209 protein-coding genes (2 of these 209 only partly in view) are annotated in these 230,686 nt (G+C 34.3%); 112 read left to right on the top strand and 97 right to left on the bottom strand.

From position 1 onward, the window contains the following. Positions 1 to 320: the 5' portion of a lysophospholipid acyltransferase family protein gene (locus tag JQC67_RS13860; RefSeq protein WP_203253517.1), read on the bottom strand. 577 nt of this gene lie to the left of the window's left edge; only the first 320 of its 897 coding nucleotides appear in the window; the start codon lies at positions 318 to 320; its stop codon lies beyond the left edge, outside the window. A gap of 57 nt (positions 321 to 377) precedes the next feature. Between JQC67_RS13860 and JQC67_RS13855 the strand changes: the two genes are divergently transcribed. Next, positions 378 to 1,028, top strand: a complete 651-nt coding sequence (locus JQC67_RS13855; RefSeq protein ID WP_203253516.1) for a rhomboid family intramembrane serine protease — start codon at positions 378 to 380, stop codon at positions 1,026 to 1,028. 144 nt (positions 1,029 to 1,172) lie between these two features. Further along, on the top strand, positions 1,173 to 2,816 hold the full coding sequence (locus tag JQC67_RS13850) for an LVIVD repeat-containing protein (protein ID WP_203253515.1): 1,644 nt from the start codon (positions 1,173 to 1,175) through the stop codon (positions 2,814 to 2,816). A gap of 70 nt (positions 2,817 to 2,886) precedes the next feature. Here the strand turns inward: JQC67_RS13850 and JQC67_RS13845 are convergent, their stop codons facing one another. Both JQC67_RS13845 and JQC67_RS13840 read right to left on the bottom strand, forming a co-directional pair. Then, entirely contained in the window at positions 2,887 to 4,020 is a 1,134-nt protein-coding gene (locus JQC67_RS13845; protein ID WP_203253514.1) for a TlpA disulfide reductase family protein, read from the bottom strand. Between the two features lie 101 nt (positions 4,021 to 4,121). After that, positions 4,122 to 4,631, bottom strand: a complete 510-nt coding sequence (locus JQC67_RS13840; protein WP_203253513.1) for a hypothetical protein — start codon at positions 4,629 to 4,631, stop codon at positions 4,122 to 4,124. A 76-nt stretch (positions 4,632 to 4,707) separates the two neighbouring features. Between JQC67_RS13840 and JQC67_RS13835 the strand changes: the two genes are divergently transcribed. The 6 genes from JQC67_RS13835 to JQC67_RS13810 all read left to right on the top strand — a co-directional run bounded on the left by JQC67_RS13835 (position 4,708) and on the right by JQC67_RS13810 (position 13,037). Beyond that, a complete protein-coding gene (locus JQC67_RS13835; protein WP_203253512.1) occupies positions 4,708 to 7,620 on the top strand; it encodes an FAD-binding and (Fe-S)-binding domain-containing protein in 2,913 nt (970 codons plus the stop codon). A gap of 66 nt (positions 7,621 to 7,686) precedes the next feature. Next, on the top strand, positions 7,687 to 8,751 hold the full coding sequence (gene aroC, locus JQC67_RS13830) for a chorismate synthase (RefSeq protein ID WP_203253511.1): 1,065 nt from the start codon (positions 7,687 to 7,689) through the stop codon (positions 8,749 to 8,751). A 62-nt stretch (positions 8,752 to 8,813) separates the two neighbouring features. Beyond that, the gene (locus JQC67_RS13825; RefSeq protein WP_203253510.1) at positions 8,814 to 10,139 is read left to right on the top strand and encodes a dicarboxylate/amino acid:cation symporter; all 1,326 of its coding nucleotides are present in this window, start codon (positions 8,814 to 8,816) and stop codon (positions 10,137 to 10,139) included. A 72-nt stretch (positions 10,140 to 10,211) separates the two neighbouring features. Further along, a complete protein-coding gene (locus JQC67_RS13820; protein ID WP_203253509.1) occupies positions 10,212 to 11,375 on the top strand; it encodes a flavohemoglobin expression-modulating QEGLA motif protein in 1,164 nt (387 codons plus the stop codon). Further along, complete coding sequence (locus tag JQC67_RS13815; RefSeq protein WP_238934788.1) at positions 11,375 to 12,232, top strand: alpha/beta hydrolase; 858 nt, start codon at positions 11,375 to 11,377, stop codon at positions 12,230 to 12,232. Before JQC67_RS13820 ends, JQC67_RS13815 begins: the two co-directional genes overlap by 1 nt. Position 12,233: 1 nt before the next feature. Then, the gene (locus tag JQC67_RS13810) at positions 12,234 to 13,037 is read left to right on the top strand and encodes an alpha/beta hydrolase (RefSeq protein WP_203253508.1); all 804 of its coding nucleotides are present in this window, start codon (positions 12,234 to 12,236) and stop codon (positions 13,035 to 13,037) included. 2 nt (positions 13,038 to 13,039) lie between these two features. On the opposite strand, the gene JQC67_RS13805 is transcribed toward JQC67_RS13810, so the two are convergent. The 3 genes from JQC67_RS13805 to JQC67_RS13795 all read right to left on the bottom strand — a co-directional run bounded on the left by JQC67_RS13805 (position 13,040) and on the right by JQC67_RS13795 (position 16,939). Continuing rightward, entirely contained in the window at positions 13,040 to 13,450 is a 411-nt protein-coding gene (locus JQC67_RS13805; RefSeq protein ID WP_203253507.1) for a thiol-disulfide oxidoreductase DCC family protein, read from the bottom strand. A gap of 11 nt (positions 13,451 to 13,461) precedes the next feature. Further along, positions 13,462 to 15,636, bottom strand: coding sequence for an endonuclease MutS2 (locus tag JQC67_RS13800; protein WP_203254487.1), 2,175 nt, complete (start codon positions 15,634 to 15,636; stop codon positions 13,462 to 13,464). A 67-nt stretch (positions 15,637 to 15,703) separates the two neighbouring features. Beyond that, positions 15,704 to 16,939, bottom strand: coding sequence for a glycoside hydrolase family protein (locus JQC67_RS13795; protein ID WP_203253506.1), 1,236 nt, complete (start codon positions 16,937 to 16,939; stop codon positions 15,704 to 15,706). A gap of 219 nt (positions 16,940 to 17,158) precedes the next feature. Between JQC67_RS13795 and JQC67_RS13790 the strand changes: the two genes are divergently transcribed. Both JQC67_RS13790 and JQC67_RS13785 read left to right on the top strand, forming a co-directional pair. Continuing rightward, the gene (locus tag JQC67_RS13790; protein ID WP_203253505.1) at positions 17,159 to 17,824 is read left to right on the top strand and encodes a uracil-DNA glycosylase; all 666 of its coding nucleotides are present in this window, start codon (positions 17,159 to 17,161) and stop codon (positions 17,822 to 17,824) included. 262 nt (positions 17,825 to 18,086) lie between these two features. Beyond that, positions 18,087 to 18,524, top strand: a complete 438-nt coding sequence (locus JQC67_RS13785; protein WP_203253504.1) for a response regulator — start codon at positions 18,087 to 18,089, stop codon at positions 18,522 to 18,524. On the opposite strand, the gene JQC67_RS13780 is transcribed toward JQC67_RS13785, so the two are convergent. From JQC67_RS13780 to JQC67_RS13755, 6 genes are all read right to left on the bottom strand, one after another. After that, positions 18,521 to 19,366, bottom strand: a complete 846-nt coding sequence (locus JQC67_RS13780; RefSeq protein ID WP_203253503.1) for a substrate-binding domain-containing protein — start codon at positions 19,364 to 19,366, stop codon at positions 18,521 to 18,523. The genes JQC67_RS13785 and JQC67_RS13780 overlap by 4 nt on opposite strands. Next, positions 19,363 to 20,232 (bottom strand): nucleoside phosphorylase, encoded by an 870-nt coding sequence (locus JQC67_RS13775; RefSeq protein ID WP_203253502.1) that lies wholly within the window; start codon positions 20,230 to 20,232, stop codon positions 19,363 to 19,365. Before JQC67_RS13775 ends, JQC67_RS13780 begins: the two co-directional genes overlap by 4 nt. A 1-nt stretch (position 20,233) precedes the next feature. After that, a complete protein-coding gene (locus JQC67_RS13770; RefSeq protein WP_203253501.1) occupies positions 20,234 to 21,166 on the bottom strand; it encodes a DUF1835 domain-containing protein in 933 nt (310 codons plus the stop codon). Between the two features lie 123 nt (positions 21,167 to 21,289). Then, entirely contained in the window at positions 21,290 to 21,616 is a 327-nt protein-coding gene (locus JQC67_RS13765) for a translation initiation factor (RefSeq protein ID WP_203253500.1), read from the bottom strand. A gap of 225 nt (positions 21,617 to 21,841) precedes the next feature. Then, complete coding sequence (locus JQC67_RS13760; protein WP_203253499.1) at positions 21,842 to 23,422, bottom strand: sulfatase; 1,581 nt, start codon at positions 23,420 to 23,422, stop codon at positions 21,842 to 21,844. Next, on the bottom strand, positions 23,422 to 24,372 hold the full coding sequence (locus tag JQC67_RS13755; protein ID WP_203253498.1) for an isopenicillin N synthase family dioxygenase: 951 nt from the start codon (positions 24,370 to 24,372) through the stop codon (positions 23,422 to 23,424). The genes JQC67_RS13760 and JQC67_RS13755 overlap by 1 nt, the downstream gene beginning before the upstream one ends. A gap of 131 nt (positions 24,373 to 24,503) precedes the next feature. Between JQC67_RS13755 and JQC67_RS13750 the strand changes: the two genes are divergently transcribed. The 9 genes from JQC67_RS13750 (at position 24,504) to JQC67_RS13710 (ending at position 32,637) form a co-directional block, all read left to right on the top strand. Beyond that, positions 24,504 to 26,480, top strand: a complete 1,977-nt coding sequence (locus JQC67_RS13750; protein ID WP_203253497.1) for an alpha-ketoacid dehydrogenase subunit alpha/beta — start codon at positions 24,504 to 24,506, stop codon at positions 26,478 to 26,480. Between the two features lie 48 nt (positions 26,481 to 26,528). Then, positions 26,529 to 27,656 carry an NAD(P)/FAD-dependent oxidoreductase gene (locus JQC67_RS13745; protein ID WP_203253496.1) on the top strand — a complete coding sequence of 376 codons (1,128 nt, stop codon included), beginning with the start codon at positions 26,529 to 26,531 and terminating at the stop codon, positions 27,654 to 27,656. After that, positions 27,656 to 28,357, top strand: a complete 702-nt coding sequence (locus JQC67_RS13740; protein ID WP_238934787.1) for a methyltransferase domain-containing protein — start codon at positions 27,656 to 27,658, stop codon at positions 28,355 to 28,357. Before JQC67_RS13745 ends, JQC67_RS13740 begins: the two co-directional genes overlap by 1 nt. A gap of 6 nt (positions 28,358 to 28,363) precedes the next feature. After that, positions 28,364 to 29,419, top strand: a complete 1,056-nt coding sequence (locus JQC67_RS13735; RefSeq protein ID WP_203253495.1) for a type III polyketide synthase — start codon at positions 28,364 to 28,366, stop codon at positions 29,417 to 29,419. 108 nt (positions 29,420 to 29,527) lie between these two features. Beyond that, positions 29,528 to 29,971, top strand: a complete 444-nt coding sequence (locus JQC67_RS13730) for a 3-hydroxyacyl-ACP dehydratase FabZ family protein (protein WP_203253494.1) — start codon at positions 29,528 to 29,530, stop codon at positions 29,969 to 29,971. Continuing rightward, on the top strand, positions 29,964 to 31,238 hold the full coding sequence (locus tag JQC67_RS13725) for a beta-ketoacyl-[acyl-carrier-protein] synthase family protein (RefSeq protein ID WP_203253493.1): 1,275 nt from the start codon (positions 29,964 to 29,966) through the stop codon (positions 31,236 to 31,238). Before JQC67_RS13730 ends, JQC67_RS13725 begins: the two co-directional genes overlap by 8 nt. Positions 31,239 to 31,300: 62 nt before the next feature. Further along, the gene (locus tag JQC67_RS13720) at positions 31,301 to 31,555 is read left to right on the top strand and encodes a phosphopantetheine-binding protein (protein ID WP_203253492.1); all 255 of its coding nucleotides are present in this window, start codon (positions 31,301 to 31,303) and stop codon (positions 31,553 to 31,555) included. A 6-nt stretch (positions 31,556 to 31,561) separates the two neighbouring features. Continuing rightward, a complete protein-coding gene (locus JQC67_RS13715) occupies positions 31,562 to 31,993 on the top strand; it encodes a hypothetical protein (protein WP_203253491.1) in 432 nt (143 codons plus the stop codon). A 302-nt stretch (positions 31,994 to 32,295) separates the two neighbouring features. Further along, a complete protein-coding gene (locus JQC67_RS13710) occupies positions 32,296 to 32,637 on the top strand; it encodes a hypothetical protein (protein WP_203253490.1) in 342 nt (113 codons plus the stop codon). Positions 32,638 to 32,644: 7 nt separating this feature from the next. Here JQC67_RS13710 and JQC67_RS13705 read toward each other — a convergent pair whose 3' ends face one another. Both JQC67_RS13705 and JQC67_RS13700 read right to left on the bottom strand, forming a co-directional pair. Then, positions 32,645 to 33,601, bottom strand: coding sequence for a TerC family protein (locus tag JQC67_RS13705; protein ID WP_203253489.1), 957 nt, complete (start codon positions 33,599 to 33,601; stop codon positions 32,645 to 32,647). A 73-nt stretch (positions 33,602 to 33,674) separates the two neighbouring features. Beyond that, on the bottom strand, positions 33,675 to 34,181 hold the full coding sequence (locus JQC67_RS13700) for a YceI family protein (RefSeq protein ID WP_203253488.1): 507 nt from the start codon (positions 34,179 to 34,181) through the stop codon (positions 33,675 to 33,677). A 220-nt stretch (positions 34,182 to 34,401) separates the two neighbouring features. Here JQC67_RS13700 and JQC67_RS13695 point away from each other — a divergent pair, with 220 nt between their 5' ends. Then, entirely contained in the window at positions 34,402 to 34,731 is a 330-nt protein-coding gene (locus JQC67_RS13695) for a hypothetical protein (RefSeq protein WP_238934785.1), read from the top strand. A gap of 117 nt (positions 34,732 to 34,848) precedes the next feature. Next, positions 34,849 to 35,202: a hypothetical protein gene (locus JQC67_RS13690; protein ID WP_203253486.1), complete on the top strand. Its 354-nt coding sequence runs from the start codon at positions 34,849 to 34,851 to the stop codon at positions 35,200 to 35,202. 32 nt (positions 35,203 to 35,234) lie between these two features. Here the strand turns inward: JQC67_RS13690 and JQC67_RS13685 are convergent, their stop codons facing one another. Continuing rightward, positions 35,235 to 35,537: an HPF/RaiA family ribosome-associated protein gene (locus JQC67_RS13685; RefSeq protein ID WP_203253485.1), complete on the bottom strand. Its 303-nt coding sequence runs from the start codon at positions 35,535 to 35,537 to the stop codon at positions 35,235 to 35,237. Between the two features lie 187 nt (positions 35,538 to 35,724). Between JQC67_RS13685 and JQC67_RS13680 the strand changes: the two genes are divergently transcribed. The 3 genes from JQC67_RS13680 (at position 35,725) to JQC67_RS13670 (ending at position 37,869) form a co-directional block, all read left to right on the top strand. Further along, positions 35,725 to 36,279, top strand: coding sequence for a DUF4251 domain-containing protein (locus tag JQC67_RS13680; protein WP_203253484.1), 555 nt, complete (start codon positions 35,725 to 35,727; stop codon positions 36,277 to 36,279). A 259-nt stretch (positions 36,280 to 36,538) separates the two neighbouring features. Next, a complete protein-coding gene (locus JQC67_RS13675) occupies positions 36,539 to 36,856 on the top strand; it encodes a hypothetical protein (protein WP_203253483.1) in 318 nt (105 codons plus the stop codon). Between the two features lie 662 nt (positions 36,857 to 37,518). Next, positions 37,519 to 37,869 (top strand): hypothetical protein, encoded by a 351-nt coding sequence (locus JQC67_RS13670; protein ID WP_203253482.1) that lies wholly within the window; start codon positions 37,519 to 37,521, stop codon positions 37,867 to 37,869. A gap of 228 nt (positions 37,870 to 38,097) precedes the next feature. Here the strand turns inward: JQC67_RS13670 and JQC67_RS13665 are convergent, their stop codons facing one another. The 7 genes from JQC67_RS13665 to JQC67_RS13635 form a co-directional block, all read right to left on the bottom strand. Then, on the bottom strand, positions 38,098 to 38,571 hold the full coding sequence (locus tag JQC67_RS13665; RefSeq protein WP_203253481.1) for a cupin domain-containing protein: 474 nt from the start codon (positions 38,569 to 38,571) through the stop codon (positions 38,098 to 38,100). 13 nt (positions 38,572 to 38,584) lie between these two features. Then, positions 38,585 to 39,304 carry a carboxymuconolactone decarboxylase family protein gene (locus JQC67_RS13660; RefSeq protein WP_203253480.1) on the bottom strand — a complete coding sequence of 240 codons (720 nt, stop codon included), beginning with the start codon at positions 39,302 to 39,304 and terminating at the stop codon, positions 38,585 to 38,587. Between the two features lie 32 nt (positions 39,305 to 39,336). Continuing rightward, the gene (locus JQC67_RS13655; RefSeq protein ID WP_203253479.1) at positions 39,337 to 41,604 is read right to left on the bottom strand and encodes a xanthine dehydrogenase family protein molybdopterin-binding subunit; all 2,268 of its coding nucleotides are present in this window, start codon (positions 41,602 to 41,604) and stop codon (positions 39,337 to 39,339) included. 5 nt (positions 41,605 to 41,609) lie between these two features. Further along, a complete protein-coding gene (locus tag JQC67_RS13650) occupies positions 41,610 to 42,077 on the bottom strand; it encodes a (2Fe-2S)-binding protein (RefSeq protein WP_203253478.1) in 468 nt (155 codons plus the stop codon). Positions 42,078 to 42,312: 235 nt separating this feature from the next. Beyond that, positions 42,313 to 42,759: a nuclear transport factor 2 family protein gene (locus tag JQC67_RS13645; RefSeq protein WP_238934783.1), complete on the bottom strand. Its 447-nt coding sequence runs from the start codon at positions 42,757 to 42,759 to the stop codon at positions 42,313 to 42,315. A gap of 10 nt (positions 42,760 to 42,769) precedes the next feature. Continuing rightward, positions 42,770 to 43,228 (bottom strand): nuclear transport factor 2 family protein, encoded by a 459-nt coding sequence (locus tag JQC67_RS13640; RefSeq protein ID WP_203253477.1) that lies wholly within the window; start codon positions 43,226 to 43,228, stop codon positions 42,770 to 42,772. Positions 43,229 to 43,252: 24 nt separating this feature from the next. Next, complete coding sequence (locus tag JQC67_RS13635; RefSeq protein WP_203253476.1) at positions 43,253 to 44,035, bottom strand: hypothetical protein; 783 nt, start codon at positions 44,033 to 44,035, stop codon at positions 43,253 to 43,255. A gap of 154 nt (positions 44,036 to 44,189) precedes the next feature. Between JQC67_RS13635 and JQC67_RS13630 the strand changes: the two genes are divergently transcribed. Next, positions 44,190 to 45,104: a helix-turn-helix domain-containing protein gene (locus tag JQC67_RS13630; RefSeq protein WP_203253475.1), complete on the top strand. Its 915-nt coding sequence runs from the start codon at positions 44,190 to 44,192 to the stop codon at positions 45,102 to 45,104. Between the two features lie 847 nt (positions 45,105 to 45,951). After that, positions 45,952 to 46,983, top strand: a complete 1,032-nt coding sequence (locus tag JQC67_RS13625) for an AAA family ATPase (RefSeq protein ID WP_203253474.1) — start codon at positions 45,952 to 45,954, stop codon at positions 46,981 to 46,983. Here JQC67_RS13625 and JQC67_RS13620 read toward each other — a convergent pair. The 3 genes from JQC67_RS13620 to JQC67_RS13610 all read right to left on the bottom strand — a co-directional run bounded on the left by JQC67_RS13620 (position 46,980) and on the right by JQC67_RS13610 (position 53,110). Next, positions 46,980 to 49,409 carry a S8 family serine peptidase gene (locus tag JQC67_RS13620; RefSeq protein WP_203253473.1) on the bottom strand — a complete coding sequence of 810 codons (2,430 nt, stop codon included), beginning with the start codon at positions 49,407 to 49,409 and terminating at the stop codon, positions 46,980 to 46,982. The genes JQC67_RS13625 and JQC67_RS13620 overlap by 4 nt on opposite strands. Before the next feature lie 1,017 nt (positions 49,410 to 50,426). After that, on the bottom strand, positions 50,427 to 51,800 hold the full coding sequence (locus JQC67_RS13615; RefSeq protein ID WP_203253472.1) for a hypothetical protein: 1,374 nt from the start codon (positions 51,798 to 51,800) through the stop codon (positions 50,427 to 50,429). Positions 51,801 to 52,399: 599 nt separating this feature from the next. Continuing rightward, positions 52,400 to 53,110 carry a LytR/AlgR family response regulator transcription factor gene (locus JQC67_RS13610; RefSeq protein WP_238934779.1) on the bottom strand — a complete coding sequence of 237 codons (711 nt, stop codon included), beginning with the start codon at positions 53,108 to 53,110 and terminating at the stop codon, positions 52,400 to 52,402. 261 nt (positions 53,111 to 53,371) lie between these two features. Between JQC67_RS13610 and JQC67_RS13605 the strand changes: the two genes are divergently transcribed. Together JQC67_RS13605 and JQC67_RS13600 are read left to right on the top strand one after the other, a co-directional pair. Beyond that, positions 53,372 to 54,334, top strand: a complete 963-nt coding sequence (locus tag JQC67_RS13605; protein ID WP_203253471.1) for an alpha/beta hydrolase family esterase — start codon at positions 53,372 to 53,374, stop codon at positions 54,332 to 54,334. Positions 54,335 to 54,408: 74 nt separating this feature from the next. Further along, a complete protein-coding gene (locus JQC67_RS13600; protein ID WP_203253470.1) occupies positions 54,409 to 55,350 on the top strand; it encodes an alpha/beta hydrolase family esterase in 942 nt (313 codons plus the stop codon). Between the two features lie 226 nt (positions 55,351 to 55,576). On the opposite strand, the gene JQC67_RS13595 is transcribed toward JQC67_RS13600, so the two are convergent. Continuing rightward, positions 55,577 to 56,176 carry a DUF6642 family protein gene (locus JQC67_RS13595; RefSeq protein ID WP_203253469.1) on the bottom strand — a complete coding sequence of 200 codons (600 nt, stop codon included), beginning with the start codon at positions 56,174 to 56,176 and terminating at the stop codon, positions 55,577 to 55,579. A gap of 376 nt (positions 56,177 to 56,552) precedes the next feature. On the opposite strand from JQC67_RS13595, the gene JQC67_RS13590 reads away from it, so the two are divergent. Both JQC67_RS13590 and JQC67_RS13585 read left to right on the top strand, forming a co-directional pair. After that, positions 56,553 to 59,975 (top strand): malectin domain-containing carbohydrate-binding protein, encoded by a 3,423-nt coding sequence (locus JQC67_RS13590; protein ID WP_203253468.1) that lies wholly within the window; start codon positions 56,553 to 56,555, stop codon positions 59,973 to 59,975. A 184-nt stretch (positions 59,976 to 60,159) separates the two neighbouring features. After that, a complete protein-coding gene (locus tag JQC67_RS13585) occupies positions 60,160 to 61,704 on the top strand; it encodes a 3-keto-disaccharide hydrolase (RefSeq protein ID WP_203253467.1) in 1,545 nt (514 codons plus the stop codon). A gap of 99 nt (positions 61,705 to 61,803) precedes the next feature. Here the strand turns inward: JQC67_RS13585 and JQC67_RS13580 are convergent, their stop codons facing one another. Next, positions 61,804 to 62,265: a cold-shock protein gene (locus JQC67_RS13580; protein WP_203253466.1), complete on the bottom strand. Its 462-nt coding sequence runs from the start codon at positions 62,263 to 62,265 to the stop codon at positions 61,804 to 61,806. A gap of 283 nt (positions 62,266 to 62,548) precedes the next feature. Here JQC67_RS13580 and JQC67_RS19195 point away from each other — a divergent pair, with 283 nt between their 5' ends. The 3 genes from JQC67_RS19195 (at position 62,549) to JQC67_RS13565 (ending at position 70,879) form a co-directional block, all read left to right on the top strand. Then, positions 62,549 to 67,558 carry a translocation/assembly module TamB domain-containing protein gene (locus JQC67_RS19195; RefSeq protein ID WP_203253465.1) on the top strand — a complete coding sequence of 1,670 codons (5,010 nt, stop codon included), beginning with the start codon at positions 62,549 to 62,551 and terminating at the stop codon, positions 67,556 to 67,558. Between the two features lie 15 nt (positions 67,559 to 67,573). Beyond that, complete coding sequence (tamL, locus tag JQC67_RS13570) at positions 67,574 to 69,889, top strand: translocation and assembly module lipoprotein TamL (RefSeq protein ID WP_203253464.1); 2,316 nt, start codon at positions 67,574 to 67,576, stop codon at positions 69,887 to 69,889. A 429-nt stretch (positions 69,890 to 70,318) separates the two neighbouring features. Then, a complete protein-coding gene (locus tag JQC67_RS13565; protein WP_203253463.1) occupies positions 70,319 to 70,879 on the top strand; it encodes a DUF4494 domain-containing protein in 561 nt (186 codons plus the stop codon). Between the two features lie 75 nt (positions 70,880 to 70,954). Here JQC67_RS13565 and JQC67_RS13560 read toward each other — a convergent pair whose 3' ends face one another. Beyond that, positions 70,955 to 71,959 carry an LLM class flavin-dependent oxidoreductase gene (locus JQC67_RS13560; RefSeq protein ID WP_203253462.1) on the bottom strand — a complete coding sequence of 335 codons (1,005 nt, stop codon included), beginning with the start codon at positions 71,957 to 71,959 and terminating at the stop codon, positions 70,955 to 70,957. Positions 71,960 to 72,253: 294 nt separating this feature from the next. Between JQC67_RS13560 and JQC67_RS13555 the strand changes: the two genes are divergently transcribed. Beyond that, positions 72,254 to 73,639, top strand: coding sequence for a right-handed parallel beta-helix repeat-containing protein (locus tag JQC67_RS13555; protein ID WP_203253461.1), 1,386 nt, complete (start codon positions 72,254 to 72,256; stop codon positions 73,637 to 73,639). 31 nt (positions 73,640 to 73,670) lie between these two features. On the opposite strand, the gene JQC67_RS13550 is transcribed toward JQC67_RS13555, so the two are convergent. Next, the gene (locus tag JQC67_RS13550; RefSeq protein ID WP_203253460.1) at positions 73,671 to 74,273 is read right to left on the bottom strand and encodes a YkgJ family cysteine cluster protein; all 603 of its coding nucleotides are present in this window, start codon (positions 74,271 to 74,273) and stop codon (positions 73,671 to 73,673) included. A gap of 225 nt (positions 74,274 to 74,498) precedes the next feature. On the opposite strand from JQC67_RS13550, the gene JQC67_RS13545 reads away from it, so the two are divergent. From JQC67_RS13545 to JQC67_RS13530, 4 genes are all read left to right on the top strand, one after another. After that, on the top strand, positions 74,499 to 75,368 hold the full coding sequence (locus JQC67_RS13545) for a DUF808 domain-containing protein (protein ID WP_203253459.1): 870 nt from the start codon (positions 74,499 to 74,501) through the stop codon (positions 75,366 to 75,368). 157 nt (positions 75,369 to 75,525) lie between these two features. Then, on the top strand, positions 75,526 to 76,839 hold the full coding sequence (locus tag JQC67_RS13540) for an amidohydrolase family protein (RefSeq protein WP_203253458.1): 1,314 nt from the start codon (positions 75,526 to 75,528) through the stop codon (positions 76,837 to 76,839). A gap of 209 nt (positions 76,840 to 77,048) precedes the next feature. Next, positions 77,049 to 78,299 (top strand): ammonium transporter, encoded by a 1,251-nt coding sequence (locus tag JQC67_RS13535; RefSeq protein WP_203253457.1) that lies wholly within the window; start codon positions 77,049 to 77,051, stop codon positions 78,297 to 78,299. A 31-nt stretch (positions 78,300 to 78,330) separates the two neighbouring features. Beyond that, the gene (locus tag JQC67_RS13530; RefSeq protein WP_203253456.1) at positions 78,331 to 78,672 is read left to right on the top strand and encodes a P-II family nitrogen regulator; all 342 of its coding nucleotides are present in this window, start codon (positions 78,331 to 78,333) and stop codon (positions 78,670 to 78,672) included. A 137-nt stretch (positions 78,673 to 78,809) separates the two neighbouring features. Here JQC67_RS13530 and JQC67_RS13525 read toward each other — a convergent pair whose 3' ends face one another. Further along, positions 78,810 to 80,498, bottom strand: coding sequence for an arylsulfatase (locus tag JQC67_RS13525; protein ID WP_203253455.1), 1,689 nt, complete (start codon positions 80,496 to 80,498; stop codon positions 78,810 to 78,812). A gap of 632 nt (positions 80,499 to 81,130) precedes the next feature. Between JQC67_RS13525 and JQC67_RS13520 the strand changes: the two genes are divergently transcribed. From JQC67_RS13520 to JQC67_RS13495, 6 genes are all read left to right on the top strand, one after another. Then, positions 81,131 to 82,981, top strand: coding sequence for a tetratricopeptide repeat-containing sensor histidine kinase (locus JQC67_RS13520; protein WP_203253454.1), 1,851 nt, complete (start codon positions 81,131 to 81,133; stop codon positions 82,979 to 82,981). A gap of 93 nt (positions 82,982 to 83,074) precedes the next feature. Next, complete coding sequence (locus JQC67_RS13515) at positions 83,075 to 85,153, top strand: HAD hydrolase-like protein (protein WP_203253453.1); 2,079 nt, start codon at positions 83,075 to 83,077, stop codon at positions 85,151 to 85,153. 93 nt (positions 85,154 to 85,246) lie between these two features. Continuing rightward, on the top strand, positions 85,247 to 85,846 hold the full coding sequence (locus JQC67_RS13510; protein ID WP_203253452.1) for a Crp/Fnr family transcriptional regulator: 600 nt from the start codon (positions 85,247 to 85,249) through the stop codon (positions 85,844 to 85,846). 74 nt (positions 85,847 to 85,920) lie between these two features. Further along, positions 85,921 to 86,343: a DUF2141 domain-containing protein gene (locus tag JQC67_RS13505; RefSeq protein WP_203253451.1), complete on the top strand. Its 423-nt coding sequence runs from the start codon at positions 85,921 to 85,923 to the stop codon at positions 86,341 to 86,343. A gap of 1 nt (position 86,344) precedes the next feature. Next, on the top strand, positions 86,345 to 86,755 hold the full coding sequence (locus JQC67_RS13500; protein ID WP_203253450.1) for an ABA4-like family protein: 411 nt from the start codon (positions 86,345 to 86,347) through the stop codon (positions 86,753 to 86,755). Next, positions 86,752 to 87,534 (top strand): hypothetical protein, encoded by a 783-nt coding sequence (locus JQC67_RS13495; protein ID WP_203253449.1) that lies wholly within the window; start codon positions 86,752 to 86,754, stop codon positions 87,532 to 87,534. The genes JQC67_RS13500 and JQC67_RS13495 overlap by 4 nt, the downstream gene beginning before the upstream one ends. Before the next feature lie 99 nt (positions 87,535 to 87,633). Here JQC67_RS13495 and JQC67_RS13490 read toward each other — a convergent pair whose 3' ends face one another. Then, positions 87,634 to 87,825 (bottom strand): cold-shock protein, encoded by a 192-nt coding sequence (locus tag JQC67_RS13490; protein WP_203253448.1) that lies wholly within the window; start codon positions 87,823 to 87,825, stop codon positions 87,634 to 87,636. 433 nt (positions 87,826 to 88,258) lie between these two features. On the opposite strand from JQC67_RS13490, the gene JQC67_RS13485 reads away from it, so the two are divergent. Genes JQC67_RS13485 through JQC67_RS13465 form a run of 5 tightly spaced genes read left to right on the top strand, consistent with a single transcriptional unit; the run spans position 88,259 to position 92,438 of the window. Then, positions 88,259 to 88,837, top strand: a complete 579-nt coding sequence (locus tag JQC67_RS13485; protein WP_203253447.1) for a TetR/AcrR family transcriptional regulator — start codon at positions 88,259 to 88,261, stop codon at positions 88,835 to 88,837. 35 nt (positions 88,838 to 88,872) lie between these two features. Beyond that, positions 88,873 to 89,505, top strand: coding sequence for an NAD(P)H-dependent oxidoreductase (locus tag JQC67_RS13480; protein WP_203253446.1), 633 nt, complete (start codon positions 88,873 to 88,875; stop codon positions 89,503 to 89,505). A gap of 11 nt (positions 89,506 to 89,516) precedes the next feature. Beyond that, positions 89,517 to 90,515, top strand: a complete 999-nt coding sequence (locus tag JQC67_RS13475; RefSeq protein WP_203253445.1) for an NADP-dependent oxidoreductase — start codon at positions 89,517 to 89,519, stop codon at positions 90,513 to 90,515. 28 nt (positions 90,516 to 90,543) lie between these two features. Next, positions 90,544 to 91,704: an iron-containing alcohol dehydrogenase gene (locus tag JQC67_RS13470; RefSeq protein WP_203253444.1), complete on the top strand. Its 1,161-nt coding sequence runs from the start codon at positions 90,544 to 90,546 to the stop codon at positions 91,702 to 91,704. A 56-nt stretch (positions 91,705 to 91,760) separates the two neighbouring features. Next, on the top strand, positions 91,761 to 92,438 hold the full coding sequence (locus JQC67_RS13465; RefSeq protein WP_203253443.1) for a type 1 glutamine amidotransferase domain-containing protein: 678 nt from the start codon (positions 91,761 to 91,763) through the stop codon (positions 92,436 to 92,438). Between the two features lie 119 nt (positions 92,439 to 92,557). Here JQC67_RS13465 and JQC67_RS13460 read toward each other — a convergent pair whose 3' ends face one another. Next, the gene (locus tag JQC67_RS13460) at positions 92,558 to 94,699 is read right to left on the bottom strand and encodes a catalase (protein ID WP_203253442.1); all 2,142 of its coding nucleotides are present in this window, start codon (positions 94,697 to 94,699) and stop codon (positions 92,558 to 92,560) included. A 246-nt stretch (positions 94,700 to 94,945) separates the two neighbouring features. Further along, positions 94,946 to 95,395, bottom strand: coding sequence for a KTSC domain-containing protein (locus tag JQC67_RS13455; protein ID WP_203253441.1), 450 nt, complete (start codon positions 95,393 to 95,395; stop codon positions 94,946 to 94,948). 200 nt (positions 95,396 to 95,595) lie between these two features. On the opposite strand from JQC67_RS13455, the gene JQC67_RS13450 reads away from it, so the two are divergent. Together JQC67_RS13450 and JQC67_RS13445 are read left to right on the top strand one after the other, a co-directional pair. Beyond that, positions 95,596 to 96,495 (top strand): EamA family transporter, encoded by a 900-nt coding sequence (locus JQC67_RS13450; RefSeq protein ID WP_203253440.1) that lies wholly within the window; start codon positions 95,596 to 95,598, stop codon positions 96,493 to 96,495. A gap of 108 nt (positions 96,496 to 96,603) precedes the next feature. Further along, positions 96,604 to 97,215, top strand: a complete 612-nt coding sequence (locus JQC67_RS13445; protein WP_203253439.1) for a DEAD/DEAH box helicase — start codon at positions 96,604 to 96,606, stop codon at positions 97,213 to 97,215. A gap of 9 nt (positions 97,216 to 97,224) precedes the next feature. On the opposite strand, the gene JQC67_RS13440 is transcribed toward JQC67_RS13445, so the two are convergent. From JQC67_RS13440 to JQC67_RS13385, 12 genes are all read right to left on the bottom strand, one after another. Further along, complete coding sequence (locus JQC67_RS13440; protein WP_203253438.1) at positions 97,225 to 98,775, bottom strand: SDR family oxidoreductase; 1,551 nt, start codon at positions 98,773 to 98,775, stop codon at positions 97,225 to 97,227. Positions 98,776 to 98,895: 120 nt separating this feature from the next. Further along, positions 98,896 to 100,785, bottom strand: a complete 1,890-nt coding sequence (locus JQC67_RS13435; protein ID WP_203253437.1) for a monovalent cation:proton antiporter-2 (CPA2) family protein — start codon at positions 100,783 to 100,785, stop codon at positions 98,896 to 98,898. 3 nt (positions 100,786 to 100,788) lie between these two features. Next, positions 100,789 to 101,385 (bottom strand): glutathione-regulated potassium-efflux system oxidoreductase KefF, encoded by a 597-nt coding sequence (kefF, locus tag JQC67_RS13430; RefSeq protein ID WP_203253436.1) that lies wholly within the window; start codon positions 101,383 to 101,385, stop codon positions 100,789 to 100,791. 101 nt (positions 101,386 to 101,486) lie between these two features. Further along, positions 101,487 to 102,101: a MarC family protein gene (locus tag JQC67_RS13425; protein ID WP_203253435.1), complete on the bottom strand. Its 615-nt coding sequence runs from the start codon at positions 102,099 to 102,101 to the stop codon at positions 101,487 to 101,489. Positions 102,102 to 102,224: 123 nt separating this feature from the next. Continuing rightward, positions 102,225 to 103,013, bottom strand: a complete 789-nt coding sequence (locus tag JQC67_RS13420; protein ID WP_203253434.1) for an SDR family NAD(P)-dependent oxidoreductase — start codon at positions 103,011 to 103,013, stop codon at positions 102,225 to 102,227. Positions 103,014 to 103,068: 55 nt separating this feature from the next. Further along, positions 103,069 to 104,148, bottom strand: coding sequence for a bestrophin family protein (locus tag JQC67_RS13415; protein ID WP_203253433.1), 1,080 nt, complete (start codon positions 104,146 to 104,148; stop codon positions 103,069 to 103,071). 56 nt (positions 104,149 to 104,204) lie between these two features. Beyond that, positions 104,205 to 105,167, bottom strand: a complete 963-nt coding sequence (locus JQC67_RS13410; protein WP_203253432.1) for a 2OG-Fe(II) oxygenase — start codon at positions 105,165 to 105,167, stop codon at positions 104,205 to 104,207. Positions 105,168 to 105,371: 204 nt separating this feature from the next. Continuing rightward, on the bottom strand, positions 105,372 to 106,355 hold the full coding sequence (locus JQC67_RS13405) for a zinc-dependent alcohol dehydrogenase family protein (protein ID WP_203253431.1): 984 nt from the start codon (positions 106,353 to 106,355) through the stop codon (positions 105,372 to 105,374). 39 nt (positions 106,356 to 106,394) lie between these two features. Further along, complete coding sequence (locus tag JQC67_RS13400) at positions 106,395 to 107,240, bottom strand: enoyl-CoA hydratase/isomerase family protein (RefSeq protein WP_203253430.1); 846 nt, start codon at positions 107,238 to 107,240, stop codon at positions 106,395 to 106,397. Between the two features lie 120 nt (positions 107,241 to 107,360). Beyond that, positions 107,361 to 108,221: an AraC family transcriptional regulator gene (locus JQC67_RS13395; RefSeq protein WP_203253429.1), complete on the bottom strand. Its 861-nt coding sequence runs from the start codon at positions 108,219 to 108,221 to the stop codon at positions 107,361 to 107,363. Between the two features lie 78 nt (positions 108,222 to 108,299). Then, on the bottom strand, positions 108,300 to 109,133 hold the full coding sequence (locus JQC67_RS13390; RefSeq protein ID WP_203253428.1) for a DUF4437 domain-containing protein: 834 nt from the start codon (positions 109,131 to 109,133) through the stop codon (positions 108,300 to 108,302). Between the two features lie 6 nt (positions 109,134 to 109,139). Continuing rightward, the gene (locus JQC67_RS13385) at positions 109,140 to 109,814 is read right to left on the bottom strand and encodes an NAD(P)H-dependent oxidoreductase (protein ID WP_203253427.1); all 675 of its coding nucleotides are present in this window, start codon (positions 109,812 to 109,814) and stop codon (positions 109,140 to 109,142) included. A 241-nt stretch (positions 109,815 to 110,055) separates the two neighbouring features. Here JQC67_RS13385 and JQC67_RS13380 point away from each other — a divergent pair, with 241 nt between their 5' ends. Further along, entirely contained in the window at positions 110,056 to 110,424 is a 369-nt protein-coding gene (locus JQC67_RS13380) for a winged helix-turn-helix transcriptional regulator (protein WP_203253426.1), read from the top strand. A gap of 3 nt (positions 110,425 to 110,427) precedes the next feature. On the opposite strand, the gene JQC67_RS13375 is transcribed toward JQC67_RS13380, so the two are convergent. Further along, positions 110,428 to 111,741: a DEAD/DEAH box helicase gene (locus tag JQC67_RS13375; protein ID WP_203253425.1), complete on the bottom strand. Its 1,314-nt coding sequence runs from the start codon at positions 111,739 to 111,741 to the stop codon at positions 110,428 to 110,430. 4 nt (positions 111,742 to 111,745) lie between these two features. After that, entirely contained in the window at positions 111,746 to 113,080 is a 1,335-nt protein-coding gene (locus JQC67_RS13370) for a DEAD/DEAH box helicase (protein ID WP_203253424.1), read from the bottom strand. 300 nt (positions 113,081 to 113,380) lie between these two features. On the opposite strand from JQC67_RS13370, the gene JQC67_RS13365 reads away from it, so the two are divergent. Beyond that, on the top strand, positions 113,381 to 114,319 hold the full coding sequence (locus tag JQC67_RS13365) for an endonuclease/exonuclease/phosphatase family protein (RefSeq protein ID WP_203253423.1): 939 nt from the start codon (positions 113,381 to 113,383) through the stop codon (positions 114,317 to 114,319). An 82-nt stretch (positions 114,320 to 114,401) separates the two neighbouring features. Beyond that, entirely contained in the window at positions 114,402 to 114,713 is a 312-nt protein-coding gene (locus JQC67_RS13360) for a heavy metal-binding domain-containing protein (protein ID WP_203253422.1), read from the top strand. An 80-nt stretch (positions 114,714 to 114,793) separates the two neighbouring features. Here the strand turns inward: JQC67_RS13360 and JQC67_RS13355 are convergent, their stop codons facing one another. From JQC67_RS13355 to JQC67_RS13315, 9 genes are all read right to left on the bottom strand, one after another. Continuing rightward, the gene (locus tag JQC67_RS13355) at positions 114,794 to 115,639 is read right to left on the bottom strand and encodes an MORN repeat-containing protein (protein ID WP_203253421.1); all 846 of its coding nucleotides are present in this window, start codon (positions 115,637 to 115,639) and stop codon (positions 114,794 to 114,796) included. A gap of 31 nt (positions 115,640 to 115,670) precedes the next feature. Continuing rightward, positions 115,671 to 116,504, bottom strand: a complete 834-nt coding sequence (locus JQC67_RS13350; protein WP_238934771.1) for a DUF2490 domain-containing protein — start codon at positions 116,502 to 116,504, stop codon at positions 115,671 to 115,673. Beyond that, on the bottom strand, positions 116,501 to 118,450 hold the full coding sequence (locus JQC67_RS13345; RefSeq protein ID WP_203253420.1) for a hypothetical protein: 1,950 nt from the start codon (positions 118,448 to 118,450) through the stop codon (positions 116,501 to 116,503). The genes JQC67_RS13350 and JQC67_RS13345 overlap by 4 nt, the downstream gene beginning before the upstream one ends. 181 nt (positions 118,451 to 118,631) lie before the next feature. After that, positions 118,632 to 119,219, bottom strand: a complete 588-nt coding sequence (locus JQC67_RS13340) for a DUF6515 family protein (protein WP_203253419.1) — start codon at positions 119,217 to 119,219, stop codon at positions 118,632 to 118,634. A gap of 189 nt (positions 119,220 to 119,408) precedes the next feature. Further along, a complete protein-coding gene (locus JQC67_RS13335; protein WP_203253418.1) occupies positions 119,409 to 121,295 on the bottom strand; it encodes a heparinase II/III domain-containing protein in 1,887 nt (628 codons plus the stop codon). A 112-nt stretch (positions 121,296 to 121,407) separates the two neighbouring features. Next, on the bottom strand, positions 121,408 to 123,183 hold the full coding sequence (locus JQC67_RS13330; RefSeq protein ID WP_203253417.1) for a RagB/SusD family nutrient uptake outer membrane protein: 1,776 nt from the start codon (positions 123,181 to 123,183) through the stop codon (positions 121,408 to 121,410). A 19-nt stretch (positions 123,184 to 123,202) separates the two neighbouring features. After that, positions 123,203 to 126,433, bottom strand: coding sequence for a SusC/RagA family TonB-linked outer membrane protein (locus JQC67_RS13325; protein ID WP_203253416.1), 3,231 nt, complete (start codon positions 126,431 to 126,433; stop codon positions 123,203 to 123,205). Positions 126,434 to 126,798: 365 nt separating this feature from the next. After that, positions 126,799 to 127,560 (bottom strand): SOS response-associated peptidase, encoded by a 762-nt coding sequence (locus JQC67_RS13320; protein WP_203253415.1) that lies wholly within the window; start codon positions 127,558 to 127,560, stop codon positions 126,799 to 126,801. A 30-nt stretch (positions 127,561 to 127,590) separates the two neighbouring features. After that, positions 127,591 to 128,484, bottom strand: coding sequence for a sugar phosphate isomerase/epimerase family protein (locus tag JQC67_RS13315; RefSeq protein ID WP_203253414.1), 894 nt, complete (start codon positions 128,482 to 128,484; stop codon positions 127,591 to 127,593). 134 nt (positions 128,485 to 128,618) lie between these two features. Between JQC67_RS13315 and JQC67_RS13310 the strand changes: the two genes are divergently transcribed. From JQC67_RS13310 to JQC67_RS13285, 6 genes are all read left to right on the top strand, one after another. Further along, a complete protein-coding gene (locus JQC67_RS13310; protein ID WP_203253413.1) occupies positions 128,619 to 129,359 on the top strand; it encodes a phytanoyl-CoA dioxygenase family protein in 741 nt (246 codons plus the stop codon). Between the two features lie 103 nt (positions 129,360 to 129,462). Further along, positions 129,463 to 130,959 carry a CotH kinase family protein gene (locus tag JQC67_RS13305; protein WP_203253412.1) on the top strand — a complete coding sequence of 499 codons (1,497 nt, stop codon included), beginning with the start codon at positions 129,463 to 129,465 and terminating at the stop codon, positions 130,957 to 130,959. 22 nt (positions 130,960 to 130,981) lie between these two features. Next, complete coding sequence (locus JQC67_RS13300) at positions 130,982 to 131,674, top strand: orotidine 5'-phosphate decarboxylase / HUMPS family protein (protein ID WP_203253411.1); 693 nt, start codon at positions 130,982 to 130,984, stop codon at positions 131,672 to 131,674. A gap of 29 nt (positions 131,675 to 131,703) precedes the next feature. Then, on the top strand, positions 131,704 to 132,729 hold the full coding sequence (locus JQC67_RS13295) for a zinc-binding dehydrogenase (protein ID WP_203253410.1): 1,026 nt from the start codon (positions 131,704 to 131,706) through the stop codon (positions 132,727 to 132,729). Positions 132,730 to 132,735: 6 nt separating this feature from the next. Further along, positions 132,736 to 133,518 carry an SDR family NAD(P)-dependent oxidoreductase gene (locus tag JQC67_RS13290; protein ID WP_203253409.1) on the top strand — a complete coding sequence of 261 codons (783 nt, stop codon included), beginning with the start codon at positions 132,736 to 132,738 and terminating at the stop codon, positions 133,516 to 133,518. A 25-nt stretch (positions 133,519 to 133,543) separates the two neighbouring features. Next, the gene (locus tag JQC67_RS13285) at positions 133,544 to 134,437 is read left to right on the top strand and encodes a sugar phosphate isomerase/epimerase family protein (RefSeq protein WP_238934769.1); all 894 of its coding nucleotides are present in this window, start codon (positions 133,544 to 133,546) and stop codon (positions 134,435 to 134,437) included. Here JQC67_RS13285 and JQC67_RS13280 read toward each other — a convergent pair. The 6 genes from JQC67_RS13280 to JQC67_RS13255 all read right to left on the bottom strand — a co-directional run bounded on the left by JQC67_RS13280 (position 134,430) and on the right by JQC67_RS13255 (position 140,160). Continuing rightward, entirely contained in the window at positions 134,430 to 135,185 is a 756-nt protein-coding gene (locus JQC67_RS13280) for a 3-keto-disaccharide hydrolase (RefSeq protein ID WP_203253408.1), read from the bottom strand. The genes JQC67_RS13285 and JQC67_RS13280 overlap by 8 nt on opposite strands. 20 nt (positions 135,186 to 135,205) lie before the next feature. Beyond that, positions 135,206 to 136,513, bottom strand: coding sequence for a Gfo/Idh/MocA family protein (locus JQC67_RS13275; RefSeq protein ID WP_203253407.1), 1,308 nt, complete (start codon positions 136,511 to 136,513; stop codon positions 135,206 to 135,208). A gap of 8 nt (positions 136,514 to 136,521) precedes the next feature. Continuing rightward, the gene (locus JQC67_RS13270) at positions 136,522 to 137,226 is read right to left on the bottom strand and encodes a 3-keto-disaccharide hydrolase (RefSeq protein WP_203253406.1); all 705 of its coding nucleotides are present in this window, start codon (positions 137,224 to 137,226) and stop codon (positions 136,522 to 136,524) included. Positions 137,227 to 137,259: 33 nt separating this feature from the next. Further along, positions 137,260 to 138,201 (bottom strand): EamA family transporter, encoded by a 942-nt coding sequence (locus JQC67_RS13265; protein ID WP_203253405.1) that lies wholly within the window; start codon positions 138,199 to 138,201, stop codon positions 137,260 to 137,262. A 30-nt stretch (positions 138,202 to 138,231) separates the two neighbouring features. Next, positions 138,232 to 139,224, bottom strand: a complete 993-nt coding sequence (lpxD, locus tag JQC67_RS13260) for a UDP-3-O-(3-hydroxymyristoyl)glucosamine N-acyltransferase (protein WP_203253404.1) — start codon at positions 139,222 to 139,224, stop codon at positions 138,232 to 138,234. Positions 139,225 to 139,377: 153 nt separating this feature from the next. Further along, on the bottom strand, positions 139,378 to 140,160 hold the full coding sequence (locus JQC67_RS13255; protein WP_203253403.1) for a hypothetical protein: 783 nt from the start codon (positions 140,158 to 140,160) through the stop codon (positions 139,378 to 139,380). Between the two features lie 226 nt (positions 140,161 to 140,386). Here JQC67_RS13255 and JQC67_RS13250 point away from each other — a divergent pair, with 226 nt between their 5' ends. After that, positions 140,387 to 141,019, top strand: coding sequence for a GntR family transcriptional regulator (locus JQC67_RS13250; RefSeq protein ID WP_203253402.1), 633 nt, complete (start codon positions 140,387 to 140,389; stop codon positions 141,017 to 141,019). A gap of 19 nt (positions 141,020 to 141,038) precedes the next feature. Here JQC67_RS13250 and JQC67_RS13245 read toward each other — a convergent pair whose 3' ends face one another. The 6 genes from JQC67_RS13245 to JQC67_RS13220 all read right to left on the bottom strand — a co-directional run bounded on the left by JQC67_RS13245 (position 141,039) and on the right by JQC67_RS13220 (position 150,643). Next, complete coding sequence (locus JQC67_RS13245; protein WP_203253401.1) at positions 141,039 to 142,127, bottom strand: amidohydrolase family protein; 1,089 nt, start codon at positions 142,125 to 142,127, stop codon at positions 141,039 to 141,041. 122 nt (positions 142,128 to 142,249) lie between these two features. Further along, complete coding sequence (locus JQC67_RS13240) at positions 142,250 to 144,880, bottom strand: hypothetical protein (RefSeq protein WP_203253400.1); 2,631 nt, start codon at positions 144,878 to 144,880, stop codon at positions 142,250 to 142,252. A 70-nt stretch (positions 144,881 to 144,950) separates the two neighbouring features. Continuing rightward, positions 144,951 to 145,544, bottom strand: coding sequence for a nucleotidyltransferase family protein (locus tag JQC67_RS13235; RefSeq protein ID WP_203253399.1), 594 nt, complete (start codon positions 145,542 to 145,544; stop codon positions 144,951 to 144,953). A gap of 102 nt (positions 145,545 to 145,646) precedes the next feature. Beyond that, on the bottom strand, positions 145,647 to 147,887 hold the full coding sequence (locus JQC67_RS13230; protein ID WP_238934767.1) for a xanthine dehydrogenase family protein molybdopterin-binding subunit: 2,241 nt from the start codon (positions 147,885 to 147,887) through the stop codon (positions 145,647 to 145,649). 12 nt (positions 147,888 to 147,899) lie between these two features. After that, positions 147,900 to 148,364: a (2Fe-2S)-binding protein gene (locus tag JQC67_RS13225; protein ID WP_203253398.1), complete on the bottom strand. Its 465-nt coding sequence runs from the start codon at positions 148,362 to 148,364 to the stop codon at positions 147,900 to 147,902. Positions 148,365 to 148,471: 107 nt separating this feature from the next. After that, the gene (locus JQC67_RS13220; RefSeq protein ID WP_203253397.1) at positions 148,472 to 150,643 is read right to left on the bottom strand and encodes a DUF5916 domain-containing protein; all 2,172 of its coding nucleotides are present in this window, start codon (positions 150,641 to 150,643) and stop codon (positions 148,472 to 148,474) included. 156 nt (positions 150,644 to 150,799) lie between these two features. Between JQC67_RS13220 and JQC67_RS13215 the strand changes: the two genes are divergently transcribed. After that, positions 150,800 to 151,894 (top strand): vWA domain-containing protein, encoded by a 1,095-nt coding sequence (locus tag JQC67_RS13215; RefSeq protein ID WP_203253396.1) that lies wholly within the window; start codon positions 150,800 to 150,802, stop codon positions 151,892 to 151,894. A 347-nt stretch (positions 151,895 to 152,241) separates the two neighbouring features. Continuing rightward, entirely contained in the window at positions 152,242 to 152,409 is a 168-nt protein-coding gene (locus tag JQC67_RS19065) for a hypothetical protein (RefSeq protein WP_238934758.1), read from the top strand. An 82-nt stretch (positions 152,410 to 152,491) separates the two neighbouring features. On the opposite strand, the gene JQC67_RS13210 is transcribed toward JQC67_RS19065, so the two are convergent. The 3 genes from JQC67_RS13210 to JQC67_RS13200 are packed head-to-tail and all read right to left on the bottom strand — an operon-like array spanning position 152,492 to position 155,086. After that, entirely contained in the window at positions 152,492 to 153,985 is a 1,494-nt protein-coding gene (locus tag JQC67_RS13210; RefSeq protein ID WP_203253395.1) for a M14 family metallopeptidase, read from the bottom strand. After that, positions 153,985 to 154,683, bottom strand: a complete 699-nt coding sequence (locus JQC67_RS13205) for a peptidoglycan recognition protein family protein (RefSeq protein ID WP_203253394.1) — start codon at positions 154,681 to 154,683, stop codon at positions 153,985 to 153,987. The genes JQC67_RS13210 and JQC67_RS13205 overlap by 1 nt, the downstream gene beginning before the upstream one ends. After that, positions 154,670 to 155,086, bottom strand: coding sequence for a 3D domain-containing protein (locus JQC67_RS13200; protein ID WP_203253393.1), 417 nt, complete (start codon positions 155,084 to 155,086; stop codon positions 154,670 to 154,672). Before JQC67_RS13200 ends, JQC67_RS13205 begins: the two co-directional genes overlap by 14 nt. A gap of 137 nt (positions 155,087 to 155,223) precedes the next feature. Here JQC67_RS13200 and JQC67_RS13195 point away from each other — a divergent pair, with 137 nt between their 5' ends. Both JQC67_RS13195 and JQC67_RS13190 read left to right on the top strand, forming a co-directional pair. Continuing rightward, a complete protein-coding gene (locus JQC67_RS13195) occupies positions 155,224 to 156,555 on the top strand; it encodes a serine hydrolase domain-containing protein (protein ID WP_203253392.1) in 1,332 nt (443 codons plus the stop codon). 330 nt (positions 156,556 to 156,885) lie between these two features. Further along, on the top strand, positions 156,886 to 158,562 hold the full coding sequence (locus tag JQC67_RS13190; protein ID WP_203253391.1) for a vWA domain-containing protein: 1,677 nt from the start codon (positions 156,886 to 156,888) through the stop codon (positions 158,560 to 158,562). A gap of 27 nt (positions 158,563 to 158,589) precedes the next feature. Here the strand turns inward: JQC67_RS13190 and JQC67_RS13185 are convergent, their stop codons facing one another. From JQC67_RS13185 to JQC67_RS13165, 5 genes are all read right to left on the bottom strand, one after another. Next, entirely contained in the window at positions 158,590 to 159,432 is an 843-nt protein-coding gene (locus tag JQC67_RS13185; RefSeq protein WP_203253390.1) for a 1,4-dihydroxy-2-naphthoyl-CoA synthase, read from the bottom strand. Positions 159,433 to 159,566: 134 nt separating this feature from the next. Next, positions 159,567 to 160,793: a glycosyltransferase family 4 protein gene (locus tag JQC67_RS13180; RefSeq protein ID WP_238934757.1), complete on the bottom strand. Its 1,227-nt coding sequence runs from the start codon at positions 160,791 to 160,793 to the stop codon at positions 159,567 to 159,569. Positions 160,794 to 160,884: 91 nt separating this feature from the next. Then, entirely contained in the window at positions 160,885 to 162,396 is a 1,512-nt protein-coding gene (locus JQC67_RS13175; protein ID WP_203253389.1) for a DEAD/DEAH box helicase, read from the bottom strand. Positions 162,397 to 162,514: 118 nt separating this feature from the next. Beyond that, positions 162,515 to 163,444, bottom strand: coding sequence for a 2-hydroxyacid dehydrogenase (locus JQC67_RS13170; RefSeq protein WP_203253388.1), 930 nt, complete (start codon positions 163,442 to 163,444; stop codon positions 162,515 to 162,517). 12 nt (positions 163,445 to 163,456) lie between these two features. After that, positions 163,457 to 163,966 carry a DUF6155 family protein gene (locus JQC67_RS13165; RefSeq protein WP_203253387.1) on the bottom strand — a complete coding sequence of 170 codons (510 nt, stop codon included), beginning with the start codon at positions 163,964 to 163,966 and terminating at the stop codon, positions 163,457 to 163,459. 185 nt (positions 163,967 to 164,151) lie between these two features. Between JQC67_RS13165 and JQC67_RS13160 the strand changes: the two genes are divergently transcribed. After that, positions 164,152 to 165,015 (top strand): sigma-70 family RNA polymerase sigma factor, encoded by an 864-nt coding sequence (locus JQC67_RS13160; RefSeq protein WP_203253386.1) that lies wholly within the window; start codon positions 164,152 to 164,154, stop codon positions 165,013 to 165,015. A 523-nt stretch (positions 165,016 to 165,538) separates the two neighbouring features. On the opposite strand, the gene JQC67_RS13155 is transcribed toward JQC67_RS13160, so the two are convergent. From JQC67_RS13155 to JQC67_RS13130, 6 genes are all read right to left on the bottom strand, one after another. Then, complete coding sequence (locus JQC67_RS13155) at positions 165,539 to 166,771, bottom strand: YaiO family outer membrane beta-barrel protein (protein ID WP_238934755.1); 1,233 nt, start codon at positions 166,769 to 166,771, stop codon at positions 165,539 to 165,541. Further along, positions 166,764 to 169,157 (bottom strand): sulfatase-like hydrolase/transferase, encoded by a 2,394-nt coding sequence (locus tag JQC67_RS13150; protein ID WP_203253385.1) that lies wholly within the window; start codon positions 169,155 to 169,157, stop codon positions 166,764 to 166,766. Before JQC67_RS13150 ends, JQC67_RS13155 begins: the two co-directional genes overlap by 8 nt. Positions 169,158 to 169,159: 2 nt before the next feature. Further along, a complete protein-coding gene (locus JQC67_RS13145) occupies positions 169,160 to 170,587 on the bottom strand; it encodes a glycosyltransferase family 2 protein (RefSeq protein ID WP_203253384.1) in 1,428 nt (475 codons plus the stop codon). 33 nt (positions 170,588 to 170,620) lie between these two features. Next, a complete protein-coding gene (locus JQC67_RS13140) occupies positions 170,621 to 173,032 on the bottom strand; it encodes a HEAT repeat domain-containing protein (protein ID WP_203253383.1) in 2,412 nt (803 codons plus the stop codon). A 184-nt stretch (positions 173,033 to 173,216) separates the two neighbouring features. Continuing rightward, positions 173,217 to 173,603: a response regulator gene (locus JQC67_RS13135; RefSeq protein ID WP_203253382.1), complete on the bottom strand. Its 387-nt coding sequence runs from the start codon at positions 173,601 to 173,603 to the stop codon at positions 173,217 to 173,219. Beyond that, the gene (locus tag JQC67_RS13130; RefSeq protein ID WP_203253381.1) at positions 173,604 to 175,352 is read right to left on the bottom strand and encodes an ATP-binding protein; all 1,749 of its coding nucleotides are present in this window, start codon (positions 175,350 to 175,352) and stop codon (positions 173,604 to 173,606) included. A 199-nt stretch (positions 175,353 to 175,551) separates the two neighbouring features. On the opposite strand from JQC67_RS13130, the gene JQC67_RS13125 reads away from it, so the two are divergent. Beyond that, the gene (locus tag JQC67_RS13125) at positions 175,552 to 176,853 is read left to right on the top strand and encodes a dipeptidase (protein WP_203253380.1); all 1,302 of its coding nucleotides are present in this window, start codon (positions 175,552 to 175,554) and stop codon (positions 176,851 to 176,853) included. Between the two features lies 1 nt (position 176,854). Here JQC67_RS13125 and JQC67_RS13120 read toward each other — a convergent pair whose 3' ends face one another. Next, positions 176,855 to 177,241 carry an acyl-CoA thioesterase gene (locus JQC67_RS13120; protein WP_203253379.1) on the bottom strand — a complete coding sequence of 129 codons (387 nt, stop codon included), beginning with the start codon at positions 177,239 to 177,241 and terminating at the stop codon, positions 176,855 to 176,857. 287 nt (positions 177,242 to 177,528) lie between these two features. On the opposite strand from JQC67_RS13120, the gene JQC67_RS13115 reads away from it, so the two are divergent. Beyond that, entirely contained in the window at positions 177,529 to 177,939 is a 411-nt protein-coding gene (locus JQC67_RS13115; protein ID WP_203253378.1) for a glyoxalase, read from the top strand. Here the strand turns inward: JQC67_RS13115 and JQC67_RS13110 are convergent. Continuing rightward, positions 177,931 to 178,611, bottom strand: coding sequence for a DUF2461 domain-containing protein (locus JQC67_RS13110; protein WP_203253377.1), 681 nt, complete (start codon positions 178,609 to 178,611; stop codon positions 177,931 to 177,933). The genes JQC67_RS13115 and JQC67_RS13110 overlap by 9 nt on opposite strands. 131 nt (positions 178,612 to 178,742) lie before the next feature. On the opposite strand from JQC67_RS13110, the gene epsC reads away from it, so the two are divergent. Continuing rightward, entirely contained in the window at positions 178,743 to 179,534 is a 792-nt protein-coding gene (gene epsC, locus JQC67_RS13105; RefSeq protein ID WP_203253376.1) for a serine O-acetyltransferase EpsC, read from the top strand. Continuing rightward, a complete protein-coding gene (cysM, locus tag JQC67_RS13100) occupies positions 179,527 to 180,411 on the top strand; it encodes a cysteine synthase CysM (protein WP_203253375.1) in 885 nt (294 codons plus the stop codon). The genes epsC and cysM overlap by 8 nt, the downstream gene beginning before the upstream one ends. Here the strand turns inward: cysM and JQC67_RS13095 are convergent. Next, complete coding sequence (locus tag JQC67_RS13095) at positions 180,408 to 181,205, bottom strand: tRNA pseudouridine synthase A (RefSeq protein WP_203253374.1); 798 nt, start codon at positions 181,203 to 181,205, stop codon at positions 180,408 to 180,410. The genes cysM and JQC67_RS13095 overlap by 4 nt on opposite strands. Positions 181,206 to 181,281: 76 nt before the next feature. Between JQC67_RS13095 and JQC67_RS13090 the strand changes: the two genes are divergently transcribed. Continuing rightward, the gene (locus JQC67_RS13090) at positions 181,282 to 181,722 is read left to right on the top strand and encodes a hypothetical protein (RefSeq protein ID WP_238934753.1); all 441 of its coding nucleotides are present in this window, start codon (positions 181,282 to 181,284) and stop codon (positions 181,720 to 181,722) included. 167 nt (positions 181,723 to 181,889) lie between these two features. Further along, on the top strand, positions 181,890 to 182,369 hold the full coding sequence (locus JQC67_RS13085) for a hypothetical protein (protein WP_203253373.1): 480 nt from the start codon (positions 181,890 to 181,892) through the stop codon (positions 182,367 to 182,369). 83 nt (positions 182,370 to 182,452) lie between these two features. On the opposite strand, the gene JQC67_RS13080 is transcribed toward JQC67_RS13085, so the two are convergent. Continuing rightward, positions 182,453 to 183,904 (bottom strand): spondin domain-containing protein, encoded by a 1,452-nt coding sequence (locus JQC67_RS13080; RefSeq protein ID WP_203253372.1) that lies wholly within the window; start codon positions 183,902 to 183,904, stop codon positions 182,453 to 182,455. A gap of 247 nt (positions 183,905 to 184,151) precedes the next feature. Here JQC67_RS13080 and JQC67_RS13075 point away from each other — a divergent pair, with 247 nt between their 5' ends. After that, complete coding sequence (locus tag JQC67_RS13075; RefSeq protein WP_203253371.1) at positions 184,152 to 184,850, top strand: response regulator transcription factor; 699 nt, start codon at positions 184,152 to 184,154, stop codon at positions 184,848 to 184,850. Continuing rightward, complete coding sequence (locus tag JQC67_RS13070; protein WP_203253370.1) at positions 184,847 to 186,343, top strand: sensor histidine kinase; 1,497 nt, start codon at positions 184,847 to 184,849, stop codon at positions 186,341 to 186,343. The genes JQC67_RS13075 and JQC67_RS13070 overlap by 4 nt, the downstream gene beginning before the upstream one ends. Positions 186,344 to 186,402: 59 nt before the next feature. Here JQC67_RS13070 and JQC67_RS13065 read toward each other — a convergent pair whose 3' ends face one another. Genes JQC67_RS13065 through JQC67_RS13055 form a run of 3 tightly spaced genes read right to left on the bottom strand, consistent with a single transcriptional unit; the run spans position 186,403 to position 189,534 of the window. Further along, positions 186,403 to 187,875, bottom strand: coding sequence for a MoxR family ATPase (locus JQC67_RS13065; RefSeq protein ID WP_203253369.1), 1,473 nt, complete (start codon positions 187,873 to 187,875; stop codon positions 186,403 to 186,405). 15 nt (positions 187,876 to 187,890) lie between these two features. Continuing rightward, complete coding sequence (locus tag JQC67_RS13060; RefSeq protein ID WP_203253368.1) at positions 187,891 to 188,337, bottom strand: hypothetical protein; 447 nt, start codon at positions 188,335 to 188,337, stop codon at positions 187,891 to 187,893. 39 nt (positions 188,338 to 188,376) lie between these two features. Beyond that, a complete protein-coding gene (locus tag JQC67_RS13055; RefSeq protein WP_203253367.1) occupies positions 188,377 to 189,534 on the bottom strand; it encodes a vWA domain-containing protein in 1,158 nt (385 codons plus the stop codon). Positions 189,535 to 189,662: 128 nt separating this feature from the next. Between JQC67_RS13055 and JQC67_RS13050 the strand changes: the two genes are divergently transcribed. Both JQC67_RS13050 and JQC67_RS13045 read left to right on the top strand, forming a co-directional pair. After that, the gene (locus JQC67_RS13050) at positions 189,663 to 190,481 is read left to right on the top strand and encodes a DUF1853 family protein (RefSeq protein ID WP_203253366.1); all 819 of its coding nucleotides are present in this window, start codon (positions 189,663 to 189,665) and stop codon (positions 190,479 to 190,481) included. A gap of 96 nt (positions 190,482 to 190,577) precedes the next feature. Continuing rightward, a complete protein-coding gene (locus JQC67_RS13045) occupies positions 190,578 to 191,786 on the top strand; it encodes a DUF418 domain-containing protein (RefSeq protein ID WP_203253365.1) in 1,209 nt (402 codons plus the stop codon). 68 nt (positions 191,787 to 191,854) lie between these two features. Here the strand turns inward: JQC67_RS13045 and JQC67_RS13040 are convergent, their stop codons facing one another. Next, complete coding sequence (locus JQC67_RS13040) at positions 191,855 to 192,700, bottom strand: DUF4249 domain-containing protein (RefSeq protein WP_203253364.1); 846 nt, start codon at positions 192,698 to 192,700, stop codon at positions 191,855 to 191,857. 4 nt (positions 192,701 to 192,704) lie between these two features. Then, entirely contained in the window at positions 192,705 to 195,098 is a 2,394-nt protein-coding gene (locus tag JQC67_RS13035; protein ID WP_203253363.1) for a TonB-dependent receptor, read from the bottom strand. 344 nt (positions 195,099 to 195,442) lie between these two features. Here JQC67_RS13035 and JQC67_RS13030 point away from each other — a divergent pair, with 344 nt between their 5' ends. From JQC67_RS13030 to JQC67_RS12980, 11 genes are all read left to right on the top strand, one after another. Continuing rightward, positions 195,443 to 196,252 (top strand): DUF2971 domain-containing protein, encoded by an 810-nt coding sequence (locus JQC67_RS13030; protein WP_203253362.1) that lies wholly within the window; start codon positions 195,443 to 195,445, stop codon positions 196,250 to 196,252. Between the two features lie 122 nt (positions 196,253 to 196,374). Then, positions 196,375 to 197,298, top strand: a complete 924-nt coding sequence (locus tag JQC67_RS13025; RefSeq protein ID WP_238934751.1) for a TIR domain-containing protein — start codon at positions 196,375 to 196,377, stop codon at positions 197,296 to 197,298. A gap of 9 nt (positions 197,299 to 197,307) precedes the next feature. Next, a complete protein-coding gene (locus tag JQC67_RS13020; protein ID WP_164678659.1) occupies positions 197,308 to 197,535 on the top strand; it encodes a hypothetical protein in 228 nt (75 codons plus the stop codon). 161 nt (positions 197,536 to 197,696) lie between these two features. After that, a complete protein-coding gene (locus tag JQC67_RS13015) occupies positions 197,697 to 197,900 on the top strand; it encodes a hypothetical protein (RefSeq protein ID WP_203253361.1) in 204 nt (67 codons plus the stop codon). A gap of 2 nt (positions 197,901 to 197,902) precedes the next feature. Beyond that, positions 197,903 to 198,850 carry an ATP-grasp domain-containing protein gene (locus JQC67_RS13010; RefSeq protein WP_203253360.1) on the top strand — a complete coding sequence of 316 codons (948 nt, stop codon included), beginning with the start codon at positions 197,903 to 197,905 and terminating at the stop codon, positions 198,848 to 198,850. A gap of 2 nt (positions 198,851 to 198,852) precedes the next feature. Next, entirely contained in the window at positions 198,853 to 199,566 is a 714-nt protein-coding gene (locus JQC67_RS13005) for a hypothetical protein (RefSeq protein ID WP_203253359.1), read from the top strand. Between the two features lie 225 nt (positions 199,567 to 199,791). Next, the gene (locus JQC67_RS13000; RefSeq protein WP_203253358.1) at positions 199,792 to 200,559 is read left to right on the top strand and encodes a DUF6090 family protein; all 768 of its coding nucleotides are present in this window, start codon (positions 199,792 to 199,794) and stop codon (positions 200,557 to 200,559) included. A 299-nt stretch (positions 200,560 to 200,858) separates the two neighbouring features. Continuing rightward, positions 200,859 to 201,872 (top strand): Atu2307/SP_0267 family LLM class monooxygenase, encoded by a 1,014-nt coding sequence (locus JQC67_RS12995; RefSeq protein WP_203253357.1) that lies wholly within the window; start codon positions 200,859 to 200,861, stop codon positions 201,870 to 201,872. 59 nt (positions 201,873 to 201,931) lie between these two features. Next, positions 201,932 to 202,513 carry a Crp/Fnr family transcriptional regulator gene (locus JQC67_RS12990; RefSeq protein ID WP_203253356.1) on the top strand — a complete coding sequence of 194 codons (582 nt, stop codon included), beginning with the start codon at positions 201,932 to 201,934 and terminating at the stop codon, positions 202,511 to 202,513. 87 nt (positions 202,514 to 202,600) lie between these two features. Further along, positions 202,601 to 203,491, top strand: a complete 891-nt coding sequence (locus tag JQC67_RS12985; protein ID WP_203253355.1) for an MBL fold metallo-hydrolase — start codon at positions 202,601 to 202,603, stop codon at positions 203,489 to 203,491. 68 nt (positions 203,492 to 203,559) lie between these two features. After that, on the top strand, positions 203,560 to 203,949 hold the full coding sequence (locus JQC67_RS12980) for a nuclear transport factor 2 family protein (protein ID WP_203253354.1): 390 nt from the start codon (positions 203,560 to 203,562) through the stop codon (positions 203,947 to 203,949). 92 nt (positions 203,950 to 204,041) lie between these two features. On the opposite strand, the gene JQC67_RS12975 is transcribed toward JQC67_RS12980, so the two are convergent. Next, on the bottom strand, positions 204,042 to 204,452 hold the full coding sequence (locus tag JQC67_RS12975) for a winged helix-turn-helix transcriptional regulator (RefSeq protein WP_203253353.1): 411 nt from the start codon (positions 204,450 to 204,452) through the stop codon (positions 204,042 to 204,044). A gap of 95 nt (positions 204,453 to 204,547) precedes the next feature. Here JQC67_RS12975 and JQC67_RS12970 point away from each other — a divergent pair, with 95 nt between their 5' ends. The 3 genes from JQC67_RS12970 (at position 204,548) to JQC67_RS12960 (ending at position 207,114) form a co-directional block, all read left to right on the top strand. Then, positions 204,548 to 205,384: an alpha/beta fold hydrolase gene (locus JQC67_RS12970; protein WP_203253352.1), complete on the top strand. Its 837-nt coding sequence runs from the start codon at positions 204,548 to 204,550 to the stop codon at positions 205,382 to 205,384. Positions 205,385 to 205,663: 279 nt separating this feature from the next. Then, entirely contained in the window at positions 205,664 to 206,488 is an 825-nt protein-coding gene (locus tag JQC67_RS12965) for a carboxypeptidase-like regulatory domain-containing protein (RefSeq protein WP_203253351.1), read from the top strand. Between the two features lie 257 nt (positions 206,489 to 206,745). Next, the gene (locus tag JQC67_RS12960; protein ID WP_203253350.1) at positions 206,746 to 207,114 is read left to right on the top strand and encodes a hypothetical protein; all 369 of its coding nucleotides are present in this window, start codon (positions 206,746 to 206,748) and stop codon (positions 207,112 to 207,114) included. A gap of 112 nt (positions 207,115 to 207,226) precedes the next feature. Here JQC67_RS12960 and JQC67_RS12955 read toward each other — a convergent pair whose 3' ends face one another. Continuing rightward, positions 207,227 to 207,823, bottom strand: coding sequence for an NAD(P)H-dependent oxidoreductase (locus tag JQC67_RS12955; protein ID WP_203253349.1), 597 nt, complete (start codon positions 207,821 to 207,823; stop codon positions 207,227 to 207,229). A gap of 92 nt (positions 207,824 to 207,915) precedes the next feature. Between JQC67_RS12955 and JQC67_RS12950 the strand changes: the two genes are divergently transcribed. After that, positions 207,916 to 208,818 carry a LysR family transcriptional regulator gene (locus tag JQC67_RS12950; protein WP_203253348.1) on the top strand — a complete coding sequence of 301 codons (903 nt, stop codon included), beginning with the start codon at positions 207,916 to 207,918 and terminating at the stop codon, positions 208,816 to 208,818. A gap of 83 nt (positions 208,819 to 208,901) precedes the next feature. Here the strand turns inward: JQC67_RS12950 and JQC67_RS12945 are convergent, their stop codons facing one another. Further along, positions 208,902 to 209,972: a serine hydrolase domain-containing protein gene (locus JQC67_RS12945; protein ID WP_203253347.1), complete on the bottom strand. Its 1,071-nt coding sequence runs from the start codon at positions 209,970 to 209,972 to the stop codon at positions 208,902 to 208,904. Positions 209,973 to 210,496: 524 nt separating this feature from the next. Here JQC67_RS12945 and JQC67_RS12940 point away from each other — a divergent pair. The 21 genes from JQC67_RS12940 to JQC67_RS12840 all read left to right on the top strand — a co-directional run bounded on the left by JQC67_RS12940 (position 210,497) and on the right by JQC67_RS12840 (position 228,454). Then, positions 210,497 to 210,988 (top strand): nuclear transport factor 2 family protein, encoded by a 492-nt coding sequence (locus JQC67_RS12940; protein ID WP_203253346.1) that lies wholly within the window; start codon positions 210,497 to 210,499, stop codon positions 210,986 to 210,988. A 50-nt stretch (positions 210,989 to 211,038) separates the two neighbouring features. After that, positions 211,039 to 211,491 carry a GNAT family N-acetyltransferase gene (locus JQC67_RS12935; protein ID WP_203253345.1) on the top strand — a complete coding sequence of 151 codons (453 nt, stop codon included), beginning with the start codon at positions 211,039 to 211,041 and terminating at the stop codon, positions 211,489 to 211,491. Positions 211,492 to 211,582: 91 nt separating this feature from the next. After that, positions 211,583 to 212,242: a hypothetical protein gene (locus JQC67_RS12930; RefSeq protein WP_203253344.1), complete on the top strand. Its 660-nt coding sequence runs from the start codon at positions 211,583 to 211,585 to the stop codon at positions 212,240 to 212,242. A 210-nt stretch (positions 212,243 to 212,452) separates the two neighbouring features. Then, on the top strand, positions 212,453 to 212,935 hold the full coding sequence (locus tag JQC67_RS12925; RefSeq protein ID WP_203253343.1) for a hypothetical protein: 483 nt from the start codon (positions 212,453 to 212,455) through the stop codon (positions 212,933 to 212,935). A gap of 174 nt (positions 212,936 to 213,109) precedes the next feature. Further along, on the top strand, positions 213,110 to 213,874 hold the full coding sequence (locus JQC67_RS12920; protein ID WP_203253342.1) for a DUF6090 family protein: 765 nt from the start codon (positions 213,110 to 213,112) through the stop codon (positions 213,872 to 213,874). A gap of 183 nt (positions 213,875 to 214,057) precedes the next feature. After that, a complete protein-coding gene (locus JQC67_RS12915) occupies positions 214,058 to 214,486 on the top strand; it encodes an SRPBCC family protein (protein ID WP_203253341.1) in 429 nt (142 codons plus the stop codon). Between the two features lie 183 nt (positions 214,487 to 214,669). Next, a complete protein-coding gene (locus JQC67_RS12910; RefSeq protein ID WP_203253340.1) occupies positions 214,670 to 215,152 on the top strand; it encodes a GNAT family N-acetyltransferase in 483 nt (160 codons plus the stop codon). Positions 215,153 to 215,350: 198 nt separating this feature from the next. Then, positions 215,351 to 215,647, top strand: a complete 297-nt coding sequence (locus JQC67_RS12905; RefSeq protein WP_203253339.1) for a hypothetical protein — start codon at positions 215,351 to 215,353, stop codon at positions 215,645 to 215,647. 198 nt (positions 215,648 to 215,845) lie between these two features. After that, the gene (locus JQC67_RS12900) at positions 215,846 to 216,277 is read left to right on the top strand and encodes a DUF6326 family protein (RefSeq protein WP_203253338.1); all 432 of its coding nucleotides are present in this window, start codon (positions 215,846 to 215,848) and stop codon (positions 216,275 to 216,277) included. A 33-nt stretch (positions 216,278 to 216,310) separates the two neighbouring features. Continuing rightward, positions 216,311 to 217,012 carry a DUF4386 domain-containing protein gene (locus tag JQC67_RS12895; RefSeq protein ID WP_203253337.1) on the top strand — a complete coding sequence of 234 codons (702 nt, stop codon included), beginning with the start codon at positions 216,311 to 216,313 and terminating at the stop codon, positions 217,010 to 217,012. 72 nt (positions 217,013 to 217,084) lie between these two features. Further along, positions 217,085 to 218,476: a sulfatase gene (locus tag JQC67_RS12890; RefSeq protein WP_203253336.1), complete on the top strand. Its 1,392-nt coding sequence runs from the start codon at positions 217,085 to 217,087 to the stop codon at positions 218,474 to 218,476. Positions 218,477 to 218,653: 177 nt separating this feature from the next. Next, the gene (locus tag JQC67_RS12885) at positions 218,654 to 219,061 is read left to right on the top strand and encodes a hypothetical protein (protein ID WP_203253335.1); all 408 of its coding nucleotides are present in this window, start codon (positions 218,654 to 218,656) and stop codon (positions 219,059 to 219,061) included. A gap of 17 nt (positions 219,062 to 219,078) precedes the next feature. Next, positions 219,079 to 219,843 carry a type I methionyl aminopeptidase gene (gene map / locus JQC67_RS12880; RefSeq protein WP_203253334.1) on the top strand — a complete coding sequence of 255 codons (765 nt, stop codon included), beginning with the start codon at positions 219,079 to 219,081 and terminating at the stop codon, positions 219,841 to 219,843. A gap of 31 nt (positions 219,844 to 219,874) precedes the next feature. Next, entirely contained in the window at positions 219,875 to 220,561 is a 687-nt protein-coding gene (locus tag JQC67_RS12875) for a hypothetical protein (protein ID WP_203253333.1), read from the top strand. 138 nt (positions 220,562 to 220,699) lie between these two features. Continuing rightward, positions 220,700 to 222,055 carry an FAD-dependent oxidoreductase gene (locus JQC67_RS12870; RefSeq protein WP_203253332.1) on the top strand — a complete coding sequence of 452 codons (1,356 nt, stop codon included), beginning with the start codon at positions 220,700 to 220,702 and terminating at the stop codon, positions 222,053 to 222,055. A gap of 11 nt (positions 222,056 to 222,066) precedes the next feature. After that, positions 222,067 to 223,206, top strand: coding sequence for a hypothetical protein (locus JQC67_RS12865; RefSeq protein ID WP_203253331.1), 1,140 nt, complete (start codon positions 222,067 to 222,069; stop codon positions 223,204 to 223,206). 178 nt (positions 223,207 to 223,384) lie between these two features. Beyond that, positions 223,385 to 223,960: a Crp/Fnr family transcriptional regulator gene (locus JQC67_RS12860; protein WP_203253330.1), complete on the top strand. Its 576-nt coding sequence runs from the start codon at positions 223,385 to 223,387 to the stop codon at positions 223,958 to 223,960. Between the two features lie 73 nt (positions 223,961 to 224,033). Further along, entirely contained in the window at positions 224,034 to 224,540 is a 507-nt protein-coding gene (locus JQC67_RS12855; protein ID WP_203253329.1) for a cupin domain-containing protein, read from the top strand. Between the two features lie 151 nt (positions 224,541 to 224,691). Further along, positions 224,692 to 225,471: an NYN domain-containing protein gene (locus tag JQC67_RS12850; protein ID WP_238934749.1), complete on the top strand. Its 780-nt coding sequence runs from the start codon at positions 224,692 to 224,694 to the stop codon at positions 225,469 to 225,471. 253 nt (positions 225,472 to 225,724) lie between these two features. Then, entirely contained in the window at positions 225,725 to 227,677 is a 1,953-nt protein-coding gene (locus JQC67_RS12845) for a YgiQ family radical SAM protein (protein WP_203253328.1), read from the top strand. Between the two features lie 108 nt (positions 227,678 to 227,785). Beyond that, positions 227,786 to 228,454, top strand: coding sequence for an RluA family pseudouridine synthase (locus JQC67_RS12840; RefSeq protein ID WP_203253327.1), 669 nt, complete (start codon positions 227,786 to 227,788; stop codon positions 228,452 to 228,454). An 11-nt stretch (positions 228,455 to 228,465) separates the two neighbouring features. Here JQC67_RS12840 and JQC67_RS12835 read toward each other — a convergent pair whose 3' ends face one another. The 3 genes in view from JQC67_RS12835 to JQC67_RS12825 are tightly spaced (at most 18 nt apart) and all read right to left on the bottom strand, a layout consistent with a single transcriptional unit that may run on beyond the window. Then, positions 228,466 to 229,566: a DUF4056 domain-containing protein gene (locus JQC67_RS12835; protein ID WP_203253326.1), complete on the bottom strand. Its 1,101-nt coding sequence runs from the start codon at positions 229,564 to 229,566 to the stop codon at positions 228,466 to 228,468. Between the two features lie 18 nt (positions 229,567 to 229,584). Then, on the bottom strand, positions 229,585 to 230,292 hold the full coding sequence (locus JQC67_RS12830; protein ID WP_238934747.1) for a tetratricopeptide repeat protein: 708 nt from the start codon (positions 230,290 to 230,292) through the stop codon (positions 229,585 to 229,587). Positions 230,293 to 230,306: 14 nt separating this feature from the next. After that, positions 230,307 to 230,686, bottom strand: the final stretch of a protein-coding gene (locus JQC67_RS12825) for a glycosyltransferase (RefSeq protein WP_203253324.1). 724 nt of this gene lie beyond the right edge of the window; only the last 380 of its 1,104 coding nucleotides appear in the window; the start codon falls outside the window, past its right edge — the gene reads right to left on this strand; it ends in the stop codon at positions 230,307 to 230,309.

Raw genomic sequence — 230,686 nt, 5'->3', positions numbered from 1 at the left:
TCAATTTCTTGAATTACTTCAATATTGGTAATTGTGTAACGTTTTTTTACATCTGATTTAGAAAGGTTCATTGTTTTTACCATTTCTAAAAACATATCACACATATGTTTAAAGAATTCTTTTTCAATGCGATGAATTTCGGATTCTGATTTTTCAGGAAATACCAGTTTTAGGTTATCGCGAACTACTTTTTTACGATAACCAACTACTTGATATACCAAAAAGAATACGAAATCTGAGAATAAATAAAATATGCGATATGGCAGTATAGATATCAACCATAAAATGGGATAAGCAAGAATAAATACTAGTAGTTGCATGCAGAAAAAATGTGTGTAAATATAGCTATATTTGGCGCCAATCATAAGTAGAAATTCATGTACAACATTGAAATTGTAACAATTATTATCATTGCAGTTAATGCATTAGTCTCATTTAAAGGGTTTAAGGATGATAATTTCTTTGAACGCTATAAATTTCAAGTAGGACCAATAAAGGCGGGTCAAAAAGATCGAATGCTAACTTCTGGTTTTTTGCACGTAGATATGGCGCACTTGTTCATGAATATGCTGACTTTGTTTTTTTTCGCAGATGTTGTTATTAACTGGTTTGGTACACTTCAGTTCTTAATAATTTATTTTGTTAGTCTTATTGCTGGCAGCTTGTTAGCAATGTTTTTTCATAAAGATGAGCCGTATTACTCTGCTGTTGGTGCTAGTGGTGCTGTGGTTGGTGTTTTGTATGCTGCAATTTTATTGCAACCTGATATGAGTCTTTACTTGATGTTTATTCCGATACCCATTCCGGCTTATATAGTTGGTATTGGTTATTTACTTTATTCTATTTATGGAATGAAAAGTCGTTCTAGTAATATTGGCCATACAGCGCATTTTGGTGGTGCTATCGGTGGATATGTAACAACGTTACTTCTTCTGCCAAATCTCCTTGTTACCGAAACCTTAATGGTAATTCTTCTGGCAATACCTATTATTATCCTTTTTGTAATGGATAAAATGGGCAAAATCTGATAATTTTCGCTTTGATTTTTTTCAATATTTGACCAAACAGACTATAAATTGTGCAATACATCGAATAATAGATACGGTGCATACCTAAGTTTATATCTTGCCGTTTAATTAGAACCCAAATCTAATTTTAAACCTACTTATATTATGAAGAAAGTTTCCCTAATCCTATTAGCGATACTATGTTTTTCCATTTCCTGTAGCGACGAAACAACCGTATACAGTGACCCTCAAAGTGATATCGGAATTGAAGAAAGTGATGCAGTTTTAGACCAAAGTGTGGTTTTTGACAAAGCCGGAGTTTTAGATATTATTGATGAAAACCAAATTGCTGGTAAATCATTAAGCGGAAAAGTTGAAGAGCAAGCGGGCGATTACCCATTAACAATGGTGGCGCAAATTAATCCTCCTTCATTTAAAGATGGTGGTGAAAATTTAACGGCATCACATATTCATTTGGTAGCTGATTACGCGTATGTTTCATACAATACTGTAGAAGATGGATATGCCGGTGCTATTGATATTGTTGACGTAAGTGACCCAAATAGTCCGAAAGTAACCTCTAGATTATATTATTTAAATGCAGATATCAACGCAATTAAATATGATAATGGATACGTTTATATTGTTGGAGGTGTTGATTCTGAAAAATCTGTTTCTGCAACTTCAAATTCTTTCGTAGCTAAAATTGAAGCCAATGGTGGTAAATTTAATGTTAGTGCAGGTCTAACTTATGGCTTTCAACAAGGATATAATAGCACTGATATAGTTATCGATGGTACTAAAGTGTTAGTTACAAGTGGAAAGGAAGGTTCATTAACCGTTTTTAATAAAGCTGACTTGTCAATTGTATCTGAATACCCTGGCGATGATTTGCGTTCAGTAGCTGTCTTTAATAGCGATATAGCTCTTTTAGATGCGAGTAAAGGCGTTAGCATTTTAGATTCAAACTTTAATGTTAAACAAGAGATTGCAATTAATTCTGACTTTGGTGTAGCCACTAAAAGAACCATTGGTTTTACAGGTGAAAAAGTAATTGTTGCAGAGGGTTCAAAAGGAGCTGGAGTATATAGTGCTTCTAGTGGTAATTTTATTGAGCACATCGCAATTCCAATTAATCCAGAAGGTGTAGATCAGGCTGATCAAGTAACTAATGCTGTAGCAATTAATGAAGAGGCCTTATTAATGGCAAATGGCGGAGCTGGTTTATGTCTTTCAGAAGAACAAGAATCAGGTAGTAACTTGGTTGGTATTATTGATCTTGAAGGGTCTATTAACTACGTAGCATCAAAAGGTGATTATATTTTTGCAGCTTCAGGTAAAAATGGACTTCAGATTATCAAAATGAATAAGCCTAATGCTAGCTTAGAAGCACGCTGTGAGTCTTTAGATTCTTATAGAGGAAGCTCTAATTTAACTGTAGCATCTGGCTCTATATTAGAAAATAAAGGTTCAAAAAGATTTAATAGAGTTAATGTGTATGGTTCATTATTGCTTTGTGGCACTTGGACAGTTAAAAACAGCACTTATATTCATGAAGATGGTATATTTGAAATGAACGGTTCATTTATTGTTGGTAAGAACTATAGTCGTAAGAATGTTTCAGTTGGTGAAAATGCTACTTTTAAAGTGGAAGGTGAACTAACAATATATGGAGACCTTATTTTAGAAGATGGTGCAACACTTGAATTTATCGGTAATTCATCAGTAGTAAATATTATTGGTGAGGTCATAAGAAATGGTGATGTAACCATAAAAGGTAATTTCAACGATTACAATAGCAAGTTCTAATTATAATATATAAAACTAAAAAAGCCCTGATGATATCATCAGGGCTTTTTTAGTTTTATATTGTTTTGAACTATTGCAATAGCTCAGCAACTTTTTGCTCTAGTGCTGGTCCTCTCAAATTCTTCGCAACAATTACTCCATTCTCATCCAATAAAAATGCAGCCGGTATTGCTTGTACATTGTATAATTGAGCAATTGGATCATTAAAATATTGAACATTAGAAATATGATGCCAAGTTAAGCCATCGTCCTCTATTGCTTTTTTCCAATCTTCAGCTTTTCTGTCAAGCGAAACGCCTAAAACATTTAGTCCTTTATCATGATATTTTTTATACACATTTACAATGTTTGGGTTTTCAGCTCTACAAGGTCTGCACCATGCTGCCCAAAAGTCAATCAAAGTAACTTTACCTAAAACATCCGTTAATGCCAATTGTTCACCAGTAGGAGAAGGCCCAGAGAAAGTAGGTGCTTTAGCGCCAACCTCTGTATTTTTAGCTTTCTCAGCATTTATTTTTTCGGCTTCAATTTTTGTTAGAATTCCTTTGCCAACTTCAGTAGCTTTAATTCTATTTGATAATTTATCATACATTGTTGTAACCTCTTCAGGTGAAACAACTCTTGACGATAAAACACCATCTAATAGCAATGCAGATATCAACGAATTAGGGTTGTCTTTAATAAATGTGAGATTTGAACTTTTATATTCTTCTTGCAACTCATTTAATTCATCTTGTAATGACGTTAACGTAGCCATGTCATTACTTGCCTGCGCCTTTTGCATATCTGCTTGAACAGATTGACCCTTATTTTGAATGTAAGATGATTTGTCAAGATAATCTTGAAAAGAATCATTTTGTAAGGTGCCACTAATTTTGGCTAAATTCAAACTATCTTTCTGAGCTTCTAATGTAATTTCACCATTTTCAAGAATTACCGCAGTATACCCTGGTAGCTGACCAATAAAAAGATAGCGCATTACAGGAATTGTATCGGCTACACCTTTAAAAATGAATTTTCCATTTTGTACTAAAGCGGTATCAATATCAACTCTTTGTCGTTGTGCATCAATCTTTGTCATGATAACTTTTGTGCTATCAGCAACTTCGCCTCTTAAGGTACCGGTAATTGTGTAACCTTTTGGTTCACTGTTACATCCAATTAAAATCAACCCTATTATAAAGGGTAATACTAGTTTTTTCATCTGCATAAATTATTAGCGGACAAAGGTAGCCATATATTAGGGATATAAAAAGAGCTCTTGAAACAGTTATTTCAAGAGCTTAGATAATTTGTTTTTAGAATTTAAAACTGATATCGAACACCTAGGGCAATGTCAAAGTCAAAACGATCTTTAAAATTATCATAACCAAAAACTCCAATTTCGGGTCTGATATCAAGCGATATTAATATAGGTAAGTCAAAATTACATTCAACTCCTACATCACCTGCTACAAAAGCAAATGTACCACCTTCGGGCACTACTGCTGGGCCAAGATTTGAAGGTACAGGGTCAAACTTAACGCTGCCAACTCCGCCACCAAAGCCATAGTAATAATTGAACATTCCGTCAATATTATGAATCCATTGATAAATGCCAGAAAATTTAACTGCATCATATGCTCGGTGATCTCTAAAGCCTAGATTTAGTTCTGCTCTGTTGTATCTTCCTATGGCTCTTTGGTATGATAATTCAGCTCCAAAACCATCGCTATCACCTAGGCGAAGACCAATTGTATTGTCTGAAATATCTTGCGAAAAGCCTATTGCGCCAATAAATAAAGCAAAAATTGGTAAAAATTTTACGATTCTCATAAGTTCTGTGTTAATTCGATTTAGCGTTGTATTCTCAACTAAAAGAACTTAATTTAGCCATCAAAATTGTTATTCCGTGCATAAAAATATCCTAAATGATTTAAGTAATTCTATTGAAGGTGAGTTAAAACACGATGACCTCTCTAGAACACTATATGCAACTGACGCCTCCGTTTATCGTAGAATGCCGATTGCTGTCATTTTTCCTAAAACAGTTGAAGACATTCAAAAGATTGTTCTTTTCGCTAAAGAACATAAAATAGGAATTATTCCAAGAACAGCTGGTACTTCTCTTGCTGGGCAATGTGTGGGTGAGGGTTTAGTAGTTGATGTGTCAAAACATTTTACTGAAATACTCAAACTAGATATTGAAAATAGAACGGTAACTGTACAGCCTGGTGTTATTAGAGATGAGTTGAATCAGTTTCTAGCACCGCACGGATTATTTTTTGGGCCGAATACCTCAACTTCAAATAGATGTATGATTGGCGGTATGGTTGGTAATAATTCTTCAGGAACAACTTCTATTCAATATGGAGTTACACGTGATGTTGTGCTTTCAATGAAAACGATACTGGCGGATGGCAGTAAAGCAGAGTTCTCAGCTATCTCAAGTCAGGAATTCAAGGATAGAAGTCAGCTGAATACATTTGAAGGATCACTTTATTCAAACATACATAAAGAATTATCAAATAGTGAGATAGTTGAAGAAATTGTTTCTGAATTTCCAAAGGAATCTATACACAGAAGAAATACTGGGTACGCAGTTGATGAGCTGCTTAAAAATGATGTTTTTGGAAGTGAAAACAACCATTTTAATTTTTGTAAACTGCTGTCAGGTAGTGAAGGCACCCTCGCTTTTACCACAGAAATCACATTGAGTTTATGTGATTTACCACCTAAGTTTTCTGCTATGGTAGTAACGCAATACCATAGTTTAGAAGACACCTTGTCTGATGTTGTCCCGGTTATGAAACATAGTTTGCATACTTGTGAGATGATGGATAAGGTTATTCTTGATTGTACTAAAAACAATAGAGAGCAGTTGAAAAATCGCTTTTTTGTTGAGGGCGATCCAGCTGGAATATTGATGTTAGAGGTAAAGGCAACTACTGAAGCTGATTTAGAGCAACAATTGAATTCGCTCGTGGCTACTGTAAAAACATCGGGTCTTAGTTATTCGACTACAGTTTTACGAGATGGACAGATAAACCAAGCAATGGAGCTGCGCAAAGCCGGTTTAGGGCTATTGGGTAATATGATTGGCGATAAAAAAGCTGTTGCTTGTATTGAAGATACTGCTGTTGCAATTGAAGATTTAAAAGATTTTATAGCGGAGTTTACTTTAATCATGAAAGAGTATGATCAAAGTGCCGTGTATTATGCACATGCTGGGGCTGGAGAATTACATTTAAGACCAATTTTAAATCTTAAGAAATCAACGGATGTAAAGATGTTTAGGGCAATTACCACCGATGTTGCTAAGCTAACTAAGAAATATAAAGGTTCTTTTAGTGGTGAACATGGTGATGGTATTGTAAGAGCTGAGTTCATTCCATTGATGATAGGTCAAAACAATTATGAATTACTTAGAAGAGTGAAGTCGTATTTTGACCCGAATAATATTTTCAATCCTGGTAAGATAGTAGATGCCTATCCGATGGATGAGTATTTACGTTATGATATTGACCGTAAAGAGCCCGAAGTTGAAACTTTGATGGATTTCTCTGATAGTCAAGGAATACTGCGTGCTGCTGAGAAATGTAATGGTAGTGGTGATTGCAGAAAAACTGAAAAAATGGCTGGTGCTATGTGTCCAAGTTATCACGCAACTCGTGATGAAAAGCATACAACTAGGGGTAGAGCAAATACCTTACGAGAGTTTTTAACTACTTCAGAAAAGCCAAATAAGTTCAATCACCATGAACTTAAAGAGGTGTTTGATTTGTGTTTAAGTTGTAAGGCTTGTGCAAGTGAGTGTCCAAGTAATGTTGATATTGCAACTTTAAAAGCTGAATTTCAGTATCAATATCAAGAAAAAAACGGCTATTCTTTTCGTTCAAAATTGTTTGCACACAATACCCGTTTGAATAGAATGGGTAGTAAGGTTTCTGGCTTGACAAACATGCTTTTTTCATCAAGTTTAACAGGTGGATTGATTAAAAAACTATCAAATGTAGCGAGTGAAAGAAGTCTACCTAATGTTTATAGTTTTAATTTCAATAAACATTTACAAAGTACTGAATTAAAATATACTAAGTCAAAACAAAAAGTAGTACTTTATCTTGATGAATTTACAGAATTGTTAGATATTCAGCAAGGGCAAGACGCTATTGAGGTTTTAGTGAAATTGGGATACGATGTTCAGCTCTTTTATGGAGAAAGTGGACGCACCTATTTGTCAAAAGGCTTTTTGAAACAGGCAAAAAAGTTGGCCATTGCAAATGTGAAATCACTACAACCATTCATTCAAGAAAAGTTACCAATAATTGGATTGGAACCTTCAGGAATTTTGACTTTTAGAGATGAGTATAAACGACTTGTTGAAGATTCTGACACAACTGAAGCTTTAGCAGCACAATGCTTTTTAATAGAAGAGTTTATTGCAAATGAAATTGCAAAGGGTGCAATTAATGCTGATCAATTCACAAAAGAATCAAAAACTATTAAGATTCATAACCATTGCCACCAAAAAGCATTGAGCAATCAAAAGGTAACATTTGATATGCTTAATCTGCCCGAAAATTATAAGGTTTCAATTATTAGTTCAGGATGTTGTGGAATGGCGGGTTCTTTTGGATATGAAAAAGAGCACTATGAAACTAGTATGAAAGTAGGCGAGTTAAAGCTTTTTCCGGCTATTCGTAAATCTGAAGCTGATGTTATTATTGCAGCAAATGGTACAAGCTGTAGACATCAGATTTATGACGGTACTAAACGGAAGGCATTGCATCCCATAACTATTTTTAAAAATGCATTAATTGATTGATTTTATTATCTCTTCATTTAGATTTACCTTTGAAGGCAATATAAATACCCTAATTTTTAACTAATAATGGCAGGTAATTCAATAGGTTCACTTTTTCGATTAACAACTTTTGGAGAGTCACATGGTAAGGCCATTGGTGGTGTTTTAGATGGATGTCCAGCAGGACTTACGTTAGATCTTGATGACATTCAAAAAGATCTTGATCGTAGAAAACCTGGCCAATCTGCTATTGTGACACAACGAAAAGAACCGGATACAGTTGAATTCTATTCTGGCATTTTCGAAGGAAAAACTACGGGTACGCCAATTGGCTTTGCAATTCACAATACAAATCAGAAGTCTCACGATTATTCGCATATAAAAGATTCGTATCGTCCATCGCATGCTGATTATGTGTATGACCAGAAATATGGATTTAGAGATTATCGTGGTGGTGGTAGAAGTTCAGCACGTGAAACAGCTAGTAGGGTAGTGGCTGGGGCCATTGCAAAACAAATGCTTTCAGAGATAAAAATAAATGCTTTTGTTTCTCAAGTAGGTGATTTAAAATTAGATAAAAATTATAAAGATCTTGATTTTAGTCTTATTGAATCAAATCCTGTCCGTTGCCCAGATACAGCAATGGCTGCCAAAATGGAAGACTATATAAAAGGCATCAAAAAAGAAGGTGATACCATTGGCGGTGTTATTACTTGTGTTGCTCAAAATGTGCCCATTGGTCTTGGTGAGCCTGTTTTTGATAAATTACATGCAGATTTGGGTAAAGCAATGCTTTCAATTAACGCGGTAAAAGGTTTTGAATTTGGTAGTGGTTTTGCGGGTGTTACTATGAAAGGTAGTGAGCACAATGATCAATTCAATACTGATGGAACTACGAAAACTAATTACAGTGGTGGTGTTCAAGGAGGTATAAGTAATGGAATGGATATTTATTTCAGTGTTGCTTTCAAACCTGTTGCTACCATTATACAACCATATGATACTATTGATAAAGATGGTAATGCTGTTAAAACAAAGGGTAAAGGTAGACATGATCCTTGTGTAGTGCCACGTGCGGTGCCAATTGTAGAGGCAATGACTGCTTTAGTGTTGGCCGATTTTTCACTTATTAATCGCACTATTAAGTTATAGCTTTTCGCATTGGTTGCTTTCGTATCAAAATAGTATCTTACAAACCTAAACCAATAAGATAGATGCGAAAACTAGAGCTTCACTGGAAAATTTTAATAGGTATGGTTTTGGGATTGGTCTTTGGCTTTGCCATGACTTTTCCTGAAGGTGGTCGTGAATTTGTTTCTGAATGGATTAAACCATTAGGAACCATTTTTATAAAATTACTTAAGCTTATTGCGGTTCCGCTAATATTGGCTTCACTTATAAAAGGTATTTCTGATTTAAAAGATATTTCAAAGTTTCGGAATATTGGTTTGCGTACAATGGGCATCTATATGGGTACCACTACTGTTGCTATAATTTTAGGACTTGTGTTGGTAAATGTAATTGAACCAGGAACTGGGATTTCCGAAGATACTATAGAAAAGCTTACATCAACGTATGCTAATGATAAAGGTGTTACTGCAAAATTAGAAGAGGCAACACGGCAAAAAGAAAGCGGGCCATTACAATTTGTAGAGGATATGGTGCCCGATAATGCTGTGAGTGCATTGGGTAATAATCAACTCATGCTTCAAGTTATCTTCTTTACTATTTTTATGGGTATTTCAATGCTTCTCATTGGTGAGAAAAAGGCCAAACCATTAAAACGCTTTTTTGATTCTCTAAATGATGTTGTTTTAAAAATGGTTGACTTAATAATGCTTTCGGCACCATACGCAGTGTTTGCATTATTAGCCAATGTGGTGGTTTCGTCAAGTGACCCCGAAATTTTATTGGCTTTACTAAAATATGCGGGAGTTGTGGTGTTAGGTTTAGCATTGATGATTGTTTTCTACTGTATTTTGGTTTCAGTTTTTGCAAAAAAGAATCCATTTTGGTTTTTAAAACAACTGAGTCCTGCCCAATTATTAGCATTTTCTACAAGTTCGAGTGCAGCAACACTACCTGTAACTATGGAAAGAGTAGAAGAGCATATTGGTGTTGATAAAGAAGTCTCTAGTTTCGTTTTGCCGGTAGGTGCTACTGTTAATATGGATGGTACAAGTCTATATCAAGGGATAGCGGCTGTTTTTATAGCACAGGCCCTAAGTTTTGAGCTCCCATTAGCTGCTCAACTTACTATTGTGCTTACGGCGTTGTTAGCTTCAATAGGTACTGCTGCAGTACCTGGTGCTGGTATGGTAATGTTGGTGATAGTATTGGAGTCTGTTGGTTTTCCGCCAGATAAATATGCAATCGGATTGGCATTAATATTTGCTGTTGATAGACCCTTAGATATGCTCAGAACCGTAGTAAACATTACAGGTGACGCTACAGTTGCTACAATTGTTGCTAAGTCCGTTGACAAATTACATGACCCAAAACCTAAGAATTGGGATGATCACTATGAGGAAGTGAAATAAATAGATTCTGTCTATTTATATAAGTGATTTTTATGTTTAGTTATTGACCTTCAAAGAACTTGAATAATTAGTATGATAGTTGCACCTGAAATAAAGCATGAATTTGCTGATGTATTCGAAATCGATGCAAATCTAAATCGATTGGTTAAGCGTATTGAATTGTTAACTCATGTGAATCCTCAAAATATTGAGAAAGCAAAGGCTAGCTTTTTCGCTTCAAAATATACTGAAGAACCTGAATTTCGTTATTCAAAGCTCAAATTTGACCCTTATAAATTACATCGCTTATTGTTTTCACAACGTTTAGAACGAATTGAAAATGAAGAAATAAGAAAGCTTTATCAAGATACTATATACTACTATTCGAATATGATTCAATGTATAGAATCAATAGGTAATAAACGCAGATTTTATTACAACTCCCTTCGAATTTACGGTACTCCCAAAGAGAAAGATGTACAAAACGCACAGTTTATTTTGCATATTAAAAATGAAGTGCCATCTGCCAATATGGATAAAATCTATAATGCAGAAGAAGCGAAAACCTATTTTGAAGAATTTTCAAAGCAATATGACTTTCCTTTAAATATCAAGTTTTCAACAAGTATTGCTGCCGATGCTATGGTTAGCAATTCTACTCAAAGCTTGTTAATAAAGAAAAATGCAAAATTTAGCAAGAATCAATTACAGACTTTAGCTAATCATGAAATTGGAGTGCATCTGGTGACGACCTATAACGGATTATTGCAGCCTCTAAAGATATTTTCAAACGGTTTGCCTAATAATGTAGAAACACAAGAGGGATTGGCTGTTTTTAGCGAATATATGTGTGGAGCATTAACTTTAAAACGTTTAAAGGTGTTAGCTTATAGAGTGCTAGCCTCAGATAGTCTGATAAAAGGCTATAGCTTTTCTGATACTTTTGATCTAATTCATGGTCAATATAAATTGAATAGAGACGATGCCTTTTCAATTACAATGCGAGTACATAGAGGTGGTGGTTTTACTAAAGATCGACTATATTTAAGTGGACTTAGAAAAATATTCAGCCGTTATTCAAACGAAGATTCTATGGATAATCTTTTAACCGGTAAGGTTTCAATGGAATATGAAGATGCTATAAAAGAACTTTATAAAGTTGGTTTAGCTAACAAAATCACCTATCATAATAATGCTTATGCTACTTGTATGAATACCGATAAGACTTTAGATTTCATTCTTAAAAATCTCAAATAATGAATTGGGGCCTAATAATAATCATAGTTGTAGGCCTTTTTCTTCTTGTAAATATTATTGCATATTTCTTACAAGAACGACTCATTTTCAAACCCGAAAAACTTCCGGAAGACTTCGAATTTCAATACCAAAATCAAATTTTTGATGAATATAATATTGAGGTTGCTGAAGGTGTGAATTTAAATGGGGTGCATTTCAAGGTTAGAGAACCCAAAGGCATTGTATTGTACCTAAAAGGTAATTCGCGAAGCTTAAAAGGCTGGGGTAAGTTCGCAGTTGATTTTACACGTCACGGATTTGATGTGCTTATGATTGATTATCGGGGTTTTGGTAAAAGTACTGGTATACGTACTGAGGAAGGAATCAAGAAAGATTTACAATATGCCTATGATGAATTGAAAAAACAAGTTGATGAAAGGTACATTGTACTCTATGGAAGGTCTTTAGGGTCTGGATTTGCAACAAAACTAGCTTCTACAAATAATCCTCGTATGTTGATTTTAGATGCTCCTTATTATAGCATGGGGCATATCGCGAAGAAATATATGCCTATAATGCCAATGTCGCTTTTGTTGCGATTTCCTATAAAAACGTATCGGTGGATTGAATATGTAAATTGCCCGATAAAGATATTACACGGTACAAATGACAAATTGATTCCGTTTAAAACGAGTATTAAACTATCTAAAATAAATGCCGATCGAACTCGTTTGTACCCTATAATTGAGGGTGGTCATAATAATTTGCATACATACCCACAATATCATCGTTTTCTAGAAGAGATTTTGCATTCAAAACTTCCAAAGAAAATAGATCCATCAAATAGTAGTCTTAGTTTTAAACGAAAGAAACGATAAGATGAAACTATTAAAACGACTATTCAAAACATTTTTAATTCTTATAATTTTGATTGTAGGCATATTATACTTTTTTCAAGAGAAATTAATTTTTAATAGTAGTACACTACCACAAAACTACGAGTATCAGTTTACGACGAACTTTGAAGAACTTTTCTTAAAAGCTAAAGATGGTGCTATTCTTAATGGGGTGCATTTTAAGCAGGAAAACCCTAAAGGAGTAATTATTTACTGTCATGGCAATACTGGGGAGGTTGATGAATGGGGTAAATGGGGTGAAGAATTATCAAATAGATATGGTTACGATGTTATAGTGTGGGATTATCGAGGCTTTGGTAAAAGCACGGGTAAAAGACGCCAAAAGCGTATGCTAGACGATGGATATTTGTTTTATGAGTATTGTAAACAATTTTTTAATTCGGATGAAATAGTTGTCTATGGCAGATCATTAGGTGGGTTTTTTGCAACACATATTGTAAAGAATAGCAACGCTGGACGATTGGTTTTAGAATCTACACCAATGAGTTTATTAAAGATAGCCCAACAAGAATATCCGTTTTTGCCTTCAAAGTATTTATTGAAGTATCGATTTCAAAGCAATCAGAATATTAAAAGAATAACAGTTCCTACATATATTATTCATGGTACTACAGATGAATTGATACCTTATGAAAACGGAGTAGGATTATTTGAATTGTCAACAGCCAAGATTAAACAATTGTTTACCATAGAAAACGGTAAGCATAATGATTTAGGTGATTTTGAAAAAGAGTATTCTACGGCTTTAGATGAGATTTTTAAATAACGTTAATCGTTTAAAAATTTAGCCTTCAATTCAGGGGTTGGAATCATGCATTGATCTTTTTTACCGTACCACTTGTACCGATTACGAGCAACAAAATCGTATACGATATCTCGTAATCCGCTGGGAATCAAATTTAATACAGAAGAAATTGTGCGATAACCTTTTAAATTTTTGCCTATTTGTAAAGCCGCATCAGATTTCACATAAAATGCCACTCCTGGTTCAATTAAAATTATAGAATCTATAGTAGCGGTATCTATATTTCGTTCAGAAATCAACTTTTTACCCACTTCACTTTGTAAAGCAGCGAATCTGAAAATATCATTTTCATCGCCCTTTATTATGCGTTGAATAGTACTGTTGCACAGATTGCAAACACCATCAAAAAGAACTATTTTTTTTGTACTATCCATTGCTAATAAAATTATTTCTTATTCCGTTCAACCAATTCTAATTGATCTACGCTTACATTAGTCGTAAACATACCATAATTAACAACAGCTTTATTTTTTTCAAGCTTATCAATACTGCCCACAGCTTTACCATCTTGCATTCGTACCCGATCACCAAGTTTCAATACAGGCTTTGGTTTGTTTTGCTCTTTTAATACAGCCTTTTTCTTTTCAACTTTCTTTTTCTCTCGTATGACCTTGACTTCTTTTTGTACTTCTTGCGTTACTTGGGCCTTTTTAACACGGTCTACTTTTGCTTCTTTCGCTGTTTTCTTTTTGCGTTTACTGTTTTCGGTCTCAACTACGCGAATAAGTTCTGAAACTAATGTGCGTTTCTTGTTATCTCTAAAATAGCGTTCAGCCGCCACATTAACTTTGTTACCCAATTGAATCATGCGCTGGTCATGGTCATACAGCTCTTGATAATTTTCAAGTTTCGATTTTACCTTAGCATTTAGTTTTTCCAATCTAGCAGCTTCTTCTCTGGCTTTCGATTCTTCCTCTTGCAGCCTAGAGCCTGTTTTAGCCATTTTACTGCGTTCTTTTTGTAATTTGGCTATGGTGGCATCAAAACGGACTTTACCGCGCTCAATCTTCTTCTTAGCCTTGTTTATGAGCGAGTAGGGGATGCCATTTTTCTGTGCTACTTCAAAAGTGAAAGAACTTCCGGCTTCGCCCAAAACCAATTGAAAGGTCGGTTCAAGGGTTTTTCCATCGAAAACCATATTGGCATTGGTTGTATGCGGTAATTCATCAGCTAAGGCTTTTAAATTAGCGTAATGCGTTGTTATTACTCCGTATGCACCGCGTTCATAAAAAACTTCTAAAAACGCTTCTGCCAATGCACCACCTAACTCAGGGTCACTACCAGTACCAAATTCATCAATTAAAAACAAGGTATTTTCATTACACTTGCGAAGAAAATTGTTCATATTCTTCAACCGGTAACTATAAGTGCTTAAATGGTTTTCTATGGATTGTTTATCGCCGATATCGGTTAGAATCTTATCAAACAAACAAACCGTGCTACGCTCATGAACGGGAATCAATAATCCGGATTGCAGCATGACTTGTAGTAATCCAATCGTTTTTAGCGTTATACTTTTACCACCTGCATTAGGCCCAGATATTACTATTATCCTGTTTTCAGAATGTAACTCTATGGTTTGTGGGTGCGTCTTTTCATCATTCAATTTGTTGCTTAAGTACAAAAGTGGATGAAATGCGTCACGCAGATATAAGCGTTTATCTTTATTTATTTCTGGTAATAATGCATTTGTATCTGTAGCATATTTAGCTTTAGCTGAGGTTACATCTAAATTGGCTAAAAAGAGTTGATATGCGTTAAGTAAAGTTCTGTACGGGCGAATATAACTCGTAAGCTCACTGAGAATACGCTGAATTTCTTCTGTTTCATCAAACTCTAAGTTATTGAGTTCACGACTTAATTTCAATGTAGCTTCAGGTTCAATGTATACAATGCTTCCGGTTTTTGACGAACCCATTACTGCACCTTTTACTTTTCTACGATACATGGCCTTTACCGCCAAAACTCTACGATTTTCAACGACTGACTCTCTTATGTCATCTAAATAATCTGAGCCATGATAGAGGTTTAATGCTGAAGCAAAACTCTGTCCTATCTTTCCTTTGATTAGATTTATCTCTTTTCGAATTTGAAATAAATTATCAGACGCCTTGTCTTTTACTTCGCCAAAACGGTCGATAATGGTATTAATTTCAGCGGGTATTTCTTTGTTTCCTTCTATTTCTTCGGATAATTCAAAAAGTAATGGATAGTACTCTTTAAACTTTTTGAAGAACTTTTTATGTGTAATAATTGCATTGCAAATACTTCCAATTTTTCGAAAACCATCTATTTCTAAAGTTGTATTCTCAATTCTTAACAACTTTATCTCATTGTCTATTCGATCGAAACCGTGATTCGGAATACGATTTTCACTAACAAAAGAGGAATGATACTCTGCAGTTTCTCCTAATGACTTTGTAATCAAGTCAAATTCAGAAAGTGGATGTATTTGAGCACAAAGTTCTTTGCCTAATTCTGTTGTACAGCGAGCCGATACCTGCTTTAAAACAGTAGGAAATTCTAAATCTTCAAGTGCTTTGCTAATATTTTTATCCATCATCATTTATAAACGATGACAAAGGTAGGTATTCATAATAAAATAGGGCGATAGTATCATATTTGCATTATTCTACAAACGCTTCAATTGGTATTTGAATATTGAATGAGCTTCCGTCTTGGCGCGGATTGATGTTTACGACTGAACCAGCAGCGTAGAGCACTTGTGGATTTCCGTCAGCATCAATTAATAATTGCGGTCGTTCTAATCGATTTAATTTTATGATGTCACCATTCATCAATGTTACTTCCTTTTTCATGAAAAATGGATTTGATGGCTTTGTCCATTTCATACCATCAATAGATTCTAATAGTGCTAAACCGGGTTCTGAACCCGTTATTTTTCCTGAGAAATCTTTAAAAACGGCATAAAATCGATTTAACGTGTTATGATACCAAACATAGGGGTCTTCAGCTGATGCTAATCTTCCATCCTTCATTTTAAAATCAAAAATTATATCATCTTTTGGTACAAATGGTCCTGACGGGTTATCGGAAATTGCCACTCCGTGTACTCCTCGCCAATTGGGGTCGTATAAATTTCCTTTGAAGTACATTAAGTATTTACCATCGATGGGTCTGCGCACAACAGAAGGATTAACAACAATTATGTTATCCGGTTTTGGTGTAGTGCCTGGTGGCGAAGGCGCAATAATATTGTTTGGTTTTACTCTAGTTCTTGGCGCCAATAAGGGTTCTTTGGGTCTTGTGAAATTTCCGGCTACCAAATCTTCAAAACTATTGAATTCAATGACTCCGATGCGCAGCATTTGTTGTACGCGATTTCTTTGGCTGATACCCTTATTGCCGGAATTTTTAGATTGAATGCCTGGATCTTTAGATCCAACATAATACAGGTAGTAGGTATTTTCAAATTGCTTTACATGCGGATTGGTAACCATCTGCGCATCCCAGGCAGAAGCAACACCATCAGATTTAGCACCTTTTAAAACTATTTTCTGAAAAACGAAATCGCGGTCTGGTTTGTCTGAAACCGCATAAGCTATTTCAGAGTACAAAACCCAAGAATCACCAAATTTAGGAATACTATCGCCGCAATGCCATGTATTGTAAAGCATATGGTATTTGTCGTCTGTTCCCTTTACTACACTACCACCCCATACAAATCGGTTTGGGTCATTTAAAACAGATGAGCCTTCTAGTATAGCCCCATTTAATACAGCGTTAATTGGCTTCGCTTTAGTATGTAACTCTTTTTCTTGAAATTGTGCTTTAATCGTATAAAAAGGGGAAATTAGTATTAATAGCAATATGTGATAAACTATTGAGGGGTACGTTTGCATTGTGAGCAGTTCTTTAATAAAGTTTGAAGCACTAAAATAGCAGATTGTTGTTGAATTTCAATTACTAATTTGATGTTCTAAATCAAATTAAAAAGCAAAACATTACTATTTAGCTAAGAGAAACAAGAAATAAAAATTTGCTGTAAGTAAAGGAAGCAATTAGGCTTCATTTTAGTATTGCTTTTAGCTAGTTTTGTTATTTTAACTTGAATACTTTTTATGGAACAACAGCTACATCACAGTTGGAAACCGCATTTAGAAGCTGAATTTGAAAAATCCTATTTCAAAGAGTTGATGGCTTTTGTAAATGCTGAATATACTTCTCAAACTTGTTATCCGCCTGCTCAAGATATCTTCGCTGCATTTAGTTATTGTTCATTTGATAAAACAAAAGTGGTAATACTTGGGCAAGATCCTTATCACGGTCCCAACCAAGCAAACGGACTCTGTTTTTCAGTTAAAGATGGAATAAAACATCCGCCCTCTCTAATGAATATTTTTAAAGAGGTGCAGAACGATATTGGCACAGCATATCCTGATAGCGGAAATTTAGAACGATGGGCATCTCAAGGGGTCTTATTGCTAAATACGATATTAACGGTGCGAGCACATGAAGCTGGTAGTCATCAAAAAAAAGGCTGGGAAAAGTTTACAGATGCTGTTATTAAATCCATTTCAGATAATAAAGAGGGGGTGGTCTTTTTATTGTGGGGTGGTTATGCAAAAAGAAAAATTAAATTAATTGATGATTCAAAGCATCATATTTTAACATCAGGTCATCCATCGCCACTAAGTGCAAATAGAGGATATTGGTATGGGAATAAGCATTTTAGTAGTAGTAATCAAATTTTAATTAACAATGGTAAATCAACTATAAAATGGTAGTTGATTGCCAAGTTTAGTCATAAATTTACAACATAGATTGTATGAAAATACCTTTTATTGTATACGTAATCAATTTTTTATTTGTACCTTAACTATATGAATAACTGTAGTTTATGTTTAAATCAAGTTATTTAAATAATGTTTTATACCACAACGATATTGATTACCAATATAATATGTGCGATAATTCATACGTTATATGTTCAATTTAACTTTCATTTATAAGTAAATGAGAGTATTAACAAACTAAACAACTAAAGATATGATCCCCGAAGAAATTAAATCAATTTTATTAGTAGACGATGATGTAATAAGCAACTTGTTAAGCAAGGTCTATATAAATAAATTAGAAATAAATGCTGATGTAGAGGTAGCCTTGAATGGTAAAGAGGCATTAAATTACTTAACTGATGAAAATTCAAGCTTACCAATGCCTTGTTTGCTTTTGTTGGATATTAACATGCCAGTAATCGATGGTTGGGAGTTTCTTGATTTATATGATAAGCTTATTGATCAAAGCGTGAAAGACAAAATTGTAATTGTAATGCTTACAGTTAGTGAAGCACAATGCGATATGATTAAAGCCAAGCAGAATCAACATATTGTAGAATATGTAAGTAAGCCACTTTCTGAGAAATCATTGAGTAATCTAATCAATGTTCATTTTAAAAGTGGGACAGATATCGATATAGAGGTTTAGTAAAGTGCCTTCTTTTGTTGTAAATGCTGCTCGATTAAATCTAAATTGAGTAAAGTTTTTACAACGTTTTCATACGTTTCTGAATTCATTTGCTGCTGACTCCATCTAGTTATGAAAAGCCATTCATTGATATCTGATAATTGTTGATTATATCTGTTTGACAGGGTTTTATCAATGCTTGGTATCTGCTTAAATTCATATGTGTATGAATTTATCACTTCTAAAATATGCTTTAAAATACCTTCATTTTCAGCGATAAAGTTATTTGTTGCTGCTATTACAAAACAGGGCCAAGGAGTAGGGCAGTCTGCTAATCTCCTGAAAATACCTTCGTCTACTATCGGTTTTGTCGTAAAGTGTTCCCACATAAAATAGTCAGCTGAACCTTTTGTAAGAGCTTCTTTGGCACCTTCTAGATTATTTATGATTTCAAATTTCAAATTCTCTGTATCCCAGTCTTCATTTTGGGCATTTACATACGCCATAAGATGACTTCCGCTGCCGAACCGGCTAATTGCTGCTTTCTTGTTTTTTAGCTCTGAAATAGCATTAAATTGACTATTAGCACCTACATGTATACCCCAAAGAAGCGGTGAAGCTATATATTCTTGAATAATTTTAGAATCATTGCCCTCTGAAATGCTTTTTATAATGCCTTCAGTTAAGATAATGGCTAAATCTGTTTCATTGTCATTTAGCATTTGACACATTCTACCGGTTCCTTCTGGAATTTCGGTCCATTGTAAATCTATGCCACGTTCTTCAAAAGCACCTTCCTCAATAGCCATATGCCAGGGCAAGTTAAAATGTTCAGGAACACCAATTATTCGAACTTTTTTCATTTGGTAATAGTTTCTATTGTTAATTCAATTAGTGATGCTATGGTCTTATTTGGTTGTTTTGAAAACTCCCCTGTGGCTCTATTGGCTAAAATTGCGTTGAGTGATATTGCACGATGCCCCAATAATTTTGACAAGCCATAAATTCCAGAAGTTTCCATTTCGAGGTTAGTAAGTTGTCTGTTTTCGAATGAAAATTGCATTATTTCTTGCAAAAGATTTATTGTGTCGGTTTTAAGGCGAATTTCTCTAAATTGAGGAACGTAAAATCCTGATGCAGTGATGGTTGACCCTAATCGTATACGATTTGAAGCGAATTTGTTTAATAGCTTTTCATCGCATTGCACCGCATAGGGGGTTGGTTTTTGTGTTGACCAATTTACTTGGTTAAGAAAAGCTTGTTCAAATGCAGAATTACGAATAGTGGTACTTTCGTAATTACTTAAAAGAGCATCTAAGCCTAAAGCGTATTCACTTATTAAAAATGAATCTAAGGGAATATCTGGCTGAATAGCTCCTGAAGTTCCAACTCTAATTATATTTAGTTTTTTAAGCTTTGGGTTAAGTGTTCTTGTTTCTAAATTAATATTGGCTAAAGCATCTAATTCATTTAAAACAATATCAATATTATCAGTACCAATTCCTGTTGAGATAACTGTGAGGCGCTTTCCATTCTTTATTCCGCTGTGGGTAATAAATTCCCTTTTACCTTTTTTTAATTCAATGGAATCGAAGTGAGCAGAAACTTGAGCTACACGATCTGGGTCGCCAACAGTTATAATTGTGTCGGCAATATCTTTTGAAAATAAATTGAGATGATAAATGCTTTTGTCTGCATTTAAGATAAGCTCAGATGGTCCGAAAGGCATTTTAAAGCTTTAAAATCTTATCAGAATCTGTATTGTAAAGGAAATTATATTTTAATGCACCACCTAAATACACATCATTGTCTTGTATACAAGAATAGTAGCTAGTTTGATTGTCTAAAATCTCTTTTCCTTTTTTTGTTAATTTAACGGGATTAAATGAAGTAAATAAGGGTTTTAGACGGTTAAACGCTCTTTCATATTGCGTGTCACCAAAACCTAACCCTCCTTGATTTTCTAAAACTGTATGCAGAAGTGAACTTTTTGATCTAGGCTTTTTATCAATTGCAAGTTGTAAAATGTTATTCTCCATCTTGTTCAACCCATTTTTAATGCTTGGGAAACGCATTAGATGATTTTTTACCGCATCTGATAGGTAATTGAATTGGTATCCATCAAAATCAGTAAGATTTTCAAGACGAATTGGGTTATCACTACAATAAAGCTGCCATACGTAATCAGCATATTCAATGTCATCTTGCTTTAATGTGATTCGATTTTCATAGAGATTAAGCAATTGCTCATCAGATAAATCACAAAGGCCATACATTTTTTCAGTATCGTCTTCTTTGCCACTACAAACTAAGGTGATTTCGGCGTATTTACGATGTGTCTTAAGCCAACTTAGAACGGCAAGCATATTTATTTGACAAAAAAGATCGTACTCAAACCAGAGTACGATCTTATCTTCTTGTTTATGATTACATAAAGAACGGTATTCTTTTAATGTTTTTTCAATGAACCACGACTTTGAAACCTTATAATTTTTATTTAAAAATTCAAATCGTGCTTTCCAAAATGTTTCACTCCCTACATTGGTTAGAGTTTTTCCTTCACAAAGCATTTCACGCCATGTAATAATATCACCTTTTAATTTTAGTGATTTTAATTTCTCCGTAAAATTGTCACCATTTGTAATATGTAATAGAGAACTCATTTTTGGGTGTGGTTATAAAATTAATAACTAAAAATACCAATAAATCGCAATAATCAAAACTTAATTAACAGAAATTAAATATTCACTTAATAATTATTTAATTCATAATTAATTGTTCTGTAGTTAACCTCCAACACGTTTAACGTTGAAGCCTTTTTGTTTGAGAATTTCCATGATTTTATCACGGTAATCCCCCTGTATTATAATACTTTCACCTTTTATTCCGCCGCCGACACTTAATGACTTTTTCAACTCTTTAGCAAGTTGTTTAAAATCTTTATCTGCGCCATTATAGCCTTCCAATATAGTTATTGGCTTCCCTTTACGTTTTTCATACTTGCAAATAATGGGATCGTCTTGTAGCCAAACTGTGCTTTTAATAGCTGTTTTTGATTCTTCCTTTTCTATATGATCCGGAAATAAATTTTTAAGCTGATCTTGTAAGTCCATAAAGTGAATCAAAAATAGAATTCTATTAAATGATAAAGCAATGTATCAAAAACTTTGTATTAAAAAACATGTATTTTCTATTTTTTTTAAGTCAAATATATCTTTTGTCAATGAATAGGAATGGTTTAGTCATAATTTCTAAAAACAATAAGAACGAAAATTCCTACAAAAAATTCTATTTAGACTAAATTTTATCTTCAGTGTTTGAATTGCAGTGTTAATTTGTTAGTCTGCTGTTACATTACTACTATCCCACCAATTTTCATTAGGTTTAAAATCTTTAGATAATACGTTTAAGCGTTGTTTTTCTAATTTGGGCATAACATTTTGAATGATATTCTCATGTCTTTGCTTGTCTAACGCGGCATTGTATTCAGTATCTTCTGAAGCCATATTGGCGTCCACGCTTTTTAACCATGACAACAAGTTTTCATTTAACGCTTTAGTGATTTCAATATTTGTTTGAGCAATGTTGTTATTCTCGCCTGGGTCGGTCTCTAAATTATAAAGTTCATCAAGATTGTCTTCCCAATAATGAATGAGTTTCCAGTTACCCAAACGTATGATTGAAGATGGATCACCACCCTGATTTCCGTAATGTGGGTAGTGCCAATACAATGGTCTTTCTGATAAATCATTACCTTCTAGTAACGGTTTAAGACTTACCCCATCAATGTGTTGATTAGGTTTAAGTTGAATGTCAGATAAATCTAATAAAGTTGGGTATAAATCGGCCCCAGTAACAGGGTAGTTTATGGATTTCGTTGCATTGGAAAGCATTGGGGCCTTAATAAAATATGGTTCGCGAATTCCGCCTTCCCATTGGTATCCTTTTCCACCTCTAAGTGGTAAATTAGCGGTTGAAAAAGAATCGCCAGAAGCGACACCACCATTGTCAGATGTAAATACAACTATGGTGTTTTTGTCCAAACCTAGCGCATCCAAAGTTTTTAAAACTAATCCTACGGCATCATCCATTTGTTCAACTAAGCCGGCATAAATAGGATTGTCTTGAACTTGCCTAATCGGCAAATTACGCTCCATGATATAACCTGTTTTATCTAAACCGGCGTCTACCGCTTTTTGTTGATACTTAGCCCATTTCTCTTTTGTGGTTTGAATAGGACCATGTACGGCATAGAAAGAAAGCATAGCAAAAAATGTGGTATCCTTATTTTTTTCAATAAAACTGGCCGTTTCTTTAGCAAGACGCATTGATAGGTTTTCGCCATCCATTTCGTTTTTAAGTTTCGGATTTTCCCAAGGTGAAAAATAACCGCCAATAGGGCTTCCTTTGTCCCAACCACCAATGTTAATGTCAAAACCATGATTTTCAGGATAAGAACTTTCATCTCCTAAATGCCATTTTCCGGCAAAGAAGGTTTTGTAACCTCCAGCTTTCATTGCTTCCGCAATTGTAATATCTGCCTGGGGTAAGGTGTGGACATATGATGCCGGTAACATTTTGTCATGCCTTTTGTGTTCGCGCCATGCTTCCCCATATTTTGCACCTATCCAATCCGTGATTTTGTGACGAGCTGTAAACTTTCCGGTCATAATAGTAGCTCTTGAGGGACTGCAAACACGACTGCCAGCATAGCCTTGCGTAAAGACCACACCTTCTTTGGCTATACGGTCAACATTGGGGGTTTCATAAAAAGTGCTACCGGTATAACTTAAATCATGAAGCCCTAAATCATCAACTAAGATGAAAAGCACATTGGGCTTTTTCTTTTCGGGTGTTGTCGCTTTTTCTTGACAGGATATTACAAGTACTAATAATGATAATAGGCAAAATTGTCGCATTATTTTTTAATTAGTCCGAGTTCAATCAAACGTTCGTGTAAAAATTCACCTGCCGTGATGTCTTCATATTGCTTTGGATTTTGAGCATCGATGCAATTCTCAAGACAATTTAAAGGCATTTCGCTAATAGGATGCATGAAAAATGGGATAGAATATCTTGATTTACCCCAGCTTTCTTTAGGGGGATTCACAACTTTATGAATAGTTGATTTCAATCGGTTATTTGTATGCCTTGAAAGCATATCGCCTACATTTATCATCAATTGATCAGGCCGAGCAATGGCATCTACCCATTCGCCATTGTGATTCATTACTTGTAATCCTCGCCCGTGAGCACCCATTAGTAAAGTGATAAGATTAATATCTCCATGTGCTGCTGCGCGTTCTGCATTTTTTGGTTCAGCAGTTATTGGTGGATAATGAATTGGGCGTAAAATTGAATTTCCATTTTTAATGTAATCATCAAAATAAGTTTCTTCAAGGTTTAAGTGTAAGGCCAGAGCTCGTAAAACATACTTGGCTGTTTTTTCAAGCATTTTGTAGGTTTCTTTACCTACCTCATTGAAATTCGGTAATTCTTTTACAATAATATTATCGTGATACTCTTTTTCTAATTTGGGATTGTTTTCAACGTACTGTCCAAAATGCCAAAATTCTTTAAGATCACCTTCTTTTCTTCCTTTAGCATGTTCTTTACCAAAAGAGGTATAACCTCTTTGGCCACCTATGCCTTCTATTTCATAAGTATCCTTAACATCTTGGGGTAGGTTAAAAAACTTTTTTATTTCAGAATAGAGGTTTTCAACCAAGTCTTCAGATAGAAAATGTCCGCTTAAGGCTACAAATCCAATATCCTCAAAGGCTGAACTTATTTCGTTTATAAATTTTTGCTTTCTTTTTTCATCTCCTGAGAGAAAATCTTGTAAATCGACACTGGGAATGGAGTTCATGGGAATACTTTTTTAATAGAATCAAAGTTAATAAATAAAGATTCTAATTTTTGCCCAACTTTGATTTGCAGTCTATCGCAGTTGATTTCGTTATTTTTGCAGAATAAATGTGGGTTTTTTATACGCTTCAAATGAAATTTAATACGAAAGGCATTGCCTTTGCTAAGCAACGGCAGCTTTTTGAGCGCATGTTGAAACCACGAATGGTTGAAGAGAAAATGCTAATTCTCTTGCGGCAGGGTAAAATTTCTAAATGGTTTAGTGGTATCGGGCAAGAAGCAATTTCGGTTGGTGTAACCGCCGCGCTTAATGACGATGAATATATACTACCCATGCACAGAAATCTTGGTGTCTTCACTTCAAGAAATATTCCGTTACATCGTCTTTTTGCGCAATGGCAAGGGAAACCTAGTGGATTTACAAATGGGCGTGATCGTAGTTTTCATTTCGGAACTCAAGCGTATAAAATTGTAGGCATGATTTCACATTTGGGACCTCAGTTGGGTGTTGCAGACGGAATAGCCCTTGGTTCATTACTTAAAAAACAAAAAAAGGTAACCGCTGTGTTTACAGGAGAAGGTGGTACAAGTGAAGGTGATTTTCATGAAGCCATGAATATTGCTGCTGTTTGGAATTTGCCCGTGCTCTTTTGTATTGAAAATAATGGTTACGGACTCTCAACACCTGTCAATGAGCAGTACCGCTGTAAAAATTTGGTTGATAAAGGTTTGGGGTATGGAATTGAAGCGCATAGTATTGATGGTAACAATGTTTTAGAAGTTTATTCTAAGGTTAAGGAGTTGTGCGAGCAAATGCGAGAAAACCCGAAACCGGTATTGCTAGAATTTAAGACCTTCAGAATGCGGGGTCATGAAGAGGCTAGCGGTACCAAATATGTGCCCCAAGAATTATTAAGCGAGTGGTCTAAAAAAGACCCTATTGAAAACTATCAAAACTTTTTATTAGCGTCTAAATCCATTACCGATTATGAAATAAAGGTTCTTCGTGATCAAATAGCCTCGGAAATTAATGAAGAGTTGCAGATTGCTAATGAAGAGGAAGAAATTACTTTAGATAAAAATAAGGAACTGAGAGACGTTTATGCGCCCTATAAATATGAAGAAGTGTCGCCAGGTGCGACTGTTCAGAATATTCGTTTTGTTGATGCTATTTCAAGAGGTTTAAAACAATCGATGCAAAAACATGATGACTTAGTTATTATGGGGCAAGACATTGCTGCGTATGGTGGAGTTTTTAAAGTAACTGAAGGTTTTGTTCAGGCTTTTGGAAAGGAACGCGTGCGAAACACACCCATTTGTGAATCAGCTGTGGTTTCTGCGGCAATGGGACTCTCAATTCAAGGAATAAAAGCAGTTGTTGAAATGCAGTTTGCAGATTTTGCTAGTACTGGTTTTAACCCAATTGTTAATTATTTGGCCAAATCTCATTATAGATGGGGGCAGCCGGCTGATGTCGTTATTCGTATGCCATGTGGTGCTGGAGTTCAAGCCGGTCCATTTCATTCACAAACGAATGAGGCATGGTTTACAAAAACTCCCGGTTTAAAAGTTGTCTATCCTGCGTTTCCTAAAGACGCAAAGGGTTTGCTAGCTACTGCGATAAATGATCCTAATCCGGTTCTTTTCTTTGAGCATAAGGGTTTGTATCGAAGTGTTTATCAAGATGTGCCTGCCGATTATTATACTTTGCCTTTTGGAAAAGCTACATTAGTGAAAAATGGAACTGATGTGACAATTGTAAGTTATGGCGCTGGCGTGCATTGGGCATTAGAAACACTTGAAGAACAACTGCATGTTGCCGCTGATTTAATCGATTTGCGAACTTTGGTTCCTTTAGATTTAGAGACTATTTATGAATCTGTTGAAAAAACTGGAAAATTAATTATTCTACAAGAAGACAGTTTGTTTGGAGGTATTGCCAGTGAAATTTCAGCTGCGGTAATGGAAAATTGTTTTAAATATCTTGATGCCCCTATAAGAAGAGTGGCAAGTTTAGATACGCCTATTCCGTTTTCAAAAGTGCTTGAAGATAACTACTTGCCAAGAGATCGATTTAAAAAAGAACTTTTAGCTTTGATTGCTTATTAAAAAAGTAAATCACTACGTTTTGTCTTTTGAATTCGATATCTTCAAAATGTGAAAAGTAACGATATAGTCATTGTTGGCGGTGGATTGGGTGGCTTAACTGCTGCTATTCATTTAAAGGGCCTCGGATATTCTGTTTTAGTCATCGAAAAGAAAAAGTATCCCCATCATAAAGTGTGCGGTGAATATGTATCGAATGAAATAATGCCTTATTTGCAGAGTTTGGGAATTGATTTGAAACAATCTGGCGCTGTTGCTATAGATACATTACAAATTAGTACGAGAACTGGTGCATCAATTAAAACTGAATTGCCTTTAGGTGGAATAGGAATCAGTAGGTATGCCTTTGACATGCTACTTTATAAAAAGGCATTAACTTTAGGTGTCATCTTTAAATTTGAAACCGCTACTTCAATTCGCTTTTATGATGATTTGTTTGAAGTGCAGACCGATGCTTCAGTAACATATATGGCGTCAATCGTAATTGGTGCATACGGAAAACGAAGCGGTTTAGATAAGGTTTTACAACGTGATTTCATAGAAAATAAATCCTCTTGGCTTGCAGTTAAAGGCCATTATAGTTATCCTGATTTTCCTGATAATTTGGTGGCGCTACATAATTTCAAAGGGGGTTATGGTGGGCTTTCAAAAACTGAATCAGGAAATATTAATTTTTGCTATTTAGTTAATTATCAAAGTTTTAAAGAGTATAATGGTATTGAAGACTTTAATAATGAAATTGTAGCCGAGAACCCACACTTAAAAACGTTTTTACAGAAGGCAAATCCAATATTTGATGCCCCAATGACAATTGCGCAGATATCATTTGAGTCTAAAAATGCAGTAGAAAATCACGTTTTAATGTGTGGCGATGCAGCAGGGCTTATTCATCCGCTTTGTGGTAATGGTATGGCTATGGCGATTCACGCAGCAAAAATAGCGTCAGAACATGTGCATAGGTTTCTAGAGAATAAAAGTTATACGCGTAATCATCTCGAGCTTGATTATGAGACTAAATGGAATAAAGCATTTCGACAACGCCTGTGGATTGGTCGAAGAGTGCAGTCGGTTTTGTTAAGTGAAGGTTTATCAAAAGCGGCTATGGCAACAGCGATAAAATCACCGAAGTTGTTAAAGTCACTCATCCGTAGAACGCATGGTAAACCAATAAATGTATAATGGATTTTTCAAAACGACATCGAGAAATAGAATTAATGGATGATATCCATATCTCCATTGATGATTTACAAGCTACATATCATGATATTAATAGTGCTAACCGTTTGCTTGGTGGTGATAGCGATGTTTTGCAGGCATTGAAAAAAATGATTTTAGAAAATCCGAAGCAGCAGTATTCAATAATTGACGTCGGTTGTGGTGACGGGGCAATGCTACGTTCTATTGCTGTTATGTTTCGGAAACTTGATATCTCTGTTGAGCTGTTGGGTGTAGATTTAAATGCAAAGGCTATTGATTTGGCTCGTGAGGCTTCTATTGCATTTCCTGAAATTGAATTTAAAGTGCAAGATGCTTTGAAAATGGATGGTGTTAAAGCTGATTTTGTGATATCAACGCTTACCATGCATCATATTGACGAAGCGAATATTTCACACTTTCTGAAGGGTCTAACTAAAATTGCTAGTATTGGTATCGTAATCAGTGATTTGCAAAGAAGTAGATTCGCGTACTATTTATTTCAGTTGTTTAGTGTTATTTTTATAAAAACTGAAATTGCGAAAAATGATGGCTTAGTGTCTATTCGTAGTGGGTTTTTAAAAAAAGAATTGCGTACGTATTCTATGGTTCTCCCAGCTTATCAACATTCTATCGAATGGAAATGGGCATTTAGATATCTGTGGGTTATGCGCTTAAAAAGCTAACGATTCATGAACAAAGTTCGCATAGTTGCTGTGGGTAAAGAATTACCGCAGTATTGCAGAGATACATCAGATATAATTCCTTTAGTTGAAACCTGGTTAGGTAATCAAGACCAACGCTTTATGCGCAAGGTGGTTAAGATTTTTGAAGGAGCTGCAGTTGACAAAAGATATAGTATTATGAGTCCGGAAGAGGTGTTTACGGCTACCTCTTTTGAAGAAAAAAATAATATTTATGTTCGGGAAGTCAAAAAGTTAGGATCTTCTGTGTTAAGTAATACTTTACATAAAAATAATTGGTCACCTGAGAGTCTAGATTATATTATAACTGTCAGTTGTACGGGTTTTATGATACCATCTTTGGATGCTTATTTAATCAATGATTTGAATTTGCGACAAGATATTGTGCGACTTCCAGTGACCGAGATGGGGTGTGCTGCGGGTGTGTCGGGTTTGATTTATGCCAATAACTTTCTAAAATCAAATCCTGGTAAGCGAGTTGCATTGGTTGCTGTTGAGAGTCCTTCTGCTACTTTTCAACTCAATGATTATTCAATGGCGAATATGGTAAGTGCTGCAATCTTTGGAGATGGGGCGGCCTGTGTTTTACTTTCTTCTGAAGAAGACGCAAGCGGACCTAGCATCGCAGGTGGTGAAATGTATCATTTTGCAGATGCGACCCAAATGATGGGCTTTGATTTAACCAATCACGGACTCAAAATGATATTAGATATAGCGGTGCCAGAAACAATTGCTGCACATTTCCCAGCTATTGTGCATCCGTTTTTAGAGAAACATGGAACTTCAATAGAGGCTGTTGATCATTTAGTTTTTCACCCTGGTGGACGTAAAATTGTGCAAACAGTTGAAACACTATTTGGTGCTTTGGGTAAGAATATTGACGATACACGTGAAGTATTACGACTATACGGTAACATGAGTAGCGCTACTGTGTTGTATGTTTTAGAACGCTTTTTAGAGAAAGAAATAAAGACAGGAGAAAAAGGACTTGTTTTGAGTTTTGGTCCTGGGTTTTCAGCCCAACGTGTTCTTTTAGAATGGTAAAATAAATATTTATATTTTATGTAACATATTGAATAATAATATTTTATGATGTTTTATGAAAGTAAAACTTCAATTTTAAAAAGCGTAAGTGAAATCCAAATTATTAAGATGAACTATAAATCTCTCTTAGATAAATTACCGTATTCAAAGCCTTTTCTATTTGTTGATGATATAGAACATGTTGACAGCAATAGTATAACTGGCAGATATACTTTTCATGAAGATTCGCATTTTTACAATGGTCATTTTAAGGATAACCCAGTAACACCTGGTGTACTTTTGACGGAGTGCTGTGCACAGATTGGTTTGGTTTGTTTCGGTTTGTTTTTATTAAATGATGAAGAAGCTTCAGCTTTAAAAATTGGAATGAGTAGTTCTGAAATGGAATTCTATATTCCGGTTTACCCCAATGAAAAGGTAACGGTTAGTTCAGAAAAAATCTATTTTCGATTTAATAAGTTGAAGTGCAACGTAAAAATGTACAATGAAAAAGGTGAATTGATTTGTAAAGGTGTTATAGCAGGAATGATAAAGAAAGCGGATAATGAATAGACGCGTGGTTATTACGGGTTTGGGTGTTTGTGCACCAAACGGAATAGGTTTGGATGCCTTTTCTAATGCTTTGAAGAACGGAACAAGTGGTATTCGTTTTCAGCCAAAATTGGCGGATTTAAATTTCGGTTGCCAAATTGCTGGTGAACCTTTGGTACCTTCTAATTTGGTGAATAATTATTTTACCCCGTTACAATTGCGTGGATTAAATTCTAGTGGCATTGTCTATGGCGTAATTGCAGGTATTGATGCTTGGAAAGATGCCAGCCTTTCTTTGGCTTCTGATACCGAAGCGGATTGGGATAGCGGCATCATATTCGGTACGGGTATTTTAGGGGTTGATAAATTTCGTGAAGCCATTCATTTGATTGATGCTGGTGATGTGAGACGTTTGGGTAGTACATCAGTTATACAAACCATGGCAAGTGGTATAAGTGCTTATTTAGGTGGTATTATAGGTTGTGGTAATCAAGTAACCACGAATTCATCAGCATGTACCACAGGTACAGAGGGTGTTTTAATGGGCTATGAGCGCATTGCATCCGGTAAGGCTGAACGAATGTTGGTGGGTAGCTGTAGTGATAGTGGTCCTTATGTTTGGGGCGGATTTGATGCTATGCGAATTCTTCCAAGAAAATACAATCAAAATGCAAGTAAAGCAAGTAGACCTATGAGTGCTTCAGCAGCTGGATTTGTACCAGGCAGTGGGGCAGGGGCACTAGTTTTAGAATCTTTAGAAAGTGCATCAAAACGTGGAGCAAAAATATATGCCGAAGTTTTAGGTGGTGCTGTAAATAGTGGTGGGCAACGCAATGGCGGAAGCATAACCGCACCAAATAGTTTGGCTGTGCAGCGGTGTATTGTATCGGCTATTGAAAATTCAGGAATTGAAAAGTCCGAAATAGATGTAATCAATGGTCACTTAACTGCAACAACAAAAGATACGGATGAAATTGCGAATTGGAGTACAGCGTTGGAAAGACGCGGTGAAGATTTTCCGTATATCAATTCTTTTAAAGGTGCAGTAGGGCATTGTTTGGCCGCGGCTGGTAGTATTGAATGTGTGGCTTCTGTATTGCAAATTGATCAAGGCAATGTATTTGGTACTATCAATTGCGAAGATGTACATCCTGAAATAACACAAATTATAGATGTTAGTCGTATTCCGCAAAAAACATTTGCTTATCAACCAAAAATTGTAGCCAAAGCGAGTTTTGGTTTTGGCGATGTAAATGCTTGTGTTATTTTTAGTGCTTTTAATAATTGAGAGCGATATAATTTTAGTAAATACCAATTAGGGAATAGAATTGCATCCGAAGAAAATAATAAATGAATACAGAAGAACGCTATAAAAAATTACTAGAAATTGTAAAATTATATTTACCGGAAGATGTTTCTGAAGATGCGATATCCGAAGAAAGCCATTTTATTGATGAACTGAATATCAATTCTGCAAACTTGGTAGATATTGTGCTTGATGTTGAAGATGCTTTTGACATTATGCTTGAAAATGATGATATGGATCAAATGGCAACAGTTCATGATGCGCTTGTAATTATTGATAAGAAATTGCTAGAAAAATAATATTGCATGCAAGAATTCATTGCTTTTGCTAAGAAGAAATTAAATGTAGACCGCAGATTGCTACTGATTTATTGTCTGGTCTATTTTATTTGGGGACTGGGTATGAATTGGTTTGGTGCTCAAATGGAAATTGCCAAATTTACCTTTTGGTGGCAAATAATTACATGCTACATCTTTTATATGGTACCTATTTCATTACTGCTTCGCAAATTGCCTTTTCATATGCAGTATGCTTATGGTTTGATTGCAATGGGCGTTTTAGAATTTCTTGGGTATGCTTTACAAACTTCATATGCTTATCCGGATAATTTACTGGACCAGTTTTTTAATATTCGAAACTTCAGCTTGGCAATGGCCCTCTTTTTTGCATTGTATTTTCCTGCAGGTAATTGGTTAGTCAATAAACTTTATCACAATATCTTTAGCGTAGAAGTCTAACAACCTGTTTTTGAATATTTAGCAAATAGTAAAACTTAGGTTAAATTTTAAATTTAGACGTTAAACTTTGTGTTTAATCTTACATTTTTTGTAACTTAATATTTCTAACCACACAGAATTATTGTTTTGAGAACCAATAAAAAGTGCTAGCGCTTTTTATTTGATTGCATTTGGACGCTACTTATGTCCTACAGCAAATTGAAGGCAACAGTTAACCAAAACCTGATATTCAAAAATTGATTTTATCCATATTAAGTATGGATGTGATTATTGAATTATTTGTTTAACCCTAAAATTCTAACATGGAAAATATAGCAAAAAGTGAACGTATAAACAGTGAAGCTATTTCAAATAGAAATAGTCTTTTACAGCTGCGACGCACGAACAATGAAATTAACCTATTGAGCAATAAGATGAATTCGTACACCTATGAACCGTGTACGCATAGCTTACACCAAAAGTTTCAATCGCTTAAAAAACGAATGGAAAATTTAAAAAAAGACAATGATGAAATAATTACTTCTGTTGAACAAGGAAAAACGTTTATGGAAGATATTTCAGAAAAAGTTGTACAACAGATTCGCGATTTTAACGAATTACGTATGGGCATCTTTGACTATACTAATATGTTAAAATCACATTAGCAATTGATTAGTACTCATCTGTATTCTCTTTTTCAGGTATTAGTAATGATCCAAGAATTCCGCCTGTTAAAGCGAGGGTGATTACTGCTAGTGATACCCATTCTGGTGGGTGAACATAGCTTGAAAATAGCATTTTTAACCCTACAAAGGCTAGTATAACAACAAGGCTATAATTGATGTATCTAAACTTATCTAACATTCTTGATATTAAAAAGTACATTGATCGTAGCCCTAATATGGCTAAAATGTTTGAACTAAATACAATAAATGGGTCTGCAGTAATTGCTAAGATGGCAGGTATGCTGTCTAGGGCAAAAAGAATGTCTGTAAGCTCAATTACGATAAGTGCTACAAATAGGGGAGTGGCGGCATTTAGTCCCATGCGTTTTACAAAAAAATCATGACCGTGAATTGTACCTGTAACGGGGTATACCTTTTTTATTTGACGAAAAACCCATGAATTCTTCGGGTCAAAATCGTCATCGCCATCAGATTTTAGCATTTTAAAAGCTGTCCAGAGTAAGAATACACCGAAGACATAGATAATCCATTCGAACTTTGTGATTAGTGCTACGCCAAAAAATATCATTAAAGCTCTAAAAATGATGGCGCCTAAAATTCCCCAAAAAAGAATACGATGTTGATATATGGCGGGTATTTTAAAGGATGCAAAAATTACTGCAATCACAAATACATTATCTACACTTAATGAAAGTTCAATTAAATAACCGGTAACATATTTAAGTACGGCTTGATTTGGCGTAAGTGCGGTGGGGTTGTCGATCATTCCGTTTGAAAACAACCAGTAAATTACACCACTGAAACTTAGTGCAATGGTCACCCAAATGGCGGTCCATATACCAGCTTCTTTACTGCGAATAACATGATCGTTTTTGTGAAAAACGCCCAAATCAAGCGCTAAAAAAACGAGAACACAAGCGATGAAAATACCCCAAACCCACATAGCGTAATTTTTTAGGATGCGAAGTTAAGTAACTTTTCTAAATGAAATAAATAATGTTTTAAGTGTCTGAATTTCAATTAAGTGTAAAGACTAATTTGATGGTGACTTTATTGTCATCGTGTTGTTTCTTAATGCTGATACCGTAGTCGGCAGAATTCATTGTGGCCGTACCAATGAGTTGATTTCCTTGTTTTTGAAAAGTTATTCGTAAGGGTTTCTCAATGGCCTTAATAGTTAAGGTTCCTTCAGCAATGAAGCCATTGGTGGTTGCAGTAATGGCATTACTTTCAAAATATATTCTTTGATGTGTATCTTCATCAAAATATTTACTGCCTTTAAGTGACCAATCGCGCAGAAAAATTCCCGTTTTTATGCTTTTGACACCCACTGAACCTTTTAGTATAGATTTTTCAATATTTTCAAAATCAAGAATAGATTCTGATTGAAAGTCAGAAATGCTACCGTCAACATCTTTGGCTTCAAAATTAAAAGTGATTTCAGCTGATTGTATTGCTGTAGATTGACCAATTAAAGCAATAGGGCAGAGGGCAAGAAAAAAGATAAATAGTTTAATTTTCATAAAAATATACTTAAATGAGTGTTTTCAAAGTTATTAAATTAGTACTGGTAACGGTTCTTAGTTAATTTTTAATAAAGAAAATTATTGAAATGTAGTTCATCGATGTTCTTTAATTAGTTTTCGATAACTAACTTTTTTATTCGATAATGTGTTCACGAATTGCTTAAATATGGTGCTTTACAGATTATTTTCTACATTGCAACAAGAACATTATATGAAGATGAAAAAAGTTACATATCCGTTATTTGTAGTCGTTTTTTTATTGTTAAGCACTGCTTCAATACAAGCGCAAGAATTAAAAGAAAAAAAGGCAATTGAGCTTTCAGAGGAAGAAGAAGGACCATTGATGTATAAATTTGAGCCTAATTTTATTAGTGCTGTTGAGAATCGAAGAGCAGAAATAAGAAAAACGCATGCAATAATTGATACCATGCAGATAACAGATCGCAAACGACGACGTCTATTGCGAGATTTGTATAAAAACGGAGGATCAGAACGGTTATCAAAAGTAGTGTTAGCAGACACTAAATTTGAAGATGCCTCTGAATAAGTAAAGTACAAGAACAAACCCCAAAGTTCTTCACCTACTACAAGTGCCTAAGGCACAATGCTATGTGATTTATTCGTAAATTTAAACGGATGTCTGACATCACATAACTTTTTGAACATGACACAATTTAAGGGGCTAATCGTATTACTTTTTATTATTTCTATAACTGGTGTACAAGCACAACAAGCTACTGCAAACGAGAAAGAAGTGAACGTTAAAAAGTATACGGTTATGGAAAAATTTGAACCAGACTACGTACTTCCGGTTGAAGAGCGCAAGCGTTTGAAGATTGAACGCCGTGAAATTGTTGCTCATAGAAAAAGCATTCTAGATACCTTAAACATATCAGACCGCAGACGCGAACGTCTTTTTCGTGATTTAAATAAAAATCCGTTTTCAGATCGCGTAAATAAGCAATTTGCTGAAATTGAATTTGAAGACGATGCTGATATTGAAGATCAAAGTAAGTAGAATGCTTTCTTAAAAGTTTCGTTTACGGGCTTTTAGTGTGACCGTAGTTTATCTTTTCTTTTACTAAGTTGTCGTTCAAGTTCACCAATAGATTCTTTAGCGGAAGCTTCAAATGATCCTGTACTTGATTCAGAAAACAACCTTGGACCAGGGGCGCTCAAGCGAATATTACATATTTTACCCTTGTTTTCCTCAGATACATTTTCCGTTTTGAAAAATACATCGGCACGGACTATAAAGTCATACTTGTCAAATAGTTTGTTAATGTGCTTTGTCGTAAATTCTTCAAGACGTGCACTTGCTGTAACATTGTGATATTCGAAAATTATATTCATGGAGGTATTGTTTTATTTAAAGTTACACCGCAAAGGGTTAATTTCAAAAAATATCCACATAAAGAAAACATAAACTTTTAGAAAGCATCTGAGAATCAATGACTCGGCTTGTTTAATGCCATCAAATCTCATTGCTAGTTCACTAATTTTGGCCTAATTTGTGTGATATCATTTAAAAAAGAACACTATGAAAACAAATATGAAAATTATGCTCGTTAGTTTTGTTTTCGCACTGCTGATGAGTTGTGGTACTTCCAATAGAATTGTTAATCCATCTGAAAATTCTAGAACCCTTGATGAAATGGTGACCGCTCGGCAATTTAAAATAGAAGTAGAGCGTGTAAGACCTTTGACAACTACTAGCCTTAATGCTGTACTAAATAGCGGAATGCTGCCGCCTGGAAATACGGGTAGCCAAATTAATGTTATGGGTGATGGAAGTTATTTTAAGATGGAAGGTGATTCTGTATCGGCGGACTTGCCATATTTTGGTGAGCGCCAAATGAATGGAGGCTACAATTCAGATAGTGGTATAAAATTTAAAGGAACCTTTGAAGACCTTATTATCGAAAAGGATGATGCAAAACAACGCTATGATATACGTTTTCAAATAAGTGAAAACTCAGAACACTTCCAAATTCTATTAACCTTGTTTCCAAACCTAAAGGGAACAATAGCGATTACTAGCTCACAGCGATTCGCGATTCAATATGATGGGCAAATAGTAGCTATTAAAGAATAAGAGGCATCAAGTTTATAAGTTAATTACATAGCTAGGAGAGGAGCTTATAACATATAATTTAATAGTATAATCATCAAATTTCTTATAGATATAGTCTGTCGGTTGCTTCTTAATTTATTGTAGGAGAAGTAGCTTTTTTGTTTACTATTATAAAACAGTTAATTAAAGATTAATTGTTTGTTTTTATGATGATGAAATTAAATACAATGTTCACCTTTGTTACTCGTTAACAATAACATACACCCTAAATACCTTAGCTATGACGTCTAACTTAAAGCAAACTGAGAAATCTCATTTAATTATTGAATTACAGCGAAAAAGAAAGGCTGTCGATCAATTACAAATGAAGTTGAATTCGTACCAATGTGCACCAAAAACTTCATTTCTTTTTGAAAAGATGGCTACATTAAAAACTGAATTAAAGACCTTAGCGAATAATACAGAAGCCTTGTTAGCAACATTGTCTGTAAATGGAATTGTACTTGTAGATTATATGGAAAATGTAAAGCAACAATTTTCTAATTTTAATATGCTTCATACAGAAATAGAGGAGTATATTAAGGCAGCAAGACAATAGTCATTTCTTAGTTGTTAAAAATCCTATTTTACATAATATAAATTATAGTACAAAAAGGTTAGTTTGTAGTTTATAGGGGAATTCTCGTTTGTAAGCTATAATTCTATATTATGTAAAATATCCCTTAACCCTTTGAGAATCAATTAAAACTTACAACAGGGTCATCAACTTTTTTAAGCGGTGTCTGCGACGCATATTTTCATTTGTACCATAATTTGTCGTTATGTAAAATAGCCGCTGCCAATCGCTCGATTGCTTTTTAAATTATAAAATGCTGAAAAACGCATTTTAAATTTAAACACAATTTCCAGCCGCTTGCCAACGCCATTTAAAAGCTAGCCTTTTAGATTCATTCAAAATTTGAGTATTCAAGGAAATGTGTGCAAGATTTTTTTCTACAGCATTCTCGTCAGATTGTCGCAACAGCTAAAATTTTCTCTGCGAGCAAAATTCTTAGCCCTTGCTAACCTCACGTCTTGTTTGAAGCTTTTCTTTAGGTACTTATAATATTATGTAAAATACGGCATAAATTTTAGAGATTAAGTATCTCTGAAATTTTGGGCCAGATGATGTGCTGGCGTCGACTTAATATTTGTTTTCGAAGTTTCTGGTATGCTATTTGTCCTAATTGGAAAAGATTCTATTGTATAAAACAGCATATTATGAAAAGCACTTTCAAAGTTCTTCTATTATTGTTATTTACAACTACCATTTATAGTTTTGGATTTAATGAAATCTTAGAAAGCGATTGTGAACTGATTGAAAATGACATTTCAATAAAATGTGGTTTTCTAGAAGTAAAGTCACGTTTCAAGACCAATAAGATAGTAAGAGCAACAAGAGCAGGCTGTTTCCGGTGGGAATATTCAAAGAATGGAAAGGTAATAGCTGTATCCGAAATAATTACTATTAAACAAGGGGAAACTAAAAGAGGTTTTAGTAATAACGGTGAGACTGTTAAAATTAGATGTAGTTGTCGCAATCAAAGTCGCAGTGTGCGACCAAATTATTGAATTCTATCTTTGTACGGCTCAGTCCCAGAACCCCTACTCTATTAAGTTACTTGATTTAATTGACCTCTTAGATTAATACCAGCGGCATCTTCTCGCCGTCAATTATCAAAGACCCGCAGGGTCTTCACAATTGCCACGCCCCTCGCCTATTGTTTTGCCAAAATTCTCTTAGGCCCTAACGTTTACTTCAAAAACCAACATTTTAAGAAACTACGTTTGAATAGAAAATTATTCAGATTTAGCATTATATTCTTCGTCTAAAACCGGTTTAAACCACTGCGCGGGTCCTTTATCGCGACTTGAAATTGCTATATGAGCAAATTCGGAATTTTGGCTAGCCCCATGCCAATGTTTTATGTTGGGCAGGCATTTTATGGTTTCGCCTTGGCGAAGCACACGTTTACTTTTTCCTTCTTCTTGATAATAGCCTTCACCTTTGGTAACAATGAGAATTTGTCCCGCAGGATGCGAATGCCAGTTAGTACGTGCGCCAGGTTCAAATGTAACCAAACCCGCGTACATGGTATTTAAACTATCTGGGCTGGCCAACATGTTTAGCCACGCGGTGCCCGCAAAATTTTCATTGGTGATTTTTTCACCTTTCGAAAACAAGGCAGCATCCTTATGAATTTCTTTTGCTTCATTGCAACCAATCAACAGGGCTAAAATCAAAAATGTACTATATAGGGTGTTAATTTTCATCTCTTCAATATTATTATTTTCGATTATCAAGTACTTCTTTAAGTACAATTTTTGCTGCTTTTGCGTTCTCGGTCGTCGTAGTTCCTTCTAGTACTTTGGTGAACTGATGCAATTGTTCTTGCTGCCAACCAACGTTTAACGAAAGATTTAAATGGCTTTTTAACATGGGCTCTAAGGTTCCCAAACTTGCAATTACCGATATGGTTACAAGTTCGCGCTGTTTATGGCTAAGCACATCGCGCCCAAAAATATCGGCAAATAAATGTTCTTTTAAGAATCGGTCCATCTCTGGTGAGAATTCTTGATATGCAGGCTTTGGTCCGTCTAAAGACCTACCTACCAAGGTTTCTAAAATTTCCTTTCCTCGTTCATATTTTACGCGTGAATCTGAAATGGGGGTTACCTCTGCTCCCCTTTCATCAATAACACCCTCTTCTTTACGGTCATCAAGCACCTGTAAAAAAGTTTGTAAACCTCGAATACTTCTTGGAAAACCCGCATAAGCGTACACATGTACCAACAGCTCTTTAATTTGGTTAACGGTGAGCTTATTATCCAGCCCATCATGAAGGGCAATTTTTAAGTCCTCTAAATCACCTTGAGCAGTATAACTTGCAATTTTGATAATGCCTTCTTGCTGCAAAGTTAAAGAATGATCAGGAGTGTTTATATGTTGTGCTCCTAAGAGATTAACAAAAATTATTAGCAAAAAAAACAAAAATCTTGTTTTCATACTTATTAAGTAAATATTAATGCAAATTATGTTTAGCCTATAATTTGCTTTTCCTTTATAAATGGCTGCTGGTAGTGGCGTTGACCTGTTGCTTTATATAACGCATTGGCAAGGGCGCCCATAATTGGAGGAAAAGGCGGTTCACCCATACCGGTAGGATCAATTTCGCTTTGTACAAAATGAGTTTCGATCATTTTAGGTGCTTCTTTATGTCTAATTAAACGATAGCGATCAAAATTGCTTTGTTGGGGCATACCATCTTTAAATGTTAGGCCACTATACATGGCGTGCCCAATGCCGTCAATAACTCCACCTTCAGATAAATTGGAAGCGGCATCTGGGTTTACGACAATGCCACAATCGATGGCTGCTGTAACTTTTTTTACTACCGGGGTATCATTATCCATGACTATATCCAATACTTGAGCCACATAACTTTGATGACAGAAATAGGCAGAGACACCTCTGTGAACACCAGGTTCAGCCTGTTTCCAATTCGATTTTTCACGTACCAATTCCAATACCCCGGCATAGCGGCTAGCATCATAATCATTAGATTCCTTTTTGCCCACGGGATTTTCGTCTGCACGTTTCAGAAGTTCCAACCTGAAATCTATAGGGTCCTTACCCATTTCTTCCGCTATTTCATCTAAGAAGGACTGCTCCGCTCCGGCAATAAAGTTTGATCGTGGAGCACGGAATGCTCCAGTGGTAATATTTGAATCTACCGTAAAATCTTCTGCTAAATAATTATCGATCGCTCCCGCAGGAAAACGGTTGGCAAAAAGTGGACTTTCGGGGATGCCCCCTGCCCTTACATGAAAAGCGGTTAAATTTTTATCCGTATCAAAAGCTGCTCTATATGTGGCATAATATGCCGGGCGGTAAATACCCTGTGTCATATCATCTTCACGAGTATATACCAGTTTTACGGGAGCTTTCATACGCTGGGATATGGCTGCAACCTCTACCATAAAATGACCATACAACCTACGTCCGAATCCACCACCTTGGCGTGTCATTTGAATATCGATATTTTCCAATGGAATACCAAGGACTTCAGAAACGGCGGGTTCCATCCATTCGGGAGTTTGGGTGGGCCCCAACAATTCTGCATGGTCATCCGTAACATGGGCAAAGAAATTCATGGGCTCCATGGTGTTATGTGCCAAGAAAGGGCAGCTATAGCTACGCTCTATGATTTTAGCAGCATTTTTAAAAGCAGCCTCGGGATTTCCATCTTTACGGGCCACCTTGATTTTACTACTCGTAATATCCTTTAATTTGGCAGTATGGTCCTCAGAATTTTCCATACCGGCCGGGAAGGTGACCTTCATGTCGTTACCGAACATAGTCATGGTATCGGTAATTTCAGGATTGTTTTCCCACTCTACGTTCAATGCCTTTTTAGCTTGAAATACTTGCCAGGTACTATCGCCCACTACTACAATCAACTCATTAAATGCGGTAAAATGGAACGCCATTTTTTTGAAATCGTCATCATATAGTTTGATGGTAAATACATCGCGAATTCCAGGCATTTGTTTGATAGCTTCTGCATCATAAGATTTTAATTTCATACCAAATGCCGGCGGGTGTACCACCGATGCGATCAACATACCTTCACGTTGCACATCAATGCCGAAAAGGGGCTTTCCGGTAACAAGTTTTTTACCATCGACATTTTTACGGGAAGTACCGATTATGGAGAAATCCTTAATTTCTTTTAATTCTATTTCTTCGGGTACCTCTAGCTTAGACGCTGCGGAAGCCATTTCACCATAACCTGCGGATTTACCCGTAGCTTCATGTGAAAGAATCCCGGCGACCGCTGTAACTTCACCGACCGGAACCTGCCAGGTCTCTGCGGCGGCCTCTTTGAGCATATGACGGGCTGTTGCCCCTGCCATTCGTAAATTTTGCCAAGAACTACTGATAGACCTACTACCTCCGGCAACCTGCCAACTATAAAGATTTGTATTAAGGGCGGCCTGTTCAACGACCACATTTTTCCAATCTACTTCCAATTCGTCTGCCACGATCATGGGCATGGATGTTCTTACATTTTGCCCTATTTCAGGATTGGGCGACATTATGGTAACCACTCCATTATCGCCAATTTTTAGATAGCCATTGATTTCATACCACTCTTTCGGCATTTCTATTTCTACGGCCAGCGCCTCTGCTACCTTTGGTTTACATGAATTGAACCAACTGAATCCCAGAACCAGTCCGCCACCGGCAAGGCTACTATTCTTTATAAATGCGCGTCTTCCCTGTTTTGTCTTTATATGCGTCATGGCTATTAGGTGTTTTGGTTAATCTCTGCCGCTTTTTTAACGGCTTTTTTAATTCTCGTATATGTACCACAGCGGCAAATATTACCGTTCATGGCACCTTCTATTTCCTCTTCTGTAGGATTGGGATTCTTCTTTAATAGCGCCGAAGCGGTCATTATTTGTCCGGCTTGGCAATAACCACATTGGTATACATCAACTTCCAGCCACGCCTGTTGTACGGGGTGATTTCCGTTTTCTGAAAGTCCTTCTATAGTAGTAATGTGCTGTTCGCCCACGGCTGATATGGGCAATTGGCAAGAGCGTACAGCATTCTCGCCAAGATGTACGGTGCATGCGCCACATTGTGCAATGCCACATCCAAATTTTGTGCCTACCAAATTAAAGTGATCACGAAGCACCCATAACATGGGAGTAGATGGATCAACATCTATGTTTTTGGTACTTCCATTTATATGTATTGAAAATGTCGCCATAGTGATATCTAATTTTAGGTTTATATCAAGTTAATGATTTATTTAGTTGTGTATATAGAAAATCAAGATTATATCATAAATCTACAATGTTAAAACTCTCATTTTGAGCTAATCAACTTTCTAAATCTAGTTTTGGAGTTCGTATTTAAATTTATTTCTTTAATAAAAACCAAGATAATCCCTATCGAGTAAACATATATCAAAGCGGTTTTTACCATAATAATTAATAGTGTTTTTATTCGCGCACGAGTAGTTTGCTAAAGGTTAAATCTGCTAATTTCCAATTATCATTTTGCTTGATATATACTTCCGTGACCATAAAAGGATTAGTAACTTCATTCTGGCCTACTACTGCCACTAATGTAATTTCATTCCAAAGGATAGCAGTGCTTTCGTTCAATACTTCTACCATTACTTCATGAATTTTTGCCTTTTTGTAATGAATGAATCCACCTCTAATAATATCAACTTCACGGTCTTTACCCCAGGTACCGCCCATATGTACAAATTTTGCTTTATCATGAAAAAGTACGGCAAGACTATCAGCATTTTTATCAGCCATCCACTGCCATTTTAAAGTAGACAATTCCTTAATTTGCTGTTCAATTTCCGATTGGGCTATTGCCATGTGCATACACATAAATGAAATCAGAATACCTAAAATCAGTTGCTTATTTATCATTGTTAATTTTTTAGTGTTCAATTTTATGGGTATCTCGAACACTGCTAAATGTTAGGTCTAGTAATTTCCAATTCTCTCCTTCCTTTTTATAAAATTCCGTAACCGTAAATTCATTTTCAACATCATTTCCTCTTACATGTGCCGTAAGCGTAATTCGGTTCCAAAGAACAGCGGTATTGTCACCAAATGTTTCAACGGCAACGTCATGTACTTCAGCATTTTTATACCAAATGCTACCGGTCTTAATAATTTCCAGTTCCCTTTCTTTTTTCCAAGAACCACTCATATGTACAAATTTGGATTTTTCATGAAATAGCTGTTCCAAATTATCAACATCCTTATCAGCCATCCATTGCCATTTCAATGCTGAAAGTGACTTGATTTCTTCCTCTATTGTGGATTGTGCTAATGCATTGAAACTTCCTAAAATGGTAATGAAGATGGCTAAAATCTTAATTTTTGTATTCATTTTATTATTGTTTATTAATTAGTATTAAACTTTAGTTTGCTTGTGGATACTTCTTTTATTAGATGGAAAGCTATAATTTAACAACACGCTCCATGTAAAATCATCATCAGGCAAGATTTGTGTGCTGATTCCTTTGTTTACCACCCCTGTTAATGAAAAGGGACAATTTCTTTTCGCCAAGGTCAAAAATGCAGAAGTATAATAGCCGGTTAATTTATCTGAAGTAAGATAGTAAACTTGTGGCGTAAAATTGATAAATACAGTTTTTGAAAGGGGTATTTGTGTAAAGGAAGCATTTGCTACCAAGAAATTGGTCTCCTTTACACCTTCATCTAGACCACGCCCGTATAAATAATATATACCTAAGCTAAACCGCTCTGTTATTTTATAATTGGGTACTACTTCTGCGCCAATATATCTTCTTGATTCTAACAGTTCCTCATTCTGCCCATTGCGAATTACATTTACCGTTCTAAAATTGAGTCCGGGATGTGCGCCTACTCTAAGCGAGAATTTTTCTTTTTCAATTGCCATATAGCGAAACCAAAACAACATAGTCCAAGGTTTGCCTTCTAGTGAAAAGCGCATATCGGGTTCAAAACTTAGCTTTCCCTTGGTAAACTTTAAATCGAACAACAAAGCAGGGTCACCTAAAGAAAAGGAAGGTACCAGCGAAACTCCATTATGGGTAATACTCGCTGTACCTTTAAAATCATCTAAAAATTTAGGGTGATTTTCAGAAGTACTTTCTTGAGCGTACATGTTTGTTAATAAAAGCGATACTACAAACGTAACTACTTTATTCATAAAGGGTTAATTTCTTCTGAAACAAAATTAGGATAAGAAAATAGGCAGGGTAATACCCAAATAACGGATGTTTATACCATAATTACAGATTTTAAGATCAGGGTTTCATTACATGATAGTCAATAGGTTATCTTTATTTTAAATACAATTGGTCGTGAAGAATATTTTAGAGATTAAAACCATTGCAGATTACTTTAAACTGCGAAATTGTGAAGTGCTACATCCGTTGGTGGGTATAGTAGATTTTGACAAAGTGAACCAAATCAGTTACACTAATAAGTCTTACGATGGATTTCATTATAGTTGCTATGCCATCTACCTAAAAGATGCCGTAGGGTGTAAATTGATGTATGGCGGGAATGCTTATGATTATGATGAGGGTACATTGGTCTTTATGGCGCCTAACCAAACCATTGAATTTGGTGGGTTCGCCCCCGATTATGTACCAAAAGGCTATGCATTACTGTTTCACCCAGACCTGCTATTGGGCACTAATCTGGCTAAAAAGATTCAGGAGTTTAATTTCTTTGCCTATTCTAGTAATGAAGCTTTGCATTTATCGGCTAAAGAACGAAAAGTGATTTTAAGTTTGTTGGAAAAAATTCAGTTTGAATTGGAACTACCGATAGATAAATACAGTAAAAAACTGATCGTAACCAATATTGAGTTGTTTTTAGATTACTGCCTTCGATTTTATGATCGTCAATTCATTACACGAGAAGTAGTGAACAAAGGAACCTTAGAAAAGTTCGACAACCTTCTAAGTAGCTATTTTTCTTCGGATAAACCAAAAACTAACGGCTTACCTTCTGTTGGTTATTTCGCAGACCAATTACATCTGTCGTCAAACTACTTTGGAGATTTGGTCAAAAAGGAAACTGGAATATCTGCCCAAGAATATATACAGATAAAACTTATTGATGTGGCAAAAGAAAAAATCTTTGACCCTAACAAATCAGTAAGTGAAATAGCATATGAATTGGGTTTTAAATATCCACAGCATTTTAGTCGTCTATTCAAACAAAAGGTAGGGCATTCGCCTAAAGAATTTAGGGCCTCTATTAATTAATTGAGGTTAAAATCATTCCACACACATTGCTTTCCCTCCTATCGTCGGTCAGTTAATTAGTGTTCCATTACCTTCGAGAAGAAAGTTTAAAGAAAGAAAAAAATCAATGAAAATTTGTAGATACTTTCGTTTTTAATCAAAGCTCAAGTTACATAACGCGGAACATTATAGTACAATTATAGCAAATTCAGCGAATAGCGCATTTTCGCGCTATTTGATATAATATCAGATATAACAACACGTATGTGTTTTATATCGGCAGATATTATGTCAAAGCTAATTTGCGGTTGGTATCATCATAAGTTGTTTTAATTCCGTCACATCGTCTTGCCGAAAAATAAATCACCCAATGGGTAATTCATTTTTCTTGCGTACGTCAAAGCTAATTTGCGACCAGTATCAACATATCTTTTTAAATGGCAGCTACATCGTCTCGCCGCCAAATAAAATCAGCCACTGGCTAATTTCTTTTGTCACGTAGATAATTTTGGAAACAATGTACGGGTTGGTCGCTAAATATTAGAATCTATTGTAACTCTTAAGACTGCTTTAAGGTAAAAGAAACCATATGGCAGCCAACTATTATTATAACCAGCCCCCTAAAATTTTTAACGCTCCTCTCCCCTATTGTTTAGCTAAAATTCTCTTAGGCCATTTTGCCAGAACATCATCAGGGTAGTAATATGAAAATTTAAGAAAAGTAGATTTGTAAGATTTAAACTTAGTTATGTTAAGAAAACTATAGTATTTAAAATCACTAAAATTTCTATAAAATACCTATCTTCAAAGATAAAATACTAAAATCTCGGCTTTGTTCGTTATTTTTACACAATAAAAATAGAATATTTTGAGTCAATTTGATTACATAAAAGATATAGCTAAATATGGTCTGGAAAATGACCAGGAGCAACTTATGTCTGTACTTAATGCACTCGTTGAACATTCTAAGAAGACAAAAAAAGTAAATTTTGCAATTCAATTGCAATCTATTCTTAAAGAATCTATGCGCCAGCAAAGCGCAAATAATCTAACTAAAGTTGGCTCAGATTCATATCATCAACGTATTGACGACCGTGATATTCAAGATTTAATTCTTGAAAAAATCACATCGGATTATTCTTTAGAAAACATAGTTGCAGATGATGATGTTATGGGAGAATTGAAACACTTCATTGAAGAACACGATAAAATTGAATTGCTGCAACAATTTAAACTTCCTGTTTCTAACAAACTATTATTACATGGTCCTTCAGGTTGTGGTAAAACACTTGCTTCATATGTGATTGCAGGGGAATTAAAAAAGATGATGGTTGTTGTGAATCTAGGCGCTATTGTTTCTTCTAAACTAGGGGAAACAAGTAAAAATCTATCCAAGATTTTTAAGAAAGCTGCACTTGAAGACTGTATCATTTTTATTGATGAGTTTGATAGTTTAGGAAAGGTTAGGGATTATAGTCAAGACCATGGCGAGATGAAACGTGTGGTTAATACGATACTCCAATTGTTTGATTATCTACCACAAAGTAGCATCGTAATTGCAGCAACAAATCAAAAAGAAATGCTTGATACGGCATTAACAAGAAGATTTGATAGTATTATAGGTTTTTCATTGCCAAACGCAAAGCAAATTAAAAACCTTGTTGAATTGACATTGAATAAGAGCGGTTTTTCGTTTAGTAACAAAAGCGAAGCAGCTAAAATAATGAAGCAATGTGTGGGCTTATCATATTATAGTATTCAAAAAACGTTATTAACTTCTTTAAAGCGTAGCCTATTCAAACAGAATAAAAAAGACGTCAAGTCTATTACCAAAATAGACGTTAAAATCTGGAAAGCCCTTGTTATTGCAGAAAAGAAGTCGCTTAAAGTAAGTGCTTAAACTTCACCCTCTAAATCTGCCTCAGCTTCAGCAACATTTATGACTTCTACACTATTTATGGCACGTAATTCATCATAAAGGCGACCAGTATTTACTTTTAAAGTTTCTTCAATTTTAAGAACAAGAGAAAAATTAAACTCTTTAGGGTAATTTTCTACTTGAGACGCCATTATTTGATTGGAAAGTCTTGCCTGAACAGCTAATTTAAAAGTCCTTTCTTCATTACGTAAGAGTGATACATCAACATTAAATGTTAGTTTTTGAACATTACTATATGGTGCTGGAGTAGCTTTATCTCTAGCCGATTGTGACCAGGTAAGATTACTGCGTAATTTTGAATTAAGTTCTTTTTGCACTCTATTAATCTCTTCAGAAGTATGATTTCTATAAACACTAAATGCCATATGGATTGGACAATATGTTAGTTGGTTATGTTGTAATGGTAAAAAACTAAAACACAAGGTTGCAGTTACTTTTAATATACCATTATTTTTACCCAGAGGTGTTGATACAAGATAATCTGGAAAGTTAATTGGGTAAATCTTTTGCTCTTCACTCTTAATACTATCTTCCAGAACCATTGTCGCATTATTCTCATTAGAAAAAATGGTTTGGTCGGCATCTATAAGTCCATAGCCAGAAGTTCTGTTTAACAACGTTTTATGGGCGTCAGGATACACTATGCTTTTTAATGTTGCTCCATTAACTATTAATGCTTTTAAAGTTTGTGATTTTAAGTCAGGGTATGCAATTTTAAGTTGAGCTGCAAGATTTGCAACTAAAGGTGCGGCAAGACTAGTACCTACTTCTTTGGTATAACCCATAGCCGGATTTGAAGATAAAACTGTCATTGCAGCATTATCCATAAAATCAATGGTTGTAGGATTATAAAAACCATAATCACCACCACTTTCTAAAACGTCCGGTTTAAATAGGTTTTTGTTACGTTTTTTCACGGAATTTATAGCAGCTAGGTCAACATGATCTTTTCGCGAGTAGATAGTTGGAAATTCTTTTCCTGAAGAAATACCATTAAAAACACCGCTATAGAGTCCGTCAGCAGCTGCACCAACAGTAACATTATTCATTGAGTCTGCCGGCGTGTTTAAATTGGTATGTTCATTAGTGAAATATTCTAAATCGTAGTTTATATTTTCATTTAAAGCATAATCATTATTACCTGTACTTATAAATATCAGACTATCGGTCTTATGAGCGAACTTATCTAACTCATACGTGTAGTTTGAAAACATTTCATTGGTACTCTTATGTGTGTTATAGCAAATGGTTAACACAAAAATACTTAGATGCGGATATTTCGTTTTTGCATCATATAGCATCTCGAGAACCTTCTTTTCGGATAAGTAACCATTAGAATTCCCAAGCAATTTTATAGATAACAGCTTGGCGTCTGCATTCACTTCTCCTTGAAAATTATTAAGATGATTTCTTCTTCCAAGCGCCGCAAGAGCTCCTACCATTGTACCATGACCATGATTTCCATATTCATCTATTAGTGGATTTCCTCCTAGGTTAAAGGTATCATCTTGAACAGTAATACTAGCCAAAGGGGTTTGCATGCTAATACCAGTATCCAAAATACCTATTAATGGTAATTCTTCATCAGTATTTGAGACTTCAAAGCCAAAATCCCTATTCGGCACGTTGTATTGCCCAGGGCTAATCACTCCAGAAAGTGAAGAAGTAATACTCTCAATGATATCGAAATTTTGGGCAATAGCAGTTAATTCTTCAAGAGTTGCATCATATATTTCCAGGCGATTATTTTCTCTATCAATATTATAGTCCAAAATATGGTCAGTAAGATAAAATTCAAGTGCTTCAATTATTGAGTTTTCCACTTCCTGATTGGCGGGTAATTCTATTGTTTTAAGAACAACCACGTTACCTAGACTCTCTGCGTTCACTTTTAAAACGTCGGAAAGCGTTAGCAATTTGAAATTTTTTACAAAGCGTATATTTTTATTAAAAGAAGCGGTTTCATCATTTTCTAAACCTCTATTGATTAAACCTTCAACGCTATTAATAAATACTTGAAACTTTTCACGGTCAGAAATTGAAAATAAAGCAGTTCGATTATATTTAGTAAAGCTCACCCCTTCAAGTCCAAAAGTATTATACCAAATACTATAGTATTTCTCAAGATGAAACTGACCCATGAAGTCTACTTCAACATAATCTATATCATAAGGTACATCTATAGTTTCATCTTTTGAGGCAATTTTTAATTCTAAATCCTCACGGTACGATTCTAAGTTATCCCGAAAACCTTTTGCCATATAAAAATAGTTTGGTTCGGGACGGTTTTCAGATTTTGCCTCTGGGGCACCGTAATTAAATTTAACTATTCCAGTTTCCGAAAGCTGTCTAGCTGCAATAATTCTTAAATGATTTCTGTTTGGCATTCCTTAGTTAAGGTTTTAATTAAAATCTTATCAAATTGATAAGTGTTATTATTAGTGGAAGTAATAACCAAAAAAAACGAAACTCAAATATAATTGTTTTTAACAAGTAACCATTTACAAAATTCCGTAATCGATTGTGAACTAGAAAGAATAATCCCATTCCATACACATTGCCTCTTCACTCCTATCGTCGCTTGGGCAAAGAGTATTCCATTATCTTTTGAGAAGAAAGTTTTAGAAAGAAAAAAATCAATGAAGATGGTAACAACTTTGCCTGCGCACCATCTCGCTCAAATAATAAAGATTCTCAATCTTTATTATTATGCCGTAACCAAAGCTCAAGTTACATAACGCGGAACATTATAGTACAGTTATAGCAAATTCAGCGAATAGAGCATTTTCGCGCTATTTGATATAATATCTGCCGATATATCAATACGTATGTGTTTTATATCGGCAGATATTATGTCAAAGCTAATTTGCGGTTGTTATCATCATAAGTTGTTTTAATTCCGCCACATCGTCTTGCCGAAAAATAAAATCAGCCACTGGCTAATCTTATTTGTCACGAATTTAAAAGCTAGCCTTTTAAATTTTTTTGAAATTTGCGATTTAAAATATGAGCCAGTTGGCGCGCTGGCAAAATAATAATTTTTTAGCCCTTGCTAACCTCTCGTCTTGTTTGAAACTTTTCTTTTAGGCGCTTATATTATTATGTAAAATAGACTTTCAACATTGTAATCAGTAATCGTAATGTTTTATCTTTTTTTCTTGATAAAAAAAGAAACAAAAAAATCAAGGCTAACAGATAATTTTGGAAACAATGTACGGGTCGGTTACTAAATTTTAGGATCCATTGTAACCCTTAAGGCCACCTTTAAGGTAAAAGAACCAATCTGGCAGTTAACAATTATTGTAACCAGCCCCCTAAAATTCTTAACGCTCCTCTCCCCTATTGTTTTAGCCAAAATTCTCTTAGGCCGATTTCCAATACATAATCAGTACAATTGTTCATGATTAGTTCAATCGCGTTAACACAACAGCTTCTTTGTTTTCATTTTCATTTAGTATTATCAAATTATCATTTAAGTCCATTTCTCCTAATATTTTTACCCCATCATCATACCGTAGTGCAGATATCTGAACGTGACCATTATCTAAAAGTAAAATATTATACATTTCATACCCTTCATTAAGTAAAGTTTTGTAACTCAAATCTTCTAAATTGATTTCATATAAATCAGTATCTTTTGCTAAATAAACATATTCATTTGAATAGGATTTTATGGACCATTTGTTGAATGATGACAATACTGGATAAGAGGAATCAGGCACTTCAATAATTTCTACTGTTTTACTAGATTCATTAAATCTCCAAGATTCGTTACCATAACCGAAAAAATAAACTGCATCTTTGTCCTTATCTGAAATGTATTGATATGAGCCTGGAATTAGTTCTATGGCAACCGTCTCTTCAGTATTCCCTTCCCATAAAAGAATTAATTCCAAACTGTCATCATTTGAACTAAGACGGCTAATTCCAGTTGTAGAGTCTAGACTTGTCCACCCACCATGATTAGTTAGCAGATGTATATTCCCATCTCTACCTTGCCAATAATTGTGAACTCTTTTATCGGTCAAGCTTTCTACATTTATAATACCTCCATTTTCCTTTCTAATTTTAGTAGTGTTATTGCGTTCTTCCGTATATATACAATTCCCTTTTGAATCTACTGAAAAGTAATCAGCGATTTGCCCTTCACTTAAATATTCTTCAATGGTTATTCTTTCAGGATTCGTCGAATCAATCTTATATACCATATACCCACTTAAATAATAAATATTTCCTTTTGCATCGGTTTGAAAAGGATTTTCTCCATTATGTCCTACATCTACATGATTTGGAAATATATCGAATGAAAACAATGCACCGTCAGATTTCCTGACAAGGATTTTGTTGTATTCTATAATAATTTCATTATCAGATGATATAGTAAAAGAGCCTTCTAGGACCATATACACGTCACTAAGATGATGGATGTTTTTTACAATTATTCTTTCTTGATATTCAGTGTCATCTGAGCCTAAATTAAAGAGAGACAGATTCTCCATTTGCCCGTTTGAATCTACTTTAAATAAGTTGTTTTGCAAAGAAATGCTTTCTGTTTTGCCAGATTTAGATGATTCATTATTCTTATCACCAAGAACAATAAGGGATTTGGCATCTTTTATTTCAATAAGTTGGTTTTCAATGCTAAAATCTTCTGAACCAACCTCAGGTTCATTTTCTTCATTAATTTTATTAATTATTGGAGTATTCTCCGCCGATTCCTTTGTGCAGCTTAAAACAGTAAATACCAGAAGTAAACTGATAAAAATTCTTAAATTCATTGAAATAGATTTAGGGTTTGTATTATTTATCTGATTTTATTTAAACCAGTTTATTAAATACTTCAATAGCAAAAGATTGATATATTAAAACGGAGCAAAAATCTAAAAATTGTTTAGCAGTAAAATACCATTCCACACACATTGCCTTCCTCCTATCCTCCTTCGCGAAAAAGCTTCGGCGGACAAGCTCGTCGGTCAGTTCATAAGTGTTGCATTACCTTTTGAGAAGGAAGTTTTTAGAAGACGTTTTAATTTTAAAGATTGAGAATCTTTAAAATTTAGGCGAGATGGGGCATTGGCAAAAAGAAAGTGAAGTGCCAAATATGCCAGCGCGCCAACCCGCTCAAAAAATAAAAGGTCTACTAGACCTTCCATTTTTATGCCGTCAAAGCAAAGTTATCCGCCGAAAATGGCGGACAGGCGCCACGCAAGACATTATGATACAAAAATGTATCATAATCTGAGGTTATATCAAATAACGATAAGTTACTTAAACAAATAGCGATAAGTTATAAGTTATTTGAGGAAAAAGCAACACAATTAGTAGTTAGTATCACTTCGGAAATATATGTTTATGTTATTGGGTAACATGTTTTGCTCTATATCTTTTCTAAAATGGCCTTTTTATACGATTTACCAATAGGTAGTTTAGCATCACTCTGAAGTACAATTTGATTGCCTTCAATCAATTTTAATTTGTTGAAGTTGATCACAAAAGATTTATGTATTTGTATAAAATCTGGGGGCAGCATTTCTAAAAAATTTGATAGCGTTTGTGGCGTCAGAATCATTTCTTCTGTAAAGATTTTGATATAATTGCCATGTGCTTCGATATATTGAATTTTATCAAAATCGATTTTAATAATCTTCTTATCGCTTTTTACGAAAATAGATGTTACGACTTCCCCCCTATTGTCTGATAATTCTGTGGCTTTTTGATGAACTTCTTGTCTTCGTGTAAAACTATCTCTTGCTAATTTTAAAGCAGCTCCTAAAACAAGACCGAGTAGCATAATGCCGAAGTAATTGAAGAACATCTTTGAATCAAAAACTTTATCGGAAATAGCACTTGTGATTAGTGCTGAAATAAGGGTGAATACAACAGCATTGGCGGCGAAAAGACCCATAAAAACTATTAATTTTTCTTTTAAAAAAGGTAAAATAAACAGATTGTTTATATAAACTGCAGGAGTCAATAAACAGATAGCAAAAATAGCGGTCACTACTTTATTAACTGGTTGTACGGTGACCGTCAATAGCAGAAAAACAAAAAACCATGCCAATAGGTTCTGTGCGATTTTGTTAGTCATTAAGCGGTCTAATACGGACATGGGATTCGTGTAGAAATCTATTCAAAATTAAGGTATTCCCCTTCAACTGCTAGTAGTTAAGTAGTTATGAATTGCATTTGAATGTAAACATTTCTTTTTAGTTGATACAATTTTAAGGGATTTTCATCATTAAACGACGTGTGTTCGTCATTATTTGTTTTTAAATATGTAAAATGTCATGAAATTTGTCTGAAAGAATAATTTAAGCTATAAATCGTTTTAAAGATGAAAATCATTGTTATGAAAAACTTACTATTTTACTTGGCCATGATTGTACTAATGCTAAGTTGTTCTAAAAAAGAGGACATAAACCTTTTGCCTGGTGTACAAGGCTGGCATAAAAATAATACTATTGATATTTCAGGTACAAGCAGAAACTACCACATATACCTTCCGCAGAATACTTCAAATGCTCCAATGGTGATTTTGTTTCATGGCAATCGAAGCAGTAATGATGAACTACTCGGCTTTTCAAATGCAAAGGCTCCTTATAAAATCTGGGAGGAAATCGCAGCACAAGAAAATATAATTCTCATTGCACCTAACGGAACTTATGGTTCAAGTGGCCATCGTGGATGGAATGATTGCCGAAGCGATTCTGAAGGGAATCCTGATGCGTATGATGTTCTTTTTATCGACCAGCTTATAGACTTTATTGTGTCTGAACATGATGCTAATGCAACAAGTGTTTTTGCTGTTGGCACTTCTAATGGTGGGCACATGGCTATGCGATTGGCTCAAGAAATGCCTGAAAAGTTAAGCGCTTTTGCAGCTATTGTTGCCTCAAATCCAGTTAATTCACAATGTACTAGCTCGGCTTTACCGATTTCAGCGTTGTTTATGAACGGTACTGAAGACCCGATTAATCCTTATGAAGGTGGAGAAATGAGCAGTAATCGCGGAGAAGTATTTTCGGCCCAAGAAACCATTGCTTATTGGGTAAATAGAAATCAGACCGATTCAAACCCGACGGTAACTGATTTGGCGAATACGGATACCTCTGATAATAGCTCTGTAAAAAAGCACCTATATACAAACGGAGCAAATAATACGGAAGTAGTTCTTTATGAGGTAATTGGCGGCGGGCATACCGAACCCAGTATATCTGAAAGATATGGCAATCTCTTTAAGGCAGTTGTTAAGGAGCAGAACGGAGATATTGAAATGGCTAACGAAGTCTGGAATTTCTTTAAAACCAAATAATAAATAGCGTGAAAGACATTGAGAATAATTTTCGTAGACCTTGCACCGAAACGAAATGGAATTTGGTTTTCTTGATGCTCCCACTTTTCCTATTTGTGATGAGCAGTTGTTCAAAAGATGACGATGCCCTTACAGATAATCTAGGGGAATTCAATGCAAAAACTATTCAGCATGATGGCGTGGAACGTACCTATCATATGTATTTACCCAATAATTTCAATAAAACAAATGCTTCTCCTCTGGTGTTAGCACTACATGGTGGCGGTGGTACTGGTAGCCGTTTTGAAAAAGACGTTTCGGAAGGTAGTTTAACCGCGGCGGCAGAAGCAAGAGGAATGGTGTTAGTTACACCCAATGGCATTGATAAGCGATGGAATGACGGCCGCACTGAACACTTCGGCGGCGATAGTATGTATGATGATGTAGGGTTTATATCCGCCGTTATTGATAGGATGATTGAAGACTACGGTGTGGATTCTAACAGGGTTTATGCTACAGGAATATCAAACGGAGGGCTGATGTCATTTCGTCTTGCCCTGGATCTTTCAGATAAAATAGCGGCCATTGCCCCTGTCACTGCTCAAGTATCAAAGGCGGTTGAGTCAAAAGTTCCTGATTTCCCAGTCTCTTTGATGCTGGTAAATGGGGTAGACGATCCTTTGGTACCCTATGATGGGGGTTGTATCGATGTACCATTGAGTAATCAATGTAGAGGAGAAGTGTTATCAACAGATGAATCTATCGCTAAGTTCTTAGATTTCAATCAATGTGCAACACTGGCAGAAACAGAAGCTATAATAGACCAATTGCCTAACGACGGAACTAGTGTGGAAATAACAAGATATAATACCTGTGCTGATAAGGCTGATGTTGTTTTAATCAAAGTTATTGGAGGAGGTCACACTTGGCCCGGAGGTGCTCAATACCTTCCCCCAGATCTTGTAGGAGTAGTTAGTAGTGAGATCAACGCTAGTGAAATGATTCTTGATTTCTTTTTAAGTCATACAAGAAATTGATTGGCTGATTACTAATTTTCACAATACTTGATGATACATACTTTTGGTTCAAGGCATTTTAGTTTAAATACCATTCCACACATTGCCCTCCCTCCTATCCTCCTTCGCAAAAAAAGCTTCGGCGGACAAGCTCGTCGGTCAGTTAATAAGTGTTCTATTACCTTTTGAGAAGAATGGTTTAGAAAAAAAATTTGGAAGGAGGATTTTATTTTGTGCTTATCAACCTCTAATAATACAACCTAAAATCGAGCAACTTACAGACATTGTAATGTTTTTGGTGTAGTTCTTCAACCACCTCAAACATATCATCATCTTCTTTAAATAAGTTGAAGAATACTTTATCTAGATTAGTGCTGCTTATTCCATTATACGCATTACCATAGCCAGAAATAGCTTTGGCATTGGTGATATCTAAAAAATATTGAGCTTCCTCTTCATCTAAATCTAGAATTTTTGCATTGGAGAAATGTAAAATCTTTCCTTTTAATCGTCCTTCAAACAGCTCTGCAATTTCTTGTAAACTGTAGTAATAGCCATTTAAACAAATACTATTGGCCTCACCAGCCATTACCAAATAGATGATTTCATAGTCTTTAAAATTATGATCATCTAATACCAGAGCATTTAAGCTATCTTCTAAAACTTCAATGGTGTCGCATGTTTTATGGATACTTGTTATACCATATTTCAAGGCCAATTGCTCCAAATTTTCTTGAGCTTCGGTAACCTTGTCGGTTTCTATTTCATCAACCCCTTCTAAACAAAAAATGAAATTAGCTGAATCTGTAGATTGTTCTTGAGGTAATTGTCGTCTTTTTTCTAGCAAGCTATTATAAATGTGTAAAGTAAATAAATCACAAAATTAAGATAACGTTTCAATTTATTTTGAAGATTATAATTAAAATATCATTCAAAACACATTACACTTTAATTTTATCGTCCACTGATAAAAAAATCAATAAAAATAACAACGATTTTTTCTACTTATAGTAATGCTGAAAAATGTAAAGATTCTAAATTTTTACGATCAAATATTGTGCAGTTCATCGATTATTCACCACTTCTTATCGATTATTGACCACAGCTTTTGAGCTATTCACATACAAATAGGATCAACTCACAACAATTCGGGGTAGGCATAAATCCTAGGTGAGGTTATGGCCGTAGATATTACTAACCTATTTATGAAACCCCCGATTAATATGACATCATTTATTGAAAGTGAAAAAAATGAATTCTTATGGAAAAAAACAATATTAAGTAAATTCATTTTAGCAGTTCTTCTATTCAGTTTAACTTCTACTACCTTATTTTCTCAAGATAACAACTTCGCGGTTATGGAAGTTGTTGAGATAACATTTACAAGCCAAGAGCAATATGACAACCCCTATCTTGATGTAGATGTATGGGTTGAATTAAAAAAGGCCAATTCAATTAACGAGGTATATCGCATACCTATATTTTGGGATGGTGGAAATGTCTTTCGAGGACGCCTAGTTGCTACTTCACCTGGAAACTGGACGTGGAACATCATCAATGAGACTGTCACTAATTCAGACCAAGGTTTTATTGGTAAAAGCGGTTCATTTACAGCTTCTCCAGCGAATGTTGGCACCAACCCTAATAACCGTGGGTTTATACGAGTTGCCTCCAATAACCGCACTTTAGAGTACGCCGATGGAACACCTTTCTTTTATACGGCAGATACTTCATGGTCTGCGTTAACAGCTGTATTCGGGTTTGAACAAGCAAATGACATTAGCGGTATTTCGCTAAAGGATTATGTTTTAGCACGAAAAAATCAAGGGTTTAACGGACTTAATGTAATTGCTAGTTTTCCGGATGATACTTATCTTGAACAAAGAGGCAGGAACCTAGATCGACCAGGTACTGAATCAGGATTATGGGCAAGTAAAACTTGGGGTAAGAAAATAGGCTCGAATGGTGCACTTCCGTTCGAGATGAAAAATCAAGGGCAATCTTTTACGGATGCACCTTTAGAAGTGGATTACAAGAGAATTACACCTGCATATTGGCAGTCGGTAGATGAGCGTATGCAGTTTTTGTCTGATGAGGGATTTGTAACTTTATTTGAATCCGTTCGCCGACATGAGCGCTGGGCTTTTCGTTCGCAGAGTGAAAAAGATGTTTTTTATAATTATATCCGCTATTTATGGGCGCGGTATGGTTGTTATAATATGATTTTTAGTTGGGTACACCATGATAGCAAAGGGGCAATATATCCGCAGTGGCGAGAATTGGTTCAAAATGCACATAATAAACTAAGTAAACAGCTCGGAAATAGAATGCCCTACGGTCAACCGAGAACGGCAATGTCTTATAACACTTCGCTAAATAATTGGGAACGAGATATCCCAGGAGCAATTGATATACAGAATGTTAGTAATGCAGAGCGAGATGAAACCATGCATGAATGGCTTCGCGATATCTATTATTCACAAAATTCAACAAAACCTGCTCTTAATTTAGAACCGTTTTATCCGGGCTGGGGTTTACATTCTGGTAATGAAATTAATTCGGGAATGGATGATACTACCATGGCCCAGATGCAAATGTATGGTTCTGTATTAAGTGGTGGTTTGGCAGGTCATGCTTGGGGAGATGCGTGGTATGCCGGCGCTGCAAGTTCAACGACAAGAAAACAAGTAGATGGCGGTACCATCGTTGAAAAAAATGATCCACAGAAAAACGCATTAACAGCATTTGATTCACAGGCGATGGGTCACCTAAAGAATTTTATATTAGATTCTGGTCACGATTATAGTAAATTGATACCAGCGGCAGATACGAATCTAAGTGATAGCCAGAATTATTTACATACATTATCTATATCGGAAGATAAATCGTTTGCGCTAGGTTTCTTTACTGCTGATTCTAGATCTAATGCTAAATCACTACCAGAACTAAAAAATCTTACAGCTTCAGAAACGTATAAATTTGAGTGGTGGGATGTTACCAATGGTGGATGGATTTCTTCAGAAGATATTACAACAACAAGCTCTGGAGTATTACAAACTCCTAGTTTACCAAACAATGATCGTACAAAAAATTGGGCGTATCGAATTCGATCTTTAGATTATATTGATGGTGAAATAATTGCTGAAGAAGAAGAAGTAGAAGAAGTAGAAGAAGAACCAACGAACAATTTTGCACTTCGTATTAATTGTGGTGGAGACGCAGTAACCTATAATGGTGAAGAGTTTGTTGCAGATTCTTATGCTGATACTGGTAACACATTGAATAGACCGCAAACAGGATTAACAGCTCCGTTTAAGACTTTCCGATATAGTCGCTCACAAGTGATGGGATATGATATTCCATTAGAAGATGGTGAATATACAGTAAAGCTTCACTTTGCTGAACTATGGTTCGGTGCTACTGGTGGTGGAAGTGGCGGTGTTGGTAATCGTGTCTTTGATGTACGAATGGAGGATAACTTGGTAGAGGATAATCTAGATGTTTTTGCCCAAGTTGGTGCTGATGCCTCACTTACTCGGACTCATACTGTTATTGTCACTGATGGACAATTGGATATAAATTTTTCTGCATTAGCTGCGGATGGTGGAACCAGACACCCTATTATCAACGCTATTGAGATTATTGGAATTACGGAGAGTATACCTATAGAAGAAGAAGAAGAAGAAGAAGAAGAAGAAGAAGAAGAAGAAGAAGAAGAAATTTCAGAGGATAGAGATGATTTAATAGGACATTGGACACTCGATGAATTAAATGGCTTAAGTGCGAAAGATAAAAGTGGTCAAGATTTTTCTGGAAAGCTTGAAAATGGAATTACATTCGATAACCATAAAAGTAGTGGGCAAAAACAAGGTGCTCTAGAATTTGATGGATCAAACGATTGGATAAACTTACCGGATATAGACAATGATTTAGGATCTAACTTTACAGCATCCGCATGGATAAAACCTAGTAATGCAGAAGGTGGTTATCAAGGTGTTTTTGGTAGCACAACTTCTGGTGGGTTTATGATGTTCATTAAGAAGAACAAACTAGCCTTTAAAGTTACTACCAAAGAGAATGGATCAAGATTAGTAAGTGGAGGAAGTATTCAGAATAATATTTGGCAAATGATTACTTGTACCTATGATGGTAGTATGATGCGTTTCTATATAAACGGTGAAAATGTTCATAATGAACCTCAATCGGGAATTTTGAAAGATAAAAAAGAAGCTCGAATAGGTTGGTCTGGTTGGAGGGATCAATACTTTGAAGGTGGTATAGACGATGTGAAATTATTCAATGGTACGCTTACGAATCAAGAAATATTAACTCTGTTTGAAGCAGACGATGTACATTCAAATACAATTGATGCGGTTATAGATGCTACTTCGTCCAAAGAAAATGTGATAAGTTCTGATGCGGTACAAACTTTTCCGAATCCCACAAATAGCACTATCACTGTTTCAGGAGTGCATTCTGGTATGCAACTCATGCTTTTTGATTTTTCAGGAAGAGCAATGACTTCTAAAACGGTTACAGAAGATGGAAATGTTCAGATGGATTTAACAGATTACCCAAAAGGAATGTATGTGCTTCGAGTGTCTAATAAAGCTGATGCGGTAGCGAATATTATTGTTCGTGAGTAATATATAGTTTTGAAAAAGTAGTTAAAAAGGGGCCAACATATGGCCCCTTTATTATTTGCAACAGTAACCATTACAAATCTAATTTACTATATGACAAATACATAATATGTTACAAATCTAAAACTCATGTTCAATTTTGGTTAATGTTAATTATATTACTACACACAATTTCAACATGTATTTTATGAAACCTAAATTAACATCGATAATCTTTTTTTTGTTTGTAGTAATAGTTTCAACCACTGCCATGGCACAAGAAAATTATTATTTTTCAGCCGTTCAGGGTAAAATGAGTAAAAAAGACTCCATTATCTTAGTAGCTGTTCATCCAAAAATGATAAAGGCGCAAATTTCAGGAGAACAAGCAGCTAACTTTAAACTTCTTTCTATTTCTAAGGGAAGTAAAGAAAACACGGGTAATACAATTGTTACATTTAGGTTTGAACCACAAGCTGAAGCAAATGGAATTTCCAGAGCTTCTTTAAAAATCAAAAGTAAATCTAAGACCTTGTTAGAAGTTGGTTTGAAAGGAATGGGTATACCTGCTTTAGAGGGTGAAAATGAAGCATCATTGTCCAGTATTTTAGACCTTTTAGATTTTGGCACCAATGTTGGCTGGACTACCCTACCCAACCATATACAACCGGAGTTACAAGGTGATGAAATAAGTGCGGGTCTTTTTCAAAAGGCGAATGATGGAGATGTCACTATGACACCAATAGCTAGGTATTCGCCACCTTCTATTATTCCCTTTGGATACTATCTTTCTTCGCCAGAAGGACCTGAATTAAAACGTGTCGGTATTTTGGCGGATAGCGAAAATTTTCATGAGCACCAAGCTCTCTATCCTACTCTAGAATCTGGCGCAACTAGTTTTGATCCTAAAGATGAAACATTTGGTTTTTATGTGGTGAGTCATACGCACAATAGTTTTTCTGAAGATCAATGGAATATGATAAATTTCCCTGATAGAGCCGCACACTCCGTTCGCATATATCCTGTTAAAACGAAAGAAGGTCAACTTAAAGAGAATTCATATTTGGTTTGCTATGAAGAAGCTTCTAATGGTGATTATCAAGATTATGTGTTTTTAGTAGAAAATATAAAACCTGTTCAAACCAAAACTTTATTTACAACAATACTACAACCCAATGATTTCACTGGATGGGATACCTTTTTAGAAACAAAAGGACTAAATAATGACCCTGAAAAAATTTTTAGTGTAAAGGATGGTGTTTTAAAGGTTGTAGGTGAAGAATTAGGGTATGTTATTACTCAGAAAAGTTATAAAAATTATCATATGAAATTGCAGTTTAAATGGGGAGATTTAAAATGGCCACCTAGAGAAAATGAAAAACGTGATAGTGGTGTCTGCTACCATATACCAGAAAGTGAAGAAAACAAAATTTGGCCACTTTCAGTTGAATGCCAAATTCAAGAAGGTGATGTTGGCGATTTTTGGTTATTAGATTACAGTACTATAGAAGTAGATGGTAAACAGAATGAACCCAAGCAGTATTCTAATGTGGTTAAGTCGAAAGACAATGAGTTACCTAATGGAGAATGGAATACCTTAGAAATACTCACTTTTAATGGCACTTGTGTGCATATTGTGAATGGGCAGGTTGTGAATTATGGTACAAACTCAAGCCGAAAAAAAGGTAAAATTTTATTACAATCTGAGTTTGCTGAAATATTCTACCAAAATGTAGTGATTAGAGAATTCTAAATTTTCACTACTTATCGTTCAATCTTATATTGATAATGATTAAATAAAAAAAGGGTGCTTAGAAATAAGCACCCTTTATCATAGCTTAAGAAGCTAATTTTATTTTTGTAATGTAACTTTTACTGCGTTTAAGCCTTTCATTCCTTTTTCAAGTTCGAAAGAAACTTTATCATTTTCAGAAATTTCATCAATTAAGCCGCTGACATGTGTAAAGTATTTTTCTTGATCTTCTGAATCAATGATAAAACCAAATCCTTTTGAAGTATCAAAAAACGATACAGTTCCAGATCTTACCGGGTCAAATGCTTCTCTGTCGCCTTCAGCTATTTTTGGAACACTAATCGCAATATCTTCAACATCAATTTCAACTCTTAAAGACGGGTCAGGAGGCGTATCTGTTAAATTTCCATTGAAATCTACATAGGCAAATTCGATTCCTTTTTTATTGGATTCTTTTGCTTCTGCCTTGCGAGCTTCCATCTTTTTTCTCTTGTCTTCACGTTTTTTTAAACGCTTTTTCTCTTTTTCAGTTTTATTATATGTTTGTTGCGATTTAGCCATTCTTTTATTTAGGTGTAGTTTAAATTATTTTGCAAGATATCTATTTTTCTAATTATATCCGCTATTACATCTATCATTAACACAAACTATACCAAATAAAACTTCATTTGATTGAAAATTAGCTTTAAAAAACACAAACGCATCCCGGTAATTCTCAAAACTGCAAAACTTAGTACGTCTACTACCCGTATATATCACAACCATAATTAATAGAAGATTGGCATCAATTCAATTATAATCAGATTATTTTTGAGCTCTAAATATTAATTGCCCCCAAGTACTAGTGATAAAAACGATAAAACATAAAGTACTAAAACGCATTGGCCGAATATTTTTGGTCATACTACTCTTATTTCTGGGGCTGGTGCTTTTTATCAGAAGCCCATGGGGTCAAGATATAATCGTTAGTAAGGTGGTTAATTATGTTTCTGATAAAACAAAAACCCAAGTACAAATAGACCGACTGTTCGTTACTTTTTCGGGTAATATTTATTTGGAAGGTTTGTATCTAGAAGACAAAAAGGGCGATACATTGATTTATTCCAAATCGATTGAGGCAAATTTGCCATTAACTCCTATTGTTTTCGGTGATGGTATTCATGTGAAATCGCTAGAATGGGAAGGCTTAAAAGCAAATATCACCCGAGAAGAACAAAGTGAAAAATTCAATTTTGATTTTCTTATAGATGGCTTTGCTACTAAAGATTCGGTTGCACCTCAAGAATCATCATCACCTCTTGATTTTACTATCGATTACGTAACATTGAATGATTTTGAAATTGAATATAACGATCGTTTTTTGGGAATTGTTAGTAAAATTCAATTAGGAAAACTTCTATTTGACAGTAATGATTTTGACTTAGCAAACATGCATTTTAATATTGATGCGCTAGCCTTATCTGATACGAGTATTGATTATCAACAAACGAAACCTTTCCCTGTATCTAATGACACGATAGCAACTAAATTACCTTATTTATCTGTACGAGATTTTCAACTTAAAAATGTAAAAACAACCTATAACGCATTGCCAGATGAGGTTTTAGCCAAGGTTGACATTGGTAATTTTAAGTTAGAACTACCTAAAGTTGATCTCGCTCAAAACGATTTTGAAATCAATAGCTTAGTATTAAATCACTCCACTATCTTTTTTAAATCAGAGGGTCAAACGGCTGTTGATACTGTTGAGGTACTCGAAAAAAAGTCCGCCTTTAATTGGCCTGAATATCTGGTGCAAGTGAATGAAATAGATTTAGAAGAAAATAACTTTACATTTCAATCTGGAAAAGAGTTGCCGGTTCAAGATGAATTCAATCCATCTGATCTAGGTTTAACCAATATTAAGCTAAAGGCAAATGATCTTTACTATGGAAACAAAAATGCATCTATAGACTTAAAGACTTTTTCGTTTACAGATAAAAGTGGAATTCAGTTAAAGAACCTCGCTATGAATGCCGAATTGAAAGATAATTCGGCAAAGATTTCGAAGTTTGATTTGCAGACAAACCAAAGTGTCATCATGGGCGATTTGGCGCTAAAATTTCCTACGGTACAACAGTTACTAGATGCGCCTGAAAAAACATCCGTAGCGCTTAAGCTTCAACACCTGAACCTTGATCTACGTGATGCTTTTATGGTGCAGCCCGAGTTAGCTAAAAATGAATACATACAAAAACTTTCAAAAAAACCTTTTGTTGGTAATCTTTATGCGGAGGGTACGTTAGACTCCATTAAATTTTTTGACACAAAAATGGTATGGGGTAAAAACACTTCACTTTCTGCTGAGGGTGAACTGTTCAACGTTATGCAACCTGATTCGCTATACTTCGATTTGAATAAAATAATAGCAAATGCTAGTAGAAATGATTTGCTTCAGTTTATCGCAGAAGATGATCTTGGAGTATCAATTCCAGAAACTATTGCAATTGACATTGCAGCCAGTGGAAGAATTGATGCTATTGATGTTAATGCGGAAATTAAAATTCCAGAGGGTACGGCCAAGTTGATTGGTAATTATAAAAACACAAATGAAATTGCGTTTTCAGGAAATCTAGTGGTGGATAGTTTGCAGTTAGACAAACTGTTAAAAAATGATCAACTTGGTGATATCTCACTTACAATGAAAGCTACTGTTAGTGGGAATAACTTGAATACCTTAAACGCTAATTTTGATTCTAATTTTTCACAATTAAAGTTTAATAAATATGATTTTTCAAAACTACATTTGACAGGTGCTATTGTTGCTGGCAAGGGTGATGTTAATCTTAATTTTAAAGATGAAAATCTGAATATTGAAGCCACTACCCTAGTCAATTTAGATACCATATCATCAACAATACAATTAGACTTAGATGTCATAGGGGCAGATTTGTTTGCGTTGGGATTAACAAAAGAAAATATAAAAGCAGGCACAAAAATCAGAGCGAATTTTACAGGGAATGCTGCGGACTACAAGTTAAACGCATCTTTTAATGAAAGTGTTGCGGTTTATGACAATGAACAGTATCAAATGGGTGGTCTTGACTTAGCTGCTAATATTAATACTGATACCACAGATGTATCTATCAATAGCGATTTTTTGAATGGAAGCCTTTTGTCTAATGCATCTCCTGGGCAAGTGAATGCGGCGCTCCAAAAACAGTTTAAAGGATATTTTAACGCGAATACCGAAAGTGATTTAAGTACCAAACCCATTGCGCTTAAAATGGATGTTTCATTGAAACCTGTGCCCATACTGACAAAGGTTTTTCTATTGGGCGTTGAAAAATTAGACTCCGTTGCTGTAACTGCTGATTTTGATTCGTCAACTAAAAAGTTAAATGCAGCAGTATATATGCCTTCCGCTACCTATAAGGGTAGTACCATTGATAGTCTTAATATTAATATAAATGGAGATGCTACCAACCTAGACTTTACCGCAGGTTTCGCTGGGGTAACTTCTGGCCCAATTGATATAAAGAAAACTTCTTTCAATGGGAATCTAAAAAACAAGGAATTATTTTTAGACTTTACTTCATATGACGCAACTGACAAATTAATGCATATTGCTTCCGAATTGACTTTAGATCGGGACACTATTAATCTACATATTAGCCCTTCCGAACTTATTTTTAATAAAAATGAATGGACTATTCCCCAAAATAATAACATTATTATTAGTGATGAAGTATTGCGTTTTCAAAATGTGAAACTATCCCGAAATTCTCAGGAAATGACACTAAGTAATACAATCGAAGGTATAGATGAAGAACATTTTGGTGTTGTTTTCGATAATTTTAAACTCCAAACTTTTATAAGCCTATTAAACCCTGATGAGGCTTTGGTTTCAGGATCTGTAAACGGAAATTTGGTTGTTGAGAATCCGTTTGGTGCAACCGGAATAGTAGCCGATTTTAAAATTATTGAATTAAAAGCTTTAGAGAATGCATTAGGTAATTTAACCTTAAAAGCAGAGTCTACAGGCTTATCAAAGTATGATTTTAATTTATCCTTAAAAGATGGTGGTATTGATATGGACCTATTGGGCGATTATGCTGCAGCAGAAACGGGCGCTCAACTCAATCTAAATTTAGATTTGAATCGGTTAGATATGAAGGTCGTTTCAGGACTATCAAATAAAGCAATCACCAATGCTGAGGGTGCTATTTCAGGAAGCGTAAAAGTTACAGGTACTACAGAGAATCCTGAATATAAAGGAAACCTAACTTTTGCAGATACTTCTTTCAAAGTAGCAGATTTGAACGCAGTTTTTGCAATTAAAGATGAAACGCTTACAATTGACAATTCAGGACTTTACTTAAAGGACTTTCAAATCAATGATGCTAACCAAAATAGTTTCATAGTTGATGGTAGTATTTTGACTAAAACTCTAACGAATCCATCTTTTGATCTTTCGTTAAAAGCGAATCGATTTCAAGTCATGAACTCTACGAAGGAGGACAACGATTTATTTTATGGTGAAGCTAGTTTAGATGCAAATGTTATCGTGCGCGGCGATTTGAGTTTACCTATTATCAAAGGAAAAATGAAGGTTCGTAAAGTAACTGATATCACTTTTGTAGTGCCTGAATCACAATTAGACGTAGAAGAACGAGATGGAGTGGTCATTTTTGTAAATAACGAAAACCCTGATGCCATACTCACCCGAAATGACCAAGAAGAAACACCTTCATTATTTAGAGGCCTAAATGTAAATACTGTTTTAGAAATTGCCCAAGATGCAGTTTTTAAGATTATTATTGATAAGCGTACAGGTGATAATCTTCAAGTTTCGGGCGATGCGGCATTGAATTTGAATATTGACCCCAACGGTAAAATTAATTTAACGGGGCGATATGAATTGGCGTCTGGGCATTATGAAACTAGTCTCTATAATTTAGTGAAACGAAGGTTTGAAATTAATCCGGGTAGTACAATAACTTGGTTAGGTGATCCAACTGACGCAAAACTAGATGTGACTGCAGTGTATGCAGTAGAAACATCGGCATCACCCTTAATGACTGCTGTTACTTCTGGTCAAGATGCTAGTGTAATCGGTAAATATAGACAAGTACTCCCCTTTTTAGTCTATCTCAATGTAGATGGTGAATTGTTAGAGCCTAAACTTTCATTCGGATTAGATATGCCAGAAGAAGTTCAAGGTTCGCTTGGTGGTGCTGTATATGGCCGCGTACAACAATTAAATGAACAAGAGTCAGAACTCAACAAGCAAGTATTTTCGTTATTGGCGCTAAATCGATTTTTCCCCGATACAGGTAGTGATGGTAGCAGTGGTGGTACAGCTGCATTGGCACGTGATAATGTGAACAAAGTACTTTCAGGAGAATTGAATGCTTTTTCAGATAAAGTTTTTGGAAATACTGGTTTAGAACTCGATTTTGACTTGGATAGTTTTACTGATTATCAAGGTGATAGCCCCCAAGATAGAACCCAGCTAAACATCAATGCAAAGAAAAAACTGTTTGATGATAGACTCATCGTAAGTGCAGGAAGCGCGGTTGATGTTGAAGGTAGTGCACAACAGGGTCAAAGTGAAACTCCTATTATTGGTAATGTTAGCCTTGAATATTTATTAACAGAAAACGGTAGATATCGATTGAAGGGCTTTCGGAAAAATGAGTATACTAATGTTATTGATGGTCAACTGATTTTGACTGGTGTTGCATTCATTTTTAATAGGGAGTTCAACCGGTTCAGTGAACTTTTTAATCCTTTGAAAAAAAATGAAAAAGAGCAAGAGAATTACAAAAGAGATGAACGGAATAAAGACGCTAAAATCAAAACTGAAAACTAAAAATGTTGCTTGAATTTGAAAAATAATTTCACATATCGATTTAGTATCATCCTATTATTCTTTTTAGGACTCTACTCGTGCAGTGTCAGTAAATATATTCCTGAGGATGAGGTATTGTATGCGGGTTCAGAGTTAGAAATACAAGTTGATGAAAAGAAAACGAATGTAAAAAAAGTCAAGGAAGACCTTAACCTATTACTTCAGCCACAAGAAAATTCTACAGTTTTAGGCATGCGATTGGGCTTATACTATCATTTTAAAGCACAAAAGAAAAAACCAGGTTTTCTAAACAAATGGCTGAATAAAAAGTTTGGAGAAGCACCTGTATATTTATCAGAAGTGAATGCACAACGAATTGAAGAATTACTTTTAAACAGACTTGATAATAGGGGCTTCTTTTACAGTAAAGTGAATTCTGAAGTCGATAGTTCTAAAAATAGTGCGGGATTTAAGTATACGGCAACGTTACCCAAACCTTATACGTTAGAAGCGTTTGAGCTCAAAGAAGATTCCTTACCAATTTATAATGAAATTAAAGAGGTTTTGGCTGATACTCAAATAAAGTCAGGCAATCGATTTGACCTTGAACTCTTGAAATTTGAGCGTCAACGAATTGATACTGAATTGAAACAGCGGGGTTATTATAATTTTAATCCAGATTTCTTGATTTTTGAGGCGGATACCAATCGCTATGCGAATAGAAAATTTGATCTTCTTCTTCGGTTAAAGCAAAATGTTCCTGCTAAAAGCATAATTCCGTATACTATAGATTCTATAACGGTATACCCTAAATATGCCATAAGTGATACTGTTACATCGGGTGAAAAAACCAGTATTAATGGAATTCATTTTATTCAAAATGAAGAATTCTTTAAACCGAAAAAGTTAGAACCGTATATATTATTTCAAAAAGGGCAAAAGTATAATGCCAATATCGCTCGGTTAACAAGTAATCGATTATCGAATATTGGTAGCTATAAGTTTGTAAATACACGTTTTACAGAAAAAGATTCGATTGCACTTGATGCAGAAATTGGTTCTCTTGATGCAGATATTTATCTTTCTCCATTAACAAAAAGGTCAGTACGTGCAGAACTACAGGCCGTCACAAAATCAAATGGATTTGCGGGTCCAGGAATTGCCGTAACGTATAGCAACAGAAACTTATTTAAAGGGGGTGAAACACTAAGTCTCAGCACCAATTTTTCATATGAAACGCAACTCTCGGGTGGTGACAGCGGTGGCCTAAGTAGTATTGCGGGTGGATTGAAAGCGGACTTGATAATTCCGAGGCTTGTGCCCTTCTCCCCTAGTCAATTTAAATATGCGGTACCTAAAACCAAAATTAGTCTTGGCGCTGATGTTCTAAACAGAACTAAATTATATACACTAACTTCATTTAACAGCTCATTTGGTTATACTTGGAAAGCCAATAAATACGTGTTTCATGAATTAAACCCAATTAGCATAAATTATGTAAATCTTGCGAATACCACTCCTGAGTTTGAGGAGATATTAAATAGTAATCCGTTTTTGAAGCAAAGTTTTGAACAGCAATTTATCGCAGGTTTAAACTATACTTTTACATACAATGAATTAGTTGATACAGACAAATCGCAACCTATTTTTGTCACTACCAGTCTAGATGTTTCGGGTAATATGCTAAACTTAGTAAGTGGTGGTAATGAAAAGGTTTTGGGCTTAGAATATGCGCAATATGCAAAAGTGGATATCGATTTTCGCTATTATTTGAAGTGGGGAAAAGAGCAAGCCTTGGTATCGCGAGTTTTTGCAGGATGGGGATTACCGTACGGAAACTCTACAAGTCTACCCTTCGTAAAACAGTTTTTTTCAGGCGGACCATATAGTGTTCGTGCCTTCAAAATTAGATCTTTAGGGCCGGGCACATTTACATCTGATGATACTAGTACTACTTCCTTCTTTGACCAATCTGGTAATCTACGTTTGGAAGGTAATCTTGAATTCCGTTTTCCTATTTGGTCATATCTTAAAGGTGCCCTATTTGCGGATGCCGGAAATGTTTGGCTCACTAATAATCCGGTAATTTCTGAGGATGAATCGGAAGAAGGTATTGCTTTTAATGAACGTCTACAAGCTCAAGGAAAGTTTGGACCCAATTGGTATAAAGATTTAGGTGTGGGTGTCGGTTTAGGCCTGCGAGTAGATATTCAAAGTTTTGTAATTCGATTGGATTTAGCTTCGCCCATTCGTGTTCCATATTTACCCGAAGGCGAACGTGGAAGAACACCTTTTTTTGATGGTGGTGATGACAACTTAATTTTCAACTTTGCAATTGGCTATCCGTTTTAAATTAGAGTTAGCCTAGTAATTAAAGCAATCTTCAGGACCAAGTGAATCCTTTATTTAGCATTGTTTTAATAGACTTATTTTTTTGCTTTTTTCAATCTCTTTTCTTCTTTCTTTTCTTTTGCGGTTTTCTCCGGAACTTTTTTTACATTTTTCTTTGCGTCTTTACTTTTGGCCATAATGCTAATGTTTATATTAATTTATACCGATTTGCTTCTGAAACAATCTACGCCTAAAATTCAATAGAATACGATTTTAATAAAATTGATTATTAAAAGGATGTAGTTAGCCAATTTCATTAGTTAGAAACCCTAACTATCTAAGACTAAATGCGGTATAGAATTCATCTTAAAATTGTGAATATCTATTCTATTTTTTCACTTTTTACCTGGCGCTTAGCCCTATTTTTGGCATCCCTAAAACAAAAAAGATATGAGTGCAACGTGGTTTGAGTGTAAAGTAAAATATAGAAAATTAGATGAAGCGTCAGGTATGCAAAAGGTGAAAACTGAACCCTTTTTAGTAGATGCTATTTCGTATACAGAGGCAGAAAGTAGAATTACAGAAGAGATGTCTGCTTACTTAAGTGATAGCGAAGAAATTAAAATTACCAACATAAAAGTGGCAAATTATGCCGAAATACATCCGTTTGAGAATTCTGATAGATGGTTTAAGTCTCGCGTGTCTTTAATTGCTTTTGATGAAGAAAGTGGAAAAGAACGCAAAACCAACATGTACCTTTTAGTACAGGCCAATGATGTAAAGGAAGCCTATGAAAATACTATGAGCGTTATGAAAGACACAATGGGTGAATTTAGTGTTCCTGCTATTTCAGAATCGCCTATTATGGATGTTTTTCCATATTTCTCTGGTGAGGAAGATGAAATGGAACGTTTAAATAAATTTACGGCCTTAAAGGATTCTGTACCTGAAGCGAATGAAATAGATGAGGCTTTAGAATTAGCAGATGTTTTAGCAACTGATGCCGAGTAAGCTTATCTCGTAATTTGAATTTCAATTTAATAAATAAAAAAAGCGGTGGTTTACCTAGGTAAACCACCGCTTTTTTTAGTTTAATTCTTTCATGATTTCGGCAAATAGTTCATACGATCGAATTCGATCCTTCACATCATAAATATTAGTGACAGCGATAAGTTCATCGGCTTTGGTTTGTTCTAAAAACTCTTTAACCTTGGCTTTAACAGTGGCTTTGCTGCCAATGAAAGAATACTTAAGCATTTGATGTACTTGTGGATTTTGCATAATCTGCAAATATTCATCTGTCATGTCAGTTGGGGGTTGAACACAATCGCGTTTACCTGTGAAAATGCCAACTATCATTCGGATTAAAGAAGTCGATAACCGTTCTGCTTCTTCATCTGTATCTGCAACAATAATATTTACCCCAGTCAGAACGTAGGGGTCTTTTAACTCTTCCGATGGTTGAAATTCTTTACGATAAATATCTAGTGCATTCCATAAGTGTGTTGTTGCAAAGTGACTAGCAAATGCATAAGGCAAACCTTTTTTTGCAGCCAAATGAGCACTATCAGTACTAGAACCTAAAATGTAAATGGGTACTTCCACTCCTTCTGCAACGGTAGCACGTACTTTAGAAGTTGAATTTGTCACGCAAAAGTAGGTTTCAATCTTTTCTAATTCATCTGGAAAAGAGTGGGCAGCATGTAAAAAATCAGATCGAATAGCTATGGCTGTTTCTCTATCAGTGCCGGGAGCTCTACCTAATCCTAAATCAATCCGATTAGGATATAAAGAAGCCAAAGTGCCAAATTGTTCCGCAATAATCAAAGGAGAGTGGTTAGGTAGCATGATGCCTCCTGAACCAATGCGTAGTGTGTTTGTGCCTTCTGCTACATAACCAATTAACACTGAGGTAGCACTACTACCGATATTGGGAGAATTATGGTGTTCGGCCAACCAATAGCGCGTATAACCGAATTTTTCGGCGTGCTGCGCTAATTTAAGGGTGTCATTATAGGTTTGTTTAAGTGTTTGACCTTCAGAAACTAATGCGAGGTCTAATATGGAATATAAAGTATGTTGAATTTTCATTAATGCGTATAATAAGTTTAGAAACTTGGATCAAAAAAAGATTTAAATTAATTGAATCATTTTTTTTGACTTTGAACTATTTAGGTTATCAGCCTATGAAAATTTCAAAGCTACAAAGGATGCGTAAAACAAGTCTTCTTATTTTCTATTAAAAAGTACATTTTAGATTGTTCTGATCGTTGTATTAACCTTATGAAATTTATTTACACATGTTAGGCTGCAATTAACAATTTGCAGGCATAATTAGCCGTTACACTACTGACTCTTGTGTAAGTTTTATTTAAATATCGGCCCATGAAATACCAAATCTACTACCTACTAATGCTTATTGTGATTTTTATCTCTTCATGTAAGAATGAAGATTTAGATGCAGTAATAAGTGATTCAATTTACGAAGCAGATCCTGAAAACTTAGACCCAGACGGTTTACCTACTTTGCTTTTTAATGCGCAGTTACCTAATATACCTGCTGTTTCAGAATATACTATTGAGTTAGATCGCTGGGACATTCCAAATACAAATACGAATGCAGCAAAGACTACGGCAAACTTACAAGCGGCGATTGATTGGGCACATGAAGAGGCATATACGCGTGTTGTATTGCCTCCCGGAAATTATTTAGTGGGTGAAGATGTGAATGATATCTATTATGGTGGCATTGATATTTTTGGTAATACAGAATTTGTTTTTAGTGAAGGTGCTGTATTAACTATTGACACTAATAATAAATGGAATTACTGTGTATTACGCTTAAATGGTGATAATATAATTGTAAGAGATGGTGTAATTAAAGGAGAGCGTGCTACGCATGTTTATACCGCTCGCGAAGATGGTAAGACTGCACATGATGAAGGGCATGGCATCTGTGTTTGGAGTAATAATAATGTTTTAATCAAGAACATGGAAATTCATAGTGTAACTGGTGATGGATCTTTAGTACTAGACTCTAATGATGTTACTTTTGAAAATAATAATATTTATAATAATAGACGTCAGGGTATTTCAATTGTTGGTGGTGTTCGAATTGAAATTAATAATAATGAAATACATCATATAAAAGGTACTTCACCTCAATTTGGTATTGATATTGAAGGTCCTGGTCGCATTGATGAAGATATCTTGATACAGAATAATTATTTTCATCATAATTCTGGCGGTGATATTGTTAACGCGACTGGAGAAAATGTGTACATTCTTGATAATGTAATGGAACAAGGCGATGGTAGTAAATACATTGATGGTCCTATTGTTAGCTGGCATAAAACACATAATATCATTGCCCGAAATACTGTAACTATGGTTGATGGGTCAGTAAATGGCCGGTTGGGTTATATTCAATACTCTAGTGGTGGTGAAAAAGGTCATAATAGGGCAACGTATGTACATGATAATATCATGAATAATTGCGGAATGTACATGTATAAAAGTTCAGATGCTGATGTTCGACGCAATAAATTTCTAGGGTATTTTGTGGCGTTCTCTGATTTTGAGAATGTAACCCTTATGGATAATCTTGTCACCTATTCTGAAGAACATACAAATCTGAGATATTGTTGGTCTTATCGTTTTAAAAATGCCACCGGTTTTGCTAGTGGAAATTATTTAGGAGAGTCGTTAGAAGAGTTACCACTATCAGAAACAGAACCTCATACTTTACAATGTGTGTTAGATGGTTGGTAGGTGCTATTGCTAGTAAATAGCGACTAGATATTTAAATACACTTTTTTGCAGAATCAGGAGAAGGTCTGTAAGCGTAATAGTGTAAAACTTCTTCCAAAGCCATTTGAAGCGCTTTATTTACAGGCACTATTTTGTTTCCTAAATGAAAGTCTATTTGATTTAATTGCATGTAATACTCCGTAAATACGGGTACATGTAGTCCTTTTGTAATTGCTTCGTCAGTGGAATTATATTTCTTAGCCTGACCTTCTTTGATAATCTTACAGGTTGCTAATCGCAAATTTCCATACTTATCAGTATTAGCTGCAAAACCAAACAAACGACAAATTAGACCTCTATATTTATAATTGCTACAACGCCCCTGACCAGTTAGTGATAATGATTTATAGATTAAACATGTTTTACTCTGAGTCTTTTTGAGTAGATTAAGCGTGTTTTCTGCTTCCCCATTTAAAAATAGATGAAATGCCCAAGGTAAAAACTCTAAAGGTGATGCCTCTATATTTGGATAGGTACAACATTTTCCACATCCAGAAACACAACTGAGTCCTGATGCTTGTTCAAATTGAGCGCTTTCCTGCTCTAATTGGTGAAAAAGTTTTTCAACCAATGCTACTCTCTGCGCTATCGACATTATTTTTTGTCGAAGGTAGACTTAATACAGATCGATGAGTTGATTTCTAGCACCTAAGAAAAAAAAATTTAGAAGTTAACCTCTCCTTCATGCTTTTTTTGAAGGAATAATTTCAATTTCAAGTTTTTTCTGTGGAGTTCAACAAATACTACTTGAGTTAATATTTGTAGCAAAAGGAGACTGTGATTTGAATTTCTTAAATTATTTTTGACTTAAAATAAACGCATGGCTTCAGGATTTTTTGCAATACTAGATGATGTAGCAACACTATTAGATGATGTTGCAGCAATGAGCAAAATAGCAACTAAAAAAACAGCAGGAATTCTTGGAGATGATTTGGCCGTGAATGCTGAAAAAGCATCAGGTTTCGCCTCAAAACGTGAACTACCAGTTTTGTGGGCCATTACAAAAGGTTCGTTACTCAATAAAATTATAATACTACCTATTGCTTTTCTATTAAGTGCCTTTTTACCTTGGGCAGTAACTTTAGTTTTGGTTTTAGGCGGAATTTATCTTGCTTATGAAGGGGCAGAAAAAATATATGAATTCTTTGTTCCACATGCACATGCTACTGTTTTCGATGAGAGTAAAGAATTGACCGAAGCGGAAATTTTGGAAATGGAAAAGTCAAAAATAAAATCGGCTATTGTGACGGATTTTATACTATCTATTGAAATTGTAATAATTGCTTTAGGCGCTGTTCTTCAAGAGCCTTTGGTAACTCAAATCGCCGTTGTTTCTGTCGTAGCCCTATTAGCTACTGTAGGCGTTTATGGGATTGTAGCACTAATTGTGCGAATGGATGAGTTCGGAGCGCGATTAATTGCTCTTAATGATGAAGACAATAGTGTTTCAGATAAAATTGGACGGTTTTTTGTTAATGCTTTGCCTAAGGTGATAAAAGCTTTATCAATTATTGGAACAATTGCGTTATTATTGGTGTCTGGTGGAATTTTTGTCCACAATATAGATTTCTTACATCACTTATTACCTCAAGTACCTGGTATAATTGTTGAATTTGTGGTTGGACTAATTGTTGGTTTTCTGGCACTTATATTATATAGTGGTATTAAAAAAATATTTAAACCTTCCTAATATCAAAACCATATAATCATCCGATACTAAGTTTTGTGCCTTTTTGGTTCTTTATTTCAGTAAGTTCTTTATAAATTCCCCTAGCAATATATTCTAGTTTCAAACGAAGTATAAAAGGATATACCATACCAATAGAACAATTACTGAATCTGACCAAATGAAAGTTTTTCCAATTTACCTTATCTGCTTACTATTCACTTTTTCATGCACTGATCAACCCAAGAATAAAAAAGAATCTATTGAGAAGATTACCAAAAAAGTGATTTATGCTCAAAACACTCATGAAATAGCACAAGGAGATAAAACTATTGCCATCTCAGGTGTAACTGTAGTAGATGGTACGGGTTCAGAACCCATAAAAAATGCTTTAGTTATAGTAAAAAATAATAAAATAGATTATGTTGGCAAGGCTTCAGATGCAACTATTCCAGAAGATGCTGAAGTAATTGATGCATCTGGTATGACACTTCTCCCCGGACTAATTGATGCTCATTTTCATGGTGAATCTAATAAAGTAACACCTTTGTTTTTAAAAAAGGGAGTGACTTCAATTCGTGACCCTGGCGCTTGGAATGAATCTTATGATGAAGCGCGTGGTTTTGAACAAGCGATACCACGGTTATTTCTTACTGGACCTCATATTGATAGCTACCCCCCTGCTTATCCGCTAAATTCATTTCTAATTCAAGATCCACTGGAAGGTGAAATTGCAGTAAATAGATTTGCAGATGAGGGAGCAACAGCAATCAAAGCATATTTCAGACTTTCAACCGAAATGATTAAAGTAATCTGTGAAACTGCCCATAAAAGAGGAATACCTGTAACCGCTCATCTTGAAATTACAAACGCTATTGATGCCATAAATGCAGGATTAGATGGTATTGAACATATTACTTCTTTTGGTACCTCATTGCTAACCCCGAGTAAAGCAGAAGTATTCAAAAACAAAATGCTAGGCGATAATAGTGCTCGTAGAAAAGGCCGATATGAAGTTTGGAATACTTTGGATATTGACAACAACCCAAGAGTAGATTCTATAGTTCCATTTTTGGCAGAACATCAAACTTTTATTAGTCCAACTTTGGCTGTTTTTGAAAAACAATTTGACAAAGGCGATAGCACCGAAGTAAACGCCTTTGCTAATATGTTGAAATTTGTGGGTAGAATAAATAAAGGCGGCGCTAAAATTGTGGTAGGCTCACACACCTTTGCTCCCTATGCAGAATTGGGCAATGCATATTACCGTGAGATGGAATTGTTGAAGGAAGCAGGCCTAAGTAATATGGAAGTTATTGTTGCAGCAACCCTTGAAAATGCTCGGTTTTTTAGAATTGAAGAAAGGCTGGGTAGTATTGAAAAAGGTAAAATTGCAGATTTAATCATATTACGTAAAAACCCTTTAGATGACCTTAAAGCAATGAATACCGTAGAAAAGGTAATGCTCAATGGTGTGTTTATCGACCTGAACTAATCTTACACTAATAGTGCTCTCTTATAAATTTTACTGTTTTAGGAATTTTAAATAGTAATAGAAGTTTATACCTTATAATTTAACACAGCATCTTAATTCTGTCAATTTTTTTAGTTTTTTGAACTTCAGCATTATTATTTCTTACTTTCCGCGCTTGTTAAAAAAATTATCCTACTCAAATAACTAAACCAACCAAAACGAACTTTCACATGCAAGAATTAGTAACTACCATTGATCAATCAGAAATTATTTCGGCAATTGATACAGTATGGGTTTCGCTTTGTGCTGCAATTATATTTTTAATGGAAGCGGGTTTTGCATTACTTGAAGCTGGTTTTGTTCGAGCTAAAAATGCAATGAGTATTATAGCAAAAGTTATGATGGACATCGCTTTTGGTGGTCTTGCTTTTTATGTGGTTGGATTTGGAATTGCCTATGGAGCCTCTAATGGGTGGTTTGCTTTTGATACAGGTATTACTAATTCTGACTTAGGATTAGGTCTTACGGTTTCTAATAAACTGTTTTGGTTTATTCAATTGGGATTTGCTATTGCTGCTATTTCAATAGTTTCAGGTGCTGTAGCAGAACGAATGAAAGTATGGGCGTATGCAATTTTTGTAGTTATATTTTGTGCAATTATGTACCCATTAGCTGCTAATTGGGTATGGAACCCAAATGGGTGGTTGGCGGTACGAGGTTTTAATGATTTCGCAGGTTCAGCTGCTGTTCATGCAATGGGTGGATTCGCGGCTTTGGCCGCTGCAATTGTTCTTGGGCCGCGCTTAGGAAAGTATGATCAAAAAGGTGTACCAGTTGCTATACCAGGCCACAATTTACCGCTTGCTGCTGTGGGTGGTTTTATTCTTTGGTTTGGCTGGTTTGGGTTTAACCCAGGATCAACACTTGGAGCCGTTGGTAATTGGGAATTAATAGGAACTATAGCCACGAATACATTTTTGGCCTCGGCAGCAGGTGGTGTTTCTACTATGTTTTATACCTATTTTAAATATGGACAGATTGATGTTACTATGACGATAAATGGTGTGCTTGCTGGTTTAGTTGCCGTTACTGCGGGTTGTAATGTTGTGGGACCAGATGCAGCTATGTTAATTGGAATCATAGCAGGTATTTTGGTAGATGTTGCTGTGATTTTTATTGATAAGATTAGAATTGATGATCCAGTTGGAGCTATAGCCGTTCATGGTGTTAATGGATTGTTTGGTACAATAGCAGTAGGTTTATTTGCTTCGGAAGGTGGATTATTTTTTGGAGGAGGAACTGACCTTCTACTCACACAGTGCTTAGGTGTTTTGGTTATCGGAGCATTTTCTTTTACTGTGACGTATATTATTATGCAAATAATGGATAAAACTATGGGTATACGTGTTAGTAGATCAGAAGAAACTGCAGGAATTGATGCAGTATCATTTGGAGTAGAAGCATATACTACTTTTGAATAAAATAGCTTGACAAAAAAATAAAGTAAAAGAAATGAAAAAAGTAGAAGCCATAATAAGACCCTCTAAGTTAAAAGCTGTGCAACGTGGATTAAAAGAAGCTGATATTCCTTGTATTACGGTAATTCCCGTAAAAGGAACAGGATTGCAAACAAGCTATTCTGAGCGATATAGAGGTACTGAACAATCAATGATTTTGCAAAGTCGTGTGATGATTATGTGTGTTATTAGCGATAGCAACTTAGAAAAATGTATTAATGTAATTAAAGATAATGCCACTGAAAACAAAGTGGGTGATGGTAAAATATTTATTTATCATGTTGAAGATGCAATACGTTTGAGTAACGGTACTACGGGTGTAGATGCAATTATATAGCTAAAAAGTCAATGTTTAAAAACACCTTGTCTTTTTGTTTCAATTAACATAGAAATATATAGACAGTGATAATTGAGAATCTTTTTAAGTGAACTATTAGAAGAGCTCATTCGATTTTATAGACGTTAAACTTCATTTTATTTTAGGGTTGAAAATCTATTCTTTTTAACAGTTACCACTTCATTTACGCCAACCCTCTCTGCCCATTGGTCATACGCATTTATCATTTTAGCAGTTATTTCAGTTTCTTGATTAAAAACATTAATTAACTCTGTTCTATCGTTTTTTAGATTATAAAGTTCCCAAGTATTATTTTTTTTAGAGACTAGTTTCCAATCTCCCATTCGTACTCCTCGGTTTTCGAAATGTTCCCAAAAAATAAATTCATGAGATTCGCCTTTTTGTCCCTCAAAAATGGGTAGTAAACTTTTACCTTCTACAGGAGTAATTGGCTTTCCATTATATGTTGTTGGATATTCTTCATTAGCAATGTCAGTGCACGTCGCCATAAGATCAACAACATGACCTATTTGATTTGTTATACTGCCCTTATTTGTAATTACTTTTGGCCAATGTGCAATTAATGGAGTAGATATTCCGCCCTCGTGAATCCAACTTTTAAACATGCGAAATGGTGTATTGCTTAAGTTTGCCCATGACTGCCCATAGCTATGGTACGAACCACCAGAACCTGGTCTAATATTTTCATCACTAAAATTTCCCCAGAAATCAAGGCCTTGAGGTCCACCTTCATGACTTCCCCCATTATCTGAAAGAAATAATATTAATGTATTCTCTTGTTTATTCTTTTCTTTCAAACTATTTAAAATTTTTCCTATTCCTTGGTCCATCCTATCAATTTGGGCTGCATAAATTGACATTAATAAATCCATTTTATCTTTCTCATCTGCGGTTAATGATTGCCATGAGCTCACATCTGGGTCACGAGTGCTCATTGGCCAGTTGTCATCGACAAGGCCCATTTCAACCATTCTTGAATAACGTTCACCACGCAGTTTATCCCAACCTTCTTTAAATTTACCTCTGTATTTGTCAATATCTTCTTGCTCAGCATGCAAAGGCCAATGTGGTGCAGTATAGGCTAGGTATAAGAAGAAAGGTTGGTCTTTGTCATCTGCTTTATCTAAAAACTTAAGGGCATTGTCAGTTATGCCATCGGTCATATAAAAACCTTCATTTGGTGGTGTATATTCGGTACTGTCAATAGCAAAATGACGTACAACATCAGCATTTTTTCCTTTAGCGATATCATAGTAATTTGCGGCGCCACTAATGAGTCCAAAATAATTATCAAATCCTCTATCAGTAGGCCAATATGGTCTTTCTTCTCCAACATGCCATTTACCAGAAGCTGCGGTATAATATCCTGCGCTTTTAAGCACTTCAGCAATTGTCACCGATTTATCATTCAAATATCCTTGATACGGACCAGGTTCACTGGTTTTAGGGTCTTTTACCATTCCTCCCATTCCGGCTTGATGCGGATAAAGACCAGTTAGTAGCGAAGCTCGTGTTGGGCAACATCTTGCAGCATTATAAAATTGGGTAAACCGTAATCCATTATAAGCCAGCTTGTCTATATTGGGGGTGTTAATTTCACCTCCGTAACAACCTATATCTGAGTAGCCCATGTCATCGGCCAATATTATAATTATGTTGGGACGTTCATCAATTGTTAAGGCTTGATTTTCATTCGCTTGTTTGTTTTTGCAAGCCAAAGGACTGTATATCAATATAGTCAGAACTATTTTTTTGAGGATGTTGAAATACTTCGGCCTGAAATACGATTCTATAATTGTTGCCATTTGCAATTTTATTTAGGTTTTAAACTTATTGTAAACTAATGTACTATACACTAATTAAGAAACCATTTTTCAGTTAATTAATAGTAGGGAAAGTTTTCATTTGCATTGATTATCAGTGTTGTAGGATTATACTTATCTTTTATTAAATTGAAGCATTGTATTTTTAGAAAATTGTAAATAGCACATTTTTATACTACCTTTAAATAATGCAGATATTGGTCGCAGGACTATGACGACAGCTTTTACATTATGCATTTACTTGATAATTTGAGTTTTTTATTTCACTAGTGTTGTGATTCATATAAATTCTTCAAGTTTTCGTTAATCTATTTTAATGTGTTTTGTTGAATAGCTAACAAAACAATAATACGAAAGTCTTTGGTGGTGTTTCTAAATTTATCTTTAATCCTGCATACAATATGAAATATATTGTTTATTGTAAACCCCTTCATTTTATATTTGTTCTTCTTTGTTTTCTCTCTTTTTCTAATAGTTTAGCACAATCTAATAGTAATATTAGAACTAAAATAAATGAGTTAAAATCAAAACCGAATTTTAACCCTGAAAGTCCAATTTACATTGATTTATTAATTGATTTAGCAAGTAAATACAAATACGCTAAACCAGATAGTATGAAAATTTTACTTGATGAAAGTTATAAATTAAGTATTAATTCTAATTACAAAAAAGGTGAAAGTAAAGTACTATATAATTATGGTCATTATTTTTCAGAACAAGGCGAAAAAGAGAAGTCCTTAGAATACAATTTAAAGTCATTAGAAATAGCAAATAAGCATGGTTTAAAGAGCGAAAAAATTAAAGCTCTAAATTATATGGGGCTTGCTTTTTGGCATGAAGGAAATAATGGCAACGCACTTACAAAATATTTAGAGGCATTAACCATTGCCGAAGAAATTGAAGACACGTATATGATGTCTGCCATTAACGACAATATAGCTCTTTTGTATGGTGATAATGCTGATTATGAAACAGCCTTAGCCTTTCATGAAAAATCGCGTCAGATTAGTTTAAAACATAATAAAGAAATATCTCTCGCACGTACGTTGTTAAACATGGCCGTAATTTATAGAGAACTTCAAGACTTGGATATTGCCGATGAAATGACTGATAGGTGTGTAAAAGTATTTACTAAAGAAAATAGTATTGATTGGTTGTCTCATTCCTTTGAAGTAAAAGGGAGTATTGCTATAAAACACAGAAAATTTTCAGAAGCTCTAGAATGGTATTCTAAATCAGAAAAATTATGCGATGAAATTGAATATATCCTTGGTTATACAAAAACATATATTGGATTGGCAGAGTCATATTTGGGACTTAAAAATTTGGAATTGGCTGAAGAATATGCATACAAGGCATTACAAGTTTCAACAGATTTAAGCAACTCGGAAGCAATAAAAGAAGCAAATTCCATTTTGGCTAACATTTACAGCGAAATGGGAGAACATAAGAAAGCATATGAGTTTCAATCTGAATATTTGCAATTATATAAAATGGGAGCAACTGAAGATTTTAAACAAGGGCTTGGTGTTGTGCGAAGTGAGTTGTTATTTGAAAATCAAAAAAACCACCTAATTGAAGAAAATAATAAAGCTATTGCAGAGCAAAGGCTATATTTTTATTTAGCTCTGAGTGCCTTGTTTGTAGCAACCTTGTTTTTAATAATGATTGCGAGAACAAATAAGCTTCAAAAAAAATTCACTAAAATTTTACAAAAGAAACAGGCTATTTTAGTGAAACGTGAATCTGAATTGAGAAAATCTAATGAAACTAAGGATAAGCTTTTCTCAGTAATTGCACATGACCTTAAAGGCCCTATAAACTCTTTTTATTCGCTAATGAAGTTATATTTAGAAAAGGGATATACAAAAGAAGAATCTGAAAAATTATTTCCTAGAGCATTGCAAGGCATTCATGGTATTTCAGAAATGTTGAACAACCTTTTATTATGGGCGAAAACACAAATGCAGGGTGCAAAAATCAAACCACAGCAAATAGATGTTAATGATATTGTTGATGAAAATATAGTGCTACTTAATCCGCTTGCAGAACGAAAGGCAATTACAATAGTTAATAATATAGCTGAAAATACATTGAGTTTTAGCGATAAGGATTATATAAGTATTGTTTTAAGAAACTTAATTAGTAATGCAATTAAGTTTACGAATCGAAATGGCGAAATAAATATTAACGCAATTGTAAAAGGTAATGAACTGGAAGTTTCGGTTCAAGATAATGGCGTTGGAATGGATTTAGAAACGCAGGCAAAGCTTTTTAAAGAAGATAACAATATTATGTCAACCTATGGCACTAATAATGAAAAAGGAACTGGATTAGGCCTTTCATTAAGTGGAGATCTGGTTGAGAGTAATGGCGGAAGAATTTGGGTTAAAAGCATTAAAAATAAGGGAACAACTATGTATTTTACAATGCCTATTAAATCTGATCATAAAAAAGGTGATTGATTTGTTTATTTTTTAGGAAGAAATTATTACTTTGCCCTTTCTCCTCATTCATGTACCTACTTTCCCCCCTATTGGTTTTAGTTTATAACTATAATGGGAATAGAAAAATTGAATGAAATTGAAAGTGATAAGGCAATTCAAACCATATTTGTCGATTTCTTTGATACCTTAGTACATCGTACAGTACATCCGAATCAGGTTATTCGTCTGTGGGCAAAATTGATGATACGAGAATTAGGATTGTCGCTAAAAATCGATGAGCTTTATTTTATACGTAAAGAAGCTGCGCAATACCTGAGCAAGAAATATGGCAGACCTTATTTTGAAGTTAATTATGATGAATTAATTTATGAGGTTTATAATAGGCTTACAGCTACCTCTACTTTAAATAGTATTTCCTTTTTAAATTTTACAAGTTACTTTGAGCTTGCAGAAATTCGTGCAGAATTCAATGTGCAATATTTGAATCAAAACACAACTAATTCATTAAAAACCTATAAAGAAAAGGGTTACAAACTATATTGTGTTTCAGATTTTTATACTTCATCTAGTATTATCGAAAAACTACTTGAAAAACATCAAATTGCTGAACTTTTTGAGGCTGTCTTCGTTTCTGCAGATTATAGAAAAAGTAAATACTCAGGTAACCTTTATGCTAGTGTTCTTGAAGACTTAGGTATAGCGACATCGAGTGCTGTAATGATAGGTGATAATTTAAAAAGTGATGTGCATAATGCCAAAGCGAATGGTTTGATTGCTATTCACATTCCTAATAAAAGAGAATCAAAAACCAAGAAACGATATCTTTTAGGATCTGATCGTAAAGATTACAGTCATGTTCTTAAAAAACTATACAAAACCTGTAATGCTAACAATGCACCGGCCAACAGTGATTATGTTCTGTTTTATGCGATTTATATAGAACGATTGTATCATCATTTAAAGAAAAACGGCATAAAAAACATTCTTTTCTTAGCAAGAGAAGGATTATATCTAAAAAAGTTGTTTGATCAATATCAACAACATTTTGCACTTAAAGAAGAAGATAAAATTAAAACTCATTATTTTAAAACCTCTCGTCAAGCATCTATGTTAGTAGCTTTAAAAGATGTTGAGGAAGAAAAATATACATTTCTAAGAAGAAAATATCCAAATTTATCACTAAACAGCTTTCTTCGGAATTTTACTTTTAATGAAGAAGTGATTTCGTTAATTATTGACGAAATGAATTTACAAGCCCGAAAAAACGAGGTTATTGCTGATTTTTTAGAATCTGAAATCTATAAAAAGTTGAAGACCAATGAAACGTTTAAAGCTGCTTATGACAAAAACAGATTTGGCCAGCAAAATGCATTTAAAAAATATCTCGATTCTTTTGGGGTTAATTTTCATGAAGAAGGTATGCATCTTGCTGATATTGGTTGGGGAGGATCTATGCAAGAATGTCTCTTTGATTACTTTGATAAAAAAGTTGAAGTTCATGGGCATTATTTAGGCCTAAATGAGGTGTATGATATTAAGAAAGAAACAACCCGCTGGGGTTTAAACTTTTCAATTTTTCCTTATAAAACGTACTATGATAATATACTAAGAGGTAATACAGAACTGAACGAACAATTACTTTCTGCGGGTCATGGTTCAACATTGTCATACAATCACTTAGATACTTTTACCAATGAATTTCATCATGAAGTTGAAAAAAAGGTGTTTTACGAGCTTATTTCTGAGGTACAAGAATTTATGTTTAAACAGTTTACAGAACTCTTAAACGATTTAGATTCGGTTTGTTATGACGATGCCATTGTGCAAAAAGAAATGACCGATTATGCTTTGCGTGCCGGACTTTTTGCATCTAAAAAAAAGATAGCAAGTGCCATGAAAATTTCTGAAGGGTTTTATACCAATGTTGGTGATTTCTCAAATGGCTTGAAAATATCACCAAAGAAGTATACTCAAAATAAATTGGGACTATTAAAGACTTTTGTATTGAGTCCAGATGAGCTGTTTCCACTCATACTACGTATAAAACCATACTTATACTCCAGAAAAAAATATTTTCTTGTTTACCTATTACCTAGTTGGCTTATTTATGTTTACATAAAAGTGAACCGAAGTATAAAAACAAATGTATTTCAGAAGATTAGTCGTTTTAAGTATGCTTATTTAAAGTAAGTAATAAATAAGCTGTTTTTTATTTAGCATGAATAGTCATTCTAAACCTTATATGAATTGCTTAAATTAGAGAATCAATAGTTAGTGTTTATTATGGAAATCAACCCAAACGTATTGCAATATCTTGCTTCAATGCAGCAAATGTGTTCAGATATAAAAGATGAAGACTTGACTGACTTTGGTCGCACCTTAGTGGTTAAAGAGTTTGCAGCTAAGGATATTATTTTTGACGTTAACTATATACATGAGCATGTCGTTTTTATTACCCAAGGATTGGCGCGTTCTTTCTATACTTCAGAAAATGGTGATGAAATTACAAGCTGTTTTGTAGGTGAAAATGAGTTTATTACAGACTATCCTGCTTTATTAGCAAAGAAACCTAGCAATTATTCTTTTGAGACTATTGAACCTACAACTGGTGTCTTTTTACCTAAGTGGGCCATTGATGAAGGTTATCACAAATACCCTTCCCTTCAAAAATATGGAAGATTGATTGCTGAATATATTTTGACTACGCAACAAAATCGCATAGAAAGTTTTCTTTTTAAAAGTGCTAAACAACGTTATCTTGATGTTTTAAACAGCCCGCTAGATTTAGAAAATAGGGTTTCTCAGCGCCATTTGGCTTCCTATATAGGTATCGAACGCCAATCTTTGACGCGAATTAGAAAACAACTACTTATTGAAAAATGACACATAGGTGTCAGGCATAGTATATTAAAATAGCTGAAATTAGCTCTGTTTTTAGTCATTAAAAAGGGAGTTATATGAAGTTTACTGTGCTGATATTTATGTTCGTACTATTCATTACGGATACCACGAACCATGATCTTACCATTGAAATTACGAATCTAAAAGAAGAGTATGTAGGTAAAAACCTGTATATCGGTTATTGGGGTGATGACAAAGAAAACTTTCCCAATGAACATAAAGTTGTTATTAAAGACAAGCTCACAGTTAACAGCACTGGTTTTGAGATAACAAAGGACTTGGTAGAGAATACATATGCGGTTTCCCTTTATATCGATATGAATGGTAATGGTGAATTAGATAAAAATATGTTTGGTATACCTAAAGAACCTTATTGTTTTTCTAGAAATTACAGGCCAAAATTATCGGCCCCTGATTTTGATGATTGTAGTTTTTTAGTTTCCAAAGACACCAAAATAACCCTTGAACTAATTGATTAATATGGAACCATCGCTCATTTTCAAAATTTGCAATTCATTTGTTTTAATAGGATGGATACTATTATTGTTTGCTCCCAAGTGGAAACTAACTCAAAATATTGTGGTTTATGGGGTAATAACATTATTATCACTTGTATATCTCGCACTAATAGCACCAACAATTTTAAATTTTAATCCAGATGCCTTCTCTACCCTAGCTAATGTTAAAGCGCTGTTTCAAGATGATGCCGCCTTAACTGCCGGTTGGGTACATTATTTAGCATTTGATTTATTCGTGGGAGCCTATATTGTAAGACAAGGCATAGCCGTCGAAATGTCAAGATGGAAATATTCACTTTGTCTTCCGTTTACATTTATGTTCGGCCCAATAGGACTACTACTATTTTTTGCATTAAAGTTCAGTAAGCGATGAACCTTTTTAAAACTTTAGTTTTTAGGAGTAAAACCTTGACATTATTAGGCTCATTTTTTCTTTCCTTGAGTATAGTTTTAATCATTTTAATACCGAATAATACTACGGAAGTGCTTGGTATTAATTCACTTATTAAACCGTTAAAGTTCTCACTAAGTTTATGGATCTATTCATGGACCATGGCCTATTTAATATACTATTTTAAGGATGAGCTAGTAAAAAAGAGATTGATTTTTCTGATTGTCTTCGTGATGCTTTTTGAACAAGCCGTAATTACTGTTCAGGCATTTAGAGGCACTTTATCACATTTTAATGCGGAAACAGTAATAGAAGGTGTATTGTTTAGTTTAATGGGCATATTCATTACCCTTGTAACCTGCTATACTTTGTATGCTGCACTAAAATTTAGAAATCAAAAAGATACTCTTGATAGCGCTAAAAAGGCGGCTATTTTTTATGGATTATTAATTTTTGTTATTGCCAGCTTTATGGGTGGCGTTATGGGAGCCTTATTTTCTCATAATGTAGGTGGCGATATGGGCGGAGAAGGATTGCCTCTTGTTAATTGGAGTACAAAAATTGGAGATATTAGAGTGGCTCATTTTATAGGAATGCACGCACTTCAAATAGTTCCTTTGGCGGGATTTTATATTAGTAAAAAAATTGTAGACAAACGGAAGGCACTAGCTTATGTGAATAGATTTAGTTTAGCCTATTTGATATTTGTTTTAGTAGTTTTTATACAGGCTTTATTAGGGCTTCCATTTTTGAAGTTTTAATCGTGGTCACTAAGCATACAGTAATTTCTAATTAGGTAAAAATTGGTCAAAAAAAAGCCCATCAATGATGGGCTTTCTCTGAAATTATATGGATGTATATTAGATAACTTTTACGTTTACTGCGTTTAATCCTTTGTTTCCTTCTTGTAAATCGAATTCAACTTGGTCACCTTCTCTGATTTCGTCTACTAATCCAGAAATGTGTACAAAGTGATCTTTTTCAACTCCTTCTTCAGTGATGAATCCAAAACCTTTTGCGTCGTTGAAAAATTTTACTGTTCCTTTACTCATTGTAATGTAATTTAATTTATTAATATTTAATACTTTGCAAAGATAGTGCCATTAATTACAATACCGCTACATATATATTCTTACTTCACCCCTTTATTGTTTAAGCAAAGCATAATTCGTGGCAATGTAGTCATATTATTTGTATAAACATGTTTTTATATTTCTGTGAACTAGCTTATTAGCTTGATAATCGTTGTAGTTGGTAATTTTTCAACTTCATTGTTTTATTAATTTGTTCAAATTCAATTTAAATGAATACAAATTGTTAAATCATAATTTGTATGGCATAGGTTGTACAACAAGCGGTTTTAATGATCTTTCCTTGAATTTTAATCCCTCCTATTGCATGTTTAGCATTCAAATATTTAAACCTTTGTTAAAAAAATGAATGTTCATTCTTTTTTGTGTAGTTTTACATCCTATTAGAAAAGCTATGGCGAAACTTCAAAAAAGTATAGATAAGCGAAATGCACTTATAAAGGCAACTATTGAGTTGGTCAATAACAATGGTTTTCATGCAACTCCCATGAGTAAGATTGCAAAAATGGCGAATGTTTCTCCTGCTACCATATATCTATACTTTGAAAATAAACAAGACTTGGTCAATAAGACCTATATAGAAGTTAAAGCTGCTTATACCGATTACGCATTTGCGACCTATAATGAGGAAATGGCAGTTGAAACAGGTTTTGAAATTATTTGGAAACGTATTGCCGATTTTAAATTAAAGGAATGTGAACATGCCATGTTTTTAGCACAATGTGATAATACCCCAATGATTGATGAGCCTAGTAGACAAGAAGGTATTAAACATTTACAACCCCTACTGGATTTATGGGAACGTGGTAAAAAAGAAGGACTTATAAAGCCAATATCAGATTACTTGCTTTATGCTTATTCAATAAACCCATTGTCCTTTTTAATGATAGTTCAAAAAAGAGGTGCATTTAAGCTAGATAAGACACACATAGAAGAAGCATATCAATCTGCTTGGAGTAGTATTAAAGTTTAAAATTGTTTAAATAACAGAAAATAAATATTGATTATATGGAATTATTAGATAAACTAAACTGGAGATACGCTGCTAAGGCAATGAATGGCGAAAAGGTATCTGATGATAAAATTGAGCGTATTCTAGAGGCTGCACGTTTAGCTCCCACATCAAGCGGATTACAACCTTTCGAAATTATAGTAGTCAAAAATCAAGATGTTAAAGAAAAGATTAAACCAGTAGCATGGAATCAATCTGTTATTACAGACTGCTCTCACCTACTCGTTTTTGCCGCTTGGGATACCTATACAGAAGATAGAATTAATTATATGTTCGATTTAACCAATGAAATTCGAGGTTTTAAAAACGAAGGTTGGGAGAATTATCGACAAATGCTTTTAGGCTCTTACCCTCAAAAAGGTGAAGAAGAAAACTTTAATCATGCTGCTAAACAAGCCTATATCGCATTTTCACAGGCGATTACAGCTGCTGCTTTTGAAGGCGTTGATGCAACACCATTAGAAGGTTTTGAGCCTGCCGCTGTAGATGAAATTTTAGGACTACGTGAAAAAGGTTTACGAAGTGCTGTTTTATTACCCTTAGGCTATAGAAAAGAAGATGAAGATTGGTTGGTAAATCTGGTGAAGGTGAGAAAACCTATGAAAGATTTAGTGACTGTAATAGATTAAAAAAAACAATTATGGTAAAGACAATTTTATTAAATAATAGACCTGAAGGAAAACCTTCAGTTTCAAATTTTGAATTTATAACAGAAGATGCTGATTTAACAATTAGTGAAGGTGAAATACTTTTAGAAGCGGCATATGTCTCTGTAGATCCTTATTTAAGAGGACGAATGAGCGCGGCTAAATCATACGTTCCACCTTTTGAACTTAACAAACCTGTACATTCAGGAGTTGTTGCAAAAGTAATCGAATCAAAAAATGAAAAGTTTAACGAAGGTGATTATGTTTCTGGTATGTTAAACTGGTCTACGCAACAAGTGTCAAATGGTGAAGGTTTAAATAAAGTTGATGGTTCTAAAGCTCCTTTAAGTACCTATCTAGGTATTTTAGGAATGACTGGTTTAACTGCGTATTTAGGCTTAAACCAAATAGGGAAGCCTGTTGCAGGAGAAACAATTGTTGTTTCTGGTGCTGCTGGTGCTGTTGGTAGTGTTGTAGGGCAAATTGCAAAAATATTAGGCCTTACTGTTATTGGAATAGCGGGTACTGATGAAAAAATTGACATGCTGAAAACTAAATTTGGTTTCGATGCCGGTATCAATTACAATACAAGTACTGACATTGCTTCGGATATTAAAAAGGCCGCTCCTAATGGTGTAGATATTTATTTTGATAATGTTGGTGGACCAATTTCTGACGCTGTTTTATTTAATATTAACCAGTTTGCAAGAATTATAATCTGTGGTGCAATCTCAGTTTATAATAATACTGAAACTCCAAAAAGTGTGAGTGTGCAACCTTTCCTAGTGAAAAAAAGTGCTTTAATGCAAGGGTTTATTGTTTCTAATTATGCTGATAAGTTTCCAGAAGCAATGAAGCAATTGTCTGGTTGGTTGGCCGATGAGAAACTAACCTACACAGAAACAATTGTAAATGGTTTCGAAAATATTCCAAGTGCTTTCATCGACTTGTTTGATGGAAAAAACAAAGGAAAAATGATTGTTAAAATTTAGATTTTAATTGCTAAAAAAGAAAAAGAAGATGAACAATTTTGAATTTAAGAATCCGACCAAAATTATTTTTGGAAAGGATACTATAGAAAAATTAGAAAAAGAGATTCCTGAAAATGCCAAAGTATTATTGCTTTATGGTGGAGGAAGTATCAAGAAAAACGGAATTTATGACCAAGTACGTACTGCATTAGCTAAGGTTGATGTTGTTGAGTTTGGTGGTATTCCTGCAAACCCAGAATATGCTGTTTTAATGGAGGCTTTAAAAGTTATTAAAGCTGAGAATATTACATATTTATTAGCTGTTGGTGGCGGTTCTGTAATAGATGGAACTAAGTTTTTATCTGCTGCCGCTTTATTTGAGGGTGATACACCTTGGGATATTTTAACCAAGAATATTAAAACTCAAAAAGGAATGCCTTTTGGTACTGTTTTAACTTTACCCGCAACGGGTTCTGAAATGAATTCGGGTTCTGTAATCACAAGAGCAGAAACCAAAGAAAAACTAGCCATGGGTGGCCCTGGCTTGTTTCCTGAATTCTCAATATTAGATCCTCAAGTGATTACTTCAATCCCTGAACGTCAATTAGCTAACGGAATTACAGATGCTTTTACGCACGTTTTAGAGCAATATATGACGTATCCGATTGGGGCATTATTACAAGACCGTTTTGCCGAAAGTATTTTACAAACTCTTATTGAAGTCGCTCCTAAGGTTTTAAAAGACCCTACCGATTATAAAGCTGCGTCTGATTTTATGTGGAGTTGCACTATGGCTTTAAACGGATTGATTCAAAAAGGGGTTCCAGGGGATTGGGCGGTTCATATGATGGGCCACGAACTAACTGCTTTGTTTGGTATTGATCACGCAAGAACCTTAGCCGTTATCGCTCCAAGCCATTACAAATACAATTTTGAAGCTAAAAAAGAAAAATTAGCGCAATATGGTGAACGTGTGTGGAATATTACAGAAGGAAGCACAGACGATAAAGCGTATGCGGCTATCGAAAAGACGGAAGCCTTTTTTCACGAACTAGGAATCGAAACGAAACTATCCGATTACACGAAAGACTATGAAGGAACTGCTGAAGAGATTTCGAAGCGCTTTACAGATCGTGGTTGGTTAGGTTTAGGTGAACATCAATCTTTATCGCCAGACAAGGTTGAGAAAATTGTGAAGATGGCGTATTAATTTCAAAAATTATATCCTTCTAAAAAAATTAGAGGAAAACTAAAAAAGAAAAAGAAATGAAAATATTATTTGTGTTAACATCTCACAATGAATTGGGAGATACTGGAAAGAAAACAGGATTTTGGATTGAAGAATTTGCTAGTCCATATTACACTTTGCTTGATAAAGGTGCAGAAATTACAATTGCAACCCCAAAGGGTGGTGAGGCACCAATAGATCCAAGTAGTGATACACCTGATGCGCAAACTGAAGATACTAAGCGTTTTAAAGATGATAAAAAAGCTCAAGAGTTAATTTTCAACACTAAAGTCTTGTCTGACGTAAATGCATTAGATTTTGATGCAGTTTTTTACCCTGGTGGTCATGGACCTTTATGGGATTTAGCAAATGATGCTACATCGGTAAAGTTAATTGAAACGTTTAATGAGCAAGAAAAACCAATTGCTTTTGTATGCCATGCTCCTGCTGCATTGAAAAATGTTAAGAGTAAAGATGGTAGTCCACTTGTAAAAGGTAAAAAAGTTACTGGTTTTACCAATACTGAAGAAGAAGCTGTGCAGTTAACTAATGTGGTTCCGTTCTTGGTGGAAGATATGCTTAAAGAAAATGGTGGTATTTATTCGAAAGCGCAAGATTGGGCAGCTTATGCTGTTCAAGAAGGAAATTTGATTACAGGTCAAAATCCAGCATCCTCTGATTTGGTAGCTGAAAAATTATTGGCAGCTTTGAATTAGTAGGTTTCTAATATTAGAAAAAGGGTTGTCCGTTTAAGACAACCCTTTTTGTTTTTTAATAATACCTTGAGTAATTTAATTTAATAAACTCTTTTCAAGATTAAAATAGTTTAACAACTTTATGCTGGAACTGCCATTGCGGCCTTACGACGCTTCCAGTTGCGATGTTTGGCAATCGCATCTCTGAACTGTTTTGGTGAGGCGTTTATAAAAATCGCGTCATCATTATCTTTATGTTCAAATGCATATGTTTTATCAATAACATTTTCACCCGCACCACTGACGGCTATAGCTTTGCAGTGTTTAAAAGCTTCGTTAATGAATTTTAAATATTTCGCTTCCTTTAGTATAGCCTTAACAGCTTTATCGCCACCTGGAATATATACTGCATCAAAAAGTACACTTTCAGTAGTCGCGATTGCGACATCAACTTCATGCTTCATATCTTCACTACAACTTATTGTGCCCCCATGTGGCGCTATCAGTTTGATTACAGCACCTTCTTTTTCTAGAGCAGTTTTCATTGATTTATACGCTTTCATATCAAATCCATCTGCTACCAAAAAGGCAATTTGTCGTGTTTCAATACTATCAAATTTAGTATTGGCTTGACTTAAGGTTGGATCCTGGTCTAAATAATTTTTAGCATTACCTGGTTGATGCTTTTTCACATCACTATCTGCTCCTATAGCTTGATTTATTGGTTTTTCGATGCTTTTGGGAACTTTCATTCCTAAATTATTAGCTACCGTTTTTGCTAAACTTTTATCTATTTTATTTATGAGCCACAACATACGTTCTTTTATATAAGCTTGTTTGCATTTGCCCAACTCAAATGAATATGCACCTGCTACATGCTCTTTTTCCCAATCAGATATGCTCCGGTAAAATAGTGCAGGCTGAGAAAAGTGATCACTAAAACTCTCACTTCTACCTCTGATTTTGTTAGCATCTATACGTTCTTCAAAATGTGTAAAACCTCCTTCTACCATCTTGCTAAGATGTGGACAACCACTCATTAATGTATTAGGAAAGTATGCTCCATTACCTTTTGGAATATCCATTTGCATGTGACCATCTCGCTCGTTATTATATACTTTGTTTAGCGGCTTATTTATTGGAATTTGATGAAAATTGGGACCACCTAAACGGGAAAGTTGTGTATCACGGTACGAAAATAAACGACCTTGCAATAAGGGGTCGTTAGTAAAGTCAATACCTGGAACAATATGACCCGGTAAAAAAGCTACTTGCTCTGTTTCGGCAAAGAAATTTTCTGGATTTCTATTTAAAGTCATTTTACCTATTATTTCAACTGGTACCAGTTCTTCTGGTATAAGTTTTGTAGGATCTAATAAATCGAATTCAAACTTATGTTCATCTTTTTCAGGTACCACTTGTATACCAAGTTCCCATTCAGGATAATTACCACTTTCTATAGCTTCCCATAAATCACGTCGGTGAAAATCAGCATCAGCTCCATTGATTTTTACGGCTTCATCCCAAGTAACAGAATGTACTCCTAATTTAGGTTTCCAGTGAAATTTTACAAAATGAGACTCGTTATTTTCATTTATTAATCTAAATGTATGTATACCAAATCCTTCCATCATTCTGAGACTTCTTGGTATTGCTCTATCACTCATAGCCCAAATGTGGTTATGCATTGTTTCGGTAGTACGAGAAATGAAATCATAAAATGTATCATGAGCAGATGCCGCTTGTGGAATTTCATTATTAGGTTCTGGTTTTACTGAGTGGATTAAATCTGGAAATTTCATGGCATCTTGTATAAAGAAGATTGGCATATTGTTTCCGACCAAATCCCAAGTACCTTCCTCTGTATAAAATTTAACTGCAAACCCCCGAACATCTCGTGCTAAATCAGGTGATCCTTTTGAACCGGCAACAGTAGAAAACCTTACAAAAACTGGTGTTTTTCTTTTGGTATCATTAAGTATTCCTGCTTTACTATATTTTTTTATACTTTTTGTCAACTCAAAATATCCATGTGCACCACTACCCCTGGCATGAACAATTCGTTCTGGAATTCGCTCATGATCAAAGTGAGTAATTTTCTCTCGTAGAAGAAAATCTTCAAGCAACGTAGCGCCACGCTCTCCTGACTTTAATGAATTATTTGTATCGTTAACTTTTAATCCTTGATTTGTAGTCATCGGATTATCGATGTAATCTACATGATGCTTTTCTAAGTCTTTTATTTTTTGGTTATCTGATTTTTTGTTAGACTTTTTTGCCATGATTCATTGTATTTAATTAGCTAAATATTTCTTTATTTATAAGTATCAAATCAAGATAATCAACTATTTAAATTCACTAGACCATTAATCGCTTTTGCGTTAAGATAAAAAGCAATACAGCAAATTTTAATGGTTATTGGGTCATGTTTCATTTAAAAAAGAAAATCCTGCAAATATCTATTTGCAGGACTTATTTAATGTAATTACTTCTTTGTGAGTAATACGAAATTAGTTTATAATCAGTTTTTATGCTTCTTGAAGCGTTCGTTTTGATTTTCTATAGGTGTAATTCGGATAAATAGCCCGTTTTGCAAAACGGTTCAATTTATTTGAGTTAACCATTTTAATATAAATGGGTTTAGTAACCCCAAAGTACTCATATGTAGTTCCGTCTAGAAAGGTAATTTCTAATAGCAAGCCTTTGTGCACATAATCGGCTATTCCTGAATTGGTAATGGTTTCAGTATACGCTTCTAAGTTAGCTGCGATAGTTTCAGGAGCAATACTTACCAAAAAATGATATCCATCAATTATAGCACGACTCTGTACTTCAGCTTCTTCGCGTTTGGCATCACCCTCTTGAAATTTATCTGGATGCCATTCTTTTACCAAATTACGGTAGGTTGATTTAAGTGTTTTTAAATCGATTTCCTTTTCAACACCAAAAAGCTTTTTATATTGACTAATGCGCTTCATACTCTTATTTTTTAGAAGGCGCGAAACTACATCTTTATTGTGAACCAATCAGCTTAAATTCAGCGTTTTTTACTTTAATTGTAGTTTAACTGTTCTATTTTACAGTATATAGACCCAAACTACATCTAACTTAAAACCTAACATTTTTATAAAGTATCCTAGTTGCTACACTGTGTAGATCTAATATCTTCGCGCGCTATATGTGGATGTATCTCGGACTTTTAGCTGCTTTATTTTTGGGTTTACATAATTTATGTAAAAAACACGCCGTACAAGGCAATGAAGTTTTTCCTGTGCTTTTTGGTACAATTATTTCTGGCTTTTTATTTGTACTTCCAGTTTATATTGGTTCTGCTTTTTTTAAAGAATTTATGATTGATATACAATTGTATATCACCGATTTACCATTGAAAACACATGGATTTATATTCATTAAGTCGGCGATTATGGCTGCATCTTGGGTTTTAGCATATCAAGCCCTAAAGCATTTACCGATTACTATAGTTACGCCTATTCGCTCGGCTGGTCCGTTTTTTACGTTTATAGGGGCTATTACGATTTATCAAGAAAAGCCAAACTTTTGGCAATGGATTGGATTTTTCTTAATCATAATTTCAGTAATGCTTTATTCTAAAATTGGAAAAAAAGAAGGCATTAATTTCACTAAAAATAAATGGATATTCGCTATAATCGGAGCTACATTTTTAGGAGCTTCAAGTGGTTTGTACGACAAATTTTTAATTCAAAGTTTAGCCTTGAATCCGCAAACCTTACAATTTTGGTTTTCCTTTTATACAATGCTTATCCTGCTGATAATATTAACCGTAACCTGGTTTCCATATGCTGAAAAACGTAACGCCTTTAAATGGCGATGGACGATACCATTAGTAGGTATTTTATTGGTAGTCGCTGATTATTTTTATTTTAAAGCTTTACAGGATCCTGATGCTTTGATTATGTTGCTTTCTGCAATAAAACGAAGCCAAATTATAATTGCTGTAGTGGTTGGTGGCTTGTTATTCAAAGAGCAAAATAAACGTAAAAAATTAATTCCGTTAGCCGGAATTATGGCCGGTGTATTTTTGATTCTGTATTCATAGCTATTAGATTATTTTTTAACCAATACCCAATTTAAAAGACTATACACAGCTAACCTATTTCCTTGGCTGTATATTTGCAGCATCATTTAAATTTTATATTGAAAAGGTATGCCATTTAAAAAGTTACATTCTCATTTGCTTGAAACCTTTGAACGTCTTTCTATAGATACCCCTACTCCATTTCAAAAAAGCAGTATTCCTGTGGTTAAGAGTGGAGCTAATGTTTTCTGTATAGCACCTAAAGATAGTGGTAAAACCACCACTTTAATTTTAACAACATTACAAAAGTTAAAATGTGAGGCAGTAGGTAATGCGCCCAGAGCTATTGTAATTGTTGAGAATAAAGACAAAGCTTTGGCTTTGTATGATGCCTTTTTTGAATACACCAAATATAGCTCAGTACGTATTTATGCGAGTTATGAGCAGCTACACATTGATGTTCAGAAGTCAGAAATTTATATGGGTATTGATATTCTGATAACAACTCCAAAAACGCTACACAAACTATTTTTAAGTAATGGCGTGAGTATTTCTGAACTAAAAATTTGCAGCATCGATGATGCTGAATTTTTATCAGTAAAAAGCGATACAACCAGTTTGATTGTTACCGCTGCTAGTATAAAAAAATGTCAGTTTGTTGTTTATGCTGAAAAAATGCATCCGCAATTAAAACGTTTAGAAAACCACTTTATGGAATATTCTAAACTCATTCAAAAGTAATTACATCTTTTACCAAGTGATTGGAAAGTAGTCTTTTAAGAATTTTCCACACCAGTGCTTTCCTGTATTTATTCCATCAAATAAAGGGTCTACAACTCTAGCTGCACCATCTACAATGTCTAATGGTGGTTGAAAATCATGTACTTCTTGTTTCTTTTTCGCTAATTCTGCTGGATCTTCATCAGTAACCCATCCTGTATCTACAGCATTCATATAAATGCCATATTTTGCTAAATCACCAGAGGCGGTATGCGTTAACATATTTAGGGCTGCTTTTGCCATGTTGGTATGCGGATGGCGCGATTCTTTAAAAAATCGATGAAATTTACCCTCCATAGCCGTAACATTTATAATATGTTTTTGGCCTGTGTTTTCTTTCTTCATAATTTCCGAAAGCCGATTGCACAATACAAAAGGTGCTACAGAATTTACTAATTGTACTTCTACCATTTCAGTGGTTTCTATTTCGCCTAGTTTTAGTCGCCAGCTGTTGGTTTTACGCAAATCTACTTGTTGTAAATCTGCATCTAATTGACTTTCAGGAAATACTTCTTGGGCTACTAAACTAGCATCAAAGCTGTACGGAATCTGAGATAATTTAGCAGAAGAACGTAAACCAATGCCGGGTTCAGGACCATGCCATGATACTGGCATATTTTTGTTTGAAGATGCAGCTGCTGTTAACTCTGTTAATTCTTCAAGACAGTTCTTATGGTCTGCCAATAGGTCTTTTGCGAATTTTGGTAAGCTTTCAATTGGTCTTTCTTCATTCTGCATTAGGTGTGCATAAAATCCGGCGGGTCGGCGAACCGTTTGTGCAGCATTATTAATTAGAATATCTAGTTTTTCATAATTCTGTTCAATATAATTACAGAATATTTCTACACTAGGAATATGCCTTAAATCAAGACCATGTATTTTTAATCGATGTCCCCATTCTGTAAAGTCAGCCTCTTTCGAAAAACGTAAAGCTGAATCTACCGGAAATCGGGTTGTTGCAACTACCGTTGCTCCGCCACGCAATAACATTAGGGAAATGTGATATCCGATTTTTAAACGAGAACCTGTAATAACGGCTACTTGGCCCTTCACATCTGCTGTTTGAAATCTTTTTAAATAGTTTAAATCACCACATTCTGTGCACATGGTATCATAAAAATGGTGCAGTTTGGTGAATTTAACTTTGCACACATAACAATCTCTTGGGGATTCTAATTCTGGGGTATCTTTATTCGATAAATCAGCTGCTGCTAATAATTTTGGAGCCACAAATACTGATGCTTCTCGAGCATGTCGAATACCAGTCTGATTTCGGGCACTTTTATCTTTGGCAGCTTGTTTACGCTTTGCTGCTTTTTTTGCATCTTTTTTTCTTCGGGAAAACTCTTCTCTACTTGGTCTTGAAAATTGACCGGATGCCTTAATTAATGCCGTTCTTTGTTCTTTCGGAATCTCAAATATTTGATTCGTATCTGCAACAAGACGCTCTAAAACAGCAATACACTTTTCTACCTCATCTAGTGTTACTTCGTGGGAATCATCCAAATCTTCACTAATCATTCAACTATTTTTTTATCGGTATACTAATTAGCAATTTTAATCTGATTATTGTGGCGCGAAACTAAATCTTTATTTTGAAGAGCTGATACTATTTTTGTTGTCTTTTTACCCTGATACCAGTTATTCTACTTTGTTCTTTTCTAAAGCTCGTCTAATTTGTTCACTATCCCAATGATTATCGTAAGCTACTATACCTCTTTTAAAATCTTCATTTAAAAATTTTTCTTGCTGTTCTAGTTCTTTTTTAGCTTTAAAAATGTAATTCTCATCTCGTTTAGCTTCAGTAGCTAAGCGCCTTAAGCTTTTTTCATCATATTTAATGAAATTCTGAATTTGTCTATTTAAAGTATATTTTCTAAAACCCATTTTACTCAGCACATCTTTGGCTAAGGTTAAGGATGTTTCTAACGATTCACGATAAATATTTTCATTGCCTAGATTGAGCAATTCATAGGCGTCATATCTGTTTTTAGTGCGAATCATTAATTCAACATGTGGATATTTATCCTTAATTATTTTACTAATGGCTTTAGAAACAGAAATTTTATTAGTGGCACAAATCACTATTTTAGCTTCTGCAATGCCTGCAGATTCTAATAAGTCGATACGAGTAGCATCACCATAATACACTTCAAAACCCATTTTCCGAAGAAAATCAACACGGTTAGAATCATGATCTAAAATAGTTGCCTCAACTCCATGTGAACGTAAAAAGCGGCCTATGGTGCTTCCAAAGTGTCCAAAACCTACTAATATTATTTTTTGAGATTTCGCAATATGATCCATTGGTCGCTTTACAGATTCTTTTGTGCCTATTCTTGGTAATATTATGCGCTCATTAATCATACTCAATATCGGAGTCAGTGACATAGATAATGCTGTAATTACGAGCATCATATCCATCTGTTCTTGCTCTAAAATATTTAATCCGAACGCGAAGGATAATAATACAAAGGCAAATTCACCTATTTGTGCCAAACTAAAAGTCAATAATAATTTTTGGTCTAGTTTTAATTTGAAAATTTGAGCTGTAATAAATAAAACAAGCCCTTTTAAAGCTATGATAGCTATTAAAATTCCGCCAATGGTTAATGGACTTTTGGCGATTACAATAAAGTTGATTGAAGCACCAACTGCCATAAAAAATAAACCAAGAAGTAGGTTTTTAAAAGGTTCTAAGGTGCTTTCTAGCTCATGTTTAAATTCACTATTTGATAGCACTACCCCACCTAAAAAAGCACCTAATGCAGGACTAAGGCCTACATATTCCATTAAAAATGAAATAGAAAATACAATTAAAAGTGCAGCTGCAATTAACAGTTCTCGTACGCCTGTTTTAGCAACTTTACGTAACATGGGTACAATTAAATATTTACCAGCAATGATGATAAAAACTACCGATAAAATAATAGCCAAGGTTTGAAAACCCATCGGCAGGCTTTCTAGCAAATTACCATTTTCACTCGTATTTTCTGCCAAAGCTGATTCATCAGAATTGGATAATAATGGCAATGCACCGAGCATGAAAATGACAATTATATCTTGAAATAATAGAATTGAAAATGATGAATTACCAAAAGTGGTATTCATTAAGCCTTTCTCTTTTATCGTCTGTAATGCAATTGCTGTAGATGACAATGCAACGGCCATGGAAATTACTAGCGAAACCTTCCAGTCAAACCCTAAAAAGGTAAAGAGTAGATAGGATAGTAAGATGGTGCCTGCAACTTGTATACCGCCCATGCCTACTATGGTTTTTCGCATGTTCCAGAAGTTCTTTGGCTCTATTTCTAATCCTATTAAAAACAGCATTACTACCACACCAAATTCAGCGAAATGTAGAATATCTTCACCTTCTTGGCCTATAAAACCTAATACATATGGCCCAATTAAAACACCAGCAAATAAATATCCAATAACTGAACTTAGCCCTAATCGTTTGGCAATAGATACACAAATAATGGCTCCTGCTAGAAAAACAATAGCTTCAAAAAGTATGCTTCCTGTCATATCTTATGCGGGTTTTAGTTCTGGTATGTCGTTTAAAAAGGCACAACCCTTAAAATCAGTTACAACCAATTCATTTTGTAACAAATCTATTAAATCACCGTATTGTTTGGCATGAAGGATTAAATCTTCATTTGAAAGATTATGTGTTCCCATAACGGCAAATGGTGGATAATAAGTCATACCGCACAAATTAGCAGTTTGCTCAAAGGGTCTTAAAAATTGATTAACGGTAAAACTATTTGTTCCTTCAGAACAATATACTTCTCTAGAACCGCCAGTTGTAATTACATTTAAACAGGTTTTAGATTGCAAGGCTTTACCTTCTGGGCCATAAGCCCAACCAAATTCTAAAACCATATCAATCCATTGTTTCATTAATGGAGGACAACTATACCAGTATAAAGGATGATGCCAAATAATTACATCATGTTGATTTAATATTTCTTTTTCGGCATCAACATCGATATGAAAATCGGGATAACGTTCATACAAATCATGAAATGTAACACCTTCTTTGTTTCTTATATGCTTGACAAGCACAGTATTTGCACGAGACTTTTCAAATTTAGGATGTGAAAACAGAATTAATATTTTTTTCATGGTATACTGCGGATTAAAATAAAATCTGTTTATTAAAATTTTATAGGATTGCTCTAATTATAATTTGGTTATTACTCCAAAATTAGAAATCCAATCAGAAGCTATATGTCAAAAGAGATTTTAATTCCTTGTATAATCATACCTGTACCTATAATTGCAATGATTAGACCCATTATTTTTCCAATTACAGAGATAACGTTATTACCAACAATTCTAACTATTAAATCACTTATTCTAAAAGTAAAATACGTTAATAAGCTCATTGACCCAAAAATAGCAATTACTAAGAATATTTGTAAGGCAGCAGCATTAGCCACAAAATTCATAGCCGTAACGATAGTTCCAGGTCCGGCCAAAATAGGAATGGCAAGTGGCGATACGGCAATATTCTCATCAATATCTACTTTCTTTAAGTTTTTAACATCTGATACTTTGGACTGTAACATTTCAAAACCGATATAAAATATTAAAATTCCGCCTGTGATTTTAAATGCCGGAATACTAATATTAAACAACTCGAAAATATACTTACCTAAAATGATGAAAAGCGTCACGATTACAAAAGCAATCATATTTGCTCTTTTGTTTATGTCGTGCTTTGTTTTTTTATCCGCCCCTTGCGTAAGCGATAGAAAAACAGTCATGTTTGAAATTGGATTCGTAATGGCAAAAAAAGCTGTAAAAACAGTTATAGAAAAAGTAATTAAGTTATCCATTTGTTTCGAATTTAACTATCTAAAAAAAACAATGGAATTTTTCTTTTCCCATTTTTTTCAAAATGCAAAATTACTTGAATTTTGTGAAGTGCAATAGTGATATATTATAAAGCAATGCCAAAATTATATGTTAGGGAAAAAACGGTCTGTAATTTGTATTAATTCTTCTATTTTGGAAGCATTATAAGCATCAGCGTGAGCTATGGCATATGAACCTTTGTCGTTATCAAAATACTGTCCTGTTTGGGCCAGATCGGTCATGCTTAAATTGTATATAATGTCAACTCCTTTTTCTGCCGGAGACCAATGTTGCCCGTAAGCTTCTTTTGCCATTTTAGTATTTAATAATGAACCCGGATTTACCGCCACTACCGTGATTAATGGTTCTTGTTCCGCTAAATAAAAACTCCACATGGTTAATGCCAGTTTGCTTTGTGCGTAAGCTTCGTTGGAGCCCAAGCCTGTTTTGCCTTCTAATGCTTGTACATTTATAGTAGATTGCGCAGCAGAACTTAAATTCACAATTCTTGGTGCGTCTGATGCTTTTAAATTTGCTAATATGCCATTAGTTAATATATAAGGTGCAAAGTAATTTACCACAAACCGAATATCTGTAGTACCTCTATTGCTATTTGTCATTAAAACACCTGCATTGTTGACCAGGATATCAATTACCGGCATCTTTTTAGCAACCTCTTCAGCCATTTTTTTCACTGCATTTAAGTCTGAAAAATCCGCTAAAAAGCTTATTACATTTTCATTTTTAGATTGCTGTTTTATTTCTTTTAAAGTAGCGCTTAATTTAGCATCACTCTTACCATGAATGGCTACAAAGTGCCCTTCTTTAGCCAAACGCAAGGCTAGTAATTTTCCTATGCCGTCTGTACTTCCTGTTATTAAAATATGTTTCATTTTATAAGCTTTATCTATTGAGTTTTAATTTTAAGTATGGAATCTAGTTCAATTGCTACATTTGAGTATTTGCATATTCAGGTAAAGGATCAGGAATTTCATATTTGTCATCATCAATCATTTCTCTAATATCAATTTCTATTGCTCTAGAAATAGTGGAAATTGGCACATCATTACCCATTCCTTCAAACGGATTTTCTGAAGTATCTCCTACACGCTCCATAGCAAAAAATATCCACGAAATAATAATGGTAAAGGGAATAGATAACCACACAAAATGTTGGACTATAAATCCAAAAAACGCATTGTGCACACCAGATGCAACCAAAGATTGTGCAGTTACATCAAACTGGCGCATAAAACCAAAAGGCATTATGAAAATGAAAATCCAAACAAAATAGGAGTTCAAAGTAGCAAACTGTCTGGGATATGGGAAATTTTTAATTCGTTCTGCTTTTCCTTGCAAGGTGAACAACTCACCAATTATATTTTGAAATTCTACGTGTCTAAAATTATCAATTAACCCTAATGAAACCAATTGTCTAATGTGTTTAGATTGAAAGTTTAAAACCGCAGTTTGCTTGTTTGTTTTAGTGAGTACCTTAGCTTTTTCATCCAAAGACAAATAACCTTCTAACTCATCAGATAACGAATTTTCAAATTCTAGAACCTTTATTTTTTTCATATGCTCTTGATCAGACTTATTTGTTTTAGCCGTTTCCCAACTCTTTTTTTGGCGCAAGGCATGTCTCAAGGAACTCATCCAAGCAACATGGCGTAAAACCATCGTTTTTCTTATCTGAAATAGTTCAGCTTCTGTTTTAGGCTTATCGGTATTACTATTTGTTACAAAATCGTTAACCATTGTTGTAAACCAACGAGATGCATTTACTATTCCGCCATAAATTTTTCTAGCTTCCCATTGTCTATCGTAGGAAGCATTGTTTTTAAAACCAGTAATAAATGCTAATGCCATACCAATTAGTCCAATTGGTTGCCAAGGCAATGTAAGCCATTTAAAACCGGCTACTTCGTAAAGTAGAACAGGAATTAATGCCGTTATAAAAAAGATATAAATATACCTCCTTGTCCATTTTAGAACAGTTACAATTGGATATTTAGGTTTGGTGTACATAATTATATAGTTTATGAAAACTGGCAGCACAAATGCTGCCAGTTTCTTATGGACTTTTAAAACGGTGCAACGGTATCTTTAGGACCATCAGGTAAACTCCAACGTTGTCGAGCGGTAACGCTTTCCAAGGCAACATCTTTAATGGTGTCACTGCTACTATTTCCGTAACTACTGGTACTACCACGTGGTATTTGCATACGGTCACCATACAGCCAAACTACTAAATTGCTACGTTGTCCGCTTATAATTGGGTGTGTTGCGTGTGGCACATTACCTCTATGGATGATGGCTTTACCTGGCTCAAAAATAGCTTGTACCGTTTTTCCTGAAGCCTTATCATAAAAATCGACTTCAGATCCTGTAAACTTTTCATCCGGTAAGTTAATGTTGATATTTAAGGTAGCCGCAGAAGCATCGGTATGTGCGTGTAAATCCTTGTCTTTATCTGGATTGTACTGGATTGAGAAACCAAAAGTCTGATTGTCATATCCGTAAGTTCCCAATAACAAACGCGCTATCGGACGCATAAAACGGTCCATCATATCGTTATAAAATGCCTGAAAATTAGGTGCGGCCAAATGACCTTCAGAACGAGGATCTATCATCATTCCATATCGGTTTAACTGTATGCCATAAGGCGCACGTTTTGGTACTCTTGAGTTTGCTACAGCTTCTAAATAGTTGCGGAAATCTGCTAAGCGGTCTACATCAAAAAACTGTGCAACATAAACACCAGGTATAACTTCTTCCCATAAATCGGCAACAGCAGATTCTTTTTCTGGATTTTCCCAAGCTTCTTTTATAGCTTTACGTAAACGCGGATCTAGCAAAGTTTCGTCAGGAACTAATAAATCGTCCTTGTTTTCTATTTCCCATTCTGCCCAAGCAGCTTCTAACAATTTACGGTTTTCATTCCAAAATTGAGAAACAGATGGATCGCGTCTTAGTGATAATTCTCTTGATGGTATTTCTAGAGCACGAGCTTCAGCAAGTGCATTTGTATGTTCTATTGTTTTCATAATATCTATTTTTAAGAATAGCTACTGCTATTGTTTTTATCTATAACAAAATTAAGCACGACCAGCTGCTTGCCTTTGGTAGTAAAAAGGGTTGTTTTGGTAAAAAATAAGGTTTTGAAATCCCTCAAAGAAAAATGCCTCTAACAAGAGGCATTTAACACAACCAATCAATCATAAGGATACATTGCAAATCCTTATTTGTTTTTAGTTCTCAACTACTATTTTACCAATAGCTTTTCCGCTTTGTAAATGTGTATAAGCATCACCAACTTGTTCCAACGAAAACTTGTTTTCATCTACTATTGGCGTTAAATGTCCTTTATTAGAAATTTCAGCTAATCGCTCTAAAATGTTTCCGTGTGCATCTCTTTTAAAATTGTGCAACATGGGTATTAGCATAAATACCACGTGTAATGATGCTCCTTTAAAGTGCAACGGAGTTAAATCTAACTCACATAACGAAACCGTAGTAGAAATGTGTCCGTTTAAGGCAACTGCTTCAATAGAATTGTTCAAGTTTGCACCACCCACGGTATCAAAAACCACATCAAAACCACCATCGGTATATTTTGCAGTGTAATCTGCTACCTTTTCAGTTTTAAAATCGATAAAAGTTGCGCCAAATTTTTCAACAATTTCTTTTTGATTATCACCAGTACCTGTAGCAAAAACTTCTGCTCCAAAATACTTTGCCAACTGTACCGCTAAGTGACCAACACCACCAGAACCACCGTGTACCAATACTTTCTGACCTGCTTTTACGCCTGCTCTAGTTAAACCTTCATAAGCTGTAATAGCTACTAATGGTAAAGCTGCAGTTTCGCGCATAGTTAAGCCTTTTGGTTTGTGCGCTACAAGGTTGCTATCCGCTACAATATATTCAGTTAAGGTTCCTGGTAAATCGGCTAATCCGCCAGCGCAACCGTATACTTCATCGCCTACTTTAAAACCTTCTACGCCATCTCCAACCGATGCTACAGTTCCTGAGAAATCCATACCCAATAAGGCTGGTGTAGCTGGTGATAATGGTAAGTCGGTTCCCATATTCTTAATCATAGTGTCAATTGTATTTACACTAGATGCAGCTATTTTTACCAATACGTGATTTGCCTTTGCTGCTGGTTTTGCTATTTCTGATACTTCGAAATTTCCGTTTTCTCCGTAGTTGTTTATAAGCATTGCTTTCATATCTAATCTTCTTTTTTATTTATTATAATTCTTGTTTTATTAATTTACTTCTTGAATATCCATCACCATTTGTTCCCAATTCTTTTGGTTGTTATGGTCAAACTGAGCGCCATTTTCATCTGCGTAGGTAAATCTTTTTATGGCTGGCGTTCTACTTGTTGCCTGAAACAATTGGTAGGCTTCTTCTTTTAAAGCCTCTTTAATTGGTAAATCTATAGATGCATACACTGCACGTTTGCTAGCTGTAATAGAGTCTGCCGGAAATTTAGAAATACGCTCTGCCAAAGCATCTACATAAGGTCCTATTTCATCTGCATCTAATGCTTTGTTAATAGTTCCGAACTTTTCAGCTTCGTCTGCATCCCAATCTTTGGCTCCTAAAATAATTTCCAGTGCCTTTCCTAAACCTGTTTGTCTTGCCATACGTGAAGCGCCACCACCACAAGGTAAAATGCCCATACCTACTTCCATTTGCATAAATTTGGCTTTACCTCTTGCTGCAAAACGCATATCTAATGCCAATGCCATTTCGTGTCCGCCACCACGTGCAAAACCTTCAATTTTAGCAATAGTTGCTTGTGGTACATTGCTTAATCTTTCTAATACAGCTTGTAAGTCTAATAACTGTACTTCGTTTCTTGGTACCGCTTCCATAGACATATCCTTAAGCAAGTTGGTATCATAATGACATACCCAATAATCTGGATTTGAAGATTCAAAAACTACTACTTTAACGCTTCTGTCGCGCTCTAATCGTAAACAAAGACTACTTAAATCTGCAAGCATTTCTTGTCCTTGTACGTTTACAGGACCAAAGTTAATGGTCACTGTTAAAATTCCTCCTTTTTGTTCTGCCGTAAATGTTTGAAAATTCTTGTATTCCATAATTCTTGAGTTTTAGGTTATTTCTGTTATAATTACAGGACAAAGTTACCTGGGTACTCAAGCTTTATTTTGGTAGAAAAACCAGCGGTATTGGTAAAAAATAAGGTTTCTGGTAATGACTTAGGCCAGATTGGCCTTAAATGCACTTAAACTGATGCCTCGGTAAGTTTTAAAAATCTTGTTTAAATGACTAGAATCGGTAAACCCAAGATCGATAGCAATTTCCGAATCTTGTGCATCGGTGTACTTTAAACGTGTCTCTACCAACTTCAATTTGTAATTGATGATGTACTTTTTTAAGGGTACATCCGTATGTTTTTTGAAGTACTCACTAATGTAATTATCGGCCATATGAAACTCATTGGCCAAACTTTTGGTCGTCAACAGATCAGGATTATAAATGTTGGAATGAATGTAATTGATGATTTGCTGAATTTTGGAGGACTTAACTTCCTTTACTTCAGAAGCGTTTAAATACTGAATATTACGTGCAATTAAATGCAGAATTACAGACAATGAATTTTGAATGATAAAGATATCATGGGATGATTTATTTAAATACTCGGTAGCAACCATATTTGTAAGCGATATAAGATGCGCTCTATCCGAAGCCATTTCAAACTGCATTTCTCTTAATTGATGGCTCTCGCTGTTTAAAATTTCTTCGATTTTACGAAACCAATCGTTTACAGGAAGTTCTTGGTTTACGGCACTGGTATTTCTAAAAAAACTCTTCAAGAATTTAATCGCAATAGTACTTGTAGCGGTTTTTGCTTCTACGATGTAGATATCATCCGGGATAAATACAAAAACACTAGCGGGTGAATAACTAACGGTTTTTCCATTTATTTTGATACTGCCACTACCCTTCTCGAAATATAAGATTTCAAAAAAACGAATGTTGGTATACTCACAAAACGAAAAGAAAGTTTGGTCTTTGTACTGTTGTATAACGATGTTCTCTAAAATAGTTCTTGCCATTACTTAAAAATTAAAACTAAAAAGGGGAAATACCTACTTGTCTTCCCCATCTTTCCTTTTCATAACAATTCTTATGGTTTATTTCACTTCAAAATTCCCATTAGAGCGGATGTAAATAACCGTTTCTGTATCTGTACCCAACAAAGGCTCAGCATCTTCCTCGGCACCGAAATAAGAACCCGGTTCTAAGACAGTTTCAGCATCCTTTTTAGAAGATTGGTGGGTTACCTTGCCAGAGATAACCACCACTCTAAAATTGGGACTTAAGTTTTTGATACTTCCTTTAAAACCTGCAGGTAATTTTATAAGTGCTGCACGTAGCTGATTTTCTTTGTGACTTCCCCATAAAAATGCGGTTTGTACATTACTCTTTTCAGAAACCCATTGGATGTCGTTAGCATTTAACCAAACTAAGTTTGTTTTGTCAACATTTAGAGGTCTTTCACCATTATCAAAAGCTTCTGATGTTGGCTTTACCAAATAAGGACCTTCTTGAATGTCTAAAAACGCCATATTATCTTCACCGTCAGTAGCGGTAATATGCGCTTCTCCTGCTGGTTGTTGCCAGTAAGAGCCTGCTGGTAGCCATTGTTTCTCGGCATTCTCATCATCATTATGCAATAAACCTTTAATTACTACACCTCTATAGGTTATATTGTGAATATGTGATGGTGACGAAAATTCTTTTTTGAATTTCACCAAAAATCCTGCTGGTTCGTTTTTGGTTCTGTCTCCCCAAAGTTTTCCTGCAGCCGGACTCTTATCGCCTCGTAACGGATTTAACCAACCCCATTCTACATTATCTGCGGTTACCACTTCGTTTACAGACTTAATATTGTCTGTTGTTGGTGTTTGTGCCATTGAGATAACGCTAACTATAAGTATAAATAGTATTGTGAATGATGTTTTCATAGTGTTTTATTTCCAAGTTACGATGTCATCAAAATCTCTTCTAGTTTTACCAAATTCTGGATCTGCTTTTCTGTAACCGAAAGCAGTCATAAACGATAGACCATATTTATCTGTATCTACACCAAATTTCTCTTTCAATAAAGCTTCTGCTTTTTCTTGATGGAAACCTTCAATTGGGCAAGAATCAATTCCTGTTAAAGCTGCAGCTGTCATCATGTTTCCTAAAGCGATGTACGTTTGCTTAGCTGACCAGTCAAACAATTTTTTGTCCGTATCCAAATCAAAATCACGCTCTTGAAATTCTCTATAAAACTTAGAATACAGTTCAATTACTTCAGCAGGTAGTTGCTTTACGTCTTTCATCATATGCATGATATATTCAGAATCGTGCTTTACCATTGGCGCTTTCATACTCAAACCTAATATAAAATGGCTAGCAGTATCTAATTTTAAAGGTGCTCCCCAAGCTACAGGTTTTAATAACTCCCGTAATTTTTTATCCTGAACTACTATAAAATGCCATGGTTCAAAACCAAATGAACTAGGTGATAAATGTGCTGCTTCTAAGATGAATTTCATGTCATCATCAGAAATAGTTTTAGTAGCATCAAATTCCTTTGTAGCATGTCTAAAGTTAAAAGCGTTTAAAATGTCTTCTTTTGCGATGTTTGGTGTGCTCATTCTATAATTCTGTTTAATTGTTTTTGTATTCATATGATACTATCAAAAGTATAGTGACAAAAGTATGGTGAGTTTGAATACCCTGCAATAACGGTCAAAAATGATAGTATGTGTTTTTTTTACATTTTTTATTGTAAATACTTGGTATACAGGTGTTAATAAATATTAAAATATACTATAAAAAGTATAGTTGTATAATTTAGTATAGTGTTGTAATTTTGTTATTTTAAAATTGATTACTATGGAAGTTGAACATAAAAAGCGCCTGATTAAGTATAATGATAAAATGTTTTCATGTACTACAAGTATTGCTATGGAATTGATTGGTGGTAAATGGAAAAGTGTAATATTAATTTATTTGGTAGGTGGTAAAAAACGGTATAATGAACTCTATAAATTAATTTCAACAATTACTGAGCGTACCTTAAGTTTACAGCTCAAAAAGTTAGAAGAAGATGGATTAATTACCCGACGTGTATACACCAAAAAACCTCCTTTAAAGGTGGAATATCAATTGACTCCTTTTGGAGAGAGTTTGGCTCCGGTATTGACATCTATTGCTGAGTGGGGAAAAATTGTTGCCGCGGAAAAAGGCCAAATTATAGAATAAAACTTACAACACTGTTACTCTGATTTTTTTCTTTTTCAAGCGTGAATTATTTAGCTTTTCTACTAATTGATTAGCTAGTGATAACGGAACGGATACAAAAGCACAGTCTTGTTTTAGCTCAATAACGCCTAGTTGGTCTTTGTTAATTCCCCCTTGTTTAAAAAACAATCCTGCGATATCACCTTTTGATATTTTGTCTTTTCTTCCTCCTGAAATAAAAAGTGTTTCCCAAAATTGAGGCGTAAAAGGAGTTTTTTTTGAAATATCTACAGGGTCAATATTTTTAATAAACTCAGGCAAGCGCTCTTTTGTCCATTGTAAAATATAAGCTGTTCCTTTTTCGTTTACACGAGCGGTTCTACCATTTCTATGGGTAAACTCTTCAATGGCTCTAGGAAGTTCATAATGAATAATATATTTCATTTCAGGAATATCAATTCCTCTTGCAGCCAGATCAGTAGCAATCAATACTTGACAGGTACCATTTCTGAATTTAATTAAAGAACGCTCTCTATCACGTTGTTCCATACCACCTGAAAAACAAGCATGATTGATACGGTTCTTGTCTAAATATGTACTTACTTGTTCTATACTATCTTTGTAGTTACAGAAAATGATTCCGGGTGCATTACCAATATGAAGCAATAAATCTACTAAGGTTTGTAGTTTATCTTTTTCCTCTGAAATAACTGTTTTTAGGGCTAGTCTCGATTCTTTCTTATCTTTTAAATAATTGATAATTGTCGGATTATCTAATCGCACAAAACTAGGAATTTTTACACCTTGAGTCGCCGAAGTCAAAATGCGTTTATTCAAATTTGGTAATTGATTAATGATTTCACTCATTTCACCTTCAAAACCAGTTTCTAACGATTTGTCAAATTCATCTAAGACTAATGTTTTAATATCTGATTTTGAAAATCGATCACTGTAAAAATGATCAGCAATTCTACCTGGTGTTCCTATTAATATAGCGGGAGTGTGTTTTAATTCAATTTTATCCTTAGATATGGGCCTACCGCCATACACTGCATTTACTTTGAAACCAGAACCCATATCACGAATTACTTGTTCAATTTGTATGGCAAGCTCTCGTGATGGTACCAGTATCAATGCTTGTACTTCTGTGCATTCAGCATCTAAAGCATCAACTAGGGGCAATAAAAAGGCTAAAGTTTTACCAGTACCCGTTGGTGAAAGAAGAACAGTGTTCTCCGTTTTTTCAATGACAACCAGGGCTTCTTCTTGCATCGGGTTCAATGCAGAAATTTTTAATTTTTCTAAAATATCCTGTTGTTCTCGAATGCTATTTGCCATAGTATTACTTCTTTTTAGAAGTTTCTGTTTTGAGAGTGCTTGTGCTTACATTTTGCATTAAATGATCAGCTAATACTTTTTCTATCAATTCTTCTTTGGTCAAATGATGAAAAATAGTTTTTATTTTTTCCTTTGTATCACCAGAAACGGTACGATTAGGCTTGGTCTTAAATATTTTCTTTGCCCAAAGCACTAAATTTGTTTCTTCTCTGTTTTGAGCATCTTGCTTTTTCAACTCACTGAAAACTAGTCCCAACTCTTTCTCAAACTCAGGAATATTTTTAATTTCTTCTTGCTGAATAATGCTTAATGAAAGTCCCTTTGCTCCTGCCCTAGCTGTTCGCCCGCTACGGTGTACATAGGCTTCATAAGTATCTGGTAAGTGGTAATTTACCACATATGAGATTTCTTTAACATCAATACCTCTGGCTGCTAAATCTGTCGCCACAAGAATATCAATAAACCCTTCTCTGAACTGGCCCATGATTCGATCACGAATTCCTTGAGATAAACTACCATGAATAGCTCCGGATGAGAATTTATTTATAGCCAATTTCTTGGCTAATTTATTGACTGCAGCTTTGGTTTTACAGAAAATAATACCACGTTCTCCTTCTCTTGCGTGCAGAAAATGAAGTAAAACTTCTAGCTTTTCAATAGGTTCTACAACAATATATTTATGATCAATACCTTGATGCCCCATTTGAGCCATATCAGCCTCTAGATGCACCACATGTTTTGACATATAGTTCTGCACTAATTGCTTTACAGTACCGGGCATTGTAGCTGTAAACAATAATGTTCTACGTGATTTGGGCATTTCTTCTTTAAGGGTGTCCAAATCTGTTTTTAAAGCGGTTACCATTTCATCGGCTTCATCTAAAACCAAATACTTTAGCGTTTTTATGCTGACGGCTTTACGCTGTATTAAATCTATCAACCGCCCTGGAGTAGCCACTATAATGTGTGTAGTTTCTTTTAGGCGTTCTATTTGCGGTTTAATTGGAATACCACCACAAACCGAAGCAATAGAAATAGATGGACTATGAGAAGCAAAGGAAACGAGGTTCTCATAAATTTGCTGTCCTAATTCTCTAGTAGGCGATAAAATTAAGACCTGTACATCTGAATTTTCTGCATCAATCAATTGTAATAAGGGTAAACCAAACGCCGCAGTTTTACCTGTACCCGTTTTCGCCAAAGCCACTACATCTTCCTTTTGGTTCAATACGACAGGAATAGTCTTTTTTTGAATATCTGTAGGAACAGAAATCTTTAAATCGACTAAACTTTGTAGTATTTGTTCGTTAATTCCTAAATCGGAGAATTGCTTTGACATTATTTAATTTTCAGCAAAGATAGGTGCATGACGACGGAGAATCATTTAAATGACACAGCTATTTTGCTTAAAAAGGGAAATCATTTTAAAGTTATTATGGATATTTAGATTATTTATAATGAAATTTTCAATATGAATTACAAGAGTGGTACATCAAGAAAACTCATAAAAGAATTATTTATAAGTTGCTATCTATTATTTTATTCTGTTTATACAAAGTTGTACGCCATCTGTACAAAGGTTGCTTGTAAAAGTAAAAATCATATTAACTTAGGGTGATAAACTTAAATTCTATAGCCCATGCCTGCTTATGAGAAGCCAAATTTTGTACATCCGTTTGATGTTAATACAGAAATAGAGCGTTTAAAGGCGCATAAGTCTACTAGAAATATTCCTGATAAATCAAATGACAAGTTGCTTTTAGGATCTTGGAATATTGCCAATTTAGGACTTCAAGTTAGAATGGAGGATCATTATAAATTATTAGCTGAAATTCTAAGTTGGTTTGATGTGATTGCTGTGCAAGAAGTTAATGATAATCTTTTAGGTCTACAGGCCATAGAATCTTTTCTGCCATCTAATTACAACTTAGTGTTTTCTGATAAAGGAGGCAACAATGAGCGTTCTGCTTTTATTTATGATAGTTCTATTCTTAATCAATTAGAGCTCGTTGGTGAAATTTCAGTGCCACCGAAAGACCATGCTTTTATTAAATTGAAGGGTGTAACTACCAAGTTTACTGGCTTCGATAGAAATCCGTATTTATGTTCTTTTCAATGGAAAAATGAAACTTTTATATTAATTACGGTTCATTCATTTTCTGGTGGTAAAACGAAGCCAGATCTAGAACGAAGAGCTTTAGAGGCTTATGCTATTGGTAGATATGCTGATCTAAGAAATGGTTCGAAAAATGCATTTTCAAAAAATATTATTGCTTTAGGTGATTTTAATATACCCATGATAGAAAAAGGAGATATTGTATATGAGGCGCTTATCAAGAGAGGCTTAAAATTACCAGAACATTCTACACGCGTGTATTCAAATATATCTAATGATAGCATGTATGATCAAATTGCCTTTCTACCCTCAATAAAATCAAAGATAGTTACTCAGGGGGTATTTGATTTTGACGAGGTAATATTTCCAGAGTTATGGGAAAATTCAATCCCTGATTTTAAAAAATATTTGCGATATTATATTTCAGACCATCGACCGATGTGGATGCAGTTAAATCTTTAGCTTGTTGTCTTTGCTATTTCAAGGAGTTTAAGTGCTAGTTTTTCTAAAAGCCTTAATTTTGAGATTTCTTAAATCATTGATTATGAAAGTCAAACTGCTTATTTTTCCTATTCTTTTGTTTTTCTGTTCAGTAACAGTGCTTACTTCTTGTAAAGACAAGAAAAGTGATATGAAGCATTCTCATGTAGAATCTGATTTACAATATCAATGTCCGATGAATTGTGAAGATGGAAAAATGTATACTACAGAAGGTCAATGTCCGGTTTGTAAAATGGATTTGGCTCTTATAGAAAATGAACATAAGTCAACTTGTACGGTCCATAAAGATGGAAATTGCAAATGTGAAGGAGATAGCTGTGCTTGTGATAATTGTAAAGAACATTCTGGTTCTTAATCCAAATATATCGTATTTAGTTTAAAGTAAAGAAGGAAGGTCTCTTGTTGAAAAACTAGATGTTTTTAGTTTATAAAGTTCTATTTTTCTTCCTCAACTAGTTTGTCATTTTTCCACAATCCTTTGGTGAAAACTTCACCATCTTTCCCATAAAAAGTACCTTTTCCGTTTCGTTTATCATCTTTCCATTCACCAACATATTTCTCTTTATTTGGCCAATAATAAGTGCCTATTCCGTTTCTAAGGTCATTAGAATAACTTCCAACATAATACTCGCCATCAGCCCAATAGAAGGTGCCTTCGCCATGACGTTCATTGTTTTTCCATGAACCTTCATATCGACTGCCAGTATTTAATATTGCTACCCCAGTACCATTTGCCATGTTATTTGAAACCTGACCAACATAATGCATTAGGCTACCTTTTTTATTCTTGAATTTTAAGTATTCTCCTAAAGACTTATTACTTAATTGGCGTCTCATCGTTGCCAATTGTACTTTAGTTTTTTCTAGTGCAAAGGTCAAAGAATCTCGTACGTTTAAATCGTACTTCACTTTTTGTTCCAATAACTGAAGTGAATCTAAATTAGTAACTACACTATCTTTTATAACTTCGGTATTATCTGATTTTAAATCTAGTAATTGCTCGGCAAGGCCTATTCTTAAAGGAATTCTATATGGATTATCCTTAACGTATTTAAGCTCACTATTATAAGCATTCAAAGCTTTTTTGTAATCACCTTCTAATAAAATGGAATCAATTCGCATTACTTCTTTAAACTCCGCTAAACTTTGATCAATTTCAGCTTGTTGCGTCTCTTTTTGCTTTAAATCATTTTTTAAACCTACAGACCTAAATAGATAAAAAAGGGCTACCCCGGCCGTTGCTGCAAATAAAATATAAGGTATTGCAATTCTCTTTTTCATTATTGAAGTATTACTTTAACTACTGGTTTTATTAATCATTTAAATGAATTGCAGGTAATTTATTTTTAACCCTTCTAAAGTCTGGGGAATAGTATAAATGTGCACGTAGCGTAAATGTTTGTTTAAATTCCCCAGCATTTTTTAAATCTTGCCCCATAGAATACAGCCCTCCGGCGGCTACTGTTAAACGTGGAGTAAGAATATAACCCAATGTAGCGGTTAACCGCAGATCTTCCATAACACTTCCTACAACAGCTTTACCACTCTGCATAATTAGTTCTGTTTCTGGGGCGACATATAGTGTTTTGGGTTCTAGTTTATGACTGTTTAATGGAATTTTTGCTCTGAACAAATAACGCCATCTATTTCTAAAAATATACTCGCTATTGTCTTCAAAACCTTGTGTCCATCTGTGCTCAATTCTGATTCGATGATAAATAGTTGCACTATATACAGGCATTGCAAATTGGTATTGGTGCCAAATTCGCCACTCAGGCACTAAGTTTCTATCTTCAGATAATGGATCCGTATTAAAGTTAAGTCGAAGAACACCACCAAGGCTAAAGTTTACTTTCTTAGAGTAAATATATCCTAAGGCATGGCGATTATACAATTGCCCTACTTGACCCAGAAAAGGGGTGTTTTCAGTTTCTTCAAACCTAAAATGTGTCTGAGCATCCCAATACAATCGTTTTGAGATTCTTATTTTACCATACGTATTTACCCAAAGTTTTGTTTTGGCATGTTTATATTTTGACTCTTTGGGGAGCACTTCATAATCTTCATTTTGTGCTATAGTTTGCTTGCAAATACACACCAACATTAGGAATAATACCCATACTATCTGTTTTGAATTTCGCATCATTGCTCTTTCTTAACTGTTGGGTTAATATTCATTAATTCTAATACCATTTTTGGATCTTGCTCTCTTTTTAATTTACGTTCTAACTTATGTGTGTCTTCATCTCTTAAAGTCAACATACGCTCGTGGGTAGCTTTATACAAATCAAGTAAAGTGGCAGCATTAGTGCAATCTAAATTAGTATTCACCTCATTTATTAGGTAAGGTTCTAAAACTTTTCGATAAGCACCTGTAATACGTTTTTTGATTTCTTCAGTCATAAGATTAGCCATGAATGGATTCCATACTTGATCTTGATAATGTTCAACTATTTCTTGATTTTTAGTTGGATGAGTTAATATCTCTTTTTCAAGTTGTTCTAAATGAGTAAAGCAATTGGTAAGGTGTTGACCGAAATCCAGTTTTTCTTCCAGATTTTGCATGTTAGAGTATTTGCTCAGATTTTTATTTGCTACTGATTTAATTTGTTCGAGAGCACTAATCAATTCTTTTGGAAATTTTGAGTCTACTGAATCAATAACACCATTTAAATTTTTTATTTGCGAAATCATTTGTTCTTCAATAGCAATGAATTCTTGCTGGCGCCTTTCTTTTGCTAACTTAGGTTCGAGTACTTTTTCAATAGAATTTAAACTAGACTCGGCATATTTTGTCATTTGCAAGATTCCGCTTAAGCTCTTTTCAGAAAAAGTAAAAGACTTTGCGGTGCTATCGCTAAATGACTTGCTAACACCTTCTGATAGAATTATATTAATTTCTTTAGAAGGAAAACCATTGGGTAAAACATGCTGAACTAAAAAATTACGATCAACATATTCTAAAATGTTATCATCATTTAATTTTAATATTTCTTTTATAGGATGAAGGTATTGTTTTGAAATAGAGTCGATTACTGCATAGTAGTAATTAGCTTCTTCATCAGAAAGCTTTAAAATATTAAGTTGGGTATCGGTCAAAAACGAAGTACTTATTGAATCTGACCTTTTATAACTTTCGCTAATTGCATGAAGATTTTTTCGCTCTAGTGAATCTAAAGGATAATAAGCAACTTTTACTTTAAATTCAGGTAGAAAAGCAGCCTCACCTAACGAAGATAATATCGTATCTAACTTTTTATAGTACTCCGCATTTTCTGCTAATAAATTGGGTATTTCACTAGCATTAGCAAGTATTTTTTGAGCACCATTATCTGTTAAGCTTATTAGTTTTATATATCTACTATCAAAATTGATTATGGTCTTACTGGCATTGTTAACTTTGCTTAATTTTATTTCATCTGATTGCTCATTAGTAACTGTACTAATTTTTTGTAATTCTCCATTTGTAAAGAACCAACTTTCAGTATTGCCTAATTGTTTTTCTGAATAAAATGTCCATTCATCATGTGCCAATCCATCTCTTAAAAACCTGCCAACTACAGTGCCTTCAGTATTTTTAATTTTAAAACTTTTTTGAGGTATACCATTATCAAATTCTATTGAGCTTTCAAAAAGAGTCTCTAAAAGTTCAGAATTCTTAATTTGGTTTCGAGAATAATGCCACAGACCATCAGGTTTTCCCATTTTGAGGTTCCCCTTTGCTTTTTCTTGTAGCCCACTAATATTTATTTTGTATTGAAAGCCAATTACCTCTGTTAAACTATCAGACTTAAATTCACCAAAATCAAAATTCCATAAACCGTTGGCATGATTGTTTTTAAATTGTCCTGTAAACGAGAAGGTTTCATCTGCATTAGTAAGTAAATCACCTAAGTTCGATTTCTGCATTTCGAACGCACCATCTAAAATAGTGTCATTTTCAGATACAAAATATTGATATTTGGCAATACCTGAATAGTTGCCAATTTCTATGGGTCCAGAAAATTTTTGCTTTTCCTGACCAATACTAGTTGTGGAGAACAGTAAAAAAAGAAAAAATGATACTGGCCGAATTAATCTACGGAGTGTCATGTATTAAATTGGTTTGTTTACTTAGTTACCATTCAATACGAAAAAGTACCCCGTTTGGATTTTATTAACTGAGAAAACTTAAAAACTATTCCAAAACAACTCTGGTTTAAAGGAAAAAAGACAAGCGTTTCCTTTTTGAAAAGGAAACGCCTGTATATTTTTAAACAAGATTAAATTATTCTTATTCCATATCTATGATACCAACAACTTCATAGGCTCTTGTTCCATCAATTTGAACTTTTTCATAAAGAATGGTTGCAAATTCATAGTAAGTTTGTCCATCTATATCTACTTTTTCGTAACCGTCAGGAAGTTCGTAAACTAACGTTCCAATTTCTGGTTCTACTACTTCGTATTCACTATTGTTTTGTGAATAAAAGGTGCCGCCAACGTTAAAATAAATATGATTGTTAAAGCGTATTCTTTTGTAATTAGTTGGTAAGGTTTTTATACGAAACCCAAGTTTAGGAGCTATGGCTATATATCTTCCTCTTGAGTAAGTGTAGTAATTACTGTTGGAGTAATAGTAGTTTTGACCTTTGTGTTTTATTATGGTTCTATTGGGCACAGTTCGTACAGAAACAACCTTCTTTTTAGGAGTTTTATAAACAACTTTTCTACTTGATACTCTATTTGGTGTGCTTTTAGTTACTGTTCGTGTAGTTACTGTTTTTGTAGCTGTTCGCTTTCGAACTTGCGCTGAACTTGGAAGTGCAAAGGCTAATAATAATAAAGCGGATACTGTATATGTTTTAATATGCGTTTTCATAATTCTATATTTTAAAAAAGGTTAATATTCTTTTTTCTCTACATCTCTAAGACTTTTAAATTGAACTATGGTTTAAAATAAAAATTTGCTTTATGAGTAAATTAACAGTTGACTCTTCTATTATTTCATTTAAATAAAAAAGGCATATCTGTGAGGATATGCCTTTTTTCAAAATTTAAGGAAATTTAATTAATCTCCTGACAATCTTACTCTTAACGTTGTTTTTTTGTTTTTTAATGTGTATGCAGGAAGTAGTATTTCAATTCGTTTCAAACCTTCTATTTGTCTATCTAATTTTATTGGTGATGGGTCTAAAGAAATAACAGATACAGACAATTCTGGATGTGATAAATTTTCTAATTTTAATTGTTTTCCATCTTGATGTAAAATAGCTCCACCATCCACAATTTCAATATCAGCTATGGTTAACATTTGCCAGGTTATCAAGTTTGTAGAATCTGATGCCACTAAAGTATCTTCAATTAATAATGATTTCGGACTATCTTTAACAAAACGACGATTTGCACTTTCTAATTGTCCTTTAAAGGCTGCACTTAAATCGATTGTAGCTTCTGGTTGAGCACCATTTTTAAAATCAGTTATGATTGCTTTTCCATCAACCACATGATGTTTATTGTTTACAGATATGGTACTATGACCGAAATTATTTTTAGTTAGAAGTGTCCACCGTTCACATTCTTGACATCTATCCCAAAGATTAAAACCTGTCTTTTCTAAATCATGATATCGTTGATTACCGGTGTCAATAGACCAACGTACACCGTTGACCTCAAATATGAAAGAACCTCCATCCATATTACCATGCGGCACGGTTCCTCTGCCACCCTTACCACCAAAATAATATTGGTGTGGGTCGCTTTCTGGTGATTTAAATATCACTATTGGATTATCACCATCACCTTTCCAAGCTTCAGGTATTTTTTGGTCACCTTTTTCTTTGTATTGAGATATCCATACCAATCCAGCTCCTGCATTTCTTGGTAGTTTACCCATTTCTGAAGCAGGTGCCAGAAAACGTTCTTCTTCAAAATATGTTTTATTACCAGTTTTAGAAGCAAACCAAGCTAACGTAATATCACCTTGTTCGCTTCGTTTATCTCCACAATCAGCGAAATTATAATACCATCCAGAAGGAGCATTACTTAATAATCTAAAATCTGCACTTTGCATAAAAGAAGGGAATTCCGATAGTCCAAAATCAGTATTAAAAGCACTTTCTAGCATAGCAATTGTAAAAACAGAAAATGAAGTTCCGTAAGACCAATAGGTAGAACCTTCAGGGTATACGCCATCTGGGCCATAAGAAACTAGAGCCTGCGGAATACTATCTAAAGCACGGCTAATTGTTTGAGAAGCTAGCTTCGGATTTATATCTGCCGTTACAATAGAGGCTGCTATCATTCCTCCATGACAAACTTGATTCCAATTATTATTTCCGCCCACCCAGCCGGTATTTCCTTTCTCGTTATAACTTGGTTTGATGCCTTTTTCAATGAGGGCAGATTTGGCAAGTTTTACTGTGCTTACGGGTAGTGCTTCACCTGCCCAATCAATACCAAACGCAACTGCCATTGCCATTTCAGCAACATCTAAGTAATGTGAAGGATTCCAATCTGAAAAATTGCACACTGCTTTTATTTCATCATTAATACGCTTTAGAATAACCGAATCTTTCTCCATTCTATAAACCATACCCAAAATATTCATTCTGTATAACATTTCACGAGAAACATGTAATAATCTTCGGCCTTCCAGTTTTCTAATTAATAGGGGCTCTTTTTGTATTTCAATAGCGTTTTCTTGTATCGCTTTAAATAGATTTTTAACTACTGGATTCGTTTGAAGTTGCTTTTTAAGATTTTTTTCAATCTTGGAATTTAAAACCAATTTTGGACCATTCTTCTTTAGCTTTTTCTGTAAATATTGAACGCTTATAGGATTGTCTAGTTTTGGAATTGGTTGTTTGTCTGTTTCTTGTGCAGCAATATTCTGTATTGAACAGAATAAAAATAAGTGCACGAAAATTATTAAATAAATATTTTTTTTTGATCTCATTGTTAAATCAGTTTTGTGAATGATTAATAAGTTGCTTTGGTCTAGTTAAAAATAAAGAAAGGCCATCTCATAAAGATGGCCTTGTCTTTTAATAAATACTTACTATTTACAATTACCAGCCAGGGTTTTGACCTAAATCTGGGTTTTGCGAAATTTCTGAAAGTGGAATAGGCCACAAATAATGCTTGCTTTCATCAAATTGAGGTGTTGCCCAATCTGAACCACCATAAGGATCAACATAGGTTTTTCCAGATTCTGCATCTACGGCTGTTACCACTGTTGCGCCTTCATAACGTGCCTCTGCAGCTGCGTCCCATTGGATACCGAAATCTTTCTTTGCTAATTTAGAACCTTGTTTCCAACGACGTAAATCATCATAACGGAAGCCTTCCATAAACAATTCAACACGTCGTTCTCTCCTAATTTCAGCTATTAATGGAGAAATGCCGTCACCTGTATAACGAGGATCTACTGGTACAGCACTCATATCTAAGTGAGGCATACCCACACGATCACGAAGTGCATTAATAGTCAAATCAAGATCACCTTGGCTTATTGTACCTAATTCAGCTACTGCCTCAGCATAATTCAATAGGGCTTCACCTAAACGCAATGTTATTGCAGGTGTCCATGACGTATTATAAGAACGATATGCTGCTGCCGCATCATAAACTTTGATTATTTGGTAACCTGTTGCACTTTTTTCTCCTCCTACCATACCGGTAACACGAGGATATGTAAAGTCGGCACTATTCCCAAAATTATAAAACTCACGATCTTCTGGATGAAGAATAGTTTGGCGTAAACGTGGATCTCTGTTTACAAAAACATCTTCAATGGTTGCGTCTCCTTCATATAAATCAGATAATGTAATAGGGTTACCATCAGTACAAAGATAATCTTCTACCATACTCTTGGTCGCACCACCATTGTAACCTCTCCAATATGACATTACGTGATTTGTATATTGACCTGGATCATATTTTCTCCATAAAATAACTTCAGAATTACCGTCTAAATCTAATTGACGGTGATATGCGTTATAGTCATGTAAAGGATCACCAGTTGAATACAATGAATAACCACCGTTATCAATTAGCTCTTTAGCTGCATTTGCCGCTTCGGTCAACCACATTTCACTATTAGTACCGCCATGGTATTTTTGCCAAGTACCTTCAAAAAGACAAATTCTTGATTTTACTAACAATGCAGCCCAACGATTTAAACGACCATGATTACCACCATCACCCCAAGATTCTGGAATGTTTGCAGTAGCAAAATTCAAATCTTCTAATACGTTAGCCATAACTTCATTACGAGGCGTTCTAGCACTAAATAATTGTTCTGATTCAGTTGATAGTTCTTCATCAATCCATGTAATATCGCCAAATTTAGAAACTTTGTCAGCATAGAACCAACCTCTAAAAAGTCGTGCTTCAGCTCTATATTTATCCTTTACTTCTTCAGCTACATTGGCTAGGTCATAATTTTGTAAGCCTATGTTTAAAGAACGAACAAAATTCCACCCCGTGTAACCATACCATTGTGCTCCATCAGGAACTACATGAATTCCAGCGCGTAAAGACCGATATCGATCATGTCTACTATGCTGAGCGGTTATATTATCTGATGCCTCATCTAAATACCAGATTCCATATTTATGACTATTAAAACCGTCAGAGTGACCCATCATTGCTGGTACTGCGTGATCTTGTCTTGCTAAATCATAAAAATTGTTATTGTATACCTGAAGATCACTTTCAGTGGACCAAAAGGTACCATCACTTACACTATCAAGTGGTGCTCTTTCTAAGAAGTCATCGTTGCAGCCAATTACAAGCAGAGCAACTGCAAACCACATTATATTTTTTATTTTATTTGTTTTCATAGTATATATATTCTTTTGATTAAAACGATACATTAACACCAAAGGTTAAAATACGTTGTAAATAATACTCTTGCGTCACAGTAAATATCGATTCAGGGTCTAAAGGTTTATGCATTTTTGTTGATTCCCATAGATTTTGTCCTGAAAGATATAATTGCGCTTTAGTCATACCTAAATCATCAAGTAATGTACTTGGTAAATTGTAACTAAGCGTTACATTCTTAAGTCGAATATATGATGCGTCTTGAACATATCGTGACTGTGGTAAAATATTACGTTTATCAGAAGTACCGATTAATGGTTTTGCGAAATATGCATTAGGATTCTCAGGACTCCATGATTCCGATATGTAATACTTCTCTACAAGATTTGCGTTGTTCGGGTAAAAGGCGTTCCAGTTGCCATTGTTAGGAAGATAATCTCTAAACAAACCTTGGAAAAACATATCTAGTGACCAGTTTTTATACTTAATATCTGGGTTAATGCCAAAGGAATAACGAGCTGTAGTATTACCTATAATTTTACGGTCACCCGGATCTTCTAATGTAGAACTTCCACTATCTATTTTATCATCACCGTTCAAATCCGCATATTGAATATCCCCGGCAGACCAATTATTTCCAATTGGTGATTGATCTGGTGCGGCTGCTACGGCCCCATCAGTTTGGAAAATACCAACAGTTTCATATCCCCAAATTTCTCCAACTTTTTGACCAACATAATATTCTGAAAGTGCTCCTGAAGGATTATTGTATTTAGTTATTTCTGTTTGACTATCTGCTAGAGCTAAGTTTAACCCCCATCTACCATGTTCGCCAAAAGTATCACGCCATGTAACTGATAATTCCCATCCTTTAGTACGTAAATCTGCAGCATTACTCGCTGGTGCACTTGTACCTAGCAAACCAGGATAATCAATTGACATTAACATGTCCTTAGTATCGCGAGTATAATAATCAGCTGTTACAGCTAGCTTATTTTTAAATATCGCTAAATCAATACCTAGGTTCTTAGATTCAACTGTTTCCCATGTTAGCGATGGACTTACTAAGCCCCCTGGACTAACGTAAGGTGTTCTTCCCGAACCTAAAATATAAGGAGATGTACTAGAACCTAAACTTGTAATATAAGGGTAGTTTCCATATTGCTCTTCAACAGATTGATTTCCTAATGACCCCCATGATCCTCTTATTTTAAATTGATCTAACCAATCAGTTGTATTAGCCATAAATGGCTCTTCTGAAACGTTCCATCCTGCTGAAACTGAAGGAAAGAAACCGAAACGGTCATCAGTAGGGAAACGAGATGTGCCATCATATCTACCATTTAACTCTAAAAGATAGCGATCTTTAAAAATATAATTGAAACGATAAAAAGCTCCACGTAATGAAAAGTCTGACTCATTTCCTCCAGTTGTTTGTGCTCCTGTTGTTGCACTAATATTAGTAATTAAAGGTGTAATTAATGTTTGTGCACGAGCTGAGAAATAACGTTTGTGACCCCATTCTTGGTTAAAACCTATCATTGCTTTCACAAAGTGGTCTTTGTCTTCATTATCTGCATTAAATTCATATTCAGCAAAAGCATTAAAAACATAATACTCATTACGATTATTGGATTCTTGAATGTAATCATTGCCACTCAATCCATTGGTTAATATTGGATCCGCATTAAGATCAGTACTTACTATCTCAATTTTACTAGCTACATCTTTATCGTTTCTATTGAAGGAATTATATGAAAAATTACTTCTGATTTTAAATCCAGGAGCTGGATCTAATGTAACGCCTTGTGTTAACCATAAATCTCCTGCATTAAAAGTATCACGACCTCCATCCTCTAAATATGGAAAAAAAGTTCCAAAATATTCACCAATTAATGGTTCATATGTAGCTCTATCTCCTGGAGTTTGGTAGAAAGGTAAATCAGGGAATTCTAAAGGTGTTATAGCCGTAACTCTAGCTACAGTATTTATGTTAACATCCCAATTGTAAAAATGTGGTTTGTCACTATTCTGATTATTATAAACAATTTTAGAATCTAAATTTAACCAATCATTTACTTGATAATCGGTTTTCATCAAGATGTTATATCGTTTGAATTTCTCATTTTTCTCCGTGTTGTTGATATACCCATCTTTGCTTAAATATCCGAATGAAACATAATAGGAAGCCTTTTCAGTAGCACCACTAATGCTAAAATCATAGGTTTGCTGTGGAGAAAAATCTGCAATTGCTTTATTATTGTAATCGTTATTACCATAATAGCGTAAATTACCATTAACAACTCCCCATTCATTTTCTGGTATAGGATTTTGAGAATATCGCAGTGTTCCAGCAACGTAGTCGTCATCATATCTAGGTTGTCCACTCGTATTTATCGTAGCCTCGTTTAAATAAGTAACAAGATCGTAAGGGTCAGTTACCGGATCAATATGGAAAATAGGTTTAGCGTATGATTGCTGCGTACTAAAGTTAATAGCTGTTTTACCAACTCTTCCTTTTTTTGTTTCTACTAAAATTACCCCAAAAGCACCTCTAGCACCATAAACCGCAGCAGCGGAAGCATCTTTAAGTACAGAAACACTTTTAATATCATTTGGATTGATACGTTCTAAATCCATTGGCACCCCATCAACTAAAATTAATGGACTACCACCGTTAATAGAGGTGAAACCTCTAATATTAAACTCGGAGGATTCACTTGGGTCCCCGTTTCTAATAGATACATTTAGGTTTGGCACAACACCTTGTAAGCCTTGCCCTGCTGAAGTAATTGGTCTATTTTCAAGACGTTCTGCATCAGCAATACCTACAGAACCAGTTAGGTTCTTCTTTTTCTGAGTACCATAACCTACAACTACGACTTCATCTAATTGACCAGCATCAATTGCCAAATTTGCATTTATGGTTGAATTTCCAGCAACTGCAATTTCTACAGATTTATAACCGATGTAACTAAATACTAAAATAGCATCTGAATCTACATCGATTGCGTAATTACCGTCAAAATCAGTGACAGCTCCTTGATTTGTACCTTTTACTACAACACTAGCACCAGGTAAAGGTATACCGTCTTCGTCGTTCACAACACCAGTTACAGTTGATTGTAAAATATTGTTTTTAAGAAAATCTGGGCTTGCAAATGTTAGCGACGCAAACGTTTGTGTAATACCCAGAAAAAATAGCAGCGCAGGTAATAAATATCCAGCCGCTTTTGGCATTAATTTTTTTAAGCGATTTTTCCTCATAATAAGTTAAATTAAGTTAGTTGTGATTATTTAAATAGATAAAAATTGTTAAGTCAATTATTTAGTTGCTTTTTCTATATTTTAATTTTATGGGTGATTTCTTGAGATAAATTAAAATACAAGTGCAATAAAATAGTGGCTTAACAAATTTTTAACTTTTCGAAAGTAAGAATAGATTTTTCTTAAAAAAAATAAAATATCAATTAATTTTATTTTTTTTATGTGTAAAAGTTGTGTTTAAAAGTCAACGTGATATAGCTTAAACCATCTTTATTCACCCCAGAATGGGAGATAAGATTTATTTATGTAATCCTTAAAAAGTCAATAAAAAGTATGAATTTCCCAAAAACGATTCATACTAATTTCTAAAATTCTAACTCTTCATATTCAAAATGTGCTGAAATTTCAGGAACATTACCAAGGTATGATTTACCTCGAATTCGATTTACCGTATGGGCTGTTAATTTATCAGTCGGATATTCTTGAATCAATTCTAGAGTTTGATTAATTAACTCCGCTCCTATTTCTGTATTTAGCCAATCATTTTCTATTTCTTTTGAAAGAATGAATGGCATTCGTGGCCCTTCTAGTTTAGGGTTATTATGTATTCTTTTTAATAATGAATTTCCTTTTGTAGTAACAATTGTAAATGTTACCATTTTTCCACCTTTATTGTTTGTATACTCGGTGTATAGCCCAGCTAACGCTAGTGGTTCATTGTTCTTGTTCTTTATAAAATAAGGATAGGTTTTACCTTTAAAATGATGGTGTTCATAAAAACCATCTATATAAATAATGCATCGGTTGTGTTTGGCTGCTTCGCGAAATGATGCTTTTTCAAAAATAGTTTCACCTCTGGCATTTAAGGTTGAATTCCATATCTTTTTTAACTGCTCTTCGTGGGTAACCCAAGAAGGTACTAAGCCCCAAGTGGCTACTTCAGGATAATTTGGTGAACGGTCTGTATAAATTAATATTTCTGGATGACTGAATCCTGAAACATGATGTAAAGGTAAATCTGTTAACGGAGCTAGTTTTTCTATTATCTCGTCTATTGCCTTTAAATCACCAAGTCTTTCGGCTCTTTTTAATTGGGCTTCTAAACTTGCTTTTATATCGTAACACATGATTCTATTTTAATACACCGAAATTAAATTTTATAAAAACTGTTGTAAATTTTGTTTGAAATAAGCAGCACTATCAGCAATACTTTGCATTGAATTGTGCGCAAAATTACTTCCTTGTTCTATATAGTAATATTGTAATGCATCTTTGTCAATTTTAGAAAGCATGTCAACATAATCGATTGAACCATTGCCTAGTTCAGAATAATCACGTGTAACTTTATCCATATCCTTTATATGCCACATCACATAGCGTCCTGGGTTTTGAGTAATTAATTCACTCGGACTCAGTTTTGAAGAATGCTCTACCCAATACATATCCATTTGTAGTTTTACAAAGTCAGCATCTGTTTCTTTTAAAATGATATCATAACCGGTTTGTCCATTATGATCAGTAAATTCAAAATCATGATTGTGGTAAGCAAAACCTAACCCAGCTTTTGTGACTTGCTCTCCTATTTTATTTAATTTCTCAGAGAGAATTTTAAAGTTTTCGATTGTTCTGTATTCCGGTGCTAACCATGGCCAAGTAATATATTTTGAACCAATTTTATGTGAACCTTCTATGCATTGGTCAACATAAGACAGCAGTTCGGAAAAGGGTTTCATAAAATAACTAGAAAAGTCATAATGGCCACTAGTTACCGTAAAGTCTAAATCATCTAGTAAACTTTTAAAATCAACGGCTTTCATTCCATAATAAGTGCCTTTTTCTCCATCATACCCAAATAACTCTGAATCTTCATAACCCATGGCTCTCACCTTTTTTAAGGTAGCTATTGGATCGATAGTCATTGCATCACGAATAGTAAAAAGCTGTAGCCCCATTTTAAACTTACTTTTTGGCATCATGGTAAAAGAATTTGTGGGGAGCACTGCCAAAGTTGCTAATACACCTGATTGTTTTATGAATTTTCTTCTACTCATGAGTTATGTTTAAATTGATTTCTTAAAAAGAATTCTTTTGAAGTACTTCAAATATAGTACATATTCAGAATTCTTTTTTTAGCCTAAGAAATGAGATATTTATTACTTTAGAGGTGAATCATTATAAACAAAATATGCTAAGTACTGAAGAATTAAAAACACTAGATAGAGATGGTTATGTTTCATTAGGTCAACTTTTGTCAAACGAACAAGTGAAAGCGATTAATGATAAAATTGATGAACTTCTCCAAATTGAAGGCGAAAATGCAGGTTCTGAATTGTTTGAATCAAAGTACATTCGACATCCTAAAGAAGAAGGTGCTGATCGTTTAGCTGATTTGGTGAATAAAGGAGCCATTTTTGATGTGTTCTATACACACAATAAAGTTTTAGCAGGTATTACTGCTGTTCTTGGCGAACATTTTAAATTATCGTCTTTAAATTATAGGGCTGCAAAACCTGGACTGGGACATCAAAAATTACATGTTGATTATGGTAATTCTATTGTAGACGGACATTATAAAGTCTGTAATACAATTTGGTTATTAGATGATTTTGTTGAAAATAATGGCGCTACCAGAATTGTACCAGGTACTCATAAATCAAAATTACTACCAAATGAAGTTATGAAAGATGTGAATTTGGCACATCCAGATCAAGTATTGATTCAAGCTCCAGCTGGCTCAGTGTATATCTTTAACTCACATGTTTGGCACGGGGGTACAACAAATTACACCAATAAATATAGACGAAGTATTCATAGTTATTTTTGCGCTCAAGATCAACCACAACAGTTAGATCAAAAAAAATACATCACAGAAGAAACAAGAAATCGGCTTGACGTAAAGTATCAAAAAGTATTAGATGTTCTGTAACTTCTTTTGAATTTTCAGGTCAAAATTCTATAAGTTATTGACGCATATCTTGTTTATTAATCTCATTTGAAAAAGTAATTTTACTCCCATTGCGTTTAATGTTATGAAAAAACCAATATTATTATCTGCATCCCTACAATTTTGTGCTAGGTTATCCTGTTTGTTATTCATTTTGATCATTTCTTCTTGTAAAAAGGAGAATACAATTCTTGAAGAACACATTGATCCTTTAGTTCCTGAAATTGTTGGAACTTTATCCGAACAGAATTATGTTATTGACAGTTTGAACTCGCTAATTCTTTATAATGGCGATGCTGTTGATTTTACTTCGAGAATTGTAATTAATAACGATACTTTAGTAATAAGCCCAGCTGATACTAAACTTGACTTAGGCAAAGAATACACAGCTACAAGTTCTAATAGTACATTTAAACTGTATAGAACTGAAATTCCGATTATTGCACTTACAACCGTGTCTCCGGATATTCCTGATGACCCCAAAGAACCTGGCACTATCACCATTTTTGAAAATAATGTAGAACCATATCAAAGTAATATAGGTATTGAAGTAAGAGGTGGGTTTTCACAAAGTTTTCCGAAACAATCTTATAGCGTTGAATTATGGGAAGAACTTGATGGTGAAGATACTAAAAGTGAGTCCTTACTTGGACTTCGGGATGATGATGATTGGATTTTAGACGGACTTTGGAATGAACCTTTACGGGTTCGAGATTTTTCATCGCACGCTTTATGGCTTCAAATGGCAAGATTTAATTATAGCGAAGATGAACCTGAAGCGGTATTAGGAATCCAAAGAAAATATTGTGAATTATTTTTAAACGGTGCCTATAGAGGTGTCTATTATTTGGGTGAAAAAGTAGACCGTAAGCAGTTGAAATTAAAAAAGTTCGATGAAGTAATACGAGGTGAACTTTACAAAGGAGATAGTCATGGTGATGGTGTTAATTTTTATGGTGTAGAACCAATTAGTAATTCTGAGTTTTATTGGAGCGGCTATGAAATGAAATACCCTGATGAAATAGGTGAATTTGATTGGTCAAATATTCAATCATTTGTTGATTTTGTAGTCAACAGTGAAACTGCTGATTTTGATTCTGAGATTGAGAATTGGCTAGATATTCAAAATGCCGTCGATTATTACCTTTTTATGAATATTACCTATGCTCAAGATAATAATGGCAAAAACTTATATACTGCCCGCTATGATACAGATATGCCTTATTTATTTGTAGCATGGGATATGGACGGTACATTTGGCAACGAATGGTCTGGAGAAAGATACGACAATACTGATTTTATATTATCTAACGGATTGTTTGATAGACTCATAACAAGTCCAATATTTGTTACTGAACTGAAAAGTAGGTGGGCAACTTTACAAACGTCGAATTTATCTGCAGCTAGTTTAAAAAAGCTATTGGGTGATAATTATGAGTACCTCAAATCAAACGGAGTTTATCAACGAGAGGCTTTATACGAAGACTTGCCCTATAGATATAGCGAAGAAGAAATCAATTTTATTAATTCATGGATAGATTCTAGAATCACTTTTCTAGATAACCATATATCAAATTTATAGTTATTTAAAAATATAGTAAAGTATGAAACCAATTGTTCAAATATCATTAGACCTTACCAATATTGAAGAAGCATTAGAAACTGCTGCGCTGGCTATGCGAGCAGGTGTTGATTGGTTAGAAGCAGGTACTCCCCTACTTTTAGCTGAAGGTTTACATGGTGTTCGAAAACTACGAGAAGCTTTTCCAAATGTACCAATAGTAGCTGATTTAAAGACTATGGATGGTGGTTATCTAGAAACTGAAATGATGGCGAAAGCAGGTGCTACACATGTTGTGGTTATGGCAAGAGCGCATGAAGAAACTATTAAAATTGTTGTAAAAGCAGGGCGTGATTTTGGCGTAAAAGTTATGGGTGATAATTTAGGCTGCCCAGATATGATTGAAGGTGCAAAACGTCTTGAAAGGTTGGGGTGCGATTATATTGTGCATCATATTGGTTATGACGAACGTCGTGGTATTGCAGCAAACGGTCAGCGAATGCCTAGCCCATTAGATCAATTAAAAGAAATTGTTGCAGCTGTTACTATTCCTGTTCAGGCTGTAGGTGGATTATCACTTGAACAAGCAATTCAATGCCCAGAATATGGTGCACCGCTTGTAGTTTTGGGCGCGCCTCTGACAATTGATGCAGATGCCTTTAAAACTGCTGATGGTGACCTTGAGGGATCATTACGAATGATATGTGAAAAAATTCATTCATATGATGAAATTTAAGATTGATTAATAAAACAAGAAATATACCTATGAAATCCATTGCTGTAGTAAATTATGCTGAAGAAAAAGGAAGTGTTGAAATTCGTGAAATTGCGAAGCCTGTAATTGGATCTGATGATATTTTGTTAGAAGTGGCTAATGTCGGTGTCTGTGGAAGTGATCTTCATCAATGGACTTCTGATCATAGTTGGCCAGTAAATTATCCGGTGGTATTGGGTCATGAATTTGGAGGTCATATAGCTGAATTAGGAAGTAATGTTACAGGGTGGAAAGAAGGTGATCGGGTCGTTAGTGAAACCGCAGCAGTTATTGACACTAATAATCCAATGTCACGTCAAGGTCTTTATAATTTAGATCCAACCCGAAAAGGATTTGGCTATGGTGTGAATGGTGCAATGACCCGTTTTGTAAAGGTACCCGCAAGATGTTTACATACGGTGCCAGATCAGCTGCCTTTTGAACAAGCTTGTTTAACAGAGCCTTGTTCGGTAGCCTATAATTCAGTTGTGGTTAACTCAAATATTAATCCTGGTGATCGAGTAATAGTAATTGGCCCTGGTACAATTGGTATTCTTTGTGCAGCTATGGCAAAGTTATGTGGTGCTGAAGTTGCAGTGGTTGGATTAGAACAAGACAAAGGTCGTCTTCAAATAGCTGCCCAATACGGATGTGAAGTAATTATTGGTGATGCTAATGATTGGGCTAAGAAACAAGATGGACTTGGTGTCGATTGCGTGATTGATGCGGCAGGCGTTAGTGCTACATTGAAAATGGCGCTAGAATTAGTACGCCCTAACGGTCAGATAACTAAAGTGGGCTGGGGACCAAAACCCCTGAACTTTTCTTTAGACCCATTAGTTCAAAAAAATGTGCGTTTACAGGGTAGTTTTAGCCATAATTGGCCTATTTGGGAAAAAGTACTATCCTTATTAGCTTCGGGAAGATTAGATGTGAATCCCATTATAGGTGGCGTATGGAATTTTACAGATTGGCATGAAGCGTTTGAGCAAATGCATTCTGGTAAAGTGGTTAAAAGTGTATTAAAACCAAATTAATTATATATGCGTTTAAAAGACAAAGTAATTTTAGTTACAGGCGGTTATACAGGTATAGGTAAAGCAATTGTGAAACAATGCCTTTCTGAAGGTGCCAAGATAGTTGTTAATGGTTTGCGAGATGAATTAGGTCAAGAACTTGTTAAGAGCTGCGATTCCGCGAATATAGTTAGCCATACTTTAGATATTACTGAAAATGATGCTGCTGATAAATTGATTCAAAAAACTATTGATACCTATGGTAAATTAGATGCTGTTGTAAACAATGCTGCCATCGTAATACCTTCAAATATTAGTACAACTTCAGTAGAGTTTTTAGAAAAAATGTTTGCGGTAAATACATTAGCACCGTTTGCAATTATAAAAAGAGCCTTACCAGAATTAGTGAAAACACGTGGATGTGTAGTAAACATTGGTTCAATTAATTCATGGAGTGGTGAGCCTGATTTGCTAGCTTATAGTATTTCAAAAGGTGCATTAATGACCATGAGCCGTAATCTAGGGGATTCATTATTCAGAGAGCACGGCGTGCGAGTCAACCAAATAAATCCAGGGTGGGTATTAACTGAAAATGAGTTGATTAACCAACGTGCGCAAGGTAAAAATGAAAATTGGTTTGAACATCTACCAAATGTATATGCTCCAGCCAAGCGACTTTTTAAGCCAGAAGAAATGGCCATGGCTGCCATCTATTTATTATCAGATGAAAGCGGACCAATTAGTGGTCAAGTAATAGAAGTTGAACAATTTCCGATGATAGGCAGAAACCCTCCAAAAGGGGATCTTTAAATCAGTACAACAAAACAAAAGTGATATGCCCAAATTAGCAGTATTTCCAAAAGCATTTATGCATCAACTCTGTAAAGATGGAACGATGAAGGTTTCTGAATGGATAGATTTAGCTTCTAAACTTCAGGTGGATGGAATAGAATGGTATGCCGGATTTCTTGAGATGGAAGATGAAGCAAATTGGCCGATTTTTAGAAAGGAAGTTGAAAGTCATGGTAAGGTAATACCAATGTTGTGTTGTTCTCCTGATTTTACGCATCCTGATGAATCTTTTAGAAACAACGAAATTGAAAAGCAACTCAAATGGATACAAATGACTGATATTCTCGGTGGAAAATATTGCCGTGTTTTATCAGGGCAGCGTAGACCTGAGCTAACAATTGATGAAGGTGTACAATTAGCAGCAGATTGTATAAAAGCTTGTTTGCCTTTGGCAGAAGAATTAGGAATCACCTTAATTCTTGAAAACCATTATAAAGATGATTTTTGGGAATACCCTGAATTTGCTCAACAAATGGATGTTTTCTGTAAGCTTGTAAATAGTATAGATTACCCAAACTTTGGTGTGAATTATGATCCTAGTAATACTTTTTTGGCTGGCGAAGAACCATTAGAACTTCTATATAAAGTATCAGATAGAGTGGTAACAATGCACGCAAGTGATCGGTATTTGTTATCTGGTACCATTGAAGATCTTAAAAATGAAGAAGGTGGCTCTGTGGGGTATGCAAAAAGATTAAGGCATGGCGAAATTGGTAAAGGACTTAATGACTACGATGCTATTTTTACCGAATTAAAGCGTGTTGGTTTTGACGGGTGGATTAGTATTGAAGATGGTGTAGATGGTATGGATCAGTTGGAACGTAGTGTAACCTATCTTAGAAAAAAAATCAAACAATACTGGCCGGAGTTTATTTGATTTCTTTAGCAATTTGATCTTCAGAAGTAACGCCAGCTGGTAATTCAATAAGTTTGAAGTTCTTAAAGTGTATTTCTGCACCTTCAGATTCTAGGCATAAATAGCCCTTTTTAATGGTTGATTTGCTAATGCCATTTACAAATTTTCCATTTACGGATAATTTGATAGTTCCGTCTACGCAAATAACTTTGTAATTGTTCCACTCCCCTTTTCCTATAGCTCTATTTTCAATGGATTTACTTCGTGTACCCCTTGGGTTATCTGGGTTTGTAGTTACCCCACCAACCCCAAATAGCTCGCCATGTACATATGCAATTGGCGGTTTCTTTCCATCTCGTGTATTTAGATTAACCCAGTCTAATTCTAACATTTGCACTTCTACTCCACCCGGAAGTCTTGAATCTGGATTAGGATCAGCATCGCTCCAAACAAACACACCAGAATTTCCACCAGCTTCCATATGTCGCCAATCAACTTCTAAAATAAAATTCTCGTATTGTTTTTCAGATCGCATCACTCCTATTGGCAATCCTTTACAGATTAATAATTCATCTTCAATTCGCCAAGTATCGTCTTCTGTATTCACATTAATCCAATTGATGTTCTTGGAGTTTTTTACCTGACCATCGTTCAAATCATCTAATGCTATTTCTGTACCGAAAATAATGTCCGGTTCTTGGCTAAATACTTCCGTAGAAAAAAGTAATATTGAAATAAATATAAATAAGTTCGTTTTGTTGCTTGTCATTTTTTGGCTGGCTTAAAAAATCAATGAAATTTTGTTTTACCCGGAACGGCTATTTCTGGCATCTCAAATTCGAAATCCCAAGCATAGTCTTCAAAATTAGGTCCTAGTTGTTCTTTTGAATTAAATGCAGCTTCCCAAGTGATTTCTTGGCCGGTGTACCCAACCATGCGCGAAAGAATGCCCATCATTGTGCTATTTGCCATAAGCTCACCATCATTTATAGGATTACCGCTTCGTATTGCAGCAAAAAGCTTGTCATGTTCCGCTTGAAACATATCATTTCGTTCGCCTCTATATTGCCATGGTTTTTTACCTGTTATTTCACTTTTACCATATAGATTTAAATACGAAACACCCTCGGTACCAAAGGCTTCAACAGTATTTCGGCCTTGCGTATTTGCTTGTTGTCTGGTAAAAAGATTAGCTTTTGCTCCATTTGCATACGTGAATTCTGTAGCAAAATGGTCGTAAATATTTCCGTATTTCTTATCGGTTCTCACTTGACGTCCACCGCTACCAATAGCTTTAATTGGCATTTCATTGTTCATTGTCCAAGAGATTAAATCACAACTATGAACTGATTGTTCTACAACAAAATCACCTGATAACCAGTTTTGATAGTACCAATTACGCATTTGATAGGTCATATTAGTCCAGTCAGGTTTTCTATCCTTATACCAAAGTTCTCCACCATTTCTGTATGCAGTTACTGCTCTAATTTCGCCTATATCTCCACCTAAAACACGGCTCATTGTTTCAAGATTCATCGTGTCATGTCTAAAACAAAAACCAGAAACTACATTTAACTTTTTTTCTTTAGCCATTTTTGCTGCAGCCAATACTTTCTGAACGCCCGGTGCATCTACAGCAACTGGTTTTTCACAAAAAGCATGCTTACCTGCGTCAATGGCAGCTTTCAAATGATCTGGACGAAAAGCAGGGGGTGTAGTCAATAAAACCACATCTACACCAGAGTCAATCACTTTTTGATAAGCATCGAAACCAACGAATTTATTAGCGGAATCTACTTTTATATGATTCGGTTTTAATTTTATAAGTTGATTGTATGCTCCATCTAATCGATCTTCAAAAACATCACCCATAGCCACTAACTCAGTATTGGGGTCTGCTGATAAAGCTTGAGATGCTGCACCAGTACCTCTTCCGCCACAACCAATGAGTCCTATTCTAATTTTGTCATTATTTGAAGTGTTAAAAGCCATCATCCCAGAAGGATAAATCAAAGAACCTCCCACAAGTGCAATGCCAGACTTTTTAATAAATGATCTTCTACTTTTATCAGAATCGGTTTTGATTTTATTTTTCATATCTACTATTATTTGTCTCCGTAATTACTAAGCTCATTTATAGAAGTTAACACTACTTTTCTAAATTCTACTTCTGAGCCTTCAGCTTGCAGCGCTATTTGACCTTTGCTTGCCGTTGCATTATATCCATAATTTACAAAATCACCATTTACCCAAACCTTGAGTTTATTTCCAACACATTCAATTGTCATTGAATTCCATTCACCTACTGGGTTTTCAGAACCATCAGTGAGATTTAGAATTCTTCTTTTTTTGCCTTCTGTAATGCCCCATTCTTCTTTAGGTCCTCTTCTTTTTAGCATATTTTCTACCTCAATATCTTCAACGATACACCAAAAATCACCTGCATTTTCATGCATCATTTGAACCTCTATTGATTTAGGAAACATTTCATATAAGGATCGTGGTGTAGATGCATATACCAATACACCACAATTACCTGGAACACCAGCAAAACGATATTCTATTTCTAATCGGAAATTTTCATGTTCAGCATCTGTTATTATATGCCCCTGGGGTACGCCCAAACTTACCAACATACCATCACGCACTATGAACGGGTTTATCGCACTTGGTACAGTATCCATTTCAGGAATATCAATATGCCAGCCTTCTAAATTTTTACCATTAAATAAACTTATTGAAGGTTCTGATTTACATGACAAAATGCAAAACGCAAAAACAAGCAACAGATTTAAAGCCAGTATTCTCATAAGTGATTGAATTTAATACATTCTTCACAGATTTTAAAGCGTATCAATAGAATCTTTCTTAAAAAACCTGGAGTATAAGGTTAGCTTTTTTTTGGTGTTAATAAAATATACACCTGTCAATAAAATTGTAGCGGCTATTACGGACTGAAGTGAAATTTGTTCATTTAAAAAATACCAACCTAGTAGTAATGCGATTATTGGATTTACATACGTATTGGTAGCTACTTTTTCGGGTGATACTACGCGTAATAAATAGTTGAATGAGGTAAACGCTACGATACTTCCGAATACTATTAAAAGCAACATTGAAAATTGAACATTTCCACTCCAATCCAAAGGTGATGTCCATTCTTCCCCAGTAAAAATACTTATAATCAACATTAACAAACCTCCTGTAAACATTTGATAACCAGTATTTACAAAGAAATTTGATGGTAGTTTTGCTTTTCCAACAAATAAACTTCCATAGCCCCAGCTGAGCATGGCCGTAAATACAAGTACCATACCTAATATGGAGTTCTCTTGGCTAATAATTTCCTTTTGACTTACCAATAAATAGATGCCAATGAAGCCTAGAAAAACGCCAACAATTGACATTGTTTGTATTTTTTTCCCCTGAATTAGACGCATTAAGATAAGTACAACTAAAGGTTGAGCAGAAATTTCAAGTGCAGCAAAACCAGTATCAATATACTGCAATGCCCAAACCACTGTTCCATTACCGTAGGCTAAAAATAGAAAGCCAGCAATAGTGGTGTTCTTAAACTGATTGAAACTAATTTTAAGAGGGATTCCTGAAAATTTACAAATAACGAAGATTAATAGTCCAGCCACCAAAAAGCGAAAGCCAGCTAGCATAAAAGGAGGCAATTCTAGAACAGCAATCTTATTTAGTAGATATGTAGAACCCCATATTACATAAATTGAAAAGAATGCTAGAACTATTAATAACTTATTGTGTTTTTGCGTATTCAATTCTGTACATATTTGGCTTATACGTAGGTGCTAATTTCGAGCTAATTTTCGTAAAGCAATCCATTGCTTCAACTTTTCTTTAGATTCCGCTGCTGGATAGCCTAAAACGGTCATGCCAGCGGGAACATCTTTCATAACACCAGATCCTGCAGCCACAATAGCGCCGGTGTGAATTGTTGTATGGTCTTTTATTGAAGCACTACCACCAATTATAACACCATCACCTAAAGTCACAGATCCTGCTAAACCACTACTACCGGCCATTATACAAAAACGGCCCATTATACAATTGTGACCAATTTGTACTAGGTTATCAATTTTACAGCCATCACCAATAATAGTTGAACTAAACTTAGCTCGGTCGATACAAGAATTAGCACCAACTTCAACATAATGACCAATAACTACATTGCCAATATGCGGTACTTTCACCAGTCCGCGACCATCATCACTAGGACGATAACCAAAACCATCAGCCCCTATGCTCACATTGTTATGAAATATACAATGGCTACCAATCTGAGTTCGTTCGCGAATAACAGTACCTGACCAAACTGTAGTGTTATCACCAATTGTGGTATCATCAAAAACAGATACATTAGGATATAATATCACCCCTTTACCCAAAGTTACGTTTTTACCAACATAGCAATTTGCACCTATTTTTGTGCCTTCACCAATTGTAACAGTTTCGTGAACAATGGCCGATGGATGTATGTCAGTATCGAAAACGGGGCCTTCAGGACTAAATACTTCTAATAACTTAGCCATTGCCAAATCAGCATTTTTAACTTTTATAAGTGCACGAGAGTCATCTTGTTCAATATTTAATGATTCATTTACTATTGCCGCCGCAGCCTTAGATTCTGGCCATAGTTTAACATATTTTGAACTTCCAATAAATGTAAGCTGTTCTTTAGTTGCTTCCTTTATTTCACCTAGACCGGTAATTTGTTGATTGGTATTACCTATTAAGGTGCCTTCTAGAATAGTAGTGATTTCTTGTATGCTAAATGATTTCATTTTTATTGCTATTTGTATTGACTTCATCAGCTTCGAATATAACTTAAATCCGCATAGATACTGATTTAGAATTGCAATTGTTATTAAATAATAACAAACAAAAAGCCTCGCAATCATTACGGACTGCGAGGCTAATTAATAAGTTTTGTTTTTTTAATCGTCTAGTGAAATCTCTTTTTCATCACCATTTGGATAAATAACTTTGGCTATATCATCACATTCGCCATCTCCAAAATCAACATCAACAATTAATCCACTCTTAGATACAGACATAGTGCCTTTATTTAAGTAAGCGCATGAAAGATTACCTTCTACTACGTCATCCACATTAACTATATATGTATGTCCGTCAGCTACTACGTTCCATTCACCACTTAAAGTATAAATGCTTGTCTCTAAGCTGCTTCCAAAAGTGAAAGTGATTTCTTTTGTACCGGTTTCTTTAATAATCGAACCATCAGCCAATGTTACTTCAATATTACTTGTAGCTGAGAATCCTATTGATTCTTCTCCATCTGAATTAATTGTATAACTACGTGTGCCGTCAATAAGTGTACCGCCAAAACTAAAGTCATTCCAAGTAACTGTATATGCAATTTCATTTTCAGTAGATGTATAAACTGCTGAAAGTGTACCAGTCACGTTTTCTGTACCGTTTATTGTACAATTATCAAATTCGATGGTAAATCCAGTCTCAGAATATTCAGATACGTAACACTCCGTGTTTTTACCTGAAGAACCGTTATTTATATATACTTCTGAAATAATGTTGTCAAAAGACTTTGTATATGAATCAGTTTCTAAAATTGTTTTTACATCCGTTTTGTTTAGTTGTTGCTCTTCAACTACTACGTTTTTATCATCATCACTGCAACTAACAAAAATTGTAATTGCACCAAGAATTAAAAGTGATTTTCTAATAAACATTGCTTTCATTATAACTAGAGTTTTGGTTTACAAAATTAAAAACGAAGTTGTGTGCTATTTAGTGCCGAGACCTGTTTAAAATTCAGGTCTATTCGATGAATGAACAGTTTTACCGATGAATGGTTAATTGTTATTATTTGATAAACATATTATAACACGAGAAAGTAAAGTATCATGCATACTAACTGTATGTATAACTCGTTATAAATCGTATACGATTTATTATATTTGAAGCATGGCTAAAAAGATTATTTTACGTAACGAGGTACGAGAACATCTACTAAAACAGATGCAGTTAGGGATTTTGGTGCCTGGTGAACGTATTAATCTTGCAGCTTTGGCAAGAGATTTAAAAGTTAGTGTTACGCCTATTCGTGAAGCGTTAACGCAATTACAGCAGTCGCATATTGTAAGGGCTATACCCAATTGCGGATTTAGTATTGCAGAAGTGAATCATGAAGAAGCCAAGAATTTATACGAGCTTGTTGCGCATTTAGAAGTACTTGCACTTGAACAATCTACTTTTGATGAGCTTACAATAGAGGCCTTGAAAAAACAGCGTACATTGATTTCAGAAACTGATGAGCCCTTAGAGCGTGTGAATGCATACATGGAATTTCATCGGCTGCTTACAGCCAATTATAATAATTCAGTAGTTCAACAAATTTTAAAAGATCTTAAGAGCCGCATATTTTTCTACGAAAGAGAATTTATGGCGGATGATTCTTTTCATTATAACTCAAATGATCAACATGATGCAATTATTTCTGCAATAGAAGATAATAATATTCCTTCAGCGGCTTTGGTTCTTAAAATGAATTGGATTTTTGTGCAAGATTATATTGAGACGCAATTATTCATCTTATAACTCTTATAACTAAACTAGATTAGTTATTTGGGAAAACACTTGTATCAATATTGGGTAATAATTTCAAAGCATTTTTGTAATATACTTTTTTAAGTATTTCATCAGAGAGACCAAGTCCATACATTGACCAAAAAGCATGGTATTTCTTATAATATGGAAAATATTCATCCTCAGTTTCTAAAACTCTAAAATAAGTGGGGAACTCCTCTGGTTTCCAACTATCTTTTCCAAATAATATGCGGTCTTGGTACTTTGTAAAAAAAGCATTTGCATTTTTTGGTTGGCGACCTAGTTCCGCAATAACCGCTCCTATACCTACATACATATTTGGCATTTCATTCATTAATTCGCCTAATTTTGCTAAATCATTTGCGTACCACCCCATGTGGGCATTAATGAAATTGGTATTCGGGTGTTTTTTAAACATTCGATGTTGTTCATCAATTATTTGTTGCCACGGAGCGGGATCAGTTGCTGATCTTTTTCTACGTGAATGTGTTTTAAGTTCTAACCAACGTTCATTATCACTATCCATTGAATCCCAAAATGATTTTGGATCAGCTGCATGAATAAGTACTGGTATACCCAATTCACCACATTTAGCCCATATTGGGTCTAGGCGTGGGTCGTCTATTGCTAAACGCTTGCCTTCTGTATCGTTATAACGTAGTCCAAGACTTTTGAAAATTTTTAAGCCTTTTGCACCAACTTTTACATCTTCTTCTAACTGTTTAACGGCGTTTTCTGTCCATCCTTCTTTACCTACATTATCAAAATCTACATTTGCAAACACAGCAAAACGATTGGGATAATTCGCATTAATACTTTCAACCATATTTTTTAAGCGATCGCCTGATCCTCCACTCAAATTAACCATAAGGCCTTCGTTAAGAGCATCCATATCTTTTAACATTTTGGTTAAGGCTGAAGCTGACATATCGCGTTGATGACTATGAATGTCAACGAATGGAAATTTGGCCCTTTTAACCTCATTTGTTGGTACTACTAAAGTGGATGTAGGATTATACTCTTCAAAGCTCATTTCTTGGGCAATTGTACCCATTGAAATAAGTAAAAACACTGTTTGAGTTACTTTTTTAAGAAGCATGCTGTTTGTTTTGGTAATTAACAATTAATTTTTGAAGATGCACAATTTTTCAAAAATAGCATATAACAAATAAAAAAATATCTAAAATTAAATATAAAGTAAAGCTCAAGTATTTCTTCTATTTAATCTACTATTTTATAATTCAATTCTTGATAACCAATTTTACCATTTTCTGAAATGGCTTCAATAATGACAAGGTACTCTCCTTGTACATCATTATTAAAAAATTCGATGTTTGCCTTTCCGAGACTATCAGTTCTAATAAGAGGTTCCCAATGAATTAGAGACCTTAAATCTGGTAGTTTTCCTTTATTTGTTGAATTAGTATCATATTTTGGTTTGTAAAATTCTTTAATAGGTGTAAAAACATCAATGGTAGTACTTAATGTACCAGGGATAGGTTTACCTGATCCAGTAACACCTACCCCACCTTTTGTGTAAATGGAAATTATGTGTCCAATTCCAGGAGCATTTAAAGGATCTGCATCCGGAAATACTTGCAAATATTTATTCTTAAAGTTTTTGGAATACTTAATTAACTCAATATCTTCAATTATTTCAGAGGGCATGAATGGTACATTTTCGTATTCGAACACTTGTAACAATCGTCCGTCTACAGCTAATAATGTGGACTCTTTACTCCCAGCATTTATATGTGCAAGCATAAATCCATCCGAAAATTTTTCAATCTTAATATGTTCGCCGTAGTTGGATTGCAGAATACTAAATAAACCATAAGACCAATCTTTTTCTTGTTTCCTCAAAACTTCTCCTTTAATGATTATATCAGGTTCACCGAATTTCTCATAATATTTTTTTCGGTTAGGATGTAGAAATACATCTGATACAATTACTTCATCGAGCAGAGTTACTCCACTTAATGAATCGTATACTTTCTGGGATTTATCCCTATTTATTTTTTCTGAAATCACCTTTTGTGCTAAAGAGTCAAAATTTTCTTTTCTTGGAGTTATTCGAAATTTAATCTGAGGGATTTTTAAGGTATTTAATACCAAACTTAATTTGTCTTTTGAATCAGTACTTTTAGTTGCGGAAAGTAAAATTCTTTGGCGATTATCATAATTATCTTCTAAATTGAAATTGAATCTTCCTAAGCTATCGGTATCCTGAGAATAAATAGTCGTTTCTTTTCCAAAAGTTGTTAATGAAATGGTGTTTTGATCTAATGGTTTTCTTTTCTTATTAGTAGAAAATAAATTACCGCTAACATTTAATGCACGTTGTAATTGATTAAACTTATTACTATTTCGCTTAATGGGATATTTATAATTACGCCAGCCTTGAGTTAGTAATAGCGCTTCTAAATCGTTAAATCGGTCCGCTTTTAAATCGAAATAATACCCTGGTTTTTCTATTTCACCACGTAATTCAGAACTTAAATAAAAAAACGAATTAATATTCTCACAATCTTTTAACCAAAGATTTTTATTTAATACCATTATTGACAGCGTTGTATTAATTGATGGACGAGAACCTTCATTTATCTGGACCTTTAATGTGGTTTTTTCTCTTGGTTGATACGCTGTTTTTATTGTTTCTACATTTATTGCAAGTTTATTTTCTTTATTATTATTAAAGAATAAGCGTTCTGTTATGGGCTCTTGCCTTTCGTTTAAAAGCGTAAAAACAAGAATGCCATGTGGTAAACCTTTAGCAGGTATTTCAGTATTTAGTTGTCCTTTTCTAAGTGGTCCTTCAATTAAATAATAATCATTTTCTCTACAGCTAACTTTTATATAAAAATAACCCTGTAGATTATTTGATAATACTTTTACATTTACCGTATCGGTGTTCTTATTTATAGATAAAATACTCCCATACTGCTTTGCAGTTGGTATCTTTTTTATAGTATTTATTTTGGTGTTACTAAACAAAGAAACTTTAGCTGTATAGGTAGCGTTAAATGAAGGAACCATTGTGAAAAAGCCCATTCCTAAATGATTGCTTTCAAACTTCAAAATCTGATTGCCAGAATCGTCATAAACAGTACCACGTATTTTTTTTCCCTTAGAATCGAATCCAACAGCTTTGAATCCAATTTTATTGGGTAAGCCGGATATTAACTGTCCGCTTTCAGGAAAAAATTGAACATCGAGTAAAGAATCATTTAGAATTAAGGTCTTAACATCTGAAATGCGTTCTTTATTTTTAAGTCTTAAGTTTATCCAATTTGGATTCCCTTCCAATTTATAATTTAATTGGTAAGAAGCACCTATTTCTCTTTTTTTAATTATAATGGAATCGCTATTTTCTGTCCAATCTAAGTGCAGTTTTACTTCATCACTAAACCCAAGTTGTTTAGGGATAAACTTACCTACAACAGCATGGTTATTGCTATCTTGTTTTATAAGTTTTAGTCCATTAAACGCACTTGATTTATCGTTTATTAAATCATCGTAAATTGTAATTTGTGATTGCGATATAAATGCGTTATCAAAATTTAGATTCCAACGTGTATAAGCACGTATTAAATAACTACCCTTTAAATATTCATCTTTTAAATATATAGCTCCAGTACCAATACCATTTTTTAATTTTAAAAGTTGATGTTCTTTTATATTTCCAAAAGAATCAATCAAATCAACATAAAGCACACCAGATTTACTTGGTAAATGGTATTTAGAATCTGTAACTATTGCTTTATACCAAATTGTTTGTCCAACCGTAAAATTTGTTGTACTTAATTGTAAATAAATTTTATCAGCAATAGCAATGTTTGGTTTTTGGACCACCGTTTGCGCTGTAAAGGCCGTCGAAAAAATTAAAAAACTAAATAAAATTCTATAACTCAAAACAAGTCTTCTAAATTAATTTTCTATAATCTTCTTTTGTATCGATATCTACTTCTTTTCCATTTGAATTAACAAGTATGATATCTGAACTATTATTAATAATAGTGTGTTTGGCACCTTTATCCTTTTTTAAATTGGTTAATTCTTGAAAATATTTTTTATGGAAAATGGCTGGTACCCCAGGTGTATTATCATATTTTGTAGCTGCTATTCCTTTAGTATTGGTAGTAAAGGCGACAATAAGTTCCTTTAGGTATTGACTTGTGATTAACGGTTGATCACAAAGCAGTATTAAAACTGCTTTAATACTGTTATTAATTTTTAAAATTTCATTTATCCCAATGGATATCGAGGTGCCCTGCCCTTGTTGAAAATTTGGATTGTAAATTACATTAACTTCCTTTAATTCATTAATATTCTTAATAGCATCAAAATTTCCACCTAAAACAACATTGATATTTAATGGCAAAACCAGTTTTGCTTCATTAATTATATTTCCTAGAAGCGTTGTTTCTTTCCAAGGCAACAATTGTTTGGGCTCTCCCATTCGTATAGATTCACCTGCTGCCAAAATTAAAATTGCAATTTCTTTATTATTTGTCATAATTGATATGATAAACTAAAAACGACCACTTTAAGAGGTGGTCGTTTTGATTAATAATTTCAGAACAATAATTTATATAAAAAAATTAATCAATTCTATTAATTATCCTAGTATCTCTTTTTCTGGAGTTCTCCAAAATTCAGGATCTTGCATAAATGGTTGCTTGTAAATTCGTTTACCCGTAGCTGCTTTTAATGCGTTTGCAACAGCTCCACCAGCAGGCGGTAATGTTGGTTCACCTAAACCAGTTGGTGCGAAATCATTTTGAATCATATGCGCTTCTACCAAAGGTGCTTCCTTCATTCTAATTAATCGATAACGATCGAAATTTTTAGAAGTTGGTGCTCCATTTTCAAAGCCAAAACTACCGTACATTGCATGACCAACTCCATCAATCACGCCACCTTCAATTTGATTCATTGCACCGAGTTTATTTACAACAACTCCACAATCAACAACACAAGTCACTTTTGTAATAACAGGCATTCCATTTTCAATTACAGCATCTGCAACTTCTGCAACATGCGAATTATGGCAATAATATGCGACAAAACCTTGATAAACACCATCGGCTTGTTTGCCCCATCCTGCTTTTTCAGCTGCTGTACGAATACAATTTTGAAGTCGTTCTGGTGAATATTGTATGCGTTCATCTGTTGTACCTTTCACTTTTTCTAATAAATCTAAGCGTAACTGAACTTGATCAATTTTCATAACCTCTGCTAATTCATCAAAAAAGCTTTGTTCGGCATAGGCCAAAAAGTTGGTATAGGGTGCACGCCATGCGCCTGTTGTAATGTTGCTTTGATAATTAGCAACGTCAACTTTATAATTTTCTATTGCGCCAGCCGGAAAGAAATTAGGAATTAGACCATACATATTACTATTAATGGCTGCCTCCTTTACATGATATCCAGTAACTTCTCCGTTTTTGACCGCGGCTTTAATTCTGTACTTTATAGCTGGTCGATATACACCTGTGGTCATATCATCTTCACGAGTTGAAACCAATTTAACTGGTTTTTTAATGGCATTTGATATTTCAGCAGCCTCATACACAAAATCACCATAGAGACGACGGCCGAAACCACCACCCATTCTTGTCATTTCTAAATGCACTTCACTTGGATCGCGGTCCAACATAGCCGCCACGCCTTGTGCAACAAATTCTGGCGTTTGTGTTGGTCCTACCAAATGGATTTTTTCGGCAGTAATATTTGCGAAAAAATTCATCGGTTCCATACAGTTGTGCGGTAAAAACGGAGACTCATATGTTCGCTCTAAAATTTCATCTGCTTGAGCGAAAGCCTTATTAACATTGCCATCTTCTCTTAACGTAGTAAAATTTTTACCATCAAGTAGTCCAGTTAATTTTTGATCGTGTAGTTCCGTACTTTCAAGAGTAGATTCTTCTATCCATTTTGCCTTAATTGCCTTTTTGCCTTTCATGGCTTCCCATGCTGTATTGGCAATAACTACGACTTTATCAGTGCTGCTAAGTACTACCGTCCAGTTTCGTTTCTCATGATTCAAAAGTTTATTTGCGCCTTCACCAATTTTAATAACATCAATAACTCCTGGTATTGCTTTAGCTTCTGTGTCATCATATGATTCTAATTTTTGACCGAAAGCTGGTGGCCGTAGTACTGTGGCGTAAACCATTCCTTCTTCCTTATAATCCAATCCGAAAAGCGGTTTTCCTGAAATAATTTTATCAATATCAACATTACGAACTTCAGTACCAATAATTTTAAAATCACTTATTTCTTTTAAAGTAACTTCTTCTGGAACTTCAAGAAGGGCAGCTTCATTGACAACATCCCCATAACTCAAGGTTTCTCCTTTGGCGTTTGTGATTACGCCTTCACTTGTTGAACATTCAGATGCATCAACACCCCATTTTATTGCTGCGGCATTAACCAACATTTGCCTGGCGGTTGCACCCGTTTGCCTTAGCGGTTGCCATGCGCCACGTAAAGACTGACTTCCGCCTGCAATCTGATTTTTAAAATTTTTAGTATCTAATATTCCTTGTTTTACATAAACATCCTTCCATGCCACATCTAATTCTTCTGCAATTAGCATGGGCATAGCTGTTTTTACACCTTGCCCAATTTCTGGATTTGGAGAATGTATCGTTACCGCACCATTATCTGCAATTTGTATAAATGCATTGAAGTCATTATAATTTAGATTAGCCAAATCAATTGTTGGCTCAGCTTTCGGCTTACAAGAGTTAAATAAATTGAACCCTATTAACATACCACCACCTGCTAATGATGTGGTTTTCATAAAGCCTCTTCTACTAAAAGCTATAGATTTATTTTGTTCTGTAGTAGACATATTATTTTTGCTTTAAGATTCAATTTTTTCAGCAGCCTTTTTAACAGCTTGATTTATTCTGGTATATGACGCGCATCGGCAAATGTTACCATGCATAGCGTTTTTAATCTCATCTTCAGTTGGACTAGAATTTTTGGCCAAGAAGGCAGAAGCTGTCATTATTTGACCTGCTTGACAATATCCACATTGGGGTACATCTACTTCTTTCCATGCTTGTTGCACCGGGTGAGAACCGTCCTCAGAAAGTCCTTCAATAGTGGTAACAGCTTTGCCCTCCACTTGGGCTAGAGTTGTGGAGCAGCTTCTCATAGCTTCTCCATCTACATGTACGGTACAAGCACCACATAGGGCAATACCACAACCGAATTTGGTACCCACTAAATCTAGATGATCGCGTAGCACCCATAATAAGGGGGTATCTTCACTTACATCTACTGTTTGTGTACCGCCATTTACATTAACTTGATACGTTGGCATATTCTTTAATTTAATTTATGAAATTTATTACAAATTTACTTTCAACAAGTTACTAAAAATATCTATTGAAAATATGTGTGTAAAGTTTAGTTTATAAACATAATTGGTTAATTATTAAACCAATAGGTGAATTTTAATGTCAATGCCCAATCTCTAGGTATATTGGGATCTATCATTTGATTATTGGTATACACCAAAAATAGATCTGATGCTGGTGCATAGCGCCACTGAAATCTTGAATTTAGATTAAAGTTTTTTGTCTGCTCATTGTATTGAAACAAATTAGCAAAAAACAATTTATTGGTAAATGTGATATCTACTTCTGAACCAATAAGCCAAAATTCATTAATATTCCATGGGGCAGGTAATTCTATGCGATTGTAATTTAAATTGGCTTTTAAACTAACGTAGGGTTGAAACCGATAACCTAATTCGGTTGAAAGGCTGGTTCTATTTCCATCTAAATAATAGCCTCCTAAGCGTCCATTGAAACTGTATGTCAGTAAGCTTTGTGGTTTTGAAGCATATTCCCATCCGAAAGCATTCCATTTATGTTTTGTACCTGTTGCTAGGTCAGCAATTCCTAATCTAGTTGGATCAAAAGGTGATAATAGCTCAACATAATCATGTGACACAAAAAAGTCTAAACTGCTTCTGTTTCTGAATGATATTAAATATTGTAAATACGTAGTATTGTCGGTTTCTTTAAAGTTCTCATCAAAAAAATAAAACCCATTTAACTTAGGCCCGTGGCTAACAATTGGTCCTGCTTCTGGAAAAAATAAATGACCTAAAAACGAGTTGAATTTCACATACCCATTTCTAGGAATATAACCCACCTCGGCTGTGTAGCTATCACTTACCCATTGTTCTTCAATTCTCCAATTCCATTTTTTATTTTGATATTGAACATGTGCTGCTTGGCTAATACCGCTATCCTCTTTATTTGGAGCAAATGATTTTAGAAAAAATGCTTTTCCTGTCCATAAATTGGTTTTGGAAGCCAAGTTATACTCCATTCCAAAATTTCTATTGTATTTAGGATATAAAGCACTTATAGAGTCGTTTTCTAGCGGGTAATTAACAGATTGTTTATTGACTAAAAGTAAACCGAGACTAGAGCGACTAAACATTTTTCGTTGAACGGAAATAACTCCAAAATTCTGACCTGGTAATCCACTTTCTTCAACGCTGGCAGTTTGCATGTCCATAACGCCCAAACGCCATTTTTCGTTGAGATTCCCACTAAGTCTAGCTCCAGCTTGAATGGGCACGCCTAAACCAATTCGCCTAGAGAAAAACGGACGAATACTTGGGTAACCAAAACCTGCAAAAAGATCGCCGTTTTCTAGAAAGAATTGTCTTCTTTCCGGAAAAAACAACTCAAATCGATCTAAATTGGTAACCTGACGGTCTACTTCAACTTGTGAAAAATCAGGATTTACCGTCATATCCAAATTCAAAGATGATGAAATACTGAATTTAACATCACCACCAACTTTACCTTCATATTTTGGTTCTTTATTATTGATTCGATCTTGATTAACCTCTCCCAATACATAGGGAATTACCGAGAAATTTACTCTAGGTTTTGGCGGTGGTGTGTCCCAAACTAAAGTTCCGGTATATGCTAATGAAGCTGTCGGAAATTGTCTAGGTACAGGCGTCCAACTTGATTTTTCACTTGCTTTTAAATCTAAACGACTAAAATTAATACCCCATTCTTTTACCCCTTCTTCATATCGAATAGATTTAAAAGGCAAGGCCATTTCAAAAATCCATTTTTCGTCATCACGTGTTGTTTTAGATATCCATTTACTGTCCCAATTTAAATCAACACTACCTCCGCTATGCATGGTTCCATCCCATTGAGCACCATAGGCGTTTGCACCAAATGAAAATCCGGTTGTTTGATTGTTAAATGGATCCATAAACAATAAAAAGTTATCGTTTTTTCCGAATGTAAAATCACGTCGTAAAGATTCTACCGTGTAATTTCCTTTTTTACCATGATAGAAAGTTGCTAATAGATACAAGTTTTTATCATCATAAGTCATTCGTATTTCAGTTTTTTCATTCGCAGGCCCATCATCCATAGGCAAAACCATATAAAAATCTTTTGCAACGTCTGCATTTTGCCAAGCAATATCGTCGCCATTACCATCAATTAGTATGGTTTGATTGGTTTTTTTAATGTTTAATTGAAAGGATTCATTCTTTTTTTGAGCATGGGATAAACATCCAAATAAGAGAATAGAAAATAGAAAAAACTTATTCATAAGATTGGTTGGAAAATGTAATTGATGGTTAGCGAACGGAAAGTTACTAATTATTAGATGATAAAATTTAACAAGGTTTAACATATATTTTCGGGGTAGCCTATAATTTAAAGGGATTTTGACCGTTCTGCTAGGTGAACCTCAAACGAGAATAAAATGAAAAACTTATTTAAATTAGCTAGTCTATTCTTTGTTTTTACTATGTTTTTTTCATGTGGAAATGCTGATGATGATGTGAACTTTCAAATTAACCAAGGTGAAGAAGGATTAGGTAAAGGAACGACCGTTGACGATTGTTTAGAACTCGGTGAAAGCGATTTAGTCTTATCTATTCAAGAAGAATTTACTACACTACCCGGAAAAATATCAATATTGTTTAAAGTGTCTGATACAGACGGCGCACCGGTATCTGGCTTGTCTGCTGATAAGTTTACAATTTATGAGCAAGGTAGAAATGACGATTGTTTCAATACTATTTCACCTTCTGAGTCGAATGCTAGAATTTCTCCGAATTCTCAGATTTTTAGTAACAATACACTTTTAGTACTTGATTTAAGTAATAGTGTTTTGAGTTCTAGTCTTGAAGAGTTAAAAACTGCTTCTGTTAGCTTTGTAAATAATGTGATGCCCGTTACTGAAAATCCATCAGTGAAGATGGCTATTTATTGGTTTGACGGTGAAGATGAGCTGCATTTGCTGAATGACTTAACTGCTTCAAAAAATGATTTGATTACTGCTATTGATAGTATTACTGATGATATTAGTAATGACCCCTCAACAGATTTATACGGTGCGGTAATAAAATCAACTGATATTGCCAGTCAATTATTGGCTACAAGTACACAAGATGATAAAATTGGTGCAGCTTCTGTTGTAATATTTACAGATGGTACCGATCAAGCTTCACGTTATACCGAAGCGGCTGCACTGCAAAAAGTGGAGAGTGCTGACCCAAATATTTCTTTTTTCAGTATTGGTTTAGGAGCCGAAATAGATGCGGAAGTTTTAGCCAGTATTGGTAAAACTTATACCGTTTTTGCTGGTAACAAGGAAGAACTTGAAACCAATTTTAATGAAATTTCGCAGCGAGTTTCTCAGCGCGCAAACAGTTTTTATCTTTTCGAATATTGTTCTCCAAAACGCGATGGTAGTGGTGAAAATAACTTAGCCATTCAAGTTGTTAATGGAAGCAAACAAGGTGCTGTTCAAACAAAATTTAATGCAACTGGCTTTACGGGTGGTTGTGAATAAAAGTTCTAAATAAATCGATTAAAAGCACCTAATTAGGTGCTTTTTTTATGATTAATTGTGAAATAATAAAAAAATGATACTTCTAGTGTATCATTCGTAGTACTGCTATTTATTACGTCTTATTACCTTGTTTGAAGAATTCTTGAAAGTTTTTGCCTACATGTGATTTCCACTGAACGTTTATTTCATACCTTTCATCTAATTGATACAATATCGGGTGGGGTGTATGATTTCTAAGTTGTTTCTTTACCGAGAATGACCCCAAAATCATTTAGAGAACCTACATCCGAAGAACTGCTATTGAAGTTGAACCTTGTCTGATTTCTTCAGGCATAAAAATGAAAAAAATGGATGTAATTAACGTAATTGTACGCAACAGCTCATTAAACGGAATGCCAAAATGGTATAAGGCATTATCAATCTTTTTATTCTCTACAATATTTTCATTGCTAGTTACAATGTTAGTAATGTTATTTGTTTATGGACCTCATATGAATATTAAGTTTGGGTATTAATACCAAACTTAACTTCTAGAATATTTTAATTTATAAGTTATTGATGTCACTTATCTAAGTGATTTAAGCGAGCTTTTAAAAATCACCTATAAATCATAGCATTTTTGGTTTGTTTTGAATTTTTAAAAGCTTGTTTTTTAGCACTACTTAGGTTAATCAAAAAACCATTAATAACCGCATATTCTAATTTTCCGCCTTTTTCTAGTAAGAATGTAGGGTTTTGGCCTACTTCTATTTTGAACTCCGGTAAATCGTATTTTTTACCAATTATATGAATTGGAAAAGGTGAAGCTATCATTTCTGTTGGAATTGTTGCCAAGCGAACAAACGTATACCCTTGTTTTAAAAGCGATATATAGTCAGATGTTACTAAATTTAATTGCTCTTTAGAAGTGATTACATCTGGGTGTACTTTACCTGGTATAATTTTATAACCGTTAGCATTAAAGGTTTCGTAGCCATAAAAAGTTGAGAGATCACCTTGATCCAAAATTCTACTACTATACCAAAAATCATTATTACCTTCTTTTTCTACTTCTAGTTGGTTTATGCCAATATCAAGTAGATATTCTTTGCCTAATAATGTATAAGTAGCATTTTCAATTTTTAAATCAAATAGTTTACGATCATTTTCGGGTATTTTCTCGTAATCTTCTAACGGAATGTTTCTGTAATTTTCTTTAGCAATTGTATATATAGCTGAAAGAATTGATACATAATTTAATTTTCTAATTTCTTGTTTTTCGCGGTCGTTAGTATATCCGCCAGATTCAATAAGAATGGTGTTGGTTCCCCATTTTTGAATGTTATCACCAAAGGCACGGGGTTCAAAATCGTCATTATATCTTCCTACTTGTCCGGGTGCATATTTTTGAAGAATTGAATTCATAAAAACAATGACCTTCATAGCATCACCGCGCCCTTCGTTGATATCCTTTTCGTAATTATAGGCGGGAGCCAAATATGAAACTGTTGCTGGTTTATCAGTGCGTTCCGCATTATAATACCTGCTTTGGTCATGTAAATTGAAACCAAAATCGGCATCTAAACTATCACGCACTTTTTTTAATGTTTGCCCTTCGGGAGACTGTAATCGTAAAGCGTCTCTATTAATATCAATACCCAACAGATTTCTACGTTGAAATCGCTCTGCCCCATCCGGATTCAGCATTGGTAAAAAGTGAATTGTAAGATTATTTAATATTGCTGCTTTTTCTTTTTGAAAATCATCACTTTTTAAAAAATTGAGAATATCAAAAATGGCTTGCGTTGCTGTGGGTTCATCACCATGCATTTGAGACCATAGAAAAACACTGGTTTTACCTGAACCAATACTCACAAGCGATAATGATCTACCTTCAATTGAAGTGCCTACTTTTTTAACAGTGAAACGTGAATCTGATTTTACAGCATTAAGTAATGGCTGAATTTCATTGTGTTTTATGCGTCTTTTTGCTAAACTAGGCTCTTTGTATTTTTCATAGGTCTCATAGAGTGATTCCGTAATTTCTGCTTTTTGTGAGTAAGCTGATAATGTAAAAAAACATACTGCTATTGTGTAAATTGTTAGCCTCATTATTGTTTGTTTGGTAATGGTTTGAAATTCATATTCTTTGTAGCCGATCGCACTTCTGCCATGAATTCTGTACCTGGATCAGTTTTTTCAGTGCGATAACCATCATCCTTTTCTAGCCATAATTCATGACCATCAAAAAGCGTGTATTCATAATGTCCTATTACATAATCAATAGCATATTTTTTAGCTAGATATTTCACTAACCAAATATTAGACTTTAACTGTGCTTCCGTTAAGGGTAGGTCTTCAGTACCACCTATATTCTCTACACCAATAGCACAATGATTTAACCCAATTACATGCCGTGCAAGGTAGTTTTCAGGCATTAGTCTATAAATTGAACCATCACGATCAACCATAAATTGTGAGGAAACATTAAGGGATCCTGCACTGCTAATATCATCTCTAGTATTTGATAAAGTAGCATTTTTAAAAAATTCAAATGACTCTTCAATTGTGGGTATGACTGTCCAATGCAATACAATCATTTTTGGGTCTATCGTAGGTACTTCTTGATGAATATCATAATGGTCTTTTAAATACTCTAGAGATAGCTTAACTCTTTCATCGTCAAAAATTACTGGCTTGTCAATTATCTTCTTTTGCCCTGAACAGCTAGAGAATACTAGCAATACAAGCAGGATTAATGTGGCTTTAATTTGAAATGGTTTGGCAATTATATTTTTAGTTTTCAGCATTTTCAGTTGGTGGTTTTTCTATAGCGTATTTGATTTTTAATTTTTTTTGCCCCCATTTTTTAGCACGTTTTACATCAGTACCCATATAAATATCAACGCGGTTATTATAGCGCGCATTCATTTTATCTTTTACAAGATAGATACCTGATAGGCCTGCTATTTTTACCTTGGTATTGTGCTTAAGCCCCAAAGCTATTAAATCTCTTGAAACTGCAATACACTTCATTCCTGGTTTTAATGTGTCACCCCAAGCTGCAATATTAGGTTCATGGTCGGTTTGAGCAGCAACAGAATTATAGGCAGATGTTTTCACTTCTAAAGGTTTCCAACTGTACGACTCTGTATTGTTGCACGATAACAGACTGAAAAGAATTAACACTATTAAAATCCACTGTTTTTTCATGCTTAATCTTTCACAGAAACAACTCATTCGAATTATAAAACTGATTGTTTTATTTAAAGGTACTAAAGACCTATCTATTTTTTACTAGTTCATTAACTTCGTTGTTCTAAATTATATTTAAAACGTCCTCCATATTTATGAAATTATTCAAGCGAATTTTCATTGCATTAATCATAGTATTAGCTATCGTCATTTTTTATAATTATCCAAAACTAAATTTCATCAATGGTTTTGCTGCCAAAAATCTGGCATCCACACATTTTATTTCACATCGTGATTACAATGATATATTAGAGAATGATAATAATATGCCCTTAATTAAATTGGCAGATTTGGAGAAAGTAAAGGGTTCAAGTGTAACGGCATCGGTGTATAGTTTGGTACCTAGAACCAGTATATGTAGAGACGGATTGGGTTGTGCTTTGGTTACCGAAGATTATAATCCGGAGATAAAATTACCGTCGCCAAAAAGAACTTTCTTAAAAAATGATTTAGCATTTCCGTATGGTAATAATGGTATTAAAGATTCTGTTTTTGCCAATGTAGATTATGATCGCGTAGACCGAGCGATTAAAAAAATTCTTGCTAACTATGAGACCCAAATGACCCGTACGGTAATGGTTGTTTATAAAGACCATATTATTTCTGAAGAATATATTGAAGGATTTTCGGCGGAAACTCCAATTTTAGGCTGGTCAATGACAAAAAGCGTTTTAGCTACATTATATGGTATTCTTGATTATCAAGATGAAATAGATATAAATGAGCCCGCTCCTATTCAAGCTTGGCAAAACGATGAACGTAAAAATATTACATTGAATCACTTATTGCGGATGCAAAGCGGATTAGAATGGGAAGAAGACTATGCAAGTATTTCAGACGTAAATAAAATGCTTTTTATGACAGCAGATATGCCTTCTGCTCAATTGAATAAAATGGCAATAGCACCACCAACCGAAATTTGGAATTATTCTTCGGGTACCACAAATCTATTATCAGGTATTTTACGAGACCATTTTAATACGCATCAAGAATATGTCAATTATCCGTATGAGGCATTAATTGATAAAATTGGAATGAATTCTATGCTGTTAGAGGCTGATATTGCTGGTAATTTTGTTGGATCTTCTTATGGATGGGCGACTACACGAGATTGGGCTAAATTTGGACTACTTTACTTACATCGAGGAAATTGGAACGGAAAACAAATATTTGCTCCTGAGTGGGTAGATTATGTTACCAAACCTACTATGAATTCAGATGGAGTTTATGGTGCTCATTTTTGGTTAAATGCTGGTGGAAAATATCCTGATGTACCCCGTGATATGTATTCAGTAAACGGTTTCCAAGGGCAGCGCGTGTATATTATACCTTCAAAAGACTTAGTTGTAGTTCGAACTGGTTTAGGTCAAGAACCACTTTTTGATGCAAATAGTTTATTAAGTGAATTATCTGAGGCTATAAATTAGATTAAAATTATACTTTTTTGTATTAAAGTACTAGTAGGAATATTCCTACACAACATATTCCTACACGCACACCACATTTTTACAATACTTCACAACATTTATTTAAATAGATTCGTAAATCATGGTATGTTTATCATGTAATTAAAACGGAGTTAATTTTTCATTTTCATATAGTGTTCTCGTAAAAGAGTCCTTTCGTAAGAGGGGACTCTTTTTAGTTTATAGAATTTTTGTCCTCATTTATAGCAAGAAATACCCATATATACCTCATAAATAGGCATTAGGACGTTGAATTTTTGGATTCATGCATTATTTTTTGAAAATTCGTTAATGCTGAAGAATATAATTCCATTCTTTTTATTTATTTCATTTTTGTCATATGCACAAAAGGAGTTAGATGCTACTACAAAAGAAGCAATTAATTTACACGTAGATTATATCAATCAATGTAGTTATTATATTGACGCTACTCAGCATTCTCTAAAAGCTTTTAATAGCACATTAAATGCCTATGCCGAACTTTTAGATAAAGATGAAGTTTTAAATCACAATGCTTTAGAATTATCATATGGTAGAACAGCAATTGATCACAAAAAACAATTAAATATACTTTCTAAAAAGTATGATTCTTTAACCATAGTTAGAGCAAATTTACCGGTTGCTGCAGCCAAGCGATTAGAGAATGAGTTACAGCACTATCAAAAAGTCTTTAATCAAATGAAGACTATTGTAAATGTATTGATGAATTTTACTGCTAATAAGGCGTACTTTTTTGAAGACATTCGTTTTAAACAAGCCTATTCATTATTACATGCCTATGAAAAAAATATTCGAACCTTAGCTATTTTAAGTTACGGATTCAATAGTACTATTACTGATTTATTTGGAGAAGAACAACTGCCACTAGCCTTACAGAGAACTAGAAAAATGGTCATGCTTTCTAAAAACATGATTTTTAATTTAGGTCAAAATAGAAATGATAAACTTGAACAATCATTGTCTAAATGGCAGCAACAGTATGATATTCATATTAGTTTAGAAGACCGTAAAATATTGAATACTTATGGCGATTTCCCATATCTTGATTCGTCAGTGAATGAAGATCGTGAGGCTATTGATGCTCATGGAAAATTAATATTTCAATGGGCTGAAAAATATGTAAAAGGTGAAGAACTTTTTGTAGTTGAAGGGTTATATGATAGAACTTATCGCTTTGAAGAATTACTTATTGATATTTTTAATAGTCAAGGCATTGGCATTGCTCAGAAATATAATAATTACATAGAACGGGCTGATCAACCGATTTTGAAAATTGTAAATGAAGTACCACCTTTTAATGTAATATATCCTGAGAAAATATATTTACCTGAAGAGAATGCGACTTGGTTGACCACCGAAGGAATTAAACGTTTACTTTTTGACCCTACTGATTTTAATACACTTGATGGTGCGTTAACCAATAATATGGTACTATTGATTGATGTATCAATTTCGATGCGTTATCATGAAAAATTAGATAAGCTTAAAAATTCTGTGAACTATTTAATTGATGTATTACGACCTCAAGATAAATTAACAGTAATTACGTATTCCGGAAAAGCTGAAAAGGTAATTGAAACTAGTGCTATAACTACTAAAGAAGAATTAACTAGCGTAATTAATTCACTCAAGGCATCCGGAAAATCCAACGGTAAGGCAGGGTTGCAATTGGCTTATAGAGAAGCGGTTAGTAACTTTGTTCATGGTGGAAACAATCGAATCATTTTAGCTTCTGATGGAATGTTTAAAATTGATAACCAACTTACGAACCTTATTAAACAAAACCTTGAAAAGGATATTTATCTATCAACTTTTCATTATTTGTCACCAAAAGGCAAAATTTCTAAAAAAGATGTTTTAAAACAACTTTCTGAAATTGGGGGTGGCCATTATATAGAAATTCATCAAGAATCAGATGCCATTAATGCCCTAGTTACTGAATCTAAAAAGCAATACCCTCCTGAATAAAACATTCTTTTAGATTATATTCTTTACTTAAGGAATCCATTTATTTTTACCAAAATCAGGTTTACGTTTCTCTAAAAATGCATCTCGGCCTTCTTTTGCTTCATCTGTCATGTACGCCAAACGTGTAGCTTCACCAGCAAAAACTTGTTGCCCTACCATGCCATCATCCGTTAGGTTCATAGCAAACTTGAGCATTTTAATTGAAGTTGGTGACTTCTCTAAAATTTCTTGTGCCCATTGATATGCAGTGTCTTCAAGCTCGTCATGGGGTATTACCGCATTTACCATTCCCATTTCAAGGGCATCTTGTGCAGAATAATTTCTACCTAAAAAAAAGATTTCACGTGCTTTTTTCTGCCCAACCATTTTTGCGAGGTATGCTGATCCGTAGCCACCATCAAAACTAGTAACATCAGCATCAGTCTGTTTAAAAATAGCGTGTTCTTTACTCGCCAAAGTTAAGTCGCAAATAACATGTAAGCTATGTCCGCCCCCAACGGCCCAACCTGGTACCACTGCAATTACCACTTTGGTCATGAAACGAATTAAACGCTGTACTTCTAGTATATTCAAACGGTGCATTCCATCATCGCCAACATAACCTTGGTGACCTCTAGCTTTTTGATCACCTCCACTACAAAATGCCCAACCTCCATCTTTTTTTGATGGACCTTCACCTGATAGCAATACAACGCCTATTGAGGTGTCTTCTTGGGCATCATAGAATGCTTTGTATAGTTCACTGGTAGTTTTAGGTCTAAAAGCATTACGTACTTCAGGGCGGTTAAACGCTATTCGAGCTACGCCATTACACTTTTTATACGTAATGTCTTCAAAATCGATTGCTGTTTTCCAGTCGATGGTTTTCATGGATTTTGTTTTATATGGTATGCAAAGTAACGGAATTTGATGCTAATGAATGGATAAAAATTATTGTGAATCTATGTGAAATCACACTAGAACTTTTAAATAAAATAAGCATAATCTATTATGAGGTAAACGGACTAGTACTTATTCTTCGCTTCTATCCATTTAGACATATACTTACTGCTTGCCATAGTTTGATGCTGTAGAAGTTTACCAATAAAATTGGTATCTCTATGCGAATCGAGATTATTCCGAATTTGATTTAATTTAAATCGGAGTCTTTTTTCTAGTTGATTCTTGTTAAAATTCTGAATTAGGATTTGTTGTCCGTTTTCTTGATACTTCATCCAAGTTTCTTGATTCATATAGGCTTCAATTGCAGCATAAGCAAAAGCTTTAGGGTCATCAAGAATTTGACCGTTCCATTCTAAATCATTTTGCATGCCCTCCGCTCCTATTGTTGTGGTTATACTTGGAGTGCCACAGAGCATTGCATCTAATAGTTTGCCTTTTTGGCCAGCACCAAAACGTATAGGAGCTAATAATATTCGTGCATTCGAGATAACTTCATGAGCGTTTTTGGCCCATCCGTGTACTATGAAACCTTCTTTTGTATTATGTAATTGTGTTATTTTTTGAGGAAAGTTTGCACCATAAATATTCAATTTTACTTTGGGTAGCTTACTTTGAATTATAGGCCAAATTTCTTTTTTTAAATATAAGATTGCGTCAACATTTGGCGCATGACCACCAAAACCAATAAATAAAAAATCGTTTCTATTTTCAAATTTAGGTTTGTCTGCTATCGCATTATCATCAGGTGTAGCCACCATAAAAGGTAAATGTAAGAGTAGTTCTTCAGCATTCGGTATAACTTGTGATAGTAGTTTAATTTCAAAATCTGAAATCATTAATGATATGTCACATCGAAGTATGCTGGCTACTTCACGCTGGGTCATCTCATGTGCTTTCCACATTTCAGATGTCCAAATGCTATTGTTTTTAAAAGCCAATTCACGTGACTTACGTAACGAATGTAAATCTTCAGTATCTAGTATTTTAAGCGCATTAGGGGTGTTTTCAGTTAAACGCCATCCGAATTGTTCTTCAGACATAAATCGATCAAAGAGCACCATTTCAGGCTGCATCTCTTTTATAAAAACATCAAAACTTGAATGATTTAAAAGAATATTTACCGTTTCCACAGCATCAAAGCTGAAATCTTCTCGCTTTTCAGCGGTACTTGCAATGGTAACTTTGTATCCTTCTTCCTGAAAAAAAGAAACCAATTGCATTAGACGTACCCCTGCTGCAGAATATTCTGGGGCGGGCCAATTGAGCGTAATGATTAAAAGCTTTTTCAAAATGTAAATTCAAGAGTCAATTGCAAAAATACCATACAAGACAAGAATTAAGTTGAATACAACCTAATTGTTATTTGAATCGACTGCTATATTACATTCTTGCGGCAAATTTTTGAGATATATTGAGGCGTAATTTACGCTCATAATCTTCTTCTAACCATTCCTTGTAATTTTTAGTGTTATTCATAATACAATATGAATATTGGCGTACACGAAATGCTATTTCTTCTTTAAGTTCTTTTGCTAAAATACGGGCATCAAATACATCTTCTGAATTCTCAACACAAATCTTTGCATGTTGCTCTATACTGCGTTCTAAGACCAATTTAGACTTTAAACCTTGCGCAAAAACCTTTTTATACTCCTCTTTTATATCGTATTTTAAATCAGAAGATTTCTTAAATTTTTTACGAAGTGCAACTGGCATTTCATAAACAAATTCACGTTCAATATCTTCATCATTCTTGATGTTTTCAAGATAGAAATCAGGAAAGTGGAAAATTTCTTGCCAATCTACTGGTGCTTCCCACATACCAAAACGGGCAACATTATTACCCAAATCAATTACATTAAATGATTCTTTATTTGGTAATATCCTAGAGCCCCTACCAATCATTTGAAAATATAAGGTCAAAGAACGTGTTGCACGGTTAAGAATAATAGTTTCTACTGTTGGTTCATCAAAACCAGTAGTAAGTATGCTTACCGAAGATAATATGGCATCAGGAGTTTCATGAAACCATTCTAAAATCTCTTTTCGTTCTGACGCACTATTTTTATTGTCTAAATGCCGAATGTTATAACCAGCCTTTCGAAACGTATCATATACGTAGCGAGACGTATTTATACCATTATTGAAAATAAGGGTTTTGGTACCTTTTGCAACTTCATTGTATGCGGTCATTAATTTACCAAGCATACTTTGATTTCCGTATAGTTCGTCTGATGATTTAACGGTGTAATCACCATTAATACCCAGTTTCAAACTCTGTAAGCCAACATCGTAATTATAAACTTCTGCTTTGGCTAAAAACTTCTTTGAAATTAGAGATCCAATTGATTCACCGATAATCAACTTTTTATAGTTGTCTTTCATCGGTAACTTTATATTCGAACTAAGTGGCGTTGCTGTAACCCCTAAAATTGTTGAATCTTCAAAAAACTTGAATAGTTTTCGAAATGAATTGTAATGTGCCTCATCAATAATGACTAGGCCCACGTTTTTAAGTGCAATTGCATTTTCTTGTAAACGATTATTCAATGTTTCAACCATTGCCACAAAACACATATAATCATCTTGATCATCAAGTACTTTGACGTCGCTATTGATTATCTTGTTTTTTACACCAAAACCACCCAACATTTTAGATGTTTGCGTACTTAGCTCAATACGGTGCGTTAATACAACCACCTTTTTCTTCATCTGGCTGATATAGCGCTTTGTGATTTCAGAAAAAACTACTGTTTTACCACCACCCGTAGGCAACTGATATAGTAGGTTTTCGGCGGCTGAAGACGACTCTAAATGCTCAAAAATAGTATTAAGGTCGTCTGCCTGATAATCGTATAATGTCTTTTCAGATGTATTTTTTTGTATCTCCAAGTAACAAATGGGGTTTAATTTTTAAAGGTGGACTTATGAACATTTAGGAACGGCCACAATTTTGCAAAAATAAAAGAAATTTATGCTTGAACGAAGGATTCGCTGCGAAATCTGAAAATTAGTAGCCTTTAGTCTTAGAAACCAAGTTCAAAAGTGGTTCATTATTTTGCAGTCTGCGGTAGTTTTCAAGAATCTGAGGTATAACAGAATTGGTGTCAGAAACACTGGCATAATGTGGAGTCATATGTACTTTAGGATGTTCCCAAAACGGATGGTCTGTTGAAAGTGGTTCTTGATGATATACATCTAAGCTGGCGCCCGAAAGATGCCCATTATCTAACATTTCTATTAAATCGGCATCAACAAGATGCCCGCCACGTGCTACATTTATGATATATGCATTTTTTGGAAGTTGTTGAAATAGTTCTTTATTCAGTATTCCTGCAGTTTCTTCTGTTAACGGTAATAAGCAAACTAATACTTCTGTTGTAGCTAAAAATTCAGATAACTCATCTTGCCCAGCAAAAGATTGTACTTTATCTAGTGATTTTCTAGAATTTGACCATCCTTGTACATTAAACCCGAATTTTATCAAATCAGTAGCTAATACTTGTCCTAAGGTACCGAACCCTAAAATCCCAATCTTAAAATCAGCGATTCGTTTGTATTGAATGGGTTTCCAAATTTTATTGAATTGATCAACTTTATAATGTTCTATGTTCTTTAAATAAGCTAAAATAAGTGCCAAAACATGTTCTGACATATCAGCTGCTAAAAATTTGTCTACTACCCTAGTAATAGGCAAATGAGTGGGAGCTTTGTCGTCTTCAAAAATATAGTCAACCCCTGCCCCGTTTGATGCAATACATTTTAAATTGGGAAATTCAGCTAATGAACCTTCTGGGTGTTTCCAGATAAGAGCCATGTCAATATCATCGGGATTATATTCTTCTTTATAGGTATATACTGCTAATTTTGAATCAGCAGCTAATAGGGCATCTTTCCAAAGCTGCTCTTTATTATCTTGTCTTATAATTACTATCGCCATTAATTTATCTGTTTAATCAATAATGTCAAGTGCTTTTGAAAATCCTTCAGAAAATAACCATTCACGCTCTTGTGTTATGGTATAAATTTTAGCAATACGTTCTTTGTAGTCAGTAATCATACCATTTAAAGAAATATACTGTACTGCTTGCTCAAATGAGTTCAGCATGCTTTTATAAAAAGAATCAGCTACATTTTTTTCCATTTCAAAAGTCTGTGCTATTTCTAAGTTGTATAACATTAAATCAGCAATTAAATGGGTATCTACCCCTAATTTTAAAAAGTGTTTGATGAATTTTTGTGCTGTAGATCTTCTAGCTTTTGCTTTTCTTCGCTTTAATGGAAAATACTCGTTAGATATTTTGGCTTTAGCTTGCTGTAAAAGTTTGTCTTCCTTCGGATTAAATACAAAATCATAATACTCTTTTACAACCGGAAATCGCAAATAAAGATCCATCATTTGCTCTTCAAGATCCTCTTTTGGAAGTTCTGTTAAGTATTTTTTTAATGCCCTCTTACTCATTTGTACTTGAATATGGTTTCAAAAATAGTATTAAAAAACGATTGGGGTCAATAAATATCGAACGGTATATAATCTATACATATTATCATAATTTATGTATAAGAAAACTCTTTCTTTCTTGGAAAAGACGCAATAATGACGTATTATGAGAACTAATACTATTCACATTAATACACTATAGATATATGAGGCAACTAAAGATTATCAAGCAGGTAACCAATAGAGAATCAAAATCACTCGATAAGTACTTGCAAGATATCAGTAAAATTGATTTAATAACAGCCAGTGAAGAAGTTGAATTAGCGCAACGAATTCGTACTGGTGATCAAATAGCTCTCGAGAAATTAACTACAGCCAATTTAAGATTTGTTGTCTCTGTTGCCAAACAGTATCAAAACCAAGGATTAAAACTACCCGATTTAATAAATGAAGGCAATTTAGGACTTGTTAAGGCCGCAAAACGCTTTGATGAGACCAGAGGGTTCAAATTTATATCGTATGCTGTATGGTGGATCAGACAATCCATTTTACAGGCATTAGCTGAGCAATCAAGAGTTGTACGTTTACCATTAAACAAAATTGGTTCGATTAATAAGATTAAAAAGACTTTCTCTTATTTAGAACAAGCACATGAAAGACCACCTTCTGCAGAAGAAATTGCGAAAGAATTAGAAATGACTGTTAGTGAAGTTAAACAGTCAATGAAAAATTCAGGACGTCACGTTTCTATGGATGCACCACTTCGTGAAGGTGAAGATTCAAATTTATATGACGTTTTACGTTCTGGTGAATCACCTAAGCCTGATAAGCTGTTAATGCAACAGTCTTTAAATACAGAAATTAATAGGGCTTTAGAGACGTTGTCTCCTCGTGAGGCTGATGTTGTGAAGTTGTATTATGGAATTGGAGACCAACAATCAATGACTTTGGCTGAAATTGGTCAAACCTTTGATTTAACACGTGAAAGAGTACGTCAAATTAGAGAAAAGGCAATTCGTAAATTGCGTCATAATTCGCGTAGCAAATTGTTAAAGACTTATTTAGGATAGAATAAAATTCTATACAAATTAAAAAGCCTCGACTAGTGTCGGGGCTTTTTAATTTGTACAACTCATTCTATTTAAGAATAACTCAATTTACTGATATTAAAATCAATTAAAATGTCATTTAAATCTTCAATGAAGTTTAAATAAGCTGCGTTGTCTGGGTTCAAATTTGCCATGATTTTTGATTTAGATTGAAGGCCTTAAATTAACTACATGTAGTCAAGTTCAGCCAATTCGTTAATACTCAAAATTTCGTTTAATTCTTGTAGGAAGTCTAGGTACTCTTCCCCGTAGGTATCGTAAAGCATAATTATTGAGGGTTTTTGTTTCCGACTAAACGGTAATGATTTGGGTTTCTATGTTTTTGGTTTAGTAAACATATTAAGAACCACCAATCGAAACAATAAATTGTGGTCAACCTCTCAATTTTAGTTGTGAAAACCACATATCTTATGGGAGCCACGTTTAACGGTATTTTAACGTTGTGTAATTCATCGAATATTGTTGCAATTCGTCGGATCAGATTTTAAAACTTCACTTCACATGTTAAACCTGCAGAGAATGACCAGTAGTAATTATCGCTGTCAAAAATGAGCTCTTGCCGTGTTAAGCCAATATTAGTTCTAAAAATATTGCTACTTACTTTACCAGGAAATTGGTATTCTAAGCGTAATCGTTGTGATTCAATATACAACACTGTTTCAGCCAATAAGGTTTCGCCGTCACGTAGTTGTTCTAACTCTGGTGAGTACCCCATTATGAATGATGCGCCAATATAGTTGTCAGCGTTCTTTAAATATTTACGGGCTAAAAAACTACCTGAGACTCCGTATTTACCAGTGTCTTGCGGTGTTACGTAAGGGCGTAACGAAAAGTAATAGTTACCACTATAAAGGCCTAATGACATTGTATAAATTAAAGCATCGGCATTGTCAAAATTTATATAACGGATACCAGCGGAAGCTTCTATTGCTTTTGGTAGGTTGGCATATAATTCAGCACCTACCCTATGATTAGGATAGATTGCCGAATTTGAATAACCATAATTCGTATATGCATAAAAGGTTTCAGAGAACTTTGGATAAAAGTCTACTTCATATTGAAGCCCGTGCGTCTCAAATCGGTTTGAATAATTAAGTGAAGTAATTAAATCACCAATCTTTGTTTTACGACCGTAGCTTATGCTTGAATAAATCATTGGGTCATATACGACATCAAATGAATCAAAAGAGTTGTTTATTGATATTTTGTTTTTTAAAATATCTGTCTCTTTCGTCTTTGCTAATGCCTCTTTTAATTTTGCGTTTGCCTCGTTTTGTTTTGATTCGATATCTTTCAAAGCGCGATCACGCAATACAGCTATATGTGGATCTTTTGGTAAATAAGTAAGTGCCTTATTTGCTATACCTAATGCTAAATAACTTTCTTCAGCATAAAGTTCATTCTTTATAGCTGCTAACCAGGCTTCTTTGTTTAAACGGTCAACAGACGTGATTTTATTGAATTGAACTCTAGCAATTTCATAATTACCATCCCAACTATGGGTACTGGCTAATAGGCTTCGAACATCTGAATAATCAGGATACTTGGTTAAAATATTGGTCAATGTGTCTCTCGCAACTGTTCTGTGCCCTTCATAGGCAAGATCTCTCGCAACAAAAAATGAGCGGTCTGGGTCTCCATTATAAGCTACTTCTTGAGCACTTATTGGTAGAGCCATCGCTAGCAATACTAGTAGTAGTATAATTTGCTTACTCATCTTCATAATTTGTTGATACTTGATCTGTTTTGTTGTTTTTAATACTTTGTGTGATAATTGCTTGAGCGATTTTCTTAACAGGATTTTTCTGAGCTCGCTCTATTTTTGATTTCAGTTCTGCTGTATCTACCTTATTCAGTTTTATTAATTCTAGGGTTTCTTTTGAAACTTTGTTATTTCCTGACCAAAAGCAAACGTCTAATAAGGCTGAATAAACATCAGTATACTTCGGATTTGTTTTTGCACAACCTTTTAGTATTTCTATTGCTTCATCATAATTTCCATTCCAAGCATTAATTCTACCGGTCAATATTCTTGTATCAATTTGACTTGGTACTTCAGAAAGTATGTATCTACATAAAAGAAGTGCTCTGTCATATTCTTCATTAAAGGCTAACTTTCTTGCCGTTAAATAACCTTTGTCTGAATTCTTGCCGTTATAAACACTATTTAACCACACCATATCAGTGTCTTCAAAATGTTCTTTCAGATCTGTGAAAATTGTAAGGCTATCGGGTAAAATTTTATTTTCACTTGTTACGTACAAGTTCATGGCCTTAAAATTATCGAGCTGTTTCTTTATTTTAGCACTGCTGTTTTGTGATGTACTTAAATTCATGTTCTCATCAATTGTATATAAAGTGCCACCAGATAACAATTGACTATTACTAACAAACTCTTTTAGTTGATTTTTATTTCGCATTAAGGGGATGTTCTTAGTAGATCTAAAATCGGTTTCCGTATCTAAGGTCTCACCCAACCATGCTACTTGCGTAGGCATTTTAAAAGTATAATGATTATCTAATAATGCCAAAAGTGATGGTGTTACATCAAAATGAGACGAGATTGAACTCATCTTCTTTGTTGATGTTAACATAGGACTATAAATCATTAGTGGTACATGAAACGGACTAAGGGCATTTTTTTGAGGTAGGCCAGTTATACAACGATTAGCAGTAACAATGAATATTGTATTATCATAGTTTGGTTGATTTTTATAAGATTTAAATAACCATTCTAAGGCGCTATCTGAATATAAAATTGTGGCAAATATGTTTTTATTCTTCTCAATTACCTGAACCTGATCACTCTCATAACGGCCAGTTTTTAGTGTTTTTTGAACTTCATTTATATAATACTCTTTTTTTGGAGCTATGTAGGGTTCACTAGCGGTCATGGTTGAATAAACCTCCATTTTGGGTTTATTGCTCGATCGATCTATTTGCATGCTTTTTTTATAGAGCTCTTTATCTGGGTAGCCTTTGGTATTACCAGCTGCATCTTCTGCTTGAAGTTCATAAGTGTCTTCAAAGCCGGATCTGTCTAAAACAAAATCTACATCTTCACTTAATAAAAACTTGTCTAGATTATTTAACGCACTGTTTGTGCCTTGATAATGTGAAGTTTGATACCCATTGTTTTTTAAAATACTAAACAATGTTAATTTATTCGGTATGTTTTCAAGCTCCATGAATCCGTTTTTGCCAAACGGTAGCGAGCCCAACAATGAGGGTACAACACCAAAAGATTCACCAGTAGTACTCAAACAATTTTCCCAGTATAAAGATTGTGTGGCTAACGAATCTAGAAATGGAGTAAAACCTTGGTATGTAGCGTTTTCACCTACAAAACCTCTACCTAAGCCTTCAACAATAACAAATACGATGTTTGGTTTTTCATCCTTTAGGTTAAAATATTCACCTAATACATCAGTAGTATTTGGTTTTTTTATCAGAGGATATGCCACATCGGCTACATATTCATTGGCTTCTAAGTTTGAATTGTATAGGTTTAAAACTAGAAATTGTGTTTTGTTTTCATTTATCGGCTTGCCATCAATAAATAAGGTGGCAATGAACATTGTGAAAAGTATAATAGTAAAAGGATACATCTTACCAATATGATGATATACCTTTTTTGTTATCCTATAAATGCCATGAAATAAGCTTCCAATCAGTAGGATGCTAATTAAAATGAAAAATATAATATAGCCGGAACCAGCAATACTTTCTTTAATAGCTACAAAACTATATTCTAATAAATCGGCACCTAAAGGTACAAAGGTTGTACAATAGTAGCTTATCAATATGGTTTCAATAATTAGCAATGAAAGTAGTATGCCCGAGACTATTCTAAACCCTACTTGCGGTCTCCAATTTTCAAAGAAGTTAAATATTGGAACCAAAATAAGGGCAACCAATGCTGAATACCCCATATGATGAACAATGGCTTGTAAAAAACTTACCGTAAAAATAGTATCAATAACATCTTTAAAATAAAGTATGGTATACTGAAAAGCAGAAAGAATAACCAACGATGCAAAAAAGGCAATAATCACTCGCGTGAATTGCTTTAAGTTATATCTAGGTATATTACTTGTATTCATTTTTAACTTGCTTTGGCAAAACCTTTACGTACTTGGGATCCCCACCCTGATTTTATTTTAAATAATTTTTTATAATTACCTCGAACCGCTGACCATGTTACTATTGGGTGATACACTAAGGGTTCAATTATTGCAAATACTAGTAGTAAGAGCACATCTTTTCGTTTGTATTGATTGTATGAATAAACTTCCCATAGAACTGCATAGAATGAAACCATAATTGAACAGGTCCAAACAGCTGCTGTTATCGCAAGAAAGAATTCCCAATTTATTATCCCCAAATAAGTAAAAAGCAGGATGCAGAGTAAACCTGTAAATTCTAACAATGGTGCTAGCCACTCGTAAAAAAACCAATACGGATAACTCATCATGCCTAACCGTCCGTATTTTGGATTGAAAAACATGGCCTTATGCTTTTGTAGTGTTTCTAGGTTACCACGCGTCCACCGGTCTCTTTGGTTGACTAAAATCTTGAGATCTTCTGGTACTTCCGTCCAACAAAGTGGATCAGGAATATATTCTATGGTATAAGGTAATCGCTCATCATGCATATAACGACGCATCTTGAAAATGATTTCCATGTCTTCACCAACGGTATTTGTATCATAACCGCCAACAGCAAGTGCAATTTCACGGTCAAAAAAACCAAAGGCTCCTGAGATAATTAATAAACTATCAATACGCCCCCACGCCATTCTACCTAATAAAAAAGATCTAGTGTATTCAAGCAATTGAAATTTGGCCAACCAGTTTTTAGGTAGTTTAATTTCTTCTAATTGTCCGCCTTCAATAATGCAAGAATTTGCTACACGAATCACGCCACCTACTGCTATTACGCGTTTTTCTGATCTTTGATAAAATGATTTTACAACATGTAAAAGTGCATCGGGTAGTAATAAACAATCCACATCAATACAACCCACATAGCGGTTAGTTGAAAGATGCATTCCGGTATTTAGCGCGTCTGATTTCCCTCCGTTTTCTTTATCAATAACTGTTAGTTTAGAAAATGAACGATGTTTCGATTTGTAGATGCCACGTATAGGCTTAGATTTCCAATCTGGATCAATTTCTTGCTCAATTTGAACCAAATCATAAGCATCAATCATTTTTTGAAGTGTATCATCCTTGCTGCCATCATTTACAACCATTACTTCATAGTCAACATAACGTAATGACATAAGGGATCTAATATTGTCTACAATTGTTAATCCCTCGTTATAGGCAGGTGCAATAATTGTAATACTTGGTGCAAGTGGTGAAGCCATCACTTTAGATAGGTCACCAAAACTATTCTTGTGTTTATAGTGTAATGAGTTTCTAGTAGCTAAATAGCACATTACCGCATAGCCAGTGAATAGCACGATTGTGAACACCAAGAAAACGATGTTCAGGTAATCAAGAAAAATATTTAGTACTTCACTATCCACTTGTAAATTATATTTTGCCTTGCTTTATTAAGTCTAATTGTCTCTAGTAATATCAAAATCAATCTCAAAAATGCTGAATGGTTTTTCACTTATTTTTGGACTATTTTCTTTTGATATTTTAATTTCAGTTTTAGCTGTTATGACCGATTTGCTTTTTAAAATTTCTGTATTTATTTGCTCTTTTTCTTTTAGTAATCGTGCAATTAATTGTTCTAAGCATTTTTGAGCTTTTAAGTGTACTTTCGCTTTTGATGATTCAACTACTCGCCTTAAAAAAGGAATTTCTTTTTCATCCCCTACCGCACTAATCTCATCTAGTAATATTAATTTAGACTGAATGTCTAATCTGCCAAAGTATTCTTCAAAAACGCTATAAACCACGGTGTCAGGTTTTATTGGTTCTCTTTTTAGAACCTCGGTTTTCGATATTTTAATGAGTAAATATTCTATTTGCTCTCGAAGTATCGGTTCTTTCTCATCAAGCAGTAAATTTTTTAATAAGGGGATTTCACGTTCATCACCCAAAGCCTCTATATCATTTAAAAGTACCATTGTACTAATACTGTTCTCACTTAATATATTTGGTTTTGGAAGTTTAAAAGAAGCTTTATCTTGTTGGTTTAAAATCGTTTTGATTTTATGTTTCATTTCAGATTGCGCTTCATTTTCTGCTAAAATCCATTCAATGGTAGTTAGCTCTCTTGGTATCTCTAATGACAAATCGGAATCAAAAACATCATTATCAATTTCTTCTGTTACTTTTCTATCGTAGTCTACTTCAACAGCATTACATTCAATATTCTTGATGTTTTTCATTGTAATATCTTGTATTGAGGTTGGTACTTTTGGGGCTGTTTTTTTCTTTTTGCGCAATGTCTTCTGCTGTGCTTTTATTTTAGGTGGTTCAGCAGGTTTTTTATTCTCCTTTTTAATATCAATGATAATTTCTGAATAGATTACGTCGATATTTAAAGGGTTGAGCGGTTTAACATTTTCTTGATTTTGTTTAGAATTTATTTCTTCTTGTGATGGAATTACTATCGGAATGAAAGCAACATCTATTTCATCGATTAGAATTTCGTTTACATTTTCAACCTTAATTTCTTCAGATGAGACTTCTTCAAAAATTAATTCTAACTCAGATAATTCAATTTGTTTTGAATCGGATATGTTTTTATTGGGAATATATTTTTCTGATTTAACTGTTTTTTCGTCTGTAAATACTAATGGCAGAAAATCAATACTGAAACCTTCTATGTCAGAATCAATGTCCGCAGCAAATGGTTTAGTTTCTAAGGGTAATTCCACATTCTCGTTAATATGGTCTTGATTCAAGTGTACATCTTCCGAAACCAACTCTTCTTGAATTTCCGAAATCAACTCTTCTTGAATACTTGACTTATCAATATTTGTCTGCTTTTTTAATGCTGTTTTGGCCGTATCACTTTGCGATTCGTTTATAGTGACTATGTCTTCATTTTGTGGAGTAGTATGCTCAATTACATCAATATTTATTTCGGTTAATGTCTCATTATCAATATCATTAGGTATCTTAAACTTATCAACTGATTGAACACCAGAAGTAGGTAAAACACTCATTGGTGAAATGACATTTATGCACGACAGTGCTTTACTTTTTACATTGAAATTCGATTCTTTAACGCCAACGGATTTAAAAAATTCAATCTCAGCAGAAGAACCTAATGATGCAATTGCATCTAGCGTAGCAATTTTTATATCTACAGAGCTATTCCAGAATACTAATTTTAATGTTTCAATTGCTGAAACAACATGAAATTCACTAATGCAATTAATCGCTGCAAATTTTATTTGAGCGTTTTTATGTTTCAATAATTCTATTAGAGCTTTATTACCATCGGTTTGGTTGTATACCTTCATTAATCGTAAAGAAAAAAGAACAACATCTTTATTTTTCGACAGTAACCATTGATTGAAGCTGGGTGGTAAATAGTTTGTTTTGTTTTTAAGTACTTCAAGAATTTTAAGCTGTTGCCATTCAGATATGCGATATGTAGTAGTGTCTAAGAAATAGTTTACTCCCTCGTTTTTTAACGTAATAATGGCGATTTCAGCTTGTTTTCTTATTGTTGACCTCTTGTCGTTAATGAATTTTGCTATGAATACATATGAGTCTTCAACATGTAATTGTGTTAGTTCTAAAATGCCTTTTGAAACGGTCTGCCATTTCCAACTCTCCAATTTTTTGTACGAATCATGATGAAGACCTAAACTCTGAAATAATTCAAATAGATTATTTAACGTATTACCAGAAAGGTCTTTCCGTAAATCCATTAGCACATCAATTAAAACCTTTCGATTGAATGGATTGTTTAAGAGATTTCGAATTTCACTTTTTAGATGGGCGTAGTTGGTGTCTTCTGCAATAGAAACGTTTTCTTCATAAAAAAGAAATTCAACTATCATTGGGCTTAGTTCTTTTTTTCTTTGCTGTACTTTTTTAGTATTGAATGATATTTTACGTCGAAAAAAGAAAATAAACACAAAGTATAGCCCGCACAGTACTACAAAGAATAGCGTGAAATGCCATAAAAGGTCTGTAGGCACGTTGGGTGCTACAAAAAGCATGAATGCATTGTATGTATCTAAATTAATCAGCTCTTTTGGTTTTGTTTAATTCTTTAGCTACACGTACTAATAACTCAGATGGACTAATTGGTTTTGAAAGAAAATCATTGGCACCCAACTCAAAGGCATTTAGCACATTCTCTTCGTTTCCTGCCGATGAAATAATAATTATTGGCACATTTGAATTCAACTCATTACGTACAAAGTCAATCAGTTCCATTCCAGAAAAATACGGCATCATTATATCACAAATAATGATGTCTGGTATTGACATATTTAAATGCTCCTTCACTTCTTTTCCATCACGATTTAAAATAACCTGATATCCGCCTTTTTCTAACCGGTGTTTTATTAGGGTTGCTAAAAGCTCATCATCTTCGGCTAATAGTACGCTACTTTGATTTTTCATTTAGTTGCTGTTCAATTTATCAAAAGCCATATCAATGGCCTTTTCAATATCAATGTAGTCTATGTTAAAACGTGATAACAAGAATTCAAGATGTTTGAAATCAGGTGATTCAGTGCAACCATTTTGAATTTCAACAATAGTTTTCAATAGTATATTAGCTTGAATCATAGCCACCCCTCCTTTTATTTTATGTGCTGAAAAAGCAAGTGCAGCAATATCTTTATCGTGTATACTTGCTTTGGCTTTTGATTTAAATTCTATAACATTATTCTTAAGAATACTTATAAGATTTTTTAGTAATTCTAAAGAGCCATCACATTGATCGTATAATATTGTTAGGTCAACTGGTTTGTCAGTTGTAATTAAATTTTGTTTAGATATTTGTGTGTTATTCTTATTTTCTTTAGGCATATTATACCCATTTTTATACACTACCATTTTAGCTAATAATTCTTCAGGACTAAATGGTTTTAATAAGTAATCATTAATGCCAAACGAGTTGCATTTTTCTTGATCTTGTATTGTGTAGTCGGCTGTAACTGCTATTATGGGAATTTGACGTATTCGAAGGCTGTTATGCGTTCTTATCAGTTTTGTAATTTCAAAACCACTCATAATTGGCATTCTTAAATCCATTAGTATTAAATCAATAGCGTGGTTTTCAAGAACATTAATTCCAAATTCTGGTTTTTCTGTTATGTGCATATTACAGTTCCATATATCCAGTCTCTTTTGCATAAGTTGCTTATTCAGCTCGTTATCTTCAAAGACCAAAATATTTAATCCGCTAACTGATTCTAATGCGCTAGAATTGACTTTCGTTTTTTTTGGGACAATTGGCTGTAAATTTTGATTTCCAATACTAAAGGGCATCTCAAATTGTACAGTTGTGCCAATGCCAAGTTTACTTTGAATACAAATGGTGCCACCAAGATTTTTAACTATTTGTTGCACTATATTTAGTCCTAAACCTGTTCCACCATATCTAGCGGAAGTGTCTGCATCACCTTGAACGTATGGGTTGAATATTTGATTTATTTTATCTTGTGAAATGCCTATGCCATTATCTTGTATTTCAAATTGTAACCGAATATTGTCAGAAGACTGCTTTGCAATTGAAATGTTCAATGATACTTCACCATCATCAACAAACTTTATTGCGTTACCAATGGTGTTTAGCAATACTTGGGTTAATTTAGAAGGGTCTCCTATTAAAAATTTGGGAATCTCTTTTTTAATCGCACTTGTGAGATTTACTTTTTTATCGACTATCAGCGTATTGCATAAGAATATAACATCATTTGTCAAACTGAATATGTTGAAATCAATTTCTTGAAATTGCTCTTTCCCTGAAGCCAGTTTAGAATATTCAAGCAATTCATTAACTAATTCGAGTAAAGTATTGGAAGCTTTCTGAATTGCATTTACATTAAGTAATTGCTCTGTATTAAGTTGACTTTCTTTTAAAAGGTCAGTAAAGCCTATAATGCCATTGAGGGGTGTTCTGATTTCATGACTAACGTTAGCGATTAAATTACTCTCGAAATTAGGTTCATTTGATTCAGCTCTTTCAGAAACATCAACTTGTATGGACTCATGACCATTTACCTTATTTTGTAAATCGTTTTTAAAAGACTGAAATGAATCCTTAAGATATGTTGCCTCTTGTGAGGTTAGTTCATCGAATGAAAATTCACCCAATGTGGATTCCATTCGCTTCAACAGAGAAAGTAAATTATTAGTTTTCAAGGGGGACTTGATTAAATGAATTTAGTACAAACAAAATAGTTGCTTTTAATTAGGTGGCTCTCACCTATAGTAAACATTGATGGTTTAGCTTGTGTGTTTACCAAAAATCTCGTTTTAATGCCTCACTAACAATAAAATGTTACCTATACCCTGTTTTCTGTTGTCAATTGGCTTTATTTGTAGGTCTAAAATTGTTAAAATGAGATATCCTGTACTATTTTTCTGTTTAATTTTAATTGTTTCATGTAATCAACGAAAGAATTCTAAAGACAACATTGCAAAAGAAACTTTAGAAGAAATAGCTAAACGCGTTCAAAATGAAGTAATTACAATTGATACGCATGTAGATATTAATGTGAGTAATTTTACGGATAGTATTAATTATTCACAACGCCTTAAAACCCAAGTTGATTTACCAAAAATGCAAGAAGGCGGACTTGATGTTGCTTGGTTTATTGTTTATACCGGACAAGGAAGTTTAGACGCTGCTGGTTATCAGAAAGCTCAAGAAAACGCAATGGCAAAGTTTGATGCAATTCATCGACTTTGTGAAGAATATGCGCCAGACAAAATTGGCTTAGCACTGAATTCTAAAGATGTAAAAGAATTAAATGCTAACGGAAAGAAAGTTGCAATGATTGGCGTAGAGAATGCTTACCCAATGGGCGATGACTTATCAAACATTGAAGAGTATCACAATCGTGGTGCTAGATATGTTTCACTTTCTCATAATGGACATAGTCAATTTTGTGATTCTCACACGGGTGAAGAAAATAACTCATGGTTACATAATGGTTTAAGTAAATTAGGTAAAAAGGCTGTTAACGAGCTAAATAGAGTTGGAATAATGATTGATGTTTCACATGTTTCTAAGGAATCAATGAAGCAAATTGTAGCATTATCAAAGGCTCCTATTATTGCCTCTCATTCTTCGGCAAGAGCACTTTGTGATCATAGTAGAAACCTTGATGATGAGCAATTGTTATTAATTAAAGAGAATGGTGGTGTTGTGCAGGCTGTTGCTTTAGATGCATATTTAAATTCTGAAAAAATTGATAAACGCGCTGCCTACATAAAATCAATGAATCTTCGGGTTGCAGATTCATTAGGTGTTGAATGGTATGATAGTGAAGAACTTGGTTCATTGACTCAGGTTGAGCACAAAGAATTTATAGATAATCAACAAAAAGTAGCTAAAATTGCGGAAAAGATAATTGCTAATAAAACCAATGTTCCACCGGCAGTAAGTGTTGTTGATTTAGTTAATCATATAGATTATATGGTTAAGCTTATTGGCGTTGATTTTGTGGGTATTAGCTCTGACTTTGATGGTGGTGGTGGTATTGCGGGTTGGTCAGATGCTTCTGAGACATTTAATGTAACACTAGAGCTGGTAAAACGTGGTTATACTGAAGCTGAAATAGCAAAACTTTGGGGTGGCAACTTATTGCGAGTTTTAGATGATGTACAAGAAGTTGCCACGAAAATAGAGGTTCAGTAGTTTAAGCTAAACGGTCTTTAACAAATTCCACCTTAGTTTTGCCGTGTGGCACAGGTTTTCCACTAGCGTCTAGATTGACCATAATTATATTATCTACCATTAGAATAGTATCTCTGGTCATCATGTTACGTACTTCAGACTTCAAAGTCAATGATGTTTTGCCAAATTTTACAATTTCTATGCCTATTTCTACAACATCTCCTTGAACAGGAGCGCTAACAAAGTTTATTTCTGACATGTATTTGGTAACTATTTTTTTGTTTTCAAGCTGAACAATGCAGTAAAGAGCTGCTTCTTCGTCTATCCATGCTAATAATTTACCACCAAATAAAGTGCCGTTGGCATTTAAATCTTCTGGCTTAACCCATTTTCTTGTGTGAAATCTCATGCAGTATTCTTTATAAAATTATACTTGTTATTTGAGTTTGTAAATTTAGTGTAATTGGTGGGTAACTTATTCTTTTAAAAACAAAACATGCAATTATTGTCGCTTTTAAAGATTTTGGATATTGGCTAGTTGACTTATAAATATTTAAATCAATAGTTTAAATTAATCTATTAAACTACATAAAATCATATAGTTGCACCAATTGTTTATAACTCGGTTAAAATTCAAAAAGGTATGATGTTAAAAATAAATAGCGAATTAGGTATCTTTAACAAACTGCAGCAAAAATGAATAATCGAACCGAAAGTTTACTGAATATTCGTCCTGAAATTACAAATGTCAAAATATTTGAATCCATGACATTTGATGAAAATTTTCAGAATTCCACTTTAAGACCAGTTATTAAATTGCAGAACATGCTATTGGTAGCGGTTTTTAGAAATTATATACTAAAGCATAAGAATTCGTTTCACCAACTAGCAATTGAAAAACGATTGTTATTTATTGAAAATGCTATTCAAAAAGACATCAAATTTAGAAACGCCATTAAAGGAATGATTATTGGTCAATTCACTGTTGAAGAATATAGCATATACATTCAAAATTCATCAGCATTAAATAAGCGTATGATGCAAATGGTCATTGAACGGTTAAAAGATCAAGTGCAATTGCTTGAAGTTCAAGAAGTATTACCGTAGTAAAGATTCGCCGTTTAAATTTGTGGTTAAAATGTTGCTCATTAAGTCGAAAAAGGGCCTGATGGCAATAAATGCACTATTAATATCTTCTAAAAAATGTTCTGATAATACTTCGTCATCGCTAAAATATTTAGTGAAGATGTATTGTTTCTTTTTAATTAAGTCTATTGCTATATGTTCTTTATTAAAACCTTTTGGTGCAGTTTTTACTTCATCACCAACTAAGTCACCCCATTGTGTTTGTAAGGTTTTGTTAGCCAATATGGCTCTAAATTCATCTGCATCGGTTTCAAACTCTTTTCTAATCCGCAATAAATCTTCCTTATTGGGTTGCCAAAACCCAGTTGCAATAAAACTTTTCCCTGGTTCTATATGCACATAATACCCGCCTCTTAACTTGGCTCCGCTTCGTGTAAATGAACCTGCTAAGTTTGTTTTGTAGGGTGCTTTATTTTTAGAAAATCGAACATCTCTATAAATTCTAAAAACCTTTAATTTTTCAATTTCATCATGAACTGTTATTTTGTTATTCAAGCCCGACATAAAATCTTTAAAACCTGCTTCATGCCTTTTAAATTCGGCTTTGTGCTCAGCAAACCAATCTCGATTATTGTTCTTTTCAAGTTGTTTTAAAAAGCTAAAGGTTTCACTCGTAAGGCTTGTATTATTCATGCGTCTAAACTGATTTTATAATAAGATATTAGTGCTTTTTTGTTGTTATAAAGCATTCTTTAGCTAAAGTTAACCTTTTCAAGAGATATGTTTTGAATTTATAGTTAATTTTGAAATACAATATAAATTTTATGGATCGGCAGTCAGTTATTGATAGTATTAACAAACACAAGAAGCAACCTAATTTGCGTTTCGCCCTAAAAGAAAAGGTTGAATCTTTTACGAATCTCCTTTTTTACACGCTTTTTGATATTGACACTCCCGTTGATGAAAATCTAGATAAGTTAGCTGAAGAATTTGATGCTCTTGTACAATTAGCATGCTGGGAGGTTGATAAACCTTGTATAAAGCTGTGGGAGAATTATGTTGTTAAATTACCTGAAGTACTTGAAAGTCTCAATCTTGATGCAGAAGCCACGGTTAATTGTGATCCAGCCTCTTTGTCTATAGAAGAAGTATATATGGCCTATCCTGGCTTTTACGCAATAGCAATTTATAGATTGGCTCATGAATTATATTTAGCAGGTTTTCCATTAGTACCTAGGTTAATGACGGAATATGCACACAGACAAACTGGTGTTGATATAAACCCTGGTGCTCAAATTGGTAGTTCATTTCATGTTGACCATGGTACAGGTGTGGTTATTGGAGAAACTGCAATTATCAAGAATAATGTAAAAATCTATCAAGGTGTAACTTTAGGTGGACTTTATGTCGCTAAACATTTACAGAAAACGAAAAGGCATCCAACTATTGAAAATAACGTTACTATTTACGCAAATGCTACTATTTTAGGTGGTGAAACTGTAATTGGTGAAAATAGTATTATAGGAGGAAATGCATGGATTACGGCTTCAGTACCAGCTAATTCCACCGTTTTTCATACGCCAGAAATAAAAATTAAAACAATGCCGCATGCCTAATTCTATATTAGATTTAATAGGAAACACACCTTTGGTTGAATCAAAAGTGTTGAATAAAAACCCCAATGTTCGATTGTTTTTCAAATTAGAAGGACATAACCCTGGTGGTAGTGTTAAAGATCGTGCTGCATTTAATATGATTAAAAGCGGACTCGATGATGGTTCAATTGACAAAAATTCAAAGTTGATTGAGGCGACTAGCGGCAATACCGGAATTGCTTTAGCAATGATTGCGGGTATTTACGGACTAGATATTGAACTGGTAATGCCTGAAAACGCAACCAAAGAACGGGTGCAAACCATGCGAGCATATGGTGCAAAAGTTACCTTAACATCAGCAGATGCTGGTATTGAGGGTGCACGCGATTATGCAGAGGATAAAGTAGCTAAAGAAGGTATGTATATGATTAACCAGTTTTCGAATGATAATAACTGGAAAGCACACTATAAAACTACAGGGCCTGAAATTTGGAATGATACCAAAGGTGAAATCACTCATTTTGTTTCAGCAATGGGCACCACAGGTACTATTATGGGTACTTCTACTTATTTAAAGGAGCAAAATAGTAATGTGCAAATTGTTGGCGTACAACCTACAGATGGTAGTAGCATACCCGGAATCAGAAAATGGCCAGAAGAATATTTGCCAAAAATATTTGATAAAAGTAAAGTAGATCAAGTTTTAGAAGTTAGTAGAGATGAATCAATTGCTATGTCGAAAAGATTAGCTATTGAAGAAGGTATTTTCTCAGGAATGAGTAGTGGCGGCGCGGCAACTGCAGCTTTGCGGTTGGCAGAAACATTAACTGAAGGTACAATTGTGTCTATTGTATGCGACCGTGGTGATCGTTACCTCTCCTCTAACCTATTCGATTAATTTTTCTCGTCTTTAAAGTCTAATTGATTTAAAAGTAGACCTGATCCAGGTGCAACATAGGTGAACTGAACATTGCTTGGTTGTGATAATGATTCTTCTATTGTGGCAAAGTCAATTTCACCTTTTCCCAATTGAATTAATGCGCCCATAATCATTCGTACTTGATAGCGAACAAAACCTTCTGCCTCAATGTGTAATGCAAAACTTGTATCTGGGAAAAAATTAGCTTTCAATAAATTATTCTCAATAATATAGCAAGAAGTGACTTTCCTAATATTATCCTTTTCTTTTCCTTGTTTTACGGTGAATGCCGAGAAATCATTTAGACCTTCAAAGAGTTTTGCAGCTTGCTGCATTAATTCAAGATTTAACTGTTCTTGAACGTTTGTAATAAATGGTGCTGCAAAAGGATGATTCTTGTCTCCAAAAGAAAATAAGTATACATATTCTTTTGATTTTACATCCTTTATAATATTAAAGTCTTTAATTCGATCTGTTATGCTAATTATCTTTATATCAGATGGTAAGTTTAAATTGAATAGAGTTTTAAAGGCGTCTATATCGGTTAGGGGCTCTCCTTCTAAAAAAAGTTCAAAAGCAGCATTCAATGCTGAAACTTTTGCATCTGTTCTACCAGCACCTAGTATTTTAAGCTTTCGTTCAGGTAAGATAAATTTTAAGGTTTTTAAAAGCATACTCTCAACTGTTTTTTGATTTGGCTGCTTTTGCCATCCGCTATAGCGAAAACCAAGAAACTGTATTCGAATTAAATAATAACTGTACTTCTTATTCATAAAAACTGAATTTGGGTAAAATCGAAACTAATTCTTTTTTTGTATTTTGTAGGAAGAATTATAAATTAAAGACCAAATGATGGAAAATACTTCACGAATAAGACCACCAGTTTGGTTTTGGGTAATCAGTGTAATAGCGCTTTTATGGAATTTAATGGGTGTTTTTGCTTATTTAGCAGATGCCTATATATCAGTTGAAGACCTCACAGCCATGACACAAGCACAACGTGAACTTCATGAATCAAGACCAGCATGGGTTACAGCGGCTTACGCAATTGCTGTATGGGGTGGTGTTCTTGGTTGTATTTTATTATTGTTGCGAAAAAAAATTGCTAGACCTATTATATTGATTTCGCTATTGGGTGTAATTGCGCAACAGGTATATATCGCTTTTCTTAGTAATACCTTTGAAATTTATGGGTCTGAAGCATTATGGTTACCTATTGTTATCTTAATATTTGCGGTAGCATTGGTAATATTCGCTAAATTGGCGCACTCAAAAAATTGGTTGACATAAATTTCAATTTTCACTTAATTATTTAATAGGCTTCAGACGATAAATAGTACTACTTTAGTATGAAATCTTACATTTATGCGCTTTGTCGAAAAAATAAAATAAACGAAATATGGACACGTTTTCTAAATTGAACAATAGGGTTCCCCAAGCCTCTTAACTTAATTACTATGAATTCAATTTTACGTATATTTCCTTGGAAGCGGATATTAAAAATGACCTTGGCAGTCTTGGCATTATTAATTGTTTTCAATTTTTATGGATTGTACACCAATCAGTTTTACTTCTTCAAGTTTGACAACTATATTTTTCCAGCTTTAACTTTAGTTCATTTTGGATTTCTATATGTATTGTGGTTTAAAATTAAAGAGGAGGAAATTGCAGATCCCAAAATGCGAAATTTAGAATATGCATTATACGCTATTTGTGTGGTGTATGTGTTCAAATTTTTTGATACTCTGGCTATACTATTTAGTTACGGACAATATGAAAACCACGTTATACCAGGAACCTTTATTCCGGTTGGCTTATTAATATTGACATTGTATATCATCTTAATAGGATTAACATTGCTTGCTTTTAAATATCGAAAAGATAAGGTTGGTGCCTACGAGTTTGATGATATGAATCACATTGATTCTTGGGAATAATAAAAAACAATACTATTCTTAGTAAAATAAATAAGGCCTTGCTACATGCAAGGCCTTATTTGTTCAGTATAATTATGTTTCAATTAATTTACTTCAATACTAATCGCTACTATGTTGTAACCGCCTCTTAAATCTGGATGACCTACAACGCCTTCATAAGATTGAATACTACCTTTTCCGAATTGTACATCATCAATTTCCATTACTCTTCTAATGCTATTGTTATCATCTGCCGCTCCGGTATTAGGTCCTGCTTGAAAAGGTGCTTGATCCATACCTAAACCTACTGGTTGATCATATTCGGTACCCGCATCATACAAATAGGCCTGTTGTGTAATTTCTGTTCCAGTTCTTGGTGAACCATCACCATTAAATAAATGATAGCCTGCATTATTTGTAGCCATAAACCAGTCATTACTAAATACAAACATTGTATTAAAACCTAATTTAGAACCTACGGGCGCTTCTAATGTAAAAGTTAGACTTCCGCCTGGTCCTACAGGCATCATTTCATTACTTTGAGCTGCAGGTAGCGCTAACGTATTTGTAATGTAATCATACATAACACTTGTATTACCATCTTCTGCAGATTCTTCAATTCCACTACCCGCCATAGCTTGTTCTCCTTGTGTAAATACTGGGTCTGATTCATCGTTAAATGCATAAACTATACCTGGCGCTAATACAGTAAATGATGAAGATAAACGTAAAGGTGATCCTGAATCACATGTTGCGGTTAGCCACTCATATATATGAGTTGGGTTTCCTCTTAATGCAATTTCTGCTAGACCATGACCTGCATCAGGAAATCCCGGTTCAAATAAAGCATTATCCTGTGCATGCACAACCGCTATACCTGGAGTAATTATAATAGGATCTGTTTCTACTTTATTACCTCTTACATTCTCAATTTTTAATGAAAATGTCATGGTTTCTTCATTATAAGAAAGATATACACTAATAAATTTGGCTACATCAGTAGTTACAATGCGTACCGTATTATCTGGGTCAGGTTCACCTGCAGTAGCGCCATCCGGAGCTGTGGTAAAAGTGGCCGGGTCCTCTTTTTCTACTCCTGCATCCCACAAATAGACTTGATCTGTTACATCGCCGGTTACGGGTGCACCATTTTCAAACAAGGCGATTCCCTCGGCTTTTGGCGCAAAAAACCAATCATTAGATGCTGCTGACATGGTAGCAAAACTAACTCTGCCTCCTGGGGCTGCAGCTTTAAGATCGATAGTAAAAAAACAACCCGCATCAGGAACAGGACCGGGTTCGGTGGCTGTATTATCCATATTAAATACGGTGGCACTTAAATATTGAACAACATTTTTAATGGTAATGTTAAATGACATTGTTTCGGTTTCCATTGCAATTTCTTCTTCAGCAACGGATTCGGGTTCTGTTTTTGCTTCCGGTTCAACTTGTTGCGTTTCTGCGACAGTTTCAATAGGCGTATCTTCATCACAAGAATAAAGTAATGCAATTACTGCAATCACGAGTAAGCTTCGAAATGTTCTAAAGTTTTTCATTTTCAATTGTTTTTAAGATTATTTCTACAAACTAACTACTCTAAGAACTTGTCTGAGTCACAAAAAAGTAAACTTCTGTAGCAGCTTTGTTAGGGTTTTGTGACCTTCTCGACTATAAAACAGGTGTTTTTACTAGTTTAACTTCCTAAAGCATGTGATTTTATTATAATAATGTACCTTTTATCTTTTATGAGATGCTTGTGATACCTATGTGATACTTTTTAACTTCTTTCGTAATCAATTAATTATGAAGCAAATACTTATAATAGAAGACGATCCAGAAATCATTAAACTTCTGGAAATTCACTTGACTGATTTAATCTATACCACTTCTAAAGCTACAGATGGTGCTCTAGGTTTGAATATGGCATTAGAGAATGACTATGACCTTATCATTCTTGATTTAACATTACCTTCTATGGATGGTATTGAAGTTTGCAAACGGCTTAGGGCAAGTAAGAACACGCCTATTATTATGCTTACGGCTAAATCTGAAGAAATAGATCGGGTGCTTGGCTTAGAAATTGGTGCTGATGATTATATCACCAAACCCTTTAGTATTCGAGAGCTTTTGGCTAGAATTAAAGCGGTGATGCGTAGAACGGAAGTGAAAAAGTCAAGTATTAAAGATTCTGCTTCCATTTTAGTTGAAGGTTTGAAGATTAATATTGAAAAAAGAAAGGTCTTATTAAATGAGCAGCGCATCGACCTTTCTCCTAAGGAGTTTGAATTATTGGTTTTGATGGCTTCGAACCCTGGTCGGAATTATACACGTACGGAATTACTGAATATTATTTGGGGTTATAATTTTGAAGGTTATGAACATACCGTTAATTCACATATAAACCGTTTACGTGCTAAAATTGAGTCTGATATGGCGAACCCAACTTTTATTTTAACCACTTGGGGTGTTGGGTATAAATTTAATGAAGATATTGTTTTATGAGCTCGGTAGAAAAAACTTTAACACCCAAATTAATTAAGAAACTTTGGGCCGCATTTATTCTTTTGGTGCTACTCATGGGTGCTTCCTATATTTTTATTGCAAGCTATTTTGCAAATAAACATAATCAAGAAACAACACAGCGTTTGAATGCTGATGTTGCAAATCATGTAATAGCAGAGAAGTTTCAGAATGATTCACCATTTTTAGAAGATGGTAGTGTAAATAAAGAATTGTTTGGTGATTTAATGCATGATATGATGGCCGTTAACCAAGGCATCGAAGTGTATTTGCTCAATGAAACTGGTGAAATTTTGTATTCTGTGGTACTGGATCATGATGCAGGTGCCCCAACTAAAAGTGTATCATTAGAACCTATTAAAACTTTTATAGCGACAAAAGGCAATGAATTTGTTTTAGGTGATGATCCTAGAGATATTAAAGAACAGAAGATTTTTTCTGCTGCTCCCTACTCCGTTGATGGCAGAAATGGATTTATGTACATCGTACTTGCGGGTAAAAAATTTCAAGAGGTAAGTGATAATTTACTGGGACAGTATTTTGCGAAGCTGGGTACAGGCGCAACCCTTCTTGCCATGTTGTTTACAGCAATTATTGGTTTATTGGCTATTTGGTTTTTAACGAAAAACCTTCGGTTAATTACAAGTACCGTTCGTAAGTTTCAAGAGGGTGATTTAAACGCTAGAATTGAAAATCCTGATAAATCTGATATCGCCATTTTTGCCAATTCATTTAATGAAATGGCAGATTCTATTGTTGGCAATATGGATAAAATGCAATCGGTTGATTTACTTCGTAGAGAACTAATTGCAAATGTGTCGCACGATTTACGTACGCCTTTGGCTATTTTAAAAGGATATATCGAAACCCTTCAAATGAAAAGGGATACACTCACCGAAACTGAAAAAGACGAATATTTACAAATTACACATGATAACGTAGACCGACTTTCAAAACTGATCAATCAATTGTTTGAGTATTCTAAGCTTGAAGCTGAACAGGTTGTACCGGTTAAAGAACCCTTTTCAATTACAGAACTTTCATATGATCTAATTGCAAAATTTAAGGTGCTGGCCGAGAAAAAGGAGATTAGTCTTGAGCTTGAAAATCCTAAAGAAAATTGCATGGTATTTGCTGATGTTAGCCTTGTTGAACGTGCACTTCAAAATCTGATTGAGAATGCTTTAAAATATACAGAGCCTAAGGGTAAAGTAACATTATCCCTAAAAAAAGAAGGAAAGAATATTGAAATAAACATTACAGATACCGGTACCGGAATTCCTGTAAATGAACAACCATTTATTTTCGACCGTTATAAGCAAGTTGATAAAAGTGCTAAAAAACAAGGTTCGGGTCTGGGACTAGCAATTGTAAAGAAAATCATGGAATTGCATGATACCACCATTACAGTTTTAAGTAAACCAAAAGAAGGAAGTTCATTTATTTTCAACCTTCCATCTTATCAACAAGCCTAAGGGGAATTAATTGCTATGAAAAAAGCCCTTCGATAATTCGAAGGGCTTTTTTTTATTTGTTACAATCCACTAATATAATTGCCATACAAGTCATTGAATTGCATGCCTTCTGCAAATCGTTGTTTGCTTAACTTTTTATAAGCAACTAAGCCCCAAATTAAAAGTTCTTTTAAAAAGTATATATCTTCTTTCGGAAAATCGGGTTGATGCTCTTTTATTAAAATGCTCAATTCCGGAATACCATCCAATGCTCGTTTGTATTCTTCATCGGTAAAATCATCTAACAATTCAAACCCTTCACTTTCTTGAAAAAACCAGGATAATAAATTGTCATAAGGCGTTACCGCATCTTTACGTTCTAATTTATTTATCGGTGGAAAATATAACGGAAACAATACTTTCACCGCATCATCAATTAAGATTTCTGCAACACCATCAGCACCTTCTTGCTCACCTTCGTACACCAATTCAATTTTACCTGTAATGGCTGGTATTACACCCATAAAATCACTTAAACGAACAATGGTTTTATCAGCTCCGGTTAGTAAAGCCCTGCGTTCTGCGGTGCTCAATAAATTTTCAAATGCTGTTATACTTGTTCGTGCACTTACGCCACTTTTAGCATCTACATATTCACTTTCACGAGCCGAAAAACTAATCTGCTCTAACAAATCTTTTGCTAAATCTGGTACATATACCACATCGGTTTGTCGCGGATCTAATTTCGATTCTTGTTCTGTAATTTTTCGAGCCGTTTCAATATCATCAGGGTAATGCGTTAGTATCTGCGATCCAATTCTATCTTTTAAAGGCGTAACAATACTGCCTCTATTGGTATAATCTTCTGGGTTTGCTGTAAAAACAAATTGTAAATCAAGTGGTAATCTCAATTTAAATCCTCGAATTTGAATATCACCTTCTTCTAAAATATTAAACAAGGAAACCTGAATTCTTGCCTGTAAATCGGGCAGTTCATTAATAACAAAAATACATCGGTTCGCACGCGGAATCATTCCGAAGTGAATCACACGGTCATCAGCATATGACAATTTTAAATTTGCTGCTTTTATCGGATCTACATCACCTATTAAATCTGCTACGGTAACATCAGGTGTCGCTAGTTTCTCATAAAACCGATCATCACGATGCAGCCAAGTAATAGGCGTGTCATCACCTTTTTCTTTGATTAACTCTGTTGCATATCGTGACATTGGTGCCAGTGGGTCATCGTTAATTTCAGAACCACCCACTACCGGAATATATTCATCCAACAAATTCACCATCAACCGTGCAAGTCTTGTTTTAGCCTGCCCTCGTAATCCTAATAAATTAATATTATGGCGTGAAAGAATTGCGCGTTCAAGCTCTGGAATTACGGAGTCTTCATAACCCCAAACTCCTTTAAAACTATCTGTACCTGCTTTTATATTTTCGCGAAGGTTATCACGCAATTCATCTTTAATGCTCTTGCTTTGATACCCCGCCTTTTTTAATTCTTTTAATGTGGTAATCTCTGTATGTTTCAAATTCATAAGCTTTTTTTGCAATTATTTTTTTAAAATAGGAATTGTTTGTTTTAGTTCTATCGGATTCTTAACCCGCACTTGAATATTCAGATACTCCCATTTTCCATTTATTTTTTCTGCTAACACGTCCATATTAGAACGAATCTTTATCTCTTTTTTATCGCCTCGTACCCCAATGGTTATGGCCACAGAATCTCCTGTTTTAGAATACCCAACCGAACCTTCTATCATATCAAATGTGTGCATAGGTTCTAACTCGCCCAATAAAGCAATTATTTTAGGGTCCTTTTTAGCAATTGCCAATGCGCCTTCTGCTATTTCGGGTTCTGCATATGCCTTTGCCAAATAGGCCAGATTTCGCGGTAATTCTTTAGGTAAAGTTGAAATAAATAAACCCAAGCAAATTAAAAACACCAATAGAAACCATGTTCGCTTTTTCTGATACCAAGTCCTATTGTGTGTACCCATTTTGTTTTAGTCTACTATTTAGACTTATAGTTAATTCAGTTACTTCAATCGTTTTCTTCTATTGCTTTCATAATCTTCAAAAATCATTTCGCCCAATCCTTTTAAACCTGTAAAAAAGGCTTTTCCCTTATTGGCTTCTGTAAATTCACGAATAAATTTCATCAGATAAGGATCTTGCGCAATCATAAAAGTCGTAATCGGTATGTGTAACTTTCGTGCTTGCCGCGCCATGTTGTAACATTTCTCAACAATGTAATCATCTAAGCCAACACTGTTTTTATAATAGGTACCATCGGGTAATCGCAAACAACTGGGTTTACCATCGGTTATCATAAAAATTTGCTTGTTGGTATTCCGCTTTCTTCGCAACATATCCATCGCCAATTGTAAACCAGCAACGGTATTGGTATGATACGGACCTACTTTCAAATACGGTAATTCTTTAATAGATATGGGCCAAGCATCGTTACCAAAAACTAAAATATCTAAAGTATCTTTTGGGTAGCGCGTGGTAATTAATTCTGCCAAAGCCATGGCAACTTTTTTCGCTGGCGTTATACGATCTTCACCATATAAAATCATACTATGGCTAATGTCAATCATCAGAATAGTACTCATCTGAGCTTTGTGCTGCGTGTCTTCAACTACCAGATCATTTTCATCTAAATGAAAACTACCAATACCGTGATTAATTTGCGCATTTTTCAAGCTCTCGGTCATTGATATGTTTTCTAGACCATCGCCATAGCGGTATTCGCGCATATCACCGGTATGCTCATCACCCTGACCAGATTTTCCTGTTTTATGATTCCCGGCACCACTCCTTTTTAGCTTACCAAAAATTTGATCTAATGCATGTTGGCGAATTATGCGTTCCATTTTGGCGGTAATTGAAATAACCCCCTTTTTGGTTTCGTCGCCTTCTTCCCCATCTTCACCTGCACCATCAGGGTCATCTTCAAATTCTTCTTGAATAAATCCTTTTTCTTTTAACTCTTCTATAAAGTCATCAATGGTATAGGCATCAGTCGTTAATTCATACTCTTTATCTAATTCGCGAAGCCAATCAATGGCCTCATCAAAATCGCCTGATGTATGTGTGATTAACTCTTGAAAAATATCAAAAAGTTTTTCGAATGGCGTTTGCTCTGGAGCCTCATAAGGTGTAAACCGAAACCCTTGTCTTGTCATTGTCATACATTAAAATTAAGACATTTGAATTTGTCTAAGTTCCTTTTTAGGAAAACTTAACGTTCGTCATTTTAGTAGTGTACAGTTGCTTTGGTCGGTATAATTGCTGTAAATTAACAAACTCAGTTTACTACATGCAAAACCATTTTCTTGAAAAACAATGTGCCGGATTCTTAAACACGCCACCCCTATGGGCTAAGGACCAATTTGGCATGCATCAATTTGAGTTTCCTACTATTGATTTAACTGATTTCTCCCCTACTCCTATTCCGCAAAATATCCGTTTGGGCCATCAAATTGAATATATCTGTAAACAGTTTTTAGACCACTCAAAGCGTTATGAGGTGTTAGTACATAATCTTCCTATTTATAAGGATAAACAAACGCTTGGTGAAATTGATTTTATACTAAAGGATGTAAGTACTGAACAATTTATTCATGTAGAGTTGACGTATAAATTTTATATCATGAATCCGGATATCACAGAACCTATTCACAGTTTAATTGGGCCAAATAAGCGGGATGCCTTTTTCGCTAAAATGGAAAAAATAAAAAACAAACAATATCAATTACTACACTCGGTTGAAGGGGCTCATGCACTAAAAGAAATTGGTATCGATCATACAAACATTGAACATCAAACGTGTTTTAAAGGCCAAGTATTTAAAAAGTATGGTGCTGCTAGTACATCAATGCATCCATTAAATCAAGATTGTATTTGTGGTTATTGGCTGCGGTTAGATGAATTTAAAGGGGAAGAATTCAGAGCTTTTCAATTTTATATTCCTTCTAAATCGGAATGGGTTATGCAACCCCATGAGAAGGCAAAATGGACCTCACGCAAAAATATAATTGAAGCTATTACCATTCAAATGCTACAAAAAAAAGCACCCATGGTGTGGATGAAAAAATCAACTACTGATTTTGAAAAGTTCTTTGTGGTTTGGTGGTAATGCGTTGGTATACAAGCAACAACAATTTTCACTAACTTTTATTTAGTATCTTTCAAAAACAAATAATCGCTGTTCCCTCTTCATATTTCTTACAGCATGAGTACACTAAAAACACCAAGAATCACCATTATTGATTCATTACGAGGGCTTGCCTTAGCCGGAATTTTAATTTGCCATATGGTTGAAAACTATTTTGGCTCTATTCAACCCACTGAATTTACAACTGCGGTAAATAGTTCTGCTATTGACAGTATTATTGATGGTGCCGTTTCCTTTTTTCTTCGCGGAAAATTCATTGCCTTATTTTCCTTTTTGTTTGGTTTAAGTTTCTTTATTCAAATGGATAATGGAGCCAAAAAAGGTGGTAATTATGGCATTCGATTTTTATGGAGACTTGTTATTTTATTAGGTATCGGGTATGTGCACAGCCTTTTTTATCGTGGCGATATTTTAACCATTTATGCTTTTCTCGGTATTTTCTTAATTCCGTTTTATAAAATTCAAAACAAATGGATTTTAGGTTTGGCTGCGCTACTTTTTTTAGGTTTGGGTAGATATGTGATTTTTGCTATTACGGGTGGTGATCGTATTTTTGGTGGTCCGTTTATTATAGATCCAGGGGCTGCTTGGGTTCTGGAATACTATGAGGTTATTAAAAATGGTTCGCTTTTAGATGTTTTTGAGGCAAATTCAATTAGCGGACATATAAATAAAATTGAATATCAATTCGGATTTTTCGGTAGAGGCTATTATACGTTTGCCTTTTTCTTAATCGGACTATATACCGGCCGTAGCGAATTCTTTAAAAACTTTAATGAACGAAAAAAGTTGACTAAAAAAGTACTTATCTGGGCTTCTGTAATTCTGCTAATTTCATTCGGGCTAGTGGCATTTATATTCTCTATGTTGGGTGAAAATGTACAATTCAACACTTGGTTATCTATGTTAGGCCTTACTGCTTTTGAAATTTCAAATATGGCCATGACCTTTATTTGGATAGCCTTATTTGTTATGCTTTACCGAAAAATAAAGGGTGAAAAAATATTGGAGAATTTAGCACCATACGGTAGAATGGCATTAACTAATTATGTGCTGCAGAGTATTATTGGAACTTTTTTGTTGTATGGTTGGGGACTTGGTTATCTTGGGAAACTGACGAATTTGTATACCTTTTTAATTGCATTGGTTTTAATCGGAATTCAAGTTTGGGGCAGCAAAATATGGTTACGCTATTTTTATTATGGTCCGTTAGAATGGCTTTGGCGTTGTCTTACTTTTTTCAAAGTCTTCCCGATGAAAAAATAAATAGTAGCACAAAAAAAGTGGATTATCCCCCGAAAGAAATAATCCACTTTAAACACTACAATCAATTTTTATTCAAAGGTATAACTGAACTTATTCACTTCAGTTAATCTGAAATACCCATGTGCATAATTTTCAGGGTTGGTTAGATTCACGCAATTGCCTTTTACCGCAACAGGTGTAGCTTCAAATAGTCCTGAGCCTCCAATCTGACCAATCAATATTTCTAAATAGTCTTTATAAGGCGTTGAAATCGCTGACATTTCTACATCCACAATATCACCGGGTTGAAAAGATTCTAATTCATCGGTTTCTTCATCATCAAACAGTTCGATCCACCAATCAATTTCATTTCCATTTACAAATCGATCGTCACCAATTTCTAATGTAGGTAGCAAATCACCTTGATTCTGAAACTTAAAAAATACATTATTTCCTTCCTCAGGTGGGTCTTGAAAAACAACATGTAATTCTATATCCTCATCACTAAAACCATCTTCTATGCCCTGATAAATATTCAAAATTTCTGGGACTGGATTTAAAGTTTCGGTAGCAGTATAAGCTTCTCCGTTATAAATAACTTCTAAAGTAAACGACTGATTCAAAACCGGCACAAATTCATCTGTGGTATAATCGCCATTGTTCTGGTCAACAAATACAAACTGTGAATTGTCAGCATCATTAGTTACGGTTACGGTAGCACCGGTAACGGCCGTGTTAGTGTTGGTTTCAAAAAATGGTGTAGACGTGCGTAAAGAAATAGTTTGATCATTGCCCGCTGTTCCTTTTTCCCAATCTAAAGATGCTTCAATTACCAATCGGGTTTCCGCTGTTTGTACGGGTACATCAATAACATCGCTACATGATGCGAACGCAACTACTACAAATAGTACTGTTAGTTTTATATAGTTTTTCATCTTCTTAAAATTTGAAATTATAGGTTAATGAAGGCACAATTCCGAAAATTGCGGTTCTGGTTGCTTCATTAGCACCCGACTCTATGTTCTGACCAAAAGAAATGGAAGCCGCATTTTTGCGGTTATAGGCATTGTAAATACCCAAAACCCATTCGCCTTTAAATCGTTTTTCTGGTTTTCGATTGGGTTTATAATTCACCGAAAGATCTAAACGGTGATAGGCTGGCAAGCGGTCTGAATTTCTAAGCGCATAACTCGCAATTGATAAACCTTCATATTCATACTGCCCATTCGGGTAGGTCACTGGGCGTCCAGTTTGAAAAACTAGGTTGGTACCAAAACTCCATTTGTCATTCAATTTATAAGCTCCAGAAATTGAAATATCATGTGTTCTATCATAGGGTGTATTGTACCAAGCGCCATCGTTGATACCCAATCCGCCAGCATTGCCACCGGGTGTGCGTTGTTCAGATTTTGATAAGGTATACGCAATCCATCCCGTGAAATCACCTTCATTTTTACGCAATAAAAGCTCTAATCCGTAAGCACGCGATTCACCATTTAAGATTTCCGTTTCAATCGTATTCTGTCCTATTAACTCAGAACCATCTATGTAGTCAATTCTATTGTCGGTGTTTTTATAATACACTTCGGCTTCCATAGAATATACTTGATCCTTGAAATTTCTGAAATATCCGAAGGCATACTGATTTGATAATTGCGGTTTAACATATTCTCCACTGGGCGTCCATACATCTAGAGGCGTTGCCGAAGAAGTATTCGATAATAAATGGATGTATTGTGCCGCTCTAGAAAAGCCCAATTTCAATGATGAATTTTCATTCAAGGTATAGGCCAATGAAACGCGGGGTTCAAAATTTCCGAAGGTTTTTATCGCATCACCTTTTTCATAGTTGGTCTCGCCTACTGCGGTGCCACGCTCATAAATACCCAATGCTGAATTGTACACTACGGGTTGGTCATTGGCATAATCTACCATAGCTTGGCCGCCCAATCTTGAAAACCCACTATAACGCAAACCGTACTGTGCGGTTAAATTTTCTGAAAGTTTGTGTTCCGCATTTACATACACGCCACTTTCAAAAGCTTTTTTACTATCTAAAAGTAACGGATTCACTTCGGATGTATCTGAAGTCGGAATAATTTGCCCTGGGTTAAAATCATAATAAATACCACTCGCACCAAAGTCCAACTTAAAATTGTTGCTGAAATAATATTTTAAATCATACTTTAAATTGTAATTACTGATGGAAGATATCCAATCAAATTCTGCAGCGGTAATACCTAAATCATAATCGTATTTACTAACAACCGCCGATAAATTTGAAAACAGTTTCTCATTAAAAATATGATTCCAACGCAGGTTACCGGTGGAGTTACCATAACTGCTCGAAAAATTATCTCCCAATTCAAAGGCATCTCTACCAAAATACCCAGACAGGTATAATTTGTTGTTAGCGTTTATATTGTAATTGGTTTTTAAGTTCAGGTCATAAAAACTTACACTATTGTCTTCACCTGCAGCCTTTAATAGTAAGTCGGCATACGAACGTCTGCCCGCAATTAAAAAAGAACCTTTTTCTTTAAATAGCGGACCTTCTAATGCCAAACGACTAGAAATAATACCAATACCGCCTGTAGCTTCAAAACGTTTGTTGTTACCATCTTTTTGGCGCACATCTAATACCGAAGATACACGACCGCCAAAACGAGCAGGTATACCACCTTTGTATAGTTTTACATCTTTTATGGCATCTGCATTAAACACCGAAAAGAAACCAAACATATGTGAGGTATTGTAAATAATAGCCTCATCTAGCAAGACTAAGTTTTGATCACCAGCGCCACCCCGTACATGAAAACCACCGGTACCTTCGCCATTGTTGGTCACCCCCGGAAGCATTTGTAGGGACTTTAAAATATCAACCTCGCCCAATACTACGGGCATTTGTTTTACGGTACCAATATTCATTTTGGCAACGCTCATTTCTGGTTTGCGTAGCAGTGCACGCTCAGGTTCTTCAGCCGTAACCACCACTTCTTCTAAAGTGGTAGAGAACTCTGAAATTTCAAAGTCTAATTTTTGATTTTGATTTAAGGTAATGGCCTGACTAATTTCATCAAAACCCAAATAAGAAATGTTTAGGGTATATGAACCTTCAGGCGCCGTTAGTGAATAAAACCCATATTCATTGGTAATTACCCCAATGGTAGTACCCTGTAAAAAAATAGAGGCCCCAAATAAGGTCTCTCCGTTGCTTTTATCAGTAATGGTACCGCTAAGGGTGTAGTCTTTTTGACCGTAGCTGGAAAAAGAAAAAGCCAATAGCCAAAAGCCAAGGGCCAATAGCTTTAAAATTTTTGATTGTTTTTGCATTGATTGTTTTTTGAATGTTTGTTTAATGATTGTCTGCTTATAGACAGCTCAAAAAACCAAGGGTTGCATCTGTATTGCTTTTTATTTTTTGTGGCCCCTATTTGGGCTGCAAAATTAACCAGAAAAGTAGGTTTAACACCTTAAACTATCTTAAGAAAAGTTAAATATTAGAAATTCGTATTTAGGCATTTGAGCTGCGCTGCGCCTGTTTATAACTGCTGATAAGTAGGTTTTTTTAGAAACGGAAAAGCATTAGATTTGTAGGAGGACTACAAAATAGCTAAATGGAATAGTACGTTTAGCCTATTGTTGGGCACAATTTGACAAAAACCGACTGCAATCGAATGAAATGGGATACTTATCATACAAAAGAGATTAAAGAAAAGTATGTTTATAGATACTTAACAATTGAAAAACTTGTTGATTTTCTTGAAACTAACAGCATCTATCTTGCTCGTTTAGACAAATTCGAAGACAACCTTGAAAATATTGAACCTTACGATATTAATGAGTTAAAAGTCAGAAGTGAAACGCTTTCAAAACCTGATGATGCAAACCCAGAAATTTCCGATAGTCAATGGGACGAGATGATTAGGAATAACATATTAGCTTTAAGACATCTACAAAAATCTCTTGACCAAAAGCAGAAACACAGATTTGTTAGTTGTTGGATTTTAAATGACGTTGAATCATTTGCAATGTGGGATATTTATGGAAAATCAGGATTCGTTTTAAGGTTTGAACAAGAATATTTTCAAAAACTAATAAAAGAATCGATAAAATTACAAAAAGACCAAACCGCAAAAATCGATTTACTAATTGCAGGAACAGTACAATATCAAAATTATGATAAGATGCTTTTTAAAGAAAAGGAATCTTTATTAAAATTTTCGGCATTTAGAAAACACATCGCATTTAAACACGAAACAGAATACAGAATTGTAGGGTTTATGAAAGAAATTTTAGACTTATCAGGACTAAAATTTATTTTACCCGAATTAAAGGATTTAAAATTTGATATTATTGCAAATCCGAGACTTGATTCTTTTCAATTTGCGAAGTATAAAAGTATGATTTCAAAATATTCTGAAAATCATCCTTTAAAGGAATCTGAATTAAAAAGATGGTTGGACTTTAGAAACACAACGTACTAAAAACTGTGGCTAACAACGTATAAAATTAATTGCTAGTGCAAGCCTACTTACGAAAATTCTAGCGGATTTTCTATTCGGTTTGTATTTGCTAAGTTTAGTGAATAAATCACGCAACTAATCTTATGCAAACACGTTATGTGGCATTTGAGAAAAACACTGAACAATATTTAAACAATATGGCAAAACGAACTGCAAAATATACACCACCACCACCAACAGAACTAATCATTCACAGGAAAGACTTTATTTCTAAACTTGAAGAAAGAATTGCAGAAGGTCAAGAAATCTTAAACTTTGAAGTCAAAACACAATCGGATTTCGATAAAAATCGTGAACATTTTAATCATTGGAATGACTATAATTCCGAATATCTAAAACAGTCATTTAATAATGAATATAACGAATATAAAGACAGATACGACAAATGTGCGATGTTCATTGGTTTTGGTAAAAGAGCTCAAGGACCAAAAGGTAAATTAGACAACTTTAAAGAAAGTGTTGACGTTAAATTGACTAATCTAAAAAAACTATTAGGCAAGTCAGATTTACTAAAATCCACATTAGAAGAACCAACTGAAATGGCTGAAAAAACTGAAGAGACACAAACAAATAATATATTTATTGTACACGGTCACGATGAACACACTAAAACTGACCTTGCGAGAACTATAGAAAAACTTGGACTAAATCCAATCATTCTATCGGAGCAACCAAATCAAGGACAAACTATAATTGAAAAATTTGAAATGCATTCGGATGTCGGATTTGCAGTGATTTTATTAACAGCTGATGATTTAGGTAAAGTTAAGACAGAAGAAAAAGATAAGTATAGAGCCAGACAAAATGTGATTTTAGAAATGGGTTACTTTATTGGGAAATTAGGCAGAAGTAGTGTCTTCCCGCTTTACGAAAGTGGTGTAGAGTTACCAAGCGACTTGCACGGAGTTTTATACAATTTAATCGATGATGGAAAAATGTGGAAATTCAAGCTTGTAAAAGAACTTATAGCAGCTGGATACGATGTTGATGCTAATAAAATTTTATAAAATGTAATTATGAGAGAATACAAATTTGAAGATTTTGAAATTGGTCAAGGAGTTTACCATAAATCAAATACTAGAATTAAAATGATTGTTGTCGGAAAGCAACCTGAAACCTATGAATTGAAATGTCGTTGGGTTGATAAAGATGGGAATAGACTAGAAGACGTTTATTTGTTTGCGGAATTAGTTAAGTCTGACGACCACGATTGGGATAACCGAATTAGAATAACAACAATCTAAAAAACGCTACATAACACGGTGTATAATTCATTGCTAGTACTCGCCTACTATAGAAATTCCTGCGGAACTTCCAACTTGGTGTGTATTTGCAAAGTTGTGTGCTAACCCATTTAATTACTCATTGCCGAGACCTTTGTAGTACATTTGAAAAATGAAGAAAAATGAAACATATATTATTTCAAAAAGCATTAGTTTATAAAAAAAGAAAAGAAATAACACCTCCAAAGGATTATGAATACGATTATATTCTTGGAGCATGGAAGAGTAAATTAAACAATTTACTTTTAATTAACTCCAAGGATTTTAAAGCACAAGCAACAAAAAAATTGGACATAGAAACTGGTGAGGATAACAAGGGTCAATAAGTATGAAACAAAGCCTATTTCCGAAAGTATTAATAATATCCAATAGGTATGACTTTTCGAGTGATTTTATTTCAGTTGAGTTAAATAAGCAAAAGATTCCATATTTAAGAATCAATAGGGATGAATTAAAAGATTACACAATTGAATTCAACCCAATCATTCCAATTATTAAAGGCAGTTTTAAAGATATTGAATTTACTATCTCCTATGAAAATTTAAAATCTGTATACTATAGAGCACCTACTTTTTTAAGAGATATATTTCAAGATAATATAAGCGATGAAGAACAATTAATAAGGAGTCAATGGACTGCATTTGTTCGTTCAATTTGCGTTTTCGAAAATATAAATTGGTTAAACAATCCCGTAGATATTTACAAAGCTGAAATAAAACCATACCAACTTTTTATTGCGAATAAAATAGGCTTTAAAGTGCCGCAAACATTGATTTCAAACCTGACTAAAAAATTAGACACAAAATACATTGCGGTTAAATCTATTGATACAGCAATAATAAATTTGGACGAAAAAGAAGGTTTTGTTTATACCGAATTATATGAAACAAAGAAACTTCAAGAAAATAAGTTTTTATCACCATTTTTCACTCAACAAGGTTTAGTGCCGAAAACAGACATTAGAGTTACAGTTATTGAAGACAAGGTTATTGCCGTAAAAATTTTTAAAAAAGATAATGAAAATATTGATATTGATTGGAGAAGATATAAGAATGAATTAAGCTATGAAATAATAGAATTACCTAAAAAAATTAAACAATTGTGTTCTCAATTTTTAAAAGAATTCAATCTGAAATTTGGGGGCATCGATTTGATTTACCACAACAATGATTATTATTTTATTGAAATTAACCCAACAGGCGAATGGTCTTGGCTTCAACAAAACACTGGATTTAAAATTGATGAATTAATTGTTAATTCCTTGAATAAGAATTAGATATGGTGAAATTTATAAAACATCAAATAATTCCAGGTTTTTATGCTGATTATTGTAATAAAAAGGTTTCTGAAATCTATCATAAACAAGAAAAAGCACAAATTGATATTTCAGAAATTAAGGAAGAAAAGGATGAATATATTTTAAAATTAAAAACAGAAATTGAGAAACAAATTGAACGAAAAATCAAATTGGAAGATAAAGCAAAATCTTTATTATTTATTATAACATTAGCGATAACAATTATAACTTTTTCTCTGAGTTATATAAAAGAAAATACTCATCATATATTGCCGATAATATTTATAGTTTTAAGTATTATCCATTTTGTAATAAGTGGTATTCGTGCTCTTCAAACTTTAAATATTAAAGAATTTAATATTCATCAAACCATTATTGAATTTCAAGAAAATAAGTTTGTTATTAAAAAAGAAAAAAAACCTTCTCTCCTATTAAGAGAATTAATAAAAAGTAAGTCTTTAAACGATTTAATAAATATAAAAATATCAAACTTTACATTTGCTTCATTTATATTGATTCGAAATGGCTTAATATTCTTCGTGCTTTTTTTCATTTCGACTATTAATATGTCATTTAGAAATAATAAAGTAGAAAATAAACCGAAGACCGAAATTGTTATTGAATCAAAATTTAAAGTTAAAGACACTATAAAAGAGTCCGAATTAAATCAAATAAAGGAAACTGAAAAAAAATAACGTCGGTTAACAATGTTTATAAAAATTGCACAAGTGGTTGCTAACACTAATGGATAGGTGTTTTTGCAAAGTCTGCCAAATCTTTTGATTTGGCTTTTAAATTAAAAAAGATAATAAGTAAAATTTAAAAATTCGGCTTGTGTTTAACCGAAAATAATTTTATAATTTACACGCAACAAACCATATACAAGACCATTGTGCTTCATTATAACCAACCATTAACCAATGCTGAAATTCTTTAGACGTATACGACAGCGACTGCTCTCTGAAAATAAATTTAGTCAATATCTGCTTTACGCAATTGGAGAAATTATACTTGTTGTGATTGGAATATTAATCGCTTTACAGATTAATAATAGAAATAATTTTAACGAACAAAGAAGTCTAGAAAAGGAATATTTAGTATCGCTACAATCAGAATTTGAAACGAACCTACATAAAATAGATGCCTCTATTCAAGAAAATAAAAATCGAATAGCATCACTTGATTATCTATTGACTTTATTTGACAAAAATGTGCTTGACACTGTCAATAGTCAACTAATTTCTCAAAAGTTCGCCCCTATTGTCGGTAGTGAAATTAGCTATGTACCGGCAACAGGCGTTTTAAATGACATCATTAGTTCAGGTAAGCTCAATATTATTTTGAATAAAAGCTTACGACAAAACTTAGCTTCTTTTGATAGTTCATTAGATTTTTTAAACAACCAGATCAATGGTGCAGAATTCACAGACAAAAAATTACGCACTATTCTTTATGAAAAGGGAAGTATACGGAAATTTGTATTGGATATCGGATTTATGGATTTTGAGCACGAGTCGATTTCCGAAAAGCTAAATAACAAGCTGTTGTTCGAATCAATTGAATTTGAAAATTACCTTTTGGGTTATCGATTGATCGCTAATGCCACGAATGGACCGCGGTTTTTTGGTCGCATTAAGACGGAAATAGAAACCATACTAAAGGAAATTGAACAAGAACTAGAGAAATAACGAGAGCACCACACCGAAATTAATTGCCTCTAGCCTACTTTTACATAAATTTTCGTGTTCCGAATCTTCGCGTAGATTAGGAAAAGCAAAACAGTAAGCTTTAGCTTCGTGTATAGTTGGTAATGGACCCACACGCCAACTGCTATTGCAGATTGCATAACCCAAATGTTTATAAGGGAATGGGTCAAACGAAAGCCAAGAATGTATAACGATAACTAGAGATTAAAATTGACTATTAAAAGCCAGTTGTTTACACAGCATATTTAAAATAATAGGCCTTTTATTAAATAAAATAGAACATGGAGATAGGAATAGATAGTTTTGCAGCTTCACCTAATAATAAGATGGGTGAAGCAAAAGCAATACAGCAATTACTAGAGCGAATAGAATTAGCAGACCAAGTAGGCTTAAACTATTTTGGGATAGGTGAACACCATCGAAAAGACTTTTTAGATTCAGCTCCCGCTATAATTTTAGCAGCAGCTGCAGCTAAAACCAAAAATATTCGGTTAGGTAGTGCTGTAACTGTATTAAGTGCTTCTGACCCTGTTAGAGTATTTCAAAATTATGCTACACTAGATTTAATTTCGGGAGGAAGAGCTGAGATAGTTGCTGGTAGGGGTTCTTTTACAGATGCTTTTCCTCTATTTGGGTTAAACCTACAAGACTATAATGAGTTATTTGAGGAAAAACTAGATTTGCTCTTAAAAATAAGAGAAAATGAAATAGTAAATTGGTCAGGAAAATTTAGACCAGCACTAAATAACCAAGCAATTTATCCTAGGCCATTACAGAAAAAATTACCCATTTGGGTCGGCGTTGGTGGTACTCCGGCTTCTTTTGCAAGAGCTGGTAAGTTAGGTTTACCTTTAATGGTAGCGATTATTGGCGGCGAAACTCACCGGTTTAAACCATTGATTGATATTTATAAAGAAGCAGGAAGAAATGCAGGTTTTACCGAAAGTGAGTTAAAAGTAGGAATGCATTCTATTGGTTTTATTGGAAAAACAAAACAAGATGCTATTTCAACATTTTACCCTAGCTACAAAGAAATGTTTGATAAAATAGGTAAAGAAAGAGGCTTTCCTCCTGTATCAAAAGCCGGTTTCGATGCTCAAAACGGGCCAACAGGGGCACTAATGGTTGGCGAACCAAATGAGATAGCAGAAAAAATATGGAGACATAGCGAATCTTTAGGAGGTTTAAAAAGAGTTACTTTTCAAATGGACGCTGTTTCAGAGCATATGCATTTAATGAAATCTATTGAATTAATTGGCAATACAATTGCTCCACTATTGAAAAATAAAAATTGATTTTTAAAATTTAAGATGAATGTATTTTATTTAGCTCAAATTATAGCAAAACACTGTAAATGACAGAGTTATTAACACGAAATATTTTAAACCATATTACGCTTTCTAACAAAAAGCTAGAAAATTTTTGCAACTTATTTAACAATAAGGAAGTTCTAAAAAAGCATTTCCTTCTGCGAGAAGGAGAGATTTGCAAGTTTGAAGGCTTTGTTACAAAAGGACTTTTCAGAGTATATCATATAGATAGTAATGGCTTTGAACAAGTACTCTATTTTGCTCAAGAAAGTTGGTGGATTACTGATATAGACAGTTTCACTAATGAAAAACCTTCACAACTTTATATTCAAGCATTAGAGGATAGTGAAGTATTATTAATTTCAAAAAAAGATAAAGAGTTTGCTTATAATAACATTCCCAAAATAGAAAAACTGTTTAGAGTCATGACTCAAAAAACGCATATCGCGTTACAACGAAGAATTATAGATAATTTGAGCAAAACTGCTGACCAACGCTATATAGATTTTATTGAAAAATACCCCAACCTCTTTCAACGATTAACCAACGTGCAGATTGCCGCTTACTTAGGCATAAGCCATGAGTTTCTGAGTAAAATTAGACGAAAAATCGCTAGTAAAAAATAGTTGAAAATTCATTTATTGAACTAGTTCAATGTTTTGTGATAGGTATCCATTGCACCTTTGTATCATCATTTAAAACAAGACAGAAAAATGAAATCGATTATTTCAACAGCATTATTCACAATTTTAATTTTATTCAAAATGAACGCACAAGAACAAAGTTTTAAAACAATACAAACAAACAAATTTAAACTTCAAGTTTACAACGCATCAGAAAATAGTTTTGGTGTGGCATCAGTAATTATTTCCGGTAAAAACGATGCCGTATTAATAGATGCACAATTTACATTGGCAGAAGCCGAAAAGGTTGCTCAAGAAATTAAAAACTCAGGTAAAACCTTAACTACTATTTACGTGTCTCATGGCGACCCTGATTTTTATTTCGGATTAGAAGTATTCAAAAAATATTTTCCAGAGGTTACGGCCTATGCATCGCCTGCAACAGTAGAACATATTAAAGCAACAGCTCAAAAGAAATTGGAGGTTTGGGGCGAAAAATTAGGCGATAAAATTACATCTAACGTTATTTTACCCCAAGTTCTAAAAGGAAATTCTATTGAATTAGAAGGTGAAAAATTGAAAATCATTGGGTTAGATGATTTCCCAAAAAGAACCTTTGTATGGATTCCATCAATAAAAACAGCTTTAGGTGGTATTAATGTTTTTGGCACAACATTTAATGTATGGATGGCAGATGCACAAACAACAGAGGCACGTAGTAACTGGATTTCAATTTTAAATACAATAAGTGATTTAAAACCTGAAATAGTAATTCCTGCGCACGCAAATACAAATTCAGATTTTACTATTGATGCTGTAAACCATACCAAGAATTACATTCAATTTTATGAAGAAGCTTTAAAAAGTAATTCCACTTCTGAAGCGTTGATGGCAACGATAAAATCAAAATATCCAAATTTAACTTTTGAAACAGCTTTAGTACTAGGAGCAAAAGTGAACACAGGAGAAATGAAATGGTAAGATTTGTAATAATTATCAGCTTGGCATTGCTTTTAGTAGTGTCAAGTTGTTCATTTAAACAAGAAGCAATGACAAATTTAGAAATCATAAAAAGTACTTATGAAGGTAAAACTTCAGAAGAAAACGGTAAAAACTTGGCCAAACATGTTGCTAAAAATATTAGTTGGACAGAAGCTAAAGGCTTTCCATATGCAGGAACTTATAATGGCTTAGAAAGTGTGACCGAAAATGTTTTTCAGCGCTTAGGTAGCGAGTGGATTGATTATAAATTTGCTCCTGAAGATTATATTGCAAATGACGACAAAGTAGTTGCTTACGGCACATATTCTGGCACCTATAAAAAAACGAACAAGTATTTTGAAGCACGCGTTGCCCATATCTGGAAACTAAAAAATGGCAAGATTGTCAGTTTTGAGCAGTTTGTAGATAGTAAATCTGTTAATGAAGCAATACATTAAATTACTACTCCAACTAAGGACATAAGTCATAGATGAGTTTGCTCTCGTCTATGGCTTCTTTATTTATTTAATTGTAATATAATAATCCGTATTTAGGGTTGAAGCAAACTATTCATTGTCGTTGCTATAAATTTCTCCTTATTTAATTTTATCTCATTTAGTAAAGATTTCTTTTCGGCTGTTAAACTAAAGTACTTTTCTGCCCATAAATTAATTTCTACAATTACCGGTATTAAATCGATACCCTTTGGGGTTAATTGATATAATACTTTGGCTTTACTATCAGGATGTTCCAATTTTTCAATCAAATCATTCTTTTCAAGCATTAGTAATCTAGCCGCTAAAATATTAGTAGAAATTTTCTCTTCAGACTTTAAAAAATCTCCGTAGGTATATCTTTTATTAAACATTAGGTCTCTAATAATCAATAAAGACCACTTGTCTCCCCAAACTTCAAGTGACGTACTTATAGGGCATTGAGACCTTCTTTTTGGTGCTTTCATAAAATAAAATATATATTCACTTGCAAAATGCAAGTATATTGATTTATATTTACACTTGTAAAATGCAAGTGAATTACAAATATAGCAGAATAATTATGAAAGAAAGCGCACTTACAGTTCAAACGAAGTTTGCAAAGATTGATAACAATCAAATTGCCTACAGAAAATTTGGTGCCGGAGCACCCCTAATTTTACTAAATAGATTTAGAGGAACTTTAGACACTTGGGACCCCCTATTTCTCGATTTATTAGCTATGCACCACACCGTTATTACCTTTGATTACTGCGGCATAGGTTATTCTGAAGGAGAATTACCTTTAGCTATTAAAGACGTAGCAAATGATGTTATAAAACTTGCAGGCTATTTAGAGATAGAAAAATTTCATGTTTTAGGATGGTCTTATGGTGGCTGGGTAGCACAGTATACCATGTTTCTACATCCATCAAGAATAGTAAATACTGTTCTAATTGGTACTAATCCCATTGGAAAAAATGAAGTGCCGTTTAAGAAAGAATTTTTTGAAAGAGCATTAAAACCAGTAAATACAGATGACGATTTTCTAGTACTATTTTTTGAATCGAATTCGGAAAAGAGCAAAGTCGCGGCAGAAGATGCTATACAACGAATTGCAGCAAGATTTGACCTGAGTAAAGTGCCTTCAACTCAAGAAGTGTTCAATCGGTATTTTGCCTCAAAAACCGCGATTGCGGAAGACACAGATAATTTTAGAGCAGCATATCAAAATAGTAACATTCCTATATTGGTGCTATCTGGCGATAATGATATTTCATTTGCATTAGAAAACTGGTATCCAATGCTGGGGAACGCACCAACATTGAGGCTCATTGTCATGCCAGAATCTGGCCACGCTCCGCATTTTCAATATCCAGATGAAACCAGCGCTTACATTAAAGCATTTTTTGAGGACTAAGCAATGTCAAACAGACTTTGAGCATATGTGGAAATAAAATTTACTACCAACTCAACCTATAAACAATACGGGCTTCGGGCTTAATCGATAGGTTTGTGTATTTTTATGAAGTCTGCCGGCAGGCAGGTCAGCAAAATCTTTGGCCCCGAAGCGTCGGGGTTGCTTTTGAAACAATAAATAAAAAAAAACGCAAAGCTTTTGCGCAGTGCCTTTTGGAAAAGTAAATGCTACTTCACTCCTGCACTACTCTTAGCTCGAGCGTGATGCTTAAACTTGAAAATGCGAACAATTTTTTATATTCTTATAATTTTTCAACTATTTAGTTCTAAAGCGTTTTCTCAGGAAATTGTAATGAACGGAATTGTTATCGATTCTGAAAATCAAGAGCCTATCGAATTTGTTAATATAGGTGTCCAAAATAAAAATCAAGGGACAATTACAAACTCGAATGGAAAATTCAATTTGAGACTTCCAAAAGAATATAAAACCGATAGTGTCACGGTAAGCCACATAAACTATTATTCGGTTAAAATTCTAGCTCAAAACCTTAAAAATCAGACTATACTCTTAGAACCAAAAACTACAGTACTTTCCGAAGTAGTTGTTTCCAATAAAAAAATTAAAAATAGAAAAATAGGTGTTAAGTCATACAACAGACTACTTTCAACGCGAGTGACCTCAAAAAGTACCGATATTATTGAGTTAGCTCAACTCATTAAAGTGCCGACTGAAGAAGCAAAAGTTAAAGCTGTAAATTTCAATATCAGGAAATGGTCAAAAGTGGACGGAGTTAAGGTTAGAATAAACTTTTATGAAAACGTTGACAATTACCCTAGTAAAAAAATAATACAAAAAAATATTATACAAGAAATACCAACTGAAAGAGAATCAGATTGGATACGAATTGATTTGAATAACAGCGACATTTATATTACACAAGACTTTTTCATCGGAATAGAATTCATACCTAATTTCAACAATCCAACTATAGTGGATTTAGGCGGTATCTTGACTAAAGGAAAGGGATATAGAAGAGAAAGTAGCTTGGGAACTTGGGAGAAACTAAACGGAGGTGCTTCAATTAATGTTGAAATAGCATACTGAAAAAAGTCTAAGCATAACACAATCTATAAACAATTCGAGCTCAGGGCTTAATCGAAAGGTTTGTGTATTTTTATGAAGCCGGCCGGCAGGTCTGCAAAATTGAAAATTACGTGTCAGCGAAATATTCAATTCTTGCTCAAAAAAAAAAGAAAAACCAAAATATAAAAATTCTGTTCAGTGATATTCTAAAAATTATTTTATAATTTACACACTACGAGCCCTTTACAAGATCGTTGTGTCAATTAGAAAAAGACAAAATGGAAAACCCAGAAACCTTATACGCAGGACTTACAGAGAACTTTGATGAAAGTCTGAAAACGGACATAAAAAAATTTCTCATTCGAATTTTAATACTAATAGTAGTAAATGCCATTCTATTCGGACTATTAATAAAAGGACCAAAAAGTACGACTGATTATTTTCTGACTGCCTTAAATGCTAACTTAATCGGGTATAATATTCTTGGTTTTATACTTGGGACTTTGGTGGCATTATTTCCGTTCAAAGGACTTCCATACAAGAAAAAATATTTAAGAGCATCGCTCTTGACCATTTTAGTATTGCAGATAATATTTACGATCGGACTTATCCTTATCGGACTGATGACATTATTGGGATGGTATTAAATAAAAAAATAGAAATTTGGCTTTGGCTTAAGCCGAAAAGTTATTGATTACAACTACCCTACTTTTATTATTCAAGACAGTTATACCGCCTTCTCGATGCCAAACCAGATAATTACAAATTAGTCATTAAATCATTTAAAAAAGTACTGTAATTATTCAACTCAAAAGGAACATCTGCATTTTTTTCCATATCGTGAAAATGATGTGTTGCTAATAATTCCATTCCTGTAAAAGCATTCATTCTGTGAAACCCAAACATAGCACCTTCATCTACACTTTTTTGATTAAAAAACTCATTTTCTAACGTAAATGCGGTTTTAGGTGCATTCCAACTTGTCGTAAGTATGTATTTTTTTCCGTGCATTAAACCACCTGTACCGTAATTGATGTCTGGATTTTTTCTACTTCTTCCATCACTTACATAAATTCCGTTTTGATGACCTTCCGTAAAAACTTCATCTATATATTTTTTGAATCCAAACGGTATTTGAAACCACCAAATTGGCGTATGATAAATTACTATATCTGCCCACTTAAATTTTTCAACTTCTTCTTTTACCTTATAATTTTCGCCTACTTGAGTAGACTTCACTTCAAATTGTTCAAGCGTATCAAAATATGAAATAGTAGTATTGAAAAGTGTTTCGTTAAATCTTCCGCCAGAATGTGCAAATGGATGACCGCCATTAATTATAAATATATTTTTCATTTGTCTCTTTTTTATTTGAGGCAAAATTATAGCAATACTTATTATTGTAAAAATAATACAAATCATACCTTTGTATAAATATTTTAATAGTTATGGTGAATTTAGAATGGTATAGAACATTTAAAGAAATATATGAAAACGGAACTTTAACGAAAGCTTCGATTGCTTTATATGCTTCTCAACCCGGCGTTAGTGTACACTTAAATGCTTTAGAGGCTTATGTGGGCAAAAAACTATTTGAACGTACTTCGAGAAAAATGATTCCAACAGAGGATGGGAAATTTTTATATGAATATATCATTGAATCTTTAAAAAAACTTGAAATAGCTGAACAGCATTTTAAAAGAACAACGCAAGAAAAAAATCCATCGCTAAATATTGGAATGTGTTCAGAAATGTTTCAACTAATTATTGAACCCGAAATTCCGAAACTAGACTTTGACCTAGTAGCTAGATTTGGATCACATACAGATTTAATAAAAGATCTAAACAACGGCATTTTAGATTTAGTAATCACACCTAAAATACAGAATGAAAAAAAATCATTAGTTGAGTATATTCCGTTTTCTAAAGAAAGAATCGTTTTAATCGCAGGAAATAAAACGAATTTTACGACAATACAAAAACACCTAAAATCTAACAACTTAAACGAGTTAGAAGACGAACTACTTCAAAATGTCTGGTATAGTTCATCAAACGAAATGGAACATTTTAGACGTTTTTGGTTTGAGAATTTTAATAAAAAACCTGCTTTTAAACCAAACTATATTTTACCAAATATTACTTCTATTATAAGATGTTTAAACAATGGAAACGGACTTGCATTAGTTCCAGATTTTTTATGTCAAGAGCAAATTCTAAAAAACGAAATAAGTTTAGTTTGGGAAGGAAAAGTAAAAACGGAAAACACCTTATATTTTGCATCACGAACAGATTTGAAATACAAAAAAGAATTAAATACAATTAAAGATATATTTACATCAAAAATGAAATAAACGCAGTATTGCACTGTGTATAATTCAGAACAAAGAAAAAAACAGCACTGAATAAAGCGGTGACGAACCCTGTAATAGCGTAGTTAACGATTAATTTGTTTGCCTACTGCTCTGACAATTCGGATCAAATGCTCTTTGCTTTCTAGGTGACTCGTATGCTTCCAATTTGCCATGAAAACTATGGCAATTTCGTTCTTGTAATCCGCAAAAATATACTGGCCAAATGAACCTATCGTATGCATCAAACCATCGTCTCGTAGCATCCAGACTTGGTTTCTGTAATCCTCATGTTGTTCAAGTACGAAATAAGGCGATAAGGGTTCTGTAGGGGGTTGGTCATATGTTGCTTCAAAGTAACTCTCGGGGATTATCCTTTTACCATTAAAACTGCCTCTATTTAACATCATTTGGCCAAATCGAGCAGCATCCCTTAGTGTTATTGCCATACCCCAGCTAGCGCCTGCATTGCCGTCTTCATCAATTGAAATAGCTGCGTCATAGCGGGCTTGTAAGGGGTGCCAGAAATTTTCTTCCATCAGCTGTGCATATGGCTTACCTGTAACCTGCTCAGCAACCATGGTCAACACCTGAGTATTCATATCATTATATGAAAATTTGCTACCAGCTGCGAACGCTGGTTTTTGAAACTGTTGAATAAATAATAAGGTTGAACGATGTTCAACGCCTAGCACCTTTGGCTTCAGCCCCATATGAACTTCACTCATAAAGCCAAAATCTTCTGTCTTGTAATAGTTACCAAAGTCAGGAAACCCCACTTCCATATCAAGCATATTTTGCAGCGTAGAACCCTTAAAAACATCAGCATTCAAGTCAGGTAAATATTCGTCCACATTAGCACTTAAATCTAATAGGCCCTCGCTTGCTAACTTATGGATTAACATGCCGGTGAATGTTTTAGAAGTAGATTGTAAAATTTGAATATCATGTGGTTGCATGCCTTGACCGTAGGTTTCAAAAACTAGTTTTCCCTTATGCATCACTGCAAAACCTTTCATGTTTATTGACTTCAGAAGATCTGGTACTAACACATCTTTGTCCGTAGGAACAGAAACTTTTAGCGCCATAAGATTGAAGGGGTCATTTTTTATTTCTTCAAGTGCTGCTGCTTCAGGATCAGCGTGGATGGTAACCATGGGTATAAACTCTCGTGGGTGATGACTTGCATAACGGCTATAAGGCCAATACTGCCAGTTAAGGAGATTGATATCACTTCGCTCAAACGGCATATCAAATGGATAGTTGCGGATCACTTCAAGCTTTTCATTTATGCTTTTTGCTTCACTATCTTGGGCACTGGTTTGTGAGCTGATAAACGTAAAGCAAAAAAACATTAATAGTTGAATTGCTTTATAGCCGGCATTCGAGTTTATTGTCATTTTTTATTTTTATTCAAGATAGCGAAATTATATATGCATTACTTATTTGCATTTTGATAGCTGTAGCACAATTTATGAATAATATCAACATCGCGCTTACTCGAAAGGTTTATGTATTTTTAGATTGTTGCAAAATCTTTCCGATTTTGGTTTTAAATTAATCGAGAAAAATAGTAAACCTGAAGTTTTTGCTAAGTGCATTGTACAAAAGTTAGTGCTTCTTCACTCCCACTACCCTTAGCTGCACGAATAAGTAACCATTAACCTAAATTAAAAATGATATGATTTTTAAAAAAGTAAGCTTGTTTTTTTTCTCAATAATGCTATTTCACACTTCACTGGCATATTCACAAGAAACGTATAATGATATATTAGGAAGAACCTATGTGCCCGCCGATCAAGAATTGTATGAAACGATTTTAGCATTGGATAAAAAACTATTTGACGCTTACAATTCCTGTGATATGGATACACAAACTGCTCTGTATTCGGAAGATTTAGAGTTTTTTCATGATAAAGGAGGACTTTCTACTTCAAAAGAAAAACTTTTAATAGCCCTAAAAGAAAATATTTGCCAAAAAGTTACTAGAACATTAATTGAAGGTAGTATCGAGGTTTATCCTATAAAAGATTACGGAGCTGTTGAAATAGGGTATCATACTTTTAATGACAAAAAAACACCAGAAAATAAATCAAAAGGAAGTAGATTTATTATGATTTGGAAAAAAACGGATGATAATTGGACTGTAACGCGGGTCATTAGTCTGCATTAAAATGTGAAATTCCAGGAGCTAAATACTTAGTATTAATTAAGAAAACTGAATTGAAAATAAGAGAAGCACATAGAAATGAGTACACCATTTCAACGGACACGAATAAATTAGATATTACGAGCATTCACAATTTCCTTGCTAATGAAACTGATTGGGCTAATGGTATTCCATTGGATACGTTGAAAACATCTATTGAAAACTCATTGAATTTCGGACTTTATTACAAAGACAAACAAATTGGCTTTGCTAGAATAATTTCGGACTATTCAACTATTGCATATTTAGGAGATGTTTATGTGCTAAAGGAATATAGAGGAAAGGGATTAAGTAAATGGTTGATGCATGAAATAATGGAGCACCCTAATCTACAAGGATTACGACGATGGATTTTATTAACTGATACCGCTGAATGGCTTTATAAAAAGTTTGGATTTACTGCATTAGCTAATCCTGAATTTTATATGGAAAAACATAATCGGAATGTTTATAAGAGAATGGATTAGATGAATTGATTATTCTAAATATATTATCTTCAACTTAAGAAATTAAGATACAAGCTGAACCGTTGTAATAAATTCGCATAAAACTAAAACCATGAATAAATTTATAGTTATCATCTCATTTATATTGGTTTCATCCCAACTTTGGAGTCAAAAAAATATTGACTTAACGAGTGATGAATATTTAGTCAAATTTTTTAATGTAACCGAAATTAAAGGGTTGGAATCAATGATATCTTATGTGGACAACATGGTTTTAAACCGAAAGAATATAACAGATACTAATAAAGCCTACCACCTATTTTTTGAGGAAATAGCAAGATCTAAAGCATATATAATTCCATTTGGAGATATTGAAAAATATGAATTCTTAGAAAGTCTTAATCCGATTCAATTCGCAACTATTTGGAGATTTGGCTATAAGATGAGTATGATAAATACGGGTGACACAATCTATCGAAATCTTGATAATTTTAAAATGTTGAATGTAAAGTCTAATAGCAAATACATGGACTATTTAAAGGAAATTGGTAAAAACGACCCATATTTCAAATTCCTGCAGCAAGAGTTTGAAGGGGCAGGATCTCTTATGGCCGATTCTGCGGAATGGTTCCCGAAAAATCATGCGCAATTTGATTTTAATATTCCAAAAAACAGGTTGTGGGCTGTAGTTTTTATTTTAAGGATAGAGGAAACTTTAGAAATGAAACTAGATAGGTACTTAAAAAATAATAAAAACAATTTGCCCGAATAACCTTAAAATTCGGTGCTTGCGGATTTCCTAAACGTAAATTATGAGTAAAATGCTATCTTTAGATACGGTTGCTCCAAAGCTTCTGAAGAAGCGCAGCAACCAACAGTAGCCAAGCCGTGTGGGTAATTTTAAAATGAAGAATCTGAAAAAAATTACCACCAGAAAATTAATGAATTGGATTTTTAATTAAAGAATTAAAGTAGCGTAAATATGAAAGAAATACTTGAAGAATATGCATTGATTGCTGAAATCATATCAGCATTTGCTGTCGTTATTTCATTGGTTTTTGTTGGGTTACAAATTAGGAGTAATACAAAAGCAACACAAGCCTCAACGTTTCATGAGATTGCTGCCTTAGATATTAATATACTGCTAAGTTTAGGTTCTTCTAAAGAATCAGCAAGAATTATTTCAACTTTCAGAGGAAATCCAGATGCATTAACGGAAGAAGAACATAATCATGGTTTTCACTTATTTGCTGCGGAAATACGGCACGTTGAGAATCTATTTTTACAGAACGAAAACAAAATGTTAAGTAAAAAAAATTGGGAATCTAGAAAATCATTAGTTAATGGTATGGTACTTTCTCCCGGTTTTGGAGCATTATTAAAAAGTCCGAATAAACAGTTTTTTGACGGCTCATTTATTGAATACGCAGAAAATCTAAGGAAGAGACATTTAAAAAAAGAGTGATAATTTAAAGAGAATCAAACTTAAGACGTATTTACTAAGTTGCTGGCTTACTGCCAATTTGGGAAAATTCCGCTGAAATTCTCTATCTGTGATTTCTTTGCTAATTTAGTTGCTAAGTTACGCGATTAGCCATAGACAATCGCGTTACCTACAACGTGACCAACCAATAACCTAATGATAAAATTCTTTAGACATATAAGACAACGACTGCTCTCTGAAAATAAATTCAGTAAGTATCTAATATATGCACTCGGAGAAATTGTACTTGTCGTTATTGGAATTTTAATCGCACTATCAATTAGTAATTGGAATGAAAACAGGAAAAATAAGAATACTGAAGCTGATTATTACTGTAGAATTTTAGATGACTTTGAACTCAATGAGAAGTTAATTGATGAAAATTATGAGCTGACATCCAATAGAATAAAACTCACCAAAGAGCTTATAAAAGATTTAAACAACATACCAAATGATAGAAGTAAAATCCTGAATAAATTTGTATTTGCTTTAAGACAAGATGTTTCTGTACCTAGTAACATTACTTTTGAAGATTTAACATCTTCGGGACAATTAAAACTGTTAACAGATATTAAATTAAAGAACAGACTGATTGAACACAGTACATTTTTGAACACCACTTTAAATTTACTAAAAGAAAATAGGAATGAAATTGTTAAAAGATATACAGATTATGAGTATATAACTGAATTAGGGTATCAAGATATTGAATATGTAAAGCGAGAACTTGATGATGAACATATTGCCTTATTGCCGAAAATTAATTGGTCAAACGACCCTACTCACCCGATATTCATAAAATTTCAAGATAATCTAGTTTTTATTTTGGGTATGCAAATTAGGCAGAAACATCATTTTTCTAATTTAAAGCAAGAAATACAAGAACCTATAGAACTATTAAAAGACAAAAAGTGTAATTAGCCAAAGCACAATACCCTGCAGTATTAATTGCTTGCTTTGTGTGAACTCGGACCACCTTAGTGGATTTCCTACTGGCTCGATTTCTTTTACTATTTTAGAGTACCAAACGTAACTAATAATATGCAAGGGTGTTAGAAGTACTTTTGAAAAATATTTAATCTTAGGCATTAAAAAACCAAGCGCATGAGCTATTCTATATATCATGATTTGGAAATTAACGAATCTATCGATAAGGTATTTCAGGCCATAACCGAACCAGAACATCTAATTAATTGGTGGCCAAATAGATGCACAGGAATTCCAAAAGAAAATGAGGTGTACAATTTTTACTTTACACCAGACTACAATTGGTATGGAAAAGTTATTAAAGTCAATCAAAATAAATCTTTTCATATCAAAATGACAGAATCTGATGCTGATTGGAATCCTACTTCTTTTGGCTTCGATTTGGAGCAAAAAAAGGGTAAAATTCATATTCAGTTTTGGCATATAGGATGGCCAGAATGTAATACACATTATAAAAGATCATCATTTTGCTGGGCCATGTTACTTAATGGATTAAAAAATTATGTTGAGAGTGGAAAAATAATTCCCTTTGAAAAAAGAGAATAAACTACTTCCAATTATAATTACGAACGTGTAGATTTTATATCAAGTTCTGTATATATTTTTGTTGATTTCAATATAAAAATTAAACTAGCTTTTCTATGGACATTCGCATTGTTCTGCAATATTTATAGATTTCAGAATTTTAGAACTGATAGTTATACCTAAGAAAGCTAAAAAACTGATGCTGTGATAAAATTAAGACCGGCTGACATAAATGACCTTGCATTATTAAGGTATTGGGATACAAAACAACATGTTATTGATTGTGACCCAGATGATGAATGGAATTGGGAAATTGAGCTTAAGCGAAACCCCAATTGGAGAGCGCAATTGATGGCTGAATTAGATGGAATTCCGATAGGTTTTATACAAATAATTGACCCGTATTTGGAAGAAACGAAGTATTGGGGAAAGGTTGAGCCTAACAAAAGGGCAATAGACATTTGGATTGGGGAAGAGCGGAATCTGAACAAAGGATACGGAACGGTAATGATGAAACTTGCCATCAAAAAATGTTTTGACAATTCAATGATTGACGGAATTTTAATTGACCCTTTAAAAACAAATGTAAAGGCACACAGGTTTTACGAAAGATTAGGATTTGAATTTATTGAAGAAAGACTTTTTAATCAAACGGCTTGTTACATTTACGAATTGAAAAGAAAGTAAGCCTAAACAGAGAAATAGCAGGTTAAACTTCAATTTGTAAACGGACTGATAAAAAAATCAGGTTTACTGAATCCATTGGTACTTACATAGACTTGTACTTAACCAAAAATTTATTAACTTTAATACTATAACTAAGGGTTAAACAAGGCTTTATGTACGCTAGTTGAGTATCGAAACTCAATTTAAAAAATATATACTATGGCATTTGGAGCAGGACACGTTCAGGATATGAATAATCGGTTGAAACAAAACCGAGCACAACGTCCATCTAAAAGAGCGAAATTCAAAGAAAATAATCGTGAAGGTATTTACTCGACTGAGAAAAAACCAGAAAAGCCAAATTTTAAAACTGTTCCTGAAAAAGAACTAAGCAAATTTAGAAAGCTGATTCGTGAGACTACTAAAGCTGAACGTAAAAGAGAACGAATTATTTACGGGGTTTTAATCCTTTTCGCAATGATTTCTTTTATTGGAATTCTTTTATGGCTGAATTAAAAAATCTGAACAATATTTAATAACCGCAATTTTAGTGGAATCAACTACTTCCGGATCTACTAGAAATTACCCCAGTCTGAACTAAACCTAAATTAATTTCTATTTAAATCTATGCCATATTTTGGTATAAGACTTAAAAAAACGATACCTAACCGTAACACTTCTTTCTAATAATCGTCTAGTAGAAAAAGATTAGAAATGAAAAACGGAATATCTGACCCTACAGACTTTGTTGATTTCAAAATCAATATTAAAATAAAACTTGCCTTTCTATGGACATCTTTAATGTTCTGCTACGTTTATGGCGACTACTTTTTACTTTATGCACCAAATAAAGTAGAAGGCCTTATAAGTGGCGAAAACAACCTGAACACACCTTTCAAACTATTTACAGCAACCTTAGTCTTAGTTATTCCGGCCTTAATGGTTTGTTTATCAGTTTTATTAAAGCCAAAAGTTAATAGAGTTTTAAATATGGTTTTCGGAGTTGTGTATACATTAATTATGTTGTTGATAGCATTTACATCTTTATCCTATTGGAAATCATTTTATGTTTTTCTTGCTATTGTAGAAAGTATAATCACCTCAATTATAGTGTGGAAAGCCTTTAAATGGCCAAAAAATAGCTAATGAAAATAAACTAATACCAAATACAATTTTAAAATGACTAGTGTAAAAAAAGCAAGATTAGCAGGGTTTTTATATTTAATTGTTGTGGTAACAGGTATTATAAATTTGGCATATATACCCTCAAAACTTATTGATTGGAAAAGCGCAGCAATAACATTTAACAATATTTCTGCAAATGAAACTTTATTCCGTTTTGGTATTTTAAGTGGACTACTATGCTACACGGCTTTTCTTTTATTACCATTTGCACTGTACAAATTATTGAATACAATTAATAAGAATATTGCAGGTCTTATGGTTATTTTATCCGTTGTAAGCGTGCCTATATCATTATTGAATTTTAACAACAAGTTCTTAGTTTTAAAATTATTGGATAAGGCTAAAAATATTGATGGCGCAAACTTGCAAAACATACAAGAGCAGGTTTTAGTCTATTTACAAACGTATAATGCAGGAAATCAAATAGCAGCAATTTTTTGGGGATTGTGGCTATTCCCATTTGGTTATTTGGTATATAAATCAGGTTTTTTACCAAAAATATTAGGTGCACTATTAATGTTTGGGTGTGTTGGATATGTAATAAATTTTGTAGGCTCATTACTTTACCCAGAATATGGTACCACTATTATTTCTGATTATATCACAAAACCAGGTAGTATTGGTGAAATAGGAATATGCCTCTGGCTATTAATAGTTGGAGTTAGGAAAAAAAAGATGGTTATTAGTAGTACATAAATTATCTTAGTACTCAATCGCAGGTAGTAATTTTGAAAAGTATTCAATTAAAAAAAAGTATACAGCACAGCCATGAAATTCGAAATTTTAATTCATACTGTGCTGCTACTTTTACTTGGTTCTTGTAGCACCAAAACTACAGTAGCAAGCAAACCCAACATTGTCATCATAAACGTTGATGATATGGGCTGGAAAGATGTTGGCTTTATGGGTAGTGAATATTATGAGACACCCAATATTGATTATTTAGCCAGCTTGGGTATGGTGTTTACCAATGGTTATGCAGCTTCTGCAAATTGCGCCCCAAGTAGAGCTTCTCTGCTAACAGGCAAGTGGACACCCCGTCATGGAATTTATACAGTGAATTCATCAGAAAGAGGTGCTTCAAAACATCGGAAAATTATTCCTACCAAAAACACCATTACATTAGCGAAAGAACATACGGTAATTCCTGAAATATTACAGCAGAATGGTTACATAACCTGTCACGCTGGTAAATGGCATTTGAGTGAAAGCCCTTTAGATTTTGGCTTTCAAATAAATATTGGTGGCGGCCATAATGGTCATCCGCAAAGTTACTATCCGCCCTATAAAAATGTTTCAATTGAAGGTGCAACAAATCAGCATCTAACAGATATAATCATGGAGAAAACATTGGCCGTGGTAGATACTGTTCAAAATCCATTCTTTTTGTATTACGCGCCTTATGCTGTACATACCCCGATACAACCTGTACATGAGTTATCAGAAAAATACGAGCAAAAACCGAGTTGGAATGGACAAGAAAATAAAGCATATGCCACTATGGTAGAAAATCTTGATAGAAACATTGGTTTGTTGATATCCAAATTAAAAGAAAAGCGAATGTTCGAAAATACGTTTCTTGTTTTTACTTCAGATAATGGTGGCCTTTATGGTATCACCAAACAACAGCCTTTAAGAGCGGGTAAGGGTAGTTATTATGAAGGTGGTATTCGTGAACCTTTTTTCTTTGTAATGCATAAAAAGATACGTGTAAATGCTACAAGTGATGTGCCTATTACTAATTTGGATATTTTTCCGACAATCTTAGAAGTTGCCGGAATTCCTATAAATCAACTACAATTGGATGGAACGAGTCTTTCACCAATTTTAGAAGAAAAAGAAAGTACATTAGACCGCCCATTGTTTTGGCATTTTCCGATTTATTTAGAAGCTTATAATGTGCATGATAATGAAAACCGTGATTCGTTATTTAGAACACGCCCTGGTTCTGTGGTGCGGTATAAAAATTGGAAGCTACACTATTATTTTGAAAATGATGAAGTTGAACTTTATGACTTAACGCAAGATATTGGTGAACGAAATAATCTTGCTACAAATGAACCTGAGAAAACGAAAGAACTATTGCGACATCTTAAAAAATGGTGGGAGGAAACAAATGCACCAATTCCAAGAAAGCTTAACCCCGAGTATGAATTTTAAACTATTATTGAAATTACTAAGGCCTAATACTTTTACATGCCCTACTCCTATTCGCTAAGATTGCTTATTTTTAGAAGCTTTAAAGAAAATTAGTCACTCATAAATGTGCTAACAACAACGCAAGATTTATTAACTTATCTTTCCTTTTGTGCTTCAATACAAAATCCTAAAAAAAGAATGAATCCAAAAACTGCAATAAAAATCATGCTCTATCTTTTGGTAGCGGTATTTCTTTTTCATGTGTGTATTCTACTAAAAATAGTACCCTATGAAAATACTTGGGGTGGCCGATTAAAAAGTGATTCGGAAATGTATGTTTTTGAAACTATTTCTGTACTCGTAAATCTATTTTTGATGGCTATCCTTTTAATCAAAGGAACGTTTGTAAAAGCATTTATATCCATGAAACTAGTGAATATTATTTTATGGCTATTCTTTGGTTTATTTGTACTGAATACTATCGGTAACATCTTTGCTAAAACCAATTTTGAGAAATTCTTCACACTAGTAACAGTAGCTTTTTCAGTCTTAATTTGGATAATTCTACGGAACGAAAAACCAAAAGCTAACGTAACTAATAATTAATTAGATAAAATATACAAATGTCAATAACAAAAGAGTCCGAATTAATCGGAATGAAAAAAATCAGTGAAGTTGTTGCAATAACATTGAAATTGATGCGAGAATATGCTAAAGTTGGTATGTCAACTAAAGAGTTGGATACCTACGGAGGGGCTATTTTAAAAAGCTATGGCGCTAAATCTGCGCCGTACGAAACCTATGGTTTTCCTGGTTATTCTTGTATTAGTGTAAATGAGGAAGCAGCTCATGGTATACCTTCAGAACATAAAATATTGAAAGAAGGCGATTTAATTAATATAGATGTTTCTGCAGAATTAAATGGTTTTTGGTCTGATAATGGGGGTTCTTTTGTGCTTGGTAATGATATACATAAACATCAACCGCTTGTAGATGCGTCTAAAAATATTTTACGCAAAGCAATTAGCAATATCAAAGGCGGAGTGAAAATTTCTGAAATAGGATATTTAATAGAAACCGAAGCTAAAAAATCAGGATTTAAAGTTATTCGGAATTTGGCTGGTCATGGTGTTGGTAGAAGTTTGCACGAGGCACCTGAAAATATTTTAAACTACAAAGTTAGAAGTAACAGCGAACGATTTAAGAAAAATACCACAGTTGCAATTGAAACTTTTATTGCAACAAACTCAACTGTTGCTGTAGAATTGAATGATGGTTGGACGCTTGTTGGTAATAAAGGCGGATATGTAACCCAGCATGAACATACAATATTAGTCACAGATAAAGCTCCCATTGTTTTAACCGAATCTAATGAAATCTGGAATTAAATTTCGGGTTACTTTTACTGATTAAAACACTATGAAAATTGGCTTCCCTGCTAACTCAACGAAAATTAAATTTGTAATACTATTGTTTTTAGTCCTCACAGGACTTTCTTGCAAAACAACGGTAAAGGAGACAGACGCAAATCGGAAACTAAAGATTGAGTGGCTTGAGAATTTGGAAGGTGATTTTTCTTTCAAGGATACATGGAGTTATCCGGAATTTATTTACAGAAACGCACATGGACAATTAAGTTGTGATGGCGATTGTCCAACAGTTATTGACCAAATGAAAGATGAATCGGGTAAAATTTATGAAGATTCATTACAAGCATTCTATTCCATAATTGATACCACTCATGTATTTCACTCGCTACATTCTGTAAACAAAATGTATGAATATTCGGGAACAGATTTTATAGAATTTAAGAGAACTAGTGGTGGAATTATTAAGGGGAAATCGGCAAATAATGTTTCTACAAATAGTAGTCTACTTCTTGAAATACAAAATGATTCTTGTTCTGTTTGGGTTGATTTTAATAGTATTAGAGATTTAGTTCATCATGTTTTTCCACTTGAAAAGGGTACTATTAAAATTGATAAAAAATTATTTGAAACAGGAACGTTAAAAGCAGTTTTTGATTTTAATTTTGATAATACCGTTGAGTCTTCAAAAAAGCTCTTTTGGAAAGGTAAAATTTATAGTTCAATAGAAGCTGAATAATAAAAGTAGGTGATTTAAGGCTAAGATATAATTCAAGCTACACTCCTATTCGCTGGGTATTCGTATTTTTAGGAATCTGAAGAAAAAGGGGTTCAATGTATTTCTAATTCTTCAGAACTAATAAATTTAAATTTTTACATGAAGAGACGATTAATGTTGAAATCCATGGGCGCAGTTTCCCTTGGAATGGTAACCCCAGCTTTAGCTAAAGGAGAATCACTAGTAGCACCTTATACCGTAAAAGAAGAACGTATCACTACAGATATTTTAGTAGTTGGTGGTGGTTCTGCTGGTAGTATTGCAGCAATTCAGGCAGGCAGGGCTGGTGCAGCAACTATTTTAATTGAAAGCGGTAGTCAGTTAGGTGGTACAACAACTACGGGGGGTGTTTCTTTTCCTGGGATATTTCATGCTTGGGGAAAACAAATTATAGGTGGAATTGGTTGGGAATTGGTGATGGATTGTGTGGAACTGAATGGGGATAAATTACCTAATTTCTCTAAAATTCCGGATAGTCATTGGAAACATCAGGTTACCATAAATGCTTCTTTATATACCTTATTGGCTGAAGAAAAATGTCGTGAAGCCGGAGTGGATATTCGGTATTATGAATCGCCAACACGCATTGAATTTAACGATGGAAAATGGATAGTTGAAAGTGTTGGTAAAGGAACCAAAACAACCATAATTTGCAATCAAATAATTGATTGTACGGGTAATGCTTTAATTGCCTCTATGGCTGGGTATGATGTGTTACGAGAAGATGATACCCAACCGGGATCATTGATTTTTAGATTGGGTGGTTATGATTACAATTCGTTGGATATGACCAAGATTCCGAAAAAATACCATAGAGTTTTACGACAAAACATGCTCGAAAATTCTAAAAGAACAAGTAGCGAACATACCTATGTACCCTATAGTTATGTGTATGTTCCGGGCGCAGATTCTACTACGTCGGCAACACATACAATAGCCAATAATGAAGGTAGAAACACACTACTGAAATTGGTGCGCGAGTTAAAAGTTTTACCAGGTTGTGAAAATTTAACACTAGTAGATTTAAAAACAGAAACTGCCGTACGTGAAACCTATCGAATAGATGGCTTATATAAAATGAATAAGGATGATTATACCTCTGGAAAAGTATTTGAAGATGCAATTTCGCATTCTTTTTACCCAATCGATTTGCATAGAAATGGCAAATCTATTTATCAAGAATTTTTAAAGCCAGATGTGGTGGCAAGTATTCCGTTACGTGCTTTAATTCCGAAAAAAAGTCAAAACTTTTTGGTTGCTGGGCGCTGTGTGAGTAGTGACCGATTGGCAAATTCTGCACTACGTGTACAGGCGTCTTGTATGGGTATGGGTCAGGCTGCTGCAGTTGCGGCAGTATTGGCCAATAAAAAAGGAATTTCACCAGCGGATTTAGATTACAATGAAGTGAAAGATGTATTGAAAAAGCATGGCGCCATTATTCCTACTCACGCTTAGAAAAATTAAGAATGAGTAAGATTCATTTTTTTCGTTTTGTAGCTATTGGCTTATTATCGCTTGTGCTGACTTCTTTTTTAAAAGAAAAAAAGCACATAAAATATATGCAAGTTGCAACCATTGAATCAAGTGCTGCAGACGAACCTACTAGGGTTGTTTCGTTTAAAGATTCTAGTAACCAAGAAATTATTTTTTTACGCCAATCAAATGATGCTGTACCGCTACAGTATTACAAACAAGTGAAAGGTGAAGTCTGTGATGATGATGCTTGTAGACTTTTAGATATTATCGTTTATTGGAATATTACAGGGCGCTATTTAGGGTTTGAATTGCCTAAAGGTGAATTTTTAAGTAAATATGATCACGACCCTTTTTCTGAATCTGAGTATCAAAAATTACATTCGATATTGGCTGATGAGTCATTACCATTAGATAAAGTGTCTTTTGAAAAATTACTAGAACAACCTGAAAATTCCAAAAATGTAGATGCCCATTCTGGTGCTACTTCTAAAAATATTGCAAATATGGTTGTAAAAGGTGCAGCCTTCACTACATATAAATTATGGAATACCGTAAATGGATCTACTATGGATCTTGTTTCAGAATTTACAGAAAAACAAGTAACACCTTCTTTACTAAATCGAATTTTAAACAGCGTAGATGTTACTGATAAAGAATGGGCCTTACAAAGAATAGATAAGTTAAAAGAATTAACTCCAGCATTAGAGACAAGGCTATTGGAATTCGTTGCAGGAGATGATTTTTATCTATCCTATACGGCTATCAATGGGATAATCACGAATCATTTAAAATCTGCTTCCTTACAAAACGGATTGTTTGCTAGCTACGAGAATGCAAATCATAGTATTCAATCTGCAATAATTAAAAAGTTGAAAGAGTCTCCATTTTTGAGTGTCGAAGTTATACAAACATCTAGGACTTTATTGCCGAATTTAAATGGGCAGCAATTAGATGATTTGTTACAATTGTATACGAAACACAGTGTAAATGACGCGAAAACATATACTGCCGTTGCCGGTATTCTTGAAAACAAAAACAAGTATATTTCGAATAAGGCATATGTATTTTTAATAAGTTTAGAACTAAACGATGCTAAAATCAATGCACTTTTAAATGCCTATACAAAATGAAAATTATAGGTTTAAAATCAATGAATCATTAGCCTCGCTCCTATTCACTAGGTTTATGTATTTTTAGAATCCTGATTAATAATATAAAACAAAAACCTTTGGCGATTCGTGATTAAAAGCAAATGCTCATTTGTTAAGGTATTATATAACGCTTAGGCCTAGATCAATTTAAAATTACGTGAAAGAAATATTTAACTATATCAATACCATTTCGCCATTAAGTGTTGAAATAGTAAAAGTTCTCGAACCACTTTTTAAGTTGAAAAAACTTAAAAAAAATGAGAATTTTATTAAAGCTGGTATTGTAGCTCAAAAAATTGGTTTTATCGAAACTGGAATTGTAAGAGCCTTTTATAGAAATGAAGAAGGCCAAGAATATAACAAACACTTTTTTATTGGGCCTTGTTTTATTGGTGCATATTCTTCTTTGATTTCAGGAAAAACGAATCAGATTATTCAACAAGCATTAACTGATTGCATCGTTTGGGAGATAGATTACGAATGTTTAACCGAGCGATATGATAAACACCCTGATTTAGAACGAATGATGCGCATATATGCTGAATATCAATTTGTAAAAAAGGAACAACGAGAGGTTGAAATTGTACTTTTAAATGCTACTAAACGATATCAAATTTTTAAAGAAGAGTTCCCCAATATCGAACAACATATTCCCCAATATCATATTGCTTCTTACTTAGGAATTACACCCACGCAATTGAGTAGAATTCGAGGTGAATTAGCTAAAGGGTAGTTTATCAACATATGTAAATGTACAGCGTTGACATAAAAATAATCTTTGTAGCTAATATTTAAAAAGTAGCAACATGAAAACAGATTATTTCAATGACCAATTAGAAAACAAGGCACTTTTGGTAAAACCTACTGAAGGAAAACGCTATGAAATTGGCAGCAACTCATTTACTTTTAAAATCACAAGTGAAATCTCAAACGACCAATTAGGTGTTTATGAAATTGTTTTGGCACCCATGTCAATTGGTGCGAAATTGCATTACCATAGATTCATGGATGAAACCTTTATTGTAATCAAGGGTGTATTAACTTTTGAAACCGCTGATGGCGAATTTCAGGCTGAAGAAGGTGCTGTAGCATACGCACCACGATTTTCACCGCATGGATTTAGAAATGATACCAACGAAGAAGTTAAGCTCATGCTCATATTTAATCCATCATCAAAAAGAGAAGGTTTTTTTAGTGGTTTGCATGAAACACTGAACGAAGTACCCATCAATCCAGAGAAATATTTAAAGCTATACAACAAGTATGATAGTTTTCCAGTAGACACTTCAAATATGATTCCTGTACGCGAGTAAAAATGTGTTTTACAAATTTTAAGAAATTAATACATCTTTAGGGTTTGCGTATTTTTAAAAAGCAAAAGAATAACTTCGCACAAGAGCTGACGAGTTTTCTCGCCTCCATGCGATACTTAGTTAAACCGTTTTAAATAATTAAAATATAGCTATGAGTAATACCTTAAATATGAATACAAATTCAAACTTGGCTGTATTAATAGACGGCGACAATATTCCATCTGCTCATGTAAAAGAAATGATGGAGGAAATAGCTAAGTATGGAAACCCTACCATTAAAAGAATTTATGGTGATTGGACTAGTCCTCATTTGTCTAAATGGAAAAACCTATTGCTCGAAAACGCAATAACTCCAATTCAACAATATGCATATACTACTGGCAAAAATGCAACGGACTCCGCTATGATTATCGATGCAATGGACATTCTATACTCTGAAAAAGTAAATGGATTTTGTCTTGTTTCAAGTGACAGTGATTTCACAAAACTAGCTACCAGATTGCGAGAAGCTGGTATGCAAGTTATCGGAATAGGTGAGAAAAAAACACCAAACCCATTTATTGTTGCTTGTGACAAATTCATATATATTGAAATAATTAGAAAGCAAACTGAAAAGAAGGAAAACCTTAGTCAAAAAGATAATGTAAAAGTGAGTATCGATAATATTACACCAAAAGTTATTTTGCTTATTTCTACGACTATATCTGATTTATCAGACGAAGAAGGCTGGGCTTTTCTTGGAGATGTTGGTAGTCTACTTCAAAAAAAACAACCCAACTTTGATTCAAGAAATTATGGATTTGAAAAGTTAACTCCATTAATTAAATCAATTGGAAACTTTGAAATTGAACAAAGAGTAAACCCTAAAAGCAAAAACAAATTGATCTTTGTAAAGAATAAGGAGAAGCATTCACCTAAATCTAAAAATTAGTAAAACGCCTTATGGCCAGTACTGTACCAGTTTATTCGTTTGCTGCGCATTGTTAACCCACTATATAACTATCGGTACTAATTCAGAAGTGAACTACGTTACAATTTTTGGCAGATGCACCACCCGAATACCTAACCTTTTCACAAAATGCGTTCTTAATACGATGTAATAGGTCGATATTATGCCAAACTGGTGTGTAGATGGACTTTAGCGTAGGCTTGTAAAACGAATTTAGCCTTACCTTTGCAGTAATATGCAAATCAACAAACTTACAGATTGGCTGCCAACAACGAACAAAGAAGTAAGAATTCGGGGTTGGGAGGAATTAGATGTTATTCTATTTAGCGGTGACGCTTATGTGGATCATCCTTCCTTTGGACCAGCTGTTATTGGTCGTATTCTAGAAAGTTATGGCTTAAAAGTGGCTATTGTTCCGCAACCAAGTGTTACTGATGATTTGCAGGATTTTACAAAATTAGGTACGCCAAAATTATTTTTTGGAGTTACTGGAGGTTGTATGGATCCCATGGTGAGTAATTATACGGCCAGCAAAAAACGTAGAGATAAAGATGCCTATACACCAAATGGTGATAAAGGTTTTCGACCCGATTACGCTACATCAGTTTATTCTAACATTTTAAAAGATAAATTCCCAGATGTTCCAGTTTTAATTGGGGGTATCGAAGCTTCTCTGCGTAGAGTAACGCATTACGATTATTGGAGTGATAAACTATTGCCAAGTATTTTAGAGACTTCAAAGGCAGACATGTTAGTTTATGGAATGGGAGAACAACCTTTGCGAGAAGTTGTTAAGCTATTACAAAAAGGAGTGCCTTTTTCAAGCTTAAGAACCATCAGTCAAACTGCTTTTTTAGTAAATAAAGATGAAAATATTCCTAAAAACAAAAATTGGGAAGATGTTGAAATTGAATCGCATGAAGTTTGTTTAAAGGATAAGAAGAAGTTTGCTTCTAATTTTAAAGTTATAGAGCAAGAATCTAATAAGCTTAAGGCAAGACGTATATTTCAAGGGGTTAAAGACAGAACATTGGTGATAAATCCACCATACCCTACAATGACCGAAAAGGAGATTGATGCTTCCTTTGATTTGCCGTACACTCGTTTACCACATCCAAAGTATAATAAGCGTGGGCCTATTCCTGCGTATGAAATGATTAAGACTTCAATTAACATTCACCGTGGTTGTTTTGGAGGTTGTAGTTTTTGTACAATTTCTGCTCATCAAGGAAAATTTATTGCTAGTAGAAGTCAAGAATCTGTATTGAAGGAAGTTGACAAGGTTGCTAACATGCCCGATTTTAAAGGATATCTTTCAGACATTGGTGGCCCTTCAGCTAATATGTACCAGATGAAAGGGAAAGTACAATCCATTTGTGATAAATGTGTTGCGCCTTCATGTATTTCGCCTGTTATTTGTAGTAATCTAGATACCTCTCATAAACCGTTAACCGAGTTATACCAGGCCGTAGACAAACATCCGAAAATAAAAAAATCGTTTATTGGTAGTGGTATTCGGCATGATATGTTAGTACCTGAATTCAATAAGAATGCGGACCCAAAAGAATTGGATGACTATACGGAAGAAGTGATGACAAAGCATATTTCTGGTCGACTAAAAGTGGCTCCAGAACATACTTCAGATCCTGTTTTAAAATTGATGCGTAAACCGTCTTTTGAATATTTTCATAAGTTTAAAGAGCGTTTTGATAAAATCAATATTAAGAAAAACCTAAAGCTTCAACTCATTCCATATTTTATTTCGAATCATCCTGCATGTGAAGTAGAAGATATGGCGAATCTCGCTGCGGAAACTAAGGAATTAGGCTTTCAGCTAGAACAAGTACAAGGTTTTACTCCCACTCCAATGACTGTTGCAACGGTTATTTATTATAGCGGTTATCATCCATATACTTTAAAACCTACTAAAACTCCAAAATCTAAAAAAGAAAAGGATGAACAGCATCGTTTTTTCTTTTGGTATAAAAAAAGCAATAAAGATTGGATTAGAAATACCTTGAATAAATTGGGCAGAAAAGATTTGGTTGATGTTTTAGTGCCTGAAAAAGAAAATAAGTCTTGGAAAAGCATTAAGCCTGCGGCCGTCAAAAACACATTTGATGATGCGATACCTGCAAGTCATTCTCGTCGAAAAAGAAAACACAAATCGAAAAAGAAGCGAAGCTAACATACACGCAGACTTTATTTTAAGTTGCAAAAACTTAACGAACCAAATCGCATCTTAAGTCTTGAATGTAGTACTACTATTTTGAAATTTGAAAAGGAAAATTGCAAAATGCCAAAGCTTGAAGTAATACATGAAAACAGTGATTTTATTGTCGTAAACAAAGCTGCCGGCCTTATAAGTGAAAAAAGCCCCTACGAAGATCTAACCGTAGAAACTCAAGTTTTCAATCACCTTTTAACACAAAAACGCAAGCCTTATATAGGTATCATACACAGGTTAGATCGTGTAACTAGTGGGGTATTAATTCTTGCCAAGAAAAAAAGTATTCTTGTGGCATTTAATGCTCTATTTAGTAGCCATAAAGTTCAAAAGACCTATTTAGCCATTGTCAAAAATAAACCAGCAAAAGACAAGGGAAACTTAGTAAACTTTCTCATAAAAAATAACAAAGAAAAAAGAGCAGATATAGCGCCATCAAAATCAAAGAATACGCTAAGCTGTATGCTTTCTTATCAAGTAATTGGTCAAAATAATTTTGGTTATCTTCTAGAAATTAAGCCAAAAACTGGTCGATTTCATCAAATACGTGCCCAGTTAGCAAATATTGGCCTTCCAATTATTGGAGATAAAAAATATGGTTCTGACCAAGCATATGCACCACTTTCTATTTGTCTTCATGCATGGAAATTAACATACGAAATCTCTGGTTCTAAGGAAACCCAGACCTTCGAAGCTCCTTTGCCTAAAAACGATTTATGGGTGTTTAAATCAATATAGAACGCTATCCGCTATTTCTGAAGATATTCTTTGTTTTCCGCCAAGGTACTCTGTTCCATGATTTGTAATTCATTCGAAATTTTAGTCAGCAAAACACCAAAATCATCTTGGTTGATGCGACTATTTTCGTATTCCGGAAAAATTTCTTTTACAGGAATTCTATGATTTAAATCAATAGTAAACTGATAATAGTTAGTTAGTAAATCGCCTTTGGTGGTTATAAGCGGAACCTCTAAAACAACAGGGTCTCCTACCCCATTTGAATTATTCGGTACTAACCAAGGGCGACTAGATGTAAGCACGTCGGGATCACGTTTTAAGGTTATACTTTTACGCGGTATTCTTTTTTTATCAGTATACCATAGTTGTTTTACAGCATCATACGCATCATAGGTTTCTTGTGCTGTTTTTACCACGGCTAAACTGTCTAATGAGGATGCAATAATTTCTGTTGCCGCTTGATTAAAAGGAAGGTTGGATTGTAAGGCTTTCATGCCGACATGAATACCCAATAAATTGGAATAAACATCTTCAACCGAAAAACTCGAAAATTTCTCAGACATCAATGGTACAGTTGAGGCACCATACCACGTAGAAATTTCATGCCACAATGAAAAATCGTAAGTTATTTTTCCTGCTAATAGCATACAGTCATTATCATCAAACTGTTCAGGTATATTCAGGTATAAAGTTTTGCGGCCTGCTTCTTTTCGTAAGGGCATAACTATTTCCCCTTTACCTCTACTATATAAAATGATTGTGTATAAATAACGTGTCCAATCAATTTGATCGCGTAAGTGACCAACATCTATAAAACCACCTTTGTTGGTATAAATTGTTCCGATACCTTCACTCTTATTACTCATATAATGATGCGCACCCAAATCATCAATACTAATTACCTGATCAATATTTACAAAGGGCACTCCCCATAATTTTAAATCATAACCAAAAGCACAACAAGCTCTAATAATACGGGGCGGAATCTTATCTAAATTAACTTCATCACCTGGAGTGTTTTGTGCACCAATAGCAATAGTATTACATACAAACACCAAAATGATGTAGCGTTTTATACGGGTTACCATTAATTTATGAAGTATAAAATTCATGTGAATTTCTGCGGGTTATTATAAGTTGTGACGCTTAAGCATATCAGGATAGAGTTCATCTTCAACCCACATGAAATTCGGAAATATGCGAATTATTTTTTCATAGCATACTTTGGCTTTCTGAATTTGGTCGGTAGCTTCATATGCTTGTCCTAATGCCGTCATCGTGTTTATATACATCCAATTATTAACCACCAAACCTTGTTTTTCAAAACTTTTTACGGCCCTTATGTAATATTCAATCGCTTCTGTTTTATCACCACCAAAAGCTGATGGTCGATAATACATAGAGTTTCCTTTTTCAATATTTCCTTGAATATTATCTGGATCTAATTCTATGGATTTGTTTATATACCGAACACTTTTCGGACCTAAGTAAATGGCTTTTAAATTTGATATTCCAATAGTAAATGCAATGTAAGCGCCTTTATATGCTAGTAATGTTGCATTTTCTGGTGATTCTTCTAATAAGGCATCTATAATTTTTTCTGATTTCTCAATATAATCTTCTGCAGTATCATTTTTTTCAGCACCAATTAACCAAGCCGTATACCCATAGTAATAACTGAGTAGTTCTAATTGCTCTTCTAAATTATTTTGATTTGCATTTTTCTCACAAGTATTCATTAGTTGATACCACTTATCCATTTTACCTCGCGAGTACGCTTTGTAAATAGAATCGCGGTACGGACTTTGAGCAAAACCCGATTGCGTTGAAACCAACATAGTGAAGATTACAATTAGTAATCTTGTAATATATTGCGGCCTTTCCATAATAATTTCTTCCGTTGGTTATTAATGAGTCCCTTGATTATTATTCCAAGAAAAACAAGGTGTTGTGGGAGTGCGAATAATACGTTTTGTAATACTGATTGTTGGCTCGCCAAACTTACAAAAATTCGAATTGACACTATACCCAAAAGATATGCGATTACCCACTCTAAACCCATATAAAAATATAAGATGAATGGTGCTGCTGTAGTTATAATTCCGAAAGCAATCGTTGTAACAACACTATTCCCGAAAAATTGAAATATATTTTTTGTAAACCCTTCAATGGCATCATCTAGTGCAACATACATTCTGCAAGAAATATCATTATCTCCTAAACGTGTATCGA

The sequence above is a fragment of the Aurantibacter crassamenti genome, assembly GCF_016811105.1.
In the GTDB taxonomy this organism is placed as follows: domain Bacteria; phylum Bacteroidota; class Bacteroidia; order Flavobacteriales; family Flavobacteriaceae; genus Aurantibacter_A; species Aurantibacter_A crassamenti.
This window is presented reverse-complemented; position numbering and strand designations above follow the sequence as displayed.

Bases quoted from the DNA above. Each gene is read 5' to 3' on its own strand.
- JQC67_RS13855 (WP_203253516.1), top strand. From the start codon at position 378: ATGTACAACATTGAAATTGTAACAATTATTATCATTGCAGTTAATGCA.
- JQC67_RS13850 (WP_203253515.1), top strand. From the start codon at position 1,173: ATGAAGAAAGTTTCCCTAATCCTATTAGCGATACTATGTTTTTCCATT.
- JQC67_RS13845 (WP_203253514.1), bottom strand. From the start codon at position 4,020: ATGAAAAAACTAGTATTACCCTTTATAATAGGGTTGATTTTAATTGGA.
- JQC67_RS13840 (WP_203253513.1), bottom strand. From the start codon at position 4,631: ATGAGAATCGTAAAATTTTTACCAATTTTTGCTTTATTTATTGGCGCA.
- aroC (WP_203253511.1), top strand. From the start codon at position 7,687: ATGGCAGGTAATTCAATAGGTTCACTTTTTCGATTAACAACTTTTGGA.
- JQC67_RS13825 (WP_203253510.1), top strand. From the start codon at position 8,814: ATGCGAAAACTAGAGCTTCACTGGAAAATTTTAATAGGTATGGTTTTG.
- JQC67_RS13820 (WP_203253509.1), top strand. From the start codon at position 10,212: ATGATAGTTGCACCTGAAATAAAGCATGAATTTGCTGATGTATTCGAA.
- JQC67_RS13815 (WP_238934788.1), top strand. From the start codon at position 11,375: ATGAATTGGGGCCTAATAATAATCATAGTTGTAGGCCTTTTTCTTCTT.
- JQC67_RS13810 (WP_203253508.1), top strand. From the start codon at position 12,234: ATGAAACTATTAAAACGACTATTCAAAACATTTTTAATTCTTATAATT.
- JQC67_RS13805 (WP_203253507.1), bottom strand. From the start codon at position 13,450: ATGGATAGTACAAAAAAAATAGTTCTTTTTGATGGTGTTTGCAATCTG.
- JQC67_RS13800 (WP_203254487.1), bottom strand. From the start codon at position 15,636: ATGGATAAAAATATTAGCAAAGCACTTGAAGATTTAGAATTTCCTACT.
- JQC67_RS13795 (WP_203253506.1), bottom strand. From the start codon at position 16,939: ATGCAAACGTACCCCTCAATAGTTTATCACATATTGCTATTAATACTA.
- JQC67_RS13790 (WP_203253505.1), top strand. From the start codon at position 17,159: ATGGAACAACAGCTACATCACAGTTGGAAACCGCATTTAGAAGCTGAA.
- JQC67_RS13785 (WP_203253504.1), top strand. From the start codon at position 18,087: ATGATCCCCGAAGAAATTAAATCAATTTTATTAGTAGACGATGATGTA.
- JQC67_RS13780 (WP_203253503.1), bottom strand. From the start codon at position 19,366: ATGAAAAAAGTTCGAATAATTGGTGTTCCTGAACATTTTAACTTGCCC.
- JQC67_RS13775 (WP_203253502.1), bottom strand. From the start codon at position 20,232: ATGCCTTTCGGACCATCTGAGCTTATCTTAAATGCAGACAAAAGCATT.
- JQC67_RS13770 (WP_203253501.1), bottom strand. From the start codon at position 21,166: ATGAGTTCTCTATTACATATTACAAATGGTGACAATTTTACGGAGAAA.
- JQC67_RS13765 (WP_203253500.1), bottom strand. From the start codon at position 21,616: ATGGACTTACAAGATCAGCTTAAAAATTTATTTCCGGATCATATAGAA.
- JQC67_RS13760 (WP_203253499.1), bottom strand. From the start codon at position 23,422: ATGCGACAATTTTGCCTATTATCATTATTAGTACTTGTAATATCCTGT.
- JQC67_RS13755 (WP_203253498.1), bottom strand. From the start codon at position 24,372: ATGAACTCCATTCCCAGTGTCGATTTACAAGATTTTCTCTCAGGAGAT.
- JQC67_RS13750 (WP_203253497.1), top strand. From the start codon at position 24,504: ATGAAATTTAATACGAAAGGCATTGCCTTTGCTAAGCAACGGCAGCTT.
- JQC67_RS13740 (WP_238934787.1), top strand. From the start codon at position 27,656: ATGGATTTTTCAAAACGACATCGAGAAATAGAATTAATGGATGATATC.
- JQC67_RS13735 (WP_203253495.1), top strand. From the start codon at position 28,364: ATGAACAAAGTTCGCATAGTTGCTGTGGGTAAAGAATTACCGCAGTAT.
- JQC67_RS13730 (WP_203253494.1), top strand. From the start codon at position 29,528: ATGAACTATAAATCTCTCTTAGATAAATTACCGTATTCAAAGCCTTTT.
- JQC67_RS13725 (WP_203253493.1), top strand. From the start codon at position 29,964: ATGAATAGACGCGTGGTTATTACGGGTTTGGGTGTTTGTGCACCAAAC.
- JQC67_RS13720 (WP_203253492.1), top strand. From the start codon at position 31,301: ATGAATACAGAAGAACGCTATAAAAAATTACTAGAAATTGTAAAATTA.
- JQC67_RS13715 (WP_203253491.1), top strand. From the start codon at position 31,562: ATGCAAGAATTCATTGCTTTTGCTAAGAAGAAATTAAATGTAGACCGC.
- JQC67_RS13710 (WP_203253490.1), top strand. From the start codon at position 32,296: ATGGAAAATATAGCAAAAAGTGAACGTATAAACAGTGAAGCTATTTCA.
- JQC67_RS13705 (WP_203253489.1), bottom strand. From the start codon at position 33,601: ATGTGGGTTTGGGGTATTTTCATCGCTTGTGTTCTCGTTTTTTTAGCG.
- JQC67_RS13700 (WP_203253488.1), bottom strand. From the start codon at position 34,181: ATGAAAATTAAACTATTTATCTTTTTTCTTGCCCTCTGCCCTATTGCT.
- JQC67_RS13695 (WP_238934785.1), top strand. From the start codon at position 34,402: ATGAAAAAAGTTACATATCCGTTATTTGTAGTCGTTTTTTTATTGTTA.
- JQC67_RS13690 (WP_203253486.1), top strand. From the start codon at position 34,849: ATGACACAATTTAAGGGGCTAATCGTATTACTTTTTATTATTTCTATA.
- JQC67_RS13685 (WP_203253485.1), bottom strand. From the start codon at position 35,537: ATGAATATAATTTTCGAATATCACAATGTTACAGCAAGTGCACGTCTT.
- JQC67_RS13680 (WP_203253484.1), top strand. From the start codon at position 35,725: ATGAAAACAAATATGAAAATTATGCTCGTTAGTTTTGTTTTCGCACTG.
- JQC67_RS13675 (WP_203253483.1), top strand. From the start codon at position 36,539: ATGACGTCTAACTTAAAGCAAACTGAGAAATCTCATTTAATTATTGAA.
- JQC67_RS13670 (WP_203253482.1), top strand. From the start codon at position 37,519: ATGAAAAGCACTTTCAAAGTTCTTCTATTATTGTTATTTACAACTACC.
- JQC67_RS13665 (WP_203253481.1), bottom strand. From the start codon at position 38,571: ATGAAAATTAACACCCTATATAGTACATTTTTGATTTTAGCCCTGTTG.
- JQC67_RS13660 (WP_203253480.1), bottom strand. From the start codon at position 39,304: ATGAAAACAAGATTTTTGTTTTTTTTGCTAATAATTTTTGTTAATCTC.
- JQC67_RS13655 (WP_203253479.1), bottom strand. From the start codon at position 41,604: ATGACGCATATAAAGACAAAACAGGGAAGACGCGCATTTATAAAGAAT.
- JQC67_RS13650 (WP_203253478.1), bottom strand. From the start codon at position 42,077: ATGGCGACATTTTCAATACATATAAATGGAAGTACCAAAAACATAGAT.
- JQC67_RS13645 (WP_238934783.1), bottom strand. From the start codon at position 42,759: ATGATAAATAAGCAACTGATTTTAGGTATTCTGATTTCATTTATGTGT.
- JQC67_RS13640 (WP_203253477.1), bottom strand. From the start codon at position 43,228: ATGAATACAAAAATTAAGATTTTAGCCATCTTCATTACCATTTTAGGA.
- JQC67_RS13635 (WP_203253476.1), bottom strand. From the start codon at position 44,035: ATGAATAAAGTAGTTACGTTTGTAGTATCGCTTTTATTAACAAACATG.
- JQC67_RS13620 (WP_203253473.1), bottom strand. From the start codon at position 49,409: ATGCCAAACAGAAATCATTTAAGAATTATTGCAGCTAGACAGCTTTCG.
- JQC67_RS13615 (WP_203253472.1), bottom strand. From the start codon at position 51,800: ATGAATTTAAGAATTTTTATCAGTTTACTTCTGGTATTTACTGTTTTA.
- JQC67_RS13610 (WP_238934779.1), bottom strand. From the start codon at position 53,110: ATGACTAACAAAATCGCACAGAACCTATTGGCATGGTTTTTTGTTTTT.
- JQC67_RS13605 (WP_203253471.1), top strand. From the start codon at position 53,372: ATGAAAAACTTACTATTTTACTTGGCCATGATTGTACTAATGCTAAGT.
- JQC67_RS13600 (WP_203253470.1), top strand. From the start codon at position 54,409: ATGCTCCCACTTTTCCTATTTGTGATGAGCAGTTGTTCAAAAGATGAC.
- JQC67_RS13590 (WP_203253468.1), top strand. From the start codon at position 56,553: ATGACATCATTTATTGAAAGTGAAAAAAATGAATTCTTATGGAAAAAA.
- JQC67_RS13585 (WP_203253467.1), top strand. From the start codon at position 60,160: ATGAAACCTAAATTAACATCGATAATCTTTTTTTTGTTTGTAGTAATA.
- JQC67_RS13580 (WP_203253466.1), bottom strand. From the start codon at position 62,265: ATGGCTAAATCGCAACAAACATATAATAAAACTGAAAAAGAGAAAAAG.
- JQC67_RS13565 (WP_203253463.1), top strand. From the start codon at position 70,319: ATGAGTGCAACGTGGTTTGAGTGTAAAGTAAAATATAGAAAATTAGAT.
- JQC67_RS13560 (WP_203253462.1), bottom strand. From the start codon at position 71,959: ATGAAAATTCAACATACTTTATATTCCATATTAGACCTCGCATTAGTT.
- JQC67_RS13555 (WP_203253461.1), top strand. From the start codon at position 72,254: ATGAAATACCAAATCTACTACCTACTAATGCTTATTGTGATTTTTATC.
- JQC67_RS13550 (WP_203253460.1), bottom strand. From the start codon at position 74,273: ATGTCGATAGCGCAGAGAGTAGCATTGGTTGAAAAACTTTTTCACCAA.
- JQC67_RS13545 (WP_203253459.1), top strand. From the start codon at position 74,499: ATGGCTTCAGGATTTTTTGCAATACTAGATGATGTAGCAACACTATTA.
- JQC67_RS13540 (WP_203253458.1), top strand. From the start codon at position 75,526: ATGAAAGTTTTTCCAATTTACCTTATCTGCTTACTATTCACTTTTTCA.
- JQC67_RS13535 (WP_203253457.1), top strand. From the start codon at position 77,049: ATGCAAGAATTAGTAACTACCATTGATCAATCAGAAATTATTTCGGCA.
- JQC67_RS13530 (WP_203253456.1), top strand. From the start codon at position 78,331: ATGAAAAAAGTAGAAGCCATAATAAGACCCTCTAAGTTAAAAGCTGTG.
- JQC67_RS13525 (WP_203253455.1), bottom strand. From the start codon at position 80,498: ATGGCAACAATTATAGAATCGTATTTCAGGCCGAAGTATTTCAACATC.
- JQC67_RS13520 (WP_203253454.1), top strand. From the start codon at position 81,131: ATGAAAATTTTACTTGATGAAAGTTATAAATTAAGTATTAATTCTAAT.
- JQC67_RS13515 (WP_203253453.1), top strand. From the start codon at position 83,075: ATGGGAATAGAAAAATTGAATGAAATTGAAAGTGATAAGGCAATTCAA.
- JQC67_RS13510 (WP_203253452.1), top strand. From the start codon at position 85,247: ATGGAAATCAACCCAAACGTATTGCAATATCTTGCTTCAATGCAGCAA.
- JQC67_RS13505 (WP_203253451.1), top strand. From the start codon at position 85,921: ATGAAGTTTACTGTGCTGATATTTATGTTCGTACTATTCATTACGGAT.
- JQC67_RS13500 (WP_203253450.1), top strand. From the start codon at position 86,345: ATGGAACCATCGCTCATTTTCAAAATTTGCAATTCATTTGTTTTAATA.
- JQC67_RS13495 (WP_203253449.1), top strand. From the start codon at position 86,752: ATGAACCTTTTTAAAACTTTAGTTTTTAGGAGTAAAACCTTGACATTA.
- JQC67_RS13490 (WP_203253448.1), bottom strand. From the start codon at position 87,825: ATGAGTAAAGGAACAGTAAAATTTTTCAACGACGCAAAAGGTTTTGGA.
- JQC67_RS13485 (WP_203253447.1), top strand. From the start codon at position 88,259: ATGGCGAAACTTCAAAAAAGTATAGATAAGCGAAATGCACTTATAAAG.
- JQC67_RS13480 (WP_203253446.1), top strand. From the start codon at position 88,873: ATGGAATTATTAGATAAACTAAACTGGAGATACGCTGCTAAGGCAATG.
- JQC67_RS13475 (WP_203253445.1), top strand. From the start codon at position 89,517: ATGGTAAAGACAATTTTATTAAATAATAGACCTGAAGGAAAACCTTCA.
- JQC67_RS13470 (WP_203253444.1), top strand. From the start codon at position 90,544: ATGAACAATTTTGAATTTAAGAATCCGACCAAAATTATTTTTGGAAAG.
- JQC67_RS13465 (WP_203253443.1), top strand. From the start codon at position 91,761: ATGAAAATATTATTTGTGTTAACATCTCACAATGAATTGGGAGATACT.
- JQC67_RS13460 (WP_203253442.1), bottom strand. From the start codon at position 94,699: ATGGCAAAAAAGTCTAACAAAAAATCAGATAACCAAAAAATAAAAGAC.
- JQC67_RS13455 (WP_203253441.1), bottom strand. From the start codon at position 95,395: ATGAAGCGCATTAGTCAATATAAAAAGCTTTTTGGTGTTGAAAAGGAA.
- JQC67_RS13450 (WP_203253440.1), top strand. From the start codon at position 95,596: ATGTGGATGTATCTCGGACTTTTAGCTGCTTTATTTTTGGGTTTACAT.
- JQC67_RS13445 (WP_203253439.1), top strand. From the start codon at position 96,604: ATGCCATTTAAAAAGTTACATTCTCATTTGCTTGAAACCTTTGAACGT.
- JQC67_RS13440 (WP_203253438.1), bottom strand. From the start codon at position 98,775: ATGATTAGTGAAGATTTGGATGATTCCCACGAAGTAACACTAGATGAG.
- JQC67_RS13435 (WP_203253437.1), bottom strand. From the start codon at position 100,785: ATGACAGGAAGCATACTTTTTGAAGCTATTGTTTTTCTAGCAGGAGCC.
- kefF (WP_203253436.1), bottom strand. From the start codon at position 101,385: ATGAAAAAAATATTAATTCTGTTTTCACATCCTAAATTTGAAAAGTCT.
- JQC67_RS13425 (WP_203253435.1), bottom strand. From the start codon at position 102,101: ATGGATAACTTAATTACTTTTTCTATAACTGTTTTTACAGCTTTTTTT.
- JQC67_RS13420 (WP_203253434.1), bottom strand. From the start codon at position 103,013: ATGAAACATATTTTAATAACAGGAAGTACAGACGGCATAGGAAAATTA.
- JQC67_RS13415 (WP_203253433.1), bottom strand. From the start codon at position 104,148: ATGTACACCAAACCTAAATATCCAATTGTAACTGTTCTAAAATGGACA.
- JQC67_RS13410 (WP_203253432.1), bottom strand. From the start codon at position 105,167: ATGAAAACAATAGAACATACAAATGCACTTGCTGAAGCTCGTGCTCTA.
- JQC67_RS13405 (WP_203253431.1), bottom strand. From the start codon at position 106,355: ATGAAAGCAATGCTTATAAACAACTACGGAGAAAACGGAAATTTCGAA.
- JQC67_RS13400 (WP_203253430.1), bottom strand. From the start codon at position 107,240: ATGGAATACAAGAATTTTCAAACATTTACGGCAGAACAAAAAGGAGGA.
- JQC67_RS13395 (WP_203253429.1), bottom strand. From the start codon at position 108,221: ATGGCAAGAACTATTTTAGAGAACATCGTTATACAACAGTACAAAGAC.
- JQC67_RS13390 (WP_203253428.1), bottom strand. From the start codon at position 109,133: ATGAAAACATCATTCACAATACTATTTATACTTATAGTTAGCGTTATC.
- JQC67_RS13385 (WP_203253427.1), bottom strand. From the start codon at position 109,814: ATGAGCACACCAAACATCGCAAAAGAAGACATTTTAAACGCTTTTAAC.
- JQC67_RS13380 (WP_203253426.1), top strand. From the start codon at position 110,056: ATGGAAGTTGAACATAAAAAGCGCCTGATTAAGTATAATGATAAAATG.
- JQC67_RS13375 (WP_203253425.1), bottom strand. From the start codon at position 111,741: ATGGCAAATAGCATTCGAGAACAACAGGATATTTTAGAAAAATTAAAA.
- JQC67_RS13370 (WP_203253424.1), bottom strand. From the start codon at position 113,080: ATGTCAAAGCAATTCTCCGATTTAGGAATTAACGAACAAATACTACAA.
- JQC67_RS13365 (WP_203253423.1), top strand. From the start codon at position 113,381: ATGCCTGCTTATGAGAAGCCAAATTTTGTACATCCGTTTGATGTTAAT.
- JQC67_RS13360 (WP_203253422.1), top strand. From the start codon at position 114,402: ATGAAAGTCAAACTGCTTATTTTTCCTATTCTTTTGTTTTTCTGTTCA.
- JQC67_RS13355 (WP_203253421.1), bottom strand. From the start codon at position 115,639: ATGAAAAAGAGAATTGCAATACCTTATATTTTATTTGCAGCAACGGCC.
- JQC67_RS13350 (WP_238934771.1), bottom strand. From the start codon at position 116,504: ATGATGCGAAATTCAAAACAGATAGTATGGGTATTATTCCTAATGTTG.
- JQC67_RS13345 (WP_203253420.1), bottom strand. From the start codon at position 118,450: ATGACACTCCGTAGATTAATTCGGCCAGTATCATTTTTTCTTTTTTTA.
- JQC67_RS13340 (WP_203253419.1), bottom strand. From the start codon at position 119,219: ATGAAAACGCATATTAAAACATATACAGTATCCGCTTTATTATTATTA.
- JQC67_RS13335 (WP_203253418.1), bottom strand. From the start codon at position 121,295: ATGAGATCAAAAAAAAATATTTATTTAATAATTTTCGTGCACTTATTT.
- JQC67_RS13330 (WP_203253417.1), bottom strand. From the start codon at position 123,183: ATGAAAACAAATAAAATAAAAAATATAATGTGGTTTGCAGTTGCTCTG.
- JQC67_RS13325 (WP_203253416.1), bottom strand. From the start codon at position 126,433: ATGAGGAAAAATCGCTTAAAAAAATTAATGCCAAAAGCGGCTGGATAT.
- JQC67_RS13320 (WP_203253415.1), bottom strand. From the start codon at position 127,560: ATGTGTTACGATATAAAAGCAAGTTTAGAAGCCCAATTAAAAAGAGCC.
- JQC67_RS13315 (WP_203253414.1), bottom strand. From the start codon at position 128,484: ATGAGTAGAAGAAAATTCATAAAACAATCAGGTGTATTAGCAACTTTG.
- JQC67_RS13310 (WP_203253413.1), top strand. From the start codon at position 128,619: ATGCTAAGTACTGAAGAATTAAAAACACTAGATAGAGATGGTTATGTT.
- JQC67_RS13305 (WP_203253412.1), top strand. From the start codon at position 129,463: ATGAAAAAACCAATATTATTATCTGCATCCCTACAATTTTGTGCTAGG.
- JQC67_RS13300 (WP_203253411.1), top strand. From the start codon at position 130,982: ATGAAACCAATTGTTCAAATATCATTAGACCTTACCAATATTGAAGAA.
- JQC67_RS13295 (WP_203253410.1), top strand. From the start codon at position 131,704: ATGAAATCCATTGCTGTAGTAAATTATGCTGAAGAAAAAGGAAGTGTT.
- JQC67_RS13290 (WP_203253409.1), top strand. From the start codon at position 132,736: ATGCGTTTAAAAGACAAAGTAATTTTAGTTACAGGCGGTTATACAGGT.
- JQC67_RS13285 (WP_238934769.1), top strand. From the start codon at position 133,544: ATGCCCAAATTAGCAGTATTTCCAAAAGCATTTATGCATCAACTCTGT.
- JQC67_RS13280 (WP_203253408.1), bottom strand. From the start codon at position 135,185: ATGACAAGCAACAAAACGAACTTATTTATATTTATTTCAATATTACTT.
- JQC67_RS13275 (WP_203253407.1), bottom strand. From the start codon at position 136,513: ATGAAAAATAAAATCAAAACCGATTCTGATAAAAGTAGAAGATCATTT.
- JQC67_RS13270 (WP_203253406.1), bottom strand. From the start codon at position 137,226: ATGAGAATACTGGCTTTAAATCTGTTGCTTGTTTTTGCGTTTTGCATT.
- lpxD (WP_203253404.1), bottom strand. From the start codon at position 139,224: ATGAAATCATTTAGCATACAAGAAATCACTACTATTCTAGAAGGCACC.
- JQC67_RS13255 (WP_203253403.1), bottom strand. From the start codon at position 140,160: ATGAAAGCAATGTTTATTAGAAAATCACTTTTAATTCTTGGTGCAATT.
- JQC67_RS13250 (WP_203253402.1), top strand. From the start codon at position 140,387: ATGGCTAAAAAGATTATTTTACGTAACGAGGTACGAGAACATCTACTA.
- JQC67_RS13245 (WP_203253401.1), bottom strand. From the start codon at position 142,127: ATGCTTCTTAAAAAAGTAACTCAAACAGTGTTTTTACTTATTTCAATG.
- JQC67_RS13235 (WP_203253399.1), bottom strand. From the start codon at position 145,544: ATGACAAATAATAAAGAAATTGCAATTTTAATTTTGGCAGCAGGTGAA.
- JQC67_RS13230 (WP_238934767.1), bottom strand. From the start codon at position 147,887: ATGTCTACTACAGAACAAAATAAATCTATAGCTTTTAGTAGAAGAGGC.
- JQC67_RS13225 (WP_203253398.1), bottom strand. From the start codon at position 148,364: ATGCCAACGTATCAAGTTAATGTAAATGGCGGTACACAAACAGTAGAT.
- JQC67_RS13220 (WP_203253397.1), bottom strand. From the start codon at position 150,643: ATGAATAAGTTTTTTCTATTTTCTATTCTCTTATTTGGATGTTTATCC.
- JQC67_RS13215 (WP_203253396.1), top strand. From the start codon at position 150,800: ATGAAAAACTTATTTAAATTAGCTAGTCTATTCTTTGTTTTTACTATG.
- JQC67_RS19065 (WP_238934758.1), top strand. From the start codon at position 152,242: ATGGATGTAATTAACGTAATTGTACGCAACAGCTCATTAAACGGAATG.
- JQC67_RS13210 (WP_203253395.1), bottom strand. From the start codon at position 153,985: ATGAGGCTAACAATTTACACAATAGCAGTATGTTTTTTTACATTATCA.
- JQC67_RS13205 (WP_203253394.1), bottom strand. From the start codon at position 154,683: ATGCTGAAAACTAAAAATATAATTGCCAAACCATTTCAAATTAAAGCC.
- JQC67_RS13200 (WP_203253393.1), bottom strand. From the start codon at position 155,086: ATGAAAAAACAGTGGATTTTAATAGTGTTAATTCTTTTCAGTCTGTTA.
- JQC67_RS13195 (WP_203253392.1), top strand. From the start codon at position 155,224: ATGAAATTATTCAAGCGAATTTTCATTGCATTAATCATAGTATTAGCT.
- JQC67_RS13190 (WP_203253391.1), top strand. From the start codon at position 156,886: ATGCTGAAGAATATAATTCCATTCTTTTTATTTATTTCATTTTTGTCA.
- JQC67_RS13185 (WP_203253390.1), bottom strand. From the start codon at position 159,432: ATGAAAACCATCGACTGGAAAACAGCAATCGATTTTGAAGACATTACG.
- JQC67_RS13170 (WP_203253388.1), bottom strand. From the start codon at position 163,444: ATGGCGATAGTAATTATAAGACAAGATAATAAAGAGCAGCTTTGGAAA.
- JQC67_RS13165 (WP_203253387.1), bottom strand. From the start codon at position 163,966: ATGAGTAAGAGGGCATTAAAAAAATACTTAACAGAACTTCCAAAAGAG.
- JQC67_RS13160 (WP_203253386.1), top strand. From the start codon at position 164,152: ATGAGGCAACTAAAGATTATCAAGCAGGTAACCAATAGAGAATCAAAA.
- JQC67_RS13155 (WP_238934755.1), bottom strand. From the start codon at position 166,771: ATGAGTAAGCAAATTATACTACTACTAGTATTGCTAGCGATGGCTCTA.
- JQC67_RS13150 (WP_203253385.1), bottom strand. From the start codon at position 169,157: ATGAATACAAGTAATATACCTAGATATAACTTAAAGCAATTCACGCGA.
- JQC67_RS13140 (WP_203253383.1), bottom strand. From the start codon at position 173,032: ATGATAGTTGAATTTCTTTTTTATGAAGAAAACGTTTCTATTGCAGAA.
- JQC67_RS13135 (WP_203253382.1), bottom strand. From the start codon at position 173,603: ATGAAAAATCAAAGTAGCGTACTATTAGCCGAAGATGATGAGCTTTTA.
- JQC67_RS13125 (WP_203253380.1), top strand. From the start codon at position 175,552: ATGAGATATCCTGTACTATTTTTCTGTTTAATTTTAATTGTTTCATGT.
- JQC67_RS13120 (WP_203253379.1), bottom strand. From the start codon at position 177,241: ATGAGATTTCACACAAGAAAATGGGTTAAGCCAGAAGATTTAAATGCC.
- JQC67_RS13115 (WP_203253378.1), top strand. From the start codon at position 177,529: ATGAATAATCGAACCGAAAGTTTACTGAATATTCGTCCTGAAATTACA.
- JQC67_RS13110 (WP_203253377.1), bottom strand. From the start codon at position 178,611: ATGAATAATACAAGCCTTACGAGTGAAACCTTTAGCTTTTTAAAACAA.
- epsC (WP_203253376.1), top strand. From the start codon at position 178,743: ATGGATCGGCAGTCAGTTATTGATAGTATTAACAAACACAAGAAGCAA.
- cysM (WP_203253375.1), top strand. From the start codon at position 179,527: ATGCCTAATTCTATATTAGATTTAATAGGAAACACACCTTTGGTTGAA.
- JQC67_RS13095 (WP_203253374.1), bottom strand. From the start codon at position 181,205: ATGAATAAGAAGTACAGTTATTATTTAATTCGAATACAGTTTCTTGGT.
- JQC67_RS13090 (WP_238934753.1), top strand. From the start codon at position 181,282: ATGATGGAAAATACTTCACGAATAAGACCACCAGTTTGGTTTTGGGTA.
- JQC67_RS13085 (WP_203253373.1), top strand. From the start codon at position 181,890: ATGAATTCAATTTTACGTATATTTCCTTGGAAGCGGATATTAAAAATG.
- JQC67_RS13080 (WP_203253372.1), bottom strand. From the start codon at position 183,904: ATGAAAAACTTTAGAACATTTCGAAGCTTACTCGTGATTGCAGTAATT.
- JQC67_RS13075 (WP_203253371.1), top strand. From the start codon at position 184,152: ATGAAGCAAATACTTATAATAGAAGACGATCCAGAAATCATTAAACTT.
- JQC67_RS13070 (WP_203253370.1), top strand. From the start codon at position 184,847: ATGAGCTCGGTAGAAAAAACTTTAACACCCAAATTAATTAAGAAACTT.
- JQC67_RS13065 (WP_203253369.1), bottom strand. From the start codon at position 187,875: ATGAATTTGAAACATACAGAGATTACCACATTAAAAGAATTAAAAAAG.
- JQC67_RS13060 (WP_203253368.1), bottom strand. From the start codon at position 188,337: ATGGGTACACACAATAGGACTTGGTATCAGAAAAAGCGAACATGGTTT.
- JQC67_RS13055 (WP_203253367.1), bottom strand. From the start codon at position 189,534: ATGACAATGACAAGACAAGGGTTTCGGTTTACACCTTATGAGGCTCCA.
- JQC67_RS13050 (WP_203253366.1), top strand. From the start codon at position 189,663: ATGCAAAACCATTTTCTTGAAAAACAATGTGCCGGATTCTTAAACACG.
- JQC67_RS13045 (WP_203253365.1), top strand. From the start codon at position 190,578: ATGAGTACACTAAAAACACCAAGAATCACCATTATTGATTCATTACGA.
- JQC67_RS13040 (WP_203253364.1), bottom strand. From the start codon at position 192,700: ATGAAAAACTATATAAAACTAACAGTACTATTTGTAGTAGTTGCGTTC.
- JQC67_RS13035 (WP_203253363.1), bottom strand. From the start codon at position 195,098: ATGCAAAAACAATCAAAAATTTTAAAGCTATTGGCCCTTGGCTTTTGG.
- JQC67_RS13030 (WP_203253362.1), top strand. From the start codon at position 195,443: ATGAAATGGGATACTTATCATACAAAAGAGATTAAAGAAAAGTATGTT.
- JQC67_RS13025 (WP_238934751.1), top strand. From the start codon at position 196,375: ATGCAAACACGTTATGTGGCATTTGAGAAAAACACTGAACAATATTTA.
- JQC67_RS13020 (WP_164678659.1), top strand. From the start codon at position 197,308: ATGAGAGAATACAAATTTGAAGATTTTGAAATTGGTCAAGGAGTTTAC.
- JQC67_RS13015 (WP_203253361.1), top strand. From the start codon at position 197,697: ATGAAACATATATTATTTCAAAAAGCATTAGTTTATAAAAAAAGAAAA.
- JQC67_RS13010 (WP_203253360.1), top strand. From the start codon at position 197,903: ATGAAACAAAGCCTATTTCCGAAAGTATTAATAATATCCAATAGGTAT.
- JQC67_RS13005 (WP_203253359.1), top strand. From the start codon at position 198,853: ATGGTGAAATTTATAAAACATCAAATAATTCCAGGTTTTTATGCTGAT.
- JQC67_RS13000 (WP_203253358.1), top strand. From the start codon at position 199,792: ATGCTGAAATTCTTTAGACGTATACGACAGCGACTGCTCTCTGAAAAT.
- JQC67_RS12995 (WP_203253357.1), top strand. From the start codon at position 200,859: ATGGAGATAGGAATAGATAGTTTTGCAGCTTCACCTAATAATAAGATG.
- JQC67_RS12990 (WP_203253356.1), top strand. From the start codon at position 201,932: ATGACAGAGTTATTAACACGAAATATTTTAAACCATATTACGCTTTCT.
- JQC67_RS12985 (WP_203253355.1), top strand. From the start codon at position 202,601: ATGAAATCGATTATTTCAACAGCATTATTCACAATTTTAATTTTATTC.
- JQC67_RS12980 (WP_203253354.1), top strand. From the start codon at position 203,560: ATGACAAATTTAGAAATCATAAAAAGTACTTATGAAGGTAAAACTTCA.
- JQC67_RS12975 (WP_203253353.1), bottom strand. From the start codon at position 204,452: ATGAAAGCACCAAAAAGAAGGTCTCAATGCCCTATAAGTACGTCACTT.
- JQC67_RS12970 (WP_203253352.1), top strand. From the start codon at position 204,548: ATGAAAGAAAGCGCACTTACAGTTCAAACGAAGTTTGCAAAGATTGAT.
- JQC67_RS12965 (WP_203253351.1), top strand. From the start codon at position 205,664: ATGCGAACAATTTTTTATATTCTTATAATTTTTCAACTATTTAGTTCT.
- JQC67_RS12960 (WP_203253350.1), top strand. From the start codon at position 206,746: ATGGAAAACCCAGAAACCTTATACGCAGGACTTACAGAGAACTTTGAT.
- JQC67_RS12955 (WP_203253349.1), bottom strand. From the start codon at position 207,823: ATGAAAAATATATTTATAATTAATGGCGGTCATCCATTTGCACATTCT.
- JQC67_RS12950 (WP_203253348.1), top strand. From the start codon at position 207,916: ATGGTGAATTTAGAATGGTATAGAACATTTAAAGAAATATATGAAAAC.
- JQC67_RS12945 (WP_203253347.1), bottom strand. From the start codon at position 209,972: ATGGTTACCATCCACGCTGATCCTGAAGCAGCAGCACTTGAAGAAATA.
- JQC67_RS12940 (WP_203253346.1), top strand. From the start codon at position 210,497: ATGATTTTTAAAAAAGTAAGCTTGTTTTTTTTCTCAATAATGCTATTT.
- JQC67_RS12930 (WP_203253344.1), top strand. From the start codon at position 211,583: ATGAATAAATTTATAGTTATCATCTCATTTATATTGGTTTCATCCCAA.
- JQC67_RS12925 (WP_203253343.1), top strand. From the start codon at position 212,453: ATGAAAGAAATACTTGAAGAATATGCATTGATTGCTGAAATCATATCA.
- JQC67_RS12920 (WP_203253342.1), top strand. From the start codon at position 213,110: ATGATAAAATTCTTTAGACATATAAGACAACGACTGCTCTCTGAAAAT.
- JQC67_RS12915 (WP_203253341.1), top strand. From the start codon at position 214,058: ATGAGCTATTCTATATATCATGATTTGGAAATTAACGAATCTATCGAT.
- JQC67_RS12905 (WP_203253339.1), top strand. From the start codon at position 215,351: ATGGCATTTGGAGCAGGACACGTTCAGGATATGAATAATCGGTTGAAA.
- JQC67_RS12900 (WP_203253338.1), top strand. From the start codon at position 215,846: ATGAAAAACGGAATATCTGACCCTACAGACTTTGTTGATTTCAAAATC.
- JQC67_RS12895 (WP_203253337.1), top strand. From the start codon at position 216,311: ATGACTAGTGTAAAAAAAGCAAGATTAGCAGGGTTTTTATATTTAATT.
- JQC67_RS12890 (WP_203253336.1), top strand. From the start codon at position 217,085: ATGAAATTCGAAATTTTAATTCATACTGTGCTGCTACTTTTACTTGGT.
- JQC67_RS12885 (WP_203253335.1), top strand. From the start codon at position 218,654: ATGAATCCAAAAACTGCAATAAAAATCATGCTCTATCTTTTGGTAGCG.
- map (WP_203253334.1), top strand. From the start codon at position 219,079: ATGTCAATAACAAAAGAGTCCGAATTAATCGGAATGAAAAAAATCAGT.
- JQC67_RS12875 (WP_203253333.1), top strand. From the start codon at position 219,875: ATGAAAATTGGCTTCCCTGCTAACTCAACGAAAATTAAATTTGTAATA.
- JQC67_RS12870 (WP_203253332.1), top strand. From the start codon at position 220,700: ATGAAGAGACGATTAATGTTGAAATCCATGGGCGCAGTTTCCCTTGGA.
- JQC67_RS12865 (WP_203253331.1), top strand. From the start codon at position 222,067: ATGAGTAAGATTCATTTTTTTCGTTTTGTAGCTATTGGCTTATTATCG.
- JQC67_RS12855 (WP_203253329.1), top strand. From the start codon at position 224,034: ATGAAAACAGATTATTTCAATGACCAATTAGAAAACAAGGCACTTTTG.
- JQC67_RS12850 (WP_238934749.1), top strand. From the start codon at position 224,692: ATGAGTAATACCTTAAATATGAATACAAATTCAAACTTGGCTGTATTA.
- JQC67_RS12845 (WP_203253328.1), top strand. From the start codon at position 225,725: ATGCAAATCAACAAACTTACAGATTGGCTGCCAACAACGAACAAAGAA.
- JQC67_RS12840 (WP_203253327.1), top strand. From the start codon at position 227,786: ATGCCAAAGCTTGAAGTAATACATGAAAACAGTGATTTTATTGTCGTA.
- JQC67_RS12835 (WP_203253326.1), bottom strand. From the start codon at position 229,566: ATGAATTTTATACTTCATAAATTAATGGTAACCCGTATAAAACGCTAC.
- JQC67_RS12830 (WP_238934747.1), bottom strand. From the start codon at position 230,292: ATGTTGGTTTCAACGCAATCGGGTTTTGCTCAAAGTCCGTACCGCGAT.